General features: G+C 67.8%; 165 protein-coding genes and 1 tRNA gene (1 of these 166 cut by a window edge). 71 read left to right on the top strand and 95 right to left on the bottom strand.

Features of this window, described 5'->3' with window-relative positions; translation table 11 throughout:
- Positions 1 to 417: 417 nt before the first annotated feature.
- A complete protein-coding gene (locus RN02_RS29470; protein ID WP_043318852.1) occupies positions 418 to 1,683 on the bottom strand; it encodes an Hsp70 family protein in 1,266 nt (421 codons plus the stop codon).
- A 217-nt stretch (positions 1,684 to 1,900) separates the two neighbouring features.
- On the opposite strand from RN02_RS29470, the gene RN02_RS29465 reads away from it, so the two are divergent.
- A complete protein-coding gene (locus RN02_RS29465) occupies positions 1,901 to 2,764 on the top strand; it encodes an isocitrate lyase/PEP mutase family protein (RefSeq protein ID WP_009613347.1) in 864 nt (287 codons plus the stop codon).
- A gap of 6 nt (positions 2,765 to 2,770) precedes the next feature.
- Here the strand turns inward: RN02_RS29465 and RN02_RS29460 are convergent, their stop codons facing one another.
- Both RN02_RS29460 and RN02_RS29455 read right to left on the bottom strand, forming a co-directional pair.
- Positions 2,771 to 3,427, bottom strand: a complete 657-nt coding sequence (locus RN02_RS29460) for a hypothetical protein (protein WP_009613345.1) — start codon at positions 3,425 to 3,427, stop codon at positions 2,771 to 2,773.
- A gap of 99 nt (positions 3,428 to 3,526) precedes the next feature.
- Positions 3,527 to 4,198, bottom strand: coding sequence for a hypothetical protein (locus RN02_RS29455; RefSeq protein WP_043318850.1), 672 nt, complete (start codon positions 4,196 to 4,198; stop codon positions 3,527 to 3,529).
- 156 nt (positions 4,199 to 4,354) lie between these two features.
- Here RN02_RS29455 and RN02_RS29450 point away from each other — a divergent pair, with 156 nt between their 5' ends.
- Positions 4,355 to 4,618, top strand: coding sequence for a DksA/TraR family C4-type zinc finger protein (locus RN02_RS29450; RefSeq protein ID WP_043318848.1), 264 nt, complete (start codon positions 4,355 to 4,357; stop codon positions 4,616 to 4,618).
- 6 nt (positions 4,619 to 4,624) lie between these two features.
- Here RN02_RS29450 and RN02_RS29445 read toward each other — a convergent pair whose 3' ends face one another.
- From RN02_RS29445 to RN02_RS29330, 24 genes are all read right to left on the bottom strand, one after another.
- Positions 4,625 to 5,872 carry an ABC transporter substrate-binding protein gene (locus RN02_RS29445; RefSeq protein WP_043318846.1) on the bottom strand — a complete coding sequence of 416 codons (1,248 nt, stop codon included), beginning with the start codon at positions 5,870 to 5,872 and terminating at the stop codon, positions 4,625 to 4,627.
- A gap of 777 nt (positions 5,873 to 6,649) precedes the next feature.
- Complete coding sequence (gene ureC, locus RN02_RS29440) at positions 6,650 to 8,350, bottom strand: urease subunit alpha (protein ID WP_043318844.1); 1,701 nt, start codon at positions 8,348 to 8,350, stop codon at positions 6,650 to 6,652.
- Between the two features lie 109 nt (positions 8,351 to 8,459).
- Positions 8,460 to 8,765 (bottom strand): urease subunit beta, encoded by a 306-nt coding sequence (locus RN02_RS29435; protein WP_043318842.1) that lies wholly within the window; start codon positions 8,763 to 8,765, stop codon positions 8,460 to 8,462.
- Between the two features lie 156 nt (positions 8,766 to 8,921).
- Complete coding sequence (locus RN02_RS29430) at positions 8,922 to 9,428, bottom strand: GNAT family N-acetyltransferase (RefSeq protein WP_043318839.1); 507 nt, start codon at positions 9,426 to 9,428, stop codon at positions 8,922 to 8,924.
- Between the two features lie 43 nt (positions 9,429 to 9,471).
- Entirely contained in the window at positions 9,472 to 9,774 is a 303-nt protein-coding gene (locus RN02_RS29425; protein ID WP_043268703.1) for an urease subunit gamma, read from the bottom strand.
- A gap of 1 nt (position 9,775) precedes the next feature.
- Positions 9,776 to 10,609 carry an urease accessory protein UreD gene (locus RN02_RS29420; protein WP_043318837.1) on the bottom strand — a complete coding sequence of 278 codons (834 nt, stop codon included), beginning with the start codon at positions 10,607 to 10,609 and terminating at the stop codon, positions 9,776 to 9,778.
- 322 nt (positions 10,610 to 10,931) lie between these two features.
- A complete protein-coding gene (urtE, locus tag RN02_RS29415) occupies positions 10,932 to 11,630 on the bottom strand; it encodes an urea ABC transporter ATP-binding subunit UrtE (RefSeq protein WP_043318835.1) in 699 nt (232 codons plus the stop codon).
- A 90-nt stretch (positions 11,631 to 11,720) separates the two neighbouring features.
- Entirely contained in the window at positions 11,721 to 12,566 is an 846-nt protein-coding gene (gene urtD / locus RN02_RS29410) for an urea ABC transporter ATP-binding protein UrtD (protein WP_152623834.1), read from the bottom strand.
- Positions 12,563 to 13,642 carry an urea ABC transporter permease subunit UrtC gene (gene urtC, locus RN02_RS29405; protein ID WP_043318831.1) on the bottom strand — a complete coding sequence of 360 codons (1,080 nt, stop codon included), beginning with the start codon at positions 13,640 to 13,642 and terminating at the stop codon, positions 12,563 to 12,565. Before urtC ends, urtD begins: the two co-directional genes overlap by 4 nt.
- 121 nt (positions 13,643 to 13,763) lie before the next feature.
- On the bottom strand, positions 13,764 to 15,353 hold the full coding sequence (urtB, locus tag RN02_RS29400) for an urea ABC transporter permease subunit UrtB (RefSeq protein ID WP_043318829.1): 1,590 nt from the start codon (positions 15,351 to 15,353) through the stop codon (positions 13,764 to 13,766).
- 129 nt (positions 15,354 to 15,482) lie between these two features.
- Positions 15,483 to 16,733: an urea ABC transporter substrate-binding protein gene (gene urtA / locus RN02_RS29395; protein ID WP_043318826.1), complete on the bottom strand. Its 1,251-nt coding sequence runs from the start codon at positions 16,731 to 16,733 to the stop codon at positions 15,483 to 15,485.
- A 273-nt stretch (positions 16,734 to 17,006) separates the two neighbouring features.
- Complete coding sequence (locus RN02_RS29390) at positions 17,007 to 17,603, bottom strand: MarC family protein (protein ID WP_043318824.1); 597 nt, start codon at positions 17,601 to 17,603, stop codon at positions 17,007 to 17,009.
- A 516-nt stretch (positions 17,604 to 18,119) separates the two neighbouring features.
- Positions 18,120 to 20,924: a hybrid sensor histidine kinase/response regulator gene (locus tag RN02_RS29385; protein ID WP_009613312.1), complete on the bottom strand. Its 2,805-nt coding sequence runs from the start codon at positions 20,922 to 20,924 to the stop codon at positions 18,120 to 18,122.
- Positions 20,925 to 21,071: 147 nt separating this feature from the next.
- Positions 21,072 to 22,361 (bottom strand): phosphoribosylamine--glycine ligase, encoded by a 1,290-nt coding sequence (purD, locus tag RN02_RS29380; protein ID WP_043318821.1) that lies wholly within the window; start codon positions 22,359 to 22,361, stop codon positions 21,072 to 21,074.
- 90 nt (positions 22,362 to 22,451) lie between these two features.
- Entirely contained in the window at positions 22,452 to 24,059 is a 1,608-nt protein-coding gene (gene purH / locus RN02_RS29375) for a bifunctional phosphoribosylaminoimidazolecarboxamide formyltransferase/IMP cyclohydrolase (protein WP_043318819.1), read from the bottom strand.
- A 97-nt stretch (positions 24,060 to 24,156) separates the two neighbouring features.
- Entirely contained in the window at positions 24,157 to 24,477 is a 321-nt protein-coding gene (fis, locus tag RN02_RS29370; protein WP_009613305.1) for a DNA-binding transcriptional regulator Fis, read from the bottom strand.
- Positions 24,474 to 25,472, bottom strand: coding sequence for a tRNA dihydrouridine synthase DusB (gene dusB / locus RN02_RS29365; RefSeq protein WP_043318816.1), 999 nt, complete (start codon positions 25,470 to 25,472; stop codon positions 24,474 to 24,476). Before dusB ends, fis begins: the two co-directional genes overlap by 4 nt.
- Before the next feature lie 227 nt (positions 25,473 to 25,699).
- Positions 25,700 to 27,205, bottom strand: coding sequence for a DUF3426 domain-containing protein (locus RN02_RS29360; protein ID WP_009613302.1), 1,506 nt, complete (start codon positions 27,203 to 27,205; stop codon positions 25,700 to 25,702).
- A gap of 75 nt (positions 27,206 to 27,280) precedes the next feature.
- Positions 27,281 to 28,159 carry a 50S ribosomal protein L11 methyltransferase gene (gene prmA, locus RN02_RS29355; RefSeq protein WP_043318814.1) on the bottom strand — a complete coding sequence of 293 codons (879 nt, stop codon included), beginning with the start codon at positions 28,157 to 28,159 and terminating at the stop codon, positions 27,281 to 27,283.
- A 108-nt stretch (positions 28,160 to 28,267) separates the two neighbouring features.
- Positions 28,268 to 29,614 (bottom strand): acetyl-CoA carboxylase biotin carboxylase subunit, encoded by a 1,347-nt coding sequence (gene accC / locus RN02_RS29350; protein ID WP_009613299.1) that lies wholly within the window; start codon positions 29,612 to 29,614, stop codon positions 28,268 to 28,270.
- Positions 29,615 to 29,631: 17 nt separating this feature from the next.
- Positions 29,632 to 30,099, bottom strand: coding sequence for an acetyl-CoA carboxylase biotin carboxyl carrier protein (gene accB / locus RN02_RS29345; RefSeq protein WP_043268722.1), 468 nt, complete (start codon positions 30,097 to 30,099; stop codon positions 29,632 to 29,634).
- A 25-nt stretch (positions 30,100 to 30,124) separates the two neighbouring features.
- Positions 30,125 to 30,568 (bottom strand): type II 3-dehydroquinate dehydratase, encoded by a 444-nt coding sequence (gene aroQ, locus RN02_RS29340; protein WP_009613296.1) that lies wholly within the window; start codon positions 30,566 to 30,568, stop codon positions 30,125 to 30,127.
- A 141-nt stretch (positions 30,569 to 30,709) separates the two neighbouring features.
- Positions 30,710 to 32,566 (bottom strand): protein-disulfide reductase DsbD, encoded by a 1,857-nt coding sequence (dsbD, locus tag RN02_RS29335; protein ID WP_009613294.1) that lies wholly within the window; start codon positions 32,564 to 32,566, stop codon positions 30,710 to 30,712.
- 382 nt (positions 32,567 to 32,948) lie between these two features.
- A complete protein-coding gene (locus tag RN02_RS29330) occupies positions 32,949 to 34,562 on the bottom strand; it encodes a GGDEF domain-containing protein (RefSeq protein WP_043318812.1) in 1,614 nt (537 codons plus the stop codon).
- A 249-nt stretch (positions 34,563 to 34,811) separates the two neighbouring features.
- Between RN02_RS29330 and RN02_RS29325 the strand changes: the two genes are divergently transcribed.
- The 4 genes from RN02_RS29325 to speA all read left to right on the top strand — a co-directional run bounded on the left by RN02_RS29325 (position 34,812) and on the right by speA (position 39,326).
- Entirely contained in the window at positions 34,812 to 35,879 is a 1,068-nt protein-coding gene (locus tag RN02_RS29325) for a DUF2333 family protein (protein WP_024128112.1), read from the top strand.
- Entirely contained in the window at positions 35,879 to 36,418 is a 540-nt protein-coding gene (locus tag RN02_RS29320; RefSeq protein ID WP_043318809.1) for an NUDIX hydrolase, read from the top strand. Before RN02_RS29325 ends, RN02_RS29320 begins: the two co-directional genes overlap by 1 nt.
- Positions 36,419 to 36,808: 390 nt before the next feature.
- Entirely contained in the window at positions 36,809 to 37,180 is a 372-nt protein-coding gene (locus RN02_RS29315; RefSeq protein WP_043268734.1) for a translation initiation factor Sui1, read from the top strand.
- Positions 37,181 to 37,412: 232 nt separating this feature from the next.
- Positions 37,413 to 39,326 (top strand): arginine decarboxylase, encoded by a 1,914-nt coding sequence (speA, locus tag RN02_RS29310; protein WP_043318807.1) that lies wholly within the window; start codon positions 37,413 to 37,415, stop codon positions 39,324 to 39,326.
- 144 nt (positions 39,327 to 39,470) lie between these two features.
- On the opposite strand, the gene pdxR is transcribed toward speA, so the two are convergent.
- The gene (gene pdxR, locus RN02_RS29305) at positions 39,471 to 40,889 is read right to left on the bottom strand and encodes a MocR-like pyridoxine biosynthesis transcription factor PdxR (protein WP_052267926.1); all 1,419 of its coding nucleotides are present in this window, start codon (positions 40,887 to 40,889) and stop codon (positions 39,471 to 39,473) included.
- A 124-nt stretch (positions 40,890 to 41,013) separates the two neighbouring features.
- Between pdxR and cbpA the strand changes: the two genes are divergently transcribed.
- Positions 41,014 to 41,964 carry a curved DNA-binding protein gene (gene cbpA / locus RN02_RS29300; RefSeq protein ID WP_043318805.1) on the top strand — a complete coding sequence of 317 codons (951 nt, stop codon included), beginning with the start codon at positions 41,014 to 41,016 and terminating at the stop codon, positions 41,962 to 41,964.
- On the top strand, positions 41,961 to 42,263 hold the full coding sequence (locus RN02_RS29295) for a chaperone modulator CbpM (protein ID WP_043318803.1): 303 nt from the start codon (positions 41,961 to 41,963) through the stop codon (positions 42,261 to 42,263). The genes cbpA and RN02_RS29295 overlap by 4 nt, the downstream gene beginning before the upstream one ends.
- A gap of 484 nt (positions 42,264 to 42,747) precedes the next feature.
- Here the strand turns inward: RN02_RS29295 and RN02_RS29290 are convergent, their stop codons facing one another.
- A complete protein-coding gene (locus RN02_RS29290) occupies positions 42,748 to 43,308 on the bottom strand; it encodes an NADPH-dependent FMN reductase (protein WP_009613278.1) in 561 nt (186 codons plus the stop codon).
- A gap of 185 nt (positions 43,309 to 43,493) precedes the next feature.
- Here RN02_RS29290 and RN02_RS29285 point away from each other — a divergent pair, with 185 nt between their 5' ends.
- The gene (locus RN02_RS29285; RefSeq protein WP_043318800.1) at positions 43,494 to 44,237 is read left to right on the top strand and encodes an NAD-dependent epimerase/dehydratase family protein; all 744 of its coding nucleotides are present in this window, start codon (positions 43,494 to 43,496) and stop codon (positions 44,235 to 44,237) included.
- Positions 44,234 to 45,067, top strand: a complete 834-nt coding sequence (locus RN02_RS29280; RefSeq protein ID WP_043268744.1) for an arylamine N-acetyltransferase family protein — start codon at positions 44,234 to 44,236, stop codon at positions 45,065 to 45,067. The genes RN02_RS29285 and RN02_RS29280 overlap by 4 nt, the downstream gene beginning before the upstream one ends.
- Here the strand turns inward: RN02_RS29280 and RN02_RS29275 are convergent.
- From RN02_RS29275 to RN02_RS29255, 5 genes are all read right to left on the bottom strand, one after another.
- Positions 45,064 to 45,522 carry a DUF2214 family protein gene (locus RN02_RS29275; RefSeq protein WP_043268746.1) on the bottom strand — a complete coding sequence of 153 codons (459 nt, stop codon included), beginning with the start codon at positions 45,520 to 45,522 and terminating at the stop codon, positions 45,064 to 45,066. The two genes, RN02_RS29280 and RN02_RS29275, sit on opposite strands and share 4 nt — an antisense overlap.
- A gap of 112 nt (positions 45,523 to 45,634) precedes the next feature.
- A complete protein-coding gene (locus RN02_RS29270; RefSeq protein ID WP_043318797.1) occupies positions 45,635 to 46,984 on the bottom strand; it encodes an MATE family efflux transporter in 1,350 nt (449 codons plus the stop codon).
- Between the two features lie 52 nt (positions 46,985 to 47,036).
- Entirely contained in the window at positions 47,037 to 47,474 is a 438-nt protein-coding gene (locus tag RN02_RS29265; protein ID WP_082033919.1) for a YkgJ family cysteine cluster protein, read from the bottom strand.
- A gap of 46 nt (positions 47,475 to 47,520) precedes the next feature.
- Positions 47,521 to 48,765, bottom strand: coding sequence for a DUF1835 domain-containing protein (locus RN02_RS29260; protein WP_043318793.1), 1,245 nt, complete (start codon positions 48,763 to 48,765; stop codon positions 47,521 to 47,523).
- 155 nt (positions 48,766 to 48,920) lie between these two features.
- Positions 48,921 to 49,370, bottom strand: coding sequence for a DMT family transporter (locus tag RN02_RS29255; RefSeq protein ID WP_009613271.1), 450 nt, complete (start codon positions 49,368 to 49,370; stop codon positions 48,921 to 48,923).
- A gap of 89 nt (positions 49,371 to 49,459) precedes the next feature.
- On the opposite strand from RN02_RS29255, the gene RN02_RS29250 reads away from it, so the two are divergent.
- On the top strand, positions 49,460 to 49,894 hold the full coding sequence (locus tag RN02_RS29250; protein ID WP_043318791.1) for a polyketide cyclase: 435 nt from the start codon (positions 49,460 to 49,462) through the stop codon (positions 49,892 to 49,894).
- 246 nt (positions 49,895 to 50,140) lie between these two features.
- Here RN02_RS29250 and RN02_RS29245 read toward each other — a convergent pair whose 3' ends face one another.
- Entirely contained in the window at positions 50,141 to 50,428 is a 288-nt protein-coding gene (locus RN02_RS29245; protein WP_043318788.1) for a HigA family addiction module antitoxin, read from the bottom strand.
- A 428-nt stretch (positions 50,429 to 50,856) separates the two neighbouring features.
- A complete protein-coding gene (locus tag RN02_RS29240; RefSeq protein WP_043318785.1) occupies positions 50,857 to 52,884 on the bottom strand; it encodes an NADPH-dependent 2,4-dienoyl-CoA reductase in 2,028 nt (675 codons plus the stop codon).
- Positions 52,885 to 53,082: 198 nt separating this feature from the next.
- Here RN02_RS29240 and RN02_RS29235 point away from each other — a divergent pair, with 198 nt between their 5' ends.
- From RN02_RS29235 to selB, 7 genes are all read left to right on the top strand, one after another.
- Complete coding sequence (locus RN02_RS29235; RefSeq protein ID WP_043318783.1) at positions 53,083 to 53,277, top strand: hypothetical protein; 195 nt, start codon at positions 53,083 to 53,085, stop codon at positions 53,275 to 53,277.
- Between the two features lie 170 nt (positions 53,278 to 53,447).
- Positions 53,448 to 56,543, top strand: coding sequence for a formate dehydrogenase-N subunit alpha (gene fdnG, locus RN02_RS29225; protein ID WP_152623833.1), 3,096 nt, complete (start codon positions 53,448 to 53,450; stop codon positions 56,541 to 56,543).
- Entirely contained in the window at positions 56,540 to 57,472 is a 933-nt protein-coding gene (gene fdxH, locus RN02_RS29220) for a formate dehydrogenase subunit beta (protein ID WP_043318779.1), read from the top strand. The genes fdnG and fdxH overlap by 4 nt, the downstream gene beginning before the upstream one ends.
- 81 nt (positions 57,473 to 57,553) lie before the next feature.
- Positions 57,554 to 58,180: a formate dehydrogenase subunit gamma gene (locus RN02_RS29215; RefSeq protein WP_043318776.1), complete on the top strand. Its 627-nt coding sequence runs from the start codon at positions 57,554 to 57,556 to the stop codon at positions 58,178 to 58,180.
- A 186-nt stretch (positions 58,181 to 58,366) separates the two neighbouring features.
- Entirely contained in the window at positions 58,367 to 59,299 is a 933-nt protein-coding gene (fdhE, locus tag RN02_RS29210; protein WP_043318774.1) for a formate dehydrogenase accessory protein FdhE, read from the top strand.
- Between the two features lie 95 nt (positions 59,300 to 59,394).
- Positions 59,395 to 60,801: an L-seryl-tRNA(Sec) selenium transferase gene (selA, locus tag RN02_RS29205; RefSeq protein WP_043318772.1), complete on the top strand. Its 1,407-nt coding sequence runs from the start codon at positions 59,395 to 59,397 to the stop codon at positions 60,799 to 60,801.
- A complete protein-coding gene (gene selB / locus RN02_RS29200) occupies positions 60,798 to 62,729 on the top strand; it encodes a selenocysteine-specific translation elongation factor (protein WP_043318768.1) in 1,932 nt (643 codons plus the stop codon). Before selA ends, selB begins: the two co-directional genes overlap by 4 nt.
- 18 nt (positions 62,730 to 62,747) lie before the next feature.
- Here the strand turns inward: selB and RN02_RS33810 are convergent, their stop codons facing one another.
- A complete protein-coding gene (locus RN02_RS33810) occupies positions 62,748 to 62,978 on the bottom strand; it encodes a hypothetical protein (RefSeq protein WP_161796274.1) in 231 nt (76 codons plus the stop codon).
- A gap of 212 nt (positions 62,979 to 63,190) precedes the next feature.
- Here RN02_RS33810 and RN02_RS29195 point away from each other — a divergent pair, with 212 nt between their 5' ends.
- Together RN02_RS29195 and RN02_RS29190 are read left to right on the top strand one after the other, a co-directional pair.
- On the top strand, positions 63,191 to 63,451 hold the full coding sequence (locus RN02_RS29195) for a hypothetical protein (RefSeq protein ID WP_043318767.1): 261 nt from the start codon (positions 63,191 to 63,193) through the stop codon (positions 63,449 to 63,451).
- Between the two features lie 139 nt (positions 63,452 to 63,590).
- Positions 63,591 to 63,686, top strand: a tRNA-Sec gene (locus RN02_RS29190).
- Between the two features lie 37 nt (positions 63,687 to 63,723).
- Here the strand turns inward: RN02_RS29190 and RN02_RS29185 are convergent.
- Positions 63,724 to 63,981: a hypothetical protein gene (locus RN02_RS29185; protein WP_043318765.1), complete on the bottom strand. Its 258-nt coding sequence runs from the start codon at positions 63,979 to 63,981 to the stop codon at positions 63,724 to 63,726.
- Positions 63,982 to 64,161: 180 nt separating this feature from the next.
- Between RN02_RS29185 and RN02_RS29180 the strand changes: the two genes are divergently transcribed.
- Positions 64,162 to 64,458 carry a helix-turn-helix domain-containing protein gene (locus RN02_RS29180; protein WP_043318763.1) on the top strand — a complete coding sequence of 99 codons (297 nt, stop codon included), beginning with the start codon at positions 64,162 to 64,164 and terminating at the stop codon, positions 64,456 to 64,458.
- A gap of 125 nt (positions 64,459 to 64,583) precedes the next feature.
- On the opposite strand, the gene RN02_RS29175 is transcribed toward RN02_RS29180, so the two are convergent.
- The 4 genes from RN02_RS29175 to RN02_RS29165 all read right to left on the bottom strand — a co-directional run bounded on the left by RN02_RS29175 (position 64,584) and on the right by RN02_RS29165 (position 66,727).
- A complete protein-coding gene (locus RN02_RS29175) occupies positions 64,584 to 64,913 on the bottom strand; it encodes an excalibur calcium-binding domain-containing protein (protein WP_043318761.1) in 330 nt (109 codons plus the stop codon).
- Positions 64,914 to 65,043: 130 nt separating this feature from the next.
- On the bottom strand, positions 65,044 to 65,640 hold the full coding sequence (locus RN02_RS29170) for a GrpB family protein (protein ID WP_043318759.1): 597 nt from the start codon (positions 65,638 to 65,640) through the stop codon (positions 65,044 to 65,046).
- Between the two features lie 64 nt (positions 65,641 to 65,704).
- The gene (locus tag RN02_RS33805; protein ID WP_157763343.1) at positions 65,705 to 65,881 is read right to left on the bottom strand and encodes a hypothetical protein; all 177 of its coding nucleotides are present in this window, start codon (positions 65,879 to 65,881) and stop codon (positions 65,705 to 65,707) included.
- A 171-nt stretch (positions 65,882 to 66,052) separates the two neighbouring features.
- Positions 66,053 to 66,727, bottom strand: a complete 675-nt coding sequence (locus tag RN02_RS29165; RefSeq protein ID WP_043318757.1) for a M15 family metallopeptidase — start codon at positions 66,725 to 66,727, stop codon at positions 66,053 to 66,055.
- A 191-nt stretch (positions 66,728 to 66,918) separates the two neighbouring features.
- On the opposite strand from RN02_RS29165, the gene RN02_RS29160 reads away from it, so the two are divergent.
- Positions 66,919 to 68,544, top strand: a complete 1,626-nt coding sequence (locus tag RN02_RS29160) for a methyl-accepting chemotaxis protein (RefSeq protein WP_043318755.1) — start codon at positions 66,919 to 66,921, stop codon at positions 68,542 to 68,544.
- Positions 68,545 to 68,551: 7 nt separating this feature from the next.
- On the opposite strand, the gene RN02_RS29155 is transcribed toward RN02_RS29160, so the two are convergent.
- The 9 genes from RN02_RS29155 to RN02_RS29115 form a co-directional block, all read right to left on the bottom strand.
- The gene (locus tag RN02_RS29155) at positions 68,552 to 68,758 is read right to left on the bottom strand and encodes a hypothetical protein (protein WP_009613244.1); all 207 of its coding nucleotides are present in this window, start codon (positions 68,756 to 68,758) and stop codon (positions 68,552 to 68,554) included.
- A 72-nt stretch (positions 68,759 to 68,830) separates the two neighbouring features.
- Positions 68,831 to 69,295, bottom strand: a complete 465-nt coding sequence (locus RN02_RS29150; RefSeq protein WP_043318753.1) for a glycine cleavage system protein H — start codon at positions 69,293 to 69,295, stop codon at positions 68,831 to 68,833.
- A complete protein-coding gene (locus tag RN02_RS29145; RefSeq protein ID WP_043318751.1) occupies positions 69,292 to 69,666 on the bottom strand; it encodes a DsrE family protein in 375 nt (124 codons plus the stop codon). Before RN02_RS29145 ends, RN02_RS29150 begins: the two co-directional genes overlap by 4 nt.
- The gene (locus RN02_RS29140; RefSeq protein ID WP_043318749.1) at positions 69,653 to 70,138 is read right to left on the bottom strand and encodes a GNAT family N-acetyltransferase; all 486 of its coding nucleotides are present in this window, start codon (positions 70,136 to 70,138) and stop codon (positions 69,653 to 69,655) included. The genes RN02_RS29145 and RN02_RS29140 overlap by 14 nt, the downstream gene beginning before the upstream one ends.
- The gene (locus tag RN02_RS29135; protein WP_043318869.1) at positions 70,135 to 70,698 is read right to left on the bottom strand and encodes a DUF4136 domain-containing protein; all 564 of its coding nucleotides are present in this window, start codon (positions 70,696 to 70,698) and stop codon (positions 70,135 to 70,137) included. Before RN02_RS29135 ends, RN02_RS29140 begins: the two co-directional genes overlap by 4 nt.
- Positions 70,699 to 70,818: 120 nt before the next feature.
- The gene (locus RN02_RS29130) at positions 70,819 to 71,409 is read right to left on the bottom strand and encodes a DUF4136 domain-containing protein (protein WP_043318747.1); all 591 of its coding nucleotides are present in this window, start codon (positions 71,407 to 71,409) and stop codon (positions 70,819 to 70,821) included.
- A 58-nt stretch (positions 71,410 to 71,467) separates the two neighbouring features.
- Positions 71,468 to 72,220, bottom strand: coding sequence for a methyltransferase (locus RN02_RS29125; RefSeq protein WP_043318746.1), 753 nt, complete (start codon positions 72,218 to 72,220; stop codon positions 71,468 to 71,470).
- Entirely contained in the window at positions 72,213 to 72,521 is a 309-nt protein-coding gene (locus RN02_RS29120; RefSeq protein ID WP_043318744.1) for a MazG-like family protein, read from the bottom strand. Before RN02_RS29120 ends, RN02_RS29125 begins: the two co-directional genes overlap by 8 nt.
- Positions 72,522 to 72,569: 48 nt before the next feature.
- On the bottom strand, positions 72,570 to 73,427 hold the full coding sequence (locus tag RN02_RS29115) for a MaoC family dehydratase (protein WP_043318741.1): 858 nt from the start codon (positions 73,425 to 73,427) through the stop codon (positions 72,570 to 72,572).
- Between the two features lie 212 nt (positions 73,428 to 73,639).
- On the opposite strand from RN02_RS29115, the gene RN02_RS29110 reads away from it, so the two are divergent.
- Positions 73,640 to 74,632: an AraC family transcriptional regulator gene (locus RN02_RS29110; protein WP_043268798.1), complete on the top strand. Its 993-nt coding sequence runs from the start codon at positions 73,640 to 73,642 to the stop codon at positions 74,630 to 74,632.
- A 332-nt stretch (positions 74,633 to 74,964) separates the two neighbouring features.
- Here the strand turns inward: RN02_RS29110 and RN02_RS29105 are convergent, their stop codons facing one another.
- Positions 74,965 to 76,320: a 3-oxoacyl-ACP reductase gene (locus RN02_RS29105; RefSeq protein WP_043318739.1), complete on the bottom strand. Its 1,356-nt coding sequence runs from the start codon at positions 76,318 to 76,320 to the stop codon at positions 74,965 to 74,967.
- A gap of 167 nt (positions 76,321 to 76,487) precedes the next feature.
- Between RN02_RS29105 and RN02_RS29100 the strand changes: the two genes are divergently transcribed.
- Entirely contained in the window at positions 76,488 to 77,768 is a 1,281-nt protein-coding gene (locus tag RN02_RS29100; protein WP_043318736.1) for an acetyl-CoA C-acetyltransferase, read from the top strand.
- 438 nt (positions 77,769 to 78,206) lie between these two features.
- On the opposite strand, the gene RN02_RS29095 is transcribed toward RN02_RS29100, so the two are convergent.
- Positions 78,207 to 78,653, bottom strand: a complete 447-nt coding sequence (locus RN02_RS29095; RefSeq protein WP_009613218.1) for an Lrp/AsnC family transcriptional regulator — start codon at positions 78,651 to 78,653, stop codon at positions 78,207 to 78,209.
- A gap of 166 nt (positions 78,654 to 78,819) precedes the next feature.
- Here RN02_RS29095 and yedA point away from each other — a divergent pair, with 166 nt between their 5' ends.
- Positions 78,820 to 79,707 (top strand): drug/metabolite exporter YedA, encoded by an 888-nt coding sequence (yedA, locus tag RN02_RS29090; RefSeq protein ID WP_043318867.1) that lies wholly within the window; start codon positions 78,820 to 78,822, stop codon positions 79,705 to 79,707.
- A 6-nt stretch (positions 79,708 to 79,713) separates the two neighbouring features.
- Here the strand turns inward: yedA and RN02_RS29085 are convergent, their stop codons facing one another.
- The 3 genes from RN02_RS29085 to RN02_RS29075 form a co-directional block, all read right to left on the bottom strand.
- Positions 79,714 to 79,965, bottom strand: a complete 252-nt coding sequence (locus tag RN02_RS29085; protein ID WP_009613214.1) for a hypothetical protein — start codon at positions 79,963 to 79,965, stop codon at positions 79,714 to 79,716.
- A 120-nt stretch (positions 79,966 to 80,085) separates the two neighbouring features.
- Positions 80,086 to 81,669, bottom strand: a complete 1,584-nt coding sequence (locus tag RN02_RS29080; protein WP_043318734.1) for a rhodanese-related sulfurtransferase — start codon at positions 81,667 to 81,669, stop codon at positions 80,086 to 80,088.
- Positions 81,666 to 82,271: a 3-mercaptopropionate dioxygenase gene (locus RN02_RS29075; protein ID WP_043318732.1), complete on the bottom strand. Its 606-nt coding sequence runs from the start codon at positions 82,269 to 82,271 to the stop codon at positions 81,666 to 81,668. Before RN02_RS29075 ends, RN02_RS29080 begins: the two co-directional genes overlap by 4 nt.
- A gap of 113 nt (positions 82,272 to 82,384) precedes the next feature.
- Between RN02_RS29075 and RN02_RS29070 the strand changes: the two genes are divergently transcribed.
- The 16 genes from RN02_RS29070 to RN02_RS28995 all read left to right on the top strand — a co-directional run bounded on the left by RN02_RS29070 (position 82,385) and on the right by RN02_RS28995 (position 99,082).
- Positions 82,385 to 83,281: a LysR family transcriptional regulator gene (locus tag RN02_RS29070; RefSeq protein WP_043318730.1), complete on the top strand. Its 897-nt coding sequence runs from the start codon at positions 82,385 to 82,387 to the stop codon at positions 83,279 to 83,281.
- Between the two features lie 515 nt (positions 83,282 to 83,796).
- The gene (locus tag RN02_RS29065) at positions 83,797 to 84,864 is read left to right on the top strand and encodes an LLM class flavin-dependent oxidoreductase (RefSeq protein WP_082033917.1); all 1,068 of its coding nucleotides are present in this window, start codon (positions 83,797 to 83,799) and stop codon (positions 84,862 to 84,864) included.
- Between the two features lie 12 nt (positions 84,865 to 84,876).
- Positions 84,877 to 85,821, top strand: coding sequence for an ABC transporter substrate-binding protein (locus RN02_RS29060; protein ID WP_043318726.1), 945 nt, complete (start codon positions 84,877 to 84,879; stop codon positions 85,819 to 85,821).
- 17 nt (positions 85,822 to 85,838) lie between these two features.
- Complete coding sequence (locus RN02_RS29055) at positions 85,839 to 86,921, top strand: LLM class flavin-dependent oxidoreductase (RefSeq protein WP_043318724.1); 1,083 nt, start codon at positions 85,839 to 85,841, stop codon at positions 86,919 to 86,921.
- Positions 86,922 to 86,925: 4 nt separating this feature from the next.
- Positions 86,926 to 88,077: an acyl-CoA dehydrogenase gene (locus RN02_RS29050; RefSeq protein WP_043318722.1), complete on the top strand. Its 1,152-nt coding sequence runs from the start codon at positions 86,926 to 86,928 to the stop codon at positions 88,075 to 88,077.
- A 112-nt stretch (positions 88,078 to 88,189) separates the two neighbouring features.
- Entirely contained in the window at positions 88,190 to 89,176 is a 987-nt protein-coding gene (locus RN02_RS29045; RefSeq protein WP_043318719.1) for an aliphatic sulfonate ABC transporter substrate-binding protein, read from the top strand.
- Positions 89,177 to 89,187: 11 nt separating this feature from the next.
- Positions 89,188 to 90,150 (top strand): ABC transporter substrate-binding protein, encoded by a 963-nt coding sequence (locus RN02_RS29040; RefSeq protein ID WP_043318717.1) that lies wholly within the window; start codon positions 89,188 to 89,190, stop codon positions 90,148 to 90,150.
- Positions 90,151 to 90,327: 177 nt separating this feature from the next.
- Positions 90,328 to 91,230, top strand: coding sequence for an acyl-CoA dehydrogenase family protein (locus RN02_RS29035; protein ID WP_052267925.1), 903 nt, complete (start codon positions 90,328 to 90,330; stop codon positions 91,228 to 91,230).
- A 176-nt stretch (positions 91,231 to 91,406) separates the two neighbouring features.
- Positions 91,407 to 92,378, top strand: a complete 972-nt coding sequence (locus tag RN02_RS29030; protein WP_043318715.1) for an aliphatic sulfonate ABC transporter substrate-binding protein — start codon at positions 91,407 to 91,409, stop codon at positions 92,376 to 92,378.
- An 80-nt stretch (positions 92,379 to 92,458) separates the two neighbouring features.
- The gene (gene tauA / locus RN02_RS29025) at positions 92,459 to 93,469 is read left to right on the top strand and encodes a taurine ABC transporter substrate-binding protein (protein WP_009613193.1); all 1,011 of its coding nucleotides are present in this window, start codon (positions 92,459 to 92,461) and stop codon (positions 93,467 to 93,469) included.
- A 190-nt stretch (positions 93,470 to 93,659) separates the two neighbouring features.
- Complete coding sequence (locus tag RN02_RS29020; RefSeq protein ID WP_043318713.1) at positions 93,660 to 94,451, top strand: taurine ABC transporter ATP-binding protein; 792 nt, start codon at positions 93,660 to 93,662, stop codon at positions 94,449 to 94,451.
- Positions 94,441 to 95,259, top strand: coding sequence for an ABC transporter permease subunit (locus RN02_RS29015; protein ID WP_043318711.1), 819 nt, complete (start codon positions 94,441 to 94,443; stop codon positions 95,257 to 95,259). Before RN02_RS29020 ends, RN02_RS29015 begins: the two co-directional genes overlap by 11 nt.
- A gap of 193 nt (positions 95,260 to 95,452) precedes the next feature.
- On the top strand, positions 95,453 to 96,289 hold the full coding sequence (tauD, locus tag RN02_RS29010) for a taurine dioxygenase (protein ID WP_043318710.1): 837 nt from the start codon (positions 95,453 to 95,455) through the stop codon (positions 96,287 to 96,289).
- A 125-nt stretch (positions 96,290 to 96,414) separates the two neighbouring features.
- On the top strand, positions 96,415 to 98,439 hold the full coding sequence (locus RN02_RS29005) for an OPT family oligopeptide transporter (protein WP_043318708.1): 2,025 nt from the start codon (positions 96,415 to 96,417) through the stop codon (positions 98,437 to 98,439).
- 68 nt (positions 98,440 to 98,507) lie between these two features.
- Positions 98,508 to 98,723, top strand: a complete 216-nt coding sequence (locus RN02_RS29000; RefSeq protein ID WP_009613188.1) for a CopG family transcriptional regulator — start codon at positions 98,508 to 98,510, stop codon at positions 98,721 to 98,723.
- Positions 98,717 to 99,082, top strand: coding sequence for a type II toxin-antitoxin system VapC family toxin (locus tag RN02_RS28995; protein ID WP_043268833.1), 366 nt, complete (start codon positions 98,717 to 98,719; stop codon positions 99,080 to 99,082). The genes RN02_RS29000 and RN02_RS28995 overlap by 7 nt, the downstream gene beginning before the upstream one ends.
- On the opposite strand, the gene RN02_RS28990 is transcribed toward RN02_RS28995, so the two are convergent.
- From RN02_RS28990 to RN02_RS28950, 9 genes are all read right to left on the bottom strand, one after another.
- Positions 99,070 to 99,795, bottom strand: coding sequence for a DUF6796 family protein (locus RN02_RS28990; protein WP_043318706.1), 726 nt, complete (start codon positions 99,793 to 99,795; stop codon positions 99,070 to 99,072). The two genes, RN02_RS28995 and RN02_RS28990, sit on opposite strands and share 13 nt — an antisense overlap.
- A complete protein-coding gene (locus tag RN02_RS28985) occupies positions 99,792 to 99,974 on the bottom strand; it encodes a hypothetical protein (protein WP_043318704.1) in 183 nt (60 codons plus the stop codon). Before RN02_RS28985 ends, RN02_RS28990 begins: the two co-directional genes overlap by 4 nt.
- Positions 99,971 to 101,119 carry a PepSY-associated TM helix domain-containing protein gene (locus RN02_RS28980; RefSeq protein ID WP_043318703.1) on the bottom strand — a complete coding sequence of 383 codons (1,149 nt, stop codon included), beginning with the start codon at positions 101,117 to 101,119 and terminating at the stop codon, positions 99,971 to 99,973. Before RN02_RS28980 ends, RN02_RS28985 begins: the two co-directional genes overlap by 4 nt.
- A gap of 7 nt (positions 101,120 to 101,126) precedes the next feature.
- Positions 101,127 to 103,538: a TonB-dependent receptor gene (locus RN02_RS28975; protein WP_052267923.1), complete on the bottom strand. Its 2,412-nt coding sequence runs from the start codon at positions 103,536 to 103,538 to the stop codon at positions 101,127 to 101,129.
- Positions 103,539 to 103,639: 101 nt separating this feature from the next.
- Positions 103,640 to 104,608 carry a FecR domain-containing protein gene (locus RN02_RS28970; RefSeq protein ID WP_043318701.1) on the bottom strand — a complete coding sequence of 323 codons (969 nt, stop codon included), beginning with the start codon at positions 104,606 to 104,608 and terminating at the stop codon, positions 103,640 to 103,642.
- Positions 104,605 to 105,111, bottom strand: coding sequence for a sigma-70 family RNA polymerase sigma factor (locus RN02_RS28965; RefSeq protein ID WP_043268844.1), 507 nt, complete (start codon positions 105,109 to 105,111; stop codon positions 104,605 to 104,607). Before RN02_RS28965 ends, RN02_RS28970 begins: the two co-directional genes overlap by 4 nt.
- Positions 105,112 to 105,239: 128 nt before the next feature.
- Positions 105,240 to 107,195, bottom strand: a complete 1,956-nt coding sequence (betT, locus tag RN02_RS28960) for a choline BCCT transporter BetT (protein ID WP_052267928.1) — start codon at positions 107,193 to 107,195, stop codon at positions 105,240 to 105,242.
- Positions 107,196 to 107,951: 756 nt separating this feature from the next.
- Positions 107,952 to 108,848, bottom strand: a complete 897-nt coding sequence (locus tag RN02_RS28955) for a sigma 54-interacting transcriptional regulator (RefSeq protein WP_043318697.1) — start codon at positions 108,846 to 108,848, stop codon at positions 107,952 to 107,954.
- A gap of 90 nt (positions 108,849 to 108,938) precedes the next feature.
- Complete coding sequence (locus RN02_RS28950) at positions 108,939 to 109,718, bottom strand: MetQ/NlpA family ABC transporter substrate-binding protein (protein ID WP_043318696.1); 780 nt, start codon at positions 109,716 to 109,718, stop codon at positions 108,939 to 108,941.
- A gap of 426 nt (positions 109,719 to 110,144) precedes the next feature.
- On the opposite strand from RN02_RS28950, the gene RN02_RS28945 reads away from it, so the two are divergent.
- The 3 genes from RN02_RS28945 to RN02_RS28935 are packed head-to-tail and all read left to right on the top strand — an operon-like array spanning position 110,145 to position 112,748.
- Positions 110,145 to 111,581 (top strand): cytochrome ubiquinol oxidase subunit I, encoded by a 1,437-nt coding sequence (locus RN02_RS28945; RefSeq protein WP_043318695.1) that lies wholly within the window; start codon positions 110,145 to 110,147, stop codon positions 111,579 to 111,581.
- 2 nt (positions 111,582 to 111,583) lie between these two features.
- The gene (gene cydB, locus RN02_RS28940) at positions 111,584 to 112,591 is read left to right on the top strand and encodes a cytochrome d ubiquinol oxidase subunit II (RefSeq protein ID WP_043318694.1); all 1,008 of its coding nucleotides are present in this window, start codon (positions 111,584 to 111,586) and stop codon (positions 112,589 to 112,591) included.
- A 10-nt stretch (positions 112,592 to 112,601) separates the two neighbouring features.
- On the top strand, positions 112,602 to 112,748 hold the full coding sequence (locus RN02_RS28935) for a DUF2474 domain-containing protein (protein WP_043318693.1): 147 nt from the start codon (positions 112,602 to 112,604) through the stop codon (positions 112,746 to 112,748).
- Positions 112,749 to 113,131: 383 nt separating this feature from the next.
- Here the strand turns inward: RN02_RS28935 and RN02_RS28930 are convergent, their stop codons facing one another.
- Positions 113,132 to 114,343 carry an MFS transporter gene (locus RN02_RS28930; protein ID WP_043318692.1) on the bottom strand — a complete coding sequence of 404 codons (1,212 nt, stop codon included), beginning with the start codon at positions 114,341 to 114,343 and terminating at the stop codon, positions 113,132 to 113,134.
- Positions 114,344 to 114,644: 301 nt separating this feature from the next.
- Between RN02_RS28930 and RN02_RS28925 the strand changes: the two genes are divergently transcribed.
- From RN02_RS28925 to RN02_RS28905, 5 genes are read left to right on the top strand one after another with little or no spacing between them, the layout of a single operon-like run.
- Positions 114,645 to 117,476, top strand: a complete 2,832-nt coding sequence (locus RN02_RS28925) for a xanthine dehydrogenase family protein molybdopterin-binding subunit (RefSeq protein ID WP_043318691.1) — start codon at positions 114,645 to 114,647, stop codon at positions 117,474 to 117,476.
- Positions 117,469 to 118,002 (top strand): (2Fe-2S)-binding protein, encoded by a 534-nt coding sequence (locus tag RN02_RS28920; RefSeq protein ID WP_043318690.1) that lies wholly within the window; start codon positions 117,469 to 117,471, stop codon positions 118,000 to 118,002. The genes RN02_RS28925 and RN02_RS28920 overlap by 8 nt, the downstream gene beginning before the upstream one ends.
- Before the next feature lie 2 nt (positions 118,003 to 118,004).
- Positions 118,005 to 119,240 carry a c-type cytochrome gene (locus tag RN02_RS28915; RefSeq protein WP_043318689.1) on the top strand — a complete coding sequence of 412 codons (1,236 nt, stop codon included), beginning with the start codon at positions 118,005 to 118,007 and terminating at the stop codon, positions 119,238 to 119,240.
- Between the two features lies 1 nt (position 119,241).
- Positions 119,242 to 120,210, top strand: a complete 969-nt coding sequence (locus tag RN02_RS28910) for an XdhC family protein (protein ID WP_043318688.1) — start codon at positions 119,242 to 119,244, stop codon at positions 120,208 to 120,210.
- Positions 120,207 to 120,812 carry a nucleotidyltransferase family protein gene (locus RN02_RS28905; protein WP_043318687.1) on the top strand — a complete coding sequence of 202 codons (606 nt, stop codon included), beginning with the start codon at positions 120,207 to 120,209 and terminating at the stop codon, positions 120,810 to 120,812. Before RN02_RS28910 ends, RN02_RS28905 begins: the two co-directional genes overlap by 4 nt.
- Before the next feature lie 749 nt (positions 120,813 to 121,561).
- Here RN02_RS28905 and RN02_RS28900 read toward each other — a convergent pair.
- The 3 genes from RN02_RS28900 to RN02_RS28890 all read right to left on the bottom strand — a co-directional run bounded on the left by RN02_RS28900 (position 121,562) and on the right by RN02_RS28890 (position 123,436).
- On the bottom strand, positions 121,562 to 121,972 hold the full coding sequence (locus RN02_RS28900; RefSeq protein ID WP_043318686.1) for a type II toxin-antitoxin system VapC family toxin: 411 nt from the start codon (positions 121,970 to 121,972) through the stop codon (positions 121,562 to 121,564).
- Complete coding sequence (locus RN02_RS28895) at positions 121,969 to 122,229, bottom strand: antitoxin (protein WP_009613156.1); 261 nt, start codon at positions 122,227 to 122,229, stop codon at positions 121,969 to 121,971. The genes RN02_RS28900 and RN02_RS28895 overlap by 4 nt, the downstream gene beginning before the upstream one ends.
- Positions 122,230 to 122,311: 82 nt before the next feature.
- Positions 122,312 to 123,436: a methyltransferase gene (locus RN02_RS28890; RefSeq protein ID WP_043318862.1), complete on the bottom strand. Its 1,125-nt coding sequence runs from the start codon at positions 123,434 to 123,436 to the stop codon at positions 122,312 to 122,314.
- Between the two features lie 128 nt (positions 123,437 to 123,564).
- Between RN02_RS28890 and RN02_RS28885 the strand changes: the two genes are divergently transcribed.
- Positions 123,565 to 124,341, top strand: a complete 777-nt coding sequence (locus RN02_RS28885) for a ferredoxin--NADP reductase (RefSeq protein WP_043318679.1) — start codon at positions 123,565 to 123,567, stop codon at positions 124,339 to 124,341.
- A 188-nt stretch (positions 124,342 to 124,529) separates the two neighbouring features.
- Positions 124,530 to 126,083 (top strand): TerC family protein, encoded by a 1,554-nt coding sequence (locus tag RN02_RS28880; RefSeq protein WP_043318677.1) that lies wholly within the window; start codon positions 124,530 to 124,532, stop codon positions 126,081 to 126,083.
- 17 nt (positions 126,084 to 126,100) lie between these two features.
- Here the strand turns inward: RN02_RS28880 and mscL are convergent, their stop codons facing one another.
- Positions 126,101 to 126,514: a large-conductance mechanosensitive channel protein MscL gene (mscL, locus tag RN02_RS28875; RefSeq protein ID WP_043318675.1), complete on the bottom strand. Its 414-nt coding sequence runs from the start codon at positions 126,512 to 126,514 to the stop codon at positions 126,101 to 126,103.
- 190 nt (positions 126,515 to 126,704) lie between these two features.
- On the opposite strand from mscL, the gene RN02_RS28870 reads away from it, so the two are divergent.
- The 3 genes from RN02_RS28870 (at position 126,705) to radA (ending at position 128,736) form a co-directional block, all read left to right on the top strand.
- Positions 126,705 to 126,947, top strand: coding sequence for a YdcH family protein (locus RN02_RS28870; protein ID WP_009613144.1), 243 nt, complete (start codon positions 126,705 to 126,707; stop codon positions 126,945 to 126,947).
- Positions 126,948 to 127,024: 77 nt separating this feature from the next.
- A complete protein-coding gene (locus RN02_RS28865; RefSeq protein ID WP_043268874.1) occupies positions 127,025 to 127,267 on the top strand; it encodes a hypothetical protein in 243 nt (80 codons plus the stop codon).
- Between the two features lie 95 nt (positions 127,268 to 127,362).
- Entirely contained in the window at positions 127,363 to 128,736 is a 1,374-nt protein-coding gene (gene radA, locus RN02_RS28860) for a DNA repair protein RadA (protein ID WP_009613141.1), read from the top strand.
- Between the two features lie 555 nt (positions 128,737 to 129,291).
- On the opposite strand, the gene RN02_RS28855 is transcribed toward radA, so the two are convergent.
- Positions 129,292 to 129,663 carry a PilZ domain-containing protein gene (locus RN02_RS28855; RefSeq protein ID WP_009613140.1) on the bottom strand — a complete coding sequence of 124 codons (372 nt, stop codon included), beginning with the start codon at positions 129,661 to 129,663 and terminating at the stop codon, positions 129,292 to 129,294.
- Between the two features lie 418 nt (positions 129,664 to 130,081).
- On the opposite strand from RN02_RS28855, the gene RN02_RS28850 reads away from it, so the two are divergent.
- The 3 genes from RN02_RS28850 (at position 130,082) to yjiA (ending at position 133,423) form a co-directional block, all read left to right on the top strand.
- Positions 130,082 to 132,148, top strand: a complete 2,067-nt coding sequence (locus RN02_RS28850; RefSeq protein ID WP_009613139.1) for a carbon starvation CstA family protein — start codon at positions 130,082 to 130,084, stop codon at positions 132,146 to 132,148.
- A gap of 15 nt (positions 132,149 to 132,163) precedes the next feature.
- The gene (locus RN02_RS28845; protein ID WP_009613138.1) at positions 132,164 to 132,367 is read left to right on the top strand and encodes a YbdD/YjiX family protein; all 204 of its coding nucleotides are present in this window, start codon (positions 132,164 to 132,166) and stop codon (positions 132,365 to 132,367) included.
- 75 nt (positions 132,368 to 132,442) lie between these two features.
- Entirely contained in the window at positions 132,443 to 133,423 is a 981-nt protein-coding gene (yjiA, locus tag RN02_RS28840; RefSeq protein ID WP_043318673.1) for a GTPase, read from the top strand.
- Between the two features lie 323 nt (positions 133,424 to 133,746).
- Here the strand turns inward: yjiA and RN02_RS28835 are convergent, their stop codons facing one another.
- From RN02_RS28835 to RN02_RS28795, 9 genes are all read right to left on the bottom strand, one after another.
- Positions 133,747 to 135,234: an APC family permease gene (locus RN02_RS28835; protein WP_043318671.1), complete on the bottom strand. Its 1,488-nt coding sequence runs from the start codon at positions 135,232 to 135,234 to the stop codon at positions 133,747 to 133,749.
- Positions 135,235 to 135,584: 350 nt separating this feature from the next.
- A complete protein-coding gene (locus tag RN02_RS28830) occupies positions 135,585 to 136,331 on the bottom strand; it encodes a cache domain-containing protein (protein WP_043318668.1) in 747 nt (248 codons plus the stop codon).
- A gap of 582 nt (positions 136,332 to 136,913) precedes the next feature.
- On the bottom strand, positions 136,914 to 137,663 hold the full coding sequence (locus RN02_RS28825) for a FadR/GntR family transcriptional regulator (protein ID WP_043318666.1): 750 nt from the start codon (positions 137,661 to 137,663) through the stop codon (positions 136,914 to 136,916).
- Positions 137,664 to 137,816: 153 nt separating this feature from the next.
- Positions 137,817 to 138,509, bottom strand: a complete 693-nt coding sequence (locus RN02_RS28820; RefSeq protein WP_043318664.1) for a substrate-binding periplasmic protein — start codon at positions 138,507 to 138,509, stop codon at positions 137,817 to 137,819.
- Positions 138,506 to 139,879: a glutamine synthetase family protein gene (locus RN02_RS28815; RefSeq protein WP_043318661.1), complete on the bottom strand. Its 1,374-nt coding sequence runs from the start codon at positions 139,877 to 139,879 to the stop codon at positions 138,506 to 138,508. Before RN02_RS28815 ends, RN02_RS28820 begins: the two co-directional genes overlap by 4 nt.
- A 121-nt stretch (positions 139,880 to 140,000) precedes the next feature.
- Entirely contained in the window at positions 140,001 to 140,723 is a 723-nt protein-coding gene (locus RN02_RS28810) for a glutamine amidotransferase-related protein (RefSeq protein ID WP_043318659.1), read from the bottom strand.
- Positions 140,724 to 140,733: 10 nt separating this feature from the next.
- Positions 140,734 to 141,174: a flavodoxin domain-containing protein gene (locus tag RN02_RS28805; protein ID WP_043318658.1), complete on the bottom strand. Its 441-nt coding sequence runs from the start codon at positions 141,172 to 141,174 to the stop codon at positions 140,734 to 140,736.
- Positions 141,171 to 142,451: an FAD-dependent oxidoreductase gene (locus RN02_RS28800; RefSeq protein ID WP_043318656.1), complete on the bottom strand. Its 1,281-nt coding sequence runs from the start codon at positions 142,449 to 142,451 to the stop codon at positions 141,171 to 141,173. Before RN02_RS28800 ends, RN02_RS28805 begins: the two co-directional genes overlap by 4 nt.
- A complete protein-coding gene (locus tag RN02_RS28795; protein WP_043318654.1) occupies positions 142,448 to 143,668 on the bottom strand; it encodes a cytochrome P450 in 1,221 nt (406 codons plus the stop codon). The genes RN02_RS28800 and RN02_RS28795 overlap by 4 nt, the downstream gene beginning before the upstream one ends.
- A 284-nt stretch (positions 143,669 to 143,952) precedes the next feature.
- Here RN02_RS28795 and RN02_RS28790 point away from each other — a divergent pair, with 284 nt between their 5' ends.
- Positions 143,953 to 144,633: a type 1 glutamine amidotransferase gene (locus tag RN02_RS28790; protein ID WP_043318653.1), complete on the top strand. Its 681-nt coding sequence runs from the start codon at positions 143,953 to 143,955 to the stop codon at positions 144,631 to 144,633.
- An 831-nt stretch (positions 144,634 to 145,464) separates the two neighbouring features.
- Here RN02_RS28790 and RN02_RS28785 read toward each other — a convergent pair.
- Positions 145,465 to 146,958: an aldehyde dehydrogenase gene (locus tag RN02_RS28785; protein ID WP_043318651.1), complete on the bottom strand. Its 1,494-nt coding sequence runs from the start codon at positions 146,956 to 146,958 to the stop codon at positions 145,465 to 145,467.
- Positions 146,959 to 147,189: 231 nt separating this feature from the next.
- On the opposite strand from RN02_RS28785, the gene RN02_RS28780 reads away from it, so the two are divergent.
- Together RN02_RS28780 and RN02_RS28775 are read left to right on the top strand one after the other, a co-directional pair.
- Positions 147,190 to 147,867 (top strand): YceH family protein, encoded by a 678-nt coding sequence (locus RN02_RS28780; protein ID WP_043318649.1) that lies wholly within the window; start codon positions 147,190 to 147,192, stop codon positions 147,865 to 147,867.
- A 97-nt stretch (positions 147,868 to 147,964) separates the two neighbouring features.
- Complete coding sequence (locus RN02_RS28775) at positions 147,965 to 148,264, top strand: hypothetical protein (RefSeq protein ID WP_009613119.1); 300 nt, start codon at positions 147,965 to 147,967, stop codon at positions 148,262 to 148,264.
- 19 nt (positions 148,265 to 148,283) lie between these two features.
- Here the strand turns inward: RN02_RS28775 and RN02_RS28770 are convergent, their stop codons facing one another.
- From RN02_RS28770 to RN02_RS28760, 4 genes are all read right to left on the bottom strand, one after another.
- Complete coding sequence (locus tag RN02_RS28770) at positions 148,284 to 149,903, bottom strand: NADP-dependent glyceraldehyde-3-phosphate dehydrogenase (RefSeq protein ID WP_043318647.1); 1,620 nt, start codon at positions 149,901 to 149,903, stop codon at positions 148,284 to 148,286.
- A gap of 130 nt (positions 149,904 to 150,033) precedes the next feature.
- Positions 150,034 to 150,183: a hypothetical protein gene (locus tag RN02_RS34080; RefSeq protein ID WP_162839894.1), complete on the bottom strand. Its 150-nt coding sequence runs from the start codon at positions 150,181 to 150,183 to the stop codon at positions 150,034 to 150,036.
- A 36-nt stretch (positions 150,184 to 150,219) separates the two neighbouring features.
- Positions 150,220 to 151,572, bottom strand: a complete 1,353-nt coding sequence (locus tag RN02_RS28765) for a GntP family permease (RefSeq protein ID WP_043318645.1) — start codon at positions 151,570 to 151,572, stop codon at positions 150,220 to 150,222.
- Between the two features lie 74 nt (positions 151,573 to 151,646).
- Positions 151,647 to 152,168 (bottom strand): gluconokinase, encoded by a 522-nt coding sequence (locus tag RN02_RS28760; RefSeq protein ID WP_043318643.1) that lies wholly within the window; start codon positions 152,166 to 152,168, stop codon positions 151,647 to 151,649.
- 204 nt (positions 152,169 to 152,372) lie between these two features.
- On the opposite strand from RN02_RS28760, the gene RN02_RS28755 reads away from it, so the two are divergent.
- The 3 genes from RN02_RS28755 to RN02_RS28745 all read left to right on the top strand — a co-directional run bounded on the left by RN02_RS28755 (position 152,373) and on the right by RN02_RS28745 (position 157,927).
- The gene (locus RN02_RS28755) at positions 152,373 to 153,407 is read left to right on the top strand and encodes a LacI family DNA-binding transcriptional regulator (protein ID WP_043318641.1); all 1,035 of its coding nucleotides are present in this window, start codon (positions 152,373 to 152,375) and stop codon (positions 153,405 to 153,407) included.
- Positions 153,408 to 153,661: 254 nt separating this feature from the next.
- Entirely contained in the window at positions 153,662 to 156,319 is a 2,658-nt protein-coding gene (locus RN02_RS31795) for a bifunctional diguanylate cyclase/phosphodiesterase (RefSeq protein ID WP_052267920.1), read from the top strand.
- Positions 156,320 to 156,595: 276 nt separating this feature from the next.
- Positions 156,596 to 157,927, top strand: a complete 1,332-nt coding sequence (locus RN02_RS28745; protein ID WP_043318638.1) for an OprD family porin — start codon at positions 156,596 to 156,598, stop codon at positions 157,925 to 157,927.
- 932 nt (positions 157,928 to 158,859) lie between these two features.
- On the opposite strand, the gene RN02_RS28740 is transcribed toward RN02_RS28745, so the two are convergent.
- Both RN02_RS28740 and RN02_RS28735 read right to left on the bottom strand, forming a co-directional pair.
- Entirely contained in the window at positions 158,860 to 162,132 is a 3,273-nt protein-coding gene (locus RN02_RS28740) for a carboxyl transferase domain-containing protein (protein ID WP_043318636.1), read from the bottom strand.
- The gene (locus RN02_RS28735; RefSeq protein WP_043318635.1) at positions 162,129 to 163,820 is read right to left on the bottom strand and encodes an AMP-binding protein; all 1,692 of its coding nucleotides are present in this window, start codon (positions 163,818 to 163,820) and stop codon (positions 162,129 to 162,131) included. The genes RN02_RS28740 and RN02_RS28735 overlap by 4 nt, the downstream gene beginning before the upstream one ends.
- Positions 163,821 to 163,978: 158 nt before the next feature.
- On the opposite strand from RN02_RS28735, the gene RN02_RS28730 reads away from it, so the two are divergent.
- Positions 163,979 to 164,899 carry a LysR family transcriptional regulator gene (locus RN02_RS28730; RefSeq protein WP_043318633.1) on the top strand — a complete coding sequence of 307 codons (921 nt, stop codon included), beginning with the start codon at positions 163,979 to 163,981 and terminating at the stop codon, positions 164,897 to 164,899.
- A 15-nt stretch (positions 164,900 to 164,914) separates the two neighbouring features.
- On the opposite strand, the gene RN02_RS33800 is transcribed toward RN02_RS28730, so the two are convergent.
- The 7 genes from RN02_RS33800 to RN02_RS28715 form a co-directional block, all read right to left on the bottom strand.
- On the bottom strand, positions 164,915 to 165,088 hold the full coding sequence (locus RN02_RS33800; protein WP_161796273.1) for a hypothetical protein: 174 nt from the start codon (positions 165,086 to 165,088) through the stop codon (positions 164,915 to 164,917).
- A 9-nt stretch (positions 165,089 to 165,097) separates the two neighbouring features.
- Positions 165,098 to 165,259, bottom strand: coding sequence for a hypothetical protein (locus RN02_RS33795; RefSeq protein WP_161796272.1), 162 nt, complete (start codon positions 165,257 to 165,259; stop codon positions 165,098 to 165,100).
- A 104-nt stretch (positions 165,260 to 165,363) separates the two neighbouring features.
- Positions 165,364 to 165,624, bottom strand: a complete 261-nt coding sequence (locus tag RN02_RS28725; protein ID WP_009613102.1) for a hypothetical protein — start codon at positions 165,622 to 165,624, stop codon at positions 165,364 to 165,366.
- Positions 165,625 to 165,753: 129 nt separating this feature from the next.
- Positions 165,754 to 166,236, bottom strand: a complete 483-nt coding sequence (locus RN02_RS33585) for a hypothetical protein (protein ID WP_043318631.1) — start codon at positions 166,234 to 166,236, stop codon at positions 165,754 to 165,756.
- Between the two features lie 167 nt (positions 166,237 to 166,403).
- Positions 166,404 to 166,895, bottom strand: coding sequence for a hypothetical protein (locus tag RN02_RS33580; protein WP_152623832.1), 492 nt, complete (start codon positions 166,893 to 166,895; stop codon positions 166,404 to 166,406).
- A 115-nt stretch (positions 166,896 to 167,010) separates the two neighbouring features.
- A complete protein-coding gene (locus tag RN02_RS32910) occupies positions 167,011 to 169,017 on the bottom strand; it encodes an ATP-binding protein (protein ID WP_152623831.1) in 2,007 nt (668 codons plus the stop codon).
- 90 nt (positions 169,018 to 169,107) lie between these two features.
- The gene (locus tag RN02_RS28715; protein WP_043318629.1) at positions 169,108 to 169,362 is read right to left on the bottom strand and encodes a hypothetical protein; all 255 of its coding nucleotides are present in this window, start codon (positions 169,360 to 169,362) and stop codon (positions 169,108 to 169,110) included.
- 170 nt (positions 169,363 to 169,532) lie between these two features.
- On the opposite strand from RN02_RS28715, the gene RN02_RS28710 reads away from it, so the two are divergent.
- Both RN02_RS28710 and RN02_RS34395 read left to right on the top strand, forming a co-directional pair.
- Complete coding sequence (locus RN02_RS28710) at positions 169,533 to 169,742, top strand: hypothetical protein (protein ID WP_043318627.1); 210 nt, start codon at positions 169,533 to 169,535, stop codon at positions 169,740 to 169,742.
- A 51-nt stretch (positions 169,743 to 169,793) separates the two neighbouring features.
- Positions 169,794 to 169,958, top strand: a complete 165-nt coding sequence (locus tag RN02_RS34395) for a hypothetical protein (RefSeq protein WP_236695234.1) — start codon at positions 169,794 to 169,796, stop codon at positions 169,956 to 169,958.
- 188 nt (positions 169,959 to 170,146) lie between these two features.
- Here RN02_RS34395 and RN02_RS28705 read toward each other — a convergent pair whose 3' ends face one another.
- Complete coding sequence (locus RN02_RS28705; RefSeq protein WP_043318625.1) at positions 170,147 to 170,821, bottom strand: hypothetical protein; 675 nt, start codon at positions 170,819 to 170,821, stop codon at positions 170,147 to 170,149.
- 322 nt (positions 170,822 to 171,143) lie between these two features.
- On the opposite strand from RN02_RS28705, the gene RN02_RS28700 reads away from it, so the two are divergent.
- From RN02_RS28700 to RN02_RS28680, 5 genes are all read left to right on the top strand, one after another.
- A complete protein-coding gene (locus RN02_RS28700; protein WP_175405520.1) occupies positions 171,144 to 172,355 on the top strand; it encodes a hypothetical protein in 1,212 nt (403 codons plus the stop codon).
- A 69-nt stretch (positions 172,356 to 172,424) separates the two neighbouring features.
- Entirely contained in the window at positions 172,425 to 172,658 is a 234-nt protein-coding gene (locus tag RN02_RS28695) for a helix-turn-helix transcriptional regulator (RefSeq protein WP_043318621.1), read from the top strand.
- Between the two features lie 499 nt (positions 172,659 to 173,157).
- A complete protein-coding gene (locus RN02_RS28690; RefSeq protein WP_043318619.1) occupies positions 173,158 to 173,859 on the top strand; it encodes an inovirus Gp2 family protein in 702 nt (233 codons plus the stop codon).
- 167 nt (positions 173,860 to 174,026) lie between these two features.
- Positions 174,027 to 176,777, top strand: coding sequence for a class I SAM-dependent DNA methyltransferase (locus tag RN02_RS28685; protein ID WP_043318616.1), 2,751 nt, complete (start codon positions 174,027 to 174,029; stop codon positions 176,775 to 176,777).
- A 58-nt stretch (positions 176,778 to 176,835) separates the two neighbouring features.
- Positions 176,836 to 177,301 carry the start of a DEAD/DEAH box helicase gene (locus RN02_RS28680; protein WP_043318615.1) on the top strand. It continues 1,601 nt past the right edge of the window, so 466 of the gene's 2,067 nt are visible here — the first part of the coding sequence; its start codon is at positions 176,836 to 176,838; its stop codon lies beyond the right edge, outside the window.

Genomic DNA, 177,301 nt, shown 5'->3' with positions numbered 1-177,301 from the left:
CGCCTCAGCGGTCGCCATCGACGTGGCGAGTGTTGGGTTGCATGGCCGCCACGCTCCGGCGCAGGGCCGGCACGCTGCGTTGGCTCGGGTACAGGCGGTGTCGGGGTGATTGTTTCTGTAGGAGCGAGCTTGCTCGCGAACGGAGTTTCCCGATTGCTCTTGAGCTGGACCTGAGCGCGTTCCCTCTCCCCAGCCCTCTCCCTGAAGGGAGAGGGGGCTAGTCCGTGCCGAGAGGAAGATTGGTTTCAGTCGGTAATCTCCGTGCTAGCCGGCTAATGCCGAAACATCAGCGCACTCCGAACGGTCCCCTCTCCCTTCAGGGAGAGGGTTAGGGAGAGGGCGCTCTACAGCCCACCCCCCAAAGTCCCCGGTAGGCACGGTTCGCGAGCAAGCTCGCTTCTACGAAAAGCCAGCCCCTCAGCCGTAGCGCTTTTTCGCCTCGATAGCCAAACCGCTGCCAATACCGCCGAAGCGGTCGCCATCGACGTGGCGGGCGTTGGGCAGCATGGCGGCCACGCTCTGGCGCAGGGCCGGGACGCCGCTGGAGCCGCCGGTGAAGAACACGGTGTCGACCTTGTCCGGGTCGATGTCGGCATCGCCCAGCAGCTTGCCGATGCCGGCGCGCACGCGCTCCAGTTGCGGCTCTATCGCGCCCTCGAACAGTTCGCGGGTCAGTTCGGCCACCAGGCCCGGTTCGATGCGCGCCAGGTCGATGTCGCGGCGCTGGCTGTCGCTCAGTTCTATCTTGCTGGCTTCCACCTGCATCGCCAGCCAGTGCCCGGCGCGCTGTTCGATCAGGCGGAACAGGCGGTCGATGCCGGTGCCGTCGACGATGTCGTAGCGCATGTTCTTCAGCGCCAGCTGCGACTTCTGCGCGTACACCGCGTTGATGGTGTGCCAGGTGGCCAGGTTCAGGTGGTAGCTGGTGGGCATCAGCGCGTCGGACTTCATCCGGCTGCCGTAACCGAACAGCGGCATCACGCCCTGCAGGCTGAGCTGCTTGTCGAAGTCGGTGCCGCCGATGTGCACGCCGCCGGTGGCCAGGATGTCGGCCTGGCGCTCGGCCTGCTCGCGGCGCTCCGGGGCCAGGCGCACCAGGGAGAAGTCCGAGGTGCCGCCGCCGATGTCGACGATCAGCACCAGTTCCTCGCGCTGGATGCCGCGCTCGTAGTCGAAGGCCGCGGCCAGGGGCTCGTACTGGAAGGAGATGTCCTTGAAGCCGAGTTTCCGCGCCACCGCCACCAGGGTGTCCTGGGCCTCGCGGTCGGCTTCGGGATCGTCGTCGACGAAGAACACCGGGCGGCCCAGCACCACGGCCTCGAACTCGCGGCCGGCGACTACCTCGGCGCGCTTCTTCAGCTCGCCGATGAACAGCCCGAGCAGGTCCTTGAACGGCAGGGCGCTGCCCAGCACCGTGGTCTCGCTCTTGAGCAGGGGCGAGCCGAGCAGGCTTTTCAGCGAGCGCATCAGGCGCCCCTCGTAGCCTTCCAGGTATTCGCCCAGGGCCTGGCGGCCGTAGACCGGGCGGCGTTCCTCGGTGTTGAAGAAGACCACCGAGGGCAGGGTGATCTTGCCGTCTTCCAGTGCGATCAGCGGTTCCATCCCGGGGCGCCACCAGCCGACGGTGGAGTTGGAGGTGCCGAAGTCGATGCCCAGGGCGCGGGCGTCAGTGGAGTGCAGCATGGCGGAAAGGTCCGGCGAAAAAAACGGCCGCGCAGTTTACGCGAGTGCGCCTGGGCCTGCTCGACTATCGGCTCATGTGCCGCTGGACGGTGGAGGTTATAGAGTGCTTGGGAAGGCCTTGTAGTTTTGCTACATTTGCCATCCTGTAGTTTTGCTACATGAGTTTGCCGATTCCGCAGAACCCTTTCCCACTTCCAGGTCGCAGTTGGATCCCGCCATGCACAGAGCCTCCCACCACGAGCTACGCCAGAGTTTCCGGGCGTTGCTGAACTCTTCCTCCTGCTACCACACGGCATCGGTGTTCGACCCGATGTCGGCGCGCATCGCCGGTGACCTCGGCTTCGAGGTCGGCATCCTGGGTGGTTCTGTAGCTTCGCTACAAGTGCTCGCGGCGCCCGACTTCGCCCTCATCACCCTCAGCGAGTTCGTCGAGCAGGCCACCCGCATCGGCCGCGTGGCGCGCCTGCCGGTGATCGCCGACGCCGACCACGGCTACGGCAACGCGCTGAACGTGATGCGCACCATCGTCGAGCTGGAGCGCGCCGGCGTGGCCGCGCTGACCATCGAGGACACCCTGTTGCCGGCGCAGTTCGGCCGCAAGTCCACCGACCTGATCCCGGTGGAGGAGGGCGTGGGCAAGATCCGCGCGGCGCTGGAGGCGCGGGTGGACCAGGAGATGGCGATCATCGCGCGGACCAACGCCGAGGTGATCGAGGTGGACGACGTGATCCGCCGCACTTTGGCCTACCAGGCCGCCGGCGCCGACGGCATCTGCATGGTCGGCATCCGCGACTTCGAGCACCTGGAGGCCATCGCCCGGCACCTGAGCGTGCCGCTGATGCTGGTGTCCTACGGCAACCCGAAGCTGCACGACGACAAGCGCCTGGCCAAGCTCGGCGTGCGCATCGTGGTGGACGGCCATGCCGCCTACTTCGCTGCCATCAAGGCCACCTACGACTGCCTGCGCGAGCAGCGCGGCGTGGATGCCTCCGACCTGACCGCCTCGGAGCTGGCGAAGAAGTACACCCTGCCGGAGGAGTACCAGATCTTCGCCAGGGAATACATGGAAGTGAAGGAGTAGGGCCTTTCAGGCTTCCCCGTTCTCGCCGAGCTTCTCCAGCAGGTACTCGACCTGGGCGTTGAACGGGTAGAGCAGGGTGCCGGCCGGGCGCTCGGTCAGCCGCAGGTAGCGCCAGCGGGCGCGCATCGCTTCGCCTTCGACGCTGGCCGGCAGGGCGGCGAACTGCGTCTCGATGGTCTGCTGCAGGTTGGCGATGGCCTCGCGCAGGGTGTCGGTGTCTTCCCCCAGCAGGCGGTGGTTGGCCCGCTTGGCCTGCAGCAGGGCCAGGCGCTGCAGGTTGGCCGCCAGGGTCGCATCCCCCGGCGCGGCGCCGGGCTGGAGGCGGAATTCCTGCAGCAGCGCCGAGACTTCCAGGGCCTGGGCCAGCGCCTGGCGTAGCGCCGGGCCGCTCTGTTCGTAGCCGCTTTCCACCTGCGCCACCGTTTCGCCGTAGAGCGACCAGATGTCCTGCAGCGTCTCGCCGTTGTGCTGCTCGGCGACCTGGCCCTGGAATGCCTCGTCGAGCCGTTCCAGGCGCTTGAGGAAGCGTTCGTCCCCCGTGGCGCTGTAGAGCAGCAGGTAGCGCTGCGCGGCCTGCAGGGTGGCGTCGAAGTCATCGGCCAGGGCCGCGGTCGGCAGGCTGGCCAGCAGGCTCAGCAGCAGGGAAAGGACGAGGCGGTGCATGGGGCGGCTCCTGGCGATGGAGCCGCCATTCTTGGCGGCCCTCCCGGCGCCGGATATCGGACGATTCCGAAGCTGCGGTAGACCGCCTCCGCGTCCCCGTCAGGCGCCGGCCAGCTTGCCGAGCATGGCCTCGATCTGCGCGTTGAAGGGGTAGAGCAGTTGCTGGCCGTTGCGCTGGCTGACCTGCAGGTAGCGCCAGCGCTTGTCCAGTTCGTCGTGCAGGGCCGGGTCGCTCTTCGCCAGGGCATCGATGCGCTGCTGGATGCGCTCGTCCAGGGCCTTGACGTTCGCCGCCTCGGCTTCGGCGCGCGGGCCGTCGACCTTCTGCAGGTTGGCCAGGCGGGCGGTGAGCAGGGCGCGGCTGCGCAGGTCGTCAGCCAGGCCCGGGGTGGCCAGGGGGTGGGCCTGCAGGTAGGCGTCCAGGGGCTCGGCCAGCTTCAGGCTGCGGGCCATCTCGCCGTTCTGGTCGAGCTTGCGGGCGGCGTGCTCGGCCAGCATCTGCTGGCGGCCCTGCTCGTAGCTGGCCCAGAGCGCGCGCAGCGCGGTGGCGTCCTGGCGCTGCCCGAGGGCTGCTTGCAGGTGCTTGCCGGTGGCGTCCAGGCGGTCGAGGAAGCGCTCGTCGGCGGTGGCGCTGTACAGCAGCAGGTAGCGGTTGGCGTCGACCAGGTCGGCTTCTACGCCGGGGGCCTCGGCGGCCTGGGCCTGGCTGCCGAGCAGGGCGCAGAGCGCCAGCGGCAGGCAGTGGCGCAGAGGAGACGGGAGGATTCGCATCGGGGAACATCCATGGCGGGAAAGCGCGCTATTGTTCTCGTTGCGCGGCGCCCGGGGAAGGGGCTTTTCAGCGCACCCCGCCGCGTTTTCGCCCTTGCAATCGGCCGCCGGGGCGCCAATATCTGCAATCTGTACAAAGTTTGATCGGAGGTTGCCATGGCCAGTGGTTGGGCGAACGACGGCGCGGTGCAGGAACAGATCGACAGCACCATCGAGGACGCAGTCGCCCGGGCGCGCAGCCAGTTGCCCCGCGGCGAGAGCCTGACGCATTGCGAGGAGTGCGATGCGCCCATTCCCGAGGCGCGGCGCAAGGCCGTGCCCGGCGTGCGTCTGTGCGTGAACTGCCAGGCCGCCCACGACGAGCAGGCGGCCTTCGCCGGCTACAACCGGCGCGGCAGCAAGGACAGCCAGCTGCGCTGAGGCGCTTCACTGCAGCAGCGGGGGCTTGCCGGCGGCGCGCCTTTCCGCCTTCCACTCGTCGAGGCTGGGCGCGGCCTGGTCGCCGTCGAGCTGGTGGATGATCTCGAAGTAGTCCTGCTTCAGCGGGTCCTTCAGCACTTCGCTGCGTGGCTTCACTTTCACCGCATAGATGCGCTGCACGTTCTGGTGGTCGAACGCGCGCCAGTACTGCTCGCCCTTGAGCAGGGCGTAGCGGTGGCCTTCCAGGGCCCTGATCAGCGCCTCGCTGTCCAGGCTGTTGGTGCGCCGCACGGCGTCCGCCCACTGGTAGACGATGCCGTAGGCCGAGGCGGCGGAGCTGGACGGGTACTTCTGGTAGCGCTTCACGTAGTCGTTGACGAAGGCCTTGCCGCGGGCGCTGTTCTCCAGTTCCGGCACGCGCCAGGTCCAGGGCTCGGTGCCGACCACGCCCTCCATCACGCTCGGCCCGGCCTGCTCGATCACGTTCAGGGTGAGGTTGGGCGCGACTATCTGCATGCGCCTGGTCAGGCCGAGGTCGTGGGCCACCCGCATGGCCCGCTCCAGGTCGCGGCCGAACAGCACCAGGACCAGCACCTGGACGTCGCTGGCGGCCGCCTGGGTGAGGCTGTCGCGGTAGTGCGCGAGGCCGACGGCGGGGAAGGGAATGCGCCGCCCGGGGTGCTGGGCGCCGTCCTGCGTGCCGGTGGCCTGGCGCAGCGAGGCTTCGGTGGTGTGGCCCCAGGTGTAGTCGGAGGTGACGTAGAAGTAGCGGCTGCCCGGGTGCTTCTGCGCCAGGTACTGGCCCAGCACCCGGGCGCTCATCCAGGCGCTGATGCCCTCGCGGAACATGTAGCGGTGGCCGTCCTTGCCGGTGGTGTCGTTGGAGTAGGTGACGGCGCCGAAGTACAGCAGCCCGCGCTCGGCGGCGCGCTTGCCGGCGGCGATGGCCACGGCGCTGGAGGCTCCGCCGAAGAGCATGGCGGCGCCCTCGTCGGCCAGCTTGTCGACGTTGGCCACGGCCTTCTTCGAGCGCGAGGCGCTGTCGTGGCTGGACAGCCGCAGCGAGCGGCCGAGCACGCCGCCGTTGGCGTTGATTTCGTCGATGGCCAGCAGGGCGCCGCGCATCTGGTCGCGGCCTTCGTTCTGGTAGCTGCCGGTGCGGGGGTAGTTGAGGCCCAGGGTGATGGGATCGGCGGCCTGGGCGCAGGCGCACAGGCCCAGCGCCAGGGCCAGGGTGGCGGTCAGTCGTTTCATCGGGAGTCCTTGTTGTTCTGGAGGGACGGGCTCAGAGGCCCTGCCAGCGTAGGGGGTGGACTCCGGGGGGAAATGCGAAGCGGTGCCGGTGGGGGAGGTCTTCTGAATTTCCCTGGGGGATTTCAGCCGCCTGTAGGAGCGGGCCCTGCCCGCGAATCGCGCGCAGGGCGCGCTCCTACAGGGGAATGGCGTGGTGTACCGAGACGCCGTGCTCGCCTGTGGCGTAGGCGCGACTGTCTTGCAGGCTGCGCCGAGGCGCCTTCGTAGGATGGGTTGAGCTTGCGAAACCCATGCGGTGGCGGTGATGGGTATCGCTTCGCTCAACACCATCCTACGAAAAGCCGTGCTTCCTGGAGCGTAAGCGGGCCCTGCCCGCGAATCGCGCGCAGGGGAATGGCGTGGTGTACCGAGAAGCCGTGCTCGCTTGTGGCGTAGGTGCGACTGTCTTGCAGGCTGCGCCGAGGTGCTCTTCGTAGGATGGGTTGAGCTTGCGAAACCCATGCGGTGGCGGTGATGGGTATCGCTTCGCTCAACGCCATCCTACGAAAAGCCGTGCTTCCTGGAGCGTAAGCGGGCCCTGCCCGCGAATCGCGCGCAGGGCGCGCTCCTACAGGGGAGTGGCGTGGTGTACCGAGACGCCGTGCTCGCCTATGGCATAGGCGCGACTGTCTTGCAGGCTGCGCCGAAGCGCCTTCGTAGGATGGGTTGAGCTTGCGAAACCCATGCGGTTGCGCTGATGGGTATCGCTTCGCTCAACACCATCCTACGAGGGTGTTCTCAGAACAGGAAGTAACGCTGCGCCATGGGCAACACTTCGGCCGGCTCGCACCACAGCAGTTGGCCGTCGGCGCGTACCTGGTAGTTCTGCGGGTCCACCTCGATGTGCGGCAGGTAGGCGTTGTGGATCAGGTCGGTCTTCTGCACCGTGCGGCAGCCCTGCACCACGCCGATGGCCTTGTGCAGGCCCAGGCGGGCGTGCAGGCCGGATTCCCAGGCGGCCTGGCTGAGGAAGGTCAGGCTGGTGGCGTGGCGGCTGCCGCCGAAGCTGGCGAACATCGGCCGGTAGTGCACCGGCTGCGGGGTGGGGATGGAGGCGTTGGCGTCGCCCATCAGGCTGGCGGCGATGGCGCCGCCCTTGAGGATCAGGCTCGGCTTCACGCCGAAGAAGGCCGGGCGCCAGAGCACCAGGTCGGCCAGCTTGCCCACTTCGATGCTACCCACTTCGTGGCTGACGCCATGGGTGATCGCCGGGTTGATGGTGTATTTGGCGATGTAGCGCTTGGCGCGGAAGTTGTCGTTGCGCGCGCCGTCGCCGGGCAGGGCGCCGCGTTGCTTCTTCATCTTGTCGGCGGTCTGCCAGGTGCGCGTGATCACTTCGCCGACGCGGCCCATGGCCTGGCTGTCGGAGCTGATCATGCTGAAGGCGCCGAGGTCGTGGAGGATGTCTTCGGCGGCGATGGTCTCGCGGCGGATGCGCGACTCGGCGAAGGCCACGTCCTCGGCGATGCTCGGGTCCAGGTGGTGGCAGACCATGAGCATGTCCAGGTGTTCGTCGATGGTGTTGCGGGTGAACGGCCGCGTCGGGTTGGTGGAGCTGGGCAGCACGTTGGCGAAGCCGCAGGCGCGGATGATGTCCGGCGCGTGGCCGCCGCCGGCGCCCTCGGTGTGGTAGGTGTGGATGGTGCGGTCCTTGAAGGCGGCGAGGGTGGTTTCGACGAAGCCGGATTCGTTGAGGGTGTCGGTGTGGATGGCCACCTGCACGTCGAGGCGGTCGGCCACGCTCAGGCAGTTGTCGATGGCTGCCGGGGTGGTGCCCCAGTCCTCGTGCAGCTTCAGGCCGATGGCGCCGGCGCGCACCTGTTCCTCCAGCGGCAGCGGCAGGCTGGCGTTGCCCTTGCCGGTGAAGCCGATGTTCATGGGGAAGGCGTCGGCAGCCTGGAGCATGCGCGCCAGGTGCCAGGGCCCGGAGGTGCAGGTGGTGGCGTTGGTGCCGGTGGCCGGCCCGGTGCCGCCGCCGATCATGGTGGTGACGCCGCTCATCAGCGCCTCTTCGATCTGCTGCGGGCAGATGAAGTGGATGTGCGTGTCGATGCCGCCGGCGGTGAGGATCATGCCCTCGCCGGCGATGACTTCGGTGCTGGCGCCCAGGGCGATGCTCACGCCGGGCTGGATGTCCGGGTTGCCGGCCTTGCCGATGGCGGAGATGCGCCCGTCCTTCAGGCCCACGTCGGCCTTGACGATGCCCCAGTGGTCGAGGATCAGCGCGTTGGTGATGACGGTGTCGACCACCTCGGCCGCCGGCAGCTGGCCCTGGCCCATGCCGTCGCGGATGACCTTGCCGCCGCCGAACTTCACTTCCTCGCCGTAGACGGTGAAGTCCTGCTCCACCTCGATCCACAGCTCGGTGTCGGCCAGGCGCACGCGGTCGCCGACGGTGGGGCCGAACATGTCGGCATACGCTTGGCGGCTGATTTTCATGGTTCCCTTCCTCTCGGTTTAAAAGCCGCTGGAGGCTTAAGGCTGAAGGCTGAACGAAAAAGCGACTCCCTCGTCCAGCCTCCAGCGCTCTTATCGGCTCTTATCGGCTTTACAGATTGCCCATCACCCGCCCGGCGAAGCCGTAGACGCGACGCTCGCCAGCCAGCTCCACCAACTCCACCTCGCGGCTCTGCCCCGGCTCGAAGCGCACCGCGGTGCCGGCGGGGATGTTCAGGCGCATGCCGCGGGCCGCTTCGCGGTCGAACTGCAGAGCGTCGTTGGTTTCGTAGAAGTGGTAGTGCGAGCCGACCTGGATCGGCCGGTCGCCGCCGTTGGCCACGGTCAGGGCCTGGGTGCGGCGGCCGGCGTTGAGTTCGATCTCGCCGGGCTGGACGTCGTATTCGCCAGGGATCATGGGGGGCTCCTGAGGCCGAACCTGTCGGTGTGGGGTTGACGACTGTTTTTCATGCGCAGCTTCCCTCGATTCGCTGGAGGCTGAAGGCTGGAGGCTGAACGAAAAAGCGGCTCCCTCGTCCAGCCTTCAGCCTCCAGCGGCTTTTCTCGTCTTTTGTCAGGGCGTATCCCGCACATCGAGGACCAGTTGCATGAAGGTCAGGTCGAGCCAGCGGCCGAACTTCTGGCCCACCTGCGGCATCTGCCCGGTGGTGGCGAAGCCCAGGCGTTCGTGCAGGCGGATGGAGGCGGCGTTGCCGCTCTCGATGGCCGCCACCATCACGTGCAGGCCCTGGGCGCGGGCGCGCTCGATCAGCGCCTGCATCAGTTGCGGGCCGACGCCCTTGCCGCGTTGGTCGGCGCGCACGTACACCGAGTGCTCGACGGTTTCGCGGAAGCCGTCGAAGGCGCGCCAGGGGCCGTAGCTGGCGTAGCCCACCACTTCGCCGGCGTCTTCGGCGACCAGCACCGGGAAGCCCTGCTGGGCGCGCAGTTCCAGCCAGGCGCGGCGGTTGTCGAGGTCGATGGCGACCTCGTTCCAGATCGCGGTGGTGTTGAGCACGGCGTCGTTGTAGATGTCGCGCAGGGCGCCGAGGTCGGCTGGGATGGCGTCGCGGATCAGCATTGCGGTGTTCCTTCAGGCAGGTTCGTTCGAAAGCGGCCGCTGGTCAGGCGATGGGCTGGTGCACGGTGACCAGCTTGGTGCCGTCGGGGAAGGTGGCTTCCACCTGGATCTCCGGGATCATCTCCGGCACGCCTTCCATCACCTGCTCGCGGCTGAGCAGGGTGGTGCCATAGTGCATCAGCTCGGCCACCGTGCGGCCGTCGCGGGCGCCTTCGAGCAGGGCGGCGGAGATCAGCGCGATGGCTTCCGGGTGGTTCAGCTTCAGGCCGCGGGCCAGGCGCCGTTCGGCCACCAGGCCGGCGGTGAAGATCAGCAGCTTGTCTTTCTCGCGGGGCGTCAGATCCATCTCAGGTGCTCCAGATTCTGGGGGGGACGGCCTCGCGGCCGAGCAGCGCGGGCCGCAGCGCGCGCCAGAGTTCGATGAGCCAGGCGCGGGCATGCAGCGCCTCGGCGGCCAGGCAGCGGGCGACCAGCAGGCCGGGTAGCTGGGTGACGTTGCCGCGGCCCTGGCAGGGTAGCGCGCGGCAGGCTTCCAGCAGCTCGGCGTCGATCTGCCCGCTGGCGATTAGCGTGGCCATGACCGGCTGCCCGGCCAGGCCGATGGGCGAGTCCAGCAGGCGCTCGCCGCCGTCGATGCGCTGGCGTTCGTGCCACAGGCGGCGGCCGTCGCGGCGGATGTCCAGGGTGGCGGCGAAGCGGCCCTGGTCGAAGCGCTCGCCGGCGGCGGGGCGGCCGAGGGCGACCACGTCCCAGTAGAACAGGCGGGCGTCGCCCTGCAGGTCGATGTCGGTGTGCAGCTCGGCCCGGGCGCCGGAGAAGACGATGGTTTCCTGGGGCAGCCATTCCAGGGTGGCGCCGGCCTCGACGCGGATGCGCAGGCGCTGGCTGGCCGGCGTGGCGGCGCGATACCACTTGGCCGCGCCGGGGCTGGTGAACTGGGCCCAGGCATCGGGGCCGGCGTGGATGTCGAGGGCTAGGGTGTCGCCGCCGGCGATGCCGCCGGGCGGGTGCACCACGATGTGCTGGCAGACCTGCGGGCCCTCGGCGTACAGGTGCTTCTGCACCCGCAGCGGCCCCAGGTGGCGCCGCGTGACCGGCCGCGTGCCGTCGCCGACGCGGGCATAGGCCAGCTCCAGTTCGGCGTGCCAGGCGGGGTGGAAGAGGGCGGCGGGTGCGTTCATGGGGCTCGGTTCTGCGGCGGTTGCCCTGGGTAGAGCAATTGGCGTGCCTTCTGCGCCAGGATAGTGCGTGGGCCTGGCAAGCCTGGGCGGCAGCGGGGGATGGGGTTGTCCGAGTGGTCAGCTATGGGCGCGATTGCGGTGCGTTGGAACGCGCCATGCACCATCATGGAGCGTAGGGCGAATAACCGTTCGCGGTTATCCGCCGCTACACCAATCTCCCTGGCCGCTCCGAAGTCGGCCTGGGTGGTGCCCAGGTCGACACCGAGCGGCCTGGGGCCAAGGTCAAACGGCGTATAACGCCGGAGGCGTTATACGCCCTACGTCAGATGGCCACCAACCCGCGCACCTCTTCGCTTTCCATGTCCGCGCCGCGGCCCTGCTGGACGATCTCGCCGCGGGCCATCACCAGGTACTGGTCGGCCAGTTCGGCGGCGAAGTCGTAGAACTGTTCCACCAGCAGGATGGCCATGTCGCCGCGCTCGGCGAGCTTGCGGATCACCGCGCCGATCTCCTTGATCACCGAGGGCTGGATGCCTTCGGTGGGCTCGTCGAGGATCAGCAGGCGCGGGCGGCTGGCCAGGGCGCGGCCGATGGCCAGCTGTTGCTGCTGGCCGCCGGAGAGGTCGCCGCCGCGGCGTTGCTTCATCTCGCGCAGCACCGGGAAGAGTTCGTAGATGAATTCCGGCACCTGCTTCGCCTCCCTGGCGCCGAAGCGGGACAGGCCCATCAGCAGGTTCTCCTCCACGCTCAGCCGCGGAAAGATCTCGCGGCCCTGGGGCACGTAGGCGATGCCGGCGCGCACCCGCTGGTGCGGCCTGAAGCCGGTGATGGCCTTGCCCTCCCAGCTGACGCTGCCCTCGCGCGCCGGCACCAGGCCCATCAGGCAGCGCAGCAGGGTGGTCTTGCCCACGCCGTTGCGCCCGAGCAGGCAGGTGACTTCGCCGATCTTCGCGTCGAACGACAGGCCGCGGAGGATGTGGCTGCCGCCGTAGAACTGATGTAGTTGGCTGACTTGTAGCATGTCGTTTTCCTTTTCAGCGCTGGAAGCCCGAGGCCGGAAGCTGGAAGCAGAGCGGCTCCGGCTTCCAGCTTCTGGCTTTCGGCTTCAAGCTCAGCGTCCCAGATAAACCTCGATCACCTGCTCGTTCGCCTGCACTTCTTCCAGCGAGCCCTCGGCCAGCACGTGGCCCTGGTGCAGCACGCTGACGTGGTCGGCGATGCTGCCGACGAAGCCCATGTCGTGCTCCACCACCATCAGCGAATGCTGGCCGGCGAGGGACTTGAAGAGTTCGGCGGTGAATTCGGTCTCGGCGTCGGTCATGCCCGCCACCGGTTCGTCGAGCAGCAGCAGTTGCGGCTCCTGCACCAGCAGCATGCCGATCTCCAGGAACTGCTTCTGGCCGTGGGAGAGCAGGCCGGCTGGGCGGTTGCGCGAGTCGCGCAGGCGGATGGTGGCCAGCACTTCCTCGATGCGGTCCTTCTGCTCGCCGGAAAGCTTCGCCCGCAGGCTGGCCCACACCGACTTGTCGGCCTTCTGCGCCAGCTCCAGGTTCTCGAACACCGAGAGCGCCTCGAACACCGTGGGCTTCTGGAACTTGCGGCCGATGCCGGCCTGGGCGATTTCCACCTCGCTCATGCGCTGCAGGTCGTAGGTCTCGCCGAAGTACGCCTTGCCGCTGTCGGGGCGGGTCTTGCCGGTGATCACGTCCATCAGCGTGGTCTTGCCCGCGCCGTTGGGGCCGATGATGCAGCGCAGCTCGCCGACGCCGATGTACAGCGTCAGGTCGCGCAGGGCGCGGAAGCCGTCGAAGCTGACGTTGATGTCCTCCAGGGTGAGGAGGGTGCCGTGGCGCACGTCCAGGCCCTGGCTTGCGCTGGCGCCCAGGCCGACGGCGTCGCGGCCCGTGCCGCTGGGATCGAAGGCCGGTTCCAGCATCAGGTGGGGGACGGCTCTCATTGCGCTTTCTCCCGCTCGATCAGCCCGAGGATGCCCCGCGGCAGGTACAGGGTGACGACGATGAACAGGGCGCCGAGGAAGAACAGCCAGTACTCCGGGAAGGCCACGGTGAACCAGCTCTTGGCGCCGTTCACCACGCCGGCGCCGAGCAGCGGGCCGAGCAGCGTGCCGCGCCCGCCCAGGGCCACCCACACGGCGGCCTCGATGGAGTTGGTCGGCGACATCTCGCTGGGGTTGACGATGCCCACCAGCGGCACGAACAGGGCGCCGGCCAGGCCGCAGAGCACCGCGCTCAGGGTCCAGACGAACAGCTTGTAGCCGCGCGGGTCGTAGCCGCAGAACATCAGGCGGTTCTCGGCGTCGCGCAGGGCGGTGAGCACCCGGCCGAACTTGCTGCGTGCCAGGGCGAAGCCCAGCGCCAGGCTGGCCGCCAGCAGCAGGACGATGGCCAGGAACAGCGCGGCGCGGGTGCCCGGCGCGGTGATCGAAAAGCCCAGGATGCTGCGGAAGTTGGTGAAGCCGTTGTTGCCGCCGAAGCCGGTCTCGTTGCGGAAGAACAGCAGCATGCCGGCGAAGGTCAGGGCCTGGGTCATGATCGAGAAGTACACGCCCTTGATCCGCGAGCGGAAGGCGAAGAAACCGAACAAGAAGGCCAGCAGCCCCGGCGCCAGCACCACCAGGCACAGGGCCCAGAGGAAGTGCTGGGTGCCGGCCCAGTACCAGGGCAACTCGTTCCACGACAGGAAGGTCATGAACGCCGGCAGGCCGTCGCCGGCCGCCTCGCGCATCAGGTACATGCCCATGGCGTAGCCGCCCAGGGCGAAGAACAGGCCGTGGCCGAGGGACAGCAGGCCGGCGTAGCCCCAGACCAGGTCCAGGGCCAGCGCGACTATGGCGTAGCAGAGGATCTTGCCGGTCAGCGTCAGGCCGTAGGCCGACAGGTGCAGGGCGCTGGTCTCGGGCAGCAGGTGCAGCAGCGGCAGGATCAGCAGCGCGACGAGGGCCGCGCCGACGATGCCGGCGGTGACTCGCGGGCCGGCCTTCTGCGCGGCCGTCACGGTGAGTGGTTGGTTCACGGGCAGATCTCCCTCGATTCCTGTAGGAGCGAGCTTGCTCGCGAACAATCCCCGCTGCGAAGTCGTTCGCGAGCAAGCTCGCTCCTACGAAGAGCAGCTGGTTCGGGCATTGGCGTTTTCATCAATCGATGACCCTCCCTTTCAGGGCGAACAGCCCCTGGGGGCGTTTCTGGATGAACAGGATGATCAGCGCCAGGATCAGGATCTTGCCCAGCACCGCGCCTATCTGCGGTTCGAGGATCTTGTTCGCCACGCCCAGGCCGAAGGCCGCGCAGACGCTGCCGGCCAGCTGGCCGACGCCGCCGAGCACCACCACCAGGAAGGAGTCGATGATGTAGCTCTGGCCCAGGTCCGGGCCGACGTTGCCGACCTGCGACAGGGCCACCCCGCCGAGCCCGGCGATGCCCGAGCCGAGGCCGAAGGCGAGCATGTCCACGCGCCCGGTGGGCACGCCGCAGCAGGCCGCCATGTTGCGGTTCTGCGTCACCGCGCGGACGTTCAGGCCCAGCCGCGTGCGGTTGAGCAGCAGCCAGGTGAGCGCCAGCACGAACAGGGCGAAGCCGATGATGACGATGCGGTTCCACGGCAGCACCAGGTTCGGCAGCAGCTGGACGCCGCCGGACAGCCAGGCCGGGTTGGCCACCTCGACGTTCTGCGCGCCGAACAGCACGCGCACCAGCTGGATCAGCACCAGGCTGATGCCCCAGGTAGCCAGCAGGGTTTCCAGCGGGCGCCCGTAGAGGTGGCGGATCACCGTGCGTTCCAGGGCCATGCCAATGGCCGCGGTGACGCCGAAGGCCACCGGCAGCGCCAGCAGCGGGTAGAACTCCAGCAGGCCGGGGGCGAAGCGTTGCAGCAGCGACTGCACCACGTAGGTGGAGTAGGCGCCGAGCATCAGCATTTCGCCGTGGGCCATGTTGATGACGCCGAGCAGGCCATAGGTGATGGCCAGGCCCAGGGCCGCCAGCAGCAGGATGGAGCCCAGCGACAGGCCGCTGAAGGCCTGGCCGAGCAGGTCGCCGACCATGAGCCGGCGCTTGACCTGGGCCAGGCTGGTGGCGGCGGCGGTGCGTACCTGTTGGTCGGCCTCCACGGCCGGGTCGAGCAGGTTCTGCAGGCGGGTGAGGGCCAGCGGGTCGCCGGAGTCGCCGAGCAGGCGCACGGCGGCCAGGCGTACCTGCGGGTCGGCGTCGGCCAGCTGCAGGTTGGCCAGGGCCAGTTGCAGGGCGGCTTTCACCTTGTCGTCGGTTTCCGCGCCGGTGCGCTGGGCGAGCAGGTCGCGCTGCGCGGGCTTGGCGGTCTTCTGCAACTGGCGCGCGGCTTCCAGGCGCAGCGTCGGGTCCTGCGCCACCAACTGGTGGCTGGCCAGGGCGGTGTTGAGCAGGCCGCGCAGGCGGTTGTTCAGGCGCAGCTTGTCGGGCTCGCCGGCGGGCGGGGCGTCGCCTTCGGCGGCGCGGTACTGCTTGTCGTCGCCGAGGAGGAAGGCATGGTTCTGCGCGTCGACGGCGAAGCGCCCGGCCTGGATGGCTTCGAGCAGCGGCAGGCGCTCGGCCTCGGGGGCGGCGGCCCAGTGTTCGAGCAGCGCGGCGCGGCCGGCGTTGTCGGCGGCGGCGAAGTCCTGCGCCGGGCCGGCCTGCGCGGGCAGGGCGAGGAGGGTGGCCAGCGCCAGGGCGCAGGCTCGGATAAGACGGATAAGGGCGGGTGGGGGCATGGGTTTTTTCGTTGGTTGGAGGCTGGAAGCTGGAAGCTGGAAGCTAGAAGCTGGAAGCTAGAAGCTAGAAGCGAGACCGCGTCGCTTTTGGCTTTCAGCTTCCAGCTTCCAGCTTCCAGCTTTTTCAATTCAGTCCTGCTTCTTGTCGTTGCCCGGGATGAACGGGCTCCAGGGCTGGGCGCGGATCGGCTCGGGGGTCTTCCAGACCACGTTGAACTGCCCGTCGTCCTGGATTTCGCCGATCATCACCGGCTTGTGCAGGTGGTGGTTGGTCTTGTCCATGGTCAGGGTGAAGCCCGAGGGCGCCTTGAAGGTCTGCCCGCCCATGGCTTCGCGGACCTTGCCGACGTCGGTGCTGCCGGCCTTCTCCACGGCCTGGGCCCACATGTGAATGCCGACGTAGGTGGCTTCCATCGGGTCGTTGGTCACGGCGGTGGCGTAGTTCGGCAGGTTCTTCGCCTTGGCGTAGGCCTTCCAGTCGGCGACGAACTTCTCGTTCTGCGGGTTCTTCACCGACTCGAAGTAGTTCCACGCCGCCAGGTTGCCCACCAGCGGCCTGGTGTCGATGCCGCGCAGTTCTTCCTCGCCCACCGAGAAGGCCACCACCGGCACTTCGGTGGCTTCCAGGCCCTGGTTGGCCAGTTCCTTGTAGAAGGGCACGTTGGAGTCGCCGTTGACGGTGGAGATCACCGCGGTCTTGCCGCCGGCGGAGAACTTCTTGATGTCGGCGACGATGGTCTGGTAGTCGCTGTGGCCGAACGGCGTGTAGACCTCCTGGATGTCCTTGTCGGCCACGCCCTTGCTGTGCAGGAAGGCGCGCAGGATCTTGTTGGTGGTGCGCGGGTAGACGTAGTCGGTGCCGAGCAGGAAGAAGCGCTTGGCGGCGCCGCCGTCCTCGCTCATCAGGTATTCCACCGCGGGGATGGCCTGCTGGTTCGGCGCGGCGCCGGTGTAGAAGACGTTGGGCGACATTTCCTCGCCCTCGTACTGCACCGGGTAGAACAGCAGGCCGTTGAGTTCCTCGAACACCGGCAGCACGGATTTGCGCGAGACGCTGGTCCAGCAGCCGAAGACCACCGCGACCTTGTCCTGGGTCAGCAACTGGCGGGCCTTCTCGGCGAACAGCGGCCAGTTCGACGCCGGGTCGACCACCACCGGCTCCAGCTTCTTGCCGTTCACCCCGCCCTTGGCGTTGATTTCGTCGATGGTCATCAGCGCCATGTCCTTGAGCGAGGTCTCGGAGATGGCCATGGTGCCGGACAGCGAATGCAGGATGCCGACCTTGATGGTCTCGGCGGCCTGGGAGCCGAAGGGGAACAGGCCGGTGAGCAGCAGCGCGCTCACCGCCAGGGTGCTTTTCAACAGGGGACGACGTTTCATCGCGGCAGCCTCCTTGGCTTCCAGTACCTGGGAGGGTGCCGGGCGGATTCTGGGCCGTCGCCTGTGCAGCCTCCCGAAATGGGTAGGGGACCCCTGCGGGTCGGGAGGTCTATCGCAGCATCCGTGCCAAGCAGCGCAAAGCCCTGTGCCAGAGGGCTTGCGCGGCGTTTTTTGCCGTTTCGCTCGGGGTTTTCGCGGCGCCATTCTGGTGCGCCGAGGGGGCGTGCGGACGATTCGCCCCCAATTGGGGCGCGCCGCTGTGTGACGCCGGTCTCAGGGCGCGGGCAGGAAGTAGCCGCGCACGCCGGTCATGATGATCTGCGCGGCCAGGGCGCAGACGAACAGGCCCATCAGCCGGCTGACGATCTGCAGGCCCTGCTCGCCGAGCATCCGCTCGATGCGGTCGGACAGGAAGAGGGTGACGCCGAGGGTGAGGCAGGCGAGGACGATCGCCAGCAGCGCCAGCAGCTTGTCCTCCCAGTGCTGGCCGACGCCCATCACCAGCAGCGCGCCTATGGTGCCGGGGCCGACGGTGATGGGGATGGTCAGCGGGACGATGGTGACGTCCTGCTGCACGTTGTCGCTCTGCACCGCCGAGCGCCCCTGGGCCATGCCCAGGGCGGAGATGAACAGCACGCTGCCGGCGCCAATGCGGAAGGCGTCGGCGGTGATGCCGAAGAGGGTGAAGATGTAGCGCCCGAACAGGTACAGCAGCACGCTGGCGACCAGCGCCGCCAGGGCCACGCGCCAGGCCATGTGCTTGCGGTCGCGCGGGGCGAAGCCGCGGCTGAGGCTGATGAAGCAGGAAAGCACGAAGAAGGGGCTGTAGAGCACCAGCATCTTCAGGTACACGCTGAACAGCACATGCATGGGGGGATCTCGTCCGGGTGAGATGGCTCTGCTGGGGCTGAAGCATAGCGGGCGGGGTGGGCGGCGGTCATTGCCTGGGGGCGGGTTTTGGTGGGGGTTTTATTGTAGGAGCGAGCTTGCTCGCGAAGGGTGTTCACCGGTGATGTCGGTGTATTGGCTCGGCTCCTTTCCCCTCTCCCCAGCCCTCTCCCTGAAGGGAGAGGGGGCTTGTCCGCGCCGAGAGAAGTGATGGTTTCAGCCGGAAACCTTTGGCGTTGCCGGCTGACGCCAGAACACCCAGCCCTGCCCAACGGTCCCCTCTCCCTTCAGGGAGAGGGTTAGGGAGAGGGGCGGGGTCAACCCGAAACACCGCAGCCACCGGGAAACGCCCTTCGCGAGCAAGCTCGCTCCTACACCCTCCGGCAGACACAACGCCCGTAGGATGCGGTTGAGCGGAGCGATACCCATCACCGCAACCGCATGGGTTTCGCAAGCTCAACCCATCCTACGAAAAGCACCTCGGCGCCGTGATGGGCGTCAGGACGGCAACGCCGCGTCGCTCTGCTGGCGCAGGCGGCGTTCGCGTTCGGCTACCCAGTAGGCCACCAGTTCGCGCAGTTGCGACAGTTCCACCGGCTTGGCCATGTGCCCGTCCATGCCGACCAGGCGGGCGCGTTCCTTGTGTTCGCTGAGGATGTGCGCGGTGAGCGCCACCACCGGCGTGTGCGGGCGGTGTTCGCTGGCTTCCCAGGCGCGCAGGCGCTCGGTGGCGGAGAAGCCGTCGAGCACCGGCATCTCGCAGTCCATCAGCACCAGGTCGTACTGGGTGGCCTTCATCGCGGCCAGGGCTTCCTCGCCGTTGCTGGCGGTGTCCGGCTGCAGGTCGAGCTTGCCGAGCATGCCGCGGATGACCTTGGTGGAGATGCTGTTGTCCTCGGCCACCAGCACGCGGAAGTCGCTGGGCGGGCTCAGCGGCGCGGGTTCGGCGGCCGCCGGCAGGTAGTTGGTCACGCCGCTGGGGCCGCGCTGGGCCAGTTCGTCGGCGAGGGTGGCCTTGAGCGTGTAGCCGGCCACCGGCTTGGCCAGGATGCGCTTGATCCCGGCGTTGCGGGCGATGATCTTGCTCGGCGCGTTGCTGATGCCGGTGAGCATGATCAGCAGGATGTCGTGGTTGAGGTTGGGGTCTTCCTGGATCTTGGTCGCCAGCTGCATGCCGGTCATGCCGGGCATGTCCTGGTCGAGCAGGACCACGTCGAAGTATTCGCGCAGGTGCGCCTTGGTGCGCAGCAGGGCCAGGGCTTCCTTGCCGGAAGCCACGGCGCTGACGTTCATGCCCCAGACGCTGCACTGCTGCACCACCACCTTGCGGCAGGTCTGGTTGTCGTCCACCACCAGCAGGCGCGCGCCCTGCAGCGGGCTGTCGAGGTCGGCGGTGGGGTGTTCGAGCATGTCCTGGTCCAGCGGCAGGCTCAGCCACAGGGTGTTGCCGCTGTCGCCGCCGCTGTCCAGGCCGCTTTCGATGCCCAGCTGGCCGGACATCAGCTGGATCAGCTGGCGCGCGATCACCAGGCCCAGGCGGCTGCTCAGGCGGGTGGCGGAGAGGAAGTCGCGGCTGTGCAGCTCGGCGGTGAGCAGGGCCTGGCGGTCGTTGGGGTCCAGCGGGCGGCCGCTGTCCTGCACGGCGATGCGCAGGCGCGTCTTGCCCGGCGGGCCGTCGAGGGCCACCACCAGGAGGATCTCGCCTTCCTCGGTCTGCTTGAAGGCATTGTCCAGCAGGCTCAGCAGCACCTGGCGCAGGCGCGTCGGGTCGCCGCTGATCACCCGTGGCACCTGCGGCTGGGTGAAGCTGATCAGCTCGATCTTCTGCTGTTCGGCGCGCACCCGGAAGATCGCCAGGCAGTCCTCGATCAGCGCGCCCAGGTCGAACTGCACCTCGTCCAGCTCGATCTGCCCGGACTCCAGTTTGGAGATGTCGAGGATTTCGTTGATCAGCGCCAGCAGTTCGTTGCCGGCGCTGTGGATAGTCTGCACGTAGTCGCGCTGCTTGGCCGACAGCGGGGTGCCGAGCAGCAGTTCGGTCATGCCCAGCACGCCGTTCATGGGGGTGCGGATTTCGTGGCTGATCTTCGCCAGGAACTCGCCCTTGGCCTTGAGCTCGGCGCTGCTGGCGGCGCGCTTGCGGCTGGCGTCGAAGCTCTCCTGCTGCAGTTGGCGCTGGCGCTCGGCCAGGGCCAGGCTGAGCAGGAAGCCAGCCGCCGCGGTCAGCCCCAGCAGCGCGCTGCCGAGCCAGTCGCTGCGCGTGGGCACGTAGCCGAGCAGGGCCGGCAGGCTCAGCAGCCAGGCGCTGACGAACACGCCCATGGCGATGACGAACAGCCGGGCCGGGCGGTAGCCGTGGCGCATGTAGTAGGCGGCGATGAGGAACATGCCCAGGCTGGTGATCGCCACCAGGCCATAGAGCAGCTCGCCGGTGGGGATGTCCAGGGCCAGGTGCAGCAGCGCGCCGAGGCCCAGCAGGCCGAGGCTGCCCAGGGCCAGCAGGCGGCCCAGGGGGCGGCGTGGCGGCTGGCCGTGGAAGAAGCTGGCGGTGTAGCCCAGGGCGCAGAACAGCACCAGCAGCAGGGCCAGCTGGGCGGTCAGCGGCTGCCAGGTCTGGTGCGTGCCGTACCAGGGGCTGAGCAGGCCGAACAGCGTCAGGCAGGCCAGCAGCAGCCCGGCGTGCACCCCGGCCAGCCACAGGCCGCTGAGCACGCGGTTGTAGGCGAAGCGCACCAGGTTGTAGAGCAGCAGCATGCCCAGGCAGCCGAGGAGGATGCCGAACTGCAGCGGGCGCTGCTGGCCGGCGGGGTACTCGGCGCTTTCCAGGCTGATGGTGGGGCGCAGGCTCTGGCTGGAGCTCAGGCGCAGGTAGAGGTCGAGGACTTCGGGGCTGCTGCGCAGCGGCAGCAGGATGTCGCTGTTGAGCAGCGGGCGCTGGCCGGGGTAGAGGTTGCCGGCCTGGCGCTCTTCCAGCAGCTGCGAGCCGTGCAGCAGGTAGAGCTGCAGGCTGTCCAGGCTCGGCGAGAACAGGCGCAGCTGGCGCGGCGCGTCGCTGGCCGGCAGGCGGTAGTGCAGCCAGATGGCGCCGGGGCCGGCGGGGGCGTGCAGGTCTTCGATGTCGAGGGGGCTGAACAGCGGGCGCAGGCGTGCGGAGAGGACGTCCTGCAACTGCAGGCGGCCTTCGCCGTCGTGCAACTGCGACCAGCCGTCGGCATCCTGCGCCTGGACGAGGCCCGGGCCTACGAGCAGGGCCGTCAGCAGCAGGCAGACCAGAAGTCCTGTGGCGTTCCAGAGCCGGCGCACGGCGAATTCCCTTCGGTGGAGAGTGGCCGGATTATAGCCAAGTGCCGACGGCCCCGAAATCCACCCGGGCCCGCACGTGGCCGCCTGCCGACCGCAGGTCGGAAAAACGGGCGCAAAGGCGGCTCAGCCCCTGCGCCCGCCGGCCTTTCAGCCTTCGCCGCGTTCGCGGGCGATGGCGCGGTAGCCGATGTCCTTGCGGTAGAAGCAGCCGTTCCAGCGGATCTGCTCCGCCAGGCGGTAGGCCTGCTGCTGCGCCGAGGACACGCTCGGGCCGATGGCGGTGGCGCAGAGCACGCGGCCGCCGGAGGTGACCACCTGGCCGTCCTTCAGCGCGGTGCCGGCATGGAACACCTTGCCGTCGAGCTTGGCGGCTTCGGCCAGGCCTTCGATGACGTCGCCCTTGGCGTAGTCGCCCGGGTAGCCGCCGGCGGCCAGCACCACGCCCACTGTCGGGCGCGGGTCCCAGGTGGCCTCGACCTTGTCCAGCGCCTTGGCCAGGGCGGCCTCGACCAGCAGGACCAGGGAGGACTCCAGGCGGACCATGATCGGCTGGGTTTCCGGGTCGCCGAAGCGGCAGTTGAACTCGATGACCTTGGGCGCGCCGCTCTTGTCGATCATCAGGCCGGCGTAGAGGAAGCCGGTGTAGACGTTGCCTTCCTCGGCCATGCCGCGCACGGTCGGGTAGATGACTTCGTCCATCACCCGCTGGTGCACCTCGGGGGTGACCACCGGGGCCGGCGAGTAGGCGCCCATGCCGCCGGTGTTGGGGCCAGTGTCGGCGTCGCCGACGCGCTTGTGGTCCTGGCTGGTGGCCATGGGCAGCACGTTCTGGCCATCGACCATGACGATGAAGCTGGCTTCCTCGCCGTCGAGGAACTCCTCGATCACCACGCGCGAACCGGCGTCGCCGAAGGCGTTGCCGGCGAGCATGTCGCGCACGGCTTCCTCGGCTTCTTCCAGGGTCATGGCGACGATCACGCCCTTGCCCGCGGCCAGGCCGTCGGCCTTGATCACGATGGGCGCGCCTTTTTCCTTCAGGTAGGCCAGGGCCGGCTCGACTTCGGTGAAGTTCCGGTAGTCGGCGGTGGGGATCTTGTGGCGGGCCAGGAAGTCCTTGGTGAAGGCCTTGGAGCCTTCCAGCTGGGCCGCGCCCTTGGTCGGGCCGAAGATGTCCAGGCCGCGCGAACGGAACAGGTCGACCACGCCGGCGACCAGCGGTGCTTCTGGGCCGACGATGGTCAGTTGCACGTTCTTCGCGGCGAAGTCGGCCAGCTGCTCCAGGGCCAGCACGTCGATGGCGACGTTCTCGCACTTGGGCTCGGTGGCGGTGCCGGCGTTGCCCGGGGCGACGAAGACCTTCGCCACGCGCGGGTCCTGGGCGACCTTCCAGGCCAGGGCGTGTTCGCGACCGCCGCTGCCGATGATCAGTACATTCATATTCGATAGCTCTCGTCTGAGAGCTGGAAGCTAGAAGCTGGAAGCTGGAAGCGGTCGGGCTTCAGGCTTCCAGCTACAGGCTTCCAGCTTTTAGTGCCTGAAATGGCGCATACCGGTGAACACCATCGCGATGCCGGCTTCGTCGGCCGCCGCGATGACTTCGTTGTCACGCATCGAGCCGCCCGGCTGGATCACCGCGGTGATGCCGGCCTTGGCTGCGTTGTCGATGCCGTCGCGGAACGGGAAGAAGGCGTCCGAGGCCATGACCGCGCCTTTCACTTCCAGGCCGGCGTGCTCGGCCTTGATGGCGGCGATGCGCGCGGAGTTCACGCGGCTCATCTGGCCGGCGCCGACGCCCACGGTCTGGCGGTGCCTGGCGTAGACGATGGCGTTGGACTTGACGAACTTGGCCACTTTCCAGGCGAAGATCAGGTCGTGGATTTCCTGCTCGCTGGGCGCGCGCTGGGTGACGATCTTCAGGTCCGCCTCGGTGATCATGCCGATGTCGCGGCTCTGTACCAGCAGGCCGCCGTTGACGCGCTTGAAGTCCCAGCCCGGGGCGCGCTCGGCCGGCCACTCGCCGCATTCCAGCAGGCGCACGTTGGCCTTGGCGGCGACCACGGCGCGGGCGGCCGCGGAGACTTTCGGGGCGATGATGACTTCGACGAACTGGCGCTCGACGATGGCCTGGGCGGTGTCGCCGTCCAGCTCGCGGTTGAAGGCGATGATGCCGCCGAAGGCCGACTCGGTATCGGTGGCGTAGGCCAGGTCGTAGGCCTTGCGGATGCCGCCCTCGTTCTCCGGGACCACGGCCACGCCGCACGGGTTGGCGTGCTTGACGATGACACAGGCCGGCTTGACGAAGCTCTTCACGCACTCCAGCGCGGCGTCGGTGTCGGCCACGTTGTTGAACGACAGTTCCTTGCCCTGCAGCTGCACGGCGGTGGAGACGCTGGCCTCGCCCTTCTTCGCCTCGACGTAGAAGGCCGCGCTCTGGTGCGGGTTCTCGCCGTAGCGCATTTCCTGGGCCTTGATGAACTGGCTGTTGAAGGTGCGCGGGAAGGCGCCGCGGCCTTCGGTGGAGAGGGTGTCGCGGGCCTGGTCGATGGTGCCCAGGTAGTTGGCGATCATGCCGTCGTAGGCGGCGGTGTGCTCGAAGGCCTTCAGGGCCAGGTCGAAGCGCTGGGCGTAGGTCAGGCCGCCGGCCTTCAGGGCCGCGACCACGCTGGCGTAGTCAGCGGCGTTGACCACGATGGCGACGTCCTTGTGGTTCTTCGCCGCGCTGCGGACCATGGTCGGGCCGCCGATGTCGATGTTCTCGATGGCGGTCGGCAGGTCGCAGTCGGCCTTGGCCACGGTGGCCTCGAAGGGGTACAGGTTGACCGCCACCAGGTCGATCGGCTTGATGCCGTGCTCGGCCATCACCGCGCCGTCGATGTCGCGACGGCCGAGGATGCCGCCATGCACCTTCGGATGCAGGGTCTTGACGCGGCCATCCATCATTTCCGGGAAGCCGGTGTAGTCGGCCACTTCCACGGCGGCGATGGCGTTGTCCTTGAGCAGCTTGTAGGTGCCGCCGGTGGAGAGGATCTCCACGCCGAGGGCGACCAGCTCGCGGGCGAAATCGACGACGCCGGTCTTGTCGGAGACGCTGATCAGCGCGCGGCGGATGGGCAGGCGGAGGGAGTGGTCGGTCATAACGGTTCCATCTGATGAGGATAAGAGCGCTGGAGGCTGGAGGCTGGACGAGGGGCGCTTTTTCGTCCGGCCTTCAGCCTTTAGCCTCCAGCGGCTTTTAGAGGAGGTCGTACTGCTTGAGTTTCTTGCGCAGGGTGCCGCGGTTCAGGCCGAGCAGCTCCGACGCCTTGGTCTGGTTACCCTTCACGTGGTCCATCACGGTTTCCAGCAGCGGTGCCTCCACTTCGCAGAGCACCATGTTGTACACGTCCGTGACCGGCTGCCCATCGAGGTGGGCGAAGTAGTTGCGCAGTGCCTTCTCGACGCTGTCGCGCAGGGTATGGCCTTCCTGCGTCGGCGTGTTCAGGTGCTGTTTGAGGTTCGCGTTGTCGCTCACGGGTGTCATTCCACTCACTAAAGTCTCGGTCATCGTTGTCATGCGGCCACCCCTTTTCCGTTGTCGTGGCGCTCGGCGAAGAACTGCCTGACGCTGGCGCTCTGTGCATCCGTGTTCTGCAAACGATTGAACTGGGCGCGGAACTCCGCCGCCCCCGGTAACGTCGCCAGGTACCAGCCCACGTGCTTGCGGGCGATGCGGACACCCAGCTCTTCCCCATAGAAGGCATGCAAGGCGGCCAGGTGCTCCAGCAAAATGCTTTTCACCTCGGCCAGGGACGGCGCCGGCAAGGTCTCGCCGGTGCTCAGGTAGTGCTCGATCTCACGGAATATCCACGGCCGGCCCTGGGCGGCGCGGCCGATCAGCAAGGCGTCGGCGCCGGTGTGCTGGAGCACCTGGTGGGCCTTCTGCGGCGAGGTGATGTCGCCATTGGCGAACACCGGGATGGACACCGCCTGCTTGATCGCGGCGATGGTTTCGTATTCGGCGTCGCCGGTGTACAGGTCGGCGCGGGTGCGGCCGTGCACGGCCAGGGCCTGGATGCCCGACTGCTCGGCGATGCGCGCGACGTTCACGCCGTTGCGGTTGTCGCGGTCCCAGCCGGTGCGGATTTTCAGCGTCACCGGCACTTCGACGGCGGCCACCACGGCTTCGAGGATTTCGGCCACCAGCTTCTCGTCGCGCAGCAGCGCGGAGCCGGCGGCCTTGTTGCAGACCTTCTTGGCCGGGCAGCCCATGTTGATGTCGATGATCTGCGCGCCCAGCTCGACGTTGGCGCGGGCGGCCTCGGCGAGCATCTGCGGGTCGCCGCCGGCTATCTGCACCGAACGTGGCTGGTCCTCGCCGTCGTGCACCAGGCGCAGGCGCGACTTGCGGCTGTTCCACAGGCGCACGTCGCTGGTGACCATCTCCGAGACCACCATGCCGGCGCCGAGGCGGCGGCACAGCTGGCGGAACGGGCGATCGGTGACGCCGGCCATGGGAGCCAGGATCAGTCTGTTGGGCAGTGTGTAAGAGCCGATGCGAACCACCGACATCGCTTCCCTGTTATGGGGCGCAATCGCTGCACGCTCCCGCGGGTCGAGGACTCGGGGAGGGTTGGCGAGAGGCCACCGGTGCTTGCAAAAAAGGGAGGGCATGATACCCGCTCTCGATGACCGGATAAAGGCGATTTTGGATAAATTCTGAACAGCCGCCGGCTTATTGCCTGGGGTTGGAAGACGAGCGGAACTGGCGCTGCGCGGGGTTCTGCGCTATGTGCCGGTCACTCCGGAGAATGGAAGCTGAGGCTGTAGTTGACCGCCTTGGGGCCCGGGTCGAGGATGTCCAGCGACACGTGGATCGGCGTCTGCGGCGGCATCTCGCTCTGCCCGGCCAGCTCGCCGCCCAGGTATTCGCTGGGCTTGAAGCTGCGGCTGGCGATCAGTTGGCCGTTGAGGTCGGCGAAGCGCAGCTCCAGCAGCGGGAAGGGCTGGGAGAAGCTGGCGCGGTTGTAGATGATCGCGTCCACCACCAGGGCGCCGCTGAAGTCCGGGTGGCTGCGCACCACCAGGTTGCTGCTGCGGATCTGCTCGACGTCGACCTTCGACGGCAGGCTGCAGCCCAGTTGCGGGCAGAGTTCGGCGAACCAGGGGCGGTAGGCGTCCTCGCGGGCCAGCTCGTCGAAGTGGTAGGCCACGTACTGGCCGCCCAGGCCGGCCAGGGCCAGGAGGATCAGCAGCAGCCAGAGCAGGCGCCAGCCCCAGCGGCTCTTGGGCTTCTGCCAGTCCAGTTGCAGCGGCTCGTCGCTGAGGTCGTGCAGGGCGGCCTCGCCCAGGCCCGGGTCGGGGCGGCGCGGGGCCTTGTCGTCTGCCTCTTCGTCCTCGTCGTCCAGCGGCGCGCCCAGGCGGGGCGTCTCGCGTTCCGCCAGCGGGGGCTCGGCCTCGGGTTCCTCGTCCGGCTCGGCTTCGGTTTCCAGCGGCTCGTCGTCGCGGCGGGCGCTGAAGCTCGGCAGGTCGTCGTCTTCCTCTTCTGCGGCCGCGGCGGCCACGGCCGGCTCTTCGACCGGCGCGCTCTGCGGTTGCGGCGGTGCGACGGGGGGCTGCTCGGGCTCTTCTTCGATGCGGCCCAGGCTCGGTTCCTGGCGGCCGCCTTCGCTCGCCTGGCGTTCCTCGTCGCGCAGCAGGGCCTCGGCCCAGCGTTCGTCATGCGGGTCGCGCGCCGACGGGCGGTTGCCCAGCAGGGCCTCGGCCGGCTTGGGCGCGGCCTGCAGTTCGCGGAATTCCTGGGACAGCTCGAATTCGTCGAGCTTGGCCAGCTCTTCGTCGAGGTTGAGGCTGTCCAGGTCGAGATCGTCGTGGATCCACAGGGTATCGTCGGCGGACTTGGCCGCTACGGCGGCTTCTTGCGCCGGCCTGGCCGGTGCCGGGGCGGGCGCCGGGGGCTGGCTCGGGGCCGGCATTGGTGTGGCGGCCGGGGCTACCGTGCTGTCGGCGGACGGCCGCGCGCTGTGCGGCGCCAGCGGCCAGCCGAGGGTGGCGACGCCGGGCGCCGGGACGGGGCGCGGGGGCTCGCTCGGCGCGGCGGGCGCTGCGGGTTTCGGGGCCGCAGCCGGCGGCTGGATGGGCTCGCCGCCGGAGCGCGCGGTGCCGCCCAGCATATGTTGCGGGGCGTTGAACACCTTGAGGCAGGCGCCGCAGCGCACAGCGCCATTGGCCGCACCCAGCTGCGCCTGGTTGACGCGGAAACTGGTGAGGCAATGCGGGCACTGTGTGATGAAACTGGCGCTCATGCGGCGGTCCGGCGATAAACGGTCGATTAGTCTAACTCAAGCCTCGGCGTGCGGGCAGTTGGCCGCCACCAGGGTTCAGCGGCGGCGGCCGCTGATGCGTACCCAGCCTTCGCGCTCGGCGGTCGGCTCCAGCTCGAAGGCGTCGGCGTAGGCGGCGCGCACTTCCTCGGCCTGCTCGGCGAGGATGCCCGACAGGGCCAGGCGGCCGCCGGGCTTGACCAGGGAAGTCAGCTGGCCTGCCAGTGAGACCAGGGGACCGGCGAGAATGTTCGCCACCACCACGTCGGCCTGCCCGGTGGGCAGATCGGCGGGCAGGTAGACCGGGAACAGCGCCGGGTCGATGCCGTTGCGCGTGGCGTTGTCGCGCGAGGCCTCCAGGGCCTGCGGGTCGATGTCGGTGCCCAGCGCCCGCTTCGCGCCCAGCAGCAGCGCGGCGATGGCGAGGATGCCCGAGCCACAGCCGAAGTCCAGCACGGTGTCGCCGGCCAGTTCCTGGCCGTCCAGCCATTCCAGGCACAGCGCGGTGGTCGGGTGGGTGCCGGTGCCGAACGCCAGGCCCGGGTCGAGCAGCAGGTTCACCGCCTCCGGCTCCGGCGCCTCGTGCCAGCTGGGGACGATCCACAGGCGGCGGCCGAAGCGCATCGGCTTGAAGTTGTCCATCCAGCTGCGTTCCCAGTCCTGGTCTTCGACGATTTCGACCTGGTGCTGGGGCAGTTCGCCGCCGGTCAGCAGCTGCAGGTGCGCCAGCAGCGCGGCCTCGTCGGTGCCGTCCTCGAACAGCGCCAGCAGGTGGGTGTGGGTCCACAGCGGGGTGGTGCCCAGGTCCGGCTCGAAGATCGGCTGGTCCTCGGCGTCCATGAAGGTCACCGAGACGGCGCCGACTTCCAGCAGGGCGTCTTCGTAGGTGGGCGCCTGTTCCGGGGTGATGGCGAGGCGGACTTGAACCCAGGGCATAAAAAACCTCGTGAGAAAACGGCTGAAGGCTGGAAGGCCGGACGAAGGGCGGGATTATCCGCTTTTTCGTCCAGCCTTCCAGCCTCCAGCGCTTTTATCGGCGTGGGCTCAGTGACTCATGCCGAGTTTCTTTTCCAGGTAATGGATGTTCACACCGCCCTTGCAGAATTCCTTGTCGCGGACCAGGTCCTTGTGCAGGTCGATGTTGGTCTTGATGCCGTCGACGATCAGCTCGTCCAGGGCATTGCGCATGCGCGCCAGGGCCTCGTCGCGGTCCTTGCCGTAGGTGATCAGCTTGCCGACCAGCGAGTCGTAGTTCGGCGGTACGGTGTAGCCGCTGTACAGGTGCGAGTCGACGCGCACGCCGTTGCCGCCGGGGGCGTGGAAGTGCTTCACGGTGCCCGGGCTGGGCATGAAGTTCTTCGGGTCCTCGGCGTTGATCCGGCATTCCAGGGCGTGGCCGCGGATCACCACGTCCTCCTGGCGCACCGACAGCTTCTGGCCGGAGGCGATGCGCAGCATTTCCTTGACGATGTCGATGCCGGTGACCATCTCCGACACCGGATGCTCCACCTGCACGCGGGTGTTCATCTCGATGAAGTAGAAGCGGCCGTTCTCGTAGAGGAACTCGAAGGTGCCGGCGCCGCGGTAGCCGATCTCGACGCAGGCGCGAACGCAGCGTTCGAGGACTTCTGCGCGGGCCTTCTCGTCGATGCCCGGCGCAGGGGCTTCTTCCAGCACCTTCTGGTGGCGGCGCTGCAGCGAGCAGTCGCGGTCGCCCAGGTGGATGGCGTTGCCCTGGCCGTCGGAGAGCACCTGGACTTCCACGTGGCGCGGGTTGGTCAGGAACTTCTCCAGGTAGACCATGGAGTTGCCGAAGGCGGCGCCGGCCTCAGTGCGGGTCAGCTTGGCCGACTTGATCAGCTCTTCCTCGCTGTGCACCACGCGCATGCCGCGGCCACCGCCGCCGCCGGCGGCCTTGATGATGACCGGGTAGCCCACTTCGCGGGCGATGGCCAGGGCGGTTTCCTCGTCTTCCGGCAGCGGGCCGTCGGAGCCCGGTACGGTGGGCACGCCGGCTTTCTTCATGGCGTCCTTGGCCGAGACCTTGTCGCCCATCAGGCGGATCACGTCGGCGCTGGGGCCGATGAAGGTGAAGCCGGAGCGTTCGACCTGCTCGGCGAAGTCGGCGTTCTCGGCGAGGAAGCCGTAGCCCGGGTGGATACCGTTGGCGCCGGTGACTTCGGCGGCGGCGATGATCGCCGGGATGTGCAGGTAGGACTGGCCGGCCGGGGCCGGGCCGATGCACACGGCCTCGTCGGCCAGCGACAGGTGCATCAGCTCGCGGTCGGCGGTGGAGTGCACCGCGACCGTCTTGATGCCCAGCTCCTTGCAGGCGCGCAGGATGCGCAGGGCGATCTCGCCGCGGTTGGCGATCAGTACTTTATCCAACATCGCAGGTTCCCCGCGGCTTAGACGATGGTGAACAGCGGCTGGTCGTACTCGACCGGCTGGCCGCTTTCGACCAGGACCTGCTCGATGACGCCGCTGGTTTCAGCCTCGATGTGGTTCATCATCTTCATGGCTTCGACGATGCACAGGATGTCGCCTTTCTTCACGCTCTGGCCGACTTCGACGAAGGGCGCGGCGGTCGGCGACGGCGAGCGGTAGAAGGTACCGACCATCGGCGAGCGGACCACGTTGCCGTTGAGCTTGGCGGCAGCCGGCGCGGCTTCGGCGGCCGGTGCGGCGGCAGCGGCCGGGGCCGGCGCGGCAGCGGGGGCGGGCGCGTAGGCCGGGGCGGCAGCGTAGATCGGCTGGGCGGCGGTCTTGCTGTGGCGGCTGATGCGCACCGATTCTTCGCCTTCGCGGATTTCCAGCTCGTCGATGCCGGATTCTTCGAGCAGTTCGATCAGTTTCTTGACTTTACGGATGTCCATTAGCGTTCGCACTCCCAGGTGATGGTCACGGGCGTTCAAGTTGTTCGAGGGCGGACTCCAGGGCCAGGCGGTAGCCTGTGGCCCCCAGGCCGCAGATCACCCCTACTGCCACGTCGGAGAAGTAGGAGTGATGCCGGAAAGGTTCACGTTTGTGCACGTTGGACAGGTGCACTTCGATGAATGGGATGCTCACCGCGAGCAACGCGTCACGTAGCGCGACACTCGTATGCGTGAAAGCCGCCGGATTGATGAGGATGAAGTCCACGCCTTCGCCGCGCGCGGCGTGGATGCGCTCGATCAGTTCGTACTCGGCGTTGCTCTGCAGGTACATCAGGTGATGGCCGGCCTCGCGGGCGCGGCGCTCCAGGTCCTGGTTGATCTGCTCGAGGGTGACCGAGCCGTAGACGCCGGGTTCGCGGGTGCCGAGCAGGTTCAGGTTGGGCCCGTGCAGGACCAGTAGGGTGGCCATCGGCTTGTTGTTCTCTCGTCGCGCGGATTGGAAATTGGCCGGGACTATGCCGGAAACCGGTCGTGACTGTCCAGTCATGCCGGTTTTGCGGTAGATGTCGGCATGTTGCCTGATGATTGCTGCAGAAATATGAGGCGCGCTCTAGCGCGCGCCGGCCTGTTGCAGATGGGCGGCCAGGGTGGCCGCGTTGGTCTCGCCGACGATGCGCAGGTCGCTGTGTTCCTGGCCGCCCGCGTCGAACAGCAGCAGCGCCGGCGGGCCGAAGAGGTTGTAGCGGTCGAGCAGGGCGCGCTGCTCGGCGGTGCTGTCGGTCATGTCGAAGCGCAGCAACTGGTAGCCGGCCAGTTGCGCTTGCACTGCCGCGTCCGGCAGCACCTGGCGTTCGATGATCTTGCAGCTGATGCACCAGTCGGCGTACCAGTCCAGCAGCACCGGCCGGCCGGCGGCGCTGGCCTGGGCCAGGGCGGCGTCGAGCTGCGCCGGGGTGGTCAGGTTCTGCCACTGGCCGGGCGTCGAGCTGGGCGGGCCGGCATGGCTGGAGGGTTCGGAGCGGCCCAGCGGGTGCAGCGGGTCGGACTCGCCGCGCAGGGCGCCGGCCCAGGCCGCCAGGGCGTAGACCAGGAACATCAGGCCGAGCAGCTGGGCGCCGCGTTGCAGCGGCGTCTTGTTCACCAGTTCCAGGGTGCCCAGGGCGATGGCCACGCCGCCGGCCAGGGCGCCCCACAGGGCCAGGCTCACCGGGCCGGAGAGCACCCGCTCGAGCAGCCAGATGGCCACCGCCAGCAGCAGCACGCCGAAGAAGTTGCGCACGCCGGTCATCCAGGCCCCGGATTTCGGCAGCACGGCGCCGCCGCCGGCGCCGAAGATCACCAGCGGGGTGCCCATGCCCAGGCCCAGGGCGAACAGCAGCAGGCCGCCGCCGAGGGCGTCGCCGGTGCTGCCGATGTACAGCAGCAGGCCGGCCAGGGGCGCCGAGACGCAGGGCGAGACCAGCAGGCTGGAAAGCACGCCCAGGGTGGCCGCGCCGGCGATGGAGCCGCCGCGGGTGTCGGCCGCCATGCGGTCCAGGCGCTCGCGCAGAAAGCCCGGCAGGCGCAGCTCGAAGATGCCGAACATGGCGATGGCGAAGGCCACGAAGAAGGCCGCGAAGGGCACCAGCACCCAGGGCGACTGCAACATCGCCTGCAGGTTGAGCTTGGCGCCGAACAGGCCCATCAGCGCGCCGAGCACGGCGTAGCACACCGCCATCGGCAGCACGTAGGCCAGCGACAGAGTGAAGCCGCGCATGCCGCCCGGGCGCCCGCGCAGGACCACGCCGGAGAGGATCGGCAGCATCGGCAGCACGCAGGGGGTGAAGGTCAGCGTCAGGCCGGCGAGGAAGGCGATCAGCAGGCCGCGGTCGAGCTTCTTGATCTTGCCGCTGCCTTCGCCCTTGAGCAGCGCCAGCAGGTCGTCGACCACCGCCGGCTCGCCGGAGGCCACGGCCGCCTTGCCGGCGGCGGCGGGCTTGGCGCCGAGGCTGGCGACGCCCGCGGCGGAAACCTGCACCTGGACGGTTTCCGGGGCGTAGCACAGGCCCTTGTCGGCGCAGCCCTGGTAGGTGACGGTGAGGCGGTAGGGCAGCTTCTGCGGGTTGTTCAGCGGCACCTTGACGTCGGTGATGGCGTAGTAGACCTGGGAGTCGCCGAAGTAGTCGTCGTGGTGCGCCTTGCCCGGCGGCAGTTGCACGTCGCCGAGGCTGACCTCGGCCGGCTCGACCTGGAACTTCATGCGGTGCCGGTAGAGGTAGTAGCCCTCGGCGTTGACGAAGCGCAGCAGCACCTGCTGGCTGTCGCTGTCCTCGACGCTCAGGCGGAAGGCCTCGGCCACCGGGAGGAACTTGCCCTCGGCCGGCGCCGCGGTACTGAAACCGGGGGCGGCGGGGGCCGGCTTGTCGAACAGGCCGGCGGTGGCGGGCAGGGCGACCAGGAACAGGAGCAGGGTCAGCAGACGGCGCATGGAACTCTCGCGGACTTTCTGGGTGGCGGCATGATAGCCGAATGCGCCCGGCCCCTGGCCACCCTCGCGGCGGCGCGAAGGTGACAAGACGTGAGCGGTCGCACTGCGACAGGCGGTCGTGGTGGGGGTTCCGTCCTGCGTCAATCGGGCGCGCAAGTGCTTGCCGGCTGCGCCGAAAAGCCGTGCGTGCGGGCCGGTGAGGGCGGAGTTGCGGCGATGGGTATCGCTTCGCTCAACCCATTCTACGGGGCTGGCGCGCTCTTCAACGGCGTTTCGTGCCCATCACCGAGCGGGGCATGGCCAAGGTCAAGCGGCGGATAACCGCGAACGGTTATCCGCCCTACGCCGAGCCCATCCCGGCGTTATCCGCCGATCCGCGGGGTCAGGCGAACACCTCGACGCGATTGCGCCCGCCATGCTTGGCGCGGTACAGCGCCTCGTCGGCGCGGCGGGCCAGGACGGTGGCGTCTTCGTCCGCGCCCAGCTGGGCGATGCCGCAGCTGAAGGTGCAGGCCAGGTCGGCGGGCTTGGCCGGGTAACGGATTTCGGCGAAGCGCTGGCGGATTTCCTCCAGTACCTTGTGCGCCGCCACGCTGTCGGTGTCCGGCAGCACCACGGCGAATTCCTCGCCGCCGTAGCGGCCGATGTGGTCGGTCTTGCGCAGGCGCTGCTTGAGGAACAGCGCCAGGCTCTTGATCACCCGGTCGCCCATGGGGTGGCCGTAACTGTCGTTGACCTTCTTGAAGTGGTCGATGTCGAGCATGGCGAAGGCCAGCGGCTGGCCTTCGCGGCGCGCGCGGTAGCTGGCGTCTTCCAGCAATTGCAGGGTGTGGGTGTGGTTGTACAGCCCGGTGAGGCTGTCGCGCACCATGCGCGCCTTGAGGCTGCGCGCCCGCGCCGCGCGGTTGCGCACCGTGGCGATCAGGTGGCGCGGCTTGATCGGCTTGGTGAGGAAGTCGTCGCCGCCCTCGCTCATGGCGTCGAGCTGCTTGTCCAGGTCGTCCTCGGCCGACAGGTAGATGATCGGCACGCTGACGTGGCGCTCGTGCTGGCGGATCACCTTGGCCAGCTCGGTGCCCAGGCATTCGGGCATGTACATGTCGAGGATGATCAGGTCCGGCTGGAACTCGGCCAGCTCGGCCATCACCGACAGCGGCGCGGTGAGCGCGCGGGTGACGATGCCGGCGCCGTTGAGGACCATCTCGGTGTGCGCCGCCTGGGCCCGCGAGTCGTCGACGATGAGCACGCGGAAGGGGTCGTAGTGGGCGACGCGGGTGAGCATCTCGATCTTTTCCAGCACCCCGGAGGCGTCCAGGGTGCCGCTGAAGAACTCCTGGCCGCCGGCGCGGGCCGCGGCCAGGCGGGTGGGGGTGTCGGTGTCCTCGTGGCTGAAGAACAGCACCGGCAGCTTGTGCGCCAGGCCCGCCTGCACTTCCTCGGCCAGGGCCAGGCCGAGGCCCGCGCCGGCGAAGTCGACGTCCATCAGCAGCGCCGCCGGATGGCGTTCGGCCATGGCCGCGCGGAAGGCCGCGGCGTGCTCGCACAGCTGCGCGTGGACGCCGAAGAACTCCAGCTGCTGGGCCAGGCGCTCGGCGCGCTCGGCGTCCTGCAGGGCCAGGTAGACCGGCTTGCGCAGCGGCGGCAGCTGGGTGTGTTCGAGCTGGTCGCCATGGCGCAGGCCGGTGCGCGACAGGCGCAGCATCAATTGGGCGAACTCGTTGATCCGCTCGCTGGACAGGCGCCCGCGGTTGCCCGCCACGGCGTCCAGCCCGGCGCCGATGGCGGCGGCCAGCTGGGCGTGCTCGGCCTGCTCGAAGCGCTCGGCGTAGCGCTGCAGGCGCAGGACGGCCTCGCGCAGGTCGGCCATGCCGCTGGCGGTCCATTCCGAGCGGCTGAGCTGCTGCCAGATCTCCAGCACGTGCCGGGCCTGGTGGATCACCCGCTGGGCAAAATGGTGTTTCAAGCGATCGCGGGTGGGATCGTCGTGCTCGGTCATGGCGCACTTCTTGTGAGGGCTGACGCGGTGGCGGGGTCGCCAGAGCGGTGATGGCACCATGCTACCATTTGCCGCTGGCAATTCCAGTGATGTCGGTCAAGGATCGCCAGGCGTGCCATGCAGAGGGTAGGCTGCCCTTCGGGCGCCGACTGCGGCATGCTAGTGCGCCTGGATCGCGGCATCGCCCGGCACCTGTGGCGGGGCCTGCGGTCCAACCTTTTTCCGTTAGGTCGAACCAAGGACTTTGCCATGTGGAACTGGAAGAATCGCGGCGGCTCGGTGCGCGAGCGCGTCGACGACAGGGTTGACGATGTGCGCGCCTACTTCGGCGGGCCCTGGCTGGTGCGCGTGGTCGGCGGGCTGCTGGGCGCCTACCTGGTGGTCGCCGCCCTGGTCGGCTGGTACTGGAGCCGCGAGCCGGACCTGTTCCCCGTGCAGCAGCATGCGCAGCAGGCCGCCGAGCGCGCCGGGCGGCAGATGGTGGTGGGCTACACCACCGTGGAAACCCTCAAGGAAGTGGTCGGCACCCTGCTGAACAAGCCGGGCGGCTACCTGTCCAACGACATCTTCCCGCCGGGCCTGTGGCTGGACAACATGCCCAGCTGGGAATACGGCGTGCTGGTGCAGACCCGCGACCTGTCCCGTGCGCTGCGCAAGGACTTCGCCCGTTCGCAGTCGCAGTCCACCGAGGACGCCGACCTGGCCCGCGCCGAGCCGCGCTTCAACTTCGACAACAAGAGCTGGGCGCTGCCGTCTTCCGAATCGGAGTACGCCGAGGGCATCAAGTCCCTGGACCGCTACCTGGCGCGCCTCTCCGCCGAGCAGCCCAACGCGCAGTTCTACGCCCGCGCCGACAGCCTGAACAACTGGCTGGGCGACGTTTCCACCCGCCTGGGTTCGCTGTCCCAGCGCCTGTCCGCCAGCGTCGGGCGGGTCAAGCTGAACACCAACATCAAGACCGCCTCGGCGCTGGCGCCGGGGGAGGCGCCGCAGGTCGACGAAGAGGTGCAGGAAACCCCCTGGCTGCAGATCGACAACGTGTTCTACGAGGCCCGCGGCCAGGCCTGGGCGCTGTCGCACATCCTGCGTGCCATCGAGGTCGACTTCGCCGATGTGCTGGCGAAGAAGAACGCCACCGTCAGCGTGCGGCAGATCATCCGTGAGCTGGAAGCCACCCAGGAAGCGCTGTGGAGCCCGATGGTGCTCAACGGCAGCGGCTTCGGCGTGCTGGCCAACCATTCGCTGGTGATGGCCAACTACATTTCCCGGGCCAACGCCGCGATCATCGATCTGCGGCAACTGCTGGCGCAGGGCTGATGGACCTCGTCAGCGCCGCCGAGGCCGCCCACCGGCTGGCCTCGGACCGGGAACTGATCGCCTGGGTCGACGAGCGCGACCAGTTGCTGGGCGAGCTGCCGCGCGCCCAGCTGCGCGAGCGCGGGCTGATCGGCCGCGGCACCTTCATCCTGCTGTTCAACGGCGCCGGGCAGCTCTGCGTGCACCGCCGCAGCCTGAGCAAGGCGGTGTACCCGGGCTACTGGGACGCCGCCGCCGGTGGCATGGTGCAGGCCAGCGAGAGCTATGCGCTGTCGGCCAGCCGGGAGTTGGAAGAAGAGCTGGGCGTGGCCGGCGTGGAGTTGCGCGAGCATGGCACCTTCTTTTTCGACGAGCCGGGTAATCGGTTGTGGTGCGCGGTGTTCTCGGCGACCTGGGATGGGGCGCTGAGGCTGCAGCCGGAGGAGGTGCTGGAGGCGCGGTTCGTCGAGCCGGGGGTGGCGCTGGAGGAGGCTGGTTCCGGGGCTTTGTACTGTCCGGACTCGTTGCAGGCTTTGCGGTTGTATCTGGGGCAGCTTTAAAAGAGCAAGAGCCCCTCTCCCTAACCCTCTCCCGCAAGCGGGAGAGGGGACTGTCCTGAGTGGGCGTGCGGTCTGTGCCTCTTGCATGCCACTGCCCATGCATCCACTCCATAACAGCAGCAGTGCTCGGTGCGTCCGGCGCGGACTCCCTCTCCCGCTTGCGGGAGAGGGCCGGGGTGAGGGTGCTTTTCAGGCATGTCGCCAATCCGCCGGTCAATGACGCATTTCCACCCTTAGCATTTGCCTCCAATGCTGGTAAATTGCGCGACCTTTCCGCTCGGGTCCTCCGGCGGGAATGCGCAGCCCCTGCCTGAGTGGGGCGTCGCGGTCGGCGCCAGCCGATCATTCGTTGACCTGGCCCCTAGAGGCCAATCCTGGGGAAAACGCCCGGTGGTCAAGAAAGCATCCTCCCTGTCCGCCCTCGGCGGGCTCGTCTACTCCACCGATGCGGGCCGGCATTGCCCGGATTGCAACCAGCCCGTTGGCGCCTGCATCTGCAAGCAGTCCGTGATCCCGGCCGGCGACGGCATCGCCCGCGTGCGCCGCGAGACCAAGGGCCGCGGCGGCAAGACCGTGACCACGGTCAGCGGCGTGCCCCTGGCCGAAGACGCCCTCAAGGAGCTGGCCACGGCGCTGAAGAAGCGCTGCGGAACCGGCGGCGCGTTGAAGGACGGCGTCATCGAGATCCAGGGCGACCACGTCGAGCTGCTCCTCGAAGAGTTGGCCAAGCGCGGCTTCAAGGCCAAGAAATCCGGCGGCTGATTCGTCTCTCCCCTGCAGGGAGCGGGTTAGGCAGCGGCGCACGGCGCCGGCATGCCGGCCAGCCCGTTCCCTAGATGGGAGATGCGCCGCGCTCGCGAGTTCGCCACGCTTTCCTAAACTACCGCCAGAGATGGCGGTCAACACGGCAACGTCATACCCGACGTTTAGGCTTGTTGCGTCCGCGCGCTACCCGCGCCGGGCGCTCGACTTTCTTTTCAGGAGACACCCGCGCATGGCCGCAAGACGGACCCGCAAAGACGACGGCAGCAACTGGACGGTGGCGGACAGCCGCAGCATCTACGGTATCCGCCATTGGGGCGCCGGCTATTTCGCGATCAACGACGCCGGCAACGTCGAGGTGCGCCCGCAGGGGGCCGACGCCCAGCCGATCGATCTGCATGCGCTGGTCGGCCAACTGCGCGAGGCGGGCCTGTCGCTGCCGCTGCTGGTGCGCTTCCCGGACATCCTGCAGGACCGCGTGCGCAAGCTGACCGGCGCCTTCGACGCCAACATCGCGCGCCTGGAATACGGCAGCCGCTACACCGCGCTCTACCCGATCAAGGTCAACCAGCAGGAAGCGGTGGTGGAAAGCATCATCGCCACCCAGAACGTCTCCATCGGCCTGGAAGCCGGCTCCAAGCCGGAGCTGATGGCGGTGCTGGCGCTGGCGCCCAAGGGCGGGACCATCGTCTGCAACGGCTACAAGGACCGCGAGTTCATCAAGCTGGCGCTGATGGGGCAGAAGCTCGGGCACAACGTCTTCATCGTCATCGAGAAGGAATCCGAGGTGCAACTGGTGATCGAGGAGGCCGAGCACGTCGGCGTGCTGCCGCAGGTCGGCCTGCGCGTGCGGCTGTCCTCGCTGGCCTCCTCGAAGTGGGCCGACACCGGCGGCGAGAAGGCCAAGTTCGGCCTGTCCGCCGCGCAGCTGCTGTCGGTGGTCGAGCGCTTCCGCCAGGCCGGGCTGGACCAGGGCGTGCGCCTGCTGCACTTCCACATGGGCTCGCAGATCGCCAACCTGGCCGACTACCAGCACGGCTTCAAGGAAGCCATCCGCTACTACGGCGAACTGCGCGCCCTCGGCCTGCCGGTGGACCACGTGGACGTCGGCGGCGGCCTGGGCGTGGACTACGACGGCACCCACTCGCGCAACGCCAGCTCCATCAACTACGACATCGACGACTACGCCGGCGTGGTGGTGGGCATGCTCAAGGAGTTCTGCGACGCCCAGGGCCTGCCGCACCCGCACATCTTCTCCGAGAGCGGCCGCGCGCTGACCGCGCACCACGCGGTGCTGATCACCCAGGTCACCGACGTCGAGCGGCACAACGACGAACTGCCGAAGATCACCGACCTCGCCGAGCAGCCGGAGATCGTCCAGTACCTGGCCGACCTGCTCGGCCCGACCGACGCCGAGATGGTCACCGAGACCTACTGGCGCGCCACCCACTACATGAGCGACGCCGCCAGCCAGTATGCCGAGGGCAAGATCAGCCTGGCCCAGAAGGCCCTGGCCGAGCAGTGCTACTTCGCCATCTGCCGGCGCCTGCACAACCAGCTCAAGGCCCGCCAGCGCTCGCACCGCCAGGTGCTCGACGAGCTCAACGACAAGCTCGCCGACAAGTACATCTGCAACTTCTCGGTGTTCCAGAGCCTGCCCGACACCTGGGCCATCGGCCAGGTACTGCCGATCCTGCCGATCCACCGCCTGGGCGAGGAACCGGACCGCCGCGCGGTGCTGCAGGACCTGACCTGCGACTCCGACGGCAAGATCACCCAGTACGTCGACGAGCAGAGCATCGAGACCAGCCTGCCGGTGCACGACGTGAAGGAAGGCGAGGACTACCTGATCGGCGTGTTTCTGGTCGGCGCCTACCAGGAAATCCTCGGCGACATGCACAACCTGTTCGGCGACACCGACTCGGTGAACGTCTACCAGAACGCCGACGGCAGCTTCCACCACGCCGGCATCGAGACCCACGACACCATCGAGGACATGCTGCGCTACGTGCACCTGTCGCCCGAGGAACTGATGACCCACTACCGCGACAAGGTGGCCGGCGCCAAGCTCACCGCCCGCGAGCGCACCCAGTTCCTCGACGCGCTGCGCCTGGGCCTGACGCGCTCGGCCTACCTGTCGTCCTGACCGGCACGGCCCGCTCTTCGTAGGGCGTATAACCGTTCGCGGTTATACGCCGTTACCCCGCCGACGTGGTGCTCTTCGTAGGATGGGTTGAGCCTGCGAAACCCATCGGGTCATGGTGATGGGTATCGCTTCGCTCAACCCATCCTACGTCTCCATCACCTGCGCCACGCGCCTGGCCAATTCGGCTGCTTGTTTCTCGTTCTTCACGTTGGTGAAGCTCATCACCAGCGCCGGTTCCTGGCGCGCCTCCACACACCAATTGTTCAGCGCCTGCAAGCCCAGGCCGGCTTCCCTTGCGCGGGTGGCGATGGCCTTGTCGTCGCCGTCGATCCGGCCGATCAGGTGCAGGCCGCCGGGTAGCTCGGCGAATTTCATGCGTTCGCCCAGGTGCCGCTCCAGGGCCGTGCGCAGCAGTTGCCGGCGCTGCGCGTAGAGCGTGCGGGTGCGCTTGAGGTGGCGGGCGAAGTGGCCTTCCGCGATGAAGTCGCACAGCGTCGCCTGCTGCAGCTCGGCGCAGCCGTTGGCGAAGGTCTGCTGGCTGCGCACGAAGCGCTCCAGCAATGGCGGCGGCACCACCAGGTAGCCCAGGCGCAGGGCCGGGCACAGCACCTTGCTGAAGGTCCCGGCGTAGAGCACGCGGCCCTGGCGGTCCAGGCTCTTCAGCGCCGGCAGGGGGAAGCCGGCGTAGCGGTATTCGCTGTCGTAGTCGTCTTCCACTATCCAGGCCCCGGCCTGGGCCGCCCAGTCCAGCAGGGCCAGGCGCCGCGGCAGGCTCAGGGCCACGCCGGTGGGGCTCTGCTGCGAGGGCGTGACCAGGGCGAAGCGGGCGTCGGGCGCGCGGCGCAGGCCCTGCTCCACGCACAGGCCGTCGGCGTCCACCGGCACCGCGACCGGCCGGGCGCCGGCTGCGGCCATCAGTTGGCGCCCGCGCGGGTAGCCGGGGTCCTCGTGCCAGAAGGCATCGCCCGGTTGCAGCAGGGTGCGGCTGACCAGGTCCAGCGCGCCCTGGTAGCCGGCGCAGATCAGCACCTGGGCCGGCTCGCAGGCGATCCCGCGGGATACGTTGAGGTAACCGGCCAGCGCTTCGCGCAGCGGGGCGTAGCCGCAGGGATCGGGGTAGGCCAGCTCGACGTCGGCGGTGTGGCGCAGGCGGCGCGCGGCCAGGCGCGACCACAGCGCCTTGGGGAAGGCGTCCAGCGCCGGCAGGCCGAGTTGCAGCGGCAGCACCTGCGGGCCGTGGGCGATCAGCCCGGGCAACACCTGCTCGGGCTGCGGCGCCAGGCGCGCCGGGCGTTCGGCGTTGCGCCCGGCCAGCTGCGGCGAAACCACTGTGCCCGCGGGGCCGCGGGCCAGCAGGTAGCCTTCGCTGGTCAGCAACTGGTAGGCCAGCTCCACGGTGCCGCGTGCCACGCCCAGCTCGCTGGCCAGCCCGCGCACCGGCGGCACCCGCTCGCCCGGGCGCAGGGTGCCGCGGGCGATGGCCTCGCGGATGCGCTCGTAGAGCTGGCGGTAGATCGGCTGCGCCAGGCCGGGGTCCAGGCGCAAGGCGAGGGGCTCGGTCATGGCCTGGTTCGCTGCGGGCTTTGTGGATAAATGACTATGCCATGACACGGATCAGCCGTCGCGAGCGGACGAGTGCCGCGCCAGCGACTAGGCTTGCAGTTCCAGACCCGGGAGCAGCAAGGCGATGGACTTCAAGGATTACTACGCGGCGCTGGGCGTGGCGCCGGACGCCGACGAAAAGGCGATCAAGACCGCCTACCGCAAGCTGGCGCGCAAATACCACCCCGACGTCAGCAAGGAGGCGGACGCCGAGGCGCACTTCAAGGAAGTCTCCGAGGCCTACGAGGTGCTCAAGAGCCCCGAGAAGCGCGCCGAATACGACCAGTTGCGCCAGTACCAGCAGAGCGGCCGCTTCGAGGCGCCGCCGGGCTGGCAGCCGTCCGGCGGCTTCGAGGGCGCCGAGCATTTCCAGGAGCAGGATTTCTCCGACTTCTTCGAGTCGATCTTCGGCGCCCATGCCGGCCCGCAGGCGCACCGCCGGCGGGAAAGGCGCGGCCGCGACATCGAGCTGGAAGTGCCGCTGTTCCTGGAGGAGAGCCAGTCCGGCGAGCCGCAGCCTATCCGCTTCGGCCTGCCCAGCTACGACGAGCAGGGCCGGCGCCGGCCCGACGTGGAGAAGACGCTGAAGGTGCGCATCCCGCCCGGCGTAGTGGACGGCGAGCGCATCCGCCTGAAGGGCCAGGGCGCGCCCGGCATCGGCGGCGCGCCGGCCGGCGACCTCTACCTGATCATCCGCCTGGCGCCGCACCCGCTGTTCGACGTCGACGGCCGCAACCTTGTCCTCAGCGTGCCGCTGGCGCCCTGGGAAGCGGCGCTGGGAGCGAAGATCGAGGTGCCCACCCTGAACGGCCGCATCGCCCTCAGCGTGCCGCCGGGCAGCCAGAGCGGCCAGCGCCTGCGCATCCGCGGCAAGGGCCTGGCCGGCAAGGGCGAGGACCCCGCCGGCGACCTCTACGCGGTGCTCAAGGTGGTGATGCCCAAGGGCGCGCCCGAGGGCGAGACGCGCAAGCACTGGGAAGAACTGGCCGCCCGCGCGGCCTTCGATCCACGCAGCCAGTGGGGTAAACGGCCATGAGCGAGATACTGCTGAGCCTGGAGCTGGAAGAGCTCTGCGAGGGCGCGCGGCTGCCGCGCGAGACGCTGCTGGAGATAGTCGAGGTCGGCATCGTCGAGCCCCTGGAACGGCGGGGCGACACCTGGCTGTTCAGCGTCGAGTCGCTGACCCTGGTGCGCCGCGCGGTGCGCCTGCAGCGCGAGTTCGAGGTGGACTGGCCGGGCATCGCCCTGGCCCTGCGCCTGCTCGACGAGGTGGAGCAGCTGCGCAGCGAGAATGCCCGCCTGCGCCAGCGGCTGGCGCGTTACGAGGAAGATTGAAGGGGCGGGGGAGTCCGTCCCCATGTAGGAGCGCGCCCTGCGCGCGAAATCGCGGGCAGGGCCCGCTCCTACAGGTTGCCGGGAAGCGCGGTATTCCTCCCTGTAGGAGCGGACCTTGTCCGCGATAGCCGGAGGTATCGGCGCGGATCGCGGATGAGATCCGCTCCTACGCTGCCCCACCCGCGCCATTCCAATGTAGGAGCGCGCCCTGCGCGCGAAATCGCGGGCAGGGCCCGCTCCTACAGGTTGCCGGGAAGCACGGTGTTTCTCCCCGTAGGAGACCTTGTCCGCGATAGCCGGATATCCCGGCGCGGATCGCGGATGAGATCCGCTCCTACGCCACCCCACCCGCGCCATTCCATGTAGGAGCTCGCCCTGCGCGCGATTTCGTGGGTAGGAAGGCACACCGTTGCCCGGGAACGATGGCGTGCTACGAGAAGGATGATGCTCGCTCCTACAAAAACGGCTCGGCTCGGCGCGGGGCTCAGGCCCCGGCGATCTTCTCCACCCAGCGGGCGTAGCTGTCGATGATGGTCTGCAGGAAGGGCCCAACCTGGTCGTTGGCCTTGCCGGCGGCGTCGAAGAAGTTGCCGGCGCCGCCCAGGTAGGTTTCCGGCTGCTGCATGCAGGGCACGTCGAGGAACACCAGGGACTGGCGCAGCGCATGGTTGGCGCCGAAGCCGCCGATGGCCCCCGGCGAGACGCTGACCACGCCGCCCGGCTTGCCGCCCCAGGCGCTCTTGCCGTAGGGGCGCGAGCCCACGTCGATGGCGTTCTTCAGCGCCGCCGGCACCGAGCGGTTGTATTCCGGGGTGACGAACAGCACCGCGTCGGCGCGGCGGATGCGCTCGCGGAAGGGCGCGTAGGCGGCCGGGGCGTTGTCGCCGTCCAGGTCCTCGTTGTACAGCGGCAGCTGGCCGATCTCGACGATCTCCAGCTTCAGGTTCGCCGGGGCCCGCTCGGCCAGGGCCAGGGCCACCTTGCGGTTGAGGGATTCCTTGCGCAGGCTGCCGACCAGCACGGCGACGTCGAAGACTTTGCTCATGGGCGTTTCCTTGTGGCGAGGGAAGTCGGGAACCTTCGTTATAGACGAGAAATGTGGCATTCGCGGGAGTGCTGCGCGGATCGGTCGCGCGATCATGTCCCAGGCTTTCAATCGATTCTTGGCTCTGTCGACTGTGCCATGGCGCCCCTAGAGTGGCCCCATCCACTCTCCAGACGAGGTCGAACATGTGCACGAGAATCTTCTTCGCCGGCGCCACCGGCGCCGTGGGCAAGCGCCTGCTGCCCATGCTGCTGGCGCGCGGCTACCGGGTGCTGGCGTGCAGCCGTGAGCCGGCGCGGGCCGAGGCCCTGCGCGCGGCCGGCGCCGAGGCGCAGGTGCTGGACGTCTTCGATGGCGCGGCGCTGACGCGCGCCATGCTGGAGTTCCGCCCGCAGTGGGTGCTGCACCAGCTCACCGACCTGCCGCCCGGCCTGGACCCGGCGCGCATGGCCGAGGCCGCGCCGCGCAATGCCCGGGTGCGCCGCGAGGGCACCGCCAACCTCGTGGCCGCCGCCCGCGCCGCCGGGGCGCAGCGGCTGGTGGCGCAGAGCATCGCCTGGGCCTATGCGCCGGGGCCCTTGCCGCACCAGGAGCGGCAGCCGCTGGACCTTGCGGCCGAAGGCCCGCGCGCCATCAGCGTCGGCGGCGTCGCCGCGCTGGAGAACGCCGTGCTCGGCGCCGCGCCCCTGGAAGGCCTGGTGCTGCGCTACGGGCGCCTGTACGGCCCGGGCACCGGCTGCGACGAACCCGACCCGCGCCTGGCCCTGCACGTCGACGACGCCGCCCGCGCCGCGTTGCTGGCGCTGGAGTGGGGCGCGCCCGGGTGCTACAACCTGGCGGAGCAGGACACCGAGGTCAGCACCGCGCTGGCGCGCCACCGGCTCGGGTGGCAGCCGGGCTTCCGCCTGGCCCGAGGAGAAACCCCATGACGCCACTCACCCCCTTCACCCCGCAGCAGCTGCAGGCCTGCCTGGCGCGCCTCGGCCTGCCGCCGCAGCCGCCGGCCGCGACCCTGCAGACGCTGGAACGCCTGGTCGACGCGGCGCTGCACCACCTGCCCTTCGAGAACCTCGACGTGCTGCTGGCGCGGCCCGTCGCCATCGAGCCGGAGGCGGTCTTCGCCAAGGTCGTCGAGGGTGGCCGCGGCGGCTACTGCTTCGAGCTGAACAGCCTGTTCGCCCGCCTGCTGGCCAGCCTCGGCTACCGCATCAGCCTGCTGGTGGCACGGGTGCGCTGGGGCATGCCGGCGGAGGTCGAGCGCACCCAGCAGAGCCACCTGCTGCTGCGCATCGAGCTGGACGAGGGGCCCTACCTGGCGGATGTCGGCTTCGGCGGCGCCAACCCGCCACGGCCGCTGCCGCTGGTGATCGGCGAGGAACTGCCCGGCGGCTGGCGCATCGCGCCCCACGACGGCGACGAACTGGAACTGGCGCTGCACACCGCCAGCGGCTGGCAGGCGCTGTACCGCTTCACCCTGCAACCGCAGCACTGGGTCGATTACCTGCCGCGCAACTGGTACACCTCGACGCACCCGGACAGCGTGTTCCGCAAGAGCCTGCGGGTGGCGCTCAGCGAGGGCGACAGGCGCCTGACCCTGCTCGATGGCCAGTTCGGCTGGCGCGATGCCAAGGGCAACGCCGAGCAGCGGCGGATTCTCGACGTGGACGAGCTGATCGAGGTGCTGCGCGGGCGCTTCCACCTGCGCCTGCCGCCGGCCACCGCCGAGGCCCTGCGCGAGCCCCTGGCGCGGCTGCTCTAGCTGCCGGTCATGCCGATGCCGTGGGCCATCAGGCTGGCCAGCAGCGGCAGGATCAGCATCGCCAGCAGCTCGATGCGGATCACCAGCGTCACCCGCCGGCCCTGGGCCTCGCCGACCTGCGGGGCCTGCCCGGCCTTGAGCGCGTTGCGCCAGTTGAGGAAGGTCAGCGTCGGGTAGATGGACAGCAGCGCCACCAGCACGAACAGGCCGACCAGGGCGTGGAAGGCGGCGTTGTGCAGGTAGTAGTCCAGGCCCTTGGCGAACCACAGGGTGCGGGCGATGCCGCTGAGCAGCACGACGCCGGCGCTGGCGCCGTAGGCCAGGTCGATGATCACCAGGCTGCGGGCGCGCCTGGCGTCCAGCGGCAGCTGGAACAGGCGGTGCTCCAGCACCAGCAGGGCGAACATCACGAAGATGGAGATGAAGTGCAGGTAGGCAACCAGGGCTGAAGCCATGTCGTCGGTTCCTTGTCAGGCGTGGGCCGTGGTCTGCGCCACGGCTTCGTTGTGCTCGGCGCGATCGTGGGCGCCGCCTGGCACTTTAGAGCGCGGCGGCGGCGCCTGCCAGTCAGGCCGAGGGCAGGCCGACCCAGGCGTCGCGGCGCGTCAGGCGCCAGGCGTAGGCGGCGAGGATCAGCCCGCGCAACAGCATGAAGCTGAGGAACGCCAGCCACAGCCCGTGGTTGCCCAGCGGTTGCAGCAGCCAGCCCAGCGGCAGGCTCACGGCGCAGGCCAGGAGCATGGCGTTGCGCATCTCGCGGGCGCGGGTGGCGCCGATGAACAGCCCGTCCAGCAGGTAGCTCCACATGCCGATCAGCGGCAGCGCGGCGAGGTAGGGCAGGTACTGGTCGGCCACCGCACGCACCTCGGGGATGTCGCTCTGCAGGGCGATGAACAGGTGTCCGGCGCTGCCGAAGAACAGCACGAAGGCTAGGCTGGCCAGCAGCGACCAGCCGCAGGCCACCAGCAGCGAGCGGCGCAGCGTGCGCCGGTCGCCGCTGCCGATGGCGTGGCCGCACAGGGCCTCCACCGCGTGGGCCAGGCCGTCGAGGGCGTAGGAGGTGATCATCAGGCCGTTGAGCAGCAGGGCGTTGGCCGCCACCGTGGCGTCGCCCAGGCGCGCACCCTGCACGGTCACCAGGAAGAACACGCCCTGCAGCGCCAGGCTGCGGATGAAGATGTCGCGGTTGACCATCAGCAGCGGTGCCCAGCTCACCCAGCGGCGCAGGCGGCGCCAGTCCGGCACGCCGGGGAAGCGTCCCAGCGCGCCGCGGGCCAGCCACAGGCCGAGGGCCGCGCCGCTCCACTCGGCGATCACCGAGGCCTGCGCGGCGCCGGCCACGCCCCAGCCCAGGCCGAGCACGAAGAGCAGCTCCAGGGCGATGTTCACCAGGTTGGTGGTCAGCAGGATGGCCAGCGGCCCGCGGGCGTTCTGCGTGCCCAGCAGCCAGCCGATCAGCGCGTAGCTGGCCAGGGCCGCGGGCAGGCCGAACAGGCGGATGTGGAAGAACTGCCGGGCCAGGCCGTCGAGTTCCGGCGAGGCGTTCATCAGGCCCATGGCCAGCGGCGTCAGCGGCAGCGCCAGCAGGCCCAGCAGCAAGGCCAGGCCCATCGCCAGCAGCAGGCCCTGGCCGAGGATGCGCCGCAGCGCGCCGCCGTCGCCGCGCCCGGCGGCCTGGGCGGCGAAGCCGGTGGTGCCCATGCGCAGGAAGCCGAGCACGCCCACCAGCAGGGTGTACAGGCTGCCGCCCACGGCCACCGCGCCCAGCTGATGGGCGTGGGGCAGGTGGCCGATGACCGCGCTGTCGACCAGGGTCACCAGCGGCACGGATACGTTGGACAGGATCATCGGCGCGGCCAGCGCCCAGACCCGTCGGTGGGTCGGGCGATCGCGCCAGGCGTCGCTCAGTGGGTTCATGCAAGGCTCCGCAGCAGCGCCGCAGTATAGCGGGGCCGGAGCGCCCGCGGCCTTATGCCGGCTTCTTGCGGTAGGCGCAGTAGCCCGGGCGCGGGCCCACCTGCGGGTGGTTGCGGCAGGTGTCCGGGCGCTTGGCGTAGACGGTGCACAGGCGCGTCTTACGGTCCAGGTACAGGCAGTCGCCGTTGCTGCTGCGGGTGAGGGTGAAGATGCCGCTCTTCTGGTTGAAGCGCTCGACCAGGCCTTCCTTGCTCAGGCGCTTGGCGATGTTCTTGGCCGGCTCCTCGCGTTCGAATTCGTCCACCACGCCCAGGCGGATGAGGTCGCCGATGCGCACTTCCACCGGCATGGTGCAGCAGGTGGCGTGGCAGTCGCGGCACAGGCCCGAGCTGTACTTCGCCCAGGTCTCCAGGCGGTCGAGTTCGGCGTTGGCGATCAGCGGCGGTTTTCTCATGGCGGCGGCACGGTGCGTTGCGGGGCGCGCAATCATAGTGGCCTCGGCGGCGGATTGCGCGCCCTTTCGACGAAACGGCGGCTCAGTCGCGCCAGCGCGGCTGCAGGTCGTCGTCCAGCGTCCAGTGCGGCTGCCCCGGGCGCAGGCGCACGCCGCCGACCCAGCGCTCGGCGGCCAGTTGGTCCAGGCCGTGGCGCTCGCCGGCCAGCACCTGGCGGCCCAGCGCGGTGAGGCGCACCGGGCGCTGCGTCCAGGGCAGGTGCTGCTCGGCTTCGACCAGCAGCGGGGTGGGGCTGTCGATCAGCGGGCGCATCAGCACGTGGAACATCAGGTCGCCCAGATAAGGCAGCGGCTCGCGGTGCGTCATCAGCTCGGCGAACACCCGGCCCAGGGGCAGCTCGCCGCGCTCGGCGACTATGCCCAGGCTCAGGCGCTCGGTCAGCGACAGGCCGTCGCGCGCGTCGGGCAGCTCCTGCAACTGGCGGCGCAGGGCGTTGCCCAGCAGCGGCAGCGCCGGTGTCGGTTTGCTGGCCAGCGTGGCCCAGGCCTGTGGCGAGGGCTGGCGGTAGGCGTCCCAGGCTTCGCGGGCCAGCAGCAGGGCCTCTTCGCCCAGCGGCCGGCGCTGCGGCCAGAGCCAGGCCAGCAGGTCGGGGGCCAGTTGGCCGATGCCGATGAAGCGCTGCACGCCGGGCACCCGGTCGGTCTCGATCAGCTCCAGGCGCTCGGGCAAGCGCGGCAGGCCGGCGAGCACGCGGATCAGGAACAACTGGTCGTAGGCGTCCGCCTCGCACCAGAGCACCACCCGCTGGCGCTCGGGGAGTCGGTCGAGCAGGGCGTATTCGTCCCGGGTGCGGCGCAGGGCGTCGGCCGCGGGAATGTCGAAAGCCTGGCTGACGAAGGCCGCGCGCAGCTGGCGGAAGCTTTCTTCCGGCAGCGCCGGCACGGGGCCCATGCTCAGCGGGTCGGCGAACATGCGGAACTCGCCGCGGAAGCCGGCGAGCTCCAGGCTGTGGGCGATGTCGTTGCCGCAGCGCAGGTGCAGGCAGGCGGCTTCGTCGCCGCTGGCGAAGTCCGGGTGGCGCGCGGCGAAGGCGATGGCCTCGACGTGGGCCTTGAGCTTCGGCCAACTGGCGAAGCCCAGCTCCCGCGCCAGCAGCCACTGGCAGTCGGCCAGCCGCGGCGGGTGGCCGAGGCCGTGCGGGGCCTGGGCGTGGAGGCGTTGCAGGGCTTGCGCCTGGCCGGCGCGCAGGTCGCGCAGCAGGGCCTTGGCGTGCTGGCGTTGGCGGTCGAGGTCGATGCGGCCGTCGTGGCCGGAAGTCGGGGACATACGAACTCCTTTCGGGCCGGGTCCGCTGTCGGGCCGGAGTCGTATGGGAAGTCGGCGGATGCAGCACCTGGGCGAACCCTTTCCGCGGACCGGTGGCGTGGTGGACGCCGCCGCCCGACTATAGCGGCGGCGCCCGCGCCGGGCAATGCCGGCGCTCAGCCCTTGCGGATCAGCCAGATGCCCACGCCGATTGCGGCGATGCCGGCGAGCTTGAGGGCGCTGATCGGGTTCTCCCTGAAACCGGCCCAGCCGAAGTGGTCGAGGGCCATGGCCATGCCCAGCTGGCCGGCCAGCACCAGCACCATGAACAGCAGGGCGCCGACCCGCGGCGCGGCGAAGGCGGCGATGAAGATGAAGAACATGCCGAGGAAACCGCCGCACCAGTGCCACCAATGCAGCGAGCGCAGCGCCGGCACGCCGGGGAACTCGCGGTTGGCGAGGGTCAGCACCAGCAGGCCGAGGGTGCCGACGAAAAAGGAGATCAGCGCGGCGGCCAGCACGCTGGACACCTGCTTGGCCAACTGGCCGTTGATGCCCGCCTGCAGCGGCAGGCAGGTACCGGCGATCAGTGGCAGGACGAACATCCACCAGGGTGGCGTGGGCATGGGGGACTCCTTGGCAGTCGAAGCGAAAAGGACAGCCGGCTAGTATGCACCAGACCGGAGCAGCGCTCCCGCTTCCCAGGAGAGAAACCATGGGCACCTCCGCTTCCCGCACCCTGGCCGTGCGCATCGAGCGCCCCTGGCAGGTGGCCTACGACTTCCTCGCCGAACCGCGCAACTTCCCGCGCTGGGCCTCGGGCCTGTGCAGCGCCATCGAACCGCTGGACGCCGACCACTGGCTGGCGCAGACCCCGCAAGGGCCGCTGCGGGTGCGCTTCTCGCCACGCAACCCGTTCGGCGTGCTGGACCACGACGTGCTGCCCGAAGACGCCCCGCCCATCCACATCCCCCTGCGCCTGATCGCCAACGGCGACGGCTGCGAACTGCAGCTGACCCTGCTGCGCCAGCCGGCGATGGATGACGCCGCCTTCGAACGCGATGCGCAGTGGGTGGAGAAGGACCTGGGGGCAATCAAGGCGTTGCTGGAGTCGGAGGAGCTGCCTTGGCCGATGGGGTTTTCGCCGTGAGGTCCGGGGCGGGTGCTTCGAGGTTGAACGCGGAGCGTGTTTGGGGCCAAGGTCAGGCGGCGTATAACCGCGAACGGTTATACGCCCTACGCCACTTGTAGGCGCCGCTGCTTTTCGTAGCCTGTAGGATGGGTTGAGCGAAGCGATACCCATCACCGTGACCGCATGGGTTTCGCAGGCTCAACCCATCCTACGAAATGCACCTGGTGCAGCCGGCAGATAATTGTTCCTACGGGATTTCCCGCTTTACGCCACTGCCTGCAGCCGGGGGATCGGTGGATGGGGTTGCTGGCTGACCTGCCAGAGGTCGTAGGCGGCCTGCATCGCCAGCCAGTGCCGGGCGCTGGACAGGCCGGCCTGTTCCAGGCGCCAGGCCAGGTCGGCGCTGATGGGCGCGCGGCCATGCAGCACCTTGGACAGGTGCGGCCGGCTGAAACCCAGGTGCGCGGCCAGCGCAGTGACCGACAGGCACAGGGCCGGCAAAACATCCTCGCGCAGGATTTCGCCCGGGTGGGGTGGGTTGTGCATGGCCATGGCGAGCCCTCCGCTCAGTGGTAGTCGAGGTAGTCCAGCAGTTCCGCGTCGGTGCCTTCGAAGCGCTAGTTGCGGTTGACGGGCAAGTTTATCGCCAGACTGTAATCGGACCGATTACAGCCGCCCGAGCCGAGATGCTTGTAGGATTGCGCCGCTTCTCGTAGGAGCGAGCTTGCTCGCGAACGGAGTTTCCCGGTCATGGCGGTGCATGAGGTCACCACCGTTCCCTCTCCCCAGCCCTCTCCCTGAAGGGAGAGGGGGCTTGTCCGTGCCGAGAAAGGATTTGGTGTCAGCCGGGAGCTAGGTACAAGCCGGCTAACACAGAAACACCAGCGCACGCCGAACGGTCCCCTCTCTCTTCAGGGAGAGGGTTAGGGAGAGGGCGCTCTTCGGAACCGCACCAAGCCCTCCCAACGAAACACGCCCCCTCACAACCGCGCCCCCAACTCCGCCCCTTCCCTGATCGCCCGCTTGGCATCCAGCTCCCGCGCCAGGCGGGCGCCGCCGATGATGTGGTGGCGCAGGTTCTCCGCGGCCTGGGTGGGGTGCAGTTCCAGCAGCGGTTCCTGGCCGGCGCAGATCACCACGTTGTCCACCGCCAGGCACTGTTCGCGGCCGTCCACGCGGATGTGCAGGCCGGCGTCGTCGATGCGCAGGTATTCCACGCCGCCCAGCATTTGCACCTGGTGGTGCCTCAGGTGGGCGCGGTGGACCCAGCCGCTGGTCTTGCCCAGGCCGGCGCCGGGCGTGCCCGGTTTGCGCTGCAGCAGCCAGAGCTGGCGTTTCGGCGTTATCGGCGTGGGCCTGCGCAGCCCGCCCGGCGTGCTGTTGTCCAGGTCGATGCCCCATTCGCCCAGCCACTGGCCCAGCGGCTGCGGGCCTTCGCGTTCGGCGAGCAGGAAGCTGGCGACGTCGAAGCCGATGCCGCCGGCGCCGATCAGCGCCACCTTCCGGCCCACCGGCGCGCCGTTCAGCACGTCGAGGTAGCCGAGCACTTTGGGATGCTCGATGCCCGGCAACTGCAGCCGGCGCGGGCGGATGCCGGTGGCGACTATCACCTCGTCGAACTGCCCTTGCAGTTCGCCTCGGGCGATGCGCCGGTTCAAGTGCAGGTCCACGCCCAGCTCGGCCAGGCGCACGGCGAAGTAGCGCAGGGTTTCGCCGAACTCTTCCTTGCCGGGGATGCGCCGGGCCAGGTTGAACTGCCCGCCGATCGCGCCGCCGGCCTCGAACAGGCTGACGCGGTGGCCGCGCTCGGCCGCCACGCAGGCCGCCGAGAGCCCCGCGGGGCCGGCGCCGATCACCGCGATGCGCTTGGGCTGGCGCGCCTTGCGGTAGCGCAGCTCGGTCTCGTGGGCGGCGCGCGGGTTGACCAGGCAACTGGCGCGGCGGTTGGCGAAGGCGTGGTCGAGGCAGGCCTGGTTGCAGGCGATGCAGGTGTTGATGCGCCCGGGCTGGCCGGCGGCGGCCTTCTGCACGAACTGCGGATCGGCCAGCAGCGGCCGGGCCAGGGACACCAGGTCGGCCTGGCCGCTGGCGAGCAGCGCTTCGGCCAGTTCCGGGGTGTTGATGCGGTTGCTGGCGATGAGCGGAATGCGCAGTTCGCGGCGCAGGCGCGCGGTCACCTCGGCGAAGGCCGCGCGCGGCACCGAGGTGACGATGGTCGGCACCCGCGACTCGTGCCAGCCGAAGCCGCTGTTGAGCACATCGACGCTGGCTTCCTGCAGCGCCAGCGCTACCTGGCGTACCTCGTCCCAGGTGTTGCCGCCTTCCACCAGGTCGAGCAGCGACAGGCGGTAGCCGATGACGAAGCGCTCGCCCACCGCGCGGCGGATGCGCCGGACGATCTCCAGCGCCAGGCGCATGCGGTTCTCCAGGCTGCCGCCCCAGCGGTCGCGGCGGCGGTTGCCGCGCGGGCAGAGGAACTGGTTCAGCAGGTAGCCCTCGCTGCCCATGATTTCCACCCCGTCGTAGCCGGCGGCGCGGGCCAGGCGCGCGCAGCGGCCGAAGGCGGCGATGGTGCGGGCGATGCCGCGTTCGGACAGCTCGCGCGGGGCGAACCAGCTGATCGGCGACTTGAGCGGCGAAGCCGAGACCACCAGCGGGTGATAGCCGTAGCGCCCGGCGTGGAGGATCTGCAGCAGGATGCGCCCGCCCTCGGCGTGCACCGCCTGGGTCAGGCGGCGGTGCGCCGGCACCTGCAGGCTGCCGGTCAGGTCGCTGCCCAGCGGCAGCAGCCAGCCCTCGCGGTTGGGCGCGAAGCCGCCGGTGATGATCAGCCCCACGCCGCCGCGGGCGCGCTCGCGGTAGTAGGCGGCGAGCTTGCCGAAGTCCCACAGGCGGTCCTCCAGGCCGGTGTGCATGGAGCCCATGACCACGCGGTTGCGCAGCTGCAGCGGGCCGATCCGCAGCGGGGCGAGCAGGTGAGGGTAGGGGCTGGCGTCGGTGGCGTGCATGCTGGCTTCGTCGGCAGGGCGATGAGCGCACCATAGGAAGTTGCGCGGCGCCGGTGAACGGCCCGGCTGACGGCTGCGCCGGGCATTTGGGCCAAGCCGCCGCGGCTTGACAGCTGGCGCAGCGGGCACACACTGGAACGGTGGGGCGGCAGCTTTCGCCGCCCCCGGTTCCCTGACCGGCTTCCTCGGGAGGTTGTCATGAACAGCACAAGAAGAAAGCACCTGCGGCACTACCGCCACTACCTGCTCGCCGCGCTGCTGGGCCTGTTCCTGCTGGGCCTGCACGAGAGCGTCAACCAGGACCTGCAGCCCTCCTGCCTGGGCGACGACGGCCAACTGATCTGTTCCTACCCCTCGCGTACCGATTTGCAGGTACTGCTTTATTTCCGCTGAGCTGGCCTGCGTGGGCTGACCTGGGTCAGGGAAGCGTCTCGGCCTTTTCAGGCAGAGTGCTCGGCCGCGCCTGCTGGCGCTGCCTGGCGCAATGCGCCAGGTTGGCTATCTTTTAAACAGAGGCGCCTGGCCAGGTACTGGGCGCCCTTTGCCTGATCAGGAGACGCACGATGGATATGAACCGTCGGCAATTCTTCAAGGTCGCCGCCGTCGGCCTTGGAGGATCAAGCCTTGCGGCCCTCGGCATGACGCCCCCGGAGGCCTTTGCCGAACAGATCCGCCACTTCAAGCTCGAACGCACCACCGAGACGCGCAACACCTGCACCTATTGCTCGGTAGGCTGCGGCATCCTCATGTACAGCCAGGGCGACGCGGCCAAGAACGTCACCCAGAACATCATCCACATCGAGGGCGACGGCGACCACCCGGTCAACCGCGGCACCCTCTGCCCGAAAGGCGCGGGCCTGCTGGACTTCGTCCACAGCCCCAACCGCCTGAAGTACCCGCAGATCCGCGAGCCCGGCTCCAGCGAGTGGAAGCGCATCGAATGGGACGAGGCGCTGGACCGCATCGCCCGCCTGATGAAGGACGACCGCGACGCCAACTTCATCGAGAAGAACGAGCAGGGCCAGACGGTCAACCGCTGGCTGACCACCGGCTTCCTGGCCGCCTCGGCGTCTTCCAACGAAGCGGGCTACATCACCCACAAGGTGGTGCGCTCCCTCGGCATCCTGGGGTTCGATAACCAAGCGCGTGTCTGACACGGCCCGACGGTGGCAAGTCTTGCCCCGACGTTTGGCCGTGGAGCCATGACCAACCACTGGACCGACATCAAGAATGCCGATCTGATCCTCATCATGGGCGGCAACGCGGCCGAGGCGCACCCCTGCGGCTTCAAATGGGTGACCGAGGCCAAGGCGCACAACAAGGCGCGCCTGCTGGTGGTGGACCCGCGCTTCACCCGCTCGGCCTCGGTGGCCGACTACTACGCGCCCATCCGCACGGGGACGGACATCGCTTTCCTCGGCGGCCTGATCAGCTACCTGATCGAGAACGGCAAGTACCAGAAGGAATACGTCGAGCACTACACCGACGCCGCCTTCATCGTGCAGGAAGGCTTCGGCTTCGAGGACGGCCTGTTCAACGGCTACGACGCCGAGAAGCGCAGCTACCCGGACAAGTCCGCGTGGAACTACGAGCGCGGCGAGGACGGCTTCGCCAAGGTCGACCCCACGCTGCAGCACCCGCGCTGCGTGTTCAACCTGATGCGCCAGCACTACAGCCGCTACACGCCGGACGTGGTCAGCAACATCTGCGGCACGCCCAAGGACATGATGCTCAAGGTCTGGGCCGAGATCGCCGAGACCTCGGCGCCCGGCAAGGCCATGACCATCATGTACGCCCTGGGCTGGACGCAGCACTCGGTGGGCGCGCAGATGATCCGCACCGGCGCCATGGTGCAGCTGCTGCTGGGCAACATCGGCATGCCCGGCGGCGGCATGAACGCCCTGCGCGGGCACTCCAACATCCAGGGCCTGACCGACCTGGGGCTGCTGTCCAACTCGTTGCCCGGCTACCTGACCCTGGCCATGGACGCCGAGCAGGACTACGCCGCCTACATCGCCAAGCGCACCGCCAAGCCGCTGCGCCCGGGGCAACTGTCCTACTGGCAGAACTACAGCAAGTTCCACGTCAGCCTGATGAAGTCCTGGTTCGGCAAGGCCGCCACGGCCGAGAACAACTGGTGCTTCGACTGGCTGCCCAAGCTCGACATGCCCGGCGCCGGCTACGACGTGCTGCGGGTGTTCGACATGATGTACCAGGGCAAGGTCAACGGGTACTTCTGCCAGGGCTTCAACCCCATTGCCTCGTTCCCCAACAAGGGCAAGGTCGGCGCCGCGCTGGCCAAGCTCAAGTGGCTGGTGATCATGGACCCGCTGGCCACCGAGACCTCGGAGTTCTGGCGTAACGCCGGCGACTTCAACAACGTCGACACCAAGTCGATCCAGACCACGGTGATTCGCCTGCCCACCACCTGCTTCGCCGAGGAGGACGGCTCCATCGTCAACTCCGGGCGCTGGCTGCAGTGGCACTGGAAGGGCGGCGAGCCGCCGGGCCAGGCGCGCCCGGACATCGCCATCATGGCCGGGCTGTACCACCGCCTGCGCACGCTGTACGCGAAGGAGGGCGGCAAGTTCCCCGACGCCATCCTCGGCCTCGACTGGCCCTACCAGCGCCCGGACGACCCGAGCCCCGAGGAGCTGGCCAAGGAGTACAACGGCAAGGCCCTGGCCGACCTGGTGGACCCGAAGAACGGCATGGTCCTGGCCAAGGCCGGCGAGCAGTTGCCCGGCTTCGCGTTGCTGCGCGACGACGGCAGCACCGCCAGCGGCTGCTGGATCTTCGCCGGTTCCTGGACGCAGCAGGGCAACCAGATGGCCCGCCGCGACAACGCCGACCCCTACGCCATGGGCCAGACCCTCGGCTGGGCCTGGGCCTGGCCGGCCAACCGGCGCATCCTCTACAACCGCGCCTCGGCCGACCTTGCCGGCAAGCCGTGGGACCCGGTGAAGAAACGCCTGGTGTGGTGGAACGGCAAGGCCTGGGGCGGCACCGACGTGCCCGACTACAAGCCCGACGTGCCGCCGGAAGCGGGCATGAACCCGTTCATCATGAACCCCGAGGGGGTGGCGCGCTTCTTCGCCGTGGACAAGATGGCCGAAGGGCCCTTCCCCGAGCACTACGAGCCGTTCGAGACGCCCATCGGCATCAACCCGCTGCACAGGGACAACCCCAAGGCCACCAGCAACCCGGCCGCGCGAGTGTTCAAGAACGACATGGAAGTCTTCGGCAAGGCCGACGAGTTCCCCTACGCGGCCACCACCTACCGCCTCACCGAGCACTTCCACTTCTGGACCAAGCATTGCCGGCTGAACGCGATCACCCAGCCGGAGCAGTTCGTGGAAATCGGCGAGGTACTGGCCAAGGAACTGGGGATCGCTGCCGGCGACCGCGTGAAGGTCTCCTCCAACCGCGGCTACATCAAGGCCGTGGCGGTGGTGACCAAGCGCATCCGCCCGCTGCAGGTCGACGGCAAGACAGTGCACCACGTCGGCATCCCGCTGCACTGGGGCTTCGCCGGGGTGGCGCGCAACGGCTATCTGACCAACACCCTGACGCCCTTCGTCGGCGATGGGAACACGCAGACGCCGGAGTTCAAGTCGTTCCTGGTCAACGTCGAGAAAATCAGCGGAGGTGAGGCATGAGCACGCAAGACATCAGTGCCCGTTCGGCCACCACCACGCCGATGCCCTCGGTGCGCAACCAGCAGGAAGTGGCCAAGCTCATCGACGTGTCCAAGTGCATCGGCTGCAAGGCCTGCCAGGTGGCCTGCTCGGAGTGGAACGAGCTGCGCGACGAGGTGGGCCATAACCACGGGGTGTACGACAACCCGCTGGACCTGACGGCCGATTCCTGGACGGTGATGCGCTTCACCGAGCACGAGAACCCCAACGGCAACCTCGAATGGCTGATCCGCAAGGACGGCTGCATGCACTGCGCCGAGCCGGGCTGCCTGAAGGCCTGCCCGAGCCCGGGGGCGATCGTGAAATACGCCAACGGCATCGTCGACTTCAACCAGGACCACTGCATCGGCTGCGGCTACTGCATCACCGGCTGCCCGTTCAACATCCCGCGCATCTCGCAGAAGGACCACAAGGCCTACAAGTGCACCCTGTGTTCCGACCGCGTGAGCGTGGGCATGGAGCCGGCCTGCGTGAAGACCTGCCCCACCGGCGCCATCGTCTTCGGCACCAAGGACGCCATGAAGGAGCACGCCGCCGAACGCATCGAGGACCTCAAGTCGCGCGGCTTCGAGCACGCGGGCCTGTACGACCCCGAAGGCGTCGGCGGCACCCACGTGATGTACGTGCTGCACCACAACGACCAGCCCTCGCTATACGCCGGCCTGCCCGACAAGCCGGCCATCAGCCCGCTGGTCAGCCTGTGGAAGGGCATCACCAAGCCGCTGGGCCTGCTGGCCATGGGCGCGGTGGTGCTCGCCGGGTTCTTCCACTACACCCGCATCGGCCCCAACCGCACGGAAGAGGACGAGCAGCCGGGGCCGGACCCGGAGGCGCCGGTACACAAGGTCGACCCTTCGGTGCACCGCTATGACCCGCGCGACCCGCGTTGAGCCCATGCACCGAACAGCCCCCTCTCCCGTCGGGGAGAGGGATGGGGAGAGGGCGCTCGTCGGCCCTCAGAGGAGCCCAGCATGAAAAAAGACATCCAACGCTATACCGCCAACGAGCGCAGCAACCACTGGCTGGTGGCGATCTTCTTCATCCTCGCCGGCCTGTCGGGGCTGGCGCTGTTCCACCCGGCGCTGTTCTGGCTCAGCAGCCTGTTCGGCGGCGGGCCCTGGACGCGCATCCTGCACCCCTTCCTGGGGCTGGCGATGTTCGTGTTCTTCCTCGGCCTGGTGCTGCGCTTCGCCCACCACAACCTGCTCGACCGCAGCGACGTGCAATGGCTGAAGCAGTGGCGCGACGTGGTCGGCAACCGCGAGGAGAACCTCCCCGCGGTGGGCCGCTACAACGCCGGGCAGAAGCTGCTGTTCTGGACCCTGCTGCTGTGCATGCTGGTGCTGCTGGTGACCGGCCTGGTGATCTGGCGCCAGTACTTCAGCGCCTGGTTCGGCATCGAGGTCATCCGCCTGTCCGCGTTGCTGCACGCCTTCGCCGCCTTCGTGCTGATCAGCAGCATCATCGTGCACATCTACGCCGGCATCTGGGTCAAGGGCTCCATGGGCGCGATGCTCTATGGTTGGGTCAGCCGCGCCTGGGCCCGCAAGCACCACGCCGCCTGGCTGAAAAGCGTGGACAAGGGCGAGGGCCACTGAGCGGGCCCACACCCCCCGTAGGATGGCGTTGAGCGCAGCGATACCCATCAATAGGGACGAGCACAGTAATCCAACCCATGCACCGAACAATCCCCTCTCCCTTCAGGGAGAGGGCCAGGGAGAGGGAAAGGCGGCTGATCCAGACGATTCGCCCCATCCCTGAAACCACCGACCAAGGAGTCCTGCGTGCCAGGCCAAATCCTCGAACCCGGCCAGATCGAAGCCGCCGCCAACATCCCCCCCTTCCTCAAGCTGCCCTCGCCGCAACTCTTCACCCAGCGCGGCCAGCGCCTGCGCCAGCTCGCCGAAGGCCACCCCCTGGGCGACTACCTGAACCTGCTGGCCGAACTCTGCGACATCCAGCAGCACCTGCTCGACAACCCACCGCCGCTGCCCATGCCCGACGAAGCCGCCCTGCGCCGCAGCGTCGAGCACGGCATGCCGCCGCTGGGCTTCGAAGTGCTGGTGTGCGAAGGCGCCTGGCTGGCGCTGCTCGACCCGCTGCTGCAGGCCTTCGCCACCAGCCCGGCCAGCCCCATCGCCAACGCCCTGCAGCAACTGCGCAAGGCCGACGCCGGCCAGCGCAAGGCCTGGGCCCTGGCCCTGCTCAACGGCCAGTTCGACCTGCTGCCGGCGGCCCTGGTGCCCTTCCTCGGCGCCACCCTGCAGGTCGCCTTCAGCCACTGGCTGCTGCGCCTGCCCGAAGGCCTGCTCAGCGAGCGTGAGGAACAGACCCTGTGCCCGGCCTGCGGCTCGCCGCCGGTGGCCGGCGTCATCCACAACCGCGGCAAGTACAACGGCCTGCGCTACCTGGCCTGCTCGCTGTGCTCCTGCCAGTGGCACTACGTGCGCATCAAGTGCAGCCACTGCCGGCAGAGCAAGGGCCTGTTCTACCTGTCGGAGCAGAGCGACAGCCGCGAGGTCATCCACGCCCCGCTGCGCGCCGAGGTCTGCCCCAGCTGCCAGGCCTACCTCAAGCAGTGCTACCTGGAACACGACGAAGCCGCCGAGCCCCAGGCCGACGACCTCGCCAGCCTGGCCCTGGACATCCGCCTGGCCGAGGAAGGCTACCTGCGCAGCGCGCCCAACCTGCTGCTGTCCCCCGGCGACGCAGACTGACCTAGACTGCATCCAGACCCCCGTAGGATGGGTTGAGGAGCCCGCGACGATACCCATCGCCTCCCCAACCCTCGAAGCACCAGACAGGACCGCGCATGACCTCCGCCCGCCTGCCCTCCATCGACCGCCTGCTGCGCAGCCCGGCCTGCGCACCCCTGCAACAGCGCTACGGCCGCGAAGCCCTGCTCGGCACCCTGCGCGACCTGCTCGACGAACTGCGCGAGCCGGCCCGCCACGGCCAGCTCGCCGCCGTGGAACTGAGCGAAGCGGTGCTCGCCGGCCGCGCCGGCGAACGCCTGGCCGCGCACCACGCCAGCCGCGTGCGCCGGGTGTTCAACCTCACCGGCACCGTGCTGCACACCAACCTCGGCCGCGCCCTGCTGCCGGAAGAAGCCATCGAAGCCATCACAATGGCCGCGCGCTACCCGCTGAACCTGGAATTCGATCTGGCCAGCGGCAGGCGTGGCGACCGCGACGACCTCATCACCGGGCTGATCCGCGAGCTGACCGGCGCCGAGGCGGTCACCGTGGTCAACAACAATGCCGCCGCCGTGCTGCTGGCGCTCAACAGCCTGGGCGCGCGCAAGGAAGGCATCATCTCCCGCGGCGAACTGATCGAGATCGGCGGCGCCTTCCGCATCCCCGACATCATGGCCCGCGCCGGCGTGAAACTGGTCGAGGTCGGCACCACCAACCGCACCCACGCCAAGGACTACGAAGCCGCCATCGGCCCGCGCTCGGGCCTCTTGATGCGCGTGCACACCAGCAACTACAGCGTGCAGGGCTTCACCGCCAGCGTCGCCACCCGCGACCTCGCCGGCATCGCCCATGCCCACGGCCTGCCGCTGCTGGAAGACCTGGGCAGCGGCACCCTGGTGGACCTGACGCGCTGGGGCCTGCCCAAGGAACCGACCGTGCAGGAAGCCCTGAAGGACGGCGCCGACATCGTCACCTTCAGCGGCGACAAACTCCTCGGCGGCCCCCAGGCCGGGCTCATCCTCGGTAGCAGGGAACTGATCGGGCGGATCAAGAAGAACCCGCTCAAGCGCGCCCTGCGCGTGGACAAGCTGACCCTCGCCGCGCTGGAAGCCGTGCTCGGCCTGTACCGCGACCCCGACCGCCTGGCCGAACGCCTCACCACCCTGCGCCTGCTCAGCCGCCCGCAGGTCGACATCCAGGCCCAGGCCGCGCGTCTGGCGCCGCTGCTCGCTGCGCAACTGGGCGCCGGCTGGGCGGTAAGCGCGGAAGCCGCCCTGGGCATGATCGGCAGCGGCGCCCAGCCGGTGGTACGCCTGCCCAGCGCCGCCCTGGCGCTGCGCCCGCAAAGCAACAAACGCCTGCGTGGCCGCGCCCTGCGCGAACTGGAAGAACGCCTGCGCGGCCTACCCATTCCGGTACTCGGTCGCATCGACGACGACACCCTGTGGCTCGACCTGCGCCAGCTCGACGACGAGGCCGCCTTCCTCGCGCAACTGCCGCTGCTGGCGGAGGGCGAGGCTTGATCGTCGGCACCGCCGGGCACATCGACCACGGCAAGACCGCCCTGCTGCGCGCGCTCACCGGCGTGGAAGGCGACCGCCGCCCGGCCGAGCGCGAACGCGGCATCACCATCGACCTGGGCTACGTCTACGCCGACCTCGGCGACGGCGCGCTGACCGGCTTCATCGACGTGCCCGGCCACGAACGCTTCGTCCACAACATGCTGGCCGGCGCCAGCGGCATCGACCTGGTGCTGCTGGTGGTGGCCGCCGACGACGGCGTGATGCCGCAGACCCGCGAGCACCTGGCCATCGTCGAACTGCTCGGCATCCCCCGCGCCCTGGTGGCCCTGAGCAAGGCCGACCGCGTCAGCCCGCAGCGCCTGGCCGAGGCCCGCGGCGAAGTGGAAAGCCTGCTGGCCGCGGGGCCGCTGGCCGGCGCGCCGATCTACCCGGTTTCCAGCGTCACGGGGGAGGGCGTAGATGCTTTGCGCCAGGCCCTGGCCAAGGCCGCCTGCGAGGTCCATGAGCGCTCCAGCCAGGGCGGCTTCCGCCTGGCCGTGGACCGCGCCTTCAGCGTCAGCGGCGCCGGCCTGGTGGTCACCGGCACGGCCTTCTCCGGCAGCGTGAAAGTGGGCGACGAACTCCAACTGGGCAACGCCGGCCGCCCGGTGCGTGTGCGCGGCCTGCACGCCCAGAACCGCGCCGCCGAACAGGCCCACGCCGGCCAGCGGGTGGCGGTCAACATCGCCGGCGAACGCCTGGGCCCGGACCAGGTGAAACGCGGCGACTGGCTGCTGGCGCCGGAACTGCACGCGCCCACCACCCGCATCGACATCGACCTGCAACTGCTCCCCGGCGAACCCCGCGCCCTGGCCCACTGGACGCCGCTGCACGTGCACCTGGGCGCCCAGGACGTGACCGGCCGCGTCGCCCTGCTGGAAGACGAACGCCTGGCGCCGGGCGAAAGAGCCTTCGCGCAGCTTGTGCTGAATTCCCCCGTGCAAACTGTGCACGGCGACCGCCTGGTGCTGCGCGACCAATCCGCCCAACGCACCCTCGGCGGCGGCCGCGTGCTCGACCCCTTCGCCCCGGCCCGCAACCGCCGCAGCCCCGAACGCCTGGCACAACTCCAGGCCCTGCGCGGCGAAGGCCTGGAACAGGCCCTGCCGGTGCTGCTGCAACACGCCGGCAACGGCCTGGACCCCAAACTGCTGGCCCGCCAGTTCAACCGCCCCCGGGCGAGCTGGCAACTGCCCGCCGAACTGCTGGAAATCCCCACCCGCGGCGGCCCGCGCCTGTTCACCGCCGAACGCTGGCACGCCCTGGGCGAACAGCTGCTGCAAGCCCTGGCCCGCTTCCACGCCGAACAACCCGACGAACTCGGCCCCGACCGCGACCGCCTGCGCCGCTACGCCTTCGCGCAACTGGAGCGCCCGATCTTCATCGCCCTGCTGGAACAGGCCCTGGCCAGCAAGACCGTGGAAAACAGCGGCCCCTGGCTGCACCTGCCGGACCACCGCGTGCAGCTGGGCGCCGAAGACGAAGCCCTGCGCGAACGCATCCGCCCCCTGCTGCAAGCCGGCGCCTACGACCCGCCCTGGACCCGCGACCTGGCCCGCGAACTGCAAGTCGACGAAGCCGCCATGCGCCTGCTGCTGCGCAAACTCGCCCGCCTCGGCCAACTGCACCAAGTGGTGAAAGACCTGTTCTACCCCGACGAAACCCTCCGCCAACTGGCCCGACAAGCCCTGCAACTCCACACCGAACAAGGCCTGATCCGCGCCGCCGCCTTCCGCGACCGCATCGGCATAGGCCGCAAGCGCAGCATCCAGCTACTGGAATACTTCGACCGCATCGGCTTTACCCGGCGGTTCGGTAATGAGCGGAGGGTTCGGGAGGATTCGGCGTTGGCACTCGGGGCAGGCGTCAATGCAGAGCGAACTGCCTGAGTGCCGCCATCATGGTGATCACCAAGACTGCAGGCCAATGGCGGCAAGGCAGGTCTGATTGCTCAAAAAAGCAGCAGCGCTTACCATGGTGAGCATTGCAATCCCCGTTTCAGGAGGGATTTTATGGTGATGCACCTTGTTGGCCGGCCCGCGGCCAAACCTACCGGCAAGCCCAAGCCCAGGACCAAGAAAGGCGCGTGTGATCCGCTCGCGGCCGTGGAACAGGCCGCGCGTGCCGGTGATGCCCAATATCAATACTTTGTCGAGACCGGGAAGCTTCCGGACTCTAAGTGAGGTTGCGTGTCGATTGCGCGAGTCTTCGTAACCGACAGCTTCATGAACCTCCCCGCCTGGCACGACCTGTACGTCGATTTCTACAACCTGAAGGGCCGTCCCATTGGGGGCGTGATGCCTCTCTTTGGCAGGTGCCTTTCGGCCATGTCCAGTTGACCGATAGCCGAGTGGTCCTGCTGCGCTGGAGCAAAATCGGCGATCCCTTCAAACGCACCGTGAAAGACAGCGAGTCCGAGCATGACCTGTGGCTGCTCTATGCGCAGGACCTCCCGGAAAACCGTTATTTGATGCTGTCCGTATTCGGCCCTCATGCGCATAAGGACTCGCGCTTCCAAAGCTACATCCGCACATTGAAAGTGGATATAGTCGATCCCTGGCTGGATGGCAGGCTTCATTGCTTCGAGCCGCCGGAAGACTATGAGCCGTGATTGAAATGGCCGTTGCTCTTGATGGAAGAAACGGCATCGCTGTTCTTGGCGGTGATGCGTCCAGGAATTTTCGACACTGCTTCGACACTCCGCCGGAGTCGGCAACGGAAGCTGGCGAAAAAGCCTTGTAGATCAATATGGAAGGCAATCACGCCCGGTGGCGTGGCCGGGCTTCAAACCCGGTGGGGGACGGCAGCCGTTCCTGGGTGAGTTCGACTCTCACTGCCTTCCGCCACTTCCCTCCGATTATTCTGTCTTCGCTGCGATAACTTTCAGGTTTCGCTGGCTGGCGTCTCGTCGTCGATTACCTGCAGTCTGTGGATATCGCTCCATAACAATTCTTCCGGAAAACGTCGTGGGTCTCTTGGATCGCGGACCAGAAAATAGGGGCGTTCATCCTCCAGCGTCAGTGCTACCCCTACGATGCGCACGCGGTAGCTTTCCCGGTAGGGTGCCTCATGCAGGGGAATGTCCACATCGATGGTCTTGCCCAACATAGCCATGGCAGTAGAAGCGTCGAATTTGATCATCGCGAATTTCATCCGTGAGATGCCTAGTGCGACCAGGCTGTGAGTACTTCCACATGCTCAGCCTTTACTGCACTATGCGAGGTGGTGTTTTGATTTAACTCGAGTCAATTTAGCTCTAGTCGAAATTGATCTTATTTGGCTTGAGTCATTTTGGCTATAGCTTATATAGATGAATTTCTTATGATCAAAGAGCGCGTCATAACCATTCTCTCGTGGACAGACATACGCCTCCCCAAGCTTGAGGAAATGACAGGCATTAGCCGGTACACCTGGAGCAACCTGAAGAACCCTTCGAAAAACCGGGAGATCAAGGAAGAGGAAATCCTGGCCATCGCCAAGGTATTTCCTCAGTTTCGCTGGTGGATTTTGACGGGGGAGGTAATGCCAGAGATTGGCCAGACGAGCCCTGGCTATGAAGAGGAGGGGGCTGATCGAAGCTCCTCTCCTGGGGCGTGCGCGGGCTCATCCGACTCGTAAGGAGGCCGGCTGGGAACGAACGTTTGGCTGCTGCACCCGTAGGATGGCGTTGAGCGCAGCGATACCCATCATTGGCGGCATGGGTTCACGCCCCGGCCTGGCGTTGGTTGCCCGGCCCAATCACGCTACATCCTGCACCACTGTTCCTCACAGGGAATCCCATCCCCGTCCCCATCCATCTTCATCCCCGGACAACTGCGCAGAAACGCCTTGGCCTCGGCGCAGGAGGTCATTTGCGAGCAGTATTTGCGGCCATCGCAGCGAACATCGAGAGCAGGGCTGGCGGGTGTGGTGCTTGCCGCCGGCGGCATCAGGTCGGTGGTCGGTTCGTCGGCATCATCCGCGACGCTCATCGGGACCGGTTTTGAGCGGGAGAAATGGTTCTGCCAGGACGGGTTGTCCATGTACTGCCAGGCGAGCAGGGCGAGGACGATCAGCAGAATCCATTTCTTCATGAGGTTCACCGAGTCCTGGGGGATGAGCGGATTCTAGTGGCGAACCTGCCGGCATTGCACCCGTAGGATGGCGTTGAGCGCAGCGATACCCATCATCGACCGCATGGGTATCGCTGGCGCTCAACCCATCCTACGTCCTGGCTCCCTGTACCGATCCACCTGAGTCGCGGCCCTCTTGCAGGGCCTTGCCCAGTATCCGGGCCACCAACGCGTCCTTGCCTTGCGTGTAGGCCTCGCGGTCGGTGGGGAAGCGTTCTGCCAGTTGTTCCTTGAGGCGTTGGTATTCCGCCGCGTCTTGCGGATGGTTGCGCAGCCAGTTGCGGAAGATCAGGTGGCGGTCGGCGTCGGCCAGGTTCATGACGTGGACGTGGTGGGTTCTGCCCTGGCCCCGGGGTGGCATGCCCTTGACGAAGAACATCCGCTGCGGCGCCGGGTTGTCGCGCCAGTACTGGTAGCCGAGGGCTTCCAGCGGGGCGACCAAGCTTTGCCAGTCGGCGTCGGGCGGGGGCAGCAGGAGGATGTCGATGATCGGCTTGGCCTTCAGGCCGGGCACCGCCGTGCTGCCGAAGTGTTCGATCTTCAGGCCGGGCAGGGCCAGGGCTGTGGCGATGGCGTCGGCTTCCTCGGCGAAGCGCCGGGGCCAGTCCGGGTTGGCTTCTGCCAGTTCGATGCGGTCGGCTTCGGCGTTGCTCCAGCGTTGGCCGTCGAAGGTGGGGGGCTGGGTCATGGGGTGTCCTGGCTGAGGGGCTGTCGTTCGACGTTCGGGCCGGTGCGCAGGTTCATCGTCGTTGTTAGGGCTTCTTCCTTTGCCCCTTGATTCGGTTGCGCAGGTGCTCGAAGAAGGCCGCATCGGCGTGCTCTGTGGGAGCGGATTCGGCGCCGGCCAGAAGGAGGTTTCGCAAGCGATGGCGGCCTTGCGTCCTTTGATCGCTGGCGTGTGGGTTGGTCTGGTCGTCGATGGTGCTCATGGGTCTTCCCGTTTGCAGGTTTGGGCTGAGCCTATTCCTGAGGTGGGCGGGTTGGCCATGCTCTTGTAGGAGCGAGCTTGCTCGCGAACCGCCTCAACTCCGCAATCAGCGGATAACACGTTCGCGAGCAAGAACTAGGCGTCCCCCTCGCTCCTACGAAAAGCTGGCAGGCTATTTCACCGGGAAGTCGAAGGCGGTGTTGGGATACGGCTCCTGCTTCAGCGTGTAGTGCCACCACTCGTTGGCGTAGGGTTCGAAGCCGTGGCGTTGCATGGCGCTGCGCAGGGTTTCGCGGTTGCGCGTCTGTTGCACGCTGATCAGGTTGGTGCCGTGGTGGGAGATGGGGCCGAAGAAGTCGAAGTGGCTGCCCATGTCCAGTTCCTGGCCGGTCCTGGCGTCGACCAGGGTGAGGTCCACGGTGCTGCCGCGGCAGTGGGCGGACTTCCTGGCGATGTAGCCGTCGCGGAACAGCGCCGCCTTGTCCAGGTGCGGGTAGTAGCGGTCCTTGGTGCGGGTGTCGGCCAGGTCCGCGGCCCAGCGCTGGAAGTGGGCCACGGCGCGTTGCGGGCGGTAGCCGTCGAAGAGTTTCAGTTGCAGGCCGCTGAGGGCGACGTCGCGCTCCACTTCGGCCAGGGCCGTGGCCGCTTCCTTCGTGAGGATCACCCGCGGGCTTTCGTAGCCGTCGATGCGGCTGCCGACGAAGTTGTCGCCGCTGTAGTAGCGCGCTTCGTAATGGGCGTGCTGCAGCACCTGGTCGAGGTAGACGAAGCCGGGTTGCGCCGGCTGGTCGGCGTGGGCGCCGAGGCTGGCCAACAGCAGGAGCAGGGCGAGGGCGTGGCGGAGCATCCGGCCTCCCGGGCGTGGGGTTTCTTTCACCCTAGCAGCCCTTTCCTGCGACGCATCTCTCTAAATGGCGGGATTTTTCCTACTTAATCCTCAGGTCCAGTTATCCCCTGGCGGGCCGATCCATTCGCCGAGACGAGCGGATCGCGGTTGTGCGGTCCGCGCACGAGTTCGAGCAGCCCAGGAGAGATGCGATGCTCAACCAGATCCGCGTACGTACCCGCCTGCTGTCGCTGGCGTTCCTGCCCCTGCTGGTGCTGGCCGGGGTGATGGCGCTGGCGGCGTACAACGCCGACCAGCTCAACGATGATTTCGACGAGCTGTTCAACGACCGCATGCGCCCGGTGAACCGGCTCAACCTGATCTCCAACGCCTATGCGGTGAACATGGTGGATGCGCTGCACAAGTATCGCTCCGGGGTGATCGACGTGGACGTCTTGCGCGGCGCCATCGGCGAGGCGCGCAAGACCATCGCGGACTCCTGGCGCCTGGTGCAGGACAGCAAGATGACCGATGCCGAGCAGCAGATGGTGGCCGGCATCCGCGCGCGCATGGCCGCGGTGGACAAGCTGGTGGACACGCTGCAGGAACAGACCGACGGCAGCCTGCGCGGCGAGAGCGACGCCAGCTTCATCCGGCGCCTGTATGCGGCCTTCGACCCGCTGGGGGATGCGCTGGAGGAACTGGCCCAGCTGCAGGTCCGCGAGGGCGAAAGGCTGAGCCAGGCCTCCACCGCGCGCTACCAGGCGATGAAGGCCAGTTTCGTGGCCATCGCAGTGGTGGTGCTGGTCGGCATGCTGCTGTTCAGCCTGCTGGTCAGCCGCTCGATCAACCGCCCGCTGGAACAACTGGGCCGGACCATCGCCACGGTGCAGCGCAATTCCGACCTGAGCCTGCGCGCCGAGGCCGTGGGCCGCGACGAGCTGGCGCAGACCGCCCAGGCCTTCAATACCATGCTCGAACACTTCCAACGGCTGATCCGCCACCTGGGCGGCGCCTCGGTACAGCTGGCCAGCGCGTCGGAGGAGATGAGCGCCATCAGCGCCCAGGTCAGCGATGCCGCCAACGGCCAGGGCGACCAGACCGCCATGGTCGCCACCGCCGTGCACGAGATGAGCGCCGCGGTGCAGCAGGTGGCGGAGCACGCGCTGGACATGGCGCGGGTGGCCGAGGACGTGCGCCGCGAGGCGCACCAGGGCACCGAGCTGGTGGAGGCCAACCTGGGCGCCATCGAGCGTCTGTCGCAGGCGGTGCAGGAGAGCGCCGAGGTGATCGACCGCCTGCACAGCCAGAGCGACGAGATCGGCAGCGTGCTGGGGGTGATCCAGAGCATCGCCGAGCAGACCAACCTGCTGGCGCTCAATGCCGCCATCGAGGCGGCGCGGGCCGGCGAGGCCGGGCGCGGGTTCGCCGTGGTGGCCGACGAGGTGCGCAGCCTGGCGAGCAACACGCAGAAGGCCACCGAGTCGATCCGCGGCATGATCGATTCGCTGCAGAGCGGCGCGCGCCAGGCGGTGGGCGTGATGCAGGAGTCCCGCGAGCGGGCCGGGGACAGCGTGCGGCATTCGCGCGAATCCGGCGAGGCGCTGCGGCACATCGCCAACGCCATCGACCGCATCGCCGACGGCAACGCGCAAATTTCCACCGCCACCGAGGAGCAGACGGCGGTGGCCCATGAGATCAGCCAGAACATCACCCAGCTCAACGACAGCATCCAGAGCGTGGTGGAGAACGCCGAGCAGAGCGCCGCGGCGAGCCTGGAGCTGGCCCGCCTGGCGGTCGAGCAACAGCAGCAGCTGGCGGGCTTCCGGGTGGACTAGGACTGCCTCACTGGCCCATCAGCAGGCGCTGCTGCTGGGACGAGAAGCCGCCCTGTTGCTGGAACTGCGCGCCCATCATGGGCTGCCGTTCGACGTCGTCGAGGCCGAAGGATTCCTTCACCGGCGACTCGATGGCGCCGAGGTTGTAGCTGCTCTGCCCGGCGCAGCCGGAGAGGGCGAGCAGGGCGAGGACGAGCGCGGGAAGCCGGGGCATGGTGGACTCCTTCTGTAGGGGAGCTTGCGGATCGCACAGCCTAGGCCGGCGAAGCTTATGGCTTGCTTAAGCTCAGTCGCGGCGCAGGGCCTGGACGTCGTTGCCTTCGGGGTCGAAGGCGTCCAGGCGCATGCGTTCGGCGAAGGCCTCCAGCGCCGCCTGGCCGCTGACGAAGCCGGCCTTCGCGCTGGCCCAGTCGTCCGGGCGCAGGCGCACCATCCAGCCTTCGCCGTAGCAGTCGAGGTTGATCAGACCTGGGCGGCGCTGCACGTCCTCGTTGCTCACCAGCAGGGTGCCGGCCAGCGGGCAGCGCGCCGAGGAGGCGGCCTTGGCGAATTCCACCACGCCGAAGCTGCGGTCGCGCTCGATGTGCCAGCCGTCGCGCTTGGGGGTGAAGGCGAAGATCTGCCCGTAGAGCGCGCAGCCATAGGCGCTCAGGCCGAGGGTCACGGCGCCGTCGGCTTCTTCGCGCAGCCACAGGTTGTAGTCCGGGGCGTAGAGCAGGTCGTCGGGGAATTCCAGGCCGTGCAGTTTCACAGGGTCAGCACCCGGTCGTATTCGAGGATCATCCGCGCCAGTTCGCCGCCGCTGGCGATTTCGTCGATTTCGCCGATCAGCGCGCTTTCGTCGATGGGCACGCCGGGGGCGCGGCACATCAGCAGGCGCGCGCCGGCTTCCTTGGCCTGCTGGATGAAGTGGCTGAGCGGCTCGCCGCCGGGGGCGGCGTAGAGGTTGTCCACCACGTCCTGGCGCGCCAGCTGCACGCCCTCGCCGCTGAGGAAGAGCGTCACCTCGGCGTCCATGCAGGCCAGCAGGGTGGCGGTGTAGAAGGGCGCGGCGCAGCGCGCCGGGGTGCTCGGGCCGCTGCTGACGATGATCAGCACGCGCTGGATGTCAGGCTGGTCCAAGGGCTTTCTCCATCTGCACCAGGGCCACGCGGCGGCCGTCCGGCGCCTGGCGCTCGACGATGCCCACCGGGCGATAGCCCAGGCCGGCGTAGAGCAGCAGGCCGCCGGCGTTGTCGTTGAAGCAGGAGATTTTCATCAGCGGTGCAGCGTAGTCGCGCCGGGCGAGGTCTTCCATGACGCCGATCAGGTAGCGCGCCACGCCGTGCCTGCGGGCCCAGGGCGCGACCATCATGTTGCCCAACGCGCAGTACTCGCCGGGCAGGCTCTGGTAGAAGTTGGCGAAGCCGGCGGCGCGGCCGTCGAGCAGGGCCAGGGTGCTGGCGCGGCGCTCGGCCACGGCGGCGGCCAGCTGTTCGACGCCGAACGGCCAGCGGGCCTTGGGGTAGGCGTAGAAGAGTTCGTCGGCGCTACGCACGAAGCCGGCCACCTCGGCGAGGTCGCCGGCTTCCACGGGGCGATGCTGCAGGCTCATCCGTGCGGCGGGTATTGGGCGAGGACCTTCTGCACGGTCTCGCGGATCGCCGCTTCACGCTCGGCCGGGGTCGGCGGGCTGCTGCGCATGATCTGCTCGCCGCTGCCGCGCCATACCAGCTTGCCGTCCTTGCCGTCGAGCAGGTCGACCTGGATGGTGGCGACCTTGTAGGTCACGGTGCGCGACTCGGCCATCGCCGGGCCGCCCCAGTAGCCGCCCCAATAACCGTTCCAGTAGCCGCCGGTGTAGGTGGTGACCTGGTCCTGGCGCTGGTCGACGATCAGGTAGGCGCGCACCGTCACGTCGGGCGCGGCGCCGCCCTGGCTCGGGCGCAGGCCACGCTGGTCGAGCTGGTCGGCCACCGCCGAGCGGATGCGCTGCTCGGTGAGGTCGCTCTTGATGCGCGGGTCGTCCGGGCGGTATTCGAAGGCCGGCTGCGCCCAGGCCCAGCTGCGGTAGGCGGCGAAGTCGCGGCTGGAATCGTAGTCGCGGCTGAGGTTGACGGTCTCACAGGCGGCCAGGCCCAGCAGCAGGCCCAGCAACAACAGACGGCGGATCATGATCGGCATACTCCAGGCAGAGTCTTCATCGAAGCTCAGCGCGTGCGTAAAGGCAAGTGGCGGAATGCCTCGAAATGGCCCTATTCCGCAGTTTTCTGGCAGCAAAGCCGGACAAGCGCCTCAGTGCGGCGGGTAGCCCGACAGCGCCTTGCGCACCGCTTCGCGCAGGCCGCGGGCCTGTTCGCTCTGGTTGCCGCTGGGCTGGTATTCGGCCGAGGCCACCCAGACGGCGTGGTTGTCGCGGGCGTCGTACAGCTCGATGCGCACCACGTTGACTTGCACTATGTAGGTCCGCGTCACCGGGACGGAGGCGCCGTACCAGGGATCGTTCCAGCCGCCGTAGTAGCCGCCGCCGTAGTAGTCGGTGACCTGGCGGGTGCGCTGCTCGCTGCTGACCCGCGCGCTCACGCGCAGGTCCGGCGTGGCGCCGGGGCGCGCCGGGCGCAGGCCGACCTGGTCGAGGCCTTCGCTGACCGCGTCCTGCAGCGAGCTGCCGTAGGTAGTGGCGCCGCTGGGCGCGCCGGTCCAGTTCCACGAGCGGTAGCGGCCGTAGTCCGGCGCTGCGGCCGGGTAGGCGCCGGGGTCGAAGCCCGGAGCGCTGGCCTGGGCCGGCACCGGGGGCGGCGGCAGCGACTGGTTGGTGTAGGGATTCTGGCTCTGGCAGGCGGCCAGCGCGGCGAGCAGCGGCAGCAGGATCAGGCGTGGCGACATGCGGGGCTCCCGCCCGCGCCGGGGCGCGGGCGACGACGGTGATGGGGCGATTGTGCACCTATTCGCGCGGGCGGCACAGCCAGTGCAGGTAGCGGCCCAGGCCGGCGAAGGCCGGGTGGCGGCGGTAGGCCAGTTCCATTTCCACCAGGTCCAGGGGCTCGGCCTTGTGCTGGAATTCCTGCGGCATGTAGTCGTGGAACACCCGCACGCCGCTGCGTGCCTCGATGTTCCAGCTGCCGGCCATGGCCACTTCCAGCTCGCGCGGGTCCAGCGGTTGCTGCGGCGTCAGGCTCTGGCCTTCGCCGGCGAAGCGCTGTTTGCGCAGCTTGCGGAAGTGGCCCTTGAGCAGGTTACGGTAGATGAGCGCGTCGCGGTTGTAGAAGGCCAGCGACAGCCAGCCGTCGCGGGCGGTCAACTGGTGCAGCACGGGGAGGATGGCCTGGGGTTCGGCCAGCCATTCCAGCACGGCGTGGCACAGCACCAGGTCGTAGGGTTCGTCGAGCTGGCCGAGCAGCGCCTGCCAGGGCGCCTCGATGAAGGTGGCCGCGCGGCCGGCTTCGGCGAAGCGCTGGCGGGCGCCTTCGAGCATGGGCGCGGCGGGTTCGGCGAGGGTTACCTGGTGGCCGCGCTCGGCCAGCCACAGCGCCATGTGGCCCAGGCCTGCGCCTATGTCGAGCACGCGCAGCGGGTGTTCGGGCAGCGCTTCGGCCAGGTCGGCCTGCAGCACGGCCAGGCGGATGGCGCCCTTGGCGCCGCCGTAGATCTTCTCGGCGAAGCGCGTGGCCAGTTCGTCGAAATGCCGGTCAGCCATGCACGAAGCGCCTTTCGCTGTCGGCCAGCTTGGCGCGCACCACCTGGTCCATGTCCAGGCCCAGTTCGGCGCAGAGCAGCAGCAGGTAGAGGACGATGTCGCCGACCTCCTGGCCGGCGTGGGCGAGCTTGTCGGCGGGCAGTTGGCGCGACTCGTCCTCGCTCAGCCACTGGAAGATTTCCACCAGCTCGGCCATTTCCACGCTGGCGGCCATGGCCAGGTTCTTCGGGCTGTGGAAGCGCTTCCAGTCGTTGTGGTCGCGGATCGCGTGCAGGCGCGCGGTGAGTTCGTCGAGGTTCATCGGGGGCTCCTTGGGAGCCCCATAGCTTCCGGCTTCAGCGGCGCCGCATCAAGCGTCGAGCGGTTTCCAGGCGCCGGCCATGTGTGGCAGGCCGTCCTCGCCGCGCAGGGCGAACTGCCCGGCCGGGGCCACCTCGCTGGCCAGCAGGCTGACGCTGGAGGGCAGCAGCACCGGCTTCTGGAAGCGCACTTCCACCTGGTAGCCGGCCGCTGGCAGGCGCTCGCCCAGGGCCGCCAGGCTGCGCGCCTTGTTCCACAGGCCATGGGCGATGGCGCGGGGGAAGCCGAACAGCCTGGCGCTGGCCGCCGACAGGTGGATGGGGTTGTAGTCGCCGGCCACGCGGGCATAGCGCCGGCCGATGTCCGCCGGGCATTGCCAGTGGTCGATCTGCTCCAGCGGCAGCTCGGGCTGTTCCTCGCGTTCCGGCGGCGTGCCTTCCAGGCGCATGCCGCGGAACAGCAGGCGGCTGTCGCCTTCCCAGAGCAGGCCGAGCTGGTCGTGCAGCTGGGTGATCAGGCTGAAGGTCACGCCCTTGTCGTGGGGCTGCAGGTCGGCCACCCGCACGCTGGCCTGGAACGGGCCCAGGCCGCCGAGCGGGCGCAACACGCTGATACGGTTCTCCAGGTGCACCAGGCCCAGCAGCGGGAAGGGGAAGCGGGCGTCGGTGAGCAGGCCCATCTGCAGGCCGAAGGCGAGGATGTGCGGGTAGGTCGGCGGCAGCAGGTGGTCGTTCCTGAAGCCGCACACCTGACGGTAGCGCTCCAGGTTCCGGGCGTCGACCATCACCGGCGCGCGCACGCCGCGGGTGGGCAGGCTGCGGCCGCGCAGGCCGCGGCGCACGGCGGCGCGCAGGAACAGGCCGGGCAGGGCGGGTGGGGCGGACAGGTCCAGCCAGTCTTTGGGCATTCGGAATCTCCTGGGCGGTATTGCCTTCAGCTTAGCCGCCGGGCCCGGCCGGGCATTGGCCGGGGCGGGGCGGCGTGGCGGCAGGCCGGTCAATCGGCGGCTCTGGCATGGGGCTTGTGGATAATTCGACCGCTGCCATGGCGTGTTACTTGAGAGGCGGTAGGAAAGCTGCCTAAGATGGGCCCGCTTCATGGATAACCAGAATAAATACCATGCACGATCTGACCGACGATGTGGCGCTGATGCGCCCGGTGATCGACGCGCTGCGCGCCAGCGGCAGCGATCCCGACCGTGTGCTCGCCCGGGTTGGCCTGCCGCCGGGCGCCCTGCCGGCCGGGCGCTTCCCGCATAGCGCGCAGAACCTGTTCTGGAAGGCCGCCGCCGAGGAATGCGGCGAGGAGCACGTCGGCCTGTACCTGGCCGGGCACCTGCCGGCCTTCCACGGCCTGCTGCTGGAATACCTGTTCCTCTCCAGCGCCACCTTCGGCGAGGGCCTGCGCCACGCCTTGCGCTACGTGCGCCTGCTCTCCGACACCCTCAACGCCCGTCTGGAAGTGGAAGGCGAGCGCGCCGTGCTGCTGCTCGGCCACAGCGCCGGGACCAACCGGCACTTCCCGGAAATGCTCGCCGGCGCGGTGATCCGCCTGTTCCACGCGCTCACCGAGGGCGACTTCCGGCCCCATGAGGTGGAGCTGATGCACGGCGAGGGCGCCCCTGCCGAACGTTATCGACAGGTCTATGGCTGCCCGGTGCGCCTGGGCGCCGAGCGCTACGCCCTGGTCTTCGACGCCGCGGTGCTGGACAAGCCCTCGCGCCACGCCGCGCCGGAGCTGCTGCGCATGCACGAGTCGCTGGCGCGCCGGCAACTGGCCGAGGTGGAACGCCTGGACCTGGTGCGCAAGGTGCGCGAGCTGATCGGCGAGTTGCTGGTGGACGGCGGCGCCACCCTGGAGCAGGTGGCGGCGCGCCTGGACATGCCAGCCCGGCGCCTGCGCGAGCGCCTGGCCATGGCCGGGGTGCGCTTCAACGACCTGGTCACCGACTATCGCTGCCGGTTGGCCAAGGAGTTGCTGCTGAAGACCGACGAGCGTATCGAGGTGATTGTCGAGCGTACTGGGTTCTCTGAGCCGAGCACCTTCTACCGCGCCTTCAAGCGCTGGGTGGGGGAGACGCCGGTGGAGTTCCGCAAGCGCGGGAAGGTTTGAGAGAGCGGCCGAACCTCGCGACGGGAGGGAGCGGCTTTTCGTAGGAGCGAGCTTGCTCGCGAACGCTGTTCTGCCGGTGGCGTCGGTGCTTGCCCTGGAGAGCGCCCTCTCCCCAGCCCTCTCCCTGAAGGGAGAGGGGGCTAGTCCGTGCCGAGAAAGGTGATGGTTTCCGCCGGAAACCTCTGTGCTAGCCGGCTAACGCCATAACATCAAACCCTGCCCAACGGTCCCCTCTCCCTTCAGGGAGAGGGTTAGGGAGAGGGGCGGAATAAACCCCAAACACCCAGACCACCTGGAAACCACTCGGGGCTCGTCCGCGATCCCCGCCACCCTCACGCCCCAAGCAAACTCTGCCCACACACCCTCAACACCTGCCCGCTCACCGCCCCGCTGCCCGGCTGGGCGAACCAGGCCACGGCCTCGGCCACGTCCTGGGGCAGGCCGCCCTGGCCCATGGAGTTCATGCGCCGGCCGGCCTCGCGGATGGTCAGGGGGATGGCCGCGGTCATCTGCGTTTCGATGAAGCCCGGGGCCACCGCGTTGATGCTGATGCCCTTCTTGCCCAGGGCCGGGGCCCAGGCCTGGGCCAGGCCGATCAGGCCGGCCTTGCTCACCGCGTAGTTGGTCTGCCCGAGGTTGCCGGCGATGCCGCTGATGGAGGCCAGCAGCACCACGCGGCCGTCGTCGCGCAGCTTGCCGGCGTCGAGCAGGGCCTGGGTGAGCACCTGCGGGGCCTTGAGGTTGACGTCGATCACCGAGTTCCAGAACGCCTCGCTCATCTTCGCCACGGTCTTGTCGCGGGTGATGCCGGCGTTGTGCACCACTATGTCCACGCCCTCGGGCAGCACTTCCACCAGCTTCTCGCCGGCGTCCGGGGCGCAGATGTCCAGGGCCACGCCTTTGCCGCCCAGGCGCGCGGCCAGGGCGTCGAGGGCGTCCTTGGCCGGCGGCACGTCCAGCAGCACCACCTCGGCGCCGTCGCGGGCCAGGGTTTCGGCGATGGCCGCGCCAATCCCGCGGGCCGCGCCGGTGACCAGGGCGCGCTTGCCCACCAGCGGGCGGCTCCAGTCCTGCACCTGGCCGGCGTAGGCGGAAAGGCGGATCACCTGGCCGGACACGTAGGCGCTCTTGGGCGAGAGGAAGAAGCGCAGGGCGCCTTCGAGCTGGTCTTCCGCGCCCTTGCCGACGTACAGCAGCTGCACGTTGCCGCCCCTGCGGATCTCCTTGCCCAGGGAGCGGCTGAAGCCCTCCAGGCTGCGCTGCACGCTGGCGGCGATGGGGTCTTTCAGCGATTCCGGGGCGCGCCCGAGGATGACCACGTGGGGGCACAGGTCCAGGCCCTTGAGCGCGGCCTGGAAGAAGTTGCGCAGTTCGATCAGTTGCTCGAAGCCGGTGAGGCCGCTGGCGTCGAACACCATGGCCTTGAGCTTCGGGCCGTGCTCGGCGGTCCAGCGCGGCAGGCCGTACTGACCTTCCACGGCGGCGTAGACGGCGTCGGTCAGGCGCTGGCTGAAGCCCAGCACGACCTCGCCCAGGTTGCCCGCCCCGCCCAGCAACAGGGCGCCATCCACCGGCCGGGTGCGCCCGGCGCTCCAGCGTTCCAGGCGTACCGGCGCGGGCAGGCCGAAGGCGCCGACCAGGCGGCGGCCGACGTTGGAGTTGGCGAAGGCGATGTAGCGATCGGTCATGGACGGGGGCTCCTGCACGGATACTCGAAGTGCCGACCACTCTACGCAGGCACCGGTTCCGCGCAATTGACCGCGCTGACCTGCGCCATGGCGGGGCGGCCAATGCGACGGGACCGGCTAAGGTTAGCCTGTGCGCCAGAACCCGCTCAGCCCGCAAGGAGCCTTGCATGACCCAGACCCGACGGGTCGCCATCGTCGGCGGCAACCGTATTCCCTTCGCCCGCTCCAACACCGTCTACGCCACGGCGAGCAACCAGGAGATGCTGACCTGCGCCCTCGACGGCCTGATCGAGCGCTACAACCTGCACGGCGAGCGCCTGGGCGAGGTGGTGGCCGGCGCGGTGCTCAAGCACTCGCGGGACTTCAACCTCACCCGCGAATGCGTGCTGGGCACCCGCCTGGCCCCGGAAACTCCGGCTTACGACGTCCAGCAGGCCTGCGGCACGGGCCTTGAGGCGGCGATCCTGGTGGCCAACAAGATCGCCCTGGGGCAGATCGACTGCGGCATCGCCGGCGGCGTGGACACCACTTCCGACGCGCCCATCGGCGTCAACGAGGGGCTGCGGCGCATCCTGCTGGAGGCCAACCGCGGCAAATCCAACGGCGACAAGCTCAAGAGCCTGCTGAAGATTCGCCCGCGCCACCTGATGCCGCACATCCCGAAGAACGGCGAGCCGCGCACCGGGCTGTCCATGGGCGAGCACTGCGAGCTGATGGCGCAGACCTGGCAGATCCCCCGCGACGAGCAGGACAAGCTCGCCTACGAAAGCCACATCAAGCTGGCCGCGGCCTACGCCGAAGGTTGGCAGAACGACCTGATGACGCCGTTCCGCGGCCTGACCCGCGACCAGAACCTGCGCCCGGACATCAACCTGGAAAAGCTCGGCACCCTCAAGCCGGTGTTCGAGAAGGGCCCGCGCGGCACCCTCACGGCGGCCAACTCCACCCCGCTGACCGACGGCGCCTCGGTGGTGCTGCTGGCCAGCGAGGACTGGGCCAAGGCGCGCGGCCTGCCGATCCTGGCGTACTTCAGGGATGGCGAGGCGGCGGCGGTGAACTTCGTCGGCGAAGGCGCAGAAGGCCTGCTGATGGCCCCGGTGTACGCCGTGCCGCGGCTGCTGGCGCGCAACGGCCTGAGCCTGCAGGACTTCGACTACTACGAAATCCACGAGGCCTTCGCCGCCCAGGTGCTGTGCACCCTCAAGGCCTGGGAGGACGCCGAGTACTGCAAAACGCGCCTCGGCCTGGACGCGCCGCTGGGCTCGATCGACCGCAGCAAGCTCAACGTCAAGGGCAGCTCCCTGGCCGCCGGCCACCCCTTCGCCGCCACCGGCGGGCGCATCGTCGCCAACCTGGCCAAGCTGCTGGACACGGCCGGGAAAGGGCGCGGGCTGATCTCGATTTGCGCGGCGGGCGGGCAAGGTGTGACCGCGATCGTGGAAAAGTAATCCAATACATCGGGCGGCTGTGGCCGGCCCACGATGTAACAGCAACTCCGTGACTTAAGGCGGTGCCGTGCGAGCGGTGCCGCCTCTTTTTTTGCTCGCAGGGTGGGGCTTTGGCTTTTCGTAGGAGCGAGCTTGCTCGCGAATGGTGCTTTCCGGCGGGCTTGGGAGGTGGGCTTTAGAGCGCCCTCTCCCTAACCCTCTCCCTGAAGGGAGAGGGGACCGTTGGGCAGAGTTGGGTATTTCTGAGTCAGCCGGCAGTCCCGGCGGCTTCCAGCTGGAACCATTCCTCCTCTCGGCATGGACAAGCTCCCTCTCCCTTCAGGGAGAGGGCTGGGGAGAGGGGACGGAATCGACCCGAGGCGACAGCGCTGCCGGGAGAGGCTGTTCGCGAGCAAGCTCACTCCTACGAAATACGAAAAGCCTCCAGCCTCCAGCCTTTCATCCCCCCTGCAACATTGCCGGATGTACCCGCCCATCCAGCGCCGTGGACAGCACCAGCGAAGTCTTGCTCGCCCCGTGCTGGGCCAACTGGTCGATCAGTTCTTCCAGCTCGGCGGTGCTGGTCACCGTCACCCGCAGCATCACGCAGGATTCGCCGGTCACCCGGTAGCAGTCGAGCACCTGGGGGATTTCCGTCAGGCGTTGCAGTTGCAGGGCGCCGCGGTGGTCGTTCAGGCGCAGTTCGATCAGGCACTGGATCGGGCGGCCGAGCTTGGTCAGGTCTACGCTGGCGTGGTAGCCGGTGATCACGCCGTCGGCCTCCAGGCGCGCCACGCGGTCGGCCACTGCCGGGGGCGAGAGGTTGATGCGCCGGGCCAGTTCGGCGAAGGACAGGCGGCCGTTTTCCAGCAGGGCGGCGAGCAGTGCGCGGTCGTATTTGTCCATCGTTTTTCTCGTCTGTGGAATCGACGGATTTACATTTGAAAATCCATCGAAAGAAAAGTGTTCCGCCAGATAATGCGTTTTCTGTGCCTTATAAGGCGCGAAAGCACTTAATAAAATGAGGCGCTACGACCCACTTGTCGAGCCCTCTGCCATGTCTGTCATGCCCATGCCCAAAGCCCGCGTTTCGCTGACGCTGATCGCTGCCTTCTTCGCCCTCTACTTCATCTGGGGCTCGACCTACCTGGTGATCCGCATCGGCGTGGAAAGCTGGCCGCCGATGCTCATGGCCGGCTGCCGCTTCGTCATCGCCGGGACGCTGCTGCTGGCCTGGGCGCTGTACCGCGGCGCGCCGCTGCCCAGCGGGCGGCAGTGGCTGAACGCCGGGGCCATCGGCATCCTCCTGCTCAGCTGCGGCAACGGCGGGGTGACGGTGGCCGAGCACTGGGGCGTGGCCTCGGGCGTGGCCGCACTGGGGGTGGCCACGGTGCCGCTGTTCGCGTTGGTGTTCGCGCGCCTGTTCGGCCAGCGCAACAGCCTGCTGGAGTGGAGCGGCATCGGCCTTGGGCTGTGCGGCATCGTGCTGCTCAACCTCGGCTCCAACCTGCAGGGCAGCCCGGCGGGCGCCGCGCTGATTCTCTTCGCCGCCGCGGCCTGGGCCTTCGGCTCGGTGTGGAGCCGGCGCCTGGACCTGCCGGCCGGGCCCATGGCCAGCGCCTTGGAGATGCTGGTGGGCGGCGCCGCGCTGCTGCTGGGCAGCCAGCTTTCCGGCGAGCACCTGCAGCAGATGCCGGATGTGCGCGGCTGGCTGGCGCTGGGCTACCTGGTGGTGTTCGGTTCGATCATCGCCTTCAGCGCCTACGTCTACCTGCTGGCCAACGTGCGGCCGGCGGCGGCCACCAGCTATGCCTTCGTCAACCCGGCGGTGGCCGTGCTGCTCGGGGTGGCGTTCGCCGACGAGCACATCGGCTGGCCGGAGGCGCTGGCGATGGCGGTGATCATCGGGGCGGTGGTGTTGATCAGCCTGCCGCAGTGGCGGCGGCGCGAGGCGGCCTGAGCCGGCTCAGTCGATCGGGACGATGCGCACGCGGCTGACGCCGACGCGGTCGGCGCTGTTGCGCAGGTTGGGGATCAGGTTGGGGTCCAGCGGCGCGTCGGTCAGCCCGGTGGGGTCTTCGCCGGTCTCCTGCGCCAGGTGCAGCAGCACCTGGAGCAGGGCGAGGAACTCGTTGGGTTCCTCGGACCACTCGTGGATCAGCCGGCGCGGCTGTTCGCGCAGGCGGTAGTGGATGGCGTAGCGGTGGGTGACGTTCATGGTGGCACCTCTGCAGGCTAAGACACCCCAGAACGTCAAAATTCCCATCACTTTCCCGGCCAGCCGACAGGTGGTCATTTTTTCGCCACTCACCGACAGACGTCGCGAAATGGCGGGGTTTCAGATGACGAAAAAGCCGTGGGTGCCATCACGGCCGAGCTGCTCGACCAGGCCGAATTCCCAGTCCAGGTAGCCCTGCATGGCCTCGCGCGGGTTGTCGGTGCCCTCGTAGGGGCGGCGGTAGCGGTCGATGCGCGGCGTGGCGAGCAGGCTTTCGCCTTCTTCGGTTGGCAGCCCCGCGGCGACCCAGGCGGCTGTGCCGCCTTCGAGCAGGAACACCGGCTTGCCGCTCAGGGCCTGCACTTCCGGCACGGCGAAGCGCGCCAGCAGGCTGCTGCCGCAGGTGAGCACGTAGCGCTCGGCCGTGCCCAGCTGCGCCAGCGCTTCTTTCAGCTGGCTGCGCAGGGCCCAGGCGGCGCCGGGAATGTGGCGTTTCACGTAGTTGGCGCTGGCGGTGAAGTCGAGCACCCGGGTGCCCGGCTCGCGCAGCCACTCGGCCAATGTCTGCGGGGCGATGGTCTCGGCCTGCGGTTGCTGCGGCAGCGGTGCGGACCAGGCGCCCCGTTCGCTGAAGTCGGCGGCGGACAGGCCGTCCAGCACCGCCACCTCCCAGCCCATCTGCGCCAGCCAGGAAGCGCTCATGTTGGCGCGCGCACCGTCGTCGTCCACCAGCACCAGGCGCGCGCCGCGCACGCTGGCGACGTGGTCGGTCTCCTGCACCAGCTGGCCGCCGGGGGTGGAGCGCGAGCCGGGCAGGTGGCCAGCCTCGTATTCCTCTGGGGTGCGCACGTCGAACAGGTAGGTGGTACGCGCGCCTTCGGCCTGCCACTGGCGCAGGCCGACCAGGTCGATGCGCGCCACCCGCGCGCGGTCGGCCACGGCGCGGGCGCGCTGGGCGGCGGCTGCGCGGGTGGCGGCGGAGACTTCGCCGAAGCGCCGCGCCTGGCCGTGTTCCAGCTGCTGGCCGGCGAGGGTCCAGCCGATGGTGCCGTTGCGCAGCGCCGACACCGGGTTGGCGATGCCGGCGTTCACCAGCGACTGGGTGCCGATGATGCTGCGGGTGCGCCCGGCGCAGTTGACGATGACGCGGGTGGCCGGGCTGGGCGCCAGCTCGGCGACGCGCAGCACCAGCTCGGCGCCGGGCACGCTGATGCCGCCGGGGATGCTCATGGTCTGGTATTCGTCGAAGCGGCGGGCGTCCAGCACCACCACGTCGGCCTTGGCATCGAGCAGCGCCTGCACTTCCTCGGCGGCCAGCGACGGCGTGTGGCGCTCGGCTTCCACCAGCTCGCCGAAGGCCTTGCTCGGCACGTTGACGTCCTTGAACAGCTCGCCGCCGGCAGCGCGCCAGCCGGCCAGGCCGCCGTCGAGCACGGCCACGTCGCTGTAGCCCAGCGCCAGCAGACGCTTTGCGGCGACTTCGGCCAGGCCTTCGCCGTCGTCGTAGACGGTGACCGGCGTATCGCGGCGCGGCACGCGGGCGTAGACCTCCAGCTCCAGCTTGGACAGCGGCAGGTTGGCGGCGAACAGCGGGTGCGCCTGGGCGAAGGGGTCTTCCTCGCGCACGTCGAGCAGCGCCAGCTCGCGGCGGGCGAGGAGGGCGGCGCGGAGGTCGTGGAAGGTACGGCGGGCGATCTGGCTCATGCGGGGTTCTCTTTCGACAGGTCCCAGATATTGGGCAACTGGCTGTTGGAATAGCCGGAGATGAAGGGCTTCTCTTCACCCTCGGCGGTATAGACGGCACGCCGTACCGCGCCGATGTTGGCGCCGTAGACGTGGATGCTGATGGACGGCCGGTCGGCGAAGGCGTTGCTGACCTGGTGGATGTCGCCGATGCGCGGCGACACCGCTTCCACCTCGCCCGGCTCCAGGCGCAGCGCCGCGCCGGCCGGCTGCAGGCTGCCGTCGGCGGCGAAGGCGAAGGGCTGCGAGTATTCGGCGCCGCGCAGCATGCCGATCAGGCCCCAGACGCGGTGGTCGTGCACCGGCGTGCGCTGGCCCGGACCCCAGACAAAGCTGACCACCGAGAAGCGCTGCTGCGAGTCGGCGTGCAGCAGGTACTGCTGGTAGCGCTGCGCGTCGGGCTGGGCGCAGGCCTCGGGCAGCCAGTCGTCATGGCGCACCAGCTCGGCCAGCAGCGGGCGGGCGCGGGCGAGCAGGGTGGCTTCGTCGGGATGCCTGTCGAGCAGGTTGGCCAGGTCGCCGATGAACTGGCGCAGGCGGTCGAAACGCAGGGGGGCGGACATGCAGCGTATTCACTCCGGAAGGTTCTGGCTGTACGGTAGCAAACGCGTTTTTATTCCTGAAATGCATTTTGAATCTAAGCTAATATGCAAGAAATGCAATTGGTGCCAGCCCCATGAAGATCGACGACATCGACGCCTTCGTCGCGGTGATCCGCAACGCCTCCCTGAGCCAGGCCGCCGAGAGCCTGGGCCTGACGCAGTCGGCCATCACCCGCCGGGTGCAGAGCCTGGAGGAAGCCCTGGGCGTGGAGCTGCTGGACCGCAACACCAAGCCGCTCAAGCCCACCGCCGCCGGCCTGCGCGTCTACGAGCAGTGCCGCCGGGTGCTGCGCGAGGTGGACGGGCTGCGCGAACTGGTGGCCAGCGACACCGCCCCCAGCGGCGTGCTGCGCCTGGGCGTGCCGCAGAGCATCGGCGAGGTGGTGCTGCTGGAAGCGCTGCGGTGCCTGGCCGGCGAGTACCCGGAGCTGCGCGCCCAGGTCAGCAGCGGCTGGGGCGGCCACCTGCTGGCGCGGCTGGAGAACGCCGAGCTGGACGCGGCGGTGGTGCTGTTCCCGCCGAGCAAGGTGTTCCCCGACGACCTCGGCGCAACGCCGCTGGGGCGCGTGGAACTGTGCGTGGTGGCCGCCCGCGACAGCGACGTGCAGGCCCGCCGCCTGCTCGACTGCTACCAGCACGGCTGGGTGCTCAACCCCGACGGCTGCGGCTTCCGCGCCGGCCTGCAGCGCGCCCTGGCCGACCAGGGGTTGGGCTTGCAGCTGAACCTGGAGACCTTTGGCAGCGAGTTGCAGCTGGGCCTGGTTGCCGAGGGGCGTGGCCTTGGGCTGGTGCCGGCGCCGGCTCTTGCGCGCAGCCGTTATCGGGAGCAGCTGCGGGTGTTGCAGTTGGAGGACTTCCAGCCGCTGATCCAGCTCTGGCTGGTGCGGCCGCGCTTGCTGGGCAACCTGGAGGCGCCGGCGCGGTTGTTCGGCGATGCGGTGGCTGAAGGGTTGGATATGCGGGTGGGGTGAGTCTTACTCATTCGCCCCCTGTAGGAGCGAGCTTGCTCGCGAACAGACTCTCCCGGCAGCGCTGTCGTCTCAGGTCGACTCTGTCCCCTCTCCCCAGCCCTCTCCCTGAAGGGAGAGGGGGCTTGTCCGTGCCGAGAGGAGGCTTGATTTAGCCTGTCACCTCTGTGCTAGCCGGCTGACTCCAGAACATCCAAGCGCTCCGAACGGTCCCCTCTCCCTTCAGGGAGAGGGTTAGGGAGAGGGCGCTCTCATGCCTGACACCGGCATGACCGGGAAACTCTGTTCGCGAGCAAGCTCGCTCCTACAAAAGCGAAAAACCCTCCCCACAACTTGCTCAACCCTGAATATGCGTATTTCGCATATTAGAATATGCCAAAAATGAATTTCCATCATGAAGTGCTTGCCTATAGCTTCTAAGAACAACGTCCATCAAGACGTTTTTCTTATAACGAAAGCCGCCGCCCTTATGCAGCGGCCCAGGCGAGGGCAACACAGTGAGCGTGGAAATTCTCGGCATGATCACCGCCACCCCGAGTTCCGAGGTGGACCAGCCGCTGGGGGAGGCGGTGGACGCCGGTTTCGTCCGGCGCTTCGCCCAGGTCCATGAGGACGCCGGTTTCGACCGCGTGCTGGTGGGCTACTTCAGCAATGCCGCCGAGGGCGCCGTGGTCAGCTCCTTCGTCGCTGCTGCGACCCGGCGCCTGGGCATCCTGCTGGCCTACCGGCCCGGAGTGATCGCACCGCCGCTGGCTGCGCGCCAGCTCGCCACCCTCGACCAGTTCAGCGACGGCCGCCTGGCCCTGAACGTGGTCAGCGGCGGCAACGACGAAGACCTTGCCCGCGACGGCGACTACCTCGACCACGACCGCCGCTACGCCCGCACCGACGAATACCTCGACGCCCTGTGGCGCATCTGGACTGCCGAGGCCCCGGTGGACTTCGCCGGCGAATTCTACCGCTTCCAGGGCGCCTCGCCGGCCGTGCGCCCGCGGCAGAAGCCGCATATCCCGATCTACTTCAGCGGCTCCTCCGACGCCGCCATCGAGGTCGCCGCGAAGCACGCCGACACCTACATGCTCTGGGGCGAGCCGCTGGCCGCCGTCGACGACCACATCCGCCGGGTGCGCGCCGCCGCCCGGGCCCAGGGCCGTGAGCCACGCTTCTCGGTGTCGTTCCGGCCGATAGTCGCCGACACCGAGGAAGCCGCCTGGAAGCGCGCCGCCGAGGTGCTCGAACAGGTGCGCGAGAACCGCGCGCGCCTGGGCCTGCCGCTGCACGACCACCAGCCGCAGAACGTCGGCTCGCAGCGCCTGCTGGCCGCCGCGCAGCAGGGCGAGGTGCTCGACACCCGGCTGTGGACCGGCGTGGCCCGGCTGACCGGCGCGCGCTGGAACTCCACCGCCCTGGTCGGCACCCCCGAGCAGGTCGCCGCCGCCCTGGGCGAGTACTACCGCCTGGGCGTTTCCACCTTCCTGATCCGTGGCTTCGACCCGCTCGGCGACGCCGTGCGCTACGGCCAGGGCCTGATTCCCGCCATCCACGACCACATCGCCCGCCTGCCGCAACTGCGCCGCGCCGGCTGAGGAGCCCCACCGATGAACCTGAAACGACGCCTGCGCGCCACCTTCGCCGCGTTGCTGCTGGGCGCGCCCCTGGCCCAGGCCGCCGACCTGCCGACGCTGCGCGTGGGCGACCAGAACTACTACAACGTGCGCGCCTCCATGGAGGCCTCCGGGGTGCTCGAAGGCGCGCTCTACACGGTCGACTGGAAGCACTTCCAGTCCGCCGCGCCCGTGGCCGAAGGGCTGCAGGCCGGGGCGCTGGACCTGGGCTTCCTCGGCGACTCCGGGTTCATCTTCCTGGCCGCCAAGGGCGCGCCGGTGAAGCTGATCGGCGTGTCGCGGCAGAACCCCGACACCATCGCCCTGCTGGTGCCCAAGGACTCGCCGGTGCAGAGCATCGCCGACCTCAAGGGCAAGAAGGTCGCCTACTGGCCCGGCGCCTGGAGCCAGCAGCTGACCCTGCGCGCCCTGGAGAAGGCCGGCCTGCCCAGCGACTACGTCGACTTCGTCAAGCTGATGCCCATCGACGCCGCGGCCGCCCTGCCGCGCGGCAGCATCGACGCCTTCCCGGTGTGGGAGCCGTACATCTCGCAGCAGATCGTGTTCTCCGGCGCGCGCCCGATCCTCACCGCCCGCGACCTGATGCCGGGGCTGTCGAGCATCGCCGCCAACGCCGCTTCCATCGAACCCAAGCGCGCGCAGATCGCCGACTTCCTCGGCCGCCTGCAGAAGGCCCGGGCCTGGGTCGAGGCGCACAAGGAGCAGTACGCCGATATTTGGGCGAAGAAGGCCAACCTCGACCCGGCCGTGTCGCGCCACTGGATCGGCCAGGCCGGCATGAGCGTCGGCCCGGTGGACGCCCAGGCCGCCGCCGACTACCAGGGCACCGCCGACTTCCTGCTGCAGACCGGCGCGCTGCCCAAGGCCTTCGACACCGCCAGCGTGATCGACCCCTCCTTCGCCAACGCCTTCCACTGAGCACAGGACGCAACCCCATGAGCATCCAGTTCCTCGGCATGATCGGCCACCGCTTGGCCTCCGAGACCATCGCCCCCGCCGGCCCGATCCTCGACAAGCAGTACATCGCCGCCTTCGCCCGCGCCCACGAGGAGGCCGGCTTCGACCGCATCCTGGTCGGCTACTGGTCCGATCAGCCGGACGGCTTCCTGGTGGCCGCCACCGCCGGCCTGGCCACCTCCAGGATCAACTTTCTGCTGGCGCACCGCCCCGGCTTCGTCGCCCCGACCCTGGCCGCGCGCAAGCTGGCGACACTGGAGCACCTGCTCGACGGGCGCCTGGCGGTGCACATCATCAGCGGCGGCAGCGACGCCGACCAGCGCAAGGACGGCGACTACCTCGACCACGACCAGCGCTACGCCCGCACCGACGAGTTCATCGAGGTGCTCAAGCGCACCTGGACCAGCGCCGAGCCCTTCGACTTCCACGGCGAGCACTACCGCGTGGAGCAGGCCTTCTCGGCTATCCGCCCGCAGCAGAAGCCGCATATCCCGGTGTATTTCGGCGGCTCCTCGGAGGCGGCGCTGAAGGTCGCCGGCAGGCAGGCCGACGTGTTCATGCTCTGGGGCGAGCCCCTGGCCCAGGCCGCCGAGACCATCGCCGCGGTGCGCGAGCAGGCGCGGCAGAACGGCCGCGAGGTGGAGTTCAGCCTGTCGTTCCGGCCCATTCTCGGGCGCACCGAGGAAGAGGCCTGGGCCAGGGCCGAGGCGATCCGCGCGACTGCCAGCCAGCGCCTGGGCGAGGCCGGCTTCCCCAAGGGCAAGCCGCAGAGCGTCGGCGCCCAGCGCCTGCTCAAGGCGGTGGAGCAGGGCGACCGCGTCGACGAACGCCTGTGGACCGGCATCGCCAAGCTGGTCGGCGGCGGGCACAATTCCACCGCCCTGGTCGGCACCCCGGAGCAGGTCGCCGATGCGCTGCTGGCCTACTACGACCTGGGCGTGCGCAGCATCCTCATCCGCGGTTTCGACCCGCTCAACGACGCCGTGGAATACGGCCGCGAGCTGATCCCGCTGACCCGCGCCAAGGTCGCCGAGCGTGAGCGCCGGCGTGCCACGGCCTGAGCCCATGAGCAACTTGCAGAGCCCATCGCTGGCGCTCAACGACCTGCTGCCGGCGCTCACCCGGCAACTGGCCGAGAGCGCCGAGGCCTACGACCGCAGCGGCGACTTTCCCCACGCCAACCTCGCCCTGTTGCAACACCACGGCCTGCTCGGCCTGGCCCTGCCGCAGGCGCTCGGCGGCCCCGGCGCCGGCCTCGGCGAACTGCGCCGGGTGGTCGGCGCCGTGGCCCGTGGCGAACCCTCCACCGCGCTGGTGCTGTGCATGCAGTACCTGCACCTGCGGCGCCTGGCGGACAACCCCGGCTGGCCCGAAGCGCTGAAGCGCCGCGTGGCCCGCGAGGCGCTGGAGCAGGGCGCGCTGATCAACAGCCTGCGGGTGGAGCCGGAGCTGGGCTCGCCCTCGCGCGGCGGCCTGCCGCAAACCGTGGCGCGGCGTGACGGCGAGTGCTGGCGGCTGTCCGGGCACAAGCTCTATACCACCGGCATTCCCGGGCTGACCTGGCTGGCGGTGTGGGCGCGCAGCGACGAGCCGACGCCGCGGGTGGGCGCCTGGCTGGTGCGCCGCGACAGCCCCGGCATCCGCATCGTGGAAAGCTGGGACCACCTGGGCATGCGCGCCACCGGCAGCCATGAGGTGATCTTCGAAGAGGTGCCGGTGCCGCTGGAACACGCCGTCGGCCTCTACCCCCACGACCAGCCGCCGGCGCCGGACGAGGCCGTGCTGCGCGACTTCGCCCAGGCCAGCGCGGCGCTGCTCGGCGCGCTCTACGACGGCATCGCCGGTGCCGCCCGCGATTGGCTGCTGGGCTGGCTGCGCGAGCGCGTGCCGGCCAGCCTCGGCGCGCCCCTGGCGAGCCTGCCGCGGGTGCAGGAAGCGCTGGGCGCCATCGACGGCCTGCTGCTGCAGAACCGCCTGCTGCTCGACGCCGCCTGCCGCGAGCGGCTGAGCGCCAGCGAGGCGGGGCTGATCAAGGTCGCCGTCACCGACAACGCGGTGACGGTGGTCGAGAAGGCCCTGGAGCTGAGCGGCAACCACGGCCTGAGCCGGCACAACCCGCTGCAGCGCCACTACCGCGACGTGCTCTGCGGGCGCGTGCACACCCCGCAGAAGGACAGCGTCTGGATCGCGGCGGGGAGGGCGGCGCTGAGCCCCTGAGCCCGCGCGATCACCCGACAACAACGACGGCAATATCGGCGACCGCACCGGCGGAACGGATAGCCCCAAGACAACCCCTGGCTTCCGTGCGAAGCCGCCTGGAGATTGCCCCATGAAACGAACCCTGCGTGTTTTCGCCGGCCTGCTGGCCGCGACCTTGCTGGCCGGCGCCGCCAGCGCCGCCGAACCCGTCACCCTGCGCCTGGGCGACGTGAAGGGCGACCGCTATGCCGCGCTGCGCGCTTCCGGCGAGCTGGACAACCTGCCGTACAAGCTGGAGATGTCCGCCTTCCCCTCCGGCGCCCCGGTGCTCGAAGCGCTGAACGCCGGCGCCCTGGACATCGGCTTCACCGGCGACATCCCGTTCCTCTTCGTCTATGCCGCCGGCGCGCCGCTCAAGGCCGTGGGCGCCTGGCACTTCAACCCGGCGACCGTGGCGCTGGTGGTGGGCAAGGATTCGCCGATCCACTCGGTGGCCGAGCTCAAGGGCAAGCGCATCGCCGTCAACCGCGGCGGCTGGGGCCACTTCATGGCCCTGGGCGCGCTGCGCCGCGCCGGGCTCAAGCCCGAGGACGTGACCTTCTCCTTCCTCGGCCCGGTGGACGGCCGCGCCGCCCTGGTGCGCGGCTCGGTGGACGCCTGGGTGCCCTGGGAGCCCTACACCTCCAGCGCCGTGCTGCTCGACCAGGCGCGGGTGATCGACAACGGCGACGGCATCATGACCGGCTACTCCTACGCCCTGGCCAGCGATGCCGCCATCGCCGGCAAGAAGGCCGCCATCAGCGACCTGCTGACGCGCCTGGCGCGCGCCCAGGTCTGGGCCCAGCAGCATCCGGACGCCTTCGCCGCGGCGCTGGCCAAGGACCTGAACATGCCCCGGGAAGTGACGCGCCGCTGGGTGGGCGAGGCGCGCATCAGCCCCGTCGTGTTCGATGCGAACATCGCCGCCACGCTGCAGAAGGCCGCCGACTTCTTCCACGGCGAGGGCGTGCTGCCCAAAGCGCTGGACGTCGCCCCGGCGTTCGATTTCAGCCTGTCCGCCGGCGCCGCCGAAGTGGCCCGCCAACTGCCTGCCGACCTCACCGTCGGCCAGCGTTGAGGAGCCCCGCCATGCGCAAGATCCTCAGCCTGTTCCTGCTGCTGTGCCTGGCTGCCGGCCAGGCCCTCGCCGCCGAGCGCGTGACCCTGCGCCTGGCCGACCAGAAGGGCAACATGCGTGCCCAGCTGGACGCCGCCGGTGCGCTCAAGGGCCTGACCTACGACATCCAGTGGTTCGAATTCCCCGCCGCCGCGCCCCTGGCCGAAGCGCTCAACGCCGGCGCGGTGGATGCCGGCATCATCGGCGATGCGCCCCTGCTCTTCGCCCTGGCCGCCGGCGCCCAGGTGAAGGCCATCGCGGTGGACAAGTCCGACCCCTACGGCACCGCCGTGATCGTCCGCGGCGACTCGCCGCTGCATTCGGCGGCGGACCTCAAGGGCAAGCGCATCGCCACCGGGCGCGGCTCCATCGGCCACTTCGTGGCGCTCAAGGCGTTGGCTTCGGCAGGCCTGAGCGAGAAGGACGTGGAACTGCGCTTCCTCGGCCCGGTGGACGCGAAGATGGCCCTGGCCAACGGCTCGGTGGACGCCTGGGCGACCTGGGAGCCCTACACCGCGCGCTCGGAGACCGCCGACAAGGCGCGGGTGCTGGTCAACGGCCGTGGCCTGTGGGCCGGCAACAGCTTCCTCGCCGCCACCGATTCCGCCCTGGCCGATCCGGCGAAACGCGCCGCCCTGCAGGACTACCTGCAACGCCTGGCCGGCGCCCAGCGCTGGGCCTACGCGCACCTGGACGACTACTCGCGCAGCCTGGCGAAGATCATCGGCTTCCCCGAGGATGCCGCGCGCCTGCAGTTCCAGCGCCGGCAACTGCGCTGGCAGGCGCTGGACGCGCAGACCCTCGCCCAGCAGCAGGAGACCGCGGACTTCTACCAGGCCCATGGGCTGATCCCGCAGCGCCTGGACGTGCAGCCGACCTTCGCCGCGGGCTTCGCGGTGGAGCAGGGGCCGGCCGTTGGCCAGCGGCAGCCCTGACGGTTCTCAGCTAAGGCAAAAAGGTTATTTAACCTTGCCGCACTGCTTGGATATGGTTCTAAGTGCCGTCCCGGCCACGCCTCGTGCGCGGCGCAACGGGGCGCCGCCGAACCCCTTCGCTTCAGTCTTCCCGCGCGCCATTCGCCCAGGCACTGATCCCGTCGTCCCGAGGTGCCCATGAGCGTCGCCCCGCCCCGGCTGGCTCCCGCCGAGCCGTTCCCCCAGCCCGCCGTCGCCGGGCCCGCCACCTGGGCCCGCGCCCTGCGCGAATCCGGGTTGCTGCGGCTGTCGCTGCCGGCCCTGCTGGGTGGCGCCGGCAGCCCCTGGCGCGAGGTCCTGCAGGTTCTGCGCGACCTCTGCGAGCGCGACGGCGGCCTGGCCCGGCTATTCGCCGTGCACCACCTGCAACTGACCCGCGTGCGTCTGCTCGGCAGCCGCGAACAGCTGCAGCGCCTGTTGCACCTGAGCCTGCTGCGCGAGCCGCTGTGGGGCGCCCTGGGCGAGGACGATGGCCAACTGCTGCGGGCCGAGGAACACCTGCGCGGCGGCTTCCGCGTCAACGGCGCGCAATGGGATGCCTTCACCGCCGAGGCGGCCGACTGGCTGCTGCTGCGCGCCTGGCACGCGCCCAGCGGCGACTTCCTGCTGGCCGCGCTGCCCAGCGCGCGGGCCGGCCTTGCGCTGCGCGCCGGCGCCCACTGCCAGGGCCTGCGCCTGCACCCGGAGGACATCCTGCTGCCGCCGGGCCTGGCGGCCACGCCGCGGCGCGTGCTCGGCGACGGCCTGGCGCAGCTGCTGCAGGCCAACGTCGCCCTGGGCCTGGCGTTGCAGGCCGCGGACAGCCTGGACCTGCCCGAGGCCTCGGAGCTGTCGCGGCTGCTCGGCCTGGGCCTGGTGCTCAGCGAGCAGGCCGCCCGGCAGCTGGACGAGGACATCGAGGCGGGCGCGGCGCTGGCCTTCGGCCGCGCCAGCCACTTCGCCAATCTCGCCGCCCAGGCCCTGGCGGTGGCCCGCCAGGCGGCCCAGGCCAGCCTCCGCGCGGAGGGCGTGAGGGCCCGGCTGCTGGGGGCTGCGCACTGATGGCGGGATGAATCCGCGCGGTATTAGTTAAGAACTAAAAATTATTTATTTCTGATTTTTTATAGCTGTAATCTTCACTTCACCGGACCACCGGACTCATCCAGAACACCTGACACCAGTCCCGTGGTCCGTCCTCGCTCTGCAGGCGGCCGCCCCGTACCCGAGGAGCCGTACCCATGTCCCGCAGCCCGTTCCTGCGCCGTTTCGCCGTTGGCCTCGCCGCCTCCGCCGCCCTGCTGGGCGCCCTGGGCGCGCACGCCGAAGGCACCCTGCGCATCGGTTTCCAGAAGTCCTCCACCCTGCTGACCATAGTCAAAGCCCAGGGCACCCTGGAGCGCGAGCTGGGCAAGCAGGGCATCAAGGTGTCCTGGCATGAGTTCCCCAGCGGCCTGCCGCTGCTCGAATCGCTCAACGTCGGCAACGTCGACCTGTCCGCCGACGTCGCCGACACCGTGCCGGTGTTCGCCCAGGCCGCCGGCGCGCAGCTGACCTACTTCGCCCGCGAGACGCCGTCGCCCACCGCGCAGTCGATCCTGGTGCCGGAGGATTCGCCGCTGAAATCCCTGGCGGACCTCAAGGGCAAGCGCGTGGCCGTGACCAAGGCCGCCGGCAGCCACTACCTGCTGATCGCCGCATTGGCCAAGGCCGGCCTGAAGTTCTCCGACATCCAGCCTGCCTACCTGACCCCCGCCGACGGCCGCGCCGCCTTCGAGAACCACAAGGTGGACGCCTGGGTGACCTGGGACCCCTACGTCGCCAGCGCCCAGCGCCAGCAGCACGCCCGCGTGCTCGCCGACGGCCAGGGCCTGGCCAGCTACCAGCGTTACTACCTGGCCTCCAGTGACTACGCCAAGGCCCACCCGCAAGTGCTCGGGCAGGTCTTCGCCGAACTGCAGAAGACCGGGCGCTGGGTGAAGGCGCACCCGGCCGACGCGGCCAAGCTGCTCGGCCCGCTGTGGGGCAACCTCGACGCCGCCACCGTGGAGCAGGCCAACGCCCGCCGCAGCTACGACGTGCAGCCGGTGCGCGCCGACGGCCTCGACGAGCAGCAGCGTATCGCCGATGCCTTCTACGCCGAGGGCCTGCTGCCCAAGCCGGTGGACGCCCGCGCCGTGCAGGTCTGGCAGCCGGACCTGGCGCGCAACTGAAGCGAATTTCCCGCCGCTCCGCGAGGGGCGGCCCGTCACGGCCCGGCCGGCCGCCCCGAATGCATTTCCAGGAGCACCCCATGAAACGCACCTTCGCCCCGCGCCGCCTGCTGGCCGCGCTCGCCCTGGCCGGCCTCGCCGGCATCGCCCAGGCCGACATCACCCTCGGCTACCAGACCGGCGTGGACCCGACCAAGGTCCCGCAGGCCGACGGCACCTACGAGAAAGCCATCGGCGAGAAGCTCGACTGGCGCCGCTTCAACAGCGGCCCGGAAGTGGTCGCCGCCATCGCCTCGGGCGATGTGCAACTGGGCAACCTGGGTTCCAGCCCGCTGGCCGCCGCCACCTCGCGCGGCCTGCCGATCGTGGCCTTCATCGTCACCGCGCAGATCAACGCCGCCGAGGCCCTGGTGGTGCGCAACGGCAGCAGGATCGAGAAGCCCGAGGACCTGGTCGGCAAGACCATCGCCACGCCCTTCGTCTCCACCTCGCACTACAGCCTGCTGGGCGCGCTCAAGCACTGGAAGATCGACCCGACCAAAGTGAAGATCGTCAACCTCAACCCCACCGAGATCGCCGCCGCCTGGCGCCGTGGCGACATCGACGGCGCCTTCGTCTGGTCGCCGGCCCTGGGCGAGATCAAGAAGAGCGGCAAGGTGCTGACCGACGCCGCGGAAGTGGGCAAATGGGGCGCGCCGACCTTCGAGGTCTGGGTGGCGCGCAAGGACTTCGCCGAGAAGCATCCGGAGGTGCTGGCCAAGTTCGCCCGCGTGACCCTCGATTCCTTCGCCGACTACAACGCCCACAAGGCCCAGTGGACCGCCGATTCCGAGCAGGCGAAGAAGATCGCCCGGCTGACCGGCGCGGCGCCCGAAGACGTGCCCGAGCTGCTGGCCGGCAGCGCCTTCCCCGAGACCAAGGAGCAGCTTTCCAGCGCGCTGCTGGGCGGCGGCACCGCCAAGGATATCGCCGGGACCGCGGCCTTCCTGAAAGAGCAGAAGCGCGTGCCGTCGGTGCTCAAGGACTACTCGCCCTACGTCAGCGCGGAGTACGTGCGCCAGGCGGAGAGCGTGCAGGTGGGGCAGCGCTGAGAGTACTGGGAAGCCCGCTGAAGAGCCCCTCTCCCCAGCCCTCGCCCTGAAGGGAGAGGGAGCCGTCCGTCGCCAGGCCTGGGCACCGATTCCCGGGGATGGCACGGCTAGCCCCTCTCCCGCTTGCGGGAGAGGGCGGGGGGAGAGGGTGCTCCAGCGAGCCACTTCTTACCCTGCGGAGGGCAGAAATATGAGCCGTCTGACGGCCGAGGCCGTGAGCCTTTCTTTCCAGCAGCATGGCCAGACCCGGCGCGTGCTGCATGAGCTGACCCTGGACGTGGCCAAGGGCGAGTCCCTGGTGGTGCTGGGCCCTTCGGGCTGCGGCAAGTCCACGCTGCTCAACGTCCTGGCCGGGTTCCAGAAGCCCGACCGCGGCCGCGTGCAGATCGACGGCCGGACTCTCGAAGGCCCCGGCGGCGAGCGTGGCGTGGTGTTCCAGGACGACGCCCTGATGCCCTGGCTGGACGCTCTCGACAACGTCGCCCTGGGGCTGCGCATCCGCGGCCTGGGCCGTGCCGAACGCGAGGCCCGCGCCCGCGCGGTGCTGGCCCTGGTGGGCCTGCAGGAGCACGCGCATTACCGCGTCTCGCAGCTTTCCGGCGGCCAGCGCCAGCGCCTGGGCCTGGCCCGCGCCCTGGCGGTGGAGCCGGACTTCCTGCTGCTGGACGAGCCCTTCGGCGCCCTCGACGCCCTGACCCGCGAGCGCATGCAGGTGCTCACCCTGGACCTCTGGCGCAAGACCGGCAAGGGCCTGTTCCTGATCACCCACAGCGTCGACGAGGCGCTGTTCCTGGCCACCGACCTGGTGGTCATGGACGGCCCGCCGGCGCGCATCGTCAAGCGCCTGCGCCCTGACTTCGCGCGGCGCTACGCGGCCGGCGAGCCGGTGCGCTCGATCAAGGCCGACCCGGAGTTCGGCCGCCTGCGTCAAGAGTTGTTGGACGAGTTCCTGGAAGAGCCGGAGGCCGAACATGCCCACTGACACCCTCAGCGCCAAGCTGCCTGCCCGCCGCCGCGCCAAGCCTGCCCGCCCGCGCGACGCGCGGCGCTGGGCCGCCGCCGGGAGCATCGCCGCACTCGCCGCGCTCTGGTGGTTCGCCACCCATTTCGGCTGGGTCGACACGCTGTTCCTGCCGGCCCCCGAGCAGCTCTACGAAGCTTTGCAGCGGGTGCTCGCCGAAGGCTACGTCGACGCCACGCTGTGGCAGCACATCGGCACCAGCCTGCTGCGCGTGCTGCTGGCACTCGGCGCAGCGGTGCTCACGGCGATTCCGCTGGGCATCCTCATGGGCCTCAACCCGCTGGTGGGCGCCGCGCTCGACCCGCTGGTGGAGTTCTACCGGCCGATCCCGCCGCTGGCCTACCTGCCGCTGATCGTCATCTGGTTCGGCATCGGCGAGCTGTCCAAGGTGCTGCTGATCTACCTCGCGCTGTTCGCCCCGCTGCTGATCGCCACCGCCGCCGGCGTGCGCCGCGTGGACAGGTCGCGCATCCAGGCGGTGCGCTGCCTGGGGGCCAACCGCTGGCAGGTGGTGCGCCACGTGGTGCTGCCCAGCGCCCTGCCGGAAGTCCTCACCGGCCTGCGCATCGCCCTGGGCGTGGGCTGGTCGACCCTGGTCGCCGCCGAGCTGATCGCCGCCAACCGCGGGCTGGGCTTCATGGTGCAGTCGGCGGCGCAGTTCCTGGCGACCGATGTGGTGGTGCTGGGGATTCTGCTGATCGCCGGGATCGCGTTGAGCTTCGAGCTGGGCTTGCGCTGGTTGCAGGGGCGGTTTGCTTCCTGGGAGTAGGGCCTGGAGCTGGGGTAAGAGCAAGAGCAAGAGCCCCTCTCCCTAACCCTCTCCCTGAAGGGAGAGGGGACTGATCGGAGCTGCCGGTTAGCTCGGCGCTCGACGAATACACCGAACGGCTCCCTCTCCCGCTTGCGGGAGAGGGCTGGGGAGAGGGTGCTCTTCCCTGCACAGAACACGAGAGAGAAAAGAAATGACCACCCTGACCCTGGCCCCCCTCAGCCCCGCCCTGGGCGCCGTAGTCTCCGGCATCGACCTGCGCCAGCCGCTGGACGACGCCCAGCAGCAGGCCATCGAGCAGGCCCTGCTCGCCCACCAGGTGCTGTTCTTCCGCGACCAGCCGCTGACTCCTTCGCAGCAGGCCGCCTTCGCCGCGCGCTTCGGCGACCTGCACATCCACCCGATCTACCCCAGCGTGCCCGAGCAGCGCGAGGTGATCGTGCTCGACACCGCCGTCACCGACGTGCGCGACAACGCCATCTGGCACACCGACGTAACCTTCCTGGAAACCCCGGCCCTGGGCGCGGTGCTGGCCGCCAAGCAGTTGCCGCCCTATGGCGGCGACACCCTCTGGGCCAGCGGCATCGCCGCTTTCGAGGCGCTGTCCAAACCCTTGCAGCGCCTGCTCGACGGCCTGACCGCCACCCACGACATCAGCAAGTCCTTCCCCCAGGAACGCTTCGGCGCCACCGACGCCGACCTGGCGCGGCTGGAGGAGGCGCGCAAGAAGAACCCGCCGCGCTCGCACCCGGTGATCCGCACCCACCCGGTCACCGGGCGCAAGGCGCTGTTCGTCAGCGACGGCTTCACCACCCGCATCAACGAGCTGTCGGCGGCCGAGAGCCGGGCCATCCTCGACCTGCTGTTCGCCCACGTCGCCCGCCCGGAGTTCACCGTGCGCTGGCGCTGGCGCGAGAACGACGTGGCTTTCTGGGACAACCGCGTGACCCAGCACTACGCGGTGGACGACTACCGCCCGCAGCGCCGGGTGATGCACCGCGCGACCATCCTCGGCGACAAGCCGTTCTGACCCCCGCACGCCAACCCTCGCTCCTACGAAAAGCGGGGGGCGTCGCCTGGGCGACATTCGGTGACGTGGGCGCGCGCGCCGCTCTGGCCTAAGCTTGGCAGGTTGCCTTTCAGAGACTTCCTTCCATGCTCGAACGGATTCCGGACGAATCGAACCTGGCCGAACTGACCCTGCGCGGGCTCATCCTCGGCGCCCTCATCACCGTCGTCTTCACCGCCTCCAACGTCTACCTGGGCCTGAAGGTCGGGCTGACGTTCGCCTCCTCGATCCCCGCCGCGGTGATCTCCATGGCGGTGCTGCGCTACTTCTCCGGCTCGAACATCCTGGAGAACAACATGGTGCAGACCCAGGCCTCGGCCGCCGGCACCCTGTCGTCGATCATCTTCATCCTCCCGGGGCTGCTGATGATCGGCTACTGGGCCGGCTTCCCGTTCTGGCAGACCGCGGCCATCTGCTCCATCGGCGGCATCCTCGGGGTGCTCTACACCATCCCGCTGCGCCGGGTGATGGTGGTGCAGAGCAGCCTGCCGTACCCCGAGGGCGTGGCGGCGGCGGAAATCCTCCGTGTCGGCAGCCATGACGAGGAACACCCGCAGGCCGGCGACGGCAGCAAGCCGGGCCTGCGCGACATCCTCGCCGGCGGCCTGGTGGCGGCGCTGTTCAGTCTGTTCAGCAGCGGCTTCAAGCTGCTGGCCGAGGGCTTCAGCTTCTGGATCAGCGCCGGCCAGGCGGCCTTCCGCCTGTCCACCGGCTTCTCCCTGGCGCTGGTGGGCGCCGGCTACCTGATGGGCATCACCGCCGGCATCGCCATCCTCATCGGCGTGGTGATCGCCTGGGGCGTGGCGGTGCCGCTGCTCACCGTGAACAGCACCCTGGCCGCCGGGCAGAGCCTGCCGGAGCTGGCCAGCAAGCTGTGGAGCAGCCAGGTGCGCTTCCTCGGCGCCGGCACCATCGGCGTGGCCGCGCTCTGGACCCTCGCCACCCTGTTCAAGCCCATGGTGCAGGGCGTCTGGGCCTCGCTCGGCGCCATCAGCGGACGCGTCGAGGTCAGCGACCTGCGCACCGAGCGCGACATGCCGGCGGCCTGGATCCTGGCCATCGCCGCCTTCCTGCTGGTGGCGCTGTTCGTGGTCTTCGCCTACTTCCTCGGCCAGGCCGCGCCGGACCTCGCCGGCTTCGCCTTCTGGGGCCTGGTGGCCACCTGCGTGGTGTTCGCCTTCTTCTTCGGCTTCCTCATCGCCGCCGCCTGCGGCTACATGGCCGGCCTGGTGGGTTCCTCCAGCAGCCCGATCTCCGGCATCGGCATCATCGCGGTGATCCTGGTGTCGCTGCTGATCCTCGGCGTCGGTTCGCTGGAGACCGGCTTCCTCGACCGCGAGGGCGGCAAGCTGGCGATCGCCCTGGCGCTGTTCACCACCTCGGTGGTGCTGGCCATCGCCGCCATTTCCAACGACAACCTGCAGGACCTCAAGACCGGCTACCTGGTCGGCGCCACGCCCTGGCGCCAGCAGGTGGCGCTGATCGTCGGCTGCCTGGTGGGCGCGCTGGTGATCCCGCCGGTGCTGGAGCTGCTGTACAACGCCTACGGTTTCACCGGCGCCCTGCCGCGCGAGGGCATGGACCCCGGCGCGGCCCTGGCCGCGCCCCAGGCGACGTTGATGACCGCCATCGCCAGCGGGATTTTCCACAACGCGCTGAACTGGAACATGATCCTCATCGGCGTGGCCCTGGGCATCGCCCTGATCCTCGTCGACGTGCTCCTGCGCCGCACCGGCAAGGCCAGCCTGCCGGTGCTGGCCGTGGGCCTGGGCATCTACCTGCCGCCGACCATCGGCATGACCCTGGTGGTGGGCGCGGTGCTCGCCTGGCTGCTGGAGAGCACGCTGAAGAAGCGCGCCCAGGCCGCCGGGGTGAACGAGGACAAGTACGCCGACCTGCCGCGCCGCCGCGGCGTACTGCTGGCTTCGGGGCTGATCGTCGGCGAGAGCCTGATGGGCATCCTGCTCGCCGCGCTGATCGGCACCAGCGGCAAGGACGCGCCCCTGGCGCTGGTCGGCGCCGGCTTCGAGGACACCGCGCAGTGGCTGGGGCTGCTGGTGTTCGTGGTGGTCTGCGTGCTGTTCCACCGCCAGGTGCTGGGCAAACGCTGATACAAACGCAGGCTTGGTCGACCGGGGATGTGTGATATATGTTATCGATATCATATATGGAGGACGCCATGCGTACCCTGGTCGACATCCCCGCCGAGCACCTTGAGGCGCTCAACGCCCTGGGCGAGCAACAGCAGCAATCGCGCGCCGCGCTGATCCGCGAGGCGGTCGCCGAGTACCTGGTCCGGCACCGCCGGCAGGATGCCGAGGCCGCCTTCGGCCTGTGGAACGGCAGCGCCGGCGACGGCCTGGCCTACCAGGAGAAGGTGCGCGAGGAATGGTGAAGGCGCTGTTCGACACCAACATCCTCATCGACTACCTCAACGGCCACGAACAGGCCCGCGACGAGCTGCGCCGCTACGATGACCCCGCCATCAGCATCGTCACCTGGATGGAGGTGATGATCGGCGCCACGCCCGCCACCGCCGCGGCCACCCGCGCCTTCCTCGACAGCTTCGCCCTGGTGCCGCTCGACGCGCCCGTCGCCGAGCGCGCCGTGGCGGTACGCCAGGCGCTGCGGGTGAAGCTGCCGGACGCCATCATCAAGGCCAGCGCCGAGGTGCAGGGGCGCCTGCTGGTCACCCGCAACACCAGGGACTTCCCCGTCGACGACGCCGGCGTGCGCCTGCCCTACCGGCTCTGAGCCCCGCGCCGGGCGAACCACAGGCTGGAGAAGGCGTAGGCGACGAACCAGCCGATGTTGATGCCGGCGCCGCGCAGCCAGGTGCCCAGCGGCTCCGCCAGAACGGCGGGGGCGAAGTGGCCCAGCACCCCAAGGCTCAGCGGGTTGAGCAGCAGCGCGCTGCTGCGCGGCAGGCGCGTGCGCCCGCAGGCGATGGCCAGGGTGAGCACGCCCAGCCCGGCCACCAGGCCGCCCACCGCCGCCACCCAGGCGATCATCAGCAGGCGGTGGAACTGCTCGCCCAGCGCCAGCAGCGCCGGGTGGGCGTCGGCCGGCACCAGCAGGAGGGTCTTGTAGACCATCCCCAGGTGGTAGAAAGCGGCGTGCCCCAGCGGCGAGTAGGCGTTGCCGCAGACCAGCAGGGCGAACAGCGTCCAGGCCATCCAGCCCCGGCCGCGGGCGACCAGGAACCAGTGCCAGGCGCCGAGCAGGTACAGCGGCATGGCCAGCACCGCCACCAGGGCGCCGAAGGCCAGGCGCGGCTCGCTGTTGGGCAGCATGTAGTCCAGGCCTTCGAAGCTGATCCGCGCCAGGTAGTCCTGCAGCGGAAGGTAGTCGGCGAGGTTGGCCCGGGCGCCGAGCAGGCCGGCGTCGCCGATCATCCAGAACACCGCGGCCAGCAGCCCGGCGTAGCCGCACAGGCGCAGGGCGCGGTCGCCGTAGATCGGGTTCATGGCGACGGCCTGCGGGCGCGGGCCAGCGCCGCCAGGATCACCGCCAGGGGAACGCCCAGGGCGAACCAGGACAGCGCGTCCCAGGGGCCGTCGCCGACCAGCGCGGAAACCAGCCCCACCAGGCTGAGCACGGCCAGCGCCAGGGGCCAGCGGAACACCCTCCACAGGTTGCGCTTCATGCCTCGCCCTCCGCGGCCAGGTGCCCGGCCTGCAGGTCGGCCAGGCGTTTCTCCAGGGTCTTGCGCCGCGCGAACCACAGGTACAGGCCGCTGCCGAGGACGACGATGGCCACCAGGTCGAGCAGCGTCCAGACGATCTTCAGCGGCAGCCCGCCGTAGTCGCCGAAGTGCAGCGGCTGCGAGAGGAACAGCGTCTTCACGTACAGCGGCATCTCGCGGATGTCGGTCAGCTCGCCGGTCTGCGCGTCCACCAGGGCCGGCTTGAGCAGGCGCTTGGTCAGCGGCGTGGCGCCGTGCATGAACACCGCGTAGTGGTGCTGGCTGCTGAACTGGGTGCCGGGGAAGCCGATGAAGCTCATGGTCATGTCCGGCGCCGCCGCCTGGGCGGTCTGCAGCGCCTTGTGCAGCGAGCCGTTGTCGGCCATGGGCGGCGCGTCGCGGTAGGGCGCGGTCATCTCGGCCAGCTGGTCGCTGCGCCAGAGCATGAGGATCGGCAGCGCCAGGGTGTTGATCACCCCGGTGGCGCCCACCACCAGTACCCAGGCCAGGGTGACGATGCCCAGCATGTTGTGCAGGTCCAGCCACTTCACCCGGCGGCTGCGCCGGGTGCGCACCGCGGCGAAGTCGAGCTTGCGCATGAAGGGCGTGTAGACCACCACCCCGGACACCAGCGAGGCCACCAGCAGCAGCCCCATGAAGCCGAGGAACAGGTAGCCGGGCAGGCCCATGAACAGGTCGGTGTGCAGCTTGAGCATCAGGTACATGAAGCCGCCGGGCGGCGGCTCCGGGTCGAAGAACTCGCCGGTGCGCGCGTCGAACGGCTGCACGTGGCCGATCTCCGGCGGCGGCACCAGGCTGGGCGCGGTGATCACCGCGCCCAGCGGCTCGTCGGGGTCGAACACCACGAAGCGCACCACCTCGCCCGGGCGCGCGGCCAGGGCGCGGGCCACCACGTCGTCGTAGTCGATGCGCGGCGACTCGGTGGTCAGCGGCTTGAGCTCCGGGTGCGGTTCCAGGTAGTGCTCGATCTCCTCGTGGAAGATCAGCGGCAGGCCGGTCAGGCACAGCAGCAGGAGGAACAGCGTGGACACCAGGCTGGTCCACTTGTGCACCAGGTACCAGGTGCGCAGGGCTTTCGCGGTCATGGGCGCCTCAGAAGTCCGCGGTCAGCGACAGCGACAGGGTGCGCGGCGAGCTGACGGTCATGTAGCCGTTGGACGCGGTCCAGTAGTCCTTGGCCAGCAGGTTCTCAAGGTTGGCCCGCGCCACCAGCGGCTTGCCGGCGACCTGGAAGGCATAGCTGGCGCCGACATCGACGCGGTTCCAGTGTGGGACCTTGAGGTCGTTGGTGGTGTCCAGGTAGGCCGCGCCGGTGTAGATCCAGCGGCCGTCGAGGGTCAGCCCCTGGACGAACGGGGTGTCCCAGCTCAGCCCCAGGTTGGCCTGGCGCCGCGGCACGCCGGGGGCGTCCTGGCCTTCGCTGGCGGGGTTGGCGGTCTTGCTCTGCTCGGCCTTGATGTAGGTGGCGCCGGCCAGCACGCGCAGGTCGTCGGTCAGTTCGCCGAACAGGCTCAGCTCGATGCCGCGGTTGCGCTGCTCGCCGTCGGCGCGGAACACGTTGTCGGCGTCGAGGAAGGCGTTCGGCTTCTTGATCTCGAACAGCGCCAGGGTGGTGGTGAAGCTGCCCAGTTCGTACTTGGCGCCGACCTCGTACTGCTCGGCCTTGTACGGCGCCAGCGCCTGGCCGGCGTTGGCCGCGGTGGAGGGCGGGGTGTCGCCCTGGCTCAGGCCCTGGATGTAGTTGGCGTACAGCGACAGCTCGTCCAGCGGCTTGACCAGCAGGCTGAACATCGGCGTCCAGGCGTGCTCGTCGTACTTGTTGGTGCGCGCCCCGCTGGACGGGTCGTAGTCCTTGGACTGCACCGTCTGCCGGCGCACGCCGGCGGTGAACTGCACGCGCTCGTCGAGGATCGACAGCTTGTCGGCCAGGGCCACGCCGGAAAGGTCGGTTTCGTTGGTCTTGGGGATGCCGCCGTCGAGGCTGGAGAAGTCCGGGATCGGCGTGTGCGGCGAGGTCTCGTAGAGGCTGCCCGGCTGCATGCCGGTGAACACGTAGACCATGCCCACGCGCTCGTGCAGGCGGTTGGCGCTGACGGTCCAGTCGTGGCGCACCGGGCCGGTGTCGAAGTCGCCGCGCAGGCCGGCCTCGCCGGAGTAGGTGCGGCGGTCGGCGCGCTGGCGCGCCAGGCCGTTGATGATGTCGCCCTGGTTGCCGTTGAGGATGCTGTTGGCGGCGATGGTCTCGTAGTTGCTCTGCCGTCCGCCGATGCTGGCGAAGGCGGTGAGGTGGTCGCTGAGGTCGTACTCGCCGCGGTTGACCATGGAGTAGTCCTCCTGGTCCAGGTAGGAATCGCGCAGGCCGAAGCGCGTCTTGGAGTCCGGCGCGTGGGGGATGCTGGTGGCGGTGCCGGTGATCACCGGGCGCACCACGCCCTCCAGGCTCTCCTTCTGGTACAGCAGGTCGCTGGACAGGCGCAGGCGCTCGCCGCGGAAGTCCAGGGCCAGGGACATCAGCGGGAACTCGCGGCTCTGGTGGTCGATGGCGGTGTCGCCGTTGCGGTACACGCCGTTGAAGCGCACGCCGAAGGCGTTGCCCTCGCCGAAGCGGCGGCCGATGTCCAGGTGCGTGCCGACCTGCGAGCGGTCGGTCCAGTCCAGGCTGACGCGGGTCAGCGGCTGGTCCTCGGCGCGCTTGGGCACCAGGTTGATGGTGCCGCCGACGCTGCCGCCGGGGGACATGCCGCCGAGCAGGGCGGTGGGGCCCTTGAGCACTTCGACGCGCTCGGCGAACTCGATCGGCACCCGCCAGTAGGGCAGCACGCCGTACAGGCCGTTGAGGGCGACGTCGGCGTTGTTCACGTTGAAACCGCGGATGACGTAGGTGTCCACCAGGTCGCCGCGGCCGCCGACCACCCGCACCGACGGGTCGTTGGCCACCAGCAGGTCGGCGACGCTGCGCGCCTGCTGGGCCTCGATGGTCTGCGCGGTGTAGCTGGTGACGCTGAAGGGCGTATCCATGAGGTCGGCGTTGCCCAGCATGCCCAGGCGCGCGCCGCTGGCCACCTGGCCGCCGGCATAGGCGGGCGGCAGCGTCTCGGCGCCGAGGCTGGCGGTGATGGTGCTGGCCGACAGGGCCACGGCGCCGTCGGTGGGCAGCGGCCGCAGCACGTAGCTGCCGTTGGCCTGGGGCTCGGCCTCCAGGCCGCTGCCGGCGAGCAGCGCGCTGAAGCCGCCGGTGACGTCGTAGCTGCCGTGCAGGCCGGTGGACTGGCGGCCGCGCAGTTGCGCGGCGTCGAACGACAGGGCCACCCCGGCGGCGCTGGCGAAGCGCCCGAGAACCTCGGCCAGCGGGCCGGCGGCGATGTCGTAGCGCGCGGCTTCCGCGGCCTGGACCGTGGTGGCGGCGAGCGCGCCGGCGCCCAGGGCCAGGGCGATGGCCAGGGCCAGCGGTTTGTGCAACGAGCGGCTGCCGGTGGTCGGCGCCGGGGCGGTGTAGCGGTTCATGCAAGCTCCCCCAAGTTGGGCCAGATGGCCCGGAATAAGAGGGGGCCGGGCGAGGGCGGAAAAAAGTGCAAGGGCGGGCGGATTTTTTTCGCCCCCGGCGTTCAGGCGCGTGGCTGCACGCTGACCCAGAAGCGCGTATGGCGGACGATGCGCAGGTCGAAGCCGGATTCCAGGGCGGCCAGGGCCAGGTCGGTGTCGCCGATGGGGAAGTTGCCGGAGACCTTCAGGCCGGCCACTTGCGGGTCGCAATGCAGCACGCCGTTGCGGTAGCGCGAGAGTTCCTCCAGCAGCTCGCCCAGCGGGCGGTCCACGGCGATCAGGCTGCCGGCCAGCCAGGCGGCGGTGTTGGCGTCGTTGTGCCGCAGTTGGCCGAGTTCCAGCGCGTCGAGGTCGAGCTGCTCGCCGCCGTGCAGGATGCGGCTGCGCTGCGGCGCGGCCTGGGGGCGGACTTCCACGGCCTTGTCGAGCACGGCGACGCGGGTGCGGCCGTCGAGCAGGCGCACGCTGAAGCGGGTGCCCAGGGCGAGGATGCGCCCCTGCGGCGTCTCCACGCGGAAGGGCCGCGCGCTGCCGCTGGGGTCCGGCGCGGTGCTGACGAAGATTTCCCCGCGCAGCAGACGCAGCAGGCGTTGTTCGGGGTCGAACAGCACGTCCACCGCGCTATCGGTGTTGAGCGTCAGCGAGGAGCCGTCGGCCAGGGTGACTTCGCGGCGTTCGCCCACCGCGCTGCGGTAGTCGGCCAGCCAGGCCTGCCAGGGCGTGTCGCGCCAGGCCAGCCAGGCCAGCGGCAGGCCCAGGGCGAGGCTGCCCAGGCCGCCGAGCATCTGCCGGCGCGACAGCGCGCGGGCACCCAGCGTCGGCCCGGCCAGTTGCCCCGGCACCCGGGCGAACTGCTGGCGCACCTGTTCCACCCGGGCCCAGGCGCGCTGGTGCTCGGCACTGGCGGCGTACCAGTGCTGCCAGGCGTTGCGGTCGGCATCGCTGGCCTGGCCGGAATAGAGGCGCGCGTACCACTGGGCGGCGGCGCGGATGGCCTGGCGCTCGGTCTCGCTGGGAGTGGCGGTGCTCATGGCAGCATCAGGCAGCAGTGTTCCATGGCCTTGGCCATGTGGTTGTTCACCGTGCGCAGGGAAATGCCCTGGCGCTCGGCGATCTCGGCGTAGGTCAGGCCCTCCACCTGGGCCAGCAGGAAGCTGCGCTTGACCTTGGCGCCCAGGCCGTCGAGCAGGCGGTCGATCTCCATCAGCGCCTCGAACAGCAGGGCTTGGGTCTCCGGCGAGGGCTGCTCGTCTTCCGGCAGGCTGGCCAGGGCTTCCAGGTAGGCCTGTTCCAGCGCGCGGCGGCGGAAGTGGTCGACCATCAGGCCGCGGGCGACGGTGGCCAGGTAGTCGCGCGGCTCGCGGATTTCGCTGGCGTTGCGCGCGCGCAGCACGCGGACGAAGGTGTCCTGGGCCAGGTCGGCGGCATCGCAGGCATTGCCCAGGCGGCGCCGCAGCCAGCCGTGCAGCCAGCCGTGGTGCTCGCTGTAGAGGTCGCGCAGGGCGTGCTGTGGGTCGAGGACGGTCGCCGACATGGGGATGGCCTGGAAAAAGAATGGCCAATGATAATCACTATCAATTGCCTATTTCCAGGCCTCCCTTGGTCGCGTCTGGAAACTGTCTACGCAGCCATGCCGACGCATGGCGGATCGTAGACGGCTTCTCAGCGGACCAGATGCAGGAACTGCAGATGCCGCTCGTACTGGTCGAGCATGTCGTTGATGATCTGCTCCTTGCCGTAGCCCATCAGGTCGTAGTCCTGGCTGCCCTCGGCCAGGTGCACCTCGGCGCGGAAGTAGCGGCGGTTCTTCAGGTGCAGGCCGCCCATGCCGGCGCGGGCGAAGGACGGCGTGAAGTAGCCGCGCATCGATACCTGGTAGTAGAACGGGTGCTGCTCGCCGTGGCCGATCTCCAGGCTCAGCTCCAGGTTGCCCGGGTCGAGGTCGGCGTCCACCTGCAGGCCCTTGTCGCGGAACACCTCCGCCACCTCGGCCATCGCCGGGCTCACCACGTCCGCCAGGAAGCGGTACACCTCGTCGCGGGTGGGGAAGTGCACCGCCTGGGAGATGCGCCGCTTCCAGCCGCCGGCCTTGGCCGCCAGCGGCGGCGCCAGGGAGTGGCTGCGCGCGCGCTGGCGCTGGGATTCGAGGTAGAAGGCCTTGTGCAGGCCCCACATCATCAGCAGCAGGATCAGCGAGAAGGGCAGCGAGGTGAGCACCACCGCTGATTTGAGCGCGTCGATGCTGCCGGCGAACAGCAACCCGCCGGTGACCAGCGCGGTGGCCAGGCCCCAGAACACCCGCAGCCACTTCGGCCCGTCGTCGTCGGCGCTGCCGCCACGGGCGGAGAGGGTGGAAAGCACCACGGTGCCGGAGTCGGCCGAGGTGACGAAGAACACGAAGCTGACCAGCACGGTCACGGCGATCAGCGCGCGGCTGCCGGGGTAGTCCTGCAGCAGCTGGTAGAGCGCCATCTGCGGCTCCGCCACGGCCACCCGGCCCAGCTCGACGGTGCCGTGGTTGAGCACCTGGTCCAGGGCGCTGTTGCCGAAGATGGACATCCACGCCAGGGTGAAGCCCAGGGGAATGAACAGCACGCCGAAGACGAATTCGCGGATGGTCCGCCCACGGGAGATGCGCGCGATGAACAGGCCGACGAAGGGCGCCCAGGCGATCCACCAGGCCCAGTAGAACACCGTCCAGCCGCCCAGCCAGTCGCCGCCCTCGCCATAGGCGTAGAGGTCGAAGCTCTTGGTCGGCAGCGCGCCCAGGTAGTCGCCGATGTTCTGCACCAGGGTGTTGAGCAGGTGCTGGGTGGGCCCGGCGAACAGCACGAACAGCAGCAGGCCGCAGGCCAGCAGCATGTTGATGTCGGACAGCAGGCGGATGCCCTTGTCCACGCCGGACACCGCCACGGCGATGGCCGCGCCCATCATCAGGGCGATCAGCGTCATCTGCACCGGGTGGCTGTGGGCCACGCCGAACAGGTAGTCGAGCCCGGCGTTGAGCTGCAGCACGCCGAAGCCCATGTCCGCGCCCAGGCCGAACACGGTGGCGACGATGCCGAAGCAGTCCACGGTGTAGCCGATGGGCCCGTTGATGCGCTTGCCGATCAGCGGGTACAGCGCCGAGCGCAGCGCCAGCGGCAGGTTGTGGCGGTAGGCGAAGTAGGCCAGGGCCATGGCCACCAGGGCGAACACGCCCCAGCCGTGCAGGCCCCAGTGCAGGAACAGCAGCTGCATGGCCTGGCGCGCGGCCTCGGCGCCGCCGGCCGCGCCCTGAGGCGGCTGCAGGAAGTGCGTCAGCGGCTCGGACACGCAGAAGAAGAACAGGGTGATGCTGATGCCCGCGGCGAACAGCATGCCGGCCCAGGACAGGTAGCTGAATTCCGGCTCGTCGTGGTCGGCACCGAGCTTGATCTTCCCGTAGCCGGAAAGCGCGGTGACCACCACGAAGATCAGGTACAGCGTCATCGCCAGCAGGTAGTACCAGCCGACGTTGGCGGCGGCCCAGGCCTGGGCGTCGAGCAGCCATTGGCCGGCCTCGGCGGGAAAGCCGATGACCAGGGCGACGAACAACAGGATCAGCGCTGCCGCACCGTAGAAGACCGGTGGGTTCATGCGCATGGCGGGGGTGGGTGGCGCGGTGACGGAGGGAGAGGGAACGGCGGACAAAACGGGCGGGGTTCCTCGTGTTTTTAATTGATCAACCAATCAATATAAACACGAAAGGCCGTGCCAGGGCCAATCCTCGGGACCGATGGTCCCGCCGCCGGCCCCGTGCGGGGGCCGATCGGAGCGGGTACTGCTTTACTTGCGGCGGCGCTTCACGCGGCGGACTTCACGGCGTTCCGGATCGACCTGCTGAGGTACGTTGAGGAAAGCGGTGGCGGCGAAAAAGCTGGCAAGAGCGGCAAAGCTGGTCACGATAGTCTCCAAAGGCGCCGGGGAAATTGGGTCCCGACTGCCTGACAGCCATTTTCCCTGATCTTCATGACAAAAAGAAGTTGATGCGCCTGATGATCGGTATCGATGTGGTCGATGAGGCTGCTTTTTTATGTAAATGTCAGAGAAATTCCTGTTTTTGACCTTTCCATCAGGATTCCCTGCCGTCGGCGGCGGGGTAGGCGAATCGTTTCACTGCGACCATTCGTCGCTTTTCGTGAACGTTCATGACTTAGGGGGCGCTTTTTCGCGGGGGCCGAGCTCCTTGCAGAAGCGCGCATGGCTTTTCGTAGGATGGGTTGAGCTTGCGAAACCCATGCGGTTGCGCTGATGGGTATCGCTTCGCTCAACACCATCCTACGAAAAGCGCCCCGGTGCGGCTTGCAAGACAGTTGCTCCTACATTGCAGGCGAGCAGAAGAGCAGCTCGGTGTTACGGGAGCGGGTCTTCTTCCAATAACGCGCGCAACTGTTCGCGCACGCCGGGCCGGCGCAGCAGCTGGCGCAGGTCCGCCGGCGCGGCGTCGGGCAGGTTCAGGTGCTGCGGCTGGATTTCCGCGCCCGGGCTGACCAGCAGGGCGAAGTGGATGACGTTCTCCAGCTCGCGGATGTTGCCCGGCCAGGGGTAGGCTTCCAGCGCCGCCTGGGTCGCTTCGCCGATGTGCGGCACCGACAGGTCCAGGCGCTGGGCGTGGATGCCGAGGAAGTATTCGGCCAATGGCAGGATGTCGCCGATGCGCTGGCGCAGCGGCGGCAGTTCCAGGTCGCCGTCCACCAGGTATTGCCGCAGCGGTTCGAGGAACTTGCCGGCGGCCACCGCCTGGCCCAGGTCGATGCTGGTGGCCACCACCAGGCGCACGTCCACCGGGATCGGCTCGCGGGCGCCGACGCGCAGCACTTCGCGTTCCTGCAGCACGCGCAGGAGTTTTTCCTGCAAGGCCAGCGGCAGGTCGGCGATCTCGTCCAGGTACAGGGTGCCGCCGTTGGCCGAGCCCAGCCAGCCGGCGCGGCTGCCCACCGGGCCGTTGTGGGCGCCGGGGGCGTAGCCGAACAGCTCGGCCTCGGCGAAGTTGCGGCTCAGCGCGCTGCAGCTCACCGCGACGAACAGCCCGGGGCGCTCGCTGGCGCGGTGGATGTGCCGGGCCAGCAGTTCCTTGCCGGTGCCCGTCTCGCCGCGGATCAGCACCGGCTGCAGGCCCGGGGCCAGGCGCTCGACCTCGTCGCGCACCTGGTGCGAACGCGGGTCGAAGAACACCAGCGCCTTGGCGCGGATGCTCAGCGGGCTCTTGTCGGCGTCGGGGAAGGTCAGCAACGGTTGGGGGACTTTCATCTGCGCGATCTCGAAATGAAAACGCCGGTGCGGATGCTCACCGGCGTGGGGGATGGGCGGCGCTGCGCGGCGCCGCCGGCTGGGCATCGATCAGAAGGCGGGGATCACCGCGCCGTCGTATTTCTTCTCGATGAAGGCCTTCACTTCCGGGCTGGTCAGGGCCGCGGAGAGTTTCTTCAGGGCGTCGCTGTCCTTGTTGTCCGGGCGCGCCACCAGGTAGTTCACGTAGGGCGAGTTGCGGTCTTCGAGGATCAGGGCGTCCTTCACCGGGTTGAGCTTGGCTTCCAGGGCGTAGTTGGTGTTGATCAGGTCCAGGTCGACCTGGTCCAGCACGCGCGGCAGCAGGGCCGATTCCAGCTCCTTGAACTTCAGGTGCTTGGGGTTCTCGGCAATGTCTTTCGGCGTGGCCAGGGCGTTGTGCGGGTCCTTCAGCTTGATGACGCCGGCCTTCTGCAGCAGGAGCAGGGCGCGGCCGCTGTTGCTGCCCTCGTTGGGCAGGGCGACGGTGGCGCCGTCGGGCAGCTCGGCCAGGGACTTGTACTTCTTCGAGTAGCCGCCGAAGGGCTCGACGTGCACGCCGGTCACGGTGACCAGGTCGGTGCCCTTGCCCTTGTTGAAGTTGTCCAGGTACGGCTTGGTCTGGAAGTAGTTGGCGTCCAGGCGCTTCTCGGCCACCTGCACGTTGGGCTGCACGTAGTCGGTGAAGACCTTGACCTCCAGGTCCACCCCTTCCTTGGCCAGGGTCGGCTTGATCAGCTCGAGGATTTCCGCGTGGGGCACCGGGGTGGCGGCCACCACCAGTTTCTCGTTGGCGTTGACCGAGGCGCTGAAGGCGGCGGCGAGGGCAGTGATGAGCAGCAGTTTCTTCATGACGGCGTCCTTGTAGGGCAGCGTGCCGGGCAGATCGCGCTCGTGGCGGCGACGCGGGCGGCGGGGGTTGGCTCCGGCGCCTCTGCGGGCGCCGTTGGAGCGAAAGCTACCGGGATTTTTTATTCCATTAAAATATTATTTATTCATTTTTATATGACTGAAATTCATATTTAGACTGAGGCAAGCTGCCGCGCGGCAACCCGCCACGGCGGCATTTCCCGGGGCCGGGGGTACCATCGACGGGCTTTCTTGAGCTGCATCAATGCACGCCCTGCTAGTCTTTGCTTGGCGTACCGCCGCGACCACAGGTCCGCCGGCCCGAACAAGAATCCGATTCCAGGATCACCACTGAAACTGTCGGCTCCCGTGGGCCGGCGAGTTGCCCGCTGCGTGCGACGACGGGCGTCACCCTGAAGAGGAAACGTCATGTTGGGTCTAGAGGCGTTGGAACTGGCGCGTATGCAGTTCGCCTTTACCGTCTCCTTCCACATCATCTTCCCCGCCGTCACCATCGGTCTGGCCAGTTACCTGGCCGTGCTCGAGGGGCTGTGGCTGAAGAGCGGCCAGGAGGTCTACCGCGACCTCTATCACTTCTGGTCGAAGATATTCGCGGTCAACTTCGGCATGGGCGTGGTCTCCGGGCTGGTGATGGCCTACCAGTTCGGCACCAACTGGAGCCACTTCTCCGCCTACGCCGGGAGCATCACCGGGCCCTTGCTGACCTACGAGGTGCTGACCGCGTTCTTCCTCGAGGCGGGCTTTCTCGGCGTGATGCTGTTCGGCTGGAACCGCGTCGGCCCGGGCCTGCACTTCTTCGCCACGGTGATGGTGGCCCTGGGCACGCTGATGTCGACCTTCTGGATCCTCGCCTCCAACAGCTGGATGCAGACGCCGCAGGGCTTCGAGATCGTCGACGGGCGGGTGATCCCGGTGGACTGGTTCGCGGTGATCTTCAACCCGTCCTTCCCCTACCGCCTGCTGCACATGTCCATCGCCGCCTTCCTCGCCACCGCCTTCTTCGTCGGCGCCTCGGCGGCCTGGCACCTGCTGCGCGGGCGCGACAACCCGGCGATCCGCAAGATGCTCTCCATGGCCATGTGGATGGCGCTGCTGGTAGCGCCCATCCAGGCCATGATCGGCGACGCCCACGGGCTGAACACCCTGGAGCACCAGCCGGCGAAGATCGCCGCCATCGAGGGCCACTGGGACAATAGCGAGGGCGGTCCGACGCCGCTGATCCTGTTCGGCTGGCCGGACATGCAGCGCGAGGAAACCCGCTTCAAGGTCGAGATCCCGGTGCTCGGCAGCCTGATCCTGCGCCACAGCCTGACCGAGCCGATCCCGGCGCTGAAGGACTTCCCGCGCGAGGACCGGCCCAACTCCACCATCGTCTTCTGGTCGTTCCGCATCATGGCCGGCCTGGGCATGCTGATGATCCTGGTCGGCGTCTGGAGCCTGTGGCTGCGCTGGCGCGAGGGGCTGTACCGCAACCGCGCCTTCCTGCGCCTGGTGCTGTGGATGGGCCCCTCGGGGCTGCTGGCGCTGCTCGCCGGCTGGTTCACCACCGAGGTCGGCCGCCAGCCCTGGGTGGTCTACGGGCTGATGCGCACCGCCGACGGCGTGTCCAACCACAGCACCCTGCAGATGAGCCTGACCCTGGTGATGTTCGTGCTGGTGTACTTCTCGCTGTTCGGCGTGGGCATCGGCTACATGATGCGCCTGGTGCGCAAGGGCCCGGTCACCGACGAGGGCCGCGAGCACAACGAGGGCGGCGCCGGTCGCCAGCGCACCGCGGCGCGGCCGCTGTCGGCCACCGCCGAGGGCTTCGACGACGATGACGACCACCCGGCGGGGAGGAACTGAGCATGGGTATCGACCTTCCGCTGATCTGGGCGGTGATCATCATCTTCGGCGTGATGATGTACGTGGTGATGGACGGCTTCGACCTCGGCATCGGCATGCTCTACCCGTTCTTCAAGGACGAGCGCGACCGCGACGTGATGATGAACACGGTGGCGCCGGTGTGGGACGGCAACGAGACCTGGCTGGTGCTGGGCGGCGCGGGGCTGTTCGGCGCCTTCCCGATGGCCTACTCGGTGGTGCTCTCGGCGCTGTACCTGCCGCTGGTGCTGATGCTGGTGGGGCTGATCTTCCGCGGCGTGGCCTTCGAGTTCCGCTTCAAGGCCAAGGCGCACAAGCGGCACATCTGGGACAAGGCCTTCATCGGCGGCTCGCTGGCGGCGACCTTCTTCCAGGGCGTGGCGCTGGGCGCCTTCATCGAGGGCCTGCCGGTGGTCGACGGGCAGTACGCCGGCGACTCGCTGGCCTGGCTGGCGCCCTTCCCGCTGTTCTGCGGCCTGGGCCTGATCGTCGCCTACAGCCTGCTGGGCTGCACCTGGCTGATCATGAAGACCGAAGGCAAGCTGCAGGAGCGCATGCACGACCTGGCGCGGCCGCTGGCGCTGGTGCTGCTGGCGGTGATCGGCATCGTCAGCCTGTGGACGCCGCTGGCCCACGCCGAGATCGCCCAGCGCTGGTTCAGCCTGCCCAACCTGTTCTGGTTCGCCCCGGTGCCGCTGCTGGTGCTGCTGACCTTCTACGCCCTGCTGCGCTCGGTGGCGCGCAACGACAACGCGCTGCCCTTCGTGCTCACCCTGGTGCTGATCTTCCTCGGCTACAGCGGCCTGGGCATCAGCCTGTGGCCGAACATCATCCCGCCGGGGGTGAGCATCCAGGCTGCCTCGGCGCCGCCGCAGAGCCAGGGCTTCATGCTGGTGGGCGCGCTGTTCATCATCCCCTTCATCCTCGGCTACACCGCCTGGAGCTACTACGTGTTCCGCGGCAAGGTGAAGCACGGCGATGGCTACCACTGAGGGCTCGGCGATGAAACCGCAAACCGTGAAAGCACCGCTGTACAAGCGCCTGGGCTGGCTGGCGCTGATCTGGGCGGGCAGCGTCGCCGCCCTGGGCGTGGCGGCTTGGCTGATGCGCCTGCTGATGAATGCGGCGGGGTTGGGAACGCCGCACTGAGACTCCCACTTGGGCGCCTTCGGGCGCCTGTAGCCCTCGCTTTGGCGGGGGCTTTTTTATTGGGGGGCTTTTGGGCTTTTCGTAGGAGCGAGCTTGCTCGCGAACAGAGTTCCCCGGCGATTCTGGAGCTCGGGTTTCAGAGCGCCCTCTCCCCAGCCCTCTCCCTGAAGGGAGAGGGGGCTAGTCCGTGCCGAGAACGATATGGTTTCCGCCGGAAACACCATACCTGCCGGCTAACTCCAGAACGCCCGACTCTGCCCAACGGTCCCCTCTCCCTTCAGGGAGAGGGTTAGGGAGAGGGAGCGGAGTCAACCTCAGGCGCTGTAGCGACAGGGAAACGCTGTTCGCGAGCAAGCTCGCTCCTACGAAGAGCGAAGAGCGCTTCAGTGCAGCTTGTCCCTCTTCGCCAACGTCGGAAACAGCCTCATCCACGCCCCGGTAACAACCAGCGTCCCCACGCCGCCAATAACCACCGCCGGCACCGTGCCGAACCAGTGCGCCGTCAGCCCCGACTCGAACTCGCCGAGCTGGTTGCTGGCGCCGATGAACAGCCCGTTCACCGCGCTGACGCGGCCGCGCATCTCGTCCGGGGTTTCCAGCTGCACGAAGGCGCCGCGGATCACCATGCTGATCATGTCCGCCGCGCCCAGCACCACCAGCACGCCCAGGGACAGCCAGAAGGAGGTGGACAGGCCGAAGGCGATGGTCGCCAGGCCGAAGATGCCCACCGCCAGGAACATGATGCGCCCGACGTTGCGCTCGATGGGGAAGCGCGCCAGCCAGAACGACATCAGCAGCGCGCCCACCGCCGGTGCCGAGCGCAGCAGGCCCAGGCCCCAGGGGCCGGTGAGCAGGATGTCCTTGGCGAACACCGGCAGCAGCGCGGTGGCGCCGCCCAGCAGCACGGCGAACAGGTCCAGGGAGATGGCGCCGAAGATGTCCGGGCGGCTGCGGATGAAATGGATGCCGGCCATCAGCGAGGCCAGGCTGGCCTTGCCCTGGATGCTGTTCTGCCGGCGCGCCTGCAGGCTCAGCGACAGCGCGCAGGCCATGAAATAGAGCAGCGTGGTCGGCGCGTACACCCAGAAGGCGCCGAAGGCGTAGAGCAGGCCGCCCAGGGCCGGCGCGGCGATGGTCGCCGCCTGCATGGCCGAGGCCGAGGCCGCCACCGCGCGGGGGAAGAGGGCGCTGGGCACGATGTTCGGCAGCAGCGCCTGGGTGGTCGGCATCTCGAAGGAACGGGCGCTGCCGAGCAGGAAGGCCAGCACGAAGATCATCTCGCGGGTCACGCTGCCCGTGCTGGCGCCCAGCACCAGGGCCAGCGCCACCAGGCCCTGGGCCACCTGGCACAGGGCGGCGACCTTGCGCCGGTCGTAGCGGTCGGCGACGTGCCCGGTGTGCAGCATGAACAGCACCCGCGGCAGGAACTCCACCAGGCCCACCAGGCCGAGGTCGAGCACGTTGTGGGTCAGCTCGTACATGTGCCAGCCGATGGCCACGGTGAGCATCTGGAAACCACTGGCGGTGCACACGCGGGCGAGCCAGAAGGCGAGGAAAGGGCGATGGCGGAGCAGCGAGGTGGCTTCGGCGGACATGGTGCGCGGACGACTGGTTAGGGAGCTAAGCAAAGGCCGGTGAGCGTAGCACGCCGTAACAAATTCGGTAGGCATTTTCCTTCAGACGAGTGGACGGCCACGGCGCATTCGGTTCGCTGACCGCCCTGCTTAACTTTTGCCTGAGGCGTAGGATTTGGGTAAAGTTGACGTATCGGTCAGGATTTTCCGTAGGACGACGCGGCCCGCAACGCCGTCGTCGCGCCGTTCCACGCCTCGGTTCCGCCGGTTCCAGAACTCCATAACGACATGGGCGGGTAGTGCACCGCCCAGAGGATGATCCATGTCCAACCGTGATATCTCCCGGCGCGCCTTCCTCCAGGGCGGTCTGATCGCCGGCGTGAGCGTCACCCTGGCGCCGCTGGGCAGCCGGGCTTTCGCTGCCTTGATGGAGAAGAGCGTGACGGTGCCGGCCGAGCAGTGGCTCGGCCACGACGGCAAGGTGCGCTTGCGCAACGACGCCATTTCCAAGGTCTGCGGCAACAAGGTGTTCGCCCGTGACATCCGCGCCAGGGACATGCCCGGCTGGCCGCAGCAGCAGGGCCACGCCATGCTGCTGAAGACGCTCAAGGCCGACCGTATCTACGACGGCTACGACCTCGCCTGGCTGGGCGATGACCTGCAGCCGGACCGCATCGTCACCGCCGAGGACCTGGCCAAAGACGGCATCGCCTTCCCCGAGGCCCACGGGCCGGACCCGCTGCTGCCCACCGGCAAGGTGCCGATGTTCATCGGCCACCCGGTGGCCATCCTCATCTGGCACGACTTCGAGCGCTTCCGCCGGGCCAAGCTCAAGCTGAAGTTCAACGACAAGGCTATCCGCTACGGCGCCCAGGCGCCGCTGTACCAGGGCGACCCCTACGGCAGCTTCCGCTACGTGCGGGTGGGCGGGAAGACCTCGGCCGACGAGGACGAGTTCTCCAGCCTCAAGGCCTCGATCCTGTTCCCGATGATCCGCAACCGCAAGCCGGTGTGGGACCAGCAGCCCAGCCAGCACGGCAACCTCACCGAGCAGGGCCTGTTCTACGCGCAGAAGATCAAGGACCAGGTGGACAACCCGCCGGCCGACTGGCTGGTCTTCGACGAGCGCTACAGGACGCCGTCCATCGAGCCCGCCGCGCTGGAGCCGGACAACGGCAACGGCTGGTACGACCCGGCCAGCAAGACCCTGCACTTCGTGGTCGCCACCCAGTGCCCGTTCGAGGCCGCCTACGAGACGGTGCACATGATCGCGCCGTCGCGCTTCGGCCTGGCCGCGCTGAACATCCACCCCGGCTACACCGTCGGCTACGGCTCCAAGGACCACAACATCTTCGTCTACTACGCGGCCCTCGCCGCGCTGTACGGCGAAGGCGTGCCGGTGCGCCTGGCCAACGACCGCTACGAGCAGTTCCAGAGCGGCATCAAGCGCCACGCCTTCGACATCCATTACCAACTGGCGGTGGACAAGAAGGACCTGGGCTTCCGCATCTTCCGCGCCGAGATGAGCCTGGACGGCGGCGGCCGCGCCAACTACAGCGCCTCGGTGGCCGCCGTGGGCGCCACCGCCGCGCAGTCCATCTACTACATGCCGCAGAGCGACCTGCAGGCCACCGCCTACCATTCGCGCGGCGTCGAGGCCGGCTCCATGCGCGGTTACGGCACCCTGCAGAGCATGGCTTCCACCGAGATGATGGTGGACGAGATCGCCGAGCGCCTGGGCGTCGACCCCATCGAACTGCGCCGGCGCAACGCGCTGGTCTCGGGCATGAAGAACACCCAGGGCGCGGTGCCCGCCGGCGCCCTGCGTCTGCACGAGATCCTCGACAAGGCCGCCGCCCACGAGGTGTGGAAGAACCGTGCCGAGCGCAAGCAGCAGTTCGACGCTCAGGACCCGGACAACTGGTACGGCGTCGGCTTCGCCATCTGCCAGAAGGACTTCGGCACCGGCTCCGAGGCGCCCATGGCCAGCCTGGAGTTCGACGCCGAGGGGCGCATCCAGCTGCGCCACATCGGCATCGAGATCGGCACCGGCATGTCCACCTCCCAGGCCCTGGTCGCCGCCGACTTCCTCGGCCGCCCGGCGGACGAGGTGAAGACCGCCGAGACGCAGTGGCCGGAGCTGCAACTGCTCAGCGGCGAAGACCCCTACACCATGAGCCAGGCCACCCAGGACGAGAAGCTGCGCAATCCGCGCTGGGTCGGCAAGTACGCCTCGGCGTCCTCGGCCACCAACTCGGCCTACTACTTCAGCCACGCCACCCGCGAGGCGGCGCGCGTGCTGTTCAACCACGGGCTGTGGCCGGCGGCCCTGGAAATCTGGCGCCAGGGCCCCTACGGCGGCCAGGCCAACCCCTACGTGGTGCGCCGCGAGGACGCCCACTGGGTGAACGGCGAACTCACCGCCAACGGCATGCAGCCGCTGCCCTTCGCCGTGCTGGCCAGGCGCGCCCACGAGCGCGGCCTGGTCACCGGCGCCACGGTGCACGCCTTCAACCGCTGGAGCTGGGCCGAGTGCGAATTCAGCATCGACGGCGTCAGCGAGCGCCTGCCGCTGGACGGCCTGGCGGTGAAATACGGCGACGGCGCGCCGGCCGCGAAGAAGGCGCAGATGACCAGCGCCGGCTTCCACCTGCTGGACCGCAGGAACGTGAACTACCCGCCGGTGCAGCTGAACAACGCCGCGGTCACCTACTACAGCCCGGTGGCCACCCTGGTGGAGCTGAAGGTCAACAAGGGCAGCCACGAGGTGCAGGTGCTCAACCACCACTCCTGGGTGGAGTGCGGCCGGGTGCTGGTGCCGGAGCTGGTCAAGGGCCAGATCGAGGGCGGCACCGCCATGGGCCTGGGCCACGCGCTGCTGGAGGAAATGCCGCTGCACGAGGGCGGCCCGGCCGAGGGCGACTGGAACTTCAACCGCTACCGCCTGCCGCGCGCCAAGGACGTGGCGGTGTGGCAGCAGACCTCGGAGATCCTCCCGCCGCTGTCGCCCAGCGACCCGTCCAAGGGCATTGCCGAAGTGGTGATGATCCCCATCGCCGGCGCCGTGGGCAACGCCATCGCCCACGCCATCGGCAAGCGCGTCCGCGACCTGCCCGCCACCCCCGCCCGCATCAAGGAGGCCCTCAATGGCTAAGCTCCAGCTGACCATCAACGGTCAAGGCGTCGGCCCGGTCGAGGTCCCCGAAGACCTGCCGATGATCGACTACCTGCACGAATACCAGAACCTCACCGGCTCGCGCCTGGGCTGCGGCCAGGGCATCTGCCACGCCTGCGTGGTGATCGTCGACAACCCCGACGGCACCAGCGAGGAAGTGCGCACCTGCATCACCGGCGCCAACTGGTTCGACGGCAAGAAGGTGCGCACCATCGAAGGCCACGCCAAGCGCGACGCGCAGGGCCAGGTGAGCGAGCTGAACCCAATCCAGCAGAAGTTCGTCGAGCGCTTCGCCTTCCAGTGCAGCTACTGCGCGCCGGGCTTCGTCAACGCCGCCACCGTGCTGGTGGAAAAGGCCCAGCGCCAGCCGCTGAAAAAGAGCGAGTTGGAGTCGGTGATCGAGGCCAGCCTCGGCCACCACATCTGCCGCTGCACCGGCTACGTGCGCTACTACAACGCCACCGCCGAGGTCCTCAGCGACCTCGGCCTGGTCAAGGAGGGCTGAGCATGGCGCGATTGCTAACCGGCCTGCTGCTGAGCGCGGGCCTGGTCGCCGGCGCCCAGGCCGCCGACGCCGACCTGGTCAAGCGCGGCGAATACCTGGCCCGCGCCGCCGACTGCACGGCCTGCCACACCGCGGCGGGCGGCGCGCCCTTCGCCGGCGGCCTGCCGATCGCCTCGCCGTTCGGCACCATCTACGGCAGCAACATCACCCCGGACAAGGACTACGGCATCGGCAACTACAGCGCCGACGACTTCTTCGCCGCCCTCACCGAGGGCAAGCGCAAGGACGGCGCCAACCTCTACCCGGCGATGCCCTACACCTCGTACCACCTGATCAGGCGCGAGGATTCCGACGCCATCCACGCCTACCTGATGACCGTCGAGCCGGTGCACCGCGCCGCGCCCGAGACCGCGCTGAGCTTCCCGTTCAACGTGCGCGCGGGGCTCTCGGGCTGGAACCTGCTGTACGGCAAGAGCGTCCAGCTGCAGAGCGCCGAGGGCAGGAGCGAGCCCTGGCAGCGCGGCCAGTACCTGGTGGAAGTGCTCGGCCACTGCGGCGAATGCCACACCCCGCGCAACGCCATCGGCGCGCTGCAGCAGGACAAGCGCCTGTCCGGCGCCCTGCTCAACGGCTACCTGGCGCCCAGCCTGCTGCCCGAGGACCTGGCCGCGCGCGGCTGGAATCACGCCGATCTGTCGGCCTTCCTGGAGCACGGCATGAGCGCCCAGGGCAGCATGTTCAACGAGATGTTCCCGGTGCTGCACCACAGCACCCAGCACCTGGACAGCGCCGACCTGCAGGCCATGGCCAGCTACCTGCTGGGCGACCAGCCGCCGGCGGCCAAGGTGGTGCAGGCGGTGGCTTATCCACAACTGTCCGCCAGCGCCAAGCGCGGCCGCCAGCAGTACCTCAACGTCTGCGCCGGCTGCCATGGCACCGAAGGCGAGGGCAAGCCGCACATCGCCGTGGCCATGCAGGGCAACACCACCCTGCGCCTGGCCGACTCGCGCAACCTGCTGCGGGTGATCGTCGACGGCATCGGCGAACAGCAGTTCGGCGGCTTCGAACGCATGCAGCCGATGCCCGGCTTCGCGGATAAACTGGATGACGCGCAACTCACCGATCTGCTCAACTACCTGCGTCAAAGCTGGGGCGGCCTGCCCGGCGACCTCGACGCCAAGGCGGTTGCGCAACTGAAGTCCGATGGTGTGCCGGTCCATGCCGGCAAGGCGATGTGAAGTGCAACATCTCGATCTGCAAGTGATCCGCCAGGCGCTGCGCTGGTCCCGGGAGGGCCAGCGTGTCTGGCTCTGCACCGTGCTCTTCACCTACGGCTCGGCGCCGCGCGCGCCGGGCTCGCTGCTGGCGGTGAACCAGGGCGGGCAGTGGGTGGGCTCGCTGTCCGGCGGCTGCGTCGAGGATGACTTCCTCGAGCGCGTGGCCGCCGGGGAGTTCGCCGAGCCGGTGAAGGTGGTGCGCTACGGCGAAGGCGACGAGCGCAGCAACATCCGCCTGCCCTGCGGCGGCATCCTCGACGTGCTGGTGGAAAACCTGGCGCCGGACTGCGAAGTCCAGGCGCACCTGCGCGAACTGGAAGCGGCGCTGCTCGGCCAGCGTCGCCTGCTGCGCCGGGTGGACCTGGCCAGCGGCGCGCGCAGCCTGAACGACGACCACAGCCAGGGCCCGCGCGTGGAGCGCGACGCAGGTTCGGTGCAGCTGCGCGTCGGCGCGGCCCAGCGCCTGCTGCTGGCCGGCTATTCCAGCGTGGCCCATGCCTGCGCCGAGTTCGGCAAGGGCCTGGGCTTTGAAGTGATCCTCTGCGATCCGCGCGAGGAAGCGCTGGATGGCGTGGAGCTGGACGGCATCGAGGTGCGCCGCGAACTGCCGTCGATCTTCATCGCCAACGGCGGCTGCCACGCCGATACCGCGGTGGTGGCGCTGACCCACGATCCGAAGATCGACGACCTGGCGATGCTCGAAGCGGTGCGCACCGAAGCCTTCTACATCGGCGTGATGGGCTCGCGCACCACCTCGGCCAGGCGCCTGGAGCGCCTGGAGCGCGTCGGCGGCCTGGGCGAGGCGGAGCTGGCGCGCATCCACGCGCCCATCGGCCTCAACCTGGGCAGCAAGACCCCGGCGGAAATCGCCCTGGCGGTGCTCGCCGACATCCTCCGCACCCGCAGCGGCATCGGGCGCGAAAGCCTGTGACGACCGTCGCGCTGCTGCTGGCGGCCGGCTTCGCCCGGCGCTTCGGCGCCGACAAGCGCCAGGCGCGCCTGGCCGATGGCCGTGGTTTGCTGGCGGCTAGCCTGGCCAATGCCTGCGAGGCGTTCGACGAGGTCTGCGTGGTGCTGCGCCCGGAGGATGATCCGCTAGCGCTCGGCGTGCCTGTGGATATCTCCATCGTGCGCTGCGCGGAGGCGGAATCCGGCCTGGGCCACAGCCTCGCCGCCGGCGTCGCCGCGCTGGCCGACAACCCGGCCACCAGCGTGGCGATCCTGCTCGCCGACATGCCCTGGATAGCCCCGCAAACCCTGCGCCTGCTGGCGTCGCACGCCAGCGAACAGCGTATCGTCTTCCCCCTGCACCAAGGCCAACGTGGCCACCCGGTCCTCTTCGGCCGAGCCTTCTGGCCAGAACTCCGCGCCCTGCAAGGCGACGAAGGCGCCCGCACGGTGCTGCAAGCCCACCGCGAAGCCTGGCAACCCATCGACGTGAACGACCCCGGCGTCCTGCGCGACGTAGATACCCCCGCGTCCCTAACACCCGGCTCGCTCCTACAAGGGAATGGCGCGGGTGGGGCCGCGTAGGAGCGGATCTCATCCGCGAACCGCGCCGATACGTCCGGCTATCGCGGACAAGGTCCGCTTGTATGGCGTTAGGGTAGGAACCTGTCGGGGGTGGAGGGACAAGACCCGCTCCTACGGGGGAGGCATACCGTGCTCCCCGGCAACTTGTAGGAGCGGGCCCTGCCCGCGAATCGCGCGCAGGGCGCGCTCCTACAGGGGAATGGCGCAGCTGGGGCAGCGTAGCGGATCTCATCCGCGATCCGCGCCGATACCTCCGGCTATCGCGGACAAGGTCCGCTCCTACGGGGGAGGCATACCGTGCCTCCCGGTAACTTGTAGGAGCGGGCCCTGCCCGCGATTCGCGCGCAGGGCGCGCTCCTACAGGGGCGTGGCGCGGCTGGGGCGGCGTAGGAGCGGATCTCATCCGCGAACCGCGCCGATACGTCCGGCTATCGCGGACAAGGTCCGCTCCTACGGGGGAGGCATACCGTGCTCCCCGGCAACTTGTAGCGGGCCCTGCCCGCGATTCGCGCGCAGGGCGCGCTCCTACAGGGGCGTGGCGCGGCTGGGGCAGCGTAGGAGATCTCATCCGCGATCCGCGCCGATACCTCCGGCTATCGCGGACAAGGTCCGCTCCTACGGGGGAGGAATACCGTGCCTCCCGGTAACTTGTAGGAGCGGGCCCTGCCCGCGATTCGCGCGCAGGGCGCGCTCCTACAGGGATGCGGCGCGGTTGGGGCCGCGTAGCAGCGGACTCCGTCCGCGATGCCCTACTCGGCCGCCCAGTCTTCCAGGCGTAGCCCGTCGATGCGTTCGAACTCGCGGGTGTTGTGCGTCACCAGGGTCGCCTCCAGCGCCAGGGCGTGGCAGGCGATCCACAGGTCGTTGGCGCCGATCGGCGTGCCGGCCAGCTTTAGGCGGGTGAACTGCGTCGCGTAGTGCTCGCACAGGCGCGGAGTGCCGTCGTAGACCACCGGCACCTGGCGCGTCAGGCGCTCCAGCTGGCGCAGAACCTCGCTGCGCCGGGTGCTGCGTTCGGCGCACTTGAGCAGCTCGGCGTAGGTGAAGAAGGACATGCACAGGCCGGCGTCGGCGGGCAGGGCGTTGACCCGTCGGGCCACGGATTCCGGGCGGTTCTTCAGCAGGTAGATGAGGATGTTGGTGTCGAGCAGGTATTTCACAGCTCTTCCCGCTCCTGCATCGGCGGCTGTTCGCGCTGCCCTTCTTCCAGTGCTTCGATGAACTCGTCGTCGAAGCCGGACAGCGCCTGCAGCAACGCCTCGCCGCGGTCTTCGGGCAGCGGGTGGATGACCAGGTCGCCATTGGCCTGGCGGCGGATTTCCACGCGGCTGGCGTCCAGGCGGAACTCCTGGGGAATGCGCACCGCCTGGCTGTTGCCGTTCATGAAGACGCGGCTGGGGAGTGTGGGCGAAGACATGGCAAGGGCCTCCACAGATATGTGTGTACAGCTGTGTGTGTATCCTGCGCCGCCGCCCTGCGGAAGGCAATGACCGTCGGTCCTACTTGCTCGCCTTGAGCACCACGAACTTCGGGTTCGCCGCCACCTGCTCGACGCCGCGGAACAGGCGCTTGAGCTTGGCGTGGTAGCCCAGGTGGCGGTTGCCGACTATCCACAGCTGGCCGCCGCTGACCAGCGCGTGGCGGGCCTGCTGGAACATGCGCCAGGCGAGGAAGTCGCCGACCACCTGCTGCTGGTGGAAGGGCGGGTTGCACAGCACCACGTCCAGCGAGTCCGCCGGCTGCCCGGCCAGGCCGTCGGCGGCGCGGAATTCCGCCTCGCGTTCGCCCAGGGCGGCGCGCCAGTTCTCCCGGGCCGACTGCACGGCCATGAAGGACTCGTCCACCAGGCTGTAGTGGGCCTCCGGGTTGGCCAGGGCGCTGGCGATGGCGAGCACGCCGTTGCCGCAGCCCAGGTCCGCCACCCGCGCCCGGCCCAGGCCGCGCGGCAGGTGTGGGAGGAAGGCGCGGGTGCCGATGTCCAGGCCTTCGCGGCAGAACACGTTGGCATGGTTGAGCAGTTCCAGCTTCGGCTCGTCCAGCGTGTAGCGGCTGGGGTAGGGCGAGGCGACCGGAGCTTTATCCACAGGCGTGGCGAACAGCAGGCGGGCCTTCTTTTCGGCCAGCGAGGCCTGCACCGGGCCGATGTATTTTTCCAGCAGGTCGCCGGCGGCGCGCGGCAGGTGCTTGACCATGGCCCCGGCGATCACCCGCGCGCCCGGCGCCAGGCGGCCGTGCAGGCGGATCAGCTGTTCCTCCAGCAGGGCCAGGGTCTTGGGTACCCGCAGCAGCACCAGGTCGAAGGGGCCCGCCGGGGTTTCGCTGGCCGGGACGAAGGCCACCGCGTCCTCCGCCAGGCCGTTGCGCGCCAGGTTCTTGCCCAGGCCCAGGGCGGCGAGGAAGGAGTCGCCGCTGCTGGTCACCTGCGCGTGCCCGGCCAGGCCCGCGGCCAGGGCGCCGAAGGCGTCGTTGAGCACCAGCACCCGGCAATCCCCGGTCAGGCCGTCGGCGGCCACCTGGCGCAGCAGGGATTCGTCGGCGGCATCGAAGGCCTGCAGCGGGTCGTTGCGTTGCTCCGGCTGGCGGATCAGGTCGAGTTCGGCGAAGGGCGTGTGGAAGGTCGGCATGGGCATCGCTTTTTCGTTGCGCCAGGTCAGGCCGGCCGCGGTTTGCGGCAAAGGCCCTGATATCTGACGGTGTTTCTCGCTCTTGCGATGGGAGAAACTGTAGGCAGAGATTGGATCGGGAGCGGAGTATGACCGCCAGCGAAGAGAAGTTCACCCGTCAGACGCTGCTCGACGTGCAGACGCTGACCCCCAGCCTGTTCACCCTGCGCACCACGCGCGACGCGGGCTTTCGCTTCCGCGCCGGGCAGTTCGCCCGCCTGGGCGTGTACAAGCCCAGCGGCAGCATCGTCTGGCGCGCCTATTCGATGGTCTCGGCGCCCCACGACGAGCACCTGGAGTTCTTCTCCATCGTGGTGCCGGGCGGGGAGTTCACCAGCGAGCTGAGCCGCCTGCGCGAGGGCGACCGGTTGCTGGTCGACCGCCAGGCCTTCGGCTTCCTCACCCTCGACCGCTTCCCCGACGGCCGCGACCTCTGGCTGCTGGCCACCGGTACCGGGCTTGCGCCCTTCCTGTCGATCCTCCAGGACTTCGAGGTGTGGGAGCGCTTCGAGACCATCAAGCTGGTGTACAGCGCCCGCGAGGAAAAGGAGCTGGCCTACCGCGAGCTGATCGCCGGCCTGGCCGGGCGCGACTACCTGGCCGAGCACGCGCACAAGCTGCAGTTCATCCCGGTGGTGACCCGCGAGCAGGTGCCCGGCTGCCTGGGCGCGCGCATCACCACGCTGATCGAGAACGGCGAGCTGGAGCGCGCCGCCGGCCTTGAGCTGTCCCCCGAGCATTCGCGGGTGATGCTCTGCGGCAACCCGCAGATGATCGAGGACACCCGCGCGGTGCTGAAGACCCGCGGCATGAACCTGGCGCTGACGCGCAAGCCCGGGCAGATCGCCGTGGAGAACTACTGGTAGGCAAGATTTGGAAAAGATTGCCCGCTTAAGCCGCGGGCGTCTTTGCCCTTAGGATGGCCGTCCATCCATAGCCCCTGGAACCCCATGGACTGCCACACGAGCGAGCCGCCCCCGGCGGCCGACGACCCCCTCGGTAATACCTTCCCCCACACCCTCGCCGCGCCCCAGCGCGCGCCCCGGAGCTGACCATGGAGTGGCTCCTGGACCCTACGGCCTGGCTCGGCCTGCTCACCCTGATCCTGCTGGAGCTGGTGCTGGGCATCGACAACCTGGTGTTCATCGCCATCCTCGCCGACAAGCTGCCGCCGCAGCTGCGCGACCGCGCCCGGCTGATCGGCCTGTCGCTGGCGCTGCTGATGCGCCTGGGCCTGCTGGCCAGCATCTCCTGGCTGGTGACCCTCACCGAACCGCTGTTCGAGGTGTTCGGCAAGGCCTTCTCCGGGCGTGACCTGATCATGCTGTTCGGTGGCCTGTTCCTGCTGTTCAAGGCCACCCTGGAACTGCACGAGCGCCTGGAAGGCCGCGTGCACAAGGCTGGCGGCCCGCGCGTCTACGCCGCGTTCTGGCCGGTGGTGGCGCAGATCGTGGTGCTCGACGCGGTGTTCTCCCTGGACGCGGTGATCACCGCCGTGGGCATGGTCGAGCAACTGGAAGTGATGATGATCGCGGTGGTCTTCTCCATGGCCCTGATGATGGTCGCCAGCAAGCCGCTGACCGCCTTCGTCAACGCCCACCCCACGGTGATCATGCTGTGCCTGGGCTTCCTCATGATGATCGGCTTCAGCCTCACCGCCGAAGGCCTGGGCTTCCACATCCCGAAGGGCTACCTGTACGCCGCCATCGGCTTCTCGATCCTCATCGAGCTGGCCAACCAGGCGGTGCGCTGGCGCCGCCGGCGCAGCCTGCAGGGCAGCCGCGGCCCGCGCGAGCGCACGCGCTACGCGGTGCTGCGCCTGCTGGGCGGCAAGGTGGAGGCCGATGAGGTGGGCGAGGAAATCGCCGACATGCTGGGCGAGGAGCCGGCCGACGCGCCCTTCGACCGCCGCGAGCGGGTGCTCATCAGCGGCGTGCTGGAGCTGGCCGAGCGCTCCATCCGCTCGGTGATGACCGAACGCACCGAGGTGCACCGCATCGACCTGGATGCCGACGCCGGGCAGACCCGCCAGGTGCTGCTGGATTCGCCCTACTCGCGCCTGCTGGTGATCCGTGCCGGCCAGGTCGACGAGCCGCTGGGCTACGTGCACAAGAAGGAACTGCTCAAGGCCATCCTCGCCGGCCGCCAGCCGGACATCGAGCCGCTGCTGCGGGCGCCGCTGAACCTGCCGGACAGCTGCAGCGTGCTCGGCGCCCTGGAGCAGATGCGCCAGGCCTCGACCCACGTGGCCTTCGTGGTCAACGAATTCGGCGGCTTCGAGGGCCTGCTGACGCTGACCGACATCCTCCAGGCGATCGCCGGCGAACTGCCGGACGCCAGCGAGATGACCGGCCCGGACATCGAGAAGGGCGGCGATGGCTGGCGCGTGCGCGGCGCCACCACCCTGGCGCTGCTGGCCGAGCGCATCGGCTTCCGCGGCCAGGCGCCGGAGGATTGCCGCACCCTGGGCGGCCTGGCGTTGCACCTGCTGGACCGCCTGCCAGCGGCCGGTGACGAACTGGAGCACCGCGGCTGGCGCCTGCGGGTGCTGGAGGTGAAGGAACGGCGCGTCGAGCGCCTGCTGCTGCAGCCGCCGCGCGCCGCCTGACGGCGCGCGGGGCCGGTTCAGCTGCGGTTCTGCTGGTTCTTCAGCAGGTCGCGGATCTCGGTCAGCAGCACTTCCTGGGGCGTCGGCGCCGGCGGTGCCTCGGGGGCGGCGGCCTCTTCGCGCTTGAGCCGGTTGATGGCCTTCACGCCCATGAAGATGGCGAAGGCGACGATCAGGAAGTCCAGGCAGGTCTGGATGAACTTGCCGTAGGCCAGCACCACCGCCGGGACGTCGCCCTGGGCGGCCTTGAGGGTGATGGCCAGGTCGGAGAAGTCGACCCCGCCGATCAGCAGGCCGATCGGCGGCATGATCACGTCGCCGACGAAGGACGAGACGATCTTGCCGAAGGCGGCGCCGATGATGATACCGACGGCCATGTCGACCACGTTGCCTTTGACGGCAAAGGCCTTGAACTCGCTAAGCAGACTCATGCACAGACTCCTTGTAGGGATAGAGGGGACAGGGGGGAGTTTAGCGGCCGCGCCGGTGTTGAACACTCCCCCGAGCCGGCATGGACAGCCGCCAGCGCAAAAGTTCCGGCATGACCGGCGGCGCTGGGCGAAATTCGGTGGTGGTCTAGGCTGAAGGGAATCATCCACCCACGCAGTAAGGAGGACCGCCATGCCGCTGGAGCACCATCCCCTGGCCCGTGAGTTTCCCGATCAGCGCGCCAAGATCGCCAAGCTTATCGGCGAGAACAGCCATTTCACCCGCCTGGCCGGCACCTACGAGGAGCTGGACCGGCGCATCTACGACATCGAGGACGGCCGCGAGCCGCTGGATGACCTGGCCCTGAACAACCTCAAGCTGCAGCGCGTCGCCCTGAAGGACGAGATCGCCGAGCTGCTGCAGCGTTCAAGCTGAGCTTGATCGATATCAAGGGAGCTCGCCGAGGTCGGGCGTAGTCTTCGGACAACTTTTTCTACTGCTGGTGATCAGCCATGCGTAAAGAGCAGCGTCCCCTCGGCAAGACCCTCCGCAAGCAGGCCAAGACCTCGTTCGACCCGCACCGGGCCCAGGAGCGTCTGGTACGTCTGAAACTGCAGTACGAATTGCTGGACCAGCGCATCAGCCGGGTGGAGGAGGGCATCGAGCGTCCGGACGGCACCCTGGCCGCGCTGATCATGCGCCGCGAAGGCCTGCGCTACGACATGGAGAGCCAGTACCGCCTGCTGGCGGGCTGATCCTTCGGCCGTATCCGTCGGCCACTGTCGCAGCGGGCTGAAGCGCCAGGCGCGAACCGCTATGATGCGGGCTTTGTCTTCGACGGAGTCCGCCCATGGCCAAGGCCAAGCGCATGTACGGCTGCACCGAGTGCGGCGCCACCTTCCCCAAATGGGCCGGCCAGTGCGCCGACTGCGGCGCCTGGAACACCCTGGTGGAGACCGTCGTCGACACCACGCCCACCGGCGGCTCCGGCAGTTCCGGACGCGGCGGCTGGGCCGGGCAGCAGGCCAACATCAAGACCCTGGCGGAAGTCAGCGTCGAGGAGATGCCGCGCTTCAGCACCGCCTCCAACGAACTCGACCGCGTCCTCGGCGGCGGCCTGGTGGACGGCTCCGTGGTGCTCATCGGCGGCGACCCCGGCATCGGCAAGTCGACCATCCTCCTGCAGACCCTGTGCAGCATCGCCAACCGCATGCCGGCGCTCTACGTCACCGGCGAAGAGTCGCAGCAGCAGGTGGCCATGCGCGCGCGGCGCCTGGGCCTGCCGGAAGACAAGCTCAAGGTCATGACCGAGACCTGCATCGAGAGCATCATCGCCACTGCTCGCCACGAGCAGCCCAAGGTGATGGTGATCGACTCCATCCAGACCATCTTCACCGAGCAGCTGCAATCGGCCCCCGGCGGCGTCGCCCAGGTGCGCGAGAGCGCCGCGTTGCTGGTGCGCTTCGCCAAGCAGAGCGGCACGGCGATCTTCCTGGTCGGCCACGTCACCAAGGAAGGCGCCCTGGCCGGCCCGCGGGTGCTGGAGCACATGGTCGACACCGTGCTGTATTTCGAGGGCGAGTCCGACGGCCGCCTGCGCCTGCTGCGGGCGGTGAAGAACCGCTTCGGCGCGGTCAACGAACTGGGCGTGTTCGCCATGACCGACCGCGGCCTGAAGGAGGTCTCCAACCCCTCGGCGATCTTCCTCACCCGCGCCCAGGAGTCGGTGCCCGGCAGCGTGGTCATGGCCACCTGGGAGGGCTCGCGGCCGATGCTGGTGGAGGTGCAGGCGCTGGTCGACACCAGTCACCTGGCCAACCCGCGGCGCGTCACCCTGGGCCTGGACCAGAACCGCCTGGCCATGCTGCTGGCGGTGCTGCACCGCCATGGCGGCATCCCCACCTACGACCAGGACGTGTTCCTCAACGTGGTGGGCGGGGTGAAGGTGCTGGAAACCGCGTCGGACCTGGCGCTGATGGCGGCGGTGATGTCCAGCCTGCGCAACCGGCCGCTGGATCATCAGTTGCTGGTGTTCGGCGAGGTCGGCCTGTCCGGCGAGGTGCGTCCGGTGCCCAGCGGCCAGGAACGCCTGAAGGAAGCCGCCAAGCACGGCTTCAAGCGCGCCATCGTGCCCCAGGGCAACGCCCCCAAGGAGGCCCCGCCGGGGCTGCAGGTGATCCCGGTGACGCGCCTGGAGCAGGCGCTGGATGCGTTGTTCGAATAGCGCGCACCGTGCCCGCCCATACGGTAGGAGCGGGCCCTGCCCGCGATTCGCGCGCAGGGCGCGCTCCTACATGGAATGGCGCGGGTGGGGCAGCGTAGGAGCGGATCTCATCCGCGAATCGCGCCGATAGTTCCGGCTATCGCGGACAAGGTCCGCTCCTACGGGGGAGGAATGCCGTGCTCCCCGGCAACCTTGTAGGAGCGGGCCCTGCCCGCGATTCGCGAGCAGGGCGCGCTCCTACAGGGGAATGGCGCAGGTGGGGCGGCGTAGGAGATCTCATACGCGAATCGCGCCGGTGGTTCCGGCTATCGCGGACAAGGTCCGCTCCTACGGGGAAACTCCGTGCCTTACCGCAAACTGTAGGAGCGGGCCCTGCCCGCGATTTCGCGCGCAGGGCGCGCTCCTACAGGGGAATGGCGTGGGTGGGGCGGCGCAGGGCGGATAACGTTCGACGTTATCCGCCGGTTAACCGTGATTCCCGGCAGCCCCGAGGCTGACCTGGGCGCGGGCCATACCCTGGGTCAAACGGCGTACAACCGCGAACGGTTGTACGCCCTACGCCTGTTCCCCCAGCGCCGTCAGCTCGCGCTCCAGCAGGCTCGCGTCGCCCAGGTTGAGTTCCACCAGGCGGCGCAGGTGGCTGATGGAGTCCAGGTCGATGTGCCGGCAGATGAAGCCCAGCAGGCCCTCGCGTTCCCAGGCCAGGTCCGCCTCCATGTAGATGTTGGCGTCGAAGCCCAGGTAGATGCGCACCTCGAAGGGCTTGCCCGGGTCGCCGTTCCAGCCCGGCGGGCGGGTCACCAGCAGGCCCTGCAGCGACAGGTCTTGCAATTCGGCCTTCCAGCGCTGGCCGTCCTGGGCGACCTCGGTGCTGGCGTCGAAGGCGATGCGGCTGAAGCGCCGTCGTTCAGCGTGATCGTCACTCATGGGTGGGCTCTCCGGCCGATTTGCGTTCGCCTCACTATAGCCAAGCCCCTGTCGCCCGTCGCATCGCCGGCCGGCGGTTTGACAGCCGTCCGGGCGTCGCCAAAGCTGCTAGGGCGGTTCCCCATCAAACCAGGGCGGAGCGGAGCATGGACAACAAGATTCCGGGAAAGGGGCTTATCCTCGGAGTTCTGGCGCGTTACGCCAAGCAACCCGCCTGAGCTTCCCAGCCCGCGCCGGCCCGCGCGCAAACCCTCGACGCAGAGCGGTTTGCGCGGCGCGGGCCGCGACACCAGACCGCCCCTTTTCAGGCGGCAATATCGTTGCAACGGCTCTAGACTAAGGTCGTATGAATGACTCGCCGGAAAGGACTAGAATTTTTCCTGCGAATTCTCGCCCTTCAACAGTCGGAAGCATCGCCATGAACAATAACAACAGCCTGCTACGTCACCTCGCCTGGGCGATCGTGGCGATAGTCGGAGCATGTGCCTTAGGAGTCGTGGCGCTTCGCCGCGGCGAAGCCATCAATGCCCTGTGGATCGTGGTAGCGGCGGTCGCCATCTACCTGGTCGCCTACCGCTACTACAGCCTGTTCATCGCCGAGAAGGTGATGCAACTGGACCCCAACCGAGCCACCCCCGCGGTGCTCAACAACGACGGCCTGGACTACGTCCCGACCAACAAGCACATCCTCTTCGGTCACCACTTCGCCGCCATCGCCGGCGCCGGCCCGCTGGTGGGCCCGGTGCTCGCCGCGCAGATGGGTTACCTGCCCGGCACCCTCTGGCTGATCGCCGGGGTGGTCCTGGCCGGCGCGGTGCAGGACTTCATGATCCTGTTCATCTCCAGCCGCCGCAACGGGCGCTCGCTGGGTGAACTGGTGCGCGAGGAAATGGGGCAGGTGGCGGGGACCATCGCCCTGTTCGGCGCGTTCCTGATCATGATCATCATCCTCGCGGTGCTCGCCCTGATCGTGGTGAAAGCCCTGGCGGAAAGCCCCTGGGGCATGTTCACGGTGATGGCCACCATCCCGATCGCAATCCTCATGGGCGTGTACATGCGCTACATCCGCCCGGGCCGCATCGGCGAGATCTCGGTGGTCGGCGTGGCCCTGCTGCTGGGCTCCATCTGGCTCGGCGGGCAGGTCGCGGCCAGCCCCGAATGGGCGCCGGTGTTCACCTTCCACGGCGTGCAGATCGTCTGGATGCTGATCGGCTACGGCGCCATCGCCTCGGTGCTGCCGGTGTGGCTGCTGCTGGCCCCGCGCGACTATCTGTCGACCTTCCTGAAGATCGGCACCATCGTCGCCCTGGCCATCGGCATCCTGATCGTCATGCCGGAGCTGAAGATGCCGGCCCTGACGCAGTTCACCGACGGCACCGGCCCGGTGTGGAAGGGCAGCCTGTTCCCCTTCCTGTTCATCACCATCGCCTGTGGCGCCGTGTCCGGCTTCCACGCGCTGATCTCCTCGGGCACCACGCCCAAGCTGCTCAACCGCGAGCCCGACGCCCGCTACATCGGCTACGGCGGAATGCTGATGGAGTCCTTCGTGGCGATCATGGCCATGGTCGCCGCCTCGGTGATCGAGCCGGGCATCTACTTCGCCATGAACAGCCCGCCGGCGGTGGTCGGCACTGACGTCGCCGCGGTGGCCGCGACTGTCAGCGGCTGGGGCTTCGCCATCACCCCGGAAATACTCACCCAGACTGCCAAGGACATCGGCGAGACCACCATCCTGGCCCGCGCCGGCGGCGCCCCGACCCTGGCCGTGGGCATCGCCCACATCCTCCACCAGGTGCTGCCGGGCGAGAACACCATGGCCTTCTGGTACCACTTCGCGATCCTCTTCGAGGCGCTGTTCATCCTCACCGCGGTGGACGCCGGCACCCGCGCCGGGCGCTTCATGCTGCAGGACCTGCTGGGCAACTTCGTCCCGTCGCTGAAGAAGACCGACTCCTGGGGCGCCAACATCGTCGGCACCGGCGGCTGCGTGGCGCTGTGGGGCTGGCTGCTGTACCAGGGCGTGGTCGACCCGCTGGGCGGCATCAACACCCTATGGCCGCTGTTCGGCATCTCCAACCAGATGCTCGCCGGCATCGCCCTGATGCTCGCCACCGTGGTGCTGATCAAGATGAAGCGCCAGCAGTACGTGTGGGTCACCGCGCTGCCGGCGGCCTGGCTGCTGATCTGCACCAGCGCCGCGGGCCTGATCAAGATCTTCGACGGCAACCCGGCGGTGGGCTTCGTCGCCCTGGCGCAGAAGTACGGCGCCGCGCTGGACGCCGGCCAGGTCCTGGCCCCGGCCAAGGACCTCGCCCAGGTCAAGACGGTGATGCTCAACGCCTACATCAACGCCGGCCTCACCGTGCTGTTCCTGCTGGTGGTGTTCAGCGTGCTGGTGTACTCCATCAAGGTCGGCGCCAAGGCCTGGACCAAGAAGGAGCGCACCGACAAGGAAGCGCCGTTCCAGCCCATTCCCGAGGCCTGAGGCAGGAGGTGACACGTGTTCAATGACCTCAGCCGCATGGGCAAGTACCTCGGGCAGGCCGCCAGGATGCTGGTGGGCATGCCCGACTACGACACCTATGTCGAGCACATGCGCAACAAGCACCCGGACAAGCCGGTGATGAGCTACAAGGAGTTCTTCCGCGAACGCCAGGAGGCACGCTACGGCGGCGGCAAGGGGCGACCGATCCGTTGCTGCTGAAGCCGCGGATGGGTGTATAAACGGACGGGCCGCCAGCGAGCGGCCCGTTTTCATTTTCCTGCCCGGATGGTTCCCATGAGTGATTCCGTAGTGCCCGCGCAGATTCCGGTGACCGTGCTCACCGGCTTCCTCGGCGCCGGCAAGACCACCCTGTTGCGCCACATCCTGCAGGCCGAGCACGGCCTGAAGATCGCGGTGATCGAGAACGAATTCAGCGACGCCCCCATCGACGGCCAGCTGCTGGGCGATGCCCCGGCGCAGGTCATGACGCTGTCCAACGGCTGCGTCTGCTGCACCATCAACAACGACCTGGAGCGTTCGCTGTACCTGCTGCTGGAGCAGCGCGACAGCGGCGAGATCGCCTTCGACCGCCTGGTGATCGAATGCACGGGCCTGGCCGACCCGGCGCCGGTGGCGCAGACCTTCTTCGTCGACGAGACGCTGCGCGAGCGCTACCTGCTCGACGGCATCATCACCCTGGTGGACGCCGCCAACGCCGACCGCCACCTGCAGGAAGCCATCGCCCAGGCCCAGGTCGGCTTCGGCGACCGCATCCTGGTGAGCAAGCGCGACCTGGTCAGCGCCGAGCAGTACCAGGCCCTGGCCGAACGCCTGCAGCGCATCAACCGCCGCGCCGAGCTGCACCCGGTGGACCACGGCCGCATCGAGCTGGAACGCCTGCTCGACGTGCGCGGCTTCAACCTCAACGCCGACCTCGGCCTGCGCCCGCTGCAGCCGCTGCGCCCGGTGGCGGCCAGCGACGACCGCATCCGCACCCTGGTGCTGCGCAGCGACAAGCCGCTGAACATCGAGCGCCTGAGCGAGTTCATGGACGACCTGCTGCAATGGCACGGCAACTCGCTGCTGCGCTACAAGGGCGTGCTGAACATACAGGGCGAGGAACGCCGCCTGGTGTTCCAGGGCGTGCTGCGGCTGTACGGCTTCGACTGGGACACGCCCTGGGGCGATGACGCGCGCGAGAGCGTGATCGTGTTCATCGGCGACAACCTGCCGGAGGAGCAGATCCGCCAGGGGTTCGAGGCGATCGTTGGTTGAGGTGCGGCAGTTGCTTTTGTAGGAGCGAGCTTGCTCGCGAACAGAGTTTCCCGGGCATGCCGGTGCCGGGCATGAGAGCGCCCTCTCCCTAACCCTCGGCTGCGCGCCCCGCCCTGAAGGGAGAGGGGACCGTTCGGTGTGCTCGGGTGTTCTGGCGTTAGCCGGAAACTCCGCTGTTTCAGGAGTACACGGGACTACCCGTCGGCACGGACAAGCCCCCTCTCCCTTCAGGGAGAGGGCTGGGGAGAGGGGCTCTTCAGCTCCTAACCCCGCTCAAAAAGAAACGCCCGGCATTCACCGGGCGTTCTTCTTCAGGCCAGGCCTCAATGCCGGGCCAGCTTCCAGGCGTCCCCAGCCGGCGCAGTGCCCTTGTCGTAGGGCTTGAACACCGTCATGTACACCAGCCCCACGGCGATCACGATGCTGCCCACCAGGATGATCCCGTAGTTGATGTACCAGGGCGCGTCCGGCGTGCGCGGCCAGGACATGTTGACGATCGCCAGCAGGCCGTAGACCTGGGCGGCGATGTTCACCGGCCAGCCCCACTTGCCCAGGGTGAAGGCGCCGCTGGGCTTCCAGCCGCGCAGGCGGGCGAACAGGGCGGCGCCGACGATCATCTGGAAGGCCAGGTAGATGCCGATGGCGGCGAAGCTGACCACGGTGCCGATGGCGTTCTGCAGGTAGAAGCCGATGCACACGATGATCGCCGGGATCACCCCGCACACCACCAGGGCCGCGGTGGGCACGTGGGTGTTGGGCGACAGGCGCTGCAGCAGGCGGCTGCCCATGACCATCTCGTCGCGGGCGTAGGAGTACAGCAGGCGGCTGGCGGCGGCCTGCAGGCTGAGCACGCAGGACACGAACGACACCAGGATCACCAGCATCACCAGGCGCGCGCCGAGCGGGCCGAAGGCGCCGTCGAAGATGGTGCTCATCGGGTCCTTGTCGGCGCCGGAGATCACCGCGCCTATGTCCGGCACCGCGAGGATCAGCGCCAGGGCGGCGAACATCGAGGCGCCGCCGCCGATCCAGATGGTCATGCGCATGGCCTTGGGAATGCGCCGGCTGGGGTTCGGGGTTTCCTCGGCGACGTCGCCGCAGGCCTCGAAGCCGTAGTAGAGGAACATGCCGGCCAGGGAGGCGGTGAGGAACGCCGGCCAGTAGGCGCCGTCGATGCGGATGTCGAAGGTGTCGAACAGCACCGAGATCGGCTGGTGGCGTTCGAAGATCAGCAGGTAGCCGCCGATGACGATGGCGCCGATCAGCTCGCAGAGGAAGCCGAACATGGCCACCCGCGCCAGCAGCCTGGTGCCGCTGAGGTTGAGCAGCGTGGCGACCAGCGTCAGGCCCAGGCCGATCAGGGTGTTGGTCGCCGGGTCGGCCTCGAAGCCGAGCAGCGTGGCGACGTAGGGGCCGGCGCCCAGGGCCACCGCGGCGATGGTCACGCACAGCGACACCGAGTAGATCCAGCCGACCATCCACGCCCAGCGCTTGCCCACCAGGCGTCGGGCCCAGGGGTACACGCCGCCGGAGATCGGGAACTGCGAAACCACCTCGCAGAAGATCAGGCACACCAGCATCTGCCCCAGGCCCACCAGCAGGTACGACCAGAACATCGGCGGCCCGCCGGCGGCCAGGCACAGGCCGAAGATGCTGTACACGCCGACCACCGGCGAAAGATAGGTGAAGCCCAGGGCGAAGTTCTGCCACAGGCTCATGCTGCGTTCGAAGTTGGAGGAATAGCCCAGCGCACGGAGCTGTTCCGCGTCGCGGTCGACCGGGGCGATGCCGGGTTGGATCGGACTGTTCATCGTTATTGTTCCTGTATGGCTATGCACGTCGGCATTGAACAGATGGATCGGGACTGGGAGCCCGCTGCCCACGGCGTGTGGCGGCAGCGGTGAAAACCGGGGCGGCCGGGCTTGGGTAACAGCGGCGGCCGCCTGCGTGGAGCAAGCACAGCCTATGCCATATTACATATGATTTAAAATGTTTTAGTGGGCGCTCTGCGCTGGAGGGTGGGAAGGCTGGAGCTAGAGCGGCGGGCTCTTGCGCGCAACGGCCCGGGCGACGGGGCCGCCAGGGCCGTTCAGCGCCCCGGCGGGGGACGAAAATAGGGCGGAGTAACGCCGCATTGCTCCCTTCGGGAGCACTGGCGGGCTCAGGCTGCGCGGTGGCGCTTCTCCGGCAGTTGCACCAGGGTCCAGTGGGCAGACTGCTCGGCCAGGTTGGCGCGCTGGCAGCGGGTATCGCTGGCCAGCCCCCCCAGGCTGGCTATCTCGCCGGCGATGAAGTTGGCGGTGTTGGCCGCCACCACCCGGCCTTCGCCGCTGAGGATCAGCGCCTCGTGCTCCAGGCGCATGAGCTTGGCGGTGACCACCCGCTCGAAGCGGTTCAGCGCGATGTCCGCGGCGGCCACGCCGAGGAAGCGCCCCTCCAACAGCAGCGGGCGGGAGAAGGTGAGGATGTACATGTCCTGGCCGTAGAGGTCGACGTAGGGACCGACCACGCTGCTGCGCCCGCTGTCGCGCGGGATGGCGAACCAGGGCATGGCGCAGTAGTCGTAGAAGTTCTCGCTGCGCCGGTTGAAGTTCAGGCTCAGCGGCACGGTGCGCCCGCCGGCGCCCAGCTGGCGCCACTCCAGGTACATCTCCTTGTCGCGCAGCACGCCCGGCTGCAGCACCACGCCACAGCCCTGCAGGCAGGCGCCGGGCTGCGTCAGGCAGCCTTCGATCAGCGGCCGCAGGCTGGCCAGGTCGGCGGAATCCACGGGCCTGCCGTCGGCCTCGCGCCAGATGCTGTCGATGGCGTTGGCCAGGGTGTCGATCTGGGCAAAGATGTTACTGATCGACACGTCGATGCGCTGGGCGCACTCGTCCAACGGGGTTTCACACACTGCGCTCGCCATGGCCTGGAGTCTCTTGTTCTAAGGGAAAGCGGACCTCCGGCGGATAAAAATCCTAAATCAGAGGTTTGCACGGGAAAAACAGGGCAAGGGTTGTGCCAATCGGCTCCGAATCCACCTGTAGGAGCGCGCCCTGCGCGCGAATCGCGGGCAGGGCCCGCTCCTACAGGTGTACGCAGTCGACTTCCACGTAGGGTGGGTTGAGCTGTGAATGCTGCCTTGGCGATGGGTATCGCTTCGCTCAACACCATCCTACGAAAGACGCCGCCAGCCGATGATGTGGGAGCAACTGTCTTGCCGACTGCACCGAGGCGCTTTTCGTAGGATGGGTTGAGCCTTGGCGAAACCCATGCGGCCGCGGCGATGGGTATCGCTTCGCTCAACACCATCCTACGAAAGACGCCGCTAGCCGGTGATGTGGGAGCAACTGTCTTGCCGATTGCACCGAGGTGCTTTTCGTAGGATGGGTTGAGCCTTGGCGAAACCCATGCGGCCAGGCGATGGGTGTCATATTTGCCGGGGGGTAGGAGCGGACCCTGCCCGCGATTCGCGCGCAGGGCGCGCTCCTACATGGGGCCGTTCGGCCTAGGGCGCTTCCTGGGCCAGGAGTTCCAGCTTCATGTCGATCAGGCGCTTGATGCCGCGGTTGACGTGGGCCTCGACCAGGGCGCCGGCCAGGTTCGGGTCGCCAGCGACTATCGCCTCGCGGATCGCCGTGTGCTCCTGCTGGATGGTTTCCACACTGGGCGCGCCGGGCACCGGTAGCCAGAGCAGCTCGCCGATCTCCGCCTGCAGGCGGATTTCCGCGTGGGTCAGGCGCACCGACTGCGAGGCCACCGCTATCTCGATGTGGAAGCGCGCGTCGGCGCGGCGGCGTTCGTGGCGGGTACCGGCCTTGCCCAGTGTCTCTATGTACTGCGCCAGGTGCTGGTGGTGCTCGCGGGAGGCGCGGCGGGCGGCCAGGCGCGCGGCGGTGCCGGAAATGGCGATGTGTTCGTCGCAGAGGTCGCGCAGGTCGATGGTGCTCAGCTCGTCGAGGCGGCTCAAGACGATCTCGGCGGGGATTTCCTCGATGGCGCGGATGAAGCTGCCGCCGTTGCGCCCGCGGCGGGTCTCGATGACGCCGCGCTGGCGCAGGTAGGCCAGGGCTTCGCGGAGGGTCACGGTGGCCACGCCGAACTGCATGGCCAGCTCGGTCTCGCTGGGCAGTTGCTGGCCCTCGGCGAACAGGCCGAGGTCGATGGCGTCCATCAGCCGGCGCACGACCTCTTCGGTGCGGCCTTCCTGGCGCAGGCGGATGAACGGGCCGGGAGCGGTGGGTGAGGTTCCATTCATGCTGCGGTACGGCCGCGGCGTGGAGGGGGCGCCGGAGCCAGAACTCCTGTAAGGGCCGGAGGGGGTGAGGGGCTGGCGCAGTATAACCTCATACTCAGAGTTCAATGTAGAAAGCGGCCGCCCCAAGGGGGCGGCCGATTGCCGCGAGTTGTGTCAGAACGGGTAGGCCAGGCTCGGCATCCACCGTTGCCAGATGCGTTGCAGTTCGCCGTCGGCCTTCAGCGCCGCCAGGGCGCTGTCCACCTCGTCCAGCCACGGCCCCTGGCCGCGCTTCACCGCGATGCCCCAGCGGTTGTGGGTGGGCACGCTGAAGCCGATGGCCAGGTCGGGCTCCTCGGCCAGCGGCACCAGTGCCACGTCGTCGTCCACCAGGGCGTCGATATGGCCTTCGCGCAGGGCCCGGACCATGTCGCCGAGCACGTCGTCGGTGTCGCCGCCGAAGGGCACGGTGACGCAGCCTTCGAAGGTTTCCGCCAGGGCCATGTTGAGGCTGTTGGCGATCGCCCCGACGCGCTTGCCGACCAGGTCCGCCGGGCTGCGCACCAGGCTGCCGCGCAGCACCATCACCGCCTCGTCGAACACCGCGTAGGGCGCGGTGAAGTCGGCGAGGGTCAGGCGGTAGTTGGAGATGCCCTGGCCGCACAGCAGGATGTCGGCATCGCCGGCCTGCAGCGCCGGGTAGAAGTCCGCCCAGTTGCGGTAGACGAACTGCGCTTCGCGGCCCAGGCGTCTGGCCAGGGCGCGGGCGACGTCGGACTCGTAGCCGTGGCGGTAGCCCTCGGCGTCCTTGTGGAACAGCGGCGGGGCCGGCAGGTCGGCGCAGAGAACGCGCAATACGCCGCTCATGGCAGGTAGTCCATGTACATCTTGGCTTCCCACTCGGTGACGACGGAGCAGTAGCGCGCCCACTCGTCGGCCTTGAGGTCGCGGTACAGCTCGGCCATCGCCGGCGGCAGCGCGCCGCGCACCACGGCGTCTTCGTCGAAGGCCTGCACGGCTTCGCCGAGGGTCATCGGCATGCGCACGTTCTCGCGGGCGGCGGGGATGCTGTCGCTGTTGTCCGGGGCGCCCGGGTCGGTGCGGTTGGCCAGGCCGTCGCGGATGCCGGCCAGCAGCAGGGTGTGCGACAGGTAGGGGTTCACGCTGGCGTCGGGCAGCTTGTATTCCAGGCGGCCGTTGGCCGACAGGCGCACGGTGCAGGTCTTGTTGTCCATGCCCCAGTTCAGGCGGTTGGGGGCGAACAGGCCGGCGTCCCAGAAGCGCTTGTAGGAGTTCACGGTGGAGGCCATCACCAGCATCGAGCCGGGGGCGTGGGCCAGCAGGCCACCGAGGGCATGGCGGCCGGTGTCGGTCAGGTGCAGTTCGCGGCGGCCGGCTTCGGCCAGCACGTTCTGCTCGCCGCGCCACAGGCTGAAGTTGTGGTGGCAGCCGCTGCCCATGCTGCCGGTGGTGGGCTTGGGCATGAAGCTGGCGCGCACGCCGAACTCGTTGGCCACCTGGCGGCAGATCAGGCGATAGGTCACCAGACGGTCGGCGGTGAGGTGGCAGTCGTCGAACATCCAGTTCAGTTCGAGCTGGCCCGGGTCCTCGTAGTCGCCCTCGATCATGTCCAGGCCCATGGCGCCGGCGTACTGCATCACGCGCTGGAAGATCGGACGCATGGTCTCCAGGTTGCCCAGGTGGTAGGCCGGGCTGGCGCCGGGGCGCACCTTGACTTCCAGCTTGTCGCCGAACCAGGTCATCTCCGGTTCGCAGCCGGTCTTCAGGCTCAGCCCGGTATCGGCGGTGAAGGCCTTGTGGCTGTCGATCAGCAGGCCGCGGGCGTCGGTGGCGAGCACCTGGCCGGCCACTTCCTGGCGGTGGTCGGGCTCGTACAGACGGCAGAAGAAGCTGCCGATGGACTTGTCCCAGGGCAGCACGTTGAAGCTGCTGACGTCGGGGATGGCGGTGAATTCCGCGGCCTGGGCGCCGCCACCGAGCAGCACGCCGGCGCGGGTGCTCTGCAGGTCGGAGAGCGCGGTGCGGTGGAACTGCACGCCCTTCTCCAGGTTGCGCAGCAGGTGCTTGGCCGGCACCACCTTGGCCAGCACGCGGCCGCTGAGGGTGACCACCTGGTAGTACAGGTATTCCACGCCGGATTCGCGGATGCGCGCGGCGAGGTCCTGGGCGACGGCGGAGCTGGTGTTGTATTCCTTGTGTAGATCGAGCGCTGTCATTTCGGGGTTCTCCTCGGGCAGCGGCAGGCAAGGCACGCTGCGATGGCGGATGAAATTAAATTTGTAAACTGTGTTTATATGTTTTTGAGCGAAGAACGGAACCTCTCTGCGAAGCGCCGGGCTAGGGGATGAACGGGGAACAGACCGGGCGGGCGTGTTCGCGGAAGAAGGCGGCGGCCCAGCGGGCGATCTGCCGGTTGTCCGGGCTCAGCCGCCGCAGCGATTCCCAGGCCCGCGCGGTGACGTCCGCCGGCAGCAGGCCGTTGCCGTAGCGGTCGAGCAGGGCGGCCAGGTAGTCCACGCTGAACTCCGGGTGGAACTGCACCGAGCGCGCCGGGAAGGCGTACTCCAGCACGCCGTGCGGGCAATGCGCGGAACCGCCGGCCACCCGCGCCTGCGGCAGCAGGCTGCTGACCTGGTCCTGGTGGAACACCAGGGTGGCCGCGTCCTCCAGGCCCTCGGCGTCGTACCGGTAGGCCTGGGCGCCGACGCCCCAGCCGACCTCGGCGCGGGTGGTGCGGCCGTCGAAGGCGTCGGCCATGATCTGGTGCCCGAAGCAGATGCCGAACACCGGCCGGCGCAGGCTGCGCAGGCGCCGCAACAGGGCCGTCAGGTGCAGCATCCAGGGGCTGTGTTCGTAGCAGCTATGGCGCGAGCCGGTCAGCAGGTAGCCGTCGAAGGCGGTGGCCTCGGGCAGCGGCTCGCCGCGCACCGCCGAGACGTAGGTGAAGTCCGCCTCGGGCAGCGCCGGGGCCAGCCAGCTTTCGATCATCGCCGGGTAGCTGCCGAAAGCCTCCTGCAGTTCCTCGGGGATCAGGCCGTTCTCGATGATGCACAGGCGCATGGCGTTCTCCTCAGATCTGCCCGAGCAGGCCCTTGGCCCAGGCCAGCGCCGCGTCGCCGGGCAGTTCGCCGCTGGAGGCGTCGTGCTGGCCGTGTTCGCCGACCTGCTGCGCGCCCAGTTCCACCAGGGCGTCGGCGATGATCCGGCTGCCGCGGTTGAAGGTCTCGTAGAAGCTGTCGCCCAGGCCGAAGGTGGCGAAGCGCAGGCCGGCCAGGTCCGGGCGCTGGCCTTGCAGCGCGGCGTGGAAAGGCTGGGCGCTGTTGGGCAGCTCGCCGTCGCCGTAGGTGGAGCAGACGATGACGTGGAAGTCCTGCGGGTTCAGCGTGGCCGGATCGAAGGCGGCCATGTCGCGGACCTGGGTGGGGTAATCGGCGCCCAGGGCGTCGGCGAGGTCGTCGGCGACCATCTCGGCGTTGCCGGTCTCGGTGCCGAAGAGGATGAGGATGTTCATGCGGGATTCTCCTGGGGGCTGCGGGCGATGGCGAGCATGCCGGCGCGGTCGGTGATCTTGCGGCGCACGCGGCCGGGGGCGGCGGCCCGGGTTTCGGCGTGGTCGATGCGCTGCCACTGCGGGTAGCCGACGCCACGTTCGCGCAGCCCGGCGGGCAGGGCGGCGAGGCCGGGGCGGCCGTTGCGCGGCGCGGCCTGCTGGTCGGCGACCATGGCTTCGGCGACCAGGCGGGCGTCCTGGCGGTTCTCCGGGATGGTCCCGCGCGGGCCGCGGCGCAGCCAGCCGACGCAGTACAGGCCGTCGTCCAGGCGGCCACGTTCGAGGTCGGCGCTGGCGCCCAGCAGGGCATCGCGTTGCAGCAGGCCATCGGCCGCCTCTTCGAAGCCGATGGCGCTGACCAGGCTGTCCACCTCCAGGCGCAGTTCGCGGCCGTCGACATGGCGCAGCTCCAGGGCTTCGACGCTTGCGGCGCCGTGGATGGCCTGGGGCGCCCAGCCGAAGCGGAACACCAGTTCGCGGCCCGCTGCCGGCTGCTCCTGCGCGGCCAGCGCGCGCAGCACGTCCAGGCGCGCCTGCTCGGTGGCGTCGGCACAGGGGGCGTCTTGCGGCGGCAGGTCCTCGATGCGGATGCGCACCCCGGCCAGCTTGCCCAGCTCGCGCAGCATCACCGGGTCGAAGCGGGCCTGGGCGGCGGGCGAGCGGCCGAGGATGTCGATGCGCTCCACGCCTTCGGCCAGCAGCGCCTGCAGCGGCGCCTCGGCGATGTCGGAGCCGGCGAAGTCCTCGGCCGACTTGGCCAGCAGGCGCAGCACGTCGACGGCCACGTTGCCATTGCCGACGATGGCCACGCGGCGGCCGAACGTCGGGGCGAAGCCCTGTTCGTCCGGGTGGCCGTTGAACAGCCGGGTGACGCGGCCGGAGCCGTAGACGCCGGGCAACTCGTCGCCGGGAATGCCCAGGCGACGGTCGCCGTACAGGCCGGTGGCGAGCACCACCAGGTCGAAGGCTTCGCGCAATTGCTCCAGCGATAGGTCGCGGCCCACCTCCAGGTTGCCGAGGAATGCCACGCCTTCGCGCTCGAACAGCCGCTCGAACTGCCGGCACACCGCCTTGGTGCCCTGGTGGTCCGGCGCCACGCCGTAGCGCACCAGGCCGAAGGGCGCGGGCAGGCGCTCGAGCAGCACGATCTGCGCGTCCGCCCAGTGCTTGCGCAGGGCCTGGGCCAGGTAGCAGGCCGAGGGCCCGCTGCCGACGATGGCTACGCTGGGCGCGTTCATTTCGCCGGCACCGCGTCGAAACGGATGGGCAGGCGGGTGGCGCCGGTGTTGCCGCTGTCCGGCAGCCACTCGGCCTCGCCGTTGGGCGCCGGGTGCTTCAGGTGCTGGGCGAGCAGGGCCAGGGCCGCGGTCATGTCGCCGCGGGCGATGAAGTGGCCGATGCAGTGGTGCGCGCCGGCGCCGAAGCCGAAGTGCGGCAGGCGCTTGGCGGTGATGTCGAAGCTGGCGTCCTCGAAGGCGTGCGGGTCGCTGCCGGCGGCCTGGCTGAACAGGTGCACGGTGGTGCCCTTGGCGATGTGCAGGCCCTGGTATTCGAAGTCTTCCAGCGCCTCGCGGGTCACCCAGGTCACGGTCGGGCGCACGCGCATCACTTCTTCCACGGCGGCGCGGGCCAGTTCCGCGTCGTTGCCCAGCAGCTCCCATTGCGCGGGGTGCTGGAGGAAGGTGTCCATGGCCAGGCTGAGCTGGTTGCGGGTGGTGTCGATGCCGCCGAAGATCGCCAGGACGATCATGTCGTACAGCTCCTGGTCGCTGAGGGCGTTCTTGTCCTCTTCGTTGGCGCGCACCAGGCTGCTGAGGAAGTCCTCGCCCAGGCCGTTGCGCTTGAGCGCTTCCACCGCCTGGCGGGCATAGCCGAACAGCTTGTCGGTGGCGGCGTTGATGCGCGCCTCGTCGCGCTTGAAGGTGACGCCCAGGGCCAGGCCCATCTCCACCGCCAGGTCGGCCAGGCCCTTCCATTCGCTGATCGGCAGGCCGAGCAGCAGGCAGATCACCTGGGTGGCGTAGGGTTCGGCGAACTCGCTGACGAACTCGCACTCGCCGCGGCCTTCGAACTGCGCGATCAGGTCGCCGGCCAGACGCTGGAAGTTCGGCATCATCTGCTTCACCAGCTTGGGCGCGAAGGCCGGGTTGGCCAGGCGGCGCAGGCGCGAATGGTCGGCGCCCTCCTTGCTCAGCAGCATGCGCATCCACCAGTCGGCGAAGCTGCCGCTGGCGTTGTTGTGCGCGGGCCAGGCGTAGCTGCCCTGGCGCAGGCGCTGGTCGCGCAGCAGCTTGTTCACCTCGTCGTAGCGCAGCACGGCGATGCCATAGGGCGTGCGGGCGAACCAGCTTTGCGCGCGGGCATCCATCACCGCCTGGGAGCGGATGGAGAAGCTCGGGTCGCTGACATCCAGGTAGGGCGCGTCATCGAGGCGGGTAGGGGCGCTGGTGGTCATTCGGACACCTCCGTTCTGGCGCTTGCCGCCAGTGGGCGGTGCGCTGTTGTTGTGATGGGCGATGCCGGGCGGCGCCGCCATCCGCCGTCGGTGGGCGGCGGGGGATGGATTTGAATTTAAAATATGGTTTCATAGTTTTCAACAGGCTTTTTTCGCCTTTCCGTGGCCTTTTAGGTGAGCCGTGGCTGGTCGCGAAAGCGAGAATCCAGGTTTCATGCGGGCTTCAGCGCCGCGGATGAGGCAAATAAAAAATCTGTTTTAAAATCTTTTAAGGAGAAAGCGCCATGAAACCATCCCGTGCCATCGCCGTGTTGCACGACGCCGCCGACGTCGCCGGCTGCCTGCCGGAGCTGTTCGCCGAGCAGGGCATCGACCTGGAACTGCGCTGCGTAGAGCAAGGACTGCCGTCGCCGGAGAGCCTGGAACTGCTGCTGGTGCTGGGCAGCCCCGAGTCGGCCTACGACCACCGCGTGCCCTGGCTGGGCGGCGAACTGGCCTGGCTGAAGGCCGTGCAGGCGCGCGGCGTGCCGACCTGGGGCATCTGCTTCGGCAGCCAACTGCTGGCCCGCGCCCTGGGCGGCGAGGTGTACCGCAACCGCCAGGCCGAGATCGGCTGGACGCCCATCGACACCCCGCAGGCGGACTGGGCGTTCCGTGGTCCCTGGCTGAACTTCCACTTCGATGCCTTCACTCCGCCGCCGGGTGCCACCCTGTTGGGTGCCACTGAGTTGGCGGCCCAGGCCTACCGTCATGGGCGCAGCCTGGGCGTGCAGTTCCACCCGGAGATCGACACAGCGATGTTCGATACCTGGATCGCCTACTGGCGGCGCAGCGAGGAGGGTCGGCGCTTCATGGCCGAGGCGGGGGATTTGCCGGAGCGGATTCGCGCGGAGATTGCCGAGCGGGAGGGGGTGAACAAGGGGAATTGCCGGGCGTTGCTGGGGGATTTTCTGGGGCGGTTGTGATTGGGGGGGCTTGGTGCTTGTTGCTTGTTGTAGGAGCGAGCTTGCTCGCGAACGGAGTCTGCCGGCGGTCGCGGTGTGTGAGGTTGGCTCCGTCCCCTCTCCCTAACCCTCGGCTGCGCGCCCCGCCCTGAAGGGAGAGGGGACCGTTCGGTGTGCTCGGATGTTCTGGCGTTAGCCGGCTACTCCGGAGGTGCCGGCGTGAGCCACATTCCCCCTTGGCACGGACGGCTCCCTCTCCCTCTGGGAGAGGGCTGGGGTGAGGGTGACGGACTTCGACGACGCTCCGGAGCACGGCTGGGCTCCGCTCCCTCACCCTAACCCTCTCCCAGAGGGAGAGGGGACCGTTCGGTGCGCTTGGTTGTGCTGGCGTTAGCCGGTTGCTTCGGAGGTATCGGCGTAAACCATGTTTCCCGGCCGCACGGATAGCCCCCTCTCCCTCTGGGAGAGGGCTGGGGTGAGGGTGACGGACTTCGACGATGCTCCAGAGCACGGCTGGACTTCGTTCCCTCACCCTAACCCTCTCCCAGAGGGAGAGGGGACCGTTCGGTGCGCTTGGCTGTTCTGGAGTTAGCCGGCTACCCCGGAGGAGCCGGCGTAAACCATGTTCCCCGGCGGCACGGACAGCTCCCTCTCCCTTCAGGGCGGGGCGCGCAGCCGAGGGTTGGGGAGAGGGGACGGAGCCAACCCCACACACCACAGCTACCGGCAGGCTCCGTTCGCGAGCAAGCTCGCTCCTACGAAAAGCGCCGTGTCGTCAGCCCCGTAGGATGGGTGGAGCGAAGCGATACCCATCCTACGAAAGGCGCCTCACCGCAGCCGGCAAGCGCCGCCTCAGAGCTTGATCCAAGTCGCCTTCAACTCGGTGTACTTATCGAACGCATGCAGCGACTTGTCCCGACCATTGCCCGACTGCTTGAAGCCGCCGAAGGGCGCGGTCATGTCGCCGCCGTCGTACTGGTTCACCCACACGCTGCCGGCGCGCAGGGCGCGGGCGGTCTGGTGGGCCTTGGTGATGTCGCGGGTCCAGACCGCCGCGCCCAGGCCGTACTGGGTGTCGTTGGCGATGCGGATGGCTTCCTCGGCGCCTTCGAACTCGATCACCGAGAGCACCGGGCCGAAGATTTCCTCGCGGGCGATCTTCATGGCGTTGCTCACGCCGTCGAACAGCGTCGGCTCCACGTAGGTGCCGCCGGTTTCCTCCAGCACCTGGCGGCCGCCGGTCATCAGTTGGGCGCCCTCGGCCTTGCCGGCCTCGATGTAGCCCAGCACCTGCTCCAGCTGGCGGCCGTCCACCAGGGCGCCGACGTTGGTTTCCGGGTCCAGCGGGTGGCCGGCCTTCCAGCCTTTCAGGGCCTCGACCACCATGGGCACGAACTGCGCCTTGATGGACTTCTCCACCAGCAGGCGCGAACCGGCGGTGCAGACCTCACCCTGGTTGAAAGCGATGGCAGCTGCCGCGGCTTCGGCGGCGGCCTGCAGGTCCGGGGCGTCGGCGAAGACGATGTTCGGGCTCTTGCCGCCGGCCTCCAGCCACACGCGCTTCATGTTCGATTCGCCGGCGTAGACCAGCAGTTGCTTGGCGATCCTGGTCGAGCCGGTGAACACCACGGTGTCCACGTCCATGTGCAGCGCCAGGGCCTTGCCGACGGTGTGGCCGTAGCCCGGCAGCACGTTGAGCACGCCCTTGGGCAGGCCGGCGTCCAGCGCCAGCTGGGCGATGCGGATGGCGGTCAGCGGCGAGCGCTCGGACGGCTTGAGGATCACCGAGTTGCCGGTGGCCAGGGCCGGGCCGAGCTTCCAGCTGGCCATCATCAGCGGGAAGTTCCACGGCACTATGGCGGCGACCACGCCCACCGCTTCGCGGGTGACCAGGCCGAGCTGGTCGCGCGGGGTGGCGGCCACCTCGTCGTAGACCTTGTCGATGGCCTCGCCGCTCCAGCGGAGGCTGTCCACCGCGCCGGGCAGGTCGACGTTCAGCGAGTCGCCGATGGGCTTGCCCATGTCCAGGGTTTCCAGCAGCGCCAGTTCCTCGGCGTGCTCCTCCAGCAGCTCGGCGAAGCGCACCAGCACGGCCTTGCGCGCGGCCGGCGCCTGCTGCGACCACGCGCCGGACTCAAAGGCGGCGCGGGCGCTGTGCACGGCGCGCTCGGCGTCGGCGGCGTCACAGCTGGCGACCTTGGCCAGCAGGCGCCCGTCCACCGGGCTGATGCAGTCGAAGGTGGTGCCGTCGGCGGCATCGCGGTACTGGCCGTCGATGAAGGCGCGGCCTTCGATGCGCAGTTGGCTGGCGCGGGCTTCCCAGTCGGCTCGGGTCGCTTGGGTCATGGTGGGGTCGCTCCTGATCGTTGTTGTGGTGTGGGTGGCCGCCGGGGAGGCGAGCCGAATAATACATATGAGACCATATCTTAAGCCCTCGCCAGTGCCAATAGTCGCCTGCGAAGCGCTATCGGTCAGCCGCCTGCAGGCCGACCCGGCATGAGGCGTGACGCCATGGAGGGTGCCAAAGCCGACGGACGCGGCTAGGCTAAGGGCCTCGACGCGACCCCTGGAAACAACATGAACGAAGAATCCACAAGCCTGCCCGAGCGTGAGCCCCTCAGCGCGGTGGACATCCGCGTGCTCGGCAGCCTGATCGAGAAGCAGCTGACCACGCCGGAAACCTATCCGCTGACGCTCAATGCCCTGGTCACCGCCTGCAACCAGAAGACCAGCCGCGAGCCGGTGATGGACCTCAACCCCGGCCAGGTCGGCCAGGCCCTGCGCAGGCTGGAGGGCCTGGAGATGGTGCGCCTGGTGATGGGCAGCCGCGCCGACCGCTGGGAGCAGCGCCTGGACAAGGCGCTGGAGCTGGTCAAGCCGCAGTGGGTGCTGCTCGGCCTGCTGTTCCTGCGCGGCCCGCAGACGCTCAACGAGCTGCTCACCCGCAGCATGCGCATGCACGATTTCGACGACACCGAGGAAGTCCGCCACCAGCTGGAACGCCTGGCCGCCCGCGGCTTCGCCGTGCAGCTGGAACGCCAGAGCGGCCAGCGCGAGGACCGCTACATGCACCTGCTGGGCAGCGCCGCCGACCGCGAGGCCGCCATCGCCGCCAGCGGCCGTGGCGCTTCGGCGCCGCGCGGCGAGCACAGCGTGCAGGACGAGGCGCGCATCCTCGAACTGGAGGCCCGCATGGCTGCCCTGGAGGAACGCCTGGCGCGCCTGGAACAGGACCGCGACAACGGTCTGGACTGAAACCAACGATGGCCATGGAAACGGCCGGATAAGCATTCTTTAAGAATTCGTCCGCATAGTGCCAGGACCGTTTTCATGGCTGCACAGGGGAGCTTCCATGGGGCCCAGACTTACGCAGGCGCTGCTGGTGTCGGTGCTGTGCCAACTGTCCGAAAGCCAGCCGCGCTCGCTCGCCGAGTTGAGCGGGCAGCGCGAGAACAACCTGCTGGCGATCCGCGAGCTGTTCCGCCAGGGGCGCATCACCGGCGTGCTGCGTGACGACCCCTTTGGCGCCGAGGACGCCCAGGGCCCGCTGCTCTGCGATGCCGAGCGGCTGCGCCTGCGCCGCTCCTACGCGCTGCAGATGGAGGAACTGAACGAGCAGGCGCCGCCGACCGAGACACTGATCCGTATCTAGGGCGGCGCCTGCGCAGGCTTCAGAAGATGTAGTCGGTGGTCAGGAAGTTCGACTCGCGGCCCTGGATGATCTCGCTGATCAGCGCCTTGTTGGCGGCATTGAAGCGCGTCGCCACCAGGGTGCGGATGGAGAAGGTGCGTAGCGCGTCGTGCACCGACAGGGTGCCCTCGGCGGAGTTCTTGCGGCCGTTGAACGGGTAGCTGTCCGGGCCGCGCTGGCACTGGGCGTTGATATTGATGCGGCCGACCTGGTTGGCGAAGGCATCCACCAGCCGGCCGACCTGCCCAGGGTCGCTGCCGAACAGGCTCAGCTGCTGGCCGTAGTCGGACTGCAGCACGTAGTCGATCACTTCCTCCAGCTCGCGGTACGGCACCACCGGCACCAGCGGGCCGAACTGCTCCTCGTGGTACAGGCGCATCCGTGCCGTCACCGGGCTGAGCAGCGCCGGGTAGAAGAAGCTCTCGCGGGACTGGCCGCCGCCGGCGTTGATCACCTTGGCGCCTTTCTCCAGGGCGTCTTCCAGCAGGCCTTTGAGGTAGTCCACCTTGCCCGGCTCGGGCAGCGGCGTCAGCGCCACGCCCGGCTCCCAGGGCATGCCCGGCTTGAGCTGGGCCAGGCGTGCGCTGAACTTGTCGAGGAAGCCCTGCAGCACGCTTTCGTGGACGAACAGGATCTTCAGCGCGGTGCAGCGCTGGCCGTTGAACGACAGCGCGCCGGTGATGGCTTCTTCCACGGCGTTGTCCAGGTCCACCTGCGGCAGGACGATGCCGGGGTTCTTCGCGTCCAGGCCCAGGGCCGCGCGCAGGCGGTGCGGGCGCGGGTGCAGGCGCTTGAGGTCGGCGGCGCCCTTGTGGGTGCCGATGAAGGCGAACACGTCGACCTTGCCGCTGGCCATCAGCGCCGAGACGGTCTCGCGGCCGCGGCCGTAGATGATGTTGATCACCCCCGGCGGGAAGCTGTCGCGGAAGGCCTCCAGCAGCGGGCGCATCAGCAGCACGCCGAACTTGGCCGGCTTGAAGACCACGGTGTTGCCCATGATCAGCGCCGGGATCAGCGTGGTGAAGGTCTCGTTCAGCGGGTAGTTGTACGGGCCCATGCACAGCGCCACGCCCAGCGGTACGCGGCGGATCTGGCCGAGGGTGCCCTGTTCCAGCTCGAAGCGGCTGGAGCGGCGGTCCAGGTCCTTGAGCGCGTCTATGGTGTCGACGATGTAGTCGCAGGTGCGGTCGAATTCCTTCTCCGAATCCTTGAGGTTCTTGCCGATCTCCCACATCAGCAGGCGCACCACCGCCTCGCGCTGCTCGCGCATGCGCGCCAGGAAGGTCTCCACGTGCTGGATGCGCTCGGCCACCCGCAGGTTGGGCCACAGGCCCTGGCCGTTGTCGTAGGCGGCCACGGCGGCGTCGAGGGCGGCCAGCGCGGCGTCGGCGTCCAGCAGCGGGGTGCTGCCGAGGATCACCTGGCGCTCGCCCTCGACGGTCTTCAGGAAGATCGGGCTGCGCACCGGCGCCAGCGGGCCGTCCCAGCGGCGCAGTTGGCCGTTCACCAGGTAGTCGCGTTGCTCGACCGGGGCGTCGGGGCGCCAGGCCTCGGGGATGTCGTCGATGGCGGGGAACAGGGTGTCGAGGTTGTGGCTCATGGTTCCTCCCTCAGGAACGGGCGCCGCTGGGGCAGAAGGGAAGGGCGCCCGGAATGTTGTTTTTAGCCTGGATCGGCCTGAAGGTGAATCGTTTCAGCCTGCGTTCGTCGGAAAGCCCGGCGAGGGGCTTTCAGCGGGCGCGGCCGGACGGCCGGGGCGCGGCTGGCGCCCGGGCCTCGCCGAGCAGCTCCTGCTGCTCGGCATAGCGCTCGCGCACGTCGAAGTCGCGCGGCCAGTCGTTGGCGGGGGAGGGCTTGGGGTCGCGGGCTTGGGTGGACATCGGCGGTACTCCTTTCACGGGGGAAGCCGGTGGTCCTCAGACCACCAGCGAAAGCAGCAGGATGAACACCAGGCCGACCACGGAGAGGATGGTCTCCATGGCCGTCCAGGTCTTGAAGGTCTCGGCGACGCTCATGTTGAAGTACTGCTTGACCAGCCAGAACCCGGCGTCGTTGACGTGGGAGAGGATCAGCGAGCCGGCGCCGGTGGCCAGCACCAGCAGCTCGCGGTTGACCCCCGGGATCATGCCCACCACCGGCACCACGATGCCGGCGCCGGTGATGGTGGCGACCGTGGCGGAACCGGTGGCCACGCGGATCACCGCCGCCACCAGCCAGGCCAGCAGGATCGGCGAAATCTGCGCGTGCACGGCCAGGTGGCCGATCACGTCGCCCACGCCGCTGGCCACCAGCATCTGCTTGAAGCCGCCGCCGGCGCCGATGATCATCACGATGGCCGCGGTGGGCGCCAGGCTCTGGTCGAGCAGCTTGAGAATCTGCTGCGAGCCGAAGCCGCGGGCGTAGCCGAAGGTGTACAGGGCCAGCAGCAGCGCCAGCAGCAGGGCGGTGATCGGGTGGCCGATCATGTCCATCCAGGCGCGGAAGGCGTGGCCGTCGGGCAGCAGCACGTCGGCGAAGGTCTTCAGCAGCATCAGGAACACCGGCAGCAGCACGGTCAGCAGGGTGATGCCGAAGCTGGGCAGGTTGCTGGTCTCCGGCTCATGGGCGATCTGCGCCACCAGCTCCTCGGACGGGCTGCCGGGGATCACCCGGGCGATCCAGGCGCCGAACAGCGGGCCGGCGATGGCCGCGGTGGGCAGCGCGACGATCAGGCCGTAGAGGATGGTCTTGCCGATGTCGGCGCCGAACACGCCGATGGCCAGCAGCGGCCCCGGGTGCGGCGGCACCAACCCGTGCACCGCGGAAAGCCCGGCCAGCAGCGGGATGCCGATCTTGATCAGCGACACGCCGCTGCGCCGCGCGACGATGAACACCAGCGGGATCAGCAGGATGAAGCCGATCTCGAAGAACAGCGGGATGCCCACCAGGAACGCCGCCAGCATCATCGCCCAGTGCACCTTGCGCTCGCCGAAGGCGTCGATCAGGGTGCGGGCGATCTGATCGGCGCCGCCGGACTCGGCCATCAGCTTGCCGAGCATGGTGCCCAGGGCGAGGATCACCCCGACGAAGCCGAGCACCCCGCCGAAGCCGTCCTGGAAGGCCTTGACGATCTGCGCCACGGGCATGCCCGAGGTCAGGCCGAGGAAGCCGGCGGCGATGATCAGGGCGAGGAAGGGGTGGATCCTGAAGCGGGTGATCAGCAGGATCAGGCCGATGATGGTGACCAGCGCATCCAGCAGCAGGTAGGTGTCGTGGGACAGACCGAACATGGCGGGGCTCCCTTGTCTTTGTTTTTACGGGCGTTTTGGGATAGCGCTGTCTTCAGCGCGCGGCAAAAAACGGTTCAGGCCGGCTCGTGGGCGCGCCACCAGGCCAGGGCCTGCTCGACGATGCGCTCCACCGGCAGGGTGGCATCGACGGCGAGGGTCAGCGGTTCGTCGTGGGGCGGCTCCAGGGCGGCGAACTGGCTGTCCACCAGGGTAGCCGGCATGAAGTGCCCGGGGCGCTCGGCGACGCGGCGCGCGGCTTCCTCGCGGGGCAGTTCGAGGAACACCACGCCCAGGCCCGGCACGGCCTCGCGCAGGCGTTCGCGGTAGGCCAGCTTGAGCGCCGAGCAGGTCAGCACCGGGCGCTGGCCGGCGGCCACGGCCTGGCGCAGCAGCTCGGCCAGGGCGGCCAGCCAGCCGGCGCGGTCGTCGTCGGTCAGGGGGATGCCGGCGCTCATCTTGCGGATGTTCTCGGCCGGGTGGAAGGTGTCGCCTTCGATCTCGTGGGCGCCGCTGGCGCGGCACAGCGCCTGGCTGACGCTGGTCTTCCCGCAACCGGAGACACCCATGATGAGCAGGGCGTGGATGGGGGGGAGCATATCGCACCTCGGTGGGGAGACAGCGCTGTCTTTAAAAGTCGAAGCCAAAAGCATGGGGCTGCCTCCGCTTTCTTGTCATTCTAGTGTTTGCGTATGGTCTCCGCGGTTTTTTCGCCGCAGCGCGATCCGGGGCTTTCAGGCAATTGCCGGGTTCGCGAGACAGCGCTACCTTAGTGCCTCGATTTTCGTTTGGCAAGCCAGCCGATGTCCTCGCAGAAGAAGAACGACAAGCACTCCCGCGCCAGCGGCCGCCCCACCCTGAACGAAGTGGCGCAGCGCGCCGGCGTCAGCCCCATCACCGCCTCCCGCGCCCTGCGCGGCGTCAGCAGCGTCGCCGAGGCGCTGGTGCTGAAGGTCCGCGAGGCCGCCGCCGAGCTGGGCTACGTGGCCAACCCCGCGGCGCGGGCGCTGGCCTCGGCGCAGAGCCACAGCGTGGTGGTGCTGGTGCCGTCGCTGTCCAACCAGCTGTTCGTCGACACCCTGGAGGCCATCCACGGCGTGCTGCGGCCCCAGGGCCTGGAAGTGCTGATCGGCAACTTCCACTACTCGCGCGACGAAGAGGAAGACCTGATCCGCAACTACCTGGCCTACCAGCCCCGCGGCCTGCTGCTCACCGGCTTCGAGCGCACCGAGAGCGCGCGACGGATGGTCGAGGCCAGCGGCGTGCCCTGCGTCTACATGATGGACCTGGACCACAGCCCCGGTCTGCACTGCGTGGGCTTCTCGCAGATCGCCGCGGGCATGGCCGCCGCCGAGCACCTGCTGGCCGGCGGGCGCAAGCGCCTGGCCTACGTCGGCGCGCAGCTGGACCAGCGCACCCTGCTGCGCGGCGAGGGTTTCCGCCGCGCCCTGCAGAAGGCCGGCTGCTACGACCCGGCGCTGGAGATGCTGACGCCGCGGCCGTCCTCGGTGGGCCTGGGCGGCGAACTGTTCCGCCAACTGCTGGCCGCGCGGCCGGACGTGGAAGGCATCTTCTTCGGCAACGACGACCTGGCCCAGGGCGCCCTGCTGGAGGCGCTGCGCCAGGGCATCGAAGTGCCGCGGCAGGTCGCCGTGGTCGGCTTCAACGACCTGCCCAGCTCGGCCTACATGGTGCCGCGCCTGTCCAGCATCCGTACCCCGCGCGAGGCCATCGGCCGCCGCGCCGCCGAGACGCTGCTGGCGCTGATCGCCGGGCGGCCGATCGCCGAGCCGGTGCAGGACCTGGGCTTCGAACTGATGGTGCGCGAGAGCAGTTGAAACATGCACAGGGTATTTCTGCCGATCTCGCTGCGTCCGCTGCCGCCGCGCTTCATTTCCCAGGCCTTGCGGTCGCCCTGTTTCACGGCCGGCGGGGCGCGTTGCAGAGCGCCCCGCCCATCGTTCGACGGCCGGTACTGGGGAATGCCGCCGGTCTGCCGATAAGCACCGGTATCCTCCCGGTGGTTGATCGGATGATGGCTAAGTGACATAACCGGGTTCGACACTCTCGCTGCAGTCACAGACGGATCTACATGACCAGCAATTTCGATGTCTTCACCCACGCCCGGGGAGGCTCGCGCCGGCAACGCATCGGCGTGCTCTTCTATGCCGGCGTGCTGCTGGTCCTCACCCTGCTGGTCGGGCTGAGCGGCTGGAGCGTGTACCGCGACTACCGCAGCAGCACCGACCAGGTGCGGCAGAACCTCTCGGCGCTGGCCCGCTCGCTGGAGGGCTACATCAGCGCGCTGCTGTTGCAGAGCTACGGCAGCATCTACGCGGTGTCGGAAGACCTGCAGGGCCTGGGCGAGGTCGCCGACGCCGGCCAGGTGCGCGGGAAGCTGGCGCAGGCGATGCGCTACGACCCGGTGTCGACCTACCTGTTCGTGCTCCGCGACGGCCACCTCTACGCCGTGGACGGCCACGGCCAGCCGGCCGAGGAGCACCTGCGCCCGCTGCTCGCCCTGGGCGACCTGCCGGCCAGCGAGCGCCCGGCCTTCGGCCACACGCTGCGCGGCCCCAACGGCGCCTTCCTGCTGCCGATGTACGTCGGTCAGCGCGGCGCCGACGGCCGCACCCAGCGCGTCGGCGCGCTGATCGACACCGACCGCGTCGGCGACCTGCTGCGCCGCCTGGGCCTGGCCGAGCACATGAACGCCGGCATGTTCGACAACCTCGGCACCGTGCTCTACCGCACCCCCGACACCCTGAATTCCGTCGGCCGCCGCCTGCCGGAGTGGTCGCCGCTGTTCCCGCGCCTGGGCCGCCCGGACTTCGCCCTGGTCGAGGGCCGCAGCATCAGCGGCGAGCCGTCGCTGTTCGCCGACGCGCCCTCGGCGAGCTTCCCGATCCACGCGGTGGTCGGCCAGGCCTCGGCCAGCTACCTGCTGCCCTGGCTCAAGCGCGCCGGCTTCAGCGCGGTGCTGCTGGCCATCTGCGCCCTGGCCCTGGGCCTTTCCGCCTGGCAGCTGCGCCGGCTGATCGGCGAGATCAGCCAGAACGGCCGCTTCTACCGCCAACTGTTCACCAACATCAACGACGGCGTGCTGCTGATCGGCGTGGACGGCCGGGTGCGCGCCACCAACGAACGCGCCGCGAGCATGTTCGGCGTCGACTCGCCGGAGCGCCTGATCGGCCTGCTGCCCTCGGAGCTGTCGCCGGAGCGCCAGCCGGACGGGCGCCTGTCGCTGGTGGCCAGCCGCGCCAACCTGGAAGGGCTGCTCAGCGGCGAGTTGCGCGAGGTGGACAGCGAGTGGCAGTTCCTGCGCCGCGACACCCGCCTGCCGTTCGACTGCGAGGCCCACGTCACGCGCTTCAGCTGGCAGCAGAACGCCCTGTTGCTGGTGGTGCTGCACGACATCACCGAACGCAAGCGCTACCTCGCCGAGCAGGAATACCTGGCCAACCACGATTCGCTCACCGGCCTGCCCAACCGCTACTGGCTGGGCCGCCACATCGAGCAGCGCATCGCCCGCGGCGGCGGGCGCTTCGCCATCCTGCTGCTGGACATGAACCGCTTCAAGGAAGTCAACGACACCCTCGGCCACCAGCACGGCGACAGCGTGCTGCAGCAGGTGGGCGCGCGCCTGGGCGCCTGGCTGCGCACCCAGGAGGCCGGCATCGCCCGCCTGGGCGGCGACGAGATGGCGGTGATCACCCGCGAGCTGGACGACGAGCGCGGCGTGCCCGGGCTGTGCCAGGGCATCGCCCGGGTGCTGCGCCAGCCGCTGTCCGCCGGCGGCATCCAGCTGGAGCTGTCGGCCAGCATTGGCGTGGCCCTCTACCCGGACCACGGCGACACCCCCGGCGACCTGCTGCGCTGCGCCGACATCGCCATGTACCAGGCCAAGCACGGGCGCCGCGACTTCCTCCTCTACCAGCGCTGCGACGACACCTACACCCCCGAGCGCCTGGCCTTGCACACCGGGCTGGGGCGGGCCATCCGCGAGGGCGGGCTGCAGCTGCACTACCAGCCCAAGGTGAGCCTGGCCGACGGCCAGGTGATCGGCTTCGAGGCCCTGCTGCGCTGGGAGCACCCCGAGCGCGGCATGATCCCGCCCGGCGAATTCATCCCCATGGCCGAGTCCACCGAGCTGATCCACCCGCTCACCCGCTGGGTGCTGGACGAGGCCCTGCGCCAGCTGCGCGCCTGGAGCGAGCACGGCCTGGAAACCTGCATGGCGGTGAACATCAGCGCCAACAACCTGCGCAACCCGCACTTCGTCAGCGAACTGCAGGGCCTGCTGGCCCGCCACGGCATCGCCGGCTCCCTGGTCGAGCTGGAAGTCACCGAAGGCACCCTGCTGGAAGACCCGGAGATGGCCCTGCGCAGCCTGCAGGCGATCCGCGACCTGGGGGTGACGCTGTCGATCGACGACTTCGGCACCGGCTACTCCTCCCTGGCCTACCTCAAGCGCCTGCCGGTGCAGGTGCTGAAGATCGACCGCACCTTCGTCTCCGGCATGGCCGACAACTTCTCCGACGCCATGATCGTGCAGTCGACCATCGCCCTCGGGCACAACTTCGGCATGCAGGTGGTGGCCGAAGGCGTGGAGGACGCGGCCACGGCCACCGCCCTGGCGCGGCTGGGCTGCGACATCGCCCAGGGCTACCACTTCGGCCGCCCCATGGGCGCCGCCCAGGTGATGGACTGGCGCCTGCAGCGCCAGCTGGAAGCCCTCGGCCTGAGCTGAGGCGCGCCGCGTGGCAAGCGGACAAGGTCGGGTAATTGTTACGTATTTGTTAAAAGACCTTTGTCCATATCCGGATTCAAATAGCGCTTCGATCCGGCATCATGTCCCCACTCCGCCAGGGGAATAGAGCGGGGCTCGGAAGTACTTCCACTACAGAAACTTACGTTCGCTCGACCATGACTGTTACGCATGGCCGAACATTTGTTCCTGCCTACAAGAAAAGTCGGCCATCACGCTTACCACTGGCCGGCACTCCAAGACTCAAGGGGCAACTCCATGAAGCACCTCAAACGCAGCATGCTCGTGCTCGCCGTTTCCACCGCCGCCATGCAACTGGCCCAGGCCGAACCCTTCGTCAGCGACCAGGCCGACGCCAAGGGCTTCCTCGAGGACAGCCACCTCGACCTGCTGCTGCGCAACTTCTACTACGACCACGACGGCAAGAACGGCGCCGACGACCAGCGCGACTGGACCCAGGGCATCTTCGCCACCTACAGCTCCGGCTACACCCAGGGCACCGTCGGCTTCGGCGTCGACGCCTTCGGCTACCTGGGCATCAAGCTCGACGGCGGCTCCGGCACCGCCGACAGCGGCAACCTTCCGGTGGACCGCCACGGCAACCCCGAGGACGACTACGGCAAGGCCGGCGGCGCGCTGAAGGTGCGCATCTCCAGGACCGAGCTGAAATTCGGCGACATGCAGCCCACCGCCCCGGTCTTCGCCGCCGGCGGCACCCGCCTGATGCCGCAGACCGCCAAGGGCTTCGCGCTGATGAGCAGCGAGCTGCAGGGCCTGGACCTGGAAGCCGGCCACTACACCGCCGGCACCAGCCCGGTGACCACCAGCCACACCGGCGGCATCTGGGCCACCTACGCCAACGTCGAGGCCGACAGCGCCGACTTCGTCGGCGGCCGCTACGCCATCACCCCGGACCTGAGCGTGTCGCTCTACGCCGCCGAGCTGGAAGACATCTGGCGCCAGTACTACGGCAACGCCAGCTACAGCCTGGCGCTGGGCGGCGACCAGTCGCTGGGCTTCGACTTCAACATCTACCGCACCAACGACTACGGCCAGGCCAAGGCCGGGCGCATCGACAACACCGCCTGGTCGTTCGCCACCGCCTACTCCTTCCTGCAGGCGCACACCCTGACCCTGGCCTTCCAGAAGGTGCAGGGCGACACCCCGTTCGACTACGTGGGCTTCGGCGACAACGGCGCGGGCGCCGCCGGCGACTCCATCTTCCTGGCCAACTCGGTGCAGTACTCCGACTTCAACGGCCCGGGCGAGCGCAGCTGGCAGGCCCGCTACGACCTGGCGATGGACACCTACGGCGTGCCCGGCCTGAGCTTCATGGCCCGCTACATCAACGGCACCAACATCAACGGCGAGCACATGGCCGCCGACAGCCCGTACCGCGACTACGAATACGGCCGCGACGGCAGCCACCACGAAACCGACCTGGAAGCCAAGTACGTGGTCCAGTCCGGCCCGGCCAAGGACCTGTCCTTGCGCCTGCGCCAGGCCTTCCACCGCGGCAACGCCGACCAGGCCGAGGACGACAACAACGAACTGCGGCTGATCGTCGACTACCCGCTGTCGATCCTCTGAAGCGCCTCTTTCTTGGGGAAGTTGCCGCGCGATGAGCGCAGCTTCCCCAAGAGTTCCCCGCAGATTGTTACGTTTTCGCTGAAGGTGTTTCCCAGGACAGGGAATTTATCTGACGCCGGCTGGTCGTTAATGTATTACCCATCCGATTCGGCCCGCCGCACAGCGGTTATTCCCGAATCCCTGCTCCTGACGTTGATTAAATCGTGATTGCTCAATTCAACGTCCTTCCAGCCGCTCCGCCAGGGGCGGCTTTTTTTTGCGACGGTGTTTCTCCTCCACCTAGAGCGGTCTTGCAGGCTGCGCCGAGGTGCTCTTCGTAGGATGGGTTGAGCTTGCGAAACCCATGCTGCCATGGCGATGGGTATCGCTTCGCTCAACGCCATCCTACGACGGCGTCATAGAGCGCGGTCTTGCAGGCTGCGCCGAGGTGCTCTTCGTAGGATGGGTTGAGCTTGCGAAACCCATGCTGCCGTGGCGATGGGTATCGCTTCGCTCAACGCCATCCTACGACGGCGTCGTAGAGCGCGGTCTTGCAGGCTGCACCGAGGTGCTCTTCGTAGGATGGGTTGAGCTTGCGAAACCCATGCTGCCGTGGCGATGGGTATCGCTTCGCTCAACGCCATCCTACGACAGCGTCGTAGAGCGCGGTCTTGCAGGCTGCGCTGAGGTGCTCTTCGTAGGATGGGTTGAGCTTGCGAAACCCATGCTGCCGTGGCGATGGGTATCGCTTCGCTCAACGCCATCCTACGACGGCGTCGTAGAGCGCGGTCTTGCAGGCTGCGCCGAGGTGCTCTTCGTAGGATGGGTTGAGCTTGCGAAACCCATGCTGCCGTGGCGATGGGTATCGCTTCGCTCAACGCCATCCTACGAGAGGCCGTGCCCTTGTCCTCGATAACCGGAACCACTGGCGCGATTTCGCCCAGCTGCCGCCGTCACCAGGTATCGATGAACGACCGCCCTCCGGTGTCCGCGGGTGCAACGCCGGAAGCCGCGTTGAGGCCGCGCAGCAGCCAGGCGCGGGTATCCGCCGGGTCGATCACCGCGTCGATCTCCAGGTAGCTCGCCATGTTCAGCGCCTTGCCGCTCTCGTAGGCCTTGGCCACCAGCTTGTCGAACAGCGCCTGGCGCGCGGCTTCGTCCGGCTGCGCGCCGAGTTCCTTGGCGAAGCCCAGCCGCACCGCGCCCTCCAGGCCCATGGCGCCGAACTCGCCGCTGGGCCAGGCGGCGGTGAACAGCGGCGCGTGGAAGCTGCCGGCGGCCATCGCCTGGGCGCCCAGGCCGTAGCCCTTGCGCAGCACCACCGTGAAGAAGGGCACGCTGAGGCTGGCGGCGGTGACGAACATGCGCGAGACGTGGCGCACCGTGCCCTGCTTTTCCGCCTCGGGGCCGACCATGAAGCCGGGGGTGTCGCACAGCGAGACGATCGGCAGGCCGCGCGCCTGGCACAGCTGCATGAAGCGCGCGGCCTTGTCGCCGGCCACCGCGTCGATGGCGCCGCCCAGGTGCGCGGGGTTGTTGGCGAGCAGGCCGAACGGCTTGCCCTCGATGCGCACCAGCGCGGTGACCAGCCCGGGGGCGAACTGGCGGCGCAGCTCCAGCACGCTGCCCCGGTCGGCGAGCAGCTCGATCACCCGGCGGATGTCGTAGACGCGCAGGCGGTTTTCCGGGATCACATGGCGCAGCTCGCGCGGGTCGGCGCATTGCCAGTCGCCCGTCTCGCCCTGGAAGTACGCCAGGTACTGCTTGGCCACCCGCACCGCCTCGGCCTCGTCCTCCACCAGCACGTCGATCACCCCGTTGGGGCCCTGCACGTTGGTCGGGCCGACCTCTTCCGGCGTGTAGCTGCCCAGGCCGCCGCCCTCGATCATCGCCGGGCCGGCCATGCCGATGCTGGCGTTGCGGGTGGCGATGATCACCTCGCAGCAGCCGAGCAGGGCGGCGTTGCCGGCGAAGCAGCGGCCGGACACGACGCCGACGGTCGGCACCCGCCCCGAGAGCTTCGCGAAGCTGACGAAGGTGTGGCAGTCCAGCCCGGCCACGCCGACGAAATCGGTATCCCCCGGACGGCCGCCGCCGCCCTCGGCGAACAGCACCACCGGCAGGCGCCACTGTGCTGCCAACGCGAGCAGGCGGTCGGTCTTCTTGTGGTTCATCACCCCCTGGGTGCCGGCGAACACCGTGTAGTCGTAGGCGATGGCCATGCAGCGCGCCGCCTGCTCGCCGAACCGCGCGGCGCCCACGGTGCCGATGCCGGCCACCAGGCCGTCGGCCGGGCTCAGCTCCAGCAGTTCCTCGGTGGAGCGGCGCCGGCGCTGCGCGGCCAGGGCCATGGCGCCGTATTCGCTGAAGCTGCCTTCGTCCAGCAGGTCCGCCAGGTTCTCCCGGGCGGTGCGCTGGCCGGTCCTGCGCCGCTTGGCCACCGCCGCGGGGCGGCGCGCGTCGCTCAGGCATTCGTGGCGTTCCCTGACCTCGGCCAGGTCGGCGCGGATGTGGGCGAGGTCGATAGCCTGCTCGCTCAGCACCGCTCCGCCCTCGACTTCCGCCGGTTCGAGGAACAGCAGCGGCTGGTCCTCGGCCAGCGCATCGCCTGGGGCCGCCGCCAGCAAGCGGACGATGCCGCCGCTGCTGGCTTTGACCTCGAACTCCATCTTCATCGCCTCCAGCACGGCGACGGTCTGGCCGGCGGCCACGCTGTCGCCCTCCGCGACCGCCAGGGCCACCACCACCCCGGTGCTCGGCGCGTTCAGGGCGATGGTGCCGGGCGGCGCATCGACGTTCTGGCGCCGGGTTTCGGCCACGCTGCCGGCTCCGCTGAAATAGCGGTGCGGGTGGCTCTCGCCGCGCGCGCTGAGCAGTTCGCCCAGGTGACGCTCGACGAAGCGGGTGTCGACCTGGTTGGCGGCGACCTCCTCGCGTTGCAGCAGGTTCTGCAGCAGGTGCAGGTTGCTCGCCACGCCTTCCAGGCGGAACTCGCAGAGCGCGCGGTAGGCACGGCGCAGGGCACTGGGATAGTCGCCGGCGCTGGCGATCAGCTTGGCCAGCAGCGAGTCGTAGGCCGGGCTGACCGCATAGCCGGCGTAACCGTAGCCGTCCACCCGCAGGCCGGGGCCGGACGGCGGCTGGTAGGCGCTCAGCACGCCGGCGGCCGGCCGCGCGCTGCCGTCGGCCTGGAGCGTTTCCAGGTTCAGCCGCAGCTGTATGGCGCAACCCTGCACGGCGGGCGGCCGGTCCAGCTGGAGTTCGCCGAGCGTGGAGCCGGCGGCCAGGCGCAGCTGGGTGTGCAGCAGGTCGACGCCGGTGACCTGCTCGGTGACCGTGTGCTCCACCTGGATCCGCGGGTTGGCCTCCATGAAGTAGAAGCGCCCGTCGGCCACCAGGAATTCGAAGGTGCCCAGGCCGCGGTAGTTCACCGCGCCGGCCAGGCGCAGGGCGCAGGCGATGATGGCCTCGCGCAGGCCCGCGTCCAGGCCGGGGCTGGGGGCGATTTCCACCAGCTTCTGGTGGCGGCGCTGCAGGCTGCAGTCGCGCTCCCACAGGTGGCTGACGGCGCCCGTGCCGTCGCCGAGCACCTGAATCTCGATGTGCCGGGCCTGCTCCAGCAACTGCTCCACGTACAGCGCACCATTGCCAAAGGCGGCCTGCGCCTCGGACTGGCAGCGGGCGTAGGCCTCGGCCAATTCCGCCGGATCGCGCACGGCGCGCACCCCCCGGCCACCACCGCCGGCCAGGGCCTTGAGCATCACCGCGCCGTATTGCGCGGCGAATGCCTGCGCCTCGGCCAGCTCGATGGCTTGGTTCAGGCCGGCCACCAGCGGGGCGCCGCAGCGCTCGGCCAGGGCGCGGGCGGCGGCCTTGTCGCCGAACAGCTCCAGCACCTCGGCCGCCGGTCCGACGAAGGTCAGCCCGGCGGCCTGGCAACGGCGGGCGAACCCGGGGTTCTCGGCGAGGAAGCCGTAGCCCGGGTGCACCGCGTCGCAGCCCTGCTCGCGGGCGATGGCGATCAGCTGCTCCATGTCCAGGTAGGCGGGCACGCCGCGCCCCCTGAGCGGCACGGCCAGGTCCGCCTTGCGCGTGTGCAGGCTGGCGGCGTCGTCCTCGGCGAACACCGCGACGCTGCGGATGCCCAGGTCGGCGCAGGCCTGGGCGATGCGGATGGCGATTTCGCCACGGTTGGCGATCAGCAGCTTGGCGAAGGGCGGGGTCACAGCAGAGGCTCCAGTTCGTTCTTCTTGATCTTGCCGGTGGCGGTCATCGGCAGGCTTGCGACCACGCGGACCTCCGGCACCTTGTAGACGGCCATGGCCTCGCGGCACCAGGCGAGCAGGCTCTCGGCGCTTTCGCCGGCGCCCGGCTTGAGCACGACGAAGGCCACCGGCTGCTGGCCGCGGCGCGCGTCGGGGCGGGCCAGCACCGCGCTGGCGAGCACCGCCGGGTGCTGGCCGAGCAGCGCCTCCAGCTCGCTGGGGAACACGCTCATGCCGTTCACCTTGATCATTTCCTTGCGCCGGCCGAGGTAGCGGATGAAGCCCAGCTCGGTGATCTGGCCGAGGTCGCCGGTATGCAGCCAGCCGTCGCGCAGCACCTCGGCGCTGGCCTCGGGGCGGTTCCAGTAGCCCTTGAGCAGCGACGGGCTGCGAATGCACAACTCGCCTTCCGCGCCCAGGGGCAGCAACTCGCCGGTCTCGAAATCGCAGACCTTGAAGTCGGTGCCCGGCACCGGCAGGCCGACGAAGGTCGGCGCGCTGTTGAGGTCGAAATCGTCCTGCTGGAAGCCGACGATGAAGGTGTCGCAGGTATGGGTTTCGGTCATGCCGAAGCTGGTTTCCACCAGCGTGGTGCCGGTCAGCTCGCGCCAGCGCCGGCGGTAGCTGGGCGTCAGCTTCTTGATGAAGGAGATGGCGCCCGACACCCGCAGCGAGGAGAAGTCATATTCGCCGACCCGCGGGTGCTCCAGCACCTCGGCGGCGCTGTCGACCAGCAGGGTGCAGTGGCTGACGCGGTAGCGCTGCACGGCGGCCATGAAGGCCTCGGCGTCCCAGCGCGCCAGCAGCACCAGGCGGCAGCCGGCGAACACCGGGAACAGCAGGCCGCCGTTTTCCCCGGCGATCCAGAATTCCGGCAGGAAGTTCAGCAGTACGCTGTCCTGCTCCAGCCGGTTCGCCACCGACAGGTAGCTGGCGCAGGTGTAGAGCATGTCGCCGTGGGTATGCACGCAGCCCTTGGGCAGGCCGGTGGTGCCGCCGGTGTAGTTGAGCGCCGCTACCTCGTCGAGCCGCGCCTGGTGCTGCGGCACCGGCCCCCGGCAGGCCTCCAGGGCCGGGAGGAAGTCGATGAAGTCGTCCCCGGCCAGTTTCGGCGCCAGCAGCATGTCGGGCGGCGGCAGGCTGGGCGTGGCCGGGCACAGCTCGCTGAGGCTGGTGGCCAGCAGCCGGCGCAACGGCGTTTCACCGCGCACCTGGCGCACGACCGGCAGCAACTGGTCGAAGCACAGCAGGGTTTCGGCGCCGCTGTCGTTGAGCTGGTAGCCCAGCTCCAGCGCCTTCGACAACGGGCTGACCGGCACGTACACCGCCCCCGCGCGCAGGATTCCGTAGAAGGCGACGTGCAACTGCGGGCAATTGGGCAGGAACACGGCGACGCGCTCGCCGGGGCGCACGCCCAGCTCGGCCAGCAACGCGGCACAGCGGTCGGCCAGGCGGTCCAGCTCGGCCCAGGCCAGGCTGTGGCCATAGAAGTCCAGCGCGGGCGCCTCCGGCTTCAGGCGCGCCCAGCTGCGCAGGTATTCGCCAAGCGGCTGCTGCCCATGCGGGTAGTGCGGCTCGCGCGGCGTGCCGGCTGGCCAGGCGGCGGCCTGGAGGCGATGCAGCGCCTGGAGGTAACGGGCTTCGTTCATGGCGGGCACTCTTGTCGTTCTTGTTGCGCTGCATCTTAAAAAGCCGGGGAGAGCGAAAGAACTGACGCCTATTCATCGATATCCATGAACGCTATGCATGATTATTCCGGTAGGGATCGCTGCTAGGCTGGAGCGGCTGGGGATAGAGGGTGATCGGCATGAATCAAGCACATGAATGGTCGACGCTCGGTCGTCTGGACCTGAACCTGTTCCGCGTCTTCGAGGTGGTCTACCGCGAGCGCAACCTGACCCGCGCGGCGGACGTCCTGCACCTGAGCCAGTCGGCGGTCAGCCACGCCCTGGCGCGCCTGCGCGAGCAGATCGGCGACCCGCTGTTCGTCCGCCACGGCCGCGGCGTGGCGCCGACACCGCTGGCCGAGCAACTGGCGCCGGACATCCAGCATGCCCTCAACGGCCTGCGCCGCAGCGTGATCCGCCGCCAGGACTTCGACCCGCAGCGCGACCCGCGCACCTTCCACCTGAACATGCCCGAACAACTGGAGCCGGTGGTGCTGCCGAGCATTCTCGACCACCTGCAGCGCGTCGCCCCGCAGACCAGCGTGCGCAGCAGCAGCGTGCACTGGGCGGAACTGAAACAGGAACTGGCCGCCGGCCGCATCGACTTCGCCATCGAAATCGCCCGCCCCACCGACGCCACCCTGCGCCACCGGCAACTGTGGCGCGACGACCTGTGCGTGATGGCCGGCCCGGCCTTCGCCGGCGAACTGACGGCAGAGCGCTACCTGGCCGCCGAACACGTCGCCGTCACCTCGCGACGCCGCGGCATCTGCATAGAAGACTTGGCGCTCGGCCAACTGGGCCTGACCCGCCAGGTGCGCCAGCATTGCCAACACTACCTGTCGGCCGCGCTGCTGGTGTCGCAAAGCGATTGCCTGCTGACCATGGCCAGGCACTACGCCGAACTGCTCAACCGCGGCCTGGGCAACCGCCTGCTGCCAATGCCCCTGGAACTGCCGCCGGTGACGCTGAACCTCTACTGGTCACGGCACGCCGATGGCGAGGCCGGGAACCAGTGGCTGCGCGGGCAGTTGATGGAGGTGGTGAAGCGGATGCGTTGAGGCCGGTGGCTATGCCTAAAGCCATTTCCCGCTGACCAGCATGCTGCCGATCAGCGCCAACCACAGCGTGGCCGGGACGTTGAGCAACTGCAGCCAATGAAGCGCCCTGGGGCCGCGGAACGACCAGAAGGACGAGGCTATCAGGGCCAGGGGGAGCAACTGCAGCCAGGCGAACAGTTGCCCATTCACCTCCCGATGCTAACCGCCGAACCCGATGACGAGCGCGAGCGAAAACAGCAACAGCGCGCACGCCCCATGGGCAGACGAAATCAGCTGCAAGGCCATCGGGGTGCCGGCAGGCGCGGTCTTGAAATACCAGTAGCTCGTCGAAAGCAGGATGAGAACGCAGAGCACTTCCATGGCCTTGCCTCGTGGCGGGGGAGGGATGGAGCACAGTGTGTAATTACAGGCCCGGCAACAAAAAGCCCCCGACGAGGCGAGGGCTTCCGGAAGCGGCGCAGCACTTACTGCAGCAGCACCAGGTCGATGCCTTCGGGCTTCAGCTTGAGCAGCAGCACGTCGTAGTAGAACGCCAGCGCACCGAAACCTACGCAGAACACCAGCATGCTCAAGGTGCCGCCAACCATGCCGTCGCGGTCGGCGATGGCGAACAGGCCGAAGATGAAGCCGAACAGGAACAGCCCGGAAAGGAGCTTGCAGACCAGCCGTACCAGGCCGCGGAAGGTGTAGAGCAGGTGGAATAGAACGGTTTTGATGGCGCGCATGGCGACCTCCGTGTCGTTGATGAAAGCGAGCGCCGAGTCCATCGGCTGAATGGGGGGATTATGCCAGAGCTGGCGGCGGTGTCGCTGCCCTAGGCTGTGCCATAAGGGAATACTCCCCCTTTTTCGCTTTCAAACCGTGGTATTCACCCCGGTCCCGCTGGTGCTGCTGCCGGAGTCCGTCAGCGCCTCGGAGTACGCCGCATAGGCCGTCGCCACCGCAGCGCTGGCAGTCGCAACCCGCGCCCGGGCTGCTTGCTCCTGCATCTGGCGGGCCTGCTTCTCCTCCTCGGTCTGGTTGCCGCCGCTCTGGCTGACCTTGGCAAGTTCCTGTTCGGCTTCCTGCAGCTCCTTTTGCGCCTGTTCCACGGCTTCCTTGAGCTTCTCCAGTGTGCTGTCCGAGGTGCTGCTGGAACTGCTGCCGCTTTCCCCGGCGCCACTCGCGCCACCGGCCCCGCCAGCACCTTGCGCCGAACCGCTCGTACTGGTTTGGGAGGTGCTCGTTGCACTAGAGGTGGTGTTGCCGTCGTCACTCGTCGACGAGGTAGCGGTGGATGAACTTGAGGATGTGGTGAAGCGGAGATTCATGTTGCTGACGGACGAGATGCTGGACATCGGAAGGCTCCGGATCGTGATGGATACCCGACATGGCGGCCTTCGCGGAGAAACCTTTAGTGGGGTTTGTTAGCGGCTTGGTATCGATCTGGATACTTCGTTCGGGAATGGCACGGAAGGCGGAAAAGATTGGGGTATAGAAAATAAACTAGTTCTTTTTCGCTTTATCACTGTCGGAGGTCTGTGTCTTCTCGAAGTGAAAGTCGAGTGGCAGTATCGTCTGGTCGTGTTACGAATCTGATCATTAATATAAACTCGAAGGTAACGTTAACTACTATGACTCCTAGTATGGTTGCGAGAATGGTTTTCCCGTTTGCATTGAAAAGGTAGAAGAGGGCTAGCATTGCGTACATGTTGAATGAGTTGCTCCAGCCGTGTCGGACATACCAGTCGACTTGTTCGCCGTAGCCATGTATTTGATCAGGAATAGTATGTTTTAGTAGTCTGTAAATCATGGAGGTTATAAAGAACGGTACGATAAAGGTCGGAGCGGTTATTGCCAGTGAAAGAGCTGCTAGTTTTAAGATGTCGAGCTCTAAGAAGAGGGATGGATTGTGTATGTGCCAGAAGAGAAAGCCCGGAGCTAAGAATGAAAATACAAATATCGCTGTGTAGAGAAAGAAATTCGGAGTTAGTCGTTGCAGGCTTTCAATTTCCATTTAGCTGCCCTAGGTTGTATTGATGGATAAGAAGTGATGGTTGTTCCTAATATAAAGCTGATTAATTGGATCGGGGGAGTATAGAAAATAAATCTATTCCCTCTTCGCCACCTTTTCAAACGGTTGCTATGCTTTCTCCGGTTTGAAGTTGCTCTATGAGTTCGCCTTTGCTGTGATTTTCAATCTCGAGTGCTGCTCTTTCTGTTTTTAGTTTTTCTAAGAGATAGTTGTTTTTTAGTTCGAACTCGTCAAGTATGGTATACCAATTTTTGACGTACCTTCTCATTCTCGGGTCATCGGAGACAAGTCCCATGTCGCCTTTATGGATGTGATTGCCTAATCGGCTATCAATCTCAGAGTCTTGATCAGATATTTTTCTACCAACAAGTATTAGCTCAACAGTCATATAGCCGCTGGTGAACTCTGAAAATTTCTTGATAATTCCCGCATAGTCATCAAGCTGCCGTAAATGTTTGACGTTAAGAGATATGCTCGGTCTTTTAATTTCAATAATCACGCATCTGTAATAGTGCTTCCCGTAAGAATCTAGAGCCGGGATTTTTCGCGCCAAGAACAGGTCGGGCTGTCTTTGTGACGTTGAGAGTTCACTGGAGTCCTCCTCATCGAGATCTTCTTCGTTGATGGAGTTTATCCCCTTAACCTTGTTGCGCAATTCTTTAGATAGGTTGGTAAATGTTTCCTCCTCAGCCCCTAGGATTTCGTAGGCTGGGCCAAAGAGCCAAGTATTGTTTTCAATTATTTTTTGAAGATCTGGTGTTTCTAAGACTTCAAGATAATGCTTGTTCATTATCTCGCGCATTTGGTAAATGGCTATTTGTCGCTTATGTATTATTTCAATGGTTGATATGATGTTTTCGAGTTTGATGGACTTTAGTTGCCTAGCGAGTGTCTCGGTCGAGTTTTTATCTAGATCGAGGGTGCTTTCTAGAATATCAAGAAGGGCATCGTTCTCATTTGAGACTAGAAGCCTATCTATTAGGCGGATTAGTATCTTCTTCTGCTTCTTCTGGAGCGTGTTAAATACGGATGGATCGGCTAGATATATGCTCTTTACGGTACTTCGGACCTTAGAGTTTCGCCAGCGAGCTTCTTCCGCAGTTAATGCGGAGTAGTCAGGGAATACACCTTCTTCCTCAAATTTATCAATTTGGGTGTCAACAAATTTTTTCAGGAAATCATCATATATTTTCTGTGTTATTGCGTTGAGTTCTCTTTGAAGTGATCTCCAGGCTTTGCAGTTGGGGTCGAATGAGCTGGTTAAGAGCCCCTCTGGACTCTCCTCAAATTCATTTGCCCAACTAGAAATTAAATAGACGCTTGTGAAGAAGTTGGGCTTGTTGTTTAGGCTGCTTAGCTCTTTGTGAATGGTTGCTCCGCTCTCAGCCATTAAATAAGTGTACGATTTCTCCGAACTAGGTTTGTCAATCCAACGAATTATTTTGACTGTGAATGTTTGGTCGGAGATTTTTATTTCATGTTCGCTGAGTTCGTGTTGAGGAATCTGAATTGAGTTGCCGTTTAAAAGTAGCTGCTTGTCTTTGTTTAGTGCTAGATACCAGCCAAACTCAATGGACAGTAGCTTCTCTAATTCAGGCTCGTCAGGAATGTTCTTAGTGAAGTTTCGAAGTTCTACACACGTTCCGTGTTGCGCAGTGGACAAGGCTGCGTGCTGCTGCTCTTTCGGAAGTCCCTGTACATCATAGTGTGCAAGGTTTGCTGAATTGACGATGATAACAGCATCCTCGCCCTGTTCAGTCCGAGTGAACCAGCGCGCCTCGCTACATAAAACATGAAAAGCGAGTCGACCTCTTCCATGGGAGCCATGGAGGCTGACTCTACCTACCTTTGACGAGTCATTGAATTTCCCAAAGCTGTTCTCGGTATCCCGGAAGTCAATTCCAGTCCCAGTGTCTAGGACGGCAACGTACTCTAATCCATCGGCCTCGGTTAGAGTGAAATTAATACTGACCTGATCTGCTCTGGCATCGAAACCGTTCCAGGCTAGTTCAAATATAGGTTGCCAAGGCTCTATTTTTTTAAAGTGCTTTCTGATCCCCTGGCTTGTGATGTTGGTAGAGGCTGAGAATTTATAATTTAACATTGCCATCCCTGTGCTTGAGTTTGGTTGGGAAAAGGAGGCAGATTTATTTTTTCTACCTTCACCCCTTCAATTGTCGCAAGGTTGCATAACTCAAGTACCTTGTTTAAATCCATCACCATCCGGCCTCGTCTGCCCAACCTCAGGCGCCACCTGCCCGCTTGCCAACCAAAGCGCGTACTGCGGATACAAACGCACCAGCGCTTCCACTTCCTGGGTGCTGATGCGGGTTCGCTTGTCGTAGCGGACCGTTCGCCAGCGGGTGCCGCTGATCTCGGTGCGCTTCACCAGTTCGTCCAGGCCTGTCCTGTCGACAAGCGCTCTCACTCGGTCGTCTATCGAATCCATGTGAAATGGTATTTTACATTTGTAATATACAAATACCTCTGTACTTTTCGTATATTACAAAACGGGTGAGGTAAGCCTTCTGGGTTGAGGAGCCCGGCGCCGCTGAATCACGCCCGAATAGTGCAGCAAAAAGCCATGGAGATGGAAGAACGCCCACAAGGGGGAGTGCTATGAACCAACCAGACCTGAATCTCGACCTGTGCACCATCGAAGCCTTTGGTGGGATGTGTGTTTTGCCTGATGAGGTGGTAGCCGAGTGGATCGAGGCTGGGGTGTTGCCGAGCCGGACTATCGCTGGCATTCGCTTGGTCGATTTGGGACGGCTGAACGCCGAACGCTTCAACGACAAGGTTTGCCGGCCAAGTGAAAGTGTTGATTAGCAAGCAGCGCTAATCGGCGTCTGTCAGGAAGTGGTGTGGAAGGAGGTTCTGATGGCCAGAAAGTTTTCTGAGCTCAAGGCTAAGATGTCGCAGCAAGCTCAGGCCCGCGTTGAGGCCAAAGCCAAGGCCTTGTTGGACGAAATGTCGTCGACGGACCAGCCAGAGCAGGAATCGCAGGCACAAAAAAGGCACTTGCGTGAGTCGCCAAGTGCCTGATCTGTCTGTTTGGTGGGCCGGGGTAATCTGAAACGATAGTCTATCTTTATGAAAAATATGAGAAAAACTCGGTTTGATATTTGTCTGGAATACCATTTGGAATACCGGGCGGCTGGATTTGAACTCAGGATGTCGGGGCGCTGAGAAGATCCATGGCTTGGCATTTAGGTGTCAGGCTCGAAAATCGCTCAGACTGACCTCGGGCTCAGCATCTCATGCTTGGCTACGGCGGCATCGATGGCCTCTTGGGCTACACGCATTCGGCGTTCTGCAAGAGTTGTTGCGGCTGCTTCGTCTTCGTGGGATAGCTCTGGCAGTTCTTCTTTTAGAAAGGTTTCCCACCGCGCGAGCTGCTTCATGCAGTGGTGCAGCTGCTTTCTGGTCTCATCAATCCGAACTTTGTCCAGCTCCTGCGTAAGCTTGCGCGCATTGCGTGTGACTTTGGCCATTTGAGCGTCGCGACGCATCCCCTCTTTCTGTTCTGCGGCTGCCTGGGCGGCGACTTCGATCAAGCGCTGAATCAGCGCTGTTTCAGTTGTTTTGTGCCCTTTGGCGAGGCTCTTGAGTGTGGTCTTGGTTTCGAGCGGGAGCGTGAAGGAGCAGGTCTTTCTGCCGCCTTTGGCTAATCGATACCGCCTTTGTCTGACGGCATTTCTCAATCGCTCGATGAGCTTTACACCTTCAGCCTCGGATTCGAGGGCATGGATCGATCTGATCAGATGGCTGAATCCACTGTCGGCAAGGAAGCTGATCTTGCCTTGAAGCGACGGAGAGCACCGGCTCGATAGGTAACTTGCAGCCCATTGCCACTCTCCTCTGTCCTTCTCGTTCAGCCAGCCTGGTGCTGCTTCGGCCTCGCTCATTTTCGAGTTTCCTTCTCTGTCGCCTTATTCAGAGTGCGATCACTCGCCCCACCACTGGCGGGTGTTACAGGGCCTGATGGTAGGTCTGTTGATCAGAATTTTGTAAGTGTTAGCAGTCATGTTATCAGCGCTATTACAAGATTCGTTAACAGATACGTTACATGAAATTGATAAACTGATTTTATAGGGTATAAAACGTGATCTAAATGTTAAGTTTTAGGTGGATAAAATGGCTAGTCTTCTAGTTTTTTATGAAGACCTAGAGGTTGGTGCAGAGTCTAGGTTTTTCCTGCAAGCCCTGATATGCCGAGAGCAGGCACTCTTGACCGCCTCGTTCAAGGTCAAACCGGTTGCGAGACTCCTCTGCTTGACGGATAGGTTGGTCAGAGACGCAGTGCGGGAGTTAGCCGAAGCTGGGCTGTTGGTGGCCAAAAAACAGGCTGACAAGGTGGGTCGCCCGGGGCAGGAATATGAGGCGTCGCAATACCTCCTCGATCTGCTTGCCCAGCCAAGAGGTAGTTCGCTTACTCATCGGGACCTGGTCCTGCGTCTCTTTAGTGAGCCGGAGATTTATGCCGAGGGACCTCGGCCTGAAACAGATACCGGGAGCGAAAAGGTTGCGCGCAAACAGGTACGCAAGGACGGGCGGCCGGCAGCACCTGGGGCCAGTGGACGCCTGGGGGCAGCCACGAGAGTGCTTTTGGCTGCCCTTTTAACCTTTGCCGATCAGTGCGGGGTTGTGGCCGGGGTGGGGGAGGCGAAGCTTCGTGCTATGACGGGCCTGAGTCCGATTGCGCTCAAACATCAGGTGAGGCGACTAGTCAGCCTGGGCTTCATACGTGGTCATGTACCGGGCGTATCCAATGGCTTCTTCGTTGGGGCCAGAGTTCCCAGTACCTACTACCTGAGCCTCGACCACCCGCAGCTAGGTGAGCAGAGCCTCCGCCGCGCCTTGTTGGTTTATGCAGAAGATGGACTATCCCGCAACGAAAGGTTGACCAACAGGCTGCCGTTTGATGTAGCAGGGGCTCTTCTCTCTCTGGGGCCTGCTGCGCTGGATGTCCTTTATCACAAGCTGGCCAGGTACACGTCGCATCTGCTTTCCCTGACCTGGGGAGGGCCGGGCGAAAGGTACGGCGAAGTTCCTGCATCGCTGGCGGGCATGATCGGTCGAGAGTTAGCGCAACTGAAGGTCGGGAAGCCGGAGCAGAACGAGGCTGGCTATTACTGGCCCAAAGTGCTCGATCACTTTTTTGAGGTTGCGTTCGACTGGTCCGAGCGCTTGAAGCAGAAGCTCAATGGCAAGGCGTGGCCGGGGTACCAGCCCCAGTTGGTTAGACTGATACCAGCGCCGGAGTCAGAAGAGGGGAATGATAGCTTGATGATCGTTTCCCTGATCGTCTACCCGGCTCCCGAGAATCAGAAAGGCTGCATTGTGTACAAAGATGTCCCTGGCGGATTTCTTCGTGAGTTCGACAGCGAGGCTGACCTGGATGTGTGGAACCGCTATGAGTTTGGCTTGCTAACCGAGTAGGTGCCCGACCCTTCGAGTTATTTCTTACCGCCCCTGCAGATCCTCTGAACGAATACGAGGAGCCCGTTCATGAGGATCATTCGATTGAAAGAAGTTATCGACTCGACCGGCTTGGCCCGGTCGACCATCTACAAATACATCAAGGAAGGCACCTTCCCGAAGCCGGTATCACTGGGCGACCGCTGCGTCGGCTGGGTAGATAGCGAGGTGCATGACTGGATCCTGGCAAGGATCGAAGAGCGTGACCTTGCGGAGCAGGGGGCTGCGGTGCGCTCAACCGGTCACCTGAGTGTCGCCAGCTAGAACTGACCATCTGCGCCATGGCTGGCTACGGCTGGTCATGGCGCTTATGCCGTGTGGGGCGGTATGTCCTCTGTGGGGAGCCTCTAGCGAACTGAGCAATACCTGCTCCTCATTGCTCGGTTCGTTGGGAGTCGGAGGTTGGATTGATGGCGTGTGTCAGGGCCGTTGCTCGATGGTTTATTACCGGAGTAGGCACCCTGGAGAAATTCGCGGTGTGGCCGTGAGAAAACATCCCGCGATCACGGCGTAGCCGAGAGCGTCAATTGCGGCACGGGTATTATGCTTTTACTTGCTCTTCCTACCCGTAGGGTTCTGGCTATCTGACACCGTGTGAGCACTGTCTGAGCTATCGAGTAGGGTTCGCAGGGTTGCTGAGGCATGAGCTGCAAGCACTGACCCCAGGTTGCCCAGCCGAGAGGGGACAGGTACCAGTACGGGGTATCGGTAGAAAAATCCACAGATGAAACATGTGTATGAACCTCAACCAGGAGTCATAACCATGCTTCACCAGCTCGATACAGCCAGTCACCACCTGCTTCGTCATCCCGGCAACACCAACCTCCATCTGTATCGCCAGCCGACGTACCGTGGCCTACCCCTGATGATCGACAAGGGGCCATTCGTTGAGGAGTATCTATCTCGTCTCCTGCGGGTTATCCAGCGGGCGCTCACTCAGTATCCGAGGGTCATGGCATTCAGGGTGGACCTAAACCTGCCGAGGGATATCGATCCCTCTGAATACGCTGACGCCAACAAGGTCATCAGCAGGTTTATTGCGTCATTCAGCGCCAAGATCGAATACCACCGCAGTCAGCTACGTGAAGAAAAGAAGGATGCTCGGGATTGCAGGGTGCGCTATGCCTGGGCAAGGGAGGTTGGGATGGGGGGAAGGCCGCACTACCATCTGGTATTCCTGCTCAATCGCGATGCCTATCACAGGCCGGGTAGGGTGCAATCTACGAGGCGAAATCTCGTTGCGCGTCTGCAGGAAGCTTGGGCCAGTGCCTTGCAGCTTTCGGTCGATCAGGTCGATGGGCTGGTACATATCACGGACAATGCCACGTATCGAATCTACCAGAACGTCCCCGACGGCAAGCTGGATGAACTGCCGGAGTTGTTCCGCCGTGCAAGCTACCTGTGCAAGGCTGCTACGAAGTCCTACGGGAGTCGCCTGCGCGGATTCGACACCAGCAAGGGGTAGTCGGCTGCTGTTTGATTAGCGGCAATGCTCGTGTCCGACGAGCGCGTGGATCTCTTTCACCTGCGCTCTGCTCCTTCATTTATCATCCCTTCAATTTGCATGGACGGCAGGCCTCTGCGCCTGCCTTTGCCGCTTTTTCGCAGTAGCGACCCGGATAGCCTCATCTCATGAACGCCGTAGAAATCGAACAAGCCATCACCGACCTGGCAAGTCAGCCGTTTGATCAGGTTGAGTTTCCCTATGCCTTCCTGCAGGCCTTCGGCAACAAGGAAACCACTCTCAAGCGCCTGCGCTCGGGGGTAACCAACAAGTCCGATCTGGGTGGCGTGCTGCAAACCAGCAATATCCACCTGGCGGTGTGTGGGGCCGGCAAGGTCACTGAGACGCTGGCTGCCCTCAAAGCTAGCCCGGCCACAGCTCGGGCCAAGGTCAAGTACGTGCTCGCTACTGATGGCGAGACACTGGAGGCCGAGGAGCTAGAAAGCGGCGAAACCGTCGCCTGCGCCTATCCGGACTTCCCTGATCACTTTGGCTTCTTCCTGCAGTTGGCGGGCATTTCCACGGTCAAGCAGATCCGCGAGAACTCCTTCGATATCCGCGCCACCAGCCGTCTGAACCGGCTCTATGTGGAGCTGCTCAAGGACAACCCGACCTGGGGCACCGCCGAGCGCCGCCATGAAATGAACCACTTCATGGCACGGCTGATCTTCTGCTTCTTCGCAGAAGACACCGACATCTTCAACGGAACTGGCTTGTTTACCGACACTCTCGCGCAAATGAGTGGCCGGGATGCTGCCAACCTGCATGAGGTGATGGGCGAGATATTCCGCGCCATGAATACCCCGATTGCTCAACGGGCTTCGGCAAACCTGCCGCGCTGGGCTGACACTTTCCCCTACGTCAACGGCGGACTGTTCTCTGGTGAGCCAGACGTGCCGCGCTTTTCCAGGATTGCCCGCAGCTACCTGCTGCATATTGGCGCGTTGGATTGGAAGCAGATCAATCCCGACATTTTCGGCTCCATGATCCAGGCCGTGGCCGACGATGAAGAACGCGGTGCCCTGGGTATGCACTACACCAGCGTGCCTAATATCCTCAAGGTATTGAACCCGCTGTTTCTCGATGAGCTACGCGCCAAGCTGAAAGAGGCTGGCGACAACCCGCGCACGCTGCTCAACCTACGTAAGCGCTTGGCGCGCATTCGTGTATTCGACCCGGCCTGCGGTTCAGGCAACTTCCTGGTCATCGCCTACAAACAACTGCGTGAGATTGAAAACGCACTCAATGAGCGCCGTGGCGAGCCGGGACGAAAAAGCGACATTCCTCTGACTAATTTTCGAGGTATCGAACTGCGGGACTTCTCGGCAGAAATCGCACGCCTGGCCTTGATCATTGCTGAGTATCAGTGCGATGTGCTGTACCGAGGGCAGAAGGAAGCTCTTCTAGAGTTCTTGCCATTGAGCAATCAGAACTGGATCACCTGCGGGAATGCTCTACAACTGGACTGGCTCAGTGTGTGCCCTCCCACCGGAACCAGCGTCAAGCTACATGCTGACGACCTATTTGGCAGCCCATTGGATCAAGCCCAGATTGATTTCGAGAATGAAGGTGGAGAAACGTATCTCTGTGGTAATCCGCCTTATCGTGGGAGCAAATGGCAAAGCGAGGAACAAAAGGCTGACTTAGCAAAAGCCTGGCGTAAGCATCCCAAGTTAGCCAAGACCACCGATTATGTAACGGGTTGGTTCGCCCGCTTCCTGGACTATGCCGATCAAGAACCATCCGCTGTAGCTGCCTTTGTAGCGACCAACAGCGTTTGCCAAGGACAGCAAGCGACAGAGGTGTGGCCGGCAGCATTTGAGCGTGGTTGTGAGATTCGCTTTGCTCACACCTCATTCAAGTGGGCTAACTTGGCCAGCAACAATGCTGGTGTCACGGTTGTTATCGTCGGTCTGAGCAAAAAATCGCCTGCTTCAAAGACGATTTACCAAGACGACTTAGTCAAACAGTGCTCCGCAATCGGCCCCTATCTAGTACCGGACAGTTTGGCGTATGTGCAGAAAGCCAACCTACCAATCGGCGAGCAATCGATTATGCTCTTCGGAAATATGCCACGCGATGGCGGGCACTTGTTCTTGGATAGTGATTTAGCAGAAAAGATCGCCAAGGAAGACTCGATTGCTCAGCATTTTATTAAGCACTTCGTTGGTTCGGATGAACTGATTAATGGGCGGCAGCGCTATTGCCTGTGGATTGAAGATGCTGAAGTTGAAGCGGCAGTTAAAAGCGAATTTATAGCGCAGAGGCTGCGATTGGTCGCGGAGAACCGAAATCAGTCGAACGCCGAATCAACTAGACAGTTTTCAAAACAGCCACATCGCTTTGTCCAAATTGCTGGCAGAACGAAAAAAACAGCCATCGTGGTGCCGAGGGTATCGTCAGAAAATAGACCTTACTTGCCAGTCGACTACCTCACGTCAAATTACGTCGTAGGTGACCGAAACTTTGCCCTTTATGATGCACCTTTGTGGAATATGTCGCTTATCGCTTCGCGCTTACATTGGGTTTGGATAGCCAGCGTTTGTGTCCGTCTTGAGATGCGCTTTTCCTATTCTAATACCCTAGGCTGGAACACATTCCCCGTGCCGCCTCTGACCGAGAAAAACAAAGCCGACCTCACCCGCTGCGCCGAAGACATTCTTCTGGCACGCGAAGCTCACTTCCCGGCCACGATTGCAGATCTCTACGACCCGGAGACCATGCCGGACAATCTGCGTGCAGCACACGAGCGCAACGACGAAATGCTGGAGCGCATCTATATAGGTCGTTGCTTCAAGAACGATACCGAACGCCTGGAGAAGCTGTTCGAGCTGTATACCAAGATGACGGCCAGCCAGAAACCACGGAAGGCCAAGTAATGAGTGACCTTATCCTTATCAAACACATGGGCATGAAGCCCTGACTGGTAGCGTAGACATGACTCAAACCGTTCCCTCCGTTTCCGTTTCCTATGCCCAGAGCGGACGATCCACCAAGGCCAATGAGCTGGGCATGCGCCCTATGCAGGAGCGTGCCTATGAGCGACGCGGCGAACAGTACCTGCTGATTAAATCGCCCCCCGCGTCCGGTAAAAGCCGAGCCTTGATGTTTATCGCCCTGGACAAACTGGCCCATCAGGGCATCAAGCAAGCCATTATCGTGGTGCCGGAAAAGTCCATTGGATCGAGCTTCCACGACGAACCCCTTAGCCGCTATGGCTTCTGGGCCGACTGGCATGTAGAGCCTCGCTGGAATCTGTGTGATGCACCAGGCACTGACGATGGCGGCAAGGTCAATGCGGTGGGCGCATTCCTGGAAAGCAGCGACCAGGTACTGGTCTGTACCCATGCCACGTTCCGTTTCGCAGTGGATAAATTTGGTGTGGCGGCCTTCGATGACCGGC

Origin of the sequence: Pseudomonas sp. PI1, from assembly GCF_000812405.1 — a bacterium.
Classification (GTDB): Bacteria; Pseudomonadota; Gammaproteobacteria; order Pseudomonadales; family Pseudomonadaceae; genus Pseudomonas; species Pseudomonas citronellolis.
Note: the sequence above shows the minus strand (reverse complement) of the source record. Positions and strands in the feature narration are given on the sequence as shown.

Bases quoted from the DNA above. Each gene is read 5' to 3' on its own strand.
- RN02_RS29470 (WP_043318852.1), bottom strand. From the start codon at position 1,683: ATGCTGCACTCCACTGACGCCCGCGCCCTGGGCATCGACTTCGGCACC.
- RN02_RS29465 (WP_009613347.1), top strand. From the start codon at position 1,901: ATGCACAGAGCCTCCCACCACGAGCTACGCCAGAGTTTCCGGGCGTTG.
- RN02_RS29460 (WP_009613345.1), bottom strand. From the start codon at position 3,427: ATGCACCGCCTCGTCCTTTCCCTGCTGCTGAGCCTGCTGGCCAGCCTG.
- RN02_RS29455 (WP_043318850.1), bottom strand. From the start codon at position 4,198: ATGCGAATCCTCCCGTCTCCTCTGCGCCACTGCCTGCCGCTGGCGCTC.
- RN02_RS29450 (WP_043318848.1), top strand. From the start codon at position 4,355: ATGGCCAGTGGTTGGGCGAACGACGGCGCGGTGCAGGAACAGATCGAC.
- RN02_RS29445 (WP_043318846.1), bottom strand. From the start codon at position 5,872: ATGAAACGACTGACCGCCACCCTGGCCCTGGCGCTGGGCCTGTGCGCC.
- ureC (WP_043318844.1), bottom strand. From the start codon at position 8,350: ATGAAAATCAGCCGCCAAGCGTATGCCGACATGTTCGGCCCCACCGTC.
- RN02_RS29435 (WP_043318842.1), bottom strand. From the start codon at position 8,765: ATGATCCCTGGCGAATACGACGTCCAGCCCGGCGAGATCGAACTCAAC.
- RN02_RS29430 (WP_043318839.1), bottom strand. From the start codon at position 9,428: ATGCTGATCCGCGACGCCATCCCAGCCGACCTCGGCGCCCTGCGCGAC.
- RN02_RS29425 (WP_043268703.1), bottom strand. From the start codon at position 9,774: ATGGATCTGACGCCCCGCGAGAAAGACAAGCTGCTGATCTTCACCGCC.
- RN02_RS29420 (WP_043318837.1), bottom strand. From the start codon at position 10,609: ATGAACGCACCCGCCGCCCTCTTCCACCCCGCCTGGCACGCCGAACTG.
- urtE (WP_043318835.1), bottom strand. From the start codon at position 11,630: ATGCTACAAGTCAGCCAACTACATCAGTTCTACGGCGGCAGCCACATC.
- urtD (WP_152623834.1), bottom strand. From the start codon at position 12,566: ATGAGAGCCGTCCCCCACCTGATGCTGGAACCGGCCTTCGATCCCAGC.
- urtB (WP_043318829.1), bottom strand. From the start codon at position 15,353: ATGCCCCCACCCGCCCTTATCCGTCTTATCCGAGCCTGCGCCCTGGCG.
- urtA (WP_043318826.1), bottom strand. From the start codon at position 16,733: ATGAAACGTCGTCCCCTGTTGAAAAGCACCCTGGCGGTGAGCGCGCTG.
- RN02_RS29390 (WP_043318824.1), bottom strand. From the start codon at position 17,603: ATGCATGTGCTGTTCAGCGTGTACCTGAAGATGCTGGTGCTCTACAGC.
- purD (WP_043318821.1), bottom strand. From the start codon at position 22,361: ATGAATGTACTGATCATCGGCAGCGGCGGTCGCGAACACGCCCTGGCC.
- purH (WP_043318819.1), bottom strand. From the start codon at position 24,059: ATGACCGACCACTCCCTCCGCCTGCCCATCCGCCGCGCGCTGATCAGC.
- fis (WP_009613305.1), bottom strand. From the start codon at position 24,477: ATGACAACGATGACCGAGACTTTAGTGAGTGGAATGACACCCGTGAGC.
- dusB (WP_043318816.1), bottom strand. From the start codon at position 25,472: ATGTCGGTGGTTCGCATCGGCTCTTACACACTGCCCAACAGACTGATC.
- RN02_RS29360 (WP_009613302.1), bottom strand. From the start codon at position 27,205: ATGAGCGCCAGTTTCATCACACAGTGCCCGCATTGCCTCACCAGTTTC.
- prmA (WP_043318814.1), bottom strand. From the start codon at position 28,159: ATGCCCTGGGTTCAAGTCCGCCTCGCCATCACCCCGGAACAGGCGCCC.
- accC (WP_009613299.1), bottom strand. From the start codon at position 29,614: ATGTTGGATAAAGTACTGATCGCCAACCGCGGCGAGATCGCCCTGCGC.
- accB (WP_043268722.1), bottom strand. From the start codon at position 30,099: ATGGACATCCGTAAAGTCAAGAAACTGATCGAACTGCTCGAAGAATCC.
- aroQ (WP_009613296.1), bottom strand. From the start codon at position 30,568: ATGGCCACCCTACTGGTCCTGCACGGGCCCAACCTGAACCTGCTCGGC.
- dsbD (WP_009613294.1), bottom strand. From the start codon at position 32,566: ATGCGCCGTCTGCTGACCCTGCTCCTGTTCCTGGTCGCCCTGCCCGCC.
- RN02_RS29330 (WP_043318812.1), bottom strand. From the start codon at position 34,562: ATGACCGAGCACGACGATCCCACCCGCGATCGCTTGAAACACCATTTT.
- RN02_RS29325 (WP_024128112.1), top strand. From the start codon at position 34,812: ATGTGGAACTGGAAGAATCGCGGCGGCTCGGTGCGCGAGCGCGTCGAC.
- RN02_RS29320 (WP_043318809.1), top strand. From the start codon at position 35,879: ATGGACCTCGTCAGCGCCGCCGAGGCCGCCCACCGGCTGGCCTCGGAC.
- speA (WP_043318807.1), top strand. From the start codon at position 37,413: ATGGCCGCAAGACGGACCCGCAAAGACGACGGCAGCAACTGGACGGTG.
- pdxR (WP_052267926.1), bottom strand. From the start codon at position 40,889: ATGACCGAGCCCCTCGCCTTGCGCCTGGACCCCGGCCTGGCGCAGCCG.
- cbpA (WP_043318805.1), top strand. From the start codon at position 41,014: ATGGACTTCAAGGATTACTACGCGGCGCTGGGCGTGGCGCCGGACGCC.
- RN02_RS29295 (WP_043318803.1), top strand. From the start codon at position 41,961: ATGAGCGAGATACTGCTGAGCCTGGAGCTGGAAGAGCTCTGCGAGGGC.
- RN02_RS29290 (WP_009613278.1), bottom strand. From the start codon at position 43,308: ATGAGCAAAGTCTTCGACGTCGCCGTGCTGGTCGGCAGCCTGCGCAAG.
- RN02_RS29285 (WP_043318800.1), top strand. From the start codon at position 43,494: ATGTGCACGAGAATCTTCTTCGCCGGCGCCACCGGCGCCGTGGGCAAG.
- RN02_RS29280 (WP_043268744.1), top strand. From the start codon at position 44,234: ATGACGCCACTCACCCCCTTCACCCCGCAGCAGCTGCAGGCCTGCCTG.
- RN02_RS29275 (WP_043268746.1), bottom strand. From the start codon at position 45,522: ATGGCTTCAGCCCTGGTTGCCTACCTGCACTTCATCTCCATCTTCGTG.
- RN02_RS29270 (WP_043318797.1), bottom strand. From the start codon at position 46,984: ATGAACCCACTGAGCGACGCCTGGCGCGATCGCCCGACCCACCGACGG.
- RN02_RS29265 (WP_082033919.1), bottom strand. From the start codon at position 47,474: ATGATTGCGCGCCCCGCAACGCACCGTGCCGCCGCCATGAGAAAACCG.
- RN02_RS29260 (WP_043318793.1), bottom strand. From the start codon at position 48,765: ATGTCCCCGACTTCCGGCCACGACGGCCGCATCGACCTCGACCGCCAA.
- RN02_RS29255 (WP_009613271.1), bottom strand. From the start codon at position 49,370: ATGCCCACGCCACCCTGGTGGATGTTCGTCCTGCCACTGATCGCCGGT.
- RN02_RS29250 (WP_043318791.1), top strand. From the start codon at position 49,460: ATGGGCACCTCCGCTTCCCGCACCCTGGCCGTGCGCATCGAGCGCCCC.
- RN02_RS29245 (WP_043318788.1), bottom strand. From the start codon at position 50,428: ATGGCCATGCACAACCCACCCCACCCGGGCGAAATCCTGCGCGAGGAT.
- RN02_RS29240 (WP_043318785.1), bottom strand. From the start codon at position 52,884: ATGCACGCCACCGACGCCAGCCCCTACCCTCACCTGCTCGCCCCGCTG.
- RN02_RS29235 (WP_043318783.1), top strand. From the start codon at position 53,083: ATGAACAGCACAAGAAGAAAGCACCTGCGGCACTACCGCCACTACCTG.
- fdxH (WP_043318779.1), top strand. From the start codon at position 56,540: ATGAGCACGCAAGACATCAGTGCCCGTTCGGCCACCACCACGCCGATG.
- RN02_RS29215 (WP_043318776.1), top strand. From the start codon at position 57,554: ATGAAAAAAGACATCCAACGCTATACCGCCAACGAGCGCAGCAACCAC.
- selA (WP_043318772.1), top strand. From the start codon at position 59,395: ATGACCTCCGCCCGCCTGCCCTCCATCGACCGCCTGCTGCGCAGCCCG.
- RN02_RS29185 (WP_043318765.1), bottom strand. From the start codon at position 63,981: ATGATCAAATTCGACGCTTCTACTGCCATGGCTATGTTGGGCAAGACC.
- RN02_RS29180 (WP_043318763.1), top strand. From the start codon at position 64,162: ATGATCAAAGAGCGCGTCATAACCATTCTCTCGTGGACAGACATACGC.
- RN02_RS29175 (WP_043318761.1), bottom strand. From the start codon at position 64,913: ATGAAGAAATGGATTCTGCTGATCGTCCTCGCCCTGCTCGCCTGGCAG.
- RN02_RS29170 (WP_043318759.1), bottom strand. From the start codon at position 65,640: ATGACCCAGCCCCCCACCTTCGACGGCCAACGCTGGAGCAACGCCGAA.
- RN02_RS33805 (WP_157763343.1), bottom strand. From the start codon at position 65,881: ATGAGCACCATCGACGACCAGACCAACCCACACGCCAGCGATCAAAGG.
- RN02_RS29165 (WP_043318757.1), bottom strand. From the start codon at position 66,727: ATGCTCCGCCACGCCCTCGCCCTGCTCCTGCTGTTGGCCAGCCTCGGC.
- RN02_RS29160 (WP_043318755.1), top strand. From the start codon at position 66,919: ATGCTCAACCAGATCCGCGTACGTACCCGCCTGCTGTCGCTGGCGTTC.
- RN02_RS29155 (WP_009613244.1), bottom strand. From the start codon at position 68,758: ATGCCCCGGCTTCCCGCGCTCGTCCTCGCCCTGCTCGCCCTCTCCGGC.
- RN02_RS29140 (WP_043318749.1), bottom strand. From the start codon at position 70,138: ATGAGCCTGCAGCATCGCCCCGTGGAAGCCGGCGACCTCGCCGAGGTG.
- RN02_RS29135 (WP_043318869.1), bottom strand. From the start codon at position 70,698: ATGATCCGCCGTCTGTTGTTGCTGGGCCTGCTGCTGGGCCTGGCCGCC.
- RN02_RS29130 (WP_043318747.1), bottom strand. From the start codon at position 71,409: ATGTCGCCACGCCTGATCCTGCTGCCGCTGCTCGCCGCGCTGGCCGCC.
- RN02_RS29125 (WP_043318746.1), bottom strand. From the start codon at position 72,220: ATGGCTGACCGGCATTTCGACGAACTGGCCACGCGCTTCGCCGAGAAG.
- RN02_RS29120 (WP_043318744.1), bottom strand. From the start codon at position 72,521: ATGAACCTCGACGAACTCACCGCGCGCCTGCACGCGATCCGCGACCAC.
- RN02_RS29115 (WP_043318741.1), bottom strand. From the start codon at position 73,427: ATGCCCAAAGACTGGCTGGACCTGTCCGCCCCACCCGCCCTGCCCGGC.
- RN02_RS29110 (WP_043268798.1), top strand. From the start codon at position 73,640: ATGCACGATCTGACCGACGATGTGGCGCTGATGCGCCCGGTGATCGAC.
- RN02_RS29105 (WP_043318739.1), bottom strand. From the start codon at position 76,320: ATGACCGATCGCTACATCGCCTTCGCCAACTCCAACGTCGGCCGCCGC.
- RN02_RS29100 (WP_043318736.1), top strand. From the start codon at position 76,488: ATGACCCAGACCCGACGGGTCGCCATCGTCGGCGGCAACCGTATTCCC.
- RN02_RS29095 (WP_009613218.1), bottom strand. From the start codon at position 78,653: ATGGACAAATACGACCGCGCACTGCTCGCCGCCCTGCTGGAAAACGGC.
- yedA (WP_043318867.1), top strand. From the start codon at position 78,820: ATGCCCAAAGCCCGCGTTTCGCTGACGCTGATCGCTGCCTTCTTCGCC.
- RN02_RS29085 (WP_009613214.1), bottom strand. From the start codon at position 79,965: ATGAACGTCACCCACCGCTACGCCATCCACTACCGCCTGCGCGAACAG.
- RN02_RS29080 (WP_043318734.1), bottom strand. From the start codon at position 81,669: ATGAGCCAGATCGCCCGCCGTACCTTCCACGACCTCCGCGCCGCCCTC.
- RN02_RS29075 (WP_043318732.1), bottom strand. From the start codon at position 82,271: ATGTCCGCCCCCCTGCGTTTCGACCGCCTGCGCCAGTTCATCGGCGAC.
- RN02_RS29070 (WP_043318730.1), top strand. From the start codon at position 82,385: ATGAAGATCGACGACATCGACGCCTTCGTCGCGGTGATCCGCAACGCC.
- RN02_RS29065 (WP_082033917.1), top strand. From the start codon at position 83,797: ATGATCACCGCCACCCCGAGTTCCGAGGTGGACCAGCCGCTGGGGGAG.
- RN02_RS29060 (WP_043318726.1), top strand. From the start codon at position 84,877: ATGAACCTGAAACGACGCCTGCGCGCCACCTTCGCCGCGTTGCTGCTG.
- RN02_RS29055 (WP_043318724.1), top strand. From the start codon at position 85,839: ATGAGCATCCAGTTCCTCGGCATGATCGGCCACCGCTTGGCCTCCGAG.
- RN02_RS29050 (WP_043318722.1), top strand. From the start codon at position 86,926: ATGAGCAACTTGCAGAGCCCATCGCTGGCGCTCAACGACCTGCTGCCG.
- RN02_RS29045 (WP_043318719.1), top strand. From the start codon at position 88,190: ATGAAACGAACCCTGCGTGTTTTCGCCGGCCTGCTGGCCGCGACCTTG.
- RN02_RS29040 (WP_043318717.1), top strand. From the start codon at position 89,188: ATGCGCAAGATCCTCAGCCTGTTCCTGCTGCTGTGCCTGGCTGCCGGC.
- RN02_RS29035 (WP_052267925.1), top strand. From the start codon at position 90,328: ATGAGCGTCGCCCCGCCCCGGCTGGCTCCCGCCGAGCCGTTCCCCCAG.
- RN02_RS29030 (WP_043318715.1), top strand. From the start codon at position 91,407: ATGTCCCGCAGCCCGTTCCTGCGCCGTTTCGCCGTTGGCCTCGCCGCC.
- tauA (WP_009613193.1), top strand. From the start codon at position 92,459: ATGAAACGCACCTTCGCCCCGCGCCGCCTGCTGGCCGCGCTCGCCCTG.
- RN02_RS29020 (WP_043318713.1), top strand. From the start codon at position 93,660: ATGAGCCGTCTGACGGCCGAGGCCGTGAGCCTTTCTTTCCAGCAGCAT.
- RN02_RS29015 (WP_043318711.1), top strand. From the start codon at position 94,441: ATGCCCACTGACACCCTCAGCGCCAAGCTGCCTGCCCGCCGCCGCGCC.
- tauD (WP_043318710.1), top strand. From the start codon at position 95,453: ATGACCACCCTGACCCTGGCCCCCCTCAGCCCCGCCCTGGGCGCCGTA.
- RN02_RS29005 (WP_043318708.1), top strand. From the start codon at position 96,415: ATGCTCGAACGGATTCCGGACGAATCGAACCTGGCCGAACTGACCCTG.
- RN02_RS29000 (WP_009613188.1), top strand. From the start codon at position 98,508: ATGCGTACCCTGGTCGACATCCCCGCCGAGCACCTTGAGGCGCTCAAC.
- RN02_RS28995 (WP_043268833.1), top strand. From the start codon at position 98,717: ATGGTGAAGGCGCTGTTCGACACCAACATCCTCATCGACTACCTCAAC.
- RN02_RS28990 (WP_043318706.1), bottom strand. From the start codon at position 99,795: ATGAACCCGATCTACGGCGACCGCGCCCTGCGCCTGTGCGGCTACGCC.
- RN02_RS28985 (WP_043318704.1), bottom strand. From the start codon at position 99,974: ATGAAGCGCAACCTGTGGAGGGTGTTCCGCTGGCCCCTGGCGCTGGCC.
- RN02_RS28980 (WP_043318703.1), bottom strand. From the start codon at position 101,119: ATGACCGCGAAAGCCCTGCGCACCTGGTACCTGGTGCACAAGTGGACC.
- RN02_RS28975 (WP_052267923.1), bottom strand. From the start codon at position 103,538: ATGAACCGCTACACCGCCCCGGCGCCGACCACCGGCAGCCGCTCGTTG.
- RN02_RS28970 (WP_043318701.1), bottom strand. From the start codon at position 104,608: ATGAGCACCGCCACTCCCAGCGAGACCGAGCGCCAGGCCATCCGCGCC.
- RN02_RS28965 (WP_043268844.1), bottom strand. From the start codon at position 105,111: ATGTCGGCGACCGTCCTCGACCCACAGCACGCCCTGCGCGACCTCTAC.
- betT (WP_052267928.1), bottom strand. From the start codon at position 107,195: ATGAACCCACCGGTCTTCTACGGTGCGGCAGCGCTGATCCTGTTGTTC.
- RN02_RS28955 (WP_043318697.1), bottom strand. From the start codon at position 108,848: ATGAAAGTCCCCCAACCGTTGCTGACCTTCCCCGACGCCGACAAGAGC.
- RN02_RS28950 (WP_043318696.1), bottom strand. From the start codon at position 109,718: ATGAAGAAACTGCTGCTCATCACTGCCCTCGCCGCCGCCTTCAGCGCC.
- RN02_RS28945 (WP_043318695.1), top strand. From the start codon at position 110,145: ATGTTGGGTCTAGAGGCGTTGGAACTGGCGCGTATGCAGTTCGCCTTT.
- cydB (WP_043318694.1), top strand. From the start codon at position 111,584: ATGGGTATCGACCTTCCGCTGATCTGGGCGGTGATCATCATCTTCGGC.
- RN02_RS28935 (WP_043318693.1), top strand. From the start codon at position 112,602: ATGAAACCGCAAACCGTGAAAGCACCGCTGTACAAGCGCCTGGGCTGG.
- RN02_RS28930 (WP_043318692.1), bottom strand. From the start codon at position 114,343: ATGTCCGCCGAAGCCACCTCGCTGCTCCGCCATCGCCCTTTCCTCGCC.
- RN02_RS28925 (WP_043318691.1), top strand. From the start codon at position 114,645: ATGTCCAACCGTGATATCTCCCGGCGCGCCTTCCTCCAGGGCGGTCTG.
- RN02_RS28920 (WP_043318690.1), top strand. From the start codon at position 117,469: ATGGCTAAGCTCCAGCTGACCATCAACGGTCAAGGCGTCGGCCCGGTC.
- RN02_RS28915 (WP_043318689.1), top strand. From the start codon at position 118,005: ATGGCGCGATTGCTAACCGGCCTGCTGCTGAGCGCGGGCCTGGTCGCC.
- RN02_RS28895 (WP_009613156.1), bottom strand. From the start codon at position 122,229: ATGTCTTCGCCCACACTCCCCAGCCGCGTCTTCATGAACGGCAACAGC.
- RN02_RS28890 (WP_043318862.1), bottom strand. From the start codon at position 123,436: ATGCCGACCTTCCACACGCCCTTCGCCGAACTCGACCTGATCCGCCAG.
- RN02_RS28885 (WP_043318679.1), top strand. From the start codon at position 123,565: ATGACCGCCAGCGAAGAGAAGTTCACCCGTCAGACGCTGCTCGACGTG.
- RN02_RS28880 (WP_043318677.1), top strand. From the start codon at position 124,530: ATGGAGTGGCTCCTGGACCCTACGGCCTGGCTCGGCCTGCTCACCCTG.
- mscL (WP_043318675.1), bottom strand. From the start codon at position 126,514: ATGAGTCTGCTTAGCGAGTTCAAGGCCTTTGCCGTCAAAGGCAACGTG.
- RN02_RS28870 (WP_009613144.1), top strand. From the start codon at position 126,705: ATGCCGCTGGAGCACCATCCCCTGGCCCGTGAGTTTCCCGATCAGCGC.
- RN02_RS28865 (WP_043268874.1), top strand. From the start codon at position 127,025: ATGCGTAAAGAGCAGCGTCCCCTCGGCAAGACCCTCCGCAAGCAGGCC.
- radA (WP_009613141.1), top strand. From the start codon at position 127,363: ATGGCCAAGGCCAAGCGCATGTACGGCTGCACCGAGTGCGGCGCCACC.
- RN02_RS28855 (WP_009613140.1), bottom strand. From the start codon at position 129,663: ATGAGTGACGATCACGCTGAACGACGGCGCTTCAGCCGCATCGCCTTC.
- RN02_RS28850 (WP_009613139.1), top strand. From the start codon at position 130,082: ATGAACAATAACAACAGCCTGCTACGTCACCTCGCCTGGGCGATCGTG.
- yjiA (WP_043318673.1), top strand. From the start codon at position 132,443: ATGAGTGATTCCGTAGTGCCCGCGCAGATTCCGGTGACCGTGCTCACC.
- RN02_RS28835 (WP_043318671.1), bottom strand. From the start codon at position 135,234: ATGAACAGTCCGATCCAACCCGGCATCGCCCCGGTCGACCGCGACGCG.
- RN02_RS28830 (WP_043318668.1), bottom strand. From the start codon at position 136,331: ATGGCGAGCGCAGTGTGTGAAACCCCGTTGGACGAGTGCGCCCAGCGC.
- RN02_RS28825 (WP_043318666.1), bottom strand. From the start codon at position 137,663: ATGAATGGAACCTCACCCACCGCTCCCGGCCCGTTCATCCGCCTGCGC.
- RN02_RS28820 (WP_043318664.1), bottom strand. From the start codon at position 138,509: ATGAGCGGCGTATTGCGCGTTCTCTGCGCCGACCTGCCGGCCCCGCCG.
- RN02_RS28815 (WP_043318661.1), bottom strand. From the start codon at position 139,879: ATGACAGCGCTCGATCTACACAAGGAATACAACACCAGCTCCGCCGTC.
- RN02_RS28810 (WP_043318659.1), bottom strand. From the start codon at position 140,723: ATGCGCCTGTGCATCATCGAGAACGGCCTGATCCCCGAGGAACTGCAG.
- RN02_RS28805 (WP_043318658.1), bottom strand. From the start codon at position 141,174: ATGAACATCCTCATCCTCTTCGGCACCGAGACCGGCAACGCCGAGATG.
- RN02_RS28800 (WP_043318656.1), bottom strand. From the start codon at position 142,451: ATGAACGCGCCCAGCGTAGCCATCGTCGGCAGCGGGCCCTCGGCCTGC.
- RN02_RS28795 (WP_043318654.1), bottom strand. From the start codon at position 143,668: ATGACCACCAGCGCCCCTACCCGCCTCGATGACGCGCCCTACCTGGAT.
- RN02_RS28790 (WP_043318653.1), top strand. From the start codon at position 143,953: ATGAAACCATCCCGTGCCATCGCCGTGTTGCACGACGCCGCCGACGTC.
- RN02_RS28785 (WP_043318651.1), bottom strand. From the start codon at position 146,958: ATGACCCAAGCGACCCGAGCCGACTGGGAAGCCCGCGCCAGCCAACTG.
- RN02_RS28780 (WP_043318649.1), top strand. From the start codon at position 147,190: ATGAACGAAGAATCCACAAGCCTGCCCGAGCGTGAGCCCCTCAGCGCG.
- RN02_RS28775 (WP_009613119.1), top strand. From the start codon at position 147,965: ATGGGGCCCAGACTTACGCAGGCGCTGCTGGTGTCGGTGCTGTGCCAA.
- RN02_RS28770 (WP_043318647.1), bottom strand. From the start codon at position 149,903: ATGAGCCACAACCTCGACACCCTGTTCCCCGCCATCGACGACATCCCC.
- RN02_RS34080 (WP_162839894.1), bottom strand. From the start codon at position 150,183: ATGTCCACCCAAGCCCGCGACCCCAAGCCCTCCCCCGCCAACGACTGG.
- RN02_RS28765 (WP_043318645.1), bottom strand. From the start codon at position 151,572: ATGTTCGGTCTGTCCCACGACACCTACCTGCTGCTGGATGCGCTGGTC.
- RN02_RS28760 (WP_043318643.1), bottom strand. From the start codon at position 152,168: ATGCTCCCCCCCATCCACGCCCTGCTCATCATGGGTGTCTCCGGTTGC.
- RN02_RS28755 (WP_043318641.1), top strand. From the start codon at position 152,373: ATGTCCTCGCAGAAGAAGAACGACAAGCACTCCCGCGCCAGCGGCCGC.
- RN02_RS31795 (WP_052267920.1), top strand. From the start codon at position 153,662: ATGACCAGCAATTTCGATGTCTTCACCCACGCCCGGGGAGGCTCGCGC.
- RN02_RS28745 (WP_043318638.1), top strand. From the start codon at position 156,596: ATGAAGCACCTCAAACGCAGCATGCTCGTGCTCGCCGTTTCCACCGCC.
- RN02_RS28735 (WP_043318635.1), bottom strand. From the start codon at position 163,820: ATGAACGAAGCCCGTTACCTCCAGGCGCTGCATCGCCTCCAGGCCGCC.
- RN02_RS28730 (WP_043318633.1), top strand. From the start codon at position 163,979: ATGAATCAAGCACATGAATGGTCGACGCTCGGTCGTCTGGACCTGAAC.
- RN02_RS33795 (WP_161796272.1), bottom strand. From the start codon at position 165,259: ATGGAAGTGCTCTGCGTTCTCATCCTGCTTTCGACGAGCTACTGGTAT.
- RN02_RS28725 (WP_009613102.1), bottom strand. From the start codon at position 165,624: ATGCGCGCCATCAAAACCGTTCTATTCCACCTGCTCTACACCTTCCGC.
- RN02_RS33585 (WP_043318631.1), bottom strand. From the start codon at position 166,236: ATGTCCAGCATCTCGTCCGTCAGCAACATGAATCTCCGCTTCACCACA.
- RN02_RS33580 (WP_152623832.1), bottom strand. From the start codon at position 166,895: ATGGAAATTGAAAGCCTGCAACGACTAACTCCGAATTTCTTTCTCTAC.
- RN02_RS32910 (WP_152623831.1), bottom strand. From the start codon at position 169,017: ATGTTAAATTATAAATTCTCAGCCTCTACCAACATCACAAGCCAGGGG.
- RN02_RS28715 (WP_043318629.1), bottom strand. From the start codon at position 169,362: ATGGATTCGATAGACGACCGAGTGAGAGCGCTTGTCGACAGGACAGGC.
- RN02_RS28710 (WP_043318627.1), top strand. From the start codon at position 169,533: ATGAACCAACCAGACCTGAATCTCGACCTGTGCACCATCGAAGCCTTT.
- RN02_RS34395 (WP_236695234.1), top strand. From the start codon at position 169,794: ATGGCCAGAAAGTTTTCTGAGCTCAAGGCTAAGATGTCGCAGCAAGCT.
- RN02_RS28705 (WP_043318625.1), bottom strand. From the start codon at position 170,821: ATGAGCGAGGCCGAAGCAGCACCAGGCTGGCTGAACGAGAAGGACAGA.
- RN02_RS28695 (WP_043318621.1), top strand. From the start codon at position 172,425: ATGAGGATCATTCGATTGAAAGAAGTTATCGACTCGACCGGCTTGGCC.
- RN02_RS28690 (WP_043318619.1), top strand. From the start codon at position 173,158: ATGCTTCACCAGCTCGATACAGCCAGTCACCACCTGCTTCGTCATCCC.
- RN02_RS28685 (WP_043318616.1), top strand. From the start codon at position 174,027: ATGAACGCCGTAGAAATCGAACAAGCCATCACCGACCTGGCAAGTCAG.